General features: G+C 60.1%; 204 protein-coding genes and 1 pseudogene (2 of these 205 only partly in view). 84 read left to right on the top strand and 121 right to left on the bottom strand.

Features of this window, described 5'->3' with window-relative positions; translation table 11 throughout:
• Positions 1–312, bottom strand: the beginning of a protein-coding gene (gene dadA, locus KKQ10_RS06200) for a D-amino acid dehydrogenase (RefSeq protein ID WP_025112723.1). Its footprint begins 993 nt before the window's first position; only the first 312 of its 1,305 coding nucleotides appear in the window; it begins with the start codon at positions 310–312; the stop codon falls past the left edge of the window.
• Positions 313–468: 156 nt separating this feature from the next.
• On the opposite strand from dadA, the gene KKQ10_RS06195 reads away from it, so the two are divergent.
• Positions 469–957 carry an Lrp/AsnC ligand binding domain-containing protein gene (locus KKQ10_RS06195; RefSeq protein ID WP_003206849.1) on the top strand — a complete coding sequence of 163 codons (489 nt, stop codon included), beginning with the start codon at positions 469–471 and terminating at the stop codon, positions 955–957.
• A gap of 88 nt (positions 958–1,045) precedes the next feature.
• Here the strand turns inward: KKQ10_RS06195 and KKQ10_RS06190 are convergent, their stop codons facing one another.
• Entirely contained in the window at positions 1,046–1,399 is a 354-nt protein-coding gene (locus KKQ10_RS06190) for a YkgJ family cysteine cluster protein (RefSeq protein WP_215500553.1), read from the bottom strand.
• Positions 1,400–1,546: 147 nt separating this feature from the next.
• Between KKQ10_RS06190 and KKQ10_RS06185 the strand changes: the two genes are divergently transcribed.
• Positions 1,547–2,857 (top strand): NAD(P)/FAD-dependent oxidoreductase, encoded by a 1,311-nt coding sequence (locus KKQ10_RS06185; protein ID WP_215500552.1) that lies wholly within the window; start codon positions 1,547–1,549, stop codon positions 2,855–2,857.
• Positions 2,858–2,972: 115 nt separating this feature from the next.
• Here the strand turns inward: KKQ10_RS06185 and KKQ10_RS06180 are convergent, their stop codons facing one another.
• On the bottom strand, positions 2,973–3,218 hold the full coding sequence (locus KKQ10_RS06180; protein ID WP_127648073.1) for a DUF1127 domain-containing protein: 246 nt from the start codon (positions 3,216–3,218) through the stop codon (positions 2,973–2,975).
• A gap of 179 nt (positions 3,219–3,397) precedes the next feature.
• Here KKQ10_RS06180 and KKQ10_RS06175 point away from each other — a divergent pair, with 179 nt between their 5' ends.
• Positions 3,398–4,819, top strand: coding sequence for an aminotransferase-like domain-containing protein (locus tag KKQ10_RS06175; protein WP_215500551.1), 1,422 nt, complete (start codon positions 3,398–3,400; stop codon positions 4,817–4,819).
• A 60-nt stretch (positions 4,820–4,879) separates the two neighbouring features.
• Positions 4,880–6,448 carry a phospholipase D family protein gene (locus tag KKQ10_RS06170; protein WP_215500550.1) on the top strand — a complete coding sequence of 523 codons (1,569 nt, stop codon included), beginning with the start codon at positions 4,880–4,882 and terminating at the stop codon, positions 6,446–6,448.
• An 86-nt stretch (positions 6,449–6,534) separates the two neighbouring features.
• Here KKQ10_RS06170 and KKQ10_RS06165 read toward each other — a convergent pair whose 3' ends face one another.
• Together KKQ10_RS06165 and KKQ10_RS06160 are read right to left on the bottom strand one after the other, a co-directional pair.
• Positions 6,535–7,677, bottom strand: a complete 1,143-nt coding sequence (locus KKQ10_RS06165) for an MFS transporter (protein WP_215500549.1) — start codon at positions 7,675–7,677, stop codon at positions 6,535–6,537.
• 186 nt (positions 7,678–7,863) lie between these two features.
• Positions 7,864–9,357, bottom strand: a complete 1,494-nt coding sequence (locus KKQ10_RS06160) for an aldehyde dehydrogenase (RefSeq protein WP_122596715.1) — start codon at positions 9,355–9,357, stop codon at positions 7,864–7,866.
• A gap of 234 nt (positions 9,358–9,591) precedes the next feature.
• Here KKQ10_RS06160 and KKQ10_RS06155 point away from each other — a divergent pair, with 234 nt between their 5' ends.
• Positions 9,592–9,954: a cupin domain-containing protein gene (locus KKQ10_RS06155; RefSeq protein WP_041071946.1), complete on the top strand. Its 363-nt coding sequence runs from the start codon at positions 9,592–9,594 to the stop codon at positions 9,952–9,954.
• 180 nt (positions 9,955–10,134) lie between these two features.
• Here the strand turns inward: KKQ10_RS06155 and rpmG are convergent, their stop codons facing one another.
• Both rpmG and rpmB read right to left on the bottom strand, forming a co-directional pair.
• Positions 10,135–10,290 carry a 50S ribosomal protein L33 gene (gene rpmG, locus KKQ10_RS06150; RefSeq protein ID WP_003177274.1) on the bottom strand — a complete coding sequence of 52 codons (156 nt, stop codon included), beginning with the start codon at positions 10,288–10,290 and terminating at the stop codon, positions 10,135–10,137.
• A gap of 11 nt (positions 10,291–10,301) precedes the next feature.
• Positions 10,302–10,535 (bottom strand): 50S ribosomal protein L28, encoded by a 234-nt coding sequence (gene rpmB / locus KKQ10_RS06145; RefSeq protein ID WP_003229474.1) that lies wholly within the window; start codon positions 10,533–10,535, stop codon positions 10,302–10,304.
• Between the two features lie 446 nt (positions 10,536–10,981).
• Here rpmB and KKQ10_RS06140 point away from each other — a divergent pair, with 446 nt between their 5' ends.
• Positions 10,982–12,568: an ABC transporter substrate-binding protein gene (locus KKQ10_RS06140; protein WP_127648080.1), complete on the top strand. Its 1,587-nt coding sequence runs from the start codon at positions 10,982–10,984 to the stop codon at positions 12,566–12,568.
• 131 nt (positions 12,569–12,699) lie between these two features.
• Here KKQ10_RS06140 and radC read toward each other — a convergent pair whose 3' ends face one another.
• On the bottom strand, positions 12,700–13,374 hold the full coding sequence (gene radC / locus KKQ10_RS06135; RefSeq protein ID WP_215500548.1) for a RadC family protein: 675 nt from the start codon (positions 13,372–13,374) through the stop codon (positions 12,700–12,702).
• A 135-nt stretch (positions 13,375–13,509) separates the two neighbouring features.
• Between radC and coaBC the strand changes: the two genes are divergently transcribed.
• The 7 genes and pseudogenes from coaBC to KKQ10_RS06105 all read left to right on the top strand — a co-directional run bounded on the left by coaBC (position 13,510) and on the right by KKQ10_RS06105 (position 19,181).
• Complete coding sequence (coaBC, locus tag KKQ10_RS06130; protein ID WP_003229480.1) at positions 13,510–14,718, top strand: bifunctional phosphopantothenoylcysteine decarboxylase/phosphopantothenate--cysteine ligase CoaBC; 1,209 nt, start codon at positions 13,510–13,512, stop codon at positions 14,716–14,718.
• 5 nt (positions 14,719–14,723) lie between these two features.
• On the top strand, positions 14,724–15,179 hold the full coding sequence (gene dut, locus KKQ10_RS06125) for a dUTP diphosphatase (RefSeq protein ID WP_047596787.1): 456 nt from the start codon (positions 14,724–14,726) through the stop codon (positions 15,177–15,179).
• Positions 15,180–15,477: 298 nt separating this feature from the next.
• A pseudogene (locus KKQ10_RS06120) lies at positions 15,478–16,881 on the top strand (phosphomannomutase/phosphoglucomutase); the annotation flags it as partial.
• A 17-nt stretch (positions 16,882–16,898) separates the two neighbouring features.
• Positions 16,899–17,804, top strand: a complete 906-nt coding sequence (gene argB, locus KKQ10_RS06115) for an acetylglutamate kinase (RefSeq protein ID WP_003229488.1) — start codon at positions 16,899–16,901, stop codon at positions 17,802–17,804.
• A 204-nt stretch (positions 17,805–18,008) separates the two neighbouring features.
• Positions 18,009–18,221, top strand: a complete 213-nt coding sequence (locus KKQ10_RS28625; protein ID WP_274658723.1) for a hypothetical protein — start codon at positions 18,009–18,011, stop codon at positions 18,219–18,221.
• A 17-nt stretch (positions 18,222–18,238) separates the two neighbouring features.
• On the top strand, positions 18,239–18,811 hold the full coding sequence (locus KKQ10_RS06110) for a hypothetical protein (protein WP_215500768.1): 573 nt from the start codon (positions 18,239–18,241) through the stop codon (positions 18,809–18,811).
• On the top strand, positions 18,798–19,181 hold the full coding sequence (locus KKQ10_RS06105) for a hypothetical protein (RefSeq protein WP_215500546.1): 384 nt from the start codon (positions 18,798–18,800) through the stop codon (positions 19,179–19,181). The genes KKQ10_RS06110 and KKQ10_RS06105 overlap by 14 nt, the downstream gene beginning before the upstream one ends.
• 63 nt (positions 19,182–19,244) lie before the next feature.
• On the opposite strand, the gene pyrE is transcribed toward KKQ10_RS06105, so the two are convergent.
• The gene (gene pyrE, locus KKQ10_RS06100) at positions 19,245–19,889 is read right to left on the bottom strand and encodes an orotate phosphoribosyltransferase (RefSeq protein WP_127648086.1); all 645 of its coding nucleotides are present in this window, start codon (positions 19,887–19,889) and stop codon (positions 19,245–19,247) included.
• An 82-nt stretch (positions 19,890–19,971) separates the two neighbouring features.
• Between pyrE and crc the strand changes: the two genes are divergently transcribed.
• Positions 19,972–20,751: a catabolite repression control protein Crc gene (gene crc / locus KKQ10_RS06095; RefSeq protein ID WP_003229491.1), complete on the top strand. Its 780-nt coding sequence runs from the start codon at positions 19,972–19,974 to the stop codon at positions 20,749–20,751.
• A 179-nt stretch (positions 20,752–20,930) separates the two neighbouring features.
• Here crc and KKQ10_RS06090 read toward each other — a convergent pair whose 3' ends face one another.
• Together KKQ10_RS06090 and rph are read right to left on the bottom strand one after the other, a co-directional pair.
• Complete coding sequence (locus KKQ10_RS06090) at positions 20,931–21,299, bottom strand: DUF4870 domain-containing protein (RefSeq protein ID WP_003229492.1); 369 nt, start codon at positions 21,297–21,299, stop codon at positions 20,931–20,933.
• A 29-nt stretch (positions 21,300–21,328) separates the two neighbouring features.
• On the bottom strand, positions 21,329–22,051 hold the full coding sequence (gene rph, locus KKQ10_RS06085) for a ribonuclease PH (protein WP_064589819.1): 723 nt from the start codon (positions 22,049–22,051) through the stop codon (positions 21,329–21,331).
• 270 nt (positions 22,052–22,321) lie between these two features.
• On the opposite strand from rph, the gene KKQ10_RS06080 reads away from it, so the two are divergent.
• From KKQ10_RS06080 to KKQ10_RS06055, 6 genes are all read left to right on the top strand, one after another.
• A complete protein-coding gene (locus KKQ10_RS06080) occupies positions 22,322–23,185 on the top strand; it encodes a YicC/YloC family endoribonuclease (RefSeq protein WP_115986348.1) in 864 nt (287 codons plus the stop codon).
• 12 nt (positions 23,186–23,197) lie between these two features.
• On the top strand, positions 23,198–23,818 hold the full coding sequence (gene gmk / locus KKQ10_RS06075; protein ID WP_127648088.1) for a guanylate kinase: 621 nt from the start codon (positions 23,198–23,200) through the stop codon (positions 23,816–23,818).
• Positions 23,819–23,985: 167 nt separating this feature from the next.
• The gene (gene rpoZ / locus KKQ10_RS06070; protein ID WP_008030604.1) at positions 23,986–24,249 is read left to right on the top strand and encodes a DNA-directed RNA polymerase subunit omega; all 264 of its coding nucleotides are present in this window, start codon (positions 23,986–23,988) and stop codon (positions 24,247–24,249) included.
• Between the two features lie 57 nt (positions 24,250–24,306).
• Entirely contained in the window at positions 24,307–26,412 is a 2,106-nt protein-coding gene (spoT, locus tag KKQ10_RS06065; RefSeq protein ID WP_025112705.1) for a bifunctional GTP diphosphokinase/guanosine-3',5'-bis pyrophosphate 3'-pyrophosphohydrolase, read from the top strand.
• Between the two features lie 24 nt (positions 26,413–26,436).
• The gene (ridA, locus tag KKQ10_RS06060; RefSeq protein WP_003229509.1) at positions 26,437–26,817 is read left to right on the top strand and encodes a deaminase RidA; all 381 of its coding nucleotides are present in this window, start codon (positions 26,437–26,439) and stop codon (positions 26,815–26,817) included.
• 73 nt (positions 26,818–26,890) lie between these two features.
• Positions 26,891–27,631 carry a putative periplasmic lipoprotein gene (locus KKQ10_RS06055; protein ID WP_215500545.1) on the top strand — a complete coding sequence of 247 codons (741 nt, stop codon included), beginning with the start codon at positions 26,891–26,893 and terminating at the stop codon, positions 27,629–27,631.
• Between the two features lie 138 nt (positions 27,632–27,769).
• On the opposite strand, the gene KKQ10_RS06050 is transcribed toward KKQ10_RS06055, so the two are convergent.
• Positions 27,770–28,627 carry an SDR family oxidoreductase gene (locus KKQ10_RS06050; RefSeq protein ID WP_215500544.1) on the bottom strand — a complete coding sequence of 286 codons (858 nt, stop codon included), beginning with the start codon at positions 28,625–28,627 and terminating at the stop codon, positions 27,770–27,772.
• A gap of 188 nt (positions 28,628–28,815) precedes the next feature.
• Here KKQ10_RS06050 and exbB point away from each other — a divergent pair, with 188 nt between their 5' ends.
• The 6 genes from exbB (at position 28,816) to KKQ10_RS06020 (ending at position 35,700) form a co-directional block, all read left to right on the top strand.
• Entirely contained in the window at positions 28,816–29,811 is a 996-nt protein-coding gene (gene exbB / locus KKQ10_RS06045; RefSeq protein ID WP_215500543.1) for a tonB-system energizer ExbB, read from the top strand.
• Positions 29,812–29,817: 6 nt separating this feature from the next.
• Complete coding sequence (gene exbD / locus KKQ10_RS06040) at positions 29,818–30,246, top strand: TonB system transport protein ExbD (protein WP_102356286.1); 429 nt, start codon at positions 29,818–29,820, stop codon at positions 30,244–30,246.
• A complete protein-coding gene (locus KKQ10_RS06035; RefSeq protein WP_215500542.1) occupies positions 30,243–30,992 on the top strand; it encodes an energy transducer TonB family protein in 750 nt (249 codons plus the stop codon). Before exbD ends, KKQ10_RS06035 begins: the two co-directional genes overlap by 4 nt.
• Before the next feature lie 213 nt (positions 30,993–31,205).
• The gene (locus KKQ10_RS06030) at positions 31,206–32,135 is read left to right on the top strand and encodes a hydrogen peroxide-inducible genes activator (protein WP_127648093.1); all 930 of its coding nucleotides are present in this window, start codon (positions 31,206–31,208) and stop codon (positions 32,133–32,135) included.
• Positions 32,136–32,144: 9 nt separating this feature from the next.
• Positions 32,145–34,220, top strand: a complete 2,076-nt coding sequence (gene recG, locus KKQ10_RS06025) for an ATP-dependent DNA helicase RecG (RefSeq protein WP_215500541.1) — start codon at positions 32,145–32,147, stop codon at positions 34,218–34,220.
• Between the two features lie 79 nt (positions 34,221–34,299).
• Complete coding sequence (locus KKQ10_RS06020) at positions 34,300–35,700, top strand: aminoacyl-tRNA deacylase and HDOD domain-containing protein (RefSeq protein WP_127648095.1); 1,401 nt, start codon at positions 34,300–34,302, stop codon at positions 35,698–35,700.
• Between the two features lie 263 nt (positions 35,701–35,963).
• Here KKQ10_RS06020 and KKQ10_RS06015 read toward each other — a convergent pair whose 3' ends face one another.
• A complete protein-coding gene (locus KKQ10_RS06015; protein ID WP_215500540.1) occupies positions 35,964–36,347 on the bottom strand; it encodes an SCP2 sterol-binding domain-containing protein in 384 nt (127 codons plus the stop codon).
• Positions 36,348–36,943: 596 nt separating this feature from the next.
• Here KKQ10_RS06015 and KKQ10_RS06010 point away from each other — a divergent pair.
• Positions 36,944–37,315 (top strand): DUF6124 family protein, encoded by a 372-nt coding sequence (locus tag KKQ10_RS06010; RefSeq protein WP_215500539.1) that lies wholly within the window; start codon positions 36,944–36,946, stop codon positions 37,313–37,315.
• Between the two features lie 62 nt (positions 37,316–37,377).
• On the opposite strand, the gene KKQ10_RS06005 is transcribed toward KKQ10_RS06010, so the two are convergent.
• The 34 genes from KKQ10_RS06005 to tssA form a co-directional block, all read right to left on the bottom strand.
• Positions 37,378–38,397: a hypothetical protein gene (locus KKQ10_RS06005; RefSeq protein ID WP_252191502.1), complete on the bottom strand. Its 1,020-nt coding sequence runs from the start codon at positions 38,395–38,397 to the stop codon at positions 37,378–37,380.
• Positions 38,398–38,550: 153 nt separating this feature from the next.
• A complete protein-coding gene (locus KKQ10_RS06000; protein WP_353844739.1) occupies positions 38,551–39,549 on the bottom strand; it encodes a hypothetical protein in 999 nt (332 codons plus the stop codon).
• 44 nt (positions 39,550–39,593) lie between these two features.
• Entirely contained in the window at positions 39,594–40,310 is a 717-nt protein-coding gene (locus KKQ10_RS05995; RefSeq protein ID WP_215500765.1) for a lysozyme inhibitor LprI family protein, read from the bottom strand.
• Positions 40,311–40,345: 35 nt separating this feature from the next.
• Positions 40,346–41,194: a tetratricopeptide repeat protein gene (locus tag KKQ10_RS05990; protein ID WP_215500538.1), complete on the bottom strand. Its 849-nt coding sequence runs from the start codon at positions 41,192–41,194 to the stop codon at positions 40,346–40,348.
• A gap of 92 nt (positions 41,195–41,286) precedes the next feature.
• Positions 41,287–41,742: a hypothetical protein gene (locus KKQ10_RS05985; protein ID WP_215500764.1), complete on the bottom strand. Its 456-nt coding sequence runs from the start codon at positions 41,740–41,742 to the stop codon at positions 41,287–41,289.
• A gap of 86 nt (positions 41,743–41,828) precedes the next feature.
• Positions 41,829–42,338: a hypothetical protein gene (locus KKQ10_RS05980; protein ID WP_353844738.1), complete on the bottom strand. Its 510-nt coding sequence runs from the start codon at positions 42,336–42,338 to the stop codon at positions 41,829–41,831.
• The gene (locus KKQ10_RS05975; protein ID WP_215500537.1) at positions 42,335–44,785 is read right to left on the bottom strand and encodes an alpha/beta fold hydrolase; all 2,451 of its coding nucleotides are present in this window, start codon (positions 44,783–44,785) and stop codon (positions 42,335–42,337) included. Before KKQ10_RS05975 ends, KKQ10_RS05980 begins: the two co-directional genes overlap by 4 nt.
• Positions 44,786–44,794: 9 nt before the next feature.
• Positions 44,795–46,189, bottom strand: coding sequence for a TIGR01777 family oxidoreductase (locus tag KKQ10_RS05970; protein WP_215500536.1), 1,395 nt, complete (start codon positions 46,187–46,189; stop codon positions 44,795–44,797).
• A 99-nt stretch (positions 46,190–46,288) separates the two neighbouring features.
• Positions 46,289–46,600: a hypothetical protein gene (locus tag KKQ10_RS05965; protein WP_215500535.1), complete on the bottom strand. Its 312-nt coding sequence runs from the start codon at positions 46,598–46,600 to the stop codon at positions 46,289–46,291.
• 330 nt (positions 46,601–46,930) lie between these two features.
• Positions 46,931–47,344 (bottom strand): lysozyme inhibitor LprI family protein, encoded by a 414-nt coding sequence (locus KKQ10_RS05960; RefSeq protein ID WP_164747827.1) that lies wholly within the window; start codon positions 47,342–47,344, stop codon positions 46,931–46,933.
• On the bottom strand, positions 47,341–48,006 hold the full coding sequence (locus KKQ10_RS05955) for a hypothetical protein (protein WP_215500534.1): 666 nt from the start codon (positions 48,004–48,006) through the stop codon (positions 47,341–47,343). Before KKQ10_RS05955 ends, KKQ10_RS05960 begins: the two co-directional genes overlap by 4 nt.
• A 90-nt stretch (positions 48,007–48,096) precedes the next feature.
• Entirely contained in the window at positions 48,097–48,624 is a 528-nt protein-coding gene (locus KKQ10_RS05950; protein ID WP_215500533.1) for a hypothetical protein, read from the bottom strand.
• 13 nt (positions 48,625–48,637) lie between these two features.
• Positions 48,638–51,346 (bottom strand): hypothetical protein, encoded by a 2,709-nt coding sequence (locus tag KKQ10_RS05945; protein WP_215500532.1) that lies wholly within the window; start codon positions 51,344–51,346, stop codon positions 48,638–48,640.
• Positions 51,347–51,397: 51 nt separating this feature from the next.
• Positions 51,398–53,440 (bottom strand): type VI secretion system Vgr family protein, encoded by a 2,043-nt coding sequence (locus tag KKQ10_RS05940; RefSeq protein ID WP_215500531.1) that lies wholly within the window; start codon positions 53,438–53,440, stop codon positions 51,398–51,400.
• Between the two features lie 28 nt (positions 53,441–53,468).
• Positions 53,469–54,470, bottom strand: a complete 1,002-nt coding sequence (locus tag KKQ10_RS05935) for a serine/threonine-protein kinase (protein WP_127648113.1) — start codon at positions 54,468–54,470, stop codon at positions 53,469–53,471.
• A complete protein-coding gene (locus KKQ10_RS05930; protein ID WP_150370047.1) occupies positions 54,467–55,195 on the bottom strand; it encodes a PP2C family protein-serine/threonine phosphatase in 729 nt (242 codons plus the stop codon). Before KKQ10_RS05930 ends, KKQ10_RS05935 begins: the two co-directional genes overlap by 4 nt.
• Entirely contained in the window at positions 55,195–58,734 is a 3,540-nt protein-coding gene (gene tssM, locus KKQ10_RS05925) for a type VI secretion system membrane subunit TssM (RefSeq protein WP_215500530.1), read from the bottom strand. The genes KKQ10_RS05930 and tssM overlap by 1 nt, the downstream gene beginning before the upstream one ends.
• 12 nt (positions 58,735–58,746) lie before the next feature.
• Complete coding sequence (gene icmH, locus KKQ10_RS05920; protein ID WP_127648115.1) at positions 58,747–59,622, bottom strand: type IVB secretion system protein IcmH/DotU; 876 nt, start codon at positions 59,620–59,622, stop codon at positions 58,747–58,749.
• Positions 59,623–59,627: 5 nt separating this feature from the next.
• A complete protein-coding gene (tssK, locus tag KKQ10_RS05915) occupies positions 59,628–60,959 on the bottom strand; it encodes a type VI secretion system baseplate subunit TssK (protein WP_007962327.1) in 1,332 nt (443 codons plus the stop codon).
• Positions 60,960–60,961: 2 nt separating this feature from the next.
• Positions 60,962–61,462 carry a type VI secretion system lipoprotein TssJ gene (gene tssJ, locus KKQ10_RS05910; RefSeq protein WP_007962325.1) on the bottom strand — a complete coding sequence of 167 codons (501 nt, stop codon included), beginning with the start codon at positions 61,460–61,462 and terminating at the stop codon, positions 60,962–60,964.
• Positions 61,463–61,467: 5 nt separating this feature from the next.
• A complete protein-coding gene (gene tagH / locus KKQ10_RS05905) occupies positions 61,468–62,661 on the bottom strand; it encodes a type VI secretion system-associated FHA domain protein TagH (RefSeq protein ID WP_215500529.1) in 1,194 nt (397 codons plus the stop codon).
• An 18-nt stretch (positions 62,662–62,679) separates the two neighbouring features.
• Positions 62,680–62,820 carry a hypothetical protein gene (locus tag KKQ10_RS05900; RefSeq protein WP_003229566.1) on the bottom strand — a complete coding sequence of 47 codons (141 nt, stop codon included), beginning with the start codon at positions 62,818–62,820 and terminating at the stop codon, positions 62,680–62,682.
• A gap of 210 nt (positions 62,821–63,030) precedes the next feature.
• Positions 63,031–64,551, bottom strand: a complete 1,521-nt coding sequence (locus KKQ10_RS05895; protein ID WP_127648118.1) for a sigma-54 interaction domain-containing protein — start codon at positions 64,549–64,551, stop codon at positions 63,031–63,033.
• Positions 64,552–64,561: 10 nt separating this feature from the next.
• Positions 64,562–67,219 carry a type VI secretion system ATPase TssH gene (tssH, locus tag KKQ10_RS05890; protein WP_127648119.1) on the bottom strand — a complete coding sequence of 886 codons (2,658 nt, stop codon included), beginning with the start codon at positions 67,217–67,219 and terminating at the stop codon, positions 64,562–64,564.
• Positions 67,220–67,230: 11 nt separating this feature from the next.
• Complete coding sequence (gene tssG / locus KKQ10_RS05885) at positions 67,231–68,238, bottom strand: type VI secretion system baseplate subunit TssG (protein WP_127648120.1); 1,008 nt, start codon at positions 68,236–68,238, stop codon at positions 67,231–67,233.
• Complete coding sequence (tssF, locus tag KKQ10_RS05880; RefSeq protein WP_095667998.1) at positions 68,202–69,989, bottom strand: type VI secretion system baseplate subunit TssF; 1,788 nt, start codon at positions 69,987–69,989, stop codon at positions 68,202–68,204. The genes tssG and tssF overlap by 37 nt, the downstream gene beginning before the upstream one ends.
• A gap of 69 nt (positions 69,990–70,058) precedes the next feature.
• Positions 70,059–70,481 carry a hypothetical protein gene (locus tag KKQ10_RS05875; protein ID WP_215500528.1) on the bottom strand — a complete coding sequence of 141 codons (423 nt, stop codon included), beginning with the start codon at positions 70,479–70,481 and terminating at the stop codon, positions 70,059–70,061.
• A 270-nt stretch (positions 70,482–70,751) separates the two neighbouring features.
• Positions 70,752–71,138, bottom strand: coding sequence for a hypothetical protein (locus KKQ10_RS05870; RefSeq protein ID WP_215500527.1), 387 nt, complete (start codon positions 71,136–71,138; stop codon positions 70,752–70,754).
• On the bottom strand, positions 71,135–72,127 hold the full coding sequence (locus KKQ10_RS05865; protein WP_215500526.1) for a DUF6402 family protein: 993 nt from the start codon (positions 72,125–72,127) through the stop codon (positions 71,135–71,137). The genes KKQ10_RS05870 and KKQ10_RS05865 overlap by 4 nt, the downstream gene beginning before the upstream one ends.
• An 11-nt stretch (positions 72,128–72,138) precedes the next feature.
• Entirely contained in the window at positions 72,139–72,663 is a 525-nt protein-coding gene (locus KKQ10_RS05860) for a PAAR domain-containing protein (protein ID WP_102356312.1), read from the bottom strand.
• Positions 72,664–72,674: 11 nt separating this feature from the next.
• Positions 72,675–73,082, bottom strand: a complete 408-nt coding sequence (tssE, locus tag KKQ10_RS05855; protein WP_003229582.1) for a type VI secretion system baseplate subunit TssE — start codon at positions 73,080–73,082, stop codon at positions 72,675–72,677.
• Between the two features lie 9 nt (positions 73,083–73,091).
• On the bottom strand, positions 73,092–74,567 hold the full coding sequence (gene tssC / locus KKQ10_RS05850; protein WP_215500525.1) for a type VI secretion system contractile sheath large subunit: 1,476 nt from the start codon (positions 74,565–74,567) through the stop codon (positions 73,092–73,094).
• A 25-nt stretch (positions 74,568–74,592) separates the two neighbouring features.
• Complete coding sequence (gene tssB / locus KKQ10_RS05845; protein ID WP_215500524.1) at positions 74,593–75,096, bottom strand: type VI secretion system contractile sheath small subunit; 504 nt, start codon at positions 75,094–75,096, stop codon at positions 74,593–74,595.
• Positions 75,097–75,128: 32 nt separating this feature from the next.
• Positions 75,129–76,691 (bottom strand): type VI secretion system protein TssA, encoded by a 1,563-nt coding sequence (gene tssA, locus KKQ10_RS05840; protein ID WP_127648127.1) that lies wholly within the window; start codon positions 76,689–76,691, stop codon positions 75,129–75,131.
• Between the two features lie 715 nt (positions 76,692–77,406).
• Here tssA and tssI point away from each other — a divergent pair.
• Genes tssI through KKQ10_RS05820 form a run of 4 tightly spaced genes read left to right on the top strand, consistent with a single transcriptional unit; the run spans position 77,407 to position 82,803 of the window.
• Positions 77,407–80,760, top strand: coding sequence for a type VI secretion system tip protein TssI/VgrG (tssI, locus tag KKQ10_RS05835; protein WP_215500523.1), 3,354 nt, complete (start codon positions 77,407–77,409; stop codon positions 80,758–80,760).
• Entirely contained in the window at positions 80,753–81,421 is a 669-nt protein-coding gene (locus tag KKQ10_RS05830) for a DUF2931 family protein (protein ID WP_215500522.1), read from the top strand. Before tssI ends, KKQ10_RS05830 begins: the two co-directional genes overlap by 8 nt.
• Positions 81,408–82,112, top strand: coding sequence for a DUF2931 family protein (locus tag KKQ10_RS05825; RefSeq protein WP_215500521.1), 705 nt, complete (start codon positions 81,408–81,410; stop codon positions 82,110–82,112). Before KKQ10_RS05830 ends, KKQ10_RS05825 begins: the two co-directional genes overlap by 14 nt.
• Positions 82,099–82,803: a DUF2931 family protein gene (locus KKQ10_RS05820; RefSeq protein WP_215500520.1), complete on the top strand. Its 705-nt coding sequence runs from the start codon at positions 82,099–82,101 to the stop codon at positions 82,801–82,803. The genes KKQ10_RS05825 and KKQ10_RS05820 overlap by 14 nt, the downstream gene beginning before the upstream one ends.
• A 428-nt stretch (positions 82,804–83,231) precedes the next feature.
• Here KKQ10_RS05820 and KKQ10_RS05815 read toward each other — a convergent pair whose 3' ends face one another.
• The 4 genes from KKQ10_RS05815 to KKQ10_RS05800 form a co-directional block, all read right to left on the bottom strand.
• Entirely contained in the window at positions 83,232–84,506 is a 1,275-nt protein-coding gene (locus KKQ10_RS05815) for a glycoside hydrolase family 68 protein (protein ID WP_215500519.1), read from the bottom strand.
• A gap of 422 nt (positions 84,507–84,928) precedes the next feature.
• The gene (locus KKQ10_RS05810; protein WP_003213368.1) at positions 84,929–85,204 is read right to left on the bottom strand and encodes an HU family DNA-binding protein; all 276 of its coding nucleotides are present in this window, start codon (positions 85,202–85,204) and stop codon (positions 84,929–84,931) included.
• 190 nt (positions 85,205–85,394) lie between these two features.
• Entirely contained in the window at positions 85,395–86,543 is a 1,149-nt protein-coding gene (locus KKQ10_RS05805; protein WP_215500518.1) for an NAD(P)/FAD-dependent oxidoreductase, read from the bottom strand.
• 20 nt (positions 86,544–86,563) lie between these two features.
• A complete protein-coding gene (locus KKQ10_RS05800; RefSeq protein WP_003229600.1) occupies positions 86,564–86,731 on the bottom strand; it encodes a rubredoxin in 168 nt (55 codons plus the stop codon).
• Positions 86,732–86,930: 199 nt separating this feature from the next.
• Between KKQ10_RS05800 and KKQ10_RS05795 the strand changes: the two genes are divergently transcribed.
• On the top strand, positions 86,931–87,491 hold the full coding sequence (locus KKQ10_RS05795; protein ID WP_127649605.1) for a chorismate--pyruvate lyase family protein: 561 nt from the start codon (positions 86,931–86,933) through the stop codon (positions 87,489–87,491).
• The gene (gene ubiA / locus KKQ10_RS05790) at positions 87,491–88,381 is read left to right on the top strand and encodes a 4-hydroxybenzoate octaprenyltransferase (protein WP_127649604.1); all 891 of its coding nucleotides are present in this window, start codon (positions 87,491–87,493) and stop codon (positions 88,379–88,381) included. Before KKQ10_RS05795 ends, ubiA begins: the two co-directional genes overlap by 1 nt.
• A 112-nt stretch (positions 88,382–88,493) precedes the next feature.
• Here the strand turns inward: ubiA and KKQ10_RS05785 are convergent, their stop codons facing one another.
• Positions 88,494–88,877: a COG4315 family predicted lipoprotein gene (locus KKQ10_RS05785; RefSeq protein WP_127649603.1), complete on the bottom strand. Its 384-nt coding sequence runs from the start codon at positions 88,875–88,877 to the stop codon at positions 88,494–88,496.
• A 151-nt stretch (positions 88,878–89,028) separates the two neighbouring features.
• Here KKQ10_RS05785 and phoB point away from each other — a divergent pair, with 151 nt between their 5' ends.
• The 3 genes from phoB to KKQ10_RS05770 all read left to right on the top strand — a co-directional run bounded on the left by phoB (position 89,029) and on the right by KKQ10_RS05770 (position 92,606).
• Positions 89,029–89,718, top strand: coding sequence for a phosphate regulon transcriptional regulator PhoB (phoB, locus tag KKQ10_RS05780; RefSeq protein ID WP_007896474.1), 690 nt, complete (start codon positions 89,029–89,031; stop codon positions 89,716–89,718).
• A gap of 137 nt (positions 89,719–89,855) precedes the next feature.
• Positions 89,856–91,142, top strand: coding sequence for a phosphate regulon sensor histidine kinase PhoR (gene phoR / locus KKQ10_RS05775; protein ID WP_252191522.1), 1,287 nt, complete (start codon positions 89,856–89,858; stop codon positions 91,140–91,142).
• Positions 91,143–91,265: 123 nt separating this feature from the next.
• Positions 91,266–92,606, top strand: coding sequence for a hemolysin family protein (locus tag KKQ10_RS05770; protein WP_003229612.1), 1,341 nt, complete (start codon positions 91,266–91,268; stop codon positions 92,604–92,606).
• 178 nt (positions 92,607–92,784) lie between these two features.
• On the opposite strand, the gene KKQ10_RS05765 is transcribed toward KKQ10_RS05770, so the two are convergent.
• The 8 genes from KKQ10_RS05765 to KKQ10_RS05730 all read right to left on the bottom strand — a co-directional run bounded on the left by KKQ10_RS05765 (position 92,785) and on the right by KKQ10_RS05730 (position 103,427).
• Positions 92,785–93,681, bottom strand: coding sequence for a peptidoglycan DD-metalloendopeptidase family protein (locus KKQ10_RS05765; protein WP_215500517.1), 897 nt, complete (start codon positions 93,679–93,681; stop codon positions 92,785–92,787).
• A 185-nt stretch (positions 93,682–93,866) separates the two neighbouring features.
• The gene (locus tag KKQ10_RS05760) at positions 93,867–94,820 is read right to left on the bottom strand and encodes a response regulator (RefSeq protein ID WP_127649600.1); all 954 of its coding nucleotides are present in this window, start codon (positions 94,818–94,820) and stop codon (positions 93,867–93,869) included.
• Positions 94,821–95,000: 180 nt separating this feature from the next.
• Entirely contained in the window at positions 95,001–95,762 is a 762-nt protein-coding gene (gene phoU, locus KKQ10_RS05755) for a phosphate signaling complex protein PhoU (protein WP_007962290.1), read from the bottom strand.
• Positions 95,763–95,834: 72 nt separating this feature from the next.
• Positions 95,835–96,668, bottom strand: a complete 834-nt coding sequence (gene pstB / locus KKQ10_RS05750; RefSeq protein WP_007962289.1) for a phosphate ABC transporter ATP-binding protein PstB — start codon at positions 96,666–96,668, stop codon at positions 95,835–95,837.
• 93 nt (positions 96,669–96,761) lie between these two features.
• The gene (gene pstA / locus KKQ10_RS05745) at positions 96,762–98,432 is read right to left on the bottom strand and encodes a phosphate ABC transporter permease PstA (RefSeq protein WP_215500516.1); all 1,671 of its coding nucleotides are present in this window, start codon (positions 98,430–98,432) and stop codon (positions 96,762–96,764) included.
• Between the two features lie 15 nt (positions 98,433–98,447).
• On the bottom strand, positions 98,448–100,481 hold the full coding sequence (locus KKQ10_RS05740) for an ABC transporter permease subunit (protein ID WP_215500762.1): 2,034 nt from the start codon (positions 100,479–100,481) through the stop codon (positions 98,448–98,450).
• Between the two features lie 488 nt (positions 100,482–100,969).
• The gene (locus KKQ10_RS05735; protein WP_127649597.1) at positions 100,970–101,971 is read right to left on the bottom strand and encodes a phosphate ABC transporter substrate-binding protein PstS; all 1,002 of its coding nucleotides are present in this window, start codon (positions 101,969–101,971) and stop codon (positions 100,970–100,972) included.
• 157 nt (positions 101,972–102,128) lie between these two features.
• Positions 102,129–103,427: an MFS transporter gene (locus KKQ10_RS05730; RefSeq protein WP_127649596.1), complete on the bottom strand. Its 1,299-nt coding sequence runs from the start codon at positions 103,425–103,427 to the stop codon at positions 102,129–102,131.
• Between the two features lie 377 nt (positions 103,428–103,804).
• Here KKQ10_RS05730 and KKQ10_RS05725 point away from each other — a divergent pair, with 377 nt between their 5' ends.
• Both KKQ10_RS05725 and KKQ10_RS05720 read left to right on the top strand, forming a co-directional pair.
• On the top strand, positions 103,805–104,209 hold the full coding sequence (locus KKQ10_RS05725) for an acyl-CoA thioesterase (protein WP_003229628.1): 405 nt from the start codon (positions 103,805–103,807) through the stop codon (positions 104,207–104,209).
• A gap of 58 nt (positions 104,210–104,267) precedes the next feature.
• Positions 104,268–105,167, top strand: coding sequence for a D-hexose-6-phosphate mutarotase (locus KKQ10_RS05720; protein ID WP_215500515.1), 900 nt, complete (start codon positions 104,268–104,270; stop codon positions 105,165–105,167).
• Between the two features lie 83 nt (positions 105,168–105,250).
• Here KKQ10_RS05720 and KKQ10_RS05715 read toward each other — a convergent pair whose 3' ends face one another.
• The 4 genes from KKQ10_RS05715 to purE form a co-directional block, all read right to left on the bottom strand.
• On the bottom strand, positions 105,251–105,787 hold the full coding sequence (locus KKQ10_RS05715) for a DUF3299 domain-containing protein (protein WP_127649594.1): 537 nt from the start codon (positions 105,785–105,787) through the stop codon (positions 105,251–105,253).
• A 102-nt stretch (positions 105,788–105,889) separates the two neighbouring features.
• Positions 105,890–106,135 carry a GlsB/YeaQ/YmgE family stress response membrane protein gene (locus KKQ10_RS05710; RefSeq protein WP_008030708.1) on the bottom strand — a complete coding sequence of 82 codons (246 nt, stop codon included), beginning with the start codon at positions 106,133–106,135 and terminating at the stop codon, positions 105,890–105,892.
• Between the two features lie 114 nt (positions 106,136–106,249).
• Complete coding sequence (locus KKQ10_RS05705) at positions 106,250–107,332, bottom strand: 5-(carboxyamino)imidazole ribonucleotide synthase (protein ID WP_215500514.1); 1,083 nt, start codon at positions 107,330–107,332, stop codon at positions 106,250–106,252.
• Between the two features lie 10 nt (positions 107,333–107,342).
• Positions 107,343–107,834, bottom strand: coding sequence for a 5-(carboxyamino)imidazole ribonucleotide mutase (gene purE, locus KKQ10_RS05700; protein WP_003229641.1), 492 nt, complete (start codon positions 107,832–107,834; stop codon positions 107,343–107,345).
• Positions 107,835–108,344: 510 nt separating this feature from the next.
• On the opposite strand from purE, the gene KKQ10_RS05695 reads away from it, so the two are divergent.
• On the top strand, positions 108,345–108,914 hold the full coding sequence (locus KKQ10_RS05695; protein WP_215500513.1) for a zinc metalloprotease: 570 nt from the start codon (positions 108,345–108,347) through the stop codon (positions 108,912–108,914).
• 63 nt (positions 108,915–108,977) lie between these two features.
• Here KKQ10_RS05695 and KKQ10_RS05690 read toward each other — a convergent pair whose 3' ends face one another.
• Complete coding sequence (locus KKQ10_RS05690; RefSeq protein ID WP_215500512.1) at positions 108,978–109,889, bottom strand: LysR substrate-binding domain-containing protein; 912 nt, start codon at positions 109,887–109,889, stop codon at positions 108,978–108,980.
• 180 nt (positions 109,890–110,069) lie between these two features.
• Here KKQ10_RS05690 and aspA point away from each other — a divergent pair, with 180 nt between their 5' ends.
• The 8 genes from aspA (at position 110,070) to KKQ10_RS05650 (ending at position 127,401) form a co-directional block, all read left to right on the top strand.
• A complete protein-coding gene (aspA, locus tag KKQ10_RS05685; RefSeq protein ID WP_127649589.1) occupies positions 110,070–111,494 on the top strand; it encodes an aspartate ammonia-lyase in 1,425 nt (474 codons plus the stop codon).
• 447 nt (positions 111,495–111,941) lie between these two features.
• Entirely contained in the window at positions 111,942–113,390 is a 1,449-nt protein-coding gene (locus tag KKQ10_RS05680; protein ID WP_127649588.1) for an alanine/glycine:cation symporter family protein, read from the top strand.
• 171 nt (positions 113,391–113,561) lie between these two features.
• Positions 113,562–114,566, top strand: a complete 1,005-nt coding sequence (locus KKQ10_RS05675) for an asparaginase (RefSeq protein ID WP_215500511.1) — start codon at positions 113,562–113,564, stop codon at positions 114,564–114,566.
• Between the two features lie 202 nt (positions 114,567–114,768).
• Positions 114,769–115,761 (top strand): AraC family transcriptional regulator, encoded by a 993-nt coding sequence (locus tag KKQ10_RS05670; RefSeq protein WP_215500510.1) that lies wholly within the window; start codon positions 114,769–114,771, stop codon positions 115,759–115,761.
• Between the two features lie 207 nt (positions 115,762–115,968).
• Positions 115,969–116,994 carry a histone deacetylase family protein gene (locus tag KKQ10_RS05665; RefSeq protein WP_215500509.1) on the top strand — a complete coding sequence of 342 codons (1,026 nt, stop codon included), beginning with the start codon at positions 115,969–115,971 and terminating at the stop codon, positions 116,992–116,994.
• Positions 116,991–118,091, top strand: a complete 1,101-nt coding sequence (locus KKQ10_RS05660) for a polyamine ABC transporter substrate-binding protein (RefSeq protein ID WP_215500508.1) — start codon at positions 116,991–116,993, stop codon at positions 118,089–118,091. Before KKQ10_RS05665 ends, KKQ10_RS05660 begins: the two co-directional genes overlap by 4 nt.
• Before the next feature lie 152 nt (positions 118,092–118,243).
• Entirely contained in the window at positions 118,244–122,845 is a 4,602-nt protein-coding gene (locus tag KKQ10_RS05655) for a coiled-coil domain-containing protein (RefSeq protein ID WP_215500507.1), read from the top strand.
• A 26-nt stretch (positions 122,846–122,871) separates the two neighbouring features.
• Positions 122,872–127,401, top strand: a complete 4,530-nt coding sequence (locus KKQ10_RS05650; protein ID WP_215500506.1) for a hypothetical protein — start codon at positions 122,872–122,874, stop codon at positions 127,399–127,401.
• 34 nt (positions 127,402–127,435) lie between these two features.
• Here the strand turns inward: KKQ10_RS05650 and pdxR are convergent, their stop codons facing one another.
• The gene (gene pdxR, locus KKQ10_RS05645; protein WP_215500505.1) at positions 127,436–128,992 is read right to left on the bottom strand and encodes a MocR-like pyridoxine biosynthesis transcription factor PdxR; all 1,557 of its coding nucleotides are present in this window, start codon (positions 128,990–128,992) and stop codon (positions 127,436–127,438) included.
• Between the two features lie 92 nt (positions 128,993–129,084).
• Here pdxR and KKQ10_RS05640 point away from each other — a divergent pair, with 92 nt between their 5' ends.
• Genes KKQ10_RS05640 through KKQ10_RS05630 form a run of 3 tightly spaced genes read left to right on the top strand, consistent with a single transcriptional unit; the run spans position 129,085 to position 130,848 of the window.
• On the top strand, positions 129,085–129,708 hold the full coding sequence (locus KKQ10_RS05640) for an FMN-binding negative transcriptional regulator (RefSeq protein ID WP_215500504.1): 624 nt from the start codon (positions 129,085–129,087) through the stop codon (positions 129,706–129,708).
• A gap of 9 nt (positions 129,709–129,717) precedes the next feature.
• A complete protein-coding gene (locus KKQ10_RS05635; protein ID WP_127649578.1) occupies positions 129,718–130,164 on the top strand; it encodes a GNAT family N-acetyltransferase in 447 nt (148 codons plus the stop codon).
• Between the two features lie 12 nt (positions 130,165–130,176).
• The gene (locus KKQ10_RS05630; RefSeq protein WP_127649577.1) at positions 130,177–130,848 is read left to right on the top strand and encodes a GNAT family N-acetyltransferase; all 672 of its coding nucleotides are present in this window, start codon (positions 130,177–130,179) and stop codon (positions 130,846–130,848) included.
• 83 nt (positions 130,849–130,931) lie between these two features.
• On the opposite strand, the gene KKQ10_RS05625 is transcribed toward KKQ10_RS05630, so the two are convergent.
• Positions 130,932–131,828: a homocysteine S-methyltransferase family protein gene (locus KKQ10_RS05625; protein ID WP_127649576.1), complete on the bottom strand. Its 897-nt coding sequence runs from the start codon at positions 131,826–131,828 to the stop codon at positions 130,932–130,934.
• Between the two features lie 110 nt (positions 131,829–131,938).
• Here KKQ10_RS05625 and KKQ10_RS05620 point away from each other — a divergent pair, with 110 nt between their 5' ends.
• The 3 genes from KKQ10_RS05620 to KKQ10_RS05610 all read left to right on the top strand — a co-directional run bounded on the left by KKQ10_RS05620 (position 131,939) and on the right by KKQ10_RS05610 (position 136,069).
• The gene (locus tag KKQ10_RS05620; RefSeq protein ID WP_127649575.1) at positions 131,939–132,760 is read left to right on the top strand and encodes an ABC transporter substrate-binding protein; all 822 of its coding nucleotides are present in this window, start codon (positions 131,939–131,941) and stop codon (positions 132,758–132,760) included.
• Positions 132,757–133,593, top strand: coding sequence for an amino acid ABC transporter permease (locus tag KKQ10_RS05615; protein ID WP_215500503.1), 837 nt, complete (start codon positions 132,757–132,759; stop codon positions 133,591–133,593). Before KKQ10_RS05620 ends, KKQ10_RS05615 begins: the two co-directional genes overlap by 4 nt.
• Before the next feature lie 235 nt (positions 133,594–133,828).
• A complete protein-coding gene (locus KKQ10_RS05610) occupies positions 133,829–136,069 on the top strand; it encodes an autotransporter outer membrane beta-barrel domain-containing protein (protein WP_215500502.1) in 2,241 nt (746 codons plus the stop codon).
• 170 nt (positions 136,070–136,239) lie between these two features.
• Here KKQ10_RS05610 and oadA read toward each other — a convergent pair whose 3' ends face one another.
• Together oadA and KKQ10_RS05600 are read right to left on the bottom strand one after the other, a co-directional pair.
• Positions 136,240–138,048: a sodium-extruding oxaloacetate decarboxylase subunit alpha gene (oadA, locus tag KKQ10_RS05605; protein ID WP_215500501.1), complete on the bottom strand. Its 1,809-nt coding sequence runs from the start codon at positions 138,046–138,048 to the stop codon at positions 136,240–136,242.
• A gap of 98 nt (positions 138,049–138,146) precedes the next feature.
• Complete coding sequence (locus KKQ10_RS05600; protein ID WP_090287702.1) at positions 138,147–139,562, bottom strand: acetyl-CoA carboxylase biotin carboxylase subunit; 1,416 nt, start codon at positions 139,560–139,562, stop codon at positions 138,147–138,149.
• A gap of 190 nt (positions 139,563–139,752) precedes the next feature.
• Here KKQ10_RS05600 and KKQ10_RS05595 point away from each other — a divergent pair, with 190 nt between their 5' ends.
• A complete protein-coding gene (locus KKQ10_RS05595) occupies positions 139,753–140,715 on the top strand; it encodes a LysR family transcriptional regulator (RefSeq protein WP_127649572.1) in 963 nt (320 codons plus the stop codon).
• On the opposite strand, the gene KKQ10_RS05590 is transcribed toward KKQ10_RS05595, so the two are convergent.
• The 3 genes from KKQ10_RS05590 to KKQ10_RS05580 form a co-directional block, all read right to left on the bottom strand.
• The gene (locus tag KKQ10_RS05590; protein ID WP_215500500.1) at positions 140,657–140,869 is read right to left on the bottom strand and encodes a PA3496 family putative envelope integrity protein; all 213 of its coding nucleotides are present in this window, start codon (positions 140,867–140,869) and stop codon (positions 140,657–140,659) included. The two genes, KKQ10_RS05595 and KKQ10_RS05590, sit on opposite strands and share 59 nt — an antisense overlap.
• Before the next feature lie 182 nt (positions 140,870–141,051).
• Positions 141,052–141,918, bottom strand: coding sequence for a transcriptional regulator HexR (gene hexR, locus KKQ10_RS05585; protein ID WP_007962240.1), 867 nt, complete (start codon positions 141,916–141,918; stop codon positions 141,052–141,054).
• A 127-nt stretch (positions 141,919–142,045) separates the two neighbouring features.
• On the bottom strand, positions 142,046–144,976 hold the full coding sequence (locus tag KKQ10_RS05580; RefSeq protein ID WP_215500499.1) for a putative bifunctional diguanylate cyclase/phosphodiesterase: 2,931 nt from the start codon (positions 144,974–144,976) through the stop codon (positions 142,046–142,048).
• A 201-nt stretch (positions 144,977–145,177) separates the two neighbouring features.
• Here KKQ10_RS05580 and uvrD point away from each other — a divergent pair, with 201 nt between their 5' ends.
• The 4 genes from uvrD to KKQ10_RS05560 all read left to right on the top strand — a co-directional run bounded on the left by uvrD (position 145,178) and on the right by KKQ10_RS05560 (position 149,544).
• Positions 145,178–147,361 carry a DNA helicase II gene (gene uvrD / locus KKQ10_RS05575; protein WP_215500498.1) on the top strand — a complete coding sequence of 728 codons (2,184 nt, stop codon included), beginning with the start codon at positions 145,178–145,180 and terminating at the stop codon, positions 147,359–147,361.
• Between the two features lie 147 nt (positions 147,362–147,508).
• The gene (locus tag KKQ10_RS05570) at positions 147,509–147,949 is read left to right on the top strand and encodes an EamA family transporter (RefSeq protein ID WP_016984014.1); all 441 of its coding nucleotides are present in this window, start codon (positions 147,509–147,511) and stop codon (positions 147,947–147,949) included.
• A 175-nt stretch (positions 147,950–148,124) separates the two neighbouring features.
• Positions 148,125–149,000, top strand: coding sequence for a Tim44 domain-containing protein (locus KKQ10_RS05565; protein ID WP_127649568.1), 876 nt, complete (start codon positions 148,125–148,127; stop codon positions 148,998–149,000).
• Positions 149,001–149,136: 136 nt separating this feature from the next.
• Complete coding sequence (locus KKQ10_RS05560) at positions 149,137–149,544, top strand: SMI1/KNR4 family protein (protein WP_215500497.1); 408 nt, start codon at positions 149,137–149,139, stop codon at positions 149,542–149,544.
• A gap of 21 nt (positions 149,545–149,565) precedes the next feature.
• Here the strand turns inward: KKQ10_RS05560 and KKQ10_RS05555 are convergent, their stop codons facing one another.
• The gene (locus KKQ10_RS05555; RefSeq protein WP_215500496.1) at positions 149,566–151,329 is read right to left on the bottom strand and encodes a cation:proton antiporter; all 1,764 of its coding nucleotides are present in this window, start codon (positions 151,327–151,329) and stop codon (positions 149,566–149,568) included.
• Positions 151,330–151,612: 283 nt separating this feature from the next.
• On the opposite strand from KKQ10_RS05555, the gene KKQ10_RS05550 reads away from it, so the two are divergent.
• Positions 151,613–152,095, top strand: coding sequence for an acyl-CoA thioesterase (locus KKQ10_RS05550; protein WP_003229693.1), 483 nt, complete (start codon positions 151,613–151,615; stop codon positions 152,093–152,095).
• Between the two features lie 93 nt (positions 152,096–152,188).
• Here the strand turns inward: KKQ10_RS05550 and pdxY are convergent, their stop codons facing one another.
• A complete protein-coding gene (gene pdxY, locus KKQ10_RS05545; RefSeq protein WP_127649565.1) occupies positions 152,189–153,061 on the bottom strand; it encodes a pyridoxal kinase PdxY in 873 nt (290 codons plus the stop codon).
• Positions 153,062–153,178: 117 nt separating this feature from the next.
• Here pdxY and KKQ10_RS05540 point away from each other — a divergent pair, with 117 nt between their 5' ends.
• Positions 153,179–153,592 (top strand): DUF3301 domain-containing protein, encoded by a 414-nt coding sequence (locus KKQ10_RS05540; RefSeq protein ID WP_215500495.1) that lies wholly within the window; start codon positions 153,179–153,181, stop codon positions 153,590–153,592.
• Between the two features lies 1 nt (position 153,593).
• Here the strand turns inward: KKQ10_RS05540 and KKQ10_RS05535 are convergent, their stop codons facing one another.
• Positions 153,594–154,565, bottom strand: a complete 972-nt coding sequence (locus KKQ10_RS05535) for a CobW family GTP-binding protein (RefSeq protein WP_215500494.1) — start codon at positions 154,563–154,565, stop codon at positions 153,594–153,596.
• Between the two features lie 28 nt (positions 154,566–154,593).
• Between KKQ10_RS05535 and KKQ10_RS05530 the strand changes: the two genes are divergently transcribed.
• Complete coding sequence (locus KKQ10_RS05530) at positions 154,594–154,950, top strand: NADH:ubiquinone oxidoreductase (RefSeq protein ID WP_215500493.1); 357 nt, start codon at positions 154,594–154,596, stop codon at positions 154,948–154,950.
• Positions 154,951–154,954: 4 nt separating this feature from the next.
• Here KKQ10_RS05530 and KKQ10_RS05525 read toward each other — a convergent pair whose 3' ends face one another.
• Positions 154,955–155,605: a DUF1826 domain-containing protein gene (locus tag KKQ10_RS05525; protein WP_215500492.1), complete on the bottom strand. Its 651-nt coding sequence runs from the start codon at positions 155,603–155,605 to the stop codon at positions 154,955–154,957.
• Positions 155,605–156,810: a zinc metallochaperone GTPase ZigA gene (zigA, locus tag KKQ10_RS05520; RefSeq protein ID WP_215500491.1), complete on the bottom strand. Its 1,206-nt coding sequence runs from the start codon at positions 156,808–156,810 to the stop codon at positions 155,605–155,607. Before zigA ends, KKQ10_RS05525 begins: the two co-directional genes overlap by 1 nt.
• Positions 156,811–157,046: 236 nt before the next feature.
• On the opposite strand from zigA, the gene KKQ10_RS05515 reads away from it, so the two are divergent.
• Complete coding sequence (locus KKQ10_RS05515) at positions 157,047–157,421, top strand: glutamine synthetase (RefSeq protein WP_215500490.1); 375 nt, start codon at positions 157,047–157,049, stop codon at positions 157,419–157,421.
• Here KKQ10_RS05515 and KKQ10_RS05510 read toward each other — a convergent pair.
• Entirely contained in the window at positions 157,418–158,620 is a 1,203-nt protein-coding gene (locus KKQ10_RS05510) for an N-acetylmuramoyl-L-alanine amidase (protein ID WP_215500489.1), read from the bottom strand. The genes KKQ10_RS05515 and KKQ10_RS05510 overlap by 4 nt on opposite strands.
• An 84-nt stretch (positions 158,621–158,704) precedes the next feature.
• Here KKQ10_RS05510 and folE2 point away from each other — a divergent pair, with 84 nt between their 5' ends.
• The 6 genes from folE2 to KKQ10_RS05480 are packed head-to-tail and all read left to right on the top strand — an operon-like array spanning position 158,705 to position 163,911.
• A complete protein-coding gene (gene folE2, locus KKQ10_RS05505) occupies positions 158,705–159,601 on the top strand; it encodes a GTP cyclohydrolase FolE2 (RefSeq protein WP_215500488.1) in 897 nt (298 codons plus the stop codon).
• The gene (locus KKQ10_RS05500) at positions 159,598–160,266 is read left to right on the top strand and encodes a metal ABC transporter ATP-binding protein (protein WP_215500487.1); all 669 of its coding nucleotides are present in this window, start codon (positions 159,598–159,600) and stop codon (positions 160,264–160,266) included. The genes folE2 and KKQ10_RS05500 overlap by 4 nt, the downstream gene beginning before the upstream one ends.
• Positions 160,266–161,132: a metal ABC transporter permease gene (locus tag KKQ10_RS05495; RefSeq protein ID WP_127649555.1), complete on the top strand. Its 867-nt coding sequence runs from the start codon at positions 160,266–160,268 to the stop codon at positions 161,130–161,132. Before KKQ10_RS05500 ends, KKQ10_RS05495 begins: the two co-directional genes overlap by 1 nt.
• 11 nt (positions 161,133–161,143) lie before the next feature.
• Positions 161,144–162,019 (top strand): metal ABC transporter substrate-binding protein, encoded by an 876-nt coding sequence (locus tag KKQ10_RS05490; protein ID WP_215500486.1) that lies wholly within the window; start codon positions 161,144–161,146, stop codon positions 162,017–162,019.
• Entirely contained in the window at positions 162,016–162,576 is a 561-nt protein-coding gene (locus KKQ10_RS05485; protein ID WP_215500485.1) for a gamma carbonic anhydrase family protein, read from the top strand. The genes KKQ10_RS05490 and KKQ10_RS05485 overlap by 4 nt, the downstream gene beginning before the upstream one ends.
• A gap of 3 nt (positions 162,577–162,579) precedes the next feature.
• Complete coding sequence (locus KKQ10_RS05480) at positions 162,580–163,911, top strand: dihydroorotase (protein ID WP_215500484.1); 1,332 nt, start codon at positions 162,580–162,582, stop codon at positions 163,909–163,911.
• Between the two features lie 82 nt (positions 163,912–163,993).
• Here the strand turns inward: KKQ10_RS05480 and KKQ10_RS05475 are convergent, their stop codons facing one another.
• Positions 163,994–164,512 carry a DUF3617 domain-containing protein gene (locus tag KKQ10_RS05475; protein ID WP_215500483.1) on the bottom strand — a complete coding sequence of 173 codons (519 nt, stop codon included), beginning with the start codon at positions 164,510–164,512 and terminating at the stop codon, positions 163,994–163,996.
• A 132-nt stretch (positions 164,513–164,644) separates the two neighbouring features.
• On the opposite strand from KKQ10_RS05475, the gene cls reads away from it, so the two are divergent.
• On the top strand, positions 164,645–166,084 hold the full coding sequence (cls, locus tag KKQ10_RS05470) for a cardiolipin synthase (protein ID WP_215500482.1): 1,440 nt from the start codon (positions 164,645–164,647) through the stop codon (positions 166,082–166,084).
• A gap of 37 nt (positions 166,085–166,121) precedes the next feature.
• Here the strand turns inward: cls and cfaB are convergent, their stop codons facing one another.
• The 8 genes from cfaB to hflK (KKQ10_RS05430) all read right to left on the bottom strand — a co-directional run bounded on the left by cfaB (position 166,122) and on the right by hflK (KKQ10_RS05430) (position 175,410).
• Positions 166,122–167,309, bottom strand: a complete 1,188-nt coding sequence (gene cfaB, locus KKQ10_RS05465) for a C17 cyclopropane fatty acid synthase CfaB (RefSeq protein ID WP_215500481.1) — start codon at positions 167,307–167,309, stop codon at positions 166,122–166,124.
• A gap of 87 nt (positions 167,310–167,396) precedes the next feature.
• On the bottom strand, positions 167,397–168,182 hold the full coding sequence (locus KKQ10_RS05460) for an HvfC/BufC N-terminal domain-containing protein (RefSeq protein ID WP_215500480.1): 786 nt from the start codon (positions 168,180–168,182) through the stop codon (positions 167,397–167,399).
• Positions 168,173–169,018, bottom strand: coding sequence for an MNIO family bufferin maturase (gene bufB, locus KKQ10_RS05455; protein ID WP_215500479.1), 846 nt, complete (start codon positions 169,016–169,018; stop codon positions 168,173–168,175). Before bufB ends, KKQ10_RS05460 begins: the two co-directional genes overlap by 10 nt.
• Positions 169,019–169,082: 64 nt before the next feature.
• On the bottom strand, positions 169,083–169,334 hold the full coding sequence (bufA2, locus tag KKQ10_RS05450; protein ID WP_025112611.1) for a BufA2 family periplasmic bufferin-type metallophore: 252 nt from the start codon (positions 169,332–169,334) through the stop codon (positions 169,083–169,085).
• Positions 169,335–169,443: 109 nt separating this feature from the next.
• Positions 169,444–171,351, bottom strand: coding sequence for a heavy metal translocating P-type ATPase (locus tag KKQ10_RS05445; protein ID WP_215500478.1), 1,908 nt, complete (start codon positions 171,349–171,351; stop codon positions 169,444–169,446).
• Complete coding sequence (hflK, locus tag KKQ10_RS05440; RefSeq protein WP_215500477.1) at positions 171,348–172,409, bottom strand: protease modulator HflK; 1,062 nt, start codon at positions 172,407–172,409, stop codon at positions 171,348–171,350. The genes KKQ10_RS05445 and hflK (KKQ10_RS05440) overlap by 4 nt, the downstream gene beginning before the upstream one ends.
• On the bottom strand, positions 172,406–173,446 hold the full coding sequence (gene hflC, locus KKQ10_RS05435) for a protease modulator HflC (RefSeq protein ID WP_127649544.1): 1,041 nt from the start codon (positions 173,444–173,446) through the stop codon (positions 172,406–172,408). Before hflC ends, hflK (KKQ10_RS05440) begins: the two co-directional genes overlap by 4 nt.
• Positions 173,443–175,410 (bottom strand): protease modulator HflK, encoded by a 1,968-nt coding sequence (gene hflK, locus KKQ10_RS05430; RefSeq protein ID WP_215500476.1) that lies wholly within the window; start codon positions 175,408–175,410, stop codon positions 173,443–173,445. Before hflK (KKQ10_RS05430) ends, hflC begins: the two co-directional genes overlap by 4 nt.
• A 210-nt stretch (positions 175,411–175,620) precedes the next feature.
• Here hflK (KKQ10_RS05430) and lpdA point away from each other — a divergent pair, with 210 nt between their 5' ends.
• Complete coding sequence (gene lpdA / locus KKQ10_RS05425; protein WP_215500475.1) at positions 175,621–177,021, top strand: dihydrolipoyl dehydrogenase; 1,401 nt, start codon at positions 175,621–175,623, stop codon at positions 177,019–177,021.
• A 101-nt stretch (positions 177,022–177,122) separates the two neighbouring features.
• Here lpdA and KKQ10_RS05420 read toward each other — a convergent pair whose 3' ends face one another.
• Entirely contained in the window at positions 177,123–177,596 is a 474-nt protein-coding gene (locus KKQ10_RS05420) for an Lrp/AsnC family transcriptional regulator (RefSeq protein WP_007960832.1), read from the bottom strand.
• Between the two features lie 144 nt (positions 177,597–177,740).
• Here KKQ10_RS05420 and KKQ10_RS05415 point away from each other — a divergent pair, with 144 nt between their 5' ends.
• Positions 177,741–178,370, top strand: a complete 630-nt coding sequence (locus KKQ10_RS05415; protein WP_215500474.1) for a LysE family translocator — start codon at positions 177,741–177,743, stop codon at positions 178,368–178,370.
• On the opposite strand, the gene KKQ10_RS05410 is transcribed toward KKQ10_RS05415, so the two are convergent.
• From KKQ10_RS05410 to KKQ10_RS05380, 7 genes are read right to left on the bottom strand one after another with little or no spacing between them, the layout of a single operon-like run.
• Positions 178,367–180,499, bottom strand: coding sequence for a tetratricopeptide repeat protein (locus KKQ10_RS05410; RefSeq protein ID WP_215500473.1), 2,133 nt, complete (start codon positions 180,497–180,499; stop codon positions 178,367–178,369). The genes KKQ10_RS05415 and KKQ10_RS05410 overlap by 4 nt on opposite strands.
• Positions 180,486–181,679 carry a DUF3142 domain-containing protein gene (locus KKQ10_RS05405; RefSeq protein ID WP_215500472.1) on the bottom strand — a complete coding sequence of 398 codons (1,194 nt, stop codon included), beginning with the start codon at positions 181,677–181,679 and terminating at the stop codon, positions 180,486–180,488. The genes KKQ10_RS05410 and KKQ10_RS05405 overlap by 14 nt, the downstream gene beginning before the upstream one ends.
• Positions 181,680–181,727: 48 nt before the next feature.
• The gene (locus tag KKQ10_RS05400) at positions 181,728–182,555 is read right to left on the bottom strand and encodes a class I SAM-dependent methyltransferase (protein WP_215500471.1); all 828 of its coding nucleotides are present in this window, start codon (positions 182,553–182,555) and stop codon (positions 181,728–181,730) included.
• Entirely contained in the window at positions 182,549–183,703 is a 1,155-nt protein-coding gene (locus KKQ10_RS05395) for an acyltransferase family protein (protein WP_215500470.1), read from the bottom strand. Before KKQ10_RS05395 ends, KKQ10_RS05400 begins: the two co-directional genes overlap by 7 nt.
• Complete coding sequence (locus KKQ10_RS05390; RefSeq protein WP_215500469.1) at positions 183,700–184,590, bottom strand: class I SAM-dependent methyltransferase; 891 nt, start codon at positions 184,588–184,590, stop codon at positions 183,700–183,702. The genes KKQ10_RS05395 and KKQ10_RS05390 overlap by 4 nt, the downstream gene beginning before the upstream one ends.
• A complete protein-coding gene (locus tag KKQ10_RS05385; RefSeq protein ID WP_215500468.1) occupies positions 184,587–185,891 on the bottom strand; it encodes a glycosyltransferase in 1,305 nt (434 codons plus the stop codon). Before KKQ10_RS05385 ends, KKQ10_RS05390 begins: the two co-directional genes overlap by 4 nt.
• Complete coding sequence (locus tag KKQ10_RS05380) at positions 185,885–187,513, bottom strand: glycosyltransferase (protein WP_215500467.1); 1,629 nt, start codon at positions 187,511–187,513, stop codon at positions 185,885–185,887. Before KKQ10_RS05380 ends, KKQ10_RS05385 begins: the two co-directional genes overlap by 7 nt.
• 428 nt (positions 187,514–187,941) lie before the next feature.
• Here KKQ10_RS05380 and KKQ10_RS05375 point away from each other — a divergent pair, with 428 nt between their 5' ends.
• From KKQ10_RS05375 to KKQ10_RS05340, 8 genes are read left to right on the top strand one after another with little or no spacing between them, the layout of a single operon-like run.
• On the top strand, positions 187,942–188,856 hold the full coding sequence (locus tag KKQ10_RS05375) for a GDP-mannose 4,6-dehydratase (protein WP_127649532.1): 915 nt from the start codon (positions 187,942–187,944) through the stop codon (positions 188,854–188,856).
• The gene (gene gmd, locus KKQ10_RS05370; RefSeq protein ID WP_025112595.1) at positions 188,853–189,821 is read left to right on the top strand and encodes a GDP-mannose 4,6-dehydratase; all 969 of its coding nucleotides are present in this window, start codon (positions 188,853–188,855) and stop codon (positions 189,819–189,821) included. The genes KKQ10_RS05375 and gmd overlap by 4 nt, the downstream gene beginning before the upstream one ends.
• A 3-nt stretch (positions 189,822–189,824) precedes the next feature.
• Positions 189,825–191,267, top strand: a complete 1,443-nt coding sequence (locus KKQ10_RS05365) for a mannose-1-phosphate guanylyltransferase/mannose-6-phosphate isomerase (protein WP_215500466.1) — start codon at positions 189,825–189,827, stop codon at positions 191,265–191,267.
• On the top strand, positions 191,267–192,064 hold the full coding sequence (locus KKQ10_RS05360; protein WP_215500465.1) for an ABC transporter permease: 798 nt from the start codon (positions 191,267–191,269) through the stop codon (positions 192,062–192,064). The genes KKQ10_RS05365 and KKQ10_RS05360 overlap by 1 nt, the downstream gene beginning before the upstream one ends.
• Positions 192,064–193,329 (top strand): ABC transporter ATP-binding protein, encoded by a 1,266-nt coding sequence (locus KKQ10_RS05355; RefSeq protein ID WP_215500464.1) that lies wholly within the window; start codon positions 192,064–192,066, stop codon positions 193,327–193,329. Before KKQ10_RS05360 ends, KKQ10_RS05355 begins: the two co-directional genes overlap by 1 nt.
• The gene (locus KKQ10_RS05350) at positions 193,326–194,702 is read left to right on the top strand and encodes a glycosyltransferase family 4 protein (protein ID WP_215500463.1); all 1,377 of its coding nucleotides are present in this window, start codon (positions 193,326–193,328) and stop codon (positions 194,700–194,702) included. Before KKQ10_RS05355 ends, KKQ10_RS05350 begins: the two co-directional genes overlap by 4 nt.
• Entirely contained in the window at positions 194,686–195,816 is a 1,131-nt protein-coding gene (locus KKQ10_RS05345) for a glycosyltransferase family 4 protein (RefSeq protein WP_215500462.1), read from the top strand. Before KKQ10_RS05350 ends, KKQ10_RS05345 begins: the two co-directional genes overlap by 17 nt.
• Positions 195,817–196,947, top strand: coding sequence for a glycosyltransferase family 4 protein (locus KKQ10_RS05340; protein ID WP_127649526.1), 1,131 nt, complete (start codon positions 195,817–195,819; stop codon positions 196,945–196,947). It abuts the gene before it with no gap.
• A gap of 114 nt (positions 196,948–197,061) precedes the next feature.
• On the opposite strand, the gene KKQ10_RS05335 is transcribed toward KKQ10_RS05340, so the two are convergent.
• The 24 genes from KKQ10_RS05335 to rpmH form a co-directional block, all read right to left on the bottom strand.
• Positions 197,062–199,092, bottom strand: a complete 2,031-nt coding sequence (locus KKQ10_RS05335) for a 2Fe-2S iron-sulfur cluster-binding protein (protein WP_215500461.1) — start codon at positions 199,090–199,092, stop codon at positions 197,062–197,064.
• Positions 199,093–199,152: 60 nt separating this feature from the next.
• Entirely contained in the window at positions 199,153–199,779 is a 627-nt protein-coding gene (locus tag KKQ10_RS05330) for a glutathione S-transferase family protein (protein ID WP_215500460.1), read from the bottom strand.
• Between the two features lie 101 nt (positions 199,780–199,880).
• Entirely contained in the window at positions 199,881–200,807 is a 927-nt protein-coding gene (locus KKQ10_RS05325; RefSeq protein ID WP_215500459.1) for a LysR family transcriptional regulator, read from the bottom strand.
• Positions 200,808–200,886: 79 nt separating this feature from the next.
• Positions 200,887–202,719, bottom strand: coding sequence for a glutamine--fructose-6-phosphate transaminase (isomerizing) (gene glmS / locus KKQ10_RS05320; RefSeq protein ID WP_215500458.1), 1,833 nt, complete (start codon positions 202,717–202,719; stop codon positions 200,887–200,889).
• A 2-nt stretch (positions 202,720–202,721) separates the two neighbouring features.
• Complete coding sequence (locus KKQ10_RS05315; RefSeq protein WP_127649504.1) at positions 202,722–203,498, bottom strand: DeoR/GlpR family DNA-binding transcription regulator; 777 nt, start codon at positions 203,496–203,498, stop codon at positions 202,722–202,724.
• Between the two features lie 158 nt (positions 203,499–203,656).
• The gene (glmU, locus tag KKQ10_RS05310) at positions 203,657–205,024 is read right to left on the bottom strand and encodes a bifunctional UDP-N-acetylglucosamine diphosphorylase/glucosamine-1-phosphate N-acetyltransferase GlmU (RefSeq protein WP_215500457.1); all 1,368 of its coding nucleotides are present in this window, start codon (positions 205,022–205,024) and stop codon (positions 203,657–203,659) included.
• 117 nt (positions 205,025–205,141) lie between these two features.
• Positions 205,142–205,567, bottom strand: a complete 426-nt coding sequence (locus KKQ10_RS05305; protein ID WP_007954164.1) for a F0F1 ATP synthase subunit epsilon — start codon at positions 205,565–205,567, stop codon at positions 205,142–205,144.
• A gap of 45 nt (positions 205,568–205,612) precedes the next feature.
• Positions 205,613–206,992, bottom strand: coding sequence for a F0F1 ATP synthase subunit beta (gene atpD, locus KKQ10_RS05300; RefSeq protein ID WP_025112247.1), 1,380 nt, complete (start codon positions 206,990–206,992; stop codon positions 205,613–205,615).
• A 27-nt stretch (positions 206,993–207,019) separates the two neighbouring features.
• Positions 207,020–207,880 carry a F0F1 ATP synthase subunit gamma gene (gene atpG / locus KKQ10_RS05295; RefSeq protein ID WP_127649500.1) on the bottom strand — a complete coding sequence of 287 codons (861 nt, stop codon included), beginning with the start codon at positions 207,878–207,880 and terminating at the stop codon, positions 207,020–207,022.
• Between the two features lie 50 nt (positions 207,881–207,930).
• The gene (gene atpA, locus KKQ10_RS05290; protein ID WP_007911958.1) at positions 207,931–209,475 is read right to left on the bottom strand and encodes a F0F1 ATP synthase subunit alpha; all 1,545 of its coding nucleotides are present in this window, start codon (positions 209,473–209,475) and stop codon (positions 207,931–207,933) included.
• Between the two features lie 21 nt (positions 209,476–209,496).
• Positions 209,497–210,033: a F0F1 ATP synthase subunit delta gene (locus tag KKQ10_RS05285; RefSeq protein WP_007911956.1), complete on the bottom strand. Its 537-nt coding sequence runs from the start codon at positions 210,031–210,033 to the stop codon at positions 209,497–209,499.
• A gap of 12 nt (positions 210,034–210,045) precedes the next feature.
• The gene (locus KKQ10_RS05280; RefSeq protein WP_011336718.1) at positions 210,046–210,516 is read right to left on the bottom strand and encodes a F0F1 ATP synthase subunit B; all 471 of its coding nucleotides are present in this window, start codon (positions 210,514–210,516) and stop codon (positions 210,046–210,048) included.
• Between the two features lie 59 nt (positions 210,517–210,575).
• On the bottom strand, positions 210,576–210,833 hold the full coding sequence (gene atpE, locus KKQ10_RS05275) for a F0F1 ATP synthase subunit C (protein WP_003097235.1): 258 nt from the start codon (positions 210,831–210,833) through the stop codon (positions 210,576–210,578).
• A gap of 133 nt (positions 210,834–210,966) precedes the next feature.
• Positions 210,967–211,836, bottom strand: a complete 870-nt coding sequence (gene atpB / locus KKQ10_RS05270; protein ID WP_064589928.1) for a F0F1 ATP synthase subunit A — start codon at positions 211,834–211,836, stop codon at positions 210,967–210,969.
• A gap of 16 nt (positions 211,837–211,852) precedes the next feature.
• Complete coding sequence (locus KKQ10_RS05265) at positions 211,853–212,260, bottom strand: F0F1 ATP synthase subunit I (protein WP_003229783.1); 408 nt, start codon at positions 212,258–212,260, stop codon at positions 211,853–211,855.
• Between the two features lie 148 nt (positions 212,261–212,408).
• Positions 212,409–213,281: a ParB/RepB/Spo0J family partition protein gene (locus tag KKQ10_RS05260; protein ID WP_003229785.1), complete on the bottom strand. Its 873-nt coding sequence runs from the start codon at positions 213,279–213,281 to the stop codon at positions 212,409–212,411.
• 9 nt (positions 213,282–213,290) lie between these two features.
• Positions 213,291–214,088, bottom strand: coding sequence for a ParA family protein (locus tag KKQ10_RS05255; protein ID WP_041073588.1), 798 nt, complete (start codon positions 214,086–214,088; stop codon positions 213,291–213,293).
• An 18-nt stretch (positions 214,089–214,106) separates the two neighbouring features.
• Positions 214,107–214,751: a 16S rRNA (guanine(527)-N(7))-methyltransferase RsmG gene (gene rsmG, locus KKQ10_RS05250; protein ID WP_215500456.1), complete on the bottom strand. Its 645-nt coding sequence runs from the start codon at positions 214,749–214,751 to the stop codon at positions 214,107–214,109.
• A complete protein-coding gene (mnmG, locus tag KKQ10_RS05245; RefSeq protein WP_215500455.1) occupies positions 214,748–216,646 on the bottom strand; it encodes a tRNA uridine-5-carboxymethylaminomethyl(34) synthesis enzyme MnmG in 1,899 nt (632 codons plus the stop codon). The genes rsmG and mnmG overlap by 4 nt, the downstream gene beginning before the upstream one ends.
• 552 nt (positions 216,647–217,198) lie before the next feature.
• Complete coding sequence (mnmE, locus tag KKQ10_RS05240; RefSeq protein WP_215500454.1) at positions 217,199–218,569, bottom strand: tRNA uridine-5-carboxymethylaminomethyl(34) synthesis GTPase MnmE; 1,371 nt, start codon at positions 218,567–218,569, stop codon at positions 217,199–217,201.
• A gap of 81 nt (positions 218,570–218,650) precedes the next feature.
• Complete coding sequence (gene yidC, locus KKQ10_RS05235; RefSeq protein ID WP_047596981.1) at positions 218,651–220,333, bottom strand: membrane protein insertase YidC; 1,683 nt, start codon at positions 220,331–220,333, stop codon at positions 218,651–218,653.
• A 2-nt stretch (positions 220,334–220,335) separates the two neighbouring features.
• The gene (gene yidD / locus KKQ10_RS05230) at positions 220,336–220,581 is read right to left on the bottom strand and encodes a membrane protein insertion efficiency factor YidD (protein WP_010565858.1); all 246 of its coding nucleotides are present in this window, start codon (positions 220,579–220,581) and stop codon (positions 220,336–220,338) included.
• Positions 220,574–220,975, bottom strand: coding sequence for a ribonuclease P protein component (gene rnpA, locus KKQ10_RS05225; RefSeq protein ID WP_011336726.1), 402 nt, complete (start codon positions 220,973–220,975; stop codon positions 220,574–220,576). Before rnpA ends, yidD begins: the two co-directional genes overlap by 8 nt.
• Before the next feature lie 16 nt (positions 220,976–220,991).
• Positions 220,992–221,126: a 50S ribosomal protein L34 gene (gene rpmH, locus KKQ10_RS05220; RefSeq protein WP_003213577.1), complete on the bottom strand. Its 135-nt coding sequence runs from the start codon at positions 221,124–221,126 to the stop codon at positions 220,992–220,994.
• A gap of 566 nt (positions 221,127–221,692) precedes the next feature.
• Between rpmH and dnaA the strand changes: the two genes are divergently transcribed.
• The 4 genes from dnaA to gyrB are packed head-to-tail and all read left to right on the top strand — an operon-like array spanning position 221,693 to position 227,900.
• The gene (dnaA, locus tag KKQ10_RS05215; RefSeq protein ID WP_215500453.1) at positions 221,693–223,216 is read left to right on the top strand and encodes a chromosomal replication initiator protein DnaA; all 1,524 of its coding nucleotides are present in this window, start codon (positions 221,693–221,695) and stop codon (positions 223,214–223,216) included.
• A 39-nt stretch (positions 223,217–223,255) separates the two neighbouring features.
• On the top strand, positions 223,256–224,359 hold the full coding sequence (gene dnaN / locus KKQ10_RS05210; RefSeq protein ID WP_007960767.1) for a DNA polymerase III subunit beta: 1,104 nt from the start codon (positions 223,256–223,258) through the stop codon (positions 224,357–224,359).
• A 14-nt stretch (positions 224,360–224,373) separates the two neighbouring features.
• Entirely contained in the window at positions 224,374–225,477 is a 1,104-nt protein-coding gene (recF, locus tag KKQ10_RS05205) for a DNA replication/repair protein RecF (protein WP_215500452.1), read from the top strand.
• Between the two features lie 5 nt (positions 225,478–225,482).
• The gene (gene gyrB / locus KKQ10_RS05200; protein WP_003220210.1) at positions 225,483–227,900 is read left to right on the top strand and encodes a DNA topoisomerase (ATP-hydrolyzing) subunit B; all 2,418 of its coding nucleotides are present in this window, start codon (positions 225,483–225,485) and stop codon (positions 227,898–227,900) included.
• Positions 227,901–228,035: 135 nt separating this feature from the next.
• Here gyrB and KKQ10_RS05195 read toward each other — a convergent pair whose 3' ends face one another.
• A complete protein-coding gene (locus KKQ10_RS05195; RefSeq protein WP_215500451.1) occupies positions 228,036–228,755 on the bottom strand; it encodes a response regulator transcription factor in 720 nt (239 codons plus the stop codon).
• A gap of 168 nt (positions 228,756–228,923) precedes the next feature.
• Between KKQ10_RS05195 and KKQ10_RS05190 the strand changes: the two genes are divergently transcribed.
• Positions 228,924–230,456, top strand: a complete 1,533-nt coding sequence (locus tag KKQ10_RS05190; protein ID WP_215500450.1) for a sensor histidine kinase — start codon at positions 228,924–228,926, stop codon at positions 230,454–230,456.
• A gap of 168 nt (positions 230,457–230,624) precedes the next feature.
• Here KKQ10_RS05190 and KKQ10_RS05185 read toward each other — a convergent pair whose 3' ends face one another.
• Positions 230,625–230,686, bottom strand: partial view of a lysophospholipid acyltransferase family protein gene (locus KKQ10_RS05185; protein ID WP_215500449.1) — the 3' portion only. It continues 718 nt past the right edge of the window; 62 of the gene's 780 nt are visible here — the last part of the coding sequence; the start codon falls outside the window, past its right edge; it ends in the stop codon at positions 230,625–230,627.

Here is a 230,686-nt window from a genome sequence, read left to right as displayed (position 1 = left end):
GTTCACCGCGTAACGGCTGGCGGTGCAGTTGCGCAGCATCTGCGCCATCCACAGGTACTGGTCAATGTCGGCGGTGGCCTTGATCGCCAGCGGCGCGTGGCGTTGCAGCAACCACTTGATAGCCTTGAGCGGCACGCCCGGGGCGGCCCACGGCGAGGCATAACCCGGCGACACCTGGCCGGCGTTGGCGAAACTGGTCTCCATGGCCACGGCTGGCTGCCGGTCGACCACCACTACCTCAAACCCGGCACGGGCCAGATAGTAAGCACTGGCGGTACCGATGACGCCGCTACCCAAGACCATTACGCGCATTTTTGTATCCCTCATCGCGGCAGGGCCGCGTACGTCTGTTGTTAGAGCAATGATGCGCGCAGTGTAAAAAAGAATGGGCAGTGCATTTCACTATATAAGCGCCTATATTTGGCGACAATTCTCGGCAAAAACCCTTTTCACGGAGGCGCATCCCCTATGCGTACCAACACTCAGACCAAACGTGAGCTGGACAAGATCGACCGCAACATCTTGCGGATACTGCAGGCGGATGGACGGATATCGTTTACCGAACTCGGGGAGAAGGTCGGCCTGTCCACCACGCCGTGTACGGAACGGGTACGGCGGCTGGAGCGCGAGGGAATCATCATGGGCTACAACGCCCGCCTCAATCCGCAGCATTTGAAGGGTAGCCTGCTGGTGTTCGTCGAGATCAGCCTCGACTACAAATCCGGCGACACTTTCGAAGAGTTCCGACGCGCGGTGCTGAAACTGCCGCACGTGCTGGAATGTCATTTGGTGTCAGGGGATTTCGACTACCTGGTGAAGGCGCGGATTTCCGAGATGGCCTCGTACCGCAAATTGCTCGGCGACATTCTGTTGAAGCTGCCGCATGTGCGCGAGTCCAAGAGCTATATCGTGATGGAAGAGGTGAAAGAGAGCCTGAACCTGCCGATTCCGGACTGAGATTTGGAAGATCAAAAGATCGCAGCCTTCGGCAGCTCCTACAGGAGAACGCATTTCTTTGTAGGAACTGCCGAAGGCTGCGATCTTTTCAGACCAGCACCTGCCGATTCGAAGCCATGTATTCGAAGATCTGCTTTTCAACGCGCGGATGTATCAGCTCCACCGGCCGTCGCCCATTCGGGCACGGCAGCGTTTTGGTGGTACCGAACAACCGGCAGACCATTGGCCGCTCCTCATACACCGTGCAACCATTCGGCCCCAGGTGCACACAGTTCAGCGCCTCCATCGCCGCATCCTGCTCGGCGCGAGTCTTGCGCGGCAGGCGCGACATTTCTTCCGGCGAGGTGGTCACCGGCCCGCAGCAGTCATGGCAGCCCGGCACGCAGTCGAACGTGGGGATCTGCTGACGCAGGTCGCGAATTGTCTGGCGGTTGCAACTCATCGAAACAGTAACCCACAGGAAATAGGCGGCGATTGTGCCGCAAAAGCCGTGATCCAGACAGTAACGGCCGACCAGTGTTGCCCGTCTTCGGGCGTGCGGCTTATGCTCCGTCAAATTTTCTCGACACTCAGCCGTTGGACAATGCCCATGAATGCCCGCGCCCGAACCTTCGCGAGCCAACCCCACGTTGCCTCTTACTATGCCGCCAGCAGCCTGCCGCAGCCTGATCATCCGCAGCTGCTGGGTGAAGTGATTGCCGACGTGTGCGTGGTCGGCGGCGGGTTTTCCGGGCTGAACACCGCGCTGGAACTGGCCGAGCGCGGCCTCAGCGTGGTGTTGCTGGAAGCGCACCGGATCGGCTGGGGCGCCAGCGGTCGCAACGGTGGGCAGTTGATTCGCGGGGTCGGTCACGGTCTCGATCAGTTCGCCAACGTCATCGGCACCGATGGCGTACGCCAGATGAAACTCATGGGTCTGGAAGCGGTGGAAATCGTCCGTCAGCGCGTCGAACGTTGGCAGATCCAGTGCGACCTGACCTGGGGCTACTGCGACCTCGCCAACAAATCTGCCGACCTCGAAGGCTTTGCCGAAGAAGCCGAAGAACTGCGCGGCCTCGGCTATCGCTACGAAACCCGCTTGCTGCAAGCCGACCAGATGCACACCGTGGTCGGCTCCAAACGCTACGTCGGCGGCTTCATCGACATGGGCTCGGGGCATCTGCACCCGCTGAACCTGGCGCTGGGCGAGGCCGCCGCCGCGCAGCAAATGGGCGTCAAACTGTTTGAACAGTCGGCCGTCACGCGCATCGATTACGGCCCTGAAGTTCGTGTGCACACCGCGCAAGGCTCAGTACGCGCCAAGACATTGGTACTGGGCTGCAACGCTTATCTTAATGACCTCAACCCGCAACTCAGCGGCAAGGTGCTGCCGGCCGGCAGCTACATCATCGCCACCGAGCCGTTGAGCGAAGAGCAGGCCAACGCCCTGCTGCCGCAAAACATGGCGGTCTGCGACCAGCGGGTGGCGCTGGATTACTACCGGCTCTCGGCGGATCGCCGTCTGCTGTTCGGTGGCGCCTGCCATTACTCGGGGCGCGATCCAAAGGACATTGGTGCGTACATGCAGCCGAAGATGCTCGAAGTCTTTCCGCAACTGGCCGGGGTGAAGATCGACTATCAGTGGGGCGGCATGATCGGCATCGGCGCCAACCGTTTACCGCAGATTGGCCGGCTCAATGATCAGCCGAACGTGTATTACGCCCAGGCCTATTCCGGACACGGGGTCAACGCCACGCACCTGGCAGGCAAGCTGCTGGCCGAGGCGATCAGCGGTCAGCACAGCGGCGGGTTCGACCTGTTCGCCAAGGTGCCGCACATCACCTTCCCGGGCGGCAAGCATCTGCGCTCGCCGTTGCTGGCGCTGGGGATGTTGTGGCATCGGCTCAAAGAGCTGGTCTGAAAGCCGCTGCCCCTGTAGGAGCTGCCGCAGGCTGCGATCTTTTGATCTTCAAAAACAAAGTCAAAAGATCGCAGCCTGCGGCAGCTCCTACAGGGGGAATGCATTCCAAATCAAGTTACAACCGCCAAAACGGCTTCAACCCCTCCTCCAGCGCCTGCTCGCGGGTCAGCCCGACATCCTTGAGCTGCTCCGGCGTCAGTGTCAGCAACACCTTGCGCGTGTGCAGACGATGCCAGAACAGACCCCAGCGACCCAGGCCGGACGGTGCATTGCGCAACATCTCGTTGCGCGCACTGTCTCTCTGCCCTGCCTCCAGTTCCTGACTGTGTAACGTCAGCCGCACATCGCTCAAGCCGTTCATTTTTGACGCTCCTGTTTACTTGGGTAGCCAGAGATTCCATGATGCGTGGGTCGACAAAAGCATTACAGATTCAACACACCTGTATTAACTCCATACAGATTTGCCGAAACTGAGTCTGAATTACCGATTTTTGCCACATCTGTACTGGTTTAACGAATCAACTGCATCGAGGCAGTGCCATGACCCTGTATGTGAACCTCGCCGAGCTGCTCGGCACCCGCATCGAAAAAGGCTTCTACCGTCCTGGCGATCGCCTGCCTTCGGTGCGCGCCTTGAGCGTAGAACATGGGGTCAGCCTGAGCACCGTGCAGCAGGCCTATCGCGTGCTCGAAGACAGCGGTCTGGCAACGCCAAAACCGAAGTCCGGCTACTTCGTGCCAGTGGGTCGCGAGTTGCCGGAGCTGCCTGCAGTCGGGCGTCCGGCGCAACGCCCGGTGGAGATTTCGCAATGGGATCAGGTGCTGGAACTGATCCGCGCGGTGCCGCGCAAGGACGTGGTGCAACTGGGTCGCGGCATGCCGGATGTCACTTCGCCAACCATGAAACCGTTGCTGCGCGGACTGGCGCGGATCAGCCGCCGCCAGGACATGCCCGGTCTGTATTACGACAACATCCACGGCACCCTCGAGCTGCGCGAACAGATCGCCCGACTGATGCTCGATTCCGGCTGCCAGTTGAGCGCCAGCGACCTGGTCATCACCACCGGTTGCCACGAAGCGCTGTCCACCAGCATCCATGCGATCTGCGAGCCGGGTGACATTGTTGCAGTGGATTCGCCGAGCTTTCACGGCGCCATGCAGACGCTCAAAGGCCTGGGCATGAAAGCCCTGGAAATCCCCACTGACCCGCTGACCGGTATCAGTCTCGAAGCGCTGGAGCTGGCGCTGGAACAATGGCCAATCAAGGTCATCCAGATCACGCCCAACTGCAACAACCCGCTGGGCTACATCATGCCGGAGTCGCGTAAACGCGCTCTGCTGAACCTCGCGCAGCGCTTCGACGTGGCAATCATCGAAGACGATGTGTATGGCGAACTGTCCTACACCTACCCGCGCCCGCGCACGATCAAGTCCTTCGACGAGGACGGTCGCGTGCTGCTGTGCAGTTCGTTTTCCAAGACTCTGGCGCCGGGGCTGCGCATCGGCTGGGTCGCGCCGGGACGTTATCTGGAGCGGGTGCTGCACATGAAATACATCAGCACCGGCTCCACCGCGCCGCAGCCGCAGATTGCCATTGCCGAATTTCTCAAAGGTGGGTACTTCGAACCGCATTTGCGGCGTATGCGCACTCAATACCAGCGCAATCGCGACGCGATGATCGACTGGGTCACCCGTTATTTCCCGGCCGGTACCCGTGCCAGCCGGCCACAGGGCAGCTTCATGTTGTGGGTCGAACTGCCGGAAGGGTTCGATACGCTGAAACTCAATCGTGCGCTGCATGACCAAGGCGTACAGATTGCCGTCGGCAGCATTTTTTCCGCCTCGGGCAAGTACCGCAATTGCCTGCGGATGAACTACGCTGCCAAACCGACACCACAGATCGAAGAGGCGGTGCGCAAGGTCGGTGCAGCGGCAATCAAATTACTGGCCGAAGCCGACTGACTTTTTTCGAGTGATCAGCGTCCATATGCCGACCTTTGCTGCCGACCGGAATGAACCTACGTGAGCTTCAGACAGCCCCTACTCGCTTTGCTGATGCTCGCCTCGCTCCTGAGCGGCTGCGCCAACCTCGACGTAACGCGCGAGCCCAGCCAGGCGCTGCCGGCGTCGGACTCCAGTTTCGGCCGCTCGATCCAGGCTCAGGCCGCGCCCTATCAGGGGCGCTCCGGGTTTCGCCTGCTGTCCAACAGCACTGAGGCCTTCACCGCCCGCGCCGAGCTGATTCGCCAGGCACAAACCAGCCTCGACTTGCAGTACTACATCGTCCATGACGGCGTCAGCACGCGGATGCTCGTGGAAGAACTGCTCAAAGCCGCCGACCGTGGCGTGCGCGTGCGCATCCTGCTCGACGACACCACCAGCGACGGCCTCGATACGATCATCGCCACGCTGGCGGCGCATCCACAGATCCATATCCGCCTGTTCAACCCGCTGCACCTGGGCCGCAGCACCGGCGTGACCCGCGCCGCCGGGCGCTTGTTCAACCTGTCGCTGCAACACCGACGCATGCACAACAAACTGTGGCTGGCGGACAACAGCGTGGCCATCGTCGGCGGGCGCAATCTGGGTGACGAGTACTTCGATGCCGAGCCGAACCTGAATTTCACCGACATCGACATGCTCAGCGTCGGCCCGGTGGCCGAGCAGCTCGGGCACAGTTTCGATCAGTACTGGAACAGCGCGCTGAGCAAGCCGATCGACGAATTCCTCTCCAGCAAACCGACGGCCAAGGACTTGCAGAACACCCGCACGCGCCTGGAAGAATCGCTGGATGAAACCCGTAAACAGAATCACGCGTTGTATCAACAGCTGATGCGATTCAAGACCGCACCGCGCATGGACATCTGGCGCAAGGAACTGATCTGGGCCTGGAACCAGGCGCTGTGGGACGCCCCAAGCAAGGTGCTGGCCAAGGACGAGCCGGACCCGCAATTGCTGCTGACCACGCAACTGGCGCCGGAGCTTAACGGCGTCAACCAAGAGCTGATCATGATCTCGGCGTACTTCGTGCCCGGCCAGCCGGGGCTGGTGTACCTGACCGGTCGCGCCGACGCCGGGGTGTCAGTGAGCCTGCTGACCAACTCACTGGAAGCCACCGACGTGCCGGCAGTGCACGGCGGTTATGCGCCATACCGCAAGGCGCTGCTGGAGCACGGGGTGAAACTGTATGAACTACGCCGTCAGCCCGGGGATAACTACGGCAGCGGCCCGCACCTGTTCTACAGCAAGTCGTTTCGTGGTTCGGATTCCAGCCTGCACAGCAAGGCGATGATTTTCGACCGGCAGAAATCCTTCATCGGCTCGTTCAACTTCGACCCGCGCTCGGTGCTGTGGAACACCGAAGTCGGGGTCCTGGTCGACAGCCCGGAACTGGCCTGGCATGTTCGCGAACTGGCCCTGCAAGGCATGGCCCCAGCGCTGAGTTATCAGGCGAAACTGCAGGATGGCAAGGTCGTCTGGGTGACCGAGGACAACGGCCAGCTGCACACGCTGACCAAGGAGCCGGGGAGCTGGTGGCGGCGCTTCAATGCTTGGTTCAGCACCACCGTCGGCCTGGAAAGAATGCTTTAAAAGCAAAAGATCGCAGCCTTCGGCAGCTCCTACAGTTTGAAATGCATTCCCCTGTAGGAGCTGCCGAAGGCTGCGATCTTTTGACTTCAAGCTGTCTGCGCAGAGCCAAACGCACCCTGGCGCAAAAGCAGCAGCACCAACCCAAACGCCCCAACCGCCATCAACAACGGCAACGCATGCCCGCTGATCCACTGACTCCCCGCCCCCGCCATCAACGGCCCGATCAGACAGCCAACACCCCACAGTTGCGCGATGTGCGCGTTGGCCCGCACCAGCGCATCGTCGCGATAGCGCTCGCCGATCAGGATCAGGGACAAGGTGAACAACCCGCCAGCACTGGCCCCGAACAGCACCCACAACGGCCAGATCAACAGCGTATCGAGCAACAGCGGAATCGCCAGGCTCGACAGCATCAGGATCACGGCGCAGCCGGTGAACAACGTGCGCCGCGACAGGTAGTCAGCCAACGCACCAATCGGCAGTTGCAGCAACGCATCGCCCACCACCACCGTGCTGACCATCGCCAGCGCGATCTCGGCAGTGAAGCCCTGCTGCAGGCAATACACCGGCAGCAGCGTCAGGATCATCGCCTCGAATGCGGCGAACAATGACACCGCCCAGGCAATCGCCGGCAGCTCACGGGCAAAGCCCCACAGATCGCTAAAGGTCACGCTGCTGGCTTCACTGCTCGGCGCACCGCTGCGGCCCATCAATAGAAAAGGCGAAACCGTCAGCAGTCCGACGCCCACCCAGAAACCATAATCGTGCTCAGTGCCAAGCGCGCCCAGCAGCAACGGACCAGACAGTTGGCTCAACGCATAACTGCTGCCATACAGCGCGACCAGGCGCCCGCGCCAGTTCTCCACCACCAACTGGTTGATCCAGCTCTCACCGAGGATGAACACGATGGTCAGGATCACCCCGATCATCAGCCGCAGCACCAGCCAGATCGGATAACTCGGCAGCAGCGCCAGCAAACCGATCGACAACGCGCCGGCCCACAGGCACAGACGCATCAGGTTCGCCGTGCCCAAACGCGCCGCCAGATGGCTGGAAATCTTCGCTCCCAACAGCACGCCAATCGCCGGCATCGCCGCCATCACGCCGATGGCGAAAGCGCCATAGCCCCAGCCCTCCAGACGCAGCGACACCAGCGGCATGCTGACCCCCAGGGCCAGACCGACACTCAAGACAGACGCCAACACGGCGAAATACGTCGCCCAACGCATGGTCCACGCTCCTGTGGATATTCTTATATGCACCACAAAACCACTGTGGGAGCGAGCTTGCTCGCGAATACGGTTTCACATTCAGCAGATTTGCTGACTGATACACCGCATTCGCGAGCAAGCTCGCTCCCACAGGGATCTCTGTCTGGTTTGGGAGCCTGATTGAATCAGGCTCCCCTCAGCGGCTTACAGCTTGATCCACGTCGCTTTCAGCTCGGTGTACTTGTCGAACGCGTGCAGCGACTTGTCGCGACCGTTGCCCGACTGTTTGAAGCCACCGAACGGTGCGGTCATATCCCCGCCGTCGTACTGGTTGACCCATACGCTGCCGGCACGCAGCGCCTTGGCGGTCAGATGGGCCTTGGAGATGTCCTGGGTCCATACCGCAGCGGCCAGGCCATACGGCGTGTCGTTGGCGATCTGGATCGCCTCTTCGGCAGTGTCGAACGCAATGACCGACAGCACCGGACCGAAGATCTCTTCCTGGGCGATCTTCATCGCGTTGCTCACGCCATCGAAAATCGTCGGCTCAACATAAGTGCCACCGGTTTCCTGCAGGATGCGCTTGCCACCGGCCACCAGTTTGGCGCCGTCGGTGTGACCGGACTCGATGTACGACAGCACAGTGTTCATCTGCTGGGTATCGACCAGCGCACCGACGTTGGTGGCTGGATCGAGCGGGTTACCCGGCTTCCAGGTTTTCAGCGCCTCGATCACCATCGGCAGGAATTTGTCCTTGATCGAACGCTCGACCAGCAGACGCGAACCAGCGGTGCAGACTTCGCCCTGGTTGAAAGCGATGGCGCTGGCGGCGGATTCGGCAGCGGCTTGCAGGTCCGGCGCATCGGCGAACACGATGTTCGGGCTCTTGCCACCGGCTTCCAGCCACACGCGCTTCATGTTCGATTCGCCGGAGTAGATCATCAGTTGCTTGGCGATCTTGGTCGAACCGGTGAACACCAGGGTGTCGACGTCGTTATGCAGGGCCAGCGCCTTGCCAACAGTGTGACCGTAGCCCGGCAGCACGTTGAGCACGCCTTTGGGAATACCGGCTTCAACGGCCAGTGCGGCGATACGGATGGCGGTCAGCGGGGATTTTTCCGACGGCTTGAGGATCACCGAGTTACCGGTGGACAGCGCCGGGCCCAGCTTCCAGCAGGCCATCATCAGCGGGAAGTTCCACGGCACGATAGCGCCGACAACGCCGACCGGCTCGCGGGTCACCAGACCCAGTTGATCGTGCGGAGTGGCGGCGACTTCGTCGTAGATCTTGTCGATCGCCTCACCGCTCCAGCTCAGCGCCTGCGCCGCGCCCGGCACGTCGATGTACAGCGAATCGCTGATCGGCTTGCCCATGTCGAGGGTTTCGAGCAGCGCCAGTTCTTCGGCGTGCTGCTTGAGCAGGCCGGCGAAACGGATCATGGTGGCTTTGCGTTTGGTCGGCGCCAGGCGCGACCAGACGCCGGAATTGAAGGTGGCGCGGGCATTTTCCACGGCGCGCTGAGCGTCGGCAGCGTCACAGCTGGCGATCTTGCCCAGCAGGCGGCCATCGACCGGGCTGATGCACTCGAAAGTCTCGCCGGAAACGGCGTCGGTGTATTCACCATTGAGGTAGGCGCGGCCTTCGATCTTCAGGTCACGGGCGCGTTGTTCCCAATCGGCACGAGTCAGGGTGGTCATTCGAGTGTCCTCCTCTTGTTGAATAGAGCGCCGCGTTCTTCGCGGTCGTCTTCAGGAATGCTGCCCGGCCAGCCTGCTTTTCGGCCCAAGGCACCCGCCACCCTAAACCAGCGGCCGGGGTTGTTTCAATATATTTGACATAAGCGCGCCATACGGCCTTGCGGTGTTCATTTTAATAAACATAGACTTTGGCCCTTTCAAGCCACCGCGCCGTCATCACGGGAGAAAACAACAATGAACATCCAGAACGTCGTCGACATCAGCCTGACCACCAGCGCAGCCGAACGCTATCGCCCGGACCCGGCCAAAGTGCTCAAGGGCGATCCCGAGCAAGCGGTGTTCAATCAATACGACAGCCCTTGTGGGCAAATGGGCGTCGGCGTGTGGGAAGGGGCGGTTGGCCAGTGGACGGTGAATTACACCGAGCATGAATATTGCGAAATCCTGCAGGGGGTTTCGGTACTGCGTGACAGCGATGGCAATGCCAAGACGCTACGTGTGGGCGACCGCTTTGTGATTCCGGCAGGGTTCCGTGGCACCTGGGAAGTGCTCGAAGCTTGCCGCAAGGTCTATGTGATCTTCGAACAGAAGGCTTGAGGATTTTCGCTGGCTGATCCGGCCCTATCGCGAGCAGGCTCACTCCTACAGGTGAGCGCATTCCAATGTAGGAGTGAGCCTGCTCGCGATGAGGCCCGGACAGGCGATGCAAATCTGAAGACAACAAAAAAGGCCCGTATCGTGAGATACGGGCCTTTTTTGTAAGTCGGGAAAAATCAATTACTTGATTTTGCCTTCCTTGTAGATCACGTGCTTGCGAACAACCGGATCATATTTCTTGATCTCGATTTTGTCCGGAGTAGTACGCTTGTTCTTGTCGGTAGTGTAGAAGTGACCAGTACCGGCGCTCGAGATCAAACGAATCAATTCACGCATGATTAGCTCCCTTAAATCTTGCCATCGCGGCGAAGTTCGGCGAGCACGACACTGATGCCACGCTTGTCGATGATGCGCATGCCTTTGGCAGATACGCGCAGACGCACAAAACGTTTCTCTTCTTCAACCCAGAAGCGGTGATGCTGCAGGTTCGGCAGGAAACGACGACGGGTTTTGTTGTTTGCGTGGGAAATGTTATTCCCGGTTACCGGACCCTTACCGGTAACTTGACATACTCTCGACATGCCTCAGCCCTCTAAAACCACATGCCCAACCCGGCATGGGTTGGCCGCTTAATCTCTCAGTCATTTGGCGCCAGGCGCCGCGTTTCTTTAGAGGTCTTACCGGCTACACCTACAGTGAAGGAACCGGGCCCCTAGAAAAGAGCGCTGCTTTATACCAGAAAGACCGGGGTGCAACAACAATGGATGTGCAATCAACCGGCAAAAAGGCGCATTTTCCGGCTGCGGACGCCTTGGATAAAGGCTGCTGCGAGTTTTGACCACTCGTCGCAGAAAACCGCCCTTGAGCACGCTTGCGACTTTTCACAGCGCGCTGCGGTCTGAAAAACACCACTGTCCCGGCCCGAAAAATGCAAAAAGGGGATAGTCATTTGTAATCCGGCCCTCTAGGGTAACCCTTTTCCAGACTGCACCTGCAGATGGCCTTCGATCTGTAAAGGAAGCCGACCATGCGCCTCGCTGCCCTACCCCTGTTGCTCGCCCCGCTTTTGCTGAGCCCCCTGGCCCAGGCCGCTGCCCTGAGCGTCTGCACCGAGGCCAGCCCTGAAGGGTTCGACGTGGTGCAATACAACTCGCTGACCACCACCAACGCTTCGGCCGACGTGCTGATGAACCGCCTGGTGGACTTCGACACCGCCAGCGGCAAAGTCGTGCCGAGCCTGGCCGACAGCTGGGAAGTCAGCACCGACGGCCTGACTTATGTGTTCAAGCTGCACCCGCAGGTGAAGTTTCACAGCACTGACTATTTCAAGCCGACCCGCACCCTGAGCGCCGAAGACGTCAAATTCAGCTTCGACCGCATGCTCGACCCGGCCAACCCATGGCACAAAGTGGCGCAAAGCGGCTTCCCGCACGCCCAGTCCATGCAGCTGCCGGCGCTGATCAAGAAGATCGACGCACTCGACCCGCTGACCGTGCGCTTTACTCTCGACCACCCGGATTCAACGTTTTTGGCGACCCTGAGCATGGGTTTCGCTTCCGTTTATTCCGCCGAATACGCCGAAAAGCTGCTCAAGGCTGACGCGACCGACAAGCTCAACAGCCAACCGATCGGCACCGGCCCGTTCATTTTCACGCGCTTCCAGAAAGACGCCTCGGTCCGCTACAAGGCCAACCCGGACTACTTTGGCGGCAAGCCTTCGGTCGACCCGCTGATCTTCGCCATCACCCCGGACGCCAACGTGCGCCTGCAAAAGCTGCGGCGCAACGAGTGCCAGATCGCCCTCTCGCCGAAACCGCTGGATGTGCAAGCGGCGCAGCAAGAGCCGACGCTGAAGGTGGAAAAGACTGACGCCTTCATGACCGCTTTCGTCGGCATCAACAGCCAGCATCCACCGCTGGACAAGCCGGAAGTGCGCCAGGCGATCAACCTTGCCTTCGACAAGGCCAACTACGTCAAAGCCGTGTTCGAAGACACCGCAGAGCCCGCCAGCGGCCCTTACCCGCCGAACACCTGGAGCTACGCGAAGAACCTGCCGGGCTATCCGCACGACGTGGCCAAGGCCAAGGCGCTGATGGCCAAGGCCGGACTCAAGGACGGCTTCCAGACCACCATCTGGACGCGCCCGTCCGGTAGCCTGCTCAACCCGAACCCGAGCCTGGGCGCGCAGCTGCTGCAATCGGATCTGGCGGAAATCGGCATTCAGGCGGAGATCCGCGTGATCGAGTGGGGCGAACTGATTCGCCGCGCCAAGGCTGGCGAGCATGACCTGCTGTTCATGGGCTGGGCCGGCGACAACGGTGATCCGGACAACTTCCTCACGCCGCAGTTTTCCTGCGCGGCGGTCAAGTCCGGGACCAACTTCGCCCGCTACTGCAATGCCGATCTGGACAAGCTGATCAGCGCCGGCAAGACCACCAGCGAGCAAGGCGTACGCACCAAGCTGTATGAACAGGCGCAGGCGCAGATTCAGCAGCAGGCGCTGTGGTTGCCGCTGGCGCATCCGACCGCTTTCGCGCTGACGCGCAAGGATGTGCAGGGTTACTCGGTAAGCCCGTTTGGGCGGCAGGATTACTCCAAGGTCAACCTGAAGTAACCTGTCTGCACAAAACCTGTAGGAGTGAGCCTGCTCGCGAAAGCAATCTTTCAGTCACCGAACAGGTTGACTGAAGTGACGCCATCGCGAGCAGGCTCACTCCTACATGGGTTTGCGCTTGTTCCTGAGAGTTACATCCAGCCGCATTCCGCCATCGACAGCGGCTCCCCGTCACCCACGATGAAGTGATCCAGCACCCGCACGTCAATCAGCTCCAACGCCTTCTGCAAGCGCTTGGTCAGCAAGCGATCCGCCTGACTCGGATCAGTATTGCCCGACGGATGGTTGTGACACAGGATCACCGCCGCCGCGTTGTTGGCCAACGCGCGCTTCACAACCTCCCGAGGATGCACGCTGGTGTTGTCGATCGAGCCGCGAAACAGTGCCTCGAACGTCAGCACTTGATGCTTGGAATCGAGAAACAGGCAACCAAACACCTCGTGCGGCTCATGGCGCAGCATGGATTTGAGGTAATCGCGGACGGCTTTCGGGTTCTCCAGCGCCGTTTTTTCGCGTGAACGCTCGGCCAGGTGGCGCCTGTTCATTTCCTGAGCGGCCTGCAACTGGGCAAACTTTGCAGGCCCCAGGCCCAACTCTTTGCTGAAGGCTTCCAGATCGGCCTCAAGCAGCAAACGCAGGCTGCCAAACTGATTCAACAGATGTCGCGCCAGATCTACTGCGCTTTTTCCAGCCACTCCAGTGCGCAAAAAGATTGCCAGCAACTCGGCGTCCGAAAGACTCGCCGAACCTTGTTCCAATAACCGTTCCCGCGGTCGTTCCGCCGCAGGCCAATCGCGAATACTCATACACATTCCTTGTCTGTGGGCGCCGCTGTTCCGTAGCGGTCGCTGTGATATCGTAGCCCATCTTTTTTGCGGGCGAATTCACCCTGGGGAGGGGGTTTCGCTACGTATGTCACCCACGAAATGAAAGGCAGACCTATGCAGCGGCTGTATCGGAAACGCATCGTTCTGGGCGTCGGCGGCGGCATTGCGGCCTACAAGAGCGCTGATCTGGTTCGTCGCCTGATCGACCAGGGCGCCGAAGTGCGCGTGGTCATGACCCATGGCGGCGCGGAGTTCATCACCCCGCTGACCATGCAGGCCCTGTCCGGGCACCCGGTTCACCTGGATTTGCTCGACCCGGCCGCCGAAGCCGCGATGGGCCACATCGAGCTGGCGAAGTGGGCCGATCTGGTGCTGATTGCACCGGCCACCGCCGACCTGATCGCCCGTCTGGCCCAAGGCATCGCCAACGATTTGCTGACCACTCTGGTGCTGGCCACCGACGCCGTTGTGGCCGTTGCTCCGGCAATGAACCAGGCGATGTGGCGCGACCCGGCGACCCAGGCCAACCTGCAACTCCTGGAAAGCCGTGGCCTGAAGACCTTCGGCCCGGCCTCCGGCAGCCAGGCCTGCGGCGACGTCGGCATGGGCCGGATGATGGAAGCCACCGATCTGGCGCAGTGCGCGGCGGATTGCTTCCAGCGTCAGGCGCTGACCGGCAAGCACGTGGTGATCACCGCCGGCCCGACCCAGGAAAACATCGACCCGGTGCGCTACATCACCAACCACAGCTCCGGAAAAATGGGCTTTGCCCTCGCCGAAGCGGCGGTGGAAGCCGGCGCCCGCGTGACCCTGATCAGCGGCCCGGTACACCTGCCGACGCCGGATCGCGTCACGCGTATCGACGTGGTCAGTGCCCGCGACATGCTCGCCGCCTGTGAATCGGCCATCCCGTGCGACGTGTTCATCGCCTCGGCAGCGGTGGCGGACTACCGTCCGGAAGTCGTTGCCCCGCAAAAACTCAAGAAAGACCCTACAAGCGGCGACGGCTTTGTCCTGCAAATGGTGCGCAACCCGGACATCCTGGCCACCATCGCGACCCGTCCCGACCGTCCGTTCAGTGTCGGCTTCGCCGCCGAGACCGAACACCTGCTCGACTACGCTGCACGCAAGCTCAAGGACAAGAATCTCGATTTGATCGTCGCCAACGACGTCGCCAACCCGAGCATCGGTTTCAACAGCGAAGAAAACGCCTGCAGCGTGATCGACCGTGAGCTTCACGCCACTGTTTTCGCCCAGACCAGCAAGAGCAAGATCGCTCGCCAACTGGTCACTTTTATCGCCGAACGTCTGAACCAGGTTTAATTTACATGCACGCTTTGCAAGCCAAGATCCTCGACCCACGCATCGGTACCGAATTCCCGCTGCCGCAATACGCCACCCCGGGCTCCGCCGGGCTCGACCTGCGCGCCATGCTGGAACAGGACATCGTGATCAAGCCGGGTGAAACCGTGCTGATTCCTACCGGTCTGTCGGTCTACATCGGCGACCCGAACCTCGCCGCGCTGATCCTGCCGCGCTCGGGCATGGGCCATAAGCACGGCATCGTGCTGGGTAACCTCGTGGGCCTGATCGACTCCGATTACCAGGGCCCGCTGATGGTGTCCTGCTGGAACCGCGGCCAGAACGACTTCACCATGACGGTCGGCGAGCGTCTGGCGCAGCTGGTGTTGGTGCCAGTGGTCCAGGCGCACTTCGAAATGGTTGAAGAGTTCGTTGAAACCGAACGCGGCGCGGGCGGTTTCGGCCATACCGGCACCAAGTAACCACATGAATATCCTGTAGGAGCTGCCGCAGGCTGCGATCTTTTGATCTTGATCTTAAAAAACCAAAGTCAAAGGATCGCAGCCTTCGGCAGCTCCTACAGGGGAAATTTGTGCATTTTCAACGACAGGTTTTAACACCGTAAATCAAGGTTTTGCCGGCCGAAAGCCACGCCCGCCGAGACATCATGGCCCTTTCATACCACGAACTCTGCGTGGAAAACGCCGTCATACCCTTCAGTTTGAGCCTGCCGCCGAGTGAATCGTCGGTCTGTCCCGCCACTTTCGAGATGGAGCACTTCCGCAGATGAGCACCCCAGCCAAGATCGCCCCGAAGCTTCCTGACAGCATCTTCCGCGCCTATGACATTCGCGGCACCGTGCCGGAATTCCTCAATGCCGAAACCGCCTACTGGATCGGTCGCGCCATCGGTTCGCAGAGCCTGGCCCAGGGCGAGCCGAACGTGTCGGTCGGCCGTGACGGCCGCCTGTCCGGCCCGGAGCTGGTCGCCGAGCTGATCCGCGGTATCGCAGAGAGCGGCTGCCACGTCAGCGATGTAGGCCTGGTCCCGACACCGGCGCTGTACTACGCGGCCAACGTCCTGGCTGGCAAGTCGGGGGTGATGCTCACCGGCAGCCATAACCCGTCGAACTACAACGGCTTCAAGATCGTGATCGCCGGCGACACCCTCGCCAACGAGCAGATCCAGGTGCTGCACGAGCGCATCAAGACCAATGACCTGACCAGCGGTCAGGGCAGCGTGACCCAGGTCGAGATCCTTGACCGCTACACCACCGAAATCGTTCGGGACGTCAAACTGGCCCGACGCCTGAAAGTCGTGGTCGACTGCGGCAACGGCGCAGCCGGCGTGATCGCCCCGCAACTGATCGAAGCGCTGAACTGCGAAGTTATCCCGCTGTTCTGCGAAGTCGACGGCAACTTCCCCAACCATCACCCGGACCCGGGCAAGCCTGAAAACCTCGTCGACCTGATCGCCAAGGTCAAGGAAACCAACGCCGATATCGGCCTGGCCTTCGATGGCGACGGCGACCGTGTCGGCGTGGTGACCAACACCGGCAGCATCGTCTACCCGGACCGCCTGCTGATGCTGTTCGCCCGCGACGTGGTGGCGCGCAACCCGGACGCGGAAATCATCTTCGACGTCAAATGCACCCGCCGCCTGGTGCCGCTGATCAAGGAATACGGCGGTCGCCCGCTAATGTGGAAGACCGGTCATTCGTTGATCAAAAAGAAAATGAAACAATCCGGTGCTCTATTGGCCGGAGAAATGAGCGGGCACATCTTCTTCAAGGAGCGCTGGTTCGGTTTCGACGATGGCATCTACAGCGCCGCGCGCCTGCTGGAGATCCTCAGCAAGGAAAAATCCACCGCCGAAGAACTGTTTGCGACCTTCCCGAACGATATTTCTACGCCAGAAATCAATATCCATGTGACCGAAGAGAGCAAATTCAGCATCATTGATGCACTGCACGACGCACAGTGGGGCGCAGGCGCTGACCTGACCACCATCGACGGCGTGCGGGTCGATTACGCCAAAGGCTGGGGCCTGGTGCGCGCGTCCAACACCACACCGGTGCTGGTGCTGCGCTTCGAGGCCGATGACGAGGCTGAATTGCAGCGCATCAAGGATGTGTTCCACGCCCAACTGAAACGCGTTGCACCTGATCTCCAACTACCGTTCTGATTCACCCGGAGCCCTGAATGACCCTCGAACGCGAAGCCGCCGCCCACACCGCCCAGGTCCTGTCCGAAGCGTTGCCTTACATCCGACGTTATGTCGGCAAGACCCTGGTGATCAAATACGGCGGCAACGCGATGGAAAGCGAGGAGCTGAAAACCGGCTTCGCCCGCGACATCGTCTTGATGAAAGCCGTGGGCATCAACCCGGTCGTGGTTCACGGCGGCGGCCCGCAGATCGGTGATCTGCTCAAGCGCCTGTCGATCGAAAGCCACTTCGTCGATGGCATGCGCGTCACCGACGCCGCGACCATGGACGTAGTGGAAATGGTCCTCGGCGGCCAGGTCAACAAAAGCATCGTCAACCTGATCAACCGTCACGGCGGCAGCGCCATCGGCCTGACCGGTAAAGACGCCGGGCTGATTCGTGCAAAGAAACTGACCGTCACCCGCCAGACCCCGGAGATGACCCAGCCGGAAATCATCGACATCGGTCAGGTGGGCGAAGTGGTCGGGATCAACACCGAACTGCTCAACCTGCTGGTCAAGGGCAACTTCATTCCGGTGATCGCGCCAATCGGCGTCGGTGAGAATGGCGAGTCGTACAACATCAACGCTGACCTGGTGGCCGGCAAAGTCGCCGAGGCGCTGAAAGCCGAGAAACTGATGCTGCTGACCAACATCGCCGGCCTGATGGACAAGTCGGGCACCGTCCTGACCGGCCTGAGCACCCAGCAGGTCGACGACCTGATCGCCGATGGCACCATCTACGGCGGCATGCTGCCGAAAATCCGCTGCGCACTGGAAGCGGTGCAGGGCGGTGTCGGCAGCTCGCTGATCATCGACGGTCGCGTACCGAACGCGATCCTGCTGGAAATCTTCACCGATACCGGTGTGGGCACGCTGATCAGCAATCGCAAGCGCCCCTGATCGCTGATCACGTAAAAGATCGCAGCCTGCGACAGCGTCTAAAAAGCGGAATTTCAGTCGTATGAATTCCCTGTAGGAGCTGACGAAGTCTGCGATCTTTTTTGTGCGCGAGAGAAATGTCCGACGCTCATCAACGAAGCGTCCGACATCGCGACAGCAACAATCTCCATAGGATCTTCCCTGAATCCACAGGAGATCTTCCCCATGCAAAAAAACCACGTACCTTACGGCAGCGACGTTTCAGCAGGCACCTATGAATGTGCAGACTGTGGACGCGAATATTCCAACCAGTCGAAAACCTCGCTGCCACCCTGCCCCGACTACAAACCCAGCACCCATGTGCTCAATGGCTGGAATATCTTGAGCGGCCAGGGCGATGCTGCGGCGGATCCGTATCCGGATCAGTCTTCCAAATAATCGCGGAGGCCCGAACCATGCAGATCTCGTTCACGATCGACGCCAACGCTTTCGAGCTGGAGCAAAAGGAGCCGGTCAAAAAAACCCTGCGCATCGGCGATGCGGATATCGCCCACGCCCTCCAGCGCATCGCCAAGGCCAGCCTGACCGAATACCTGAAAATGCTGGTCGAGGGCGGCATGCCCAGCCGGGCCGATGAGGCCAAGCAGGATCGCCTGCTTTACCTGATTCAAAGCTACTTCGGGCAGACCTTGCCAACAGAATCGCAAATCTCGACGATCTTCCAGCTGACTCAAAGCCAAAGCAAAACCCTGCTGAAAAACACCGTGTCGCGCTTTCGTAATCAGCTCGACGACATCCTGCAGCACAGCATGCGCGCGGTCGTAGCGTCTGCGGAACACGCAAAAGATATCTATCTGGTCGTCATCAGTTCGGACGTAATTCGCGATGAGCTGAACATGCTGATCACCCAAAACGAACCAACGTTTAAACCCATCATCAAGCGCAAAGGCAGCGCCGGGCAGTTCGAAATCAGTGAGGATTCTCACGATTTGTTGTGCGCGACATTGGGGCTCAATGCCGTTCAGTGACATCGTCGCGGTCAGTAGCTTGCTGCTGACCTTGACCACCTTCATGTTCAATCTGGCTTGGCCGACGCTCAATGAGGCGTTGGTGCTGGATGAATACCAAACAGGTCCGCAGAACAAAAAACGCAGCCGCGAGAAGATCAAGAATGCTGTTTATTGGCGTGCGCTGCCGCTGACAGGCGCCTTTGCAGCGCTGTTTTACGTCAACCTGCCGGCCGCCGTAGGCATTTTTTGCAGCAGTACATTGGATCTATGGGATTTTGATGTTGATCGCACGCTTTACGTGATGGTGGTGCTGGCGCTTTTGGCTTTTGCACTGATCAACGCACGCCTGACGCTGAAATTACTGAAAAAGTGGCGAAACCTGCGGTGAACGCAAACAAAAAGACCCCGCTCAGCCTGACTGAACGGGGTCTTTGTTTGCCTGCGGGCGCGATTACACGCCGAACTGGGCGCGATACGCTTCCACGGCCGGCAGATGCTGTTTGAGCTGCGGATCATCCGCGAGGAACTCCAGCACCTGGTTCAGCGAAACGATGCTGATCACCGGGATACCGAAGTCACGCTCGACTTCCTGAATTGCCGACAGCTCGCCGTTGCCACGCTCCTGACGGTTCAGGGCGATCAGCACACCGGCGGCCTTGGCGCCTTCCTGGGACGCGATGATCTGCATCACTTCGCGGATTGCGGTGCCGGCGGTAATTACATCGTCGATGATCAGCACGTCGCCGGTCAGCGGCGCGCCCACCAGACTGCCACCTTCGCCGTGGGCCTTGGCTTCCTTGCGGTTGAAACACCATGGCAGGTCACGGTTGTGGTGCTCGGCCAGCGCGACGGCGGTGGTCGCCGCCAGCGGGATGCCTTTGTAGGCCGGGCCGAACAGCACGTCGAACGCAATGCCGCTCTCGACAATGGCTGCCGCGTAGAAACGCCCCAGCTGCGCCAGGGCCGAGCCCGAGTTGAACAGGCCGGCGTTGAAGAAGTAAGGACTGGTGCGCCCGGACTTCAGGGTGAACTCACCGAAGCGCAAAACGCCGCGATCGATGGCAAAACGAATGAAATCGCGCTGATACGCTTGCATGAAAAAAACCCCAAATACCACGGATTTAGCTAATTAGCTTGACGCCGTGTATCATACACGCACGCGATTTTTGGGGCCATTTATGCGGATCATCAGTGTGAACGTCAATGGTATTCAGGCTGCAGTCGAGCGTGGTTTGCTCAGTTGGCTGCAAGCACAGAATGCCGACGTCATCTGCCTGCAGGACACCCGTGCCTCCGCCTTTGAACTGGATGACCCAGCCTTCCAACTGGATGGCTACTTCCTTTATGCCTGCGATGCTGAAGTCCCTGCCCAAGGTGGCGTGGCTTTGTATTCGCGGTTGCAACCGAAGGCTGTCATCAGCGGTCTCGGTTTCGAGACGGCCGACCGCTACGGGCGCTACCTGCAAGCAGATTTCGACAAAGTCAGTATTGCCACCTTGCTGCTCCCTTCGGGGATGAACGGCGATGAGGACTTGAACCAGAAGTTCAAGCTCATGGACGACTTCGGCAAGTACCTGGACAAACAGCGGCGCAAACGTCGCGAGTACATTTATTGTGGCTCGCTGTACGTGGCGCAGCAGAAGCTCGACATCAAGAACTGGCGCGACAGCCAGCAATCCCCGGGCTTCCTGGCGCCAGAACGCGCCTGGATGGACGAGATTGTCGGCAACATGGGCTATGTCGATGCGCTGCGCGAAGTCAGCCGCGAAGGCGACCAATACAGCTGGTGGCCGGACAACGAACAGGCCGAGATGCTGAATCTGGGCTGGCGCTTCGACTACCAGTTGCTGACCCCGGGCCTGCGACGCTTCGTGCGCAGCGCACGCCTGCCGCGTCAGCCACGGTTCTCGCAGCACGCGCCGCTGATCGTCGACTACGACTGGACGCTGACCATCTAAGCGTCGATTCGTGGATGCAAAAAAGCCGACATCGCTGTCGGCTTTTTTGTGCGCGCTGATTTTTGCCGCTCTGTGGGAGCGGGCTTGCTCGCGATGGCGATATTCCTGTCACGGATACAGCGACTGACAGACCGCTATCGCGAGCAGGCTCACGCCTACAAGGGGATTTGCACTGGTTGTTATTTGATCAACCGCCAAGTGAAAGGGTAACGGTAAGGAAACCCCTCATTAGCCTTCACCCCGGCAATGATCGTCAGCACCAGTGCACCGATGGCCAGCAGACCCAGCAGGAAGAAGCCAATGATCAACACCATCAGCAGCAGGCAGATCGCGGCAGCAATCGCCACGGTGATCTGAAAATTCAGCGCTTCCTTGCCCTGGGCATCGATGAACGGATCGGTTTCGCGCTTCATCTGCCACAGGATCAACGGCCCGATCAGGTTGCCGAACGGAATCCAGATCCCCAGCAAGGCGGACAAGTGACAAAACATCGCCCATTGGCGAACCTCCTGGCTCGGTTTGGGCAGTAACTCTTGCTCATCACTCATCGCGTCCTCCTTGCGGGTTACGAACCTGCTCAGTCGGCCAGTGCAGCCTGTTGCAGCTCGAAGATTTCGTTCATGCCTTTCTTGGCCAGTTCCAGCATGGCGTTCAGCTCTTCAGGCTGGAACGGCGCGCCTTCAGCGGTGCCCTGAACTTCAATGAAGCCACCGGTGCTGGTCATCACCACGTTGAGGTCGGTCTCGGCGGCGGAATCTTCAAGATAGTCCAGATCCAGCACCGGCTCGCCCTGATACATACCGACCGACACCGCGCCGATCATTTGCTTGAGCGGGTCGCCGCCTTTCAGGCCGCCGCGCTTCTTGATCACTTTCAGCGCATCGACCAGTGCCACCATGGCGCCGGTGATCGACGCGGTACGGGTGCCGCCGTCAGCCTGGATCACGTCGCAGTCGACGTACAGGGTCACGTCGCCCAGCTTGGACATATCCAGCGCAGCGCGCAGGGAGCGGCCGATCAGACGCTGGATTTCCAGAGTGCGGCCACCCTGCTTGCCACGGCTCGCTTCACGCTGGTTACGCTCGCCAGTGGCGCGCGGCAGCATGCCGTATTCGGCGGTCAACCAGCCCTGGCCCTGGCCTTTGAGGAAACGCGGCACGCCGTTTTCGACGCTGACGGTGCAGATGACCTTGGTATCACCGAATTCGACCAGTACGGATCCCTCGGCGTGTTTGGTGTAGTTGCGGGTAATGCGGATCGAGCGAAGCTGATCGGCAGCGCGACCACTTGGACGTTTCATAGGGAATACCTGTACTGGGGACGGAAAACTGCCGAGCATTATAGAGCGCTGCACCGCGCCTGGGCACGGGTTAAAAATTCCGGCCGTCGACCCAAGGCCCTGAAACGCGCATAACCGACGGCCTGCAGCCCTTTGTCACACCGTGTGTTTGGGCGCATCCGCCGCACTGCGCTACAATCCTGCGCCTTTGCTGCCAGTCGGCTTAAATTCATTGATATCGAGCCTGCGGAACATCCCTTCTGCGCCGATCTGCATTGCGAGGTCACCGCCATGGTGCACAGCATGACCGCCTTCGCCCGCGTCGAGAAAGCCGGCGTCCAGGGCACCCTGAGCTGGGAGCTGCGCTCGGTCAACAGCCGCTATCTCGAACCGCACCTGCGCCTGCCGGAGTCGTTCCGCGACCTCGAAGGCGCCGTGCGTGAAGCGCTGCGCCAGGGCCTGTCGCGGGGCAAACTGGAATGCACCCTGCGCTTTACCGAAGAAAGCACCGGCAAGCCACTGCAAGTCGACCGCGAGCGCGCCGCGCAACTGGTCGCCGCTGCCGAAACGGTTGCCGGCCTGATCAAGAACCCGGCGGCGCTGAACCCACTGGAAGTGCTGGCCTGGCCTGGCGTGCTGGTGGCCGATGCCACTGACCCGCAAGCGCTGAACGCCGAGGCACTGGCACTGTTCAATCAAGGCCTCAAGGAGCTCAAGGCCGGCCGCGAGCGCGAAGGCGCGGAGCTGGCACGCCTGATCAACGAGCGCCTGACCTCCATTGAAGAGGACGTCGTGACCCTGCGCGAACTGGTGCCGCAGATGCTCGCGACCCAACGCCAGAAAGTCCTCGATCGCTTCGCCGACATGAAGGCCGAGCTGGACCCGCAGCGCCTGGAACAGGAAATGGTCATGCTCGCGCAAAAGAGCGATGTGGCCGAAGAACTGGATCGCCTGAGCACCCACATCATCGAAGTTCGCCGGGTGCTCAAGTCCGGCGGTGCCGCCGGTCGGCGCCTGGACTTCCTGATGCAGGAACTCAACCGCGAAGCCAACACACTGGGCTCCAAGGCCTTCGACCCGCGCAGCACCCAAGCCGCCGTCAACCTCAAGGTGTTGATCGAGCAGATGCGCGAACAAGTGCAGAATATTGAGTAAGGCTACCCCGACATGACCCACAGCACTGGCACCCTGTACATCATTTCCGCCCCCTCGGGCGCAGGCAAGAGCAGCCTGGTCAAGGCGTTGACCGACACCAACCCGGAAATCCGCGTCTCGATTTCCCACACCACCCGCGCCATGCGCCCGGGCGAAGTGGACGGTGTGAACTATCACTTCGTGACGCGCGAAGAGTTCGTGAAGATGGGCGAACACGGCGACTTCCTCGAACGCGCCGAAGTCTTCGGCAACTTCTATGGCACCTCGCAAAGCCGCCTGCAGCAGACACTGGACGAAGGTCACGACCTGATTCTGGAAATCGACTGGCAGGGTGCCGAGCAAGTGCGCAAGCTGATGCCGCAGGCGCGCTCGATCTTCATCCTGCCGCCGTCGCTGCAAGCCCTGCACCAGCGCCTGACCAACCGCGGCCAGGACAGCGACGAGATCATCGATGGCCGGATGCGTGAAGCCGTCAACGAGATGAGCCATTACGTCGAGTACGACTACCTGATCATCAACGACGATTTCGCCCACGCGTTGGACGATCTGAAAGCGATTTTCCGCGCCAATCAGCTGCAACAGAAACGCCAGCAAGTGCGTTTCGGCAGATTGCTGGCTGAATTGCTCGGTTAAACAGCTCTTCCCAAAACCGCTGCAAGCGCTTTACATTGGTGCTTGCAGCGCGTTGAAGGGTCTGGTCAAAAAATCAGCGCTTCCCTAATCGCTGGTGATTTTTTAAACTGTTGAGTCCGCTCGCCCAACCGGGCAGCGCGCATATTGCATTCGCTCCGAGGAATACCATGGCCCGCGTAACCGTTGAAGACTGCCTAGAACACGTGGAAAACCGCTTTGAGCTGGTCATGCTCTCTACCAAGCGTGCCCGTCAACTGGCCACCGGCGGCAAAGAGCCACTGGTCCAGTGGGAAAACGACAAGCCTACCGTTGTCGCCCTGCGTGAAATCGCTGAAGGCCTGATGAGCTACGAGTTCATCGCCGAGCAGGAAATCGTCCAGGATGAACCGCTCTTTGCTGCTTTCGAGGACGAGTCCAACGAGGCCGTCTAAGCCTATGCCTGGTCGACGTAGCACGGCGCGGGAACACAGCCTACGGCAGGAGTCATCATGCCGAGCATAGACGCCCTCGCCGATCGCTTATCGACCTACCTCGGCAACGACCAGGTCAACCTGGTCCGCCGAGCGTATTTCTACGCCGAACAAGCCCATGACGGTCAGCGCCGTCGCAGTGGCGAGGCGTACGTCACGCATCCTCTTGCCGTGGCCAATATTCTTGCCGACATGCACATGGACCATCAGAGCCTGATGGCCGCGATGCTGCATGACGTGATCGAAGACACCGGTATCGCCAAGGAAGCGCTGCAAGCGCAGTTCGGTGAAACCGTGGCCGAACTGGTCGACGGGGTCAGCAAATTGACCCAGATGAACTTCGAGACCAAGGCCGAAGCCCAGGCTGAAAACTTCCAGAAAATGGCCATGGCCATGGCGCGCGACATTCGCGTGATCCTGGTCAAACTCGCCGACCGCCTGCACAACATGCGCACGCTGGAAGTGTTGTCCGGGGAAAAACGCCGTCGGATCGCCAAGGAAACCCTCGAGATCTATGCGCCCATCGCCAATCGCCTGGGCATGCACGCAATTCGTATCGAGTTCGAAGACCTTGGCTTCAAGGCGATGCACCCGATGCGTTCCGCGCGGATCTACCAGGCGGTCAAGCGCGCCCGGGGCAACCGCAAGGAAATCGTCAACAAGATCGAAGAATCCCTCGGCCATTGCCTCGCTATCGACGGCATTCAGGGCGAAGTCAGCGGTCGCCAGAAACACCTCTACGGCATCTACAAGAAAATGCGCGGCAAGCGTCGGGCCTTCAACGAGATCATGGACGTCTATGCGTTCCGGATCATCGTCGACAAGGTCGATACCTGCTACCGCGTACTAGGCGCTGTACATAATTTGTACAAACCGTTGCCGGGGCGCTTCAAGGATTACATCGCGATCCCCAAGGCCAACGGCTATCAGTCGCTGCACACCACGCTGTTCGGCATGCACGGCGTACCGATCGAGATCCAGATCCGCACCCGTGAAATGGAAGAGATGGCCAACAACGGCATTGCCGCTCATTGGCTGTACAAATCCAGCGGTGACGAGCAGCCCAAAGGCACTCACGCCCGCGCCCGTCAGTGGGTCAAAGGCGTGCTGGAAATGCAGCAACGTGCCGGCAACTCGCTGGAATTCATCGAGAGCGTGAAGATCGACCTGTTCCCGGACGAGGTCTACGTGTTCACGCCCAAAGGCCGGATCATGGAGCTGCCCAAAGGCTCCACGGCGGTCGATTTTGCCTACGCGGTGCACACCGACGTCGGCAACAGCTGCATCGCCTGCCGGATCAACCGCCGTCTTGCACCGCTGTCCGAACCGCTGCAAAGCGGCTCCACGGTCGAGATCGTCAGCGCGCCCGGCGCCCGACCGAACCCGGCGTGGCTCAACTTCGTGGTCACCGGCAAGGCGCGTACGCACATCCGCCATGCGCTGAAACTGCAGCGCCGCTCCGAGTCCATCAGTCTCGGCGAACGCCTGCTGAACAAGGTGCTCAACGGTTTCGACAGTTCGCTGGAGAAGATCCCGGCCGAGCGGGTCAAGGCGATGCTCAGCGAATATCGCCTGGAACTGATCGAAGACCTGCTCGAAGACATTGGCCTGGGCAACCGCATGGCCTACGTCGTGGCACGTCGTCTGCTCGGCGAAGGCGAACAATTGCCGAGCCCGGAAGGTCCACTGGCGATTCGCGGGACCGAAGGTCTGGTGCTCAGCTACGCCAAGTGCTGCACGCCGATCCCGGGCGACCCGATTGTCGGTCACCTGTCGGCGGGCAAAGGCATGGTCGTGCACCTGGACAACTGCCGCAACATCAGCGAAATCAGGCACAACCCGGAAAAATGCATCCAGCTCTCGTGGGCCAAGGATGTCACCGGCGAATTCAACGTCGAACTGCGCGTCGAGCTGGAGCACCAGCGTGGTCTGATCGCCCTGTTGGCCAGCAGCGTCAACGCAGCCGACGGCAATATCGAGAAAATCAGCATGGACGAGCGCGATGGCCGCATCAGCGTCGTCCAACTGGTGGTCAGCGTCCACGACCGTGTGCACCTGGCCCGCGTGATCAAGAAACTGCGCGCCCTGACGGGGGTCATCCGCATCACCCGCATGCGTGCATAACTCAACCATTACAAGGAGTCATACATGACCAAGACTGTTATCACCAGCGACAAGGCCCCAGCCGCCATCGGTACGTACTCCCAGGCGATCAAGGCCGGCAACACCGTCTACATGTCGGGTCAGATTCCTCTGGACCCAAAGACCATGGAACTGGTTGAAGGCTTCGAAGCCCAGACCGTCCAGGTGTTCGAGAACCTGAAAGCCGTCGCCGAAGCCGCCGGTGGTTCGTTCAAGGACATCGTCAAGCTGAACATCTTCCTCACCGACCTGAGCCACTTCGCCAAGGTCAACGAGATCATGGGCAAATACTTCGACCAGCCGTACCCGGCCCGCGCCGCCATTGGCGTTGCTGCCCTGCCGAAGGGCTCGCAAGTCGAAATGGATGCCATCCTGGTCATCGAGTAATGCACGCGGCGCAGCCTTCAACCGCTGCGCCGACTGCTCTGCGGTAAAGAAAAGGTTTTGAAAGGATTCCACCATGCGCAAAGCGCTTGCTCTCTCGCTGCTCGCCATTTTCCTCGGCGGCTGTGCCAGCGACCCCGCCGACCGTGACATCAGCGGCACCTGGATCAACCAGGTGGCGATCGATGCTGCTGCCAAGGGCGGCCCCCTGCGCGAAGCGCTTCAGGCCTATGGCCCGAACCTGGAGTGGGACGTCAACACCAAGGCCGGTCAGGCCCGCTACACCAACGGTTTCGAGAACGTCGAAGGACGGTTGCAGGGCGAACAGTCCGGCGCCTGGAAAGTCGACTTCTATGGCAGCTCCGGCAGCGAGCTGAAACGCGACGGCGGCCAGATGAAACAAGCCGCCACCGAGAACGAACCCGATCAGGTGTTCGACCGCGCACAAATCCCCGTGCCGGAAGGCGCACCGATCGGCGCCAGCTTCGAACGTGCGCTGTATTCGGCGTATCTGGGCGGCAGCTGGAAGATTGCCAGCGGCGACGGCGAAGGTAACACCGTGCAGTTCCAGGCCGATGGCCAGGTCTCCGGCCTGCCCGGCGCCGACCGCTACGCCCTGTGCCTGGCGGGCGACTGCGCCTCGATGAACAGCGACCACGACAGCATGTGGCTGCAGCTCAACGGCCAGGGCAACAACTGGATCTTTGCCCGCAAAGGCAAGGCACTGGAGATTTTCCAGGCGGTGAACAGCGCACTGGCGGATGAAATGCCGCAGTTCACCCCGGGTGAGCGCAAGTGGTTGCTGGAGAAGCAGTAAGCATCCCCCGAGAGCGACACATAACCCTGTAGGAGTGAGCCTGCTCGCGATGACGGTTTAACAGCCAACATAAGTGTTGAATGTTATGGCCGCACCGCGAGCAGGCTCACTCCTACAATTGTTTGGGGTGACCGCAAGTCAGCACTTCCCTTCCAGGATTGCCGCATAACCTTCGCGATAACTCGGATACGTCGGCGTCCAACCCAACGCTTTCGCCCGGGCATTGCTGCAGCGTTTGCTACCTGTGCGGCGCACGCTGGCGTCGTCCGCCCATTCGGTAACCCCCAGATAGTCCCGCAGCCACGCGACCACCTCGGCCAGCGGCGCCGGCGCGTCGTCCACACCGATATAGATGTCTTGTAACGGCTCGCCCCGACGATCCGCCTCCAGCAGAAACGCCATCAGCCCTGCCGCGTCATCGGCATGAATGCGATTGCCGTACAGCGGCGGCTCGACCGCCACCCGATAACCGCGACGCACCTGAGTCAACAGCCACTCACGTCCCGGACCGTAGATACCGGTCAGGCGCAGAATGCTCGCCGGGATGCCGCTTTTCAGAGCCACTTGCTCAGCCTCAAGCATCAACCGTCCGGAATATCCACTGGCGACGGTCTCTGAGTTTTCGTCGACCCACTCCCCTTCCTGCTGCCCATACACGCTGCTGCTGGAAACGAAGATCAGTCGATCAGGGGTCTGCCCGTAGTCGTCCAGCCAACTCAATACGTTCTGCAAACCCTGCACATACGCCGCGCGATAACCGGCTTCATCGTGATCGGTGGCTGCCGCGCAATACACCAGATAATCCACCGCCCCCACCGGCCAGGTCTCGGGGCAATCCTCCTTGAACAAGTCACCCGCCACGCCGATGACGCCCTCAGGCAGGCGCGAAACGTCGCGGCGCAGGCCGTGCACTTCCCATCCGCCTGCCACCAATTGCTTGGCCAGACGGCTCCCGACATCACCACAACCGGCGATCAAAACCGAAGGCGCAGACATTCAAAAACTCCCGTTACAAGGGCTTAAACCACGCTCACCGGGTGACGAGTGGCTAGCAATCATCGAAAAAAAGATACTCTATTACTTTTGTTAACAAGAATTACTTGCAATAATGCACGCCACTTTTGTTCTCGGCCTCACGAGGCCTGGAAGAGCATCACCGTTTTTCTATCTCAGGTCCGGCCAGCATGACACGTAATCTATTCCCCGCTTCGCCAACCACACGACCTCGCACCTGGAGCGCGGTAGCCGCCCTGCTGCTCAGCCTCATGCTGGCACCGGTTGCAGTCTTTGCTGACGCCACTGCCCCCGCTGCCACCCCATCGGCCGCCACCGCTCCACAGGACGTGCCGAGAAATCCTGACGGCAGCGTCGACACCTCTTCACTGCCGCCAGAAGTACAAGCATCCCTGGCCAGGTTCGGCGAACTGGCAAAGCAGATCGACCCGCAACAGCTGGAAGCCGACAACAGCCTGGGCATGGCCCACGACCTGTCGCCGTGGGGCATGTACCAGAACGCCGACATCATCGTGAAAATCGTGATGATCGGTCTGGCCATCGCCTCCATCATCACCTGGACCATCTGGATCGCCAAAGGCTTCGAGCTGATGGGCGCCAAGCGTCGTCTGCGTGGTGAAATCGCCGCCCTGAAAAAAGCCGCCACCCTCAAGGAGGCCAGCGCGACGGCCGCCAAAGAAGGCACCCTCGCCAACCTGCTGGTGCACGACGCGCTCGAAGAAATGCGCCTGTCGGTCAACAGCCGTGAGAAAGAAGGCATCAAGGAGCGTGTCAGCTTCCGCCTCGAACGTCTGGTAGCCGCCTGTGGCCGCAACATGAGCAGCGGCACCGGCGTCCTCGCCACCATCGGTTCCACCGCGCCGTTCGTCGGCTTGTTCGGTACCGTGTGGGGCATCATGAACAGCTTCATCGGCATCGCCAAGACCCAGACCACCAACCTCGCCGTCGTGGCACCGGGCATCGCCGAAGCGCTGCTGGCCACCGCACTGGGTCTGGTTGCAGCGATTCCAGCCGTTGTGATCTACAACGTGTTCGCCCGCTCCATCGCCGGTTACAAGGCGCAGGTCTCCGACGCTTCGGCGCAGGTCCTGCTGCTGGTCAGCCGCGACCTCGATCACCAGCCTGAGCGCAGCAGCTCGCAACCGCACATGGTGAAAGTGGGGTAATCGGCCATGGGCCTGCATTTGAAGGAAGGCGCAGACGACGATCTGGCCGAGAACCACGAAATCAACGTCACGCCGTTCATCGACGTGATGCTGGTGCTGTTGATCATCTTCATGGTGGCCGCGCCGCTGGCCACCGTGGACATCAAAGTCGACCTGCCCGCCTCGACCGCCAAACCGGCGCCGCGGCCGGAGAAACCGGTGTTCCTCAGCGTAAAAGCCGATCAGCGCCTGTACATCGGCGACGATGAAGTCAACGCTGACACCCTCGGCGCCATGCTCGACGCCAAGACTCAGGGCAAGAAAGACACCACCATCTTCTTCCAGGCCGACAAAGGCGTGGACTACGGCGACCTGATGAGCGTGATGGATAAATTGCGCTCGGCCGGTTACCTGAAGGTCGGTCTGGTGGGCCTCGAGAGCGCAGCCAAGAAATGATCACGACGCGCCATAAGCTGACGCGTTACAGCGGTAGCCTGGCCGTGGTGCTGGGCGTTCACGCGCTGGCCATCGCGCTGGCGCTGAACTGGACCGCCCGTCCGCCCATCGAATTGCCGCCTCAGGCAATGATGGTCGAGCTGGCACCGGTTCCGGCCCCGCCACCGCCTGCTCCGCCGAAAGTCGTCACACCGCCGCAGCCACCGGCTCCGGTCGAAGAGTTGCCGATTCCGAAACTGGCTGAAGCCCCCAAGGCCGAGATTGCCGTACCGAAGCCCAAACCCAAGCCAAAACCGAAACCGCAGCCGCCCAAACCGGTCGAGAAAAAACCGGAGCCTGTGAAGGAAAAACCTTCCGAGGAAAAACCGGCTGACACGCAACCGACCCAGGCACCGACGGAGAAATCCGCGCAGCCGGCACCGGGGCCGTCGCCCGCACAGTTGGCCGCCAAAGCCAGCTGGCAAGGCACCCTGCTCGCGCATTTGGCCAAGTACAAAAAGTACCCGGTCAGCGCTCAGGCACGGGGCAAGGAAGGCTTGAACCGTCTGCGCTTCGTGGTCGATGGCGAGGGCAACGTGCTGTCGTTCGAACTGGTGGGCCGTTCCGGCAACGCCGATCTGGACCGGGCCACCCTGGAAATGATCCGCCGCGCGCAACCGCTGCCCAAGCCACCGGCCGACATGCTGAACAACGGCTCGATCGAAATTGTTGCGCCGTTTGTGTACTCCCTCGAACGCCGCCGCTAAGTAGCAAGATCAAAAGATCGCAGCCTTCGGCAGCTCCTACAGGTATCCGCATTCCCCTGTAGGAGCTGCCGAAGGCTGCGATCTTTTGCTTTTCACCTCATCCATAAACGGCAAACTCACATTGCCCGGTGTCGCATTCCTCACTCAGTCTGATAACGTGCGTCTATCGATTGCAGCCGTTATGCTTGGCCCGCAACTTCATGGACGCTCGCTATGACTCTCACAGAATTACGCTACATCGTTACCCTCGCCCAAGAGCAGCACTTCGGCCACGCCGCCGAGCGTTGCCACGTCAGCCAGCCAACCCTCTCGGTGGGCGTGAAAAAACTTGAAGACGAACTCGGTGTGCTGATTTTCGAGCGCAGCAAAAGCGCCGTGCGCCTGACCCCGGTCGGCGAAGGCATCGTCGCCCAGGCGCAGAAGGTGCTGGAGCAAGCGCAAGGCATTCGTGAACTGGCCCAGGCCGGCAAGAACCAGCTGACCGCCCCGCTGAAAGTCGGCGCGATCTACACCGTCGGCCCGTACCTGTTCCCGCACCTGATTCCACAACTGCACCGGGTCGCCCCGCAGATGCCGTTGTACATCGAAGAAAACTTCACCCACGTGCTGCGCGACAAACTGCGCAATGGCGAGCTCGACGCGATCATCATCGCCCTGCCGTTCAACGAAGCCGACGTACTGACCCTGCCGCTGTACGACGAGCCGTTCTACGTGCTGATGCCGGCCCAGCACCCGTGGACGCAAAAAGAATCCATCGACCCGGCCCTGCTCAACGACAAGAGCCTGCTGCTGCTCGGCGAAGGCCATTGCTTCCGCGATCAGGTGCTCGAAGCCTGCCCGACCCTGGCCAAGGGCAACGACGGCGCCAAGCACACCACGGTGGAATCCAGCTCGCTGGAAACCATCCGCCACATGGTCGCGTCCGGTCTGGGCATTTCGATCCTGCCGTTGTCGGCCGTCGACAGCCATCACTACGCCCCGGGCGTGATCGAAGTACGGCCGCTGTCGGCGCCGGTGCCGTTCCGCACCGTGGCGATTGCCTGGCGCGCCAGCTTCCCGCGGCCGAAAGCCATCGAGATCCTCGCCGACTCCGTTCGCCTGTGCTCGGTGGCCAAGCCCGCGGCGCCGGTTACGGCCGGTTAAGCGAGCGTCATGACTGAGCTGTCGCAAGTGTCGGTGACGGCACTCAAGGGTGTCGGCGAAGCCATGGCCGAGAAACTGGCCAAGGTCGGCCTGGAGAACCTCCAGGACGTGCTGTTTCACCTGCCGCTGCGTTATCAGGATCGCACCCGCGTGGTGCCGATCGGCCATTTGCGACCGGGTCAGGACGCCGTGGTCGAAGGCACCGTCAGTGGTGCCGACGTGGTCATGGGCCGACGTCGCAGCTTGGTGGTGCGCATGCAGGACGGCACTGGCGGCCTGAGCCTGCGCTTCTACCACTTCAGCAATGCGCAGAAAGAAGGCCTCAAGCGCGGCACGCGGATTCGCTGCTACGGCGAAGTGCGGCCCGGCGCCTCGGGGCTGGAAATCTACCACCCGGAATACCGCGCCATCACCGGTGACGAACCGCCGCCCATGGATGAAACCCTGACCCCGGTCTACCCGCTCACCGAAGGCCTGACCCAACAGCGTCTGCGTCAGCTGTGCATGCAGACCTTGACCCTGCTCAAGCCAGCCACCCTGCCCGACTGGTTGCCGACCGAACTGGCCCGCGACTACCAACTCGCGCCACTGGCCGATGCGATCCGCTACCTGCACAACCCGCCCGCTGACGCCGACGTTGATGAACTCGCCCTCGGCCATCACTGGGCCCAGCATCGTCTGGCCTTCGAAGAACTGCTGACCCATCAACTGTCGCAGCAACGCCTGCGCGAAAGCATGCGTTCGCTGCGCGCGCCGGCGATGCCAAAAGCCACGAAGCTGCCGCCGAAATACCTGGCCAACCTCGGCTTCAACCCGACCGGCGCCCAGCAACGTGTCGGCAACGAAATCGCCTACGACCTCAGCCAGCACGAACCGATGCTGCGCCTGATTCAGGGCGACGTCGGCGCGGGCAAAACCGTGGTCGCGGCCTTAGCCGCGCTGCAAGCGCTGGAGGCTGGCTACCAAGTCGCGCTGATGGCGCCGACCGAGATCCTCGCCGAGCAGCACTTCATCACCTTCAAGCGCTGGCTCGAACCGCTGGGCATCGACGTCGCGTGGCTGGCCGGCAAGCTCAAAGGCAAAAACCGCGTCGCCGCACTGGAGCAGATCGCCAGCGGCACGCCAATGGTGGTCGGCACCCACGCGCTGTTCCAGGACGAAGTGCAGTTCAAGAACCTCGCGCTGGTGATCATCGACGAACAACACCGCTTCGGCGTGCAGCAGCGTCTGGCGCTGCGGCAGAAAGGCGTCGGCGGGCGGATGTGCCCGCATCAATTGATCATGACCGCCACGCCGATTCCACGGACGCTGGCAATGAGCGCCTACGCCGACCTCGACACCTCGATCCTCGACGAACTGCCGCCCGGGCGCACCCCGGTCAACACCGTGCTGGTCACCGACACCCGCCGCGTCGAAGTCATTGAACGGGTACGCAGCGCTTGCGCCGAAGGGCGTCAGGCCTATTGGGTGTGCACGCTGATCGAAGAGTCGGAGGAGCTGACCTGTCAGGCCGCCGAAACCACTTTCGAAGACCTCACCGCCGCCCTCGGCGAGCTGAAAGTCGGGCTGATTCACGGGCGCATGAAGCCTGCCGAAAAAGCCGCGGTCATGGCTGAATTCAAGGCCGGCAACCTGCAACTGCTGGTCGCCACCACGGTGATCGAAGTCGGCGTCGACGTCCCCAACGCCAGCCTGATGATCATCGAAAACCCCGAGCGTCTGGGCCTCGCACAGTTGCACCAGTTGCGCGGCCGTGTCGGTCGGGGCAGCGCGGTCAGCCATTGCGTGCTGCTCTACCATCCGCCGCTGTCACAGATCGGGCGCCAGCGCCTGGGCATCATGCGCGAGACCAACGACGGTTTCGTCATCGCCGAAAAAGACCTCGAACTGCGCGGCCCCGGCGAAATGCTCGGCACGCGTCAGACCGGCCTGCTGCAATTCAAGGTCGCCGACCTGATGCGCGATGCCGATCTGCTACCCGCCGTGCGCGATGCCGCACAAGCGCTGCTGGAGCGCTGGCCGACTCACGTCAGTCCGCTGCTCGACCGCTGGCTGCGGCATGGGCAGCAATACGGCCAAGTGTGAGCACCGTCGCAGTTTCTCAAAGCCCGTTGCGAGCAAGCTGGTTATACTCCTGCCATTGTTTCAAAAACGGATACACACCATGACTGACGCAGCTCTCGCCCCCGAACTCCCGCACGCGCCGTCTGTAATTCGGCTGCTGCTCGGCAAGCTGGGTATCGCCTACGAAGAAGTGCTCGACCACCACGGCCTCAATGCCTCGCGCAAAGTACAAGCCGTGTTGCTGGACGACGCCGTCGGCGCGCTGATGGTGCTGTTTGCGCAGAGCCAGTTGCTGGACCTCAACCGCCTCGCCGAACTGACGGGGCGGCGCCTGACCGCCGTGTCCACCGAGCGCCTGGAAAAGATGCTCGGCAAACACAGCCTGAGCCTGTTGCCGGGCCTGCCGGCACTGACCAGCTCGCCATGCCTGTATGAAGAAAGCCTGCTGCGTGAGCCGAAGCTGCTGATCAACTCCGGTGAGCCGGGTCTGCTGCTGGAAATCACCAGCGAAGCCTTCAAGACCATGCTGACCAAGGCCAGCGCCGCCAACTTCGGCGAAGCCCTGAGCAGCATCCGCCCGAACCTCGACCGTCCGGACGATGACCGCGAGGAAATCACCCAAGCCGTGCAGGCGTTCACCGCGCGGCGCATTCAGCAGCGTCTGGAGGCGACCATCGAGATTCCGCCGCTGGCCGAGACTGCGCAAAAAATCATCAAGCTGCGTGTCGACCCCAACGCCACCATCGACGACATCACTGGCGTGGTCGAAACCGACCCGGCGCTGGCTGCACAAGTGGTGAGCTGGGCAGCGTCGCCGTACTACGCCTCGCCGGGCAAGATTCGTTCTGTGGAAGACGCGATCGTCCGCGTGCTCGGCTTCGATCTGGTGATCAACCTCGCCCTGGGCCTGGCCCTCGGCAAGACCCTGAGCCTGCCCAAAGATCACCCGCAACACACCACGCCGTACTGGCAGCAGTCGATCTACACCGCCGCCGTCATCGAAGGCCTGACCCGCGCCATGCCACGCGCCCAGCGCCCGGAAGCCGGCCTGACGTATCTGGCCGGTCTGCTGCACAACTTCGGTTACCTGCTGCTGGCCCACGTGTTCCCGCCGCACTTCTCGCTGATTTGCCGCCACCTGGAGGTCAACCCGCACCTGTGCCACAGCTACATCGAGCAACACCTGCTAGGCATCAGCCGCGAACAGATCGGCTCGTGGCTGATGCGCTACTGGGACATGCCCGATGAACTCGCCACCGCCCTGCGCTTCCAGCACGACCCAAGCTACGACGGCGCCTACGCCGAATACCCGAACCTCGTCTGCCTGGCCGTGCGCCTGCTGCGCAGCCGCGGCATCGGCTCCGGCCCCGACGAAGACATCCCCGACGCCCTGCTCGACCGCGTCGGCCTGAGCCGCGACAAAGCCAACGACGTCGTCAGCAAAGTGCTTGAGGCAGAAGTCCTGCTGCGCGAACTGGCTTCGCAGTTCAGCCAGGCCTAAATACTTCGCGAGCAGGCTCACTCCTACAAGGGTTAGGCAATCCCTGTAGGAGTGAGCCTGCTCGCGATGAATCCACCCCGGTCCAACTGACTCATACAAAACCCTGTGGCGAGGGAGCTTGCTCCCGCTCGACTGCGCAGCAGTCGCAAAACCAGCCGGCAGGGTGTGTCAGGCAAAACTCGGCTTTCAGGATTTGGGGCCGCTCCGCAGCCCAGCGGGAGCAAGCTCCCTCGCCACAAAAGCTCCTCTCATCAAGACTCGGCTCAAGCCTTCGGCTTGGCCTTCCTCGGCTTCAAATACTTCATCAACCCCTGAAACCACATCACCAGCGCCGGGTTGCCCTTGAGCTGAATCGACTTGTCCTGAATCCCCTGCATAAACGCCAACTGCTTGTTCTTCGCCTGCATCGTGGCAAAGCCATACGCCGCATCCTTAAACGCAATCGCAAATGCCGGCTCCGCCACCACCCCAGACTTGCTGGTGATGCGCTGATTCTTCACCACGAAATGCCGCGCCACTTTCCCATCCAGCGTCTGCAGCTGAAACACCAGATCCTTGTCACCCAACTGCTGCTGGAACGCAGGATTTTTCCGGCTGGCCTTACCCATCAACAAACCCATCATCCACAGAAGAAAACGAAATTTCATGCGCACAGCCTCAAAAGGAAAATGAACGGCCGGGGCAGTGTAAGGGATTCGGACGATAACGCCACTATCTGCCGCTGTTGGAAGAGGATGCAGACCAATTCCCGCACGATGACCACCAAGTCACCATTCCGCAAGCAACGTCCTACACCCGCACAGATCGTTCCCTTGCTCCGCGTGGGAATGCATCCCGAGACGCTCCGCGTCTCACCATTCACCTTTCCTACACCTGTTGAAACACATCCCTGTAGGAGCTGGCGAAGCCTGCGATCTTTTGATCTTCCGGCCCGCGAATCTATGGGAAATTTCCTGCAAAGTGCGGTGCTGTCCATGAACTAGGCGAGTTGGCTGGCTATCGATAGGCTCTGTGGGTCGCCGCAAAATCGGCGATACGGACGTGCAAGTCCGCATCGGCACACTATCGGTTATAGCTATTCACCGAGCGTTTTCTTATGCTCGCAAATCGTTATGGCAGCTGTGTGTGGGAGACCTTCGGGTCTGCCGGTTTGCCGATTGCCGGTCTTGCACACCTATACACAGCTGCCACCTAATTCGAAGTGCGAGCGAAAGGGTGTTAGCTCCTTAATCGGTATATTTAAATGATCAAACCAACACCCAATCCCCCCGAAACCCCAGATATATCGCCCTACGAATCTCTCGAATCAAAGAAATTCCACGAAGCCGCCGAGCGCGCCCTCGACCACCACTTCAAACCGCCCCTCGAACCACACCCCAAACGCGAAACCGGCCTCTTCAGCCTCTCCCCCGGCACCGACGCCGAAGCCCTCATGGCCAACGCCTCCGAAGACCTCCTGTCTATCAGCGTCATCGCCTGCGACCTCGCCGACGACCTCCACGGCTCACGCCGCTCGGTGGCACTGGCCCTGAGCAGAATGGCAGACGGGGTGCGATTGATGGTGGAAGGGACGCTCGACCATATTGAAGTGCGGAACGTGGCGGCCAAGCCGTAGCGAGATTTGCGGATGAAAAAAGGGGACGTTAAGTCCCCTTTCCTGCTACTCAACAACAACCACTAGCGAAAGTCCTCGGCACTTTTTGGACGAGCCTCCAACCCGAAAATCGCTATGCGGTGGATGTAGGCGTCACTACCAGCATTACAAGACTGTCGGAACACAACCTTGTCGTCCTTGAGTACTGAGAGATAACTCGCAAACGCCTGATTAACGAGGTAGGTATAAGCACCGCTTTTGAACTTGATGATGTTCAGGTTCACGCTGCCTTCCGACGCATCCACGACGAAGAATTTGCCCTTGGGCGGCGAGGCAGTCTTCGGATAGACCATTTCTATTTTTCCCGGTACGCCATAACGGTACTGAACAGAACCGGCCGTGGGCTTGCTGTTTCCTTGCGCACAAATGGAAACCGTCTTGCCGCCCTGCAACGGGCAACTGAAGTAAATGGATTCGTCATCCGAACACAACGTTCCATCCTGCCCGCGCTTCAATGGCGCTGTTTCTTGCGAAACGCGTCCTGGGGTTTGAGCGACATCTGCGCAATTGGACAGGCAAACCAGCTTCGAAAGATCCGGAACATCGCTTTCAGTAAACAGGTATGTCGCTGAACCATCACGGTTACGGGCGTGATAAACGGGAACACTGACGGCCAGCCCTTTGGCAGACACCGGCACCTCGGTGTCCCGACCCGAGACGACCCAGCCTTCGGCGTCCCCGCACAACTCCTCCAAAGCGACTTCATTGAACGGATCTTTCGTGGGCACGGCGAACGGCTTGGCATCACCTCGGCAGTCGTAGCCATGCCAATAGGGCCCGGTGTTCATATCAATGTCGATCGAGAAAACATAAGCGCCGTCGAGCACCACTTTTCCGCTGTAGCAGGTGAATACCAGCCAGCGACGCGACTTCGCCTGTGAGGAGTTTTCCTCCTCCAGGATGTAGCGCTCGCCATCTCGATACAGCCAGAAAACACTCATCGCTCCGGCCGATACCGGCCTTTCGGAGAGAAGTTGCCCGGACTTAGCGTCCACCAGGAAATCGTCTTTCAGTGCCAGCGCACAATCGCTGTCGGCGGCCATGCAAGACTCGAGTGACGGGAACACCGGCGCCGCTGCCACAGAGAAAGAACACAGCAATAACGCGATCAAGCATAATTTTTTCAACTTGCTTCCCTGCTCATGATTTACGGGTCTGATTGAACAGACTTCTTTCTTCAGCCAGTTCTCTGCGTTTTAAAGCGAGTAATCCATCACTTCTTCCAACTGCCAGCATTGCCCACGGACAAACCGATACTCGAAGACGTAGTCGGTATCTGGCTTCTGCAGGATCGCAGTCGCCTTGTCGCCCCGCTCTTCCTTGACGGTCAACGTCAGGCCCTGAATATCTCGCGTCACTTGATCCGGGATGATTGGAAACTTGAGCTGATCGCCGCTGAGGCTGCGCTTTTCCATCTCGGGTTCGGGATCGCCGGCCACAGTTGTAACCATTTTCAGTGGCTGCTGGACGAAGGATTTCTGCACATCGGCGCGCTCGGAGAAGGCTGTGAGAAATGCTGCAAAGTTGCTCGAAGGGCAAGCGGTGTCGGCCGAGTCGCCATTGGTTTTGATTGGTTTCTGACGGTTGTCCTGATCCAGCTTTGAATCAGCAATCATCTTCGCATCCTGAATGGCCAAAAACTTCTTAATACTTGCCGCGTCTTTGTATGCGCACTCCACGTCTACCCCTTTATCCAAGTCGCGACCTTCATAACAGTTCTGCAATTCAGGGGGATAGGCATTGCCGCGAAAAAATTCCAAAGACAGCCGACCTCCACTCTCGACGAGGTGCAACTCTTGGGTTGAATAGGAAACGCCCCGAAATCCGCTGTTCGACTCACGTGACTCCGTCAGAACAAACATGGACTTCCCCGCCCGTTCAGGGAATTTGCGCTCAAAAAAGAACACCGAGGCGATCTGCTCGCCTTCGACCTTCCACACATAATTCAACGAAGGCGTCACCGCACTTATGGGTGCATAGAAAATTTCGGCATCAGGCACGTGAATCACCCTCTCCAGATCTTTAAGGTTGTTCTTCAAAAAGAACACCGTGATCTTTTGATCGCCTACGGAAGCAACTACTGGTGGATGCAACTCACCAATGGTTTGTGGATCCTCCGCCAATGACGGCTGAGCCGACAGGCCAACCATGAGCCCAAACGCACCCATACAACCTAAGAGCTTGGCCAATTCCACTCACTTCCCTGTTGATCAATCTTCAAATGATTACGCTGATGGTTTCACGATGATTCAGGCGCGCCGCACTTCAGCTCTTTGATTTGTTCATTCCGAATCGGTATCACACAAGCGAGGCGCTTCTCTCCTTCCCCACGAAGCTCGAACAAGCTGAGCGTCAGGTGTAAACCATCAGTAGCGAACGCATGATCCTCAAACACCGCACTGGCATAGCCATCCCAAAACGACTTGCCCTCGAAACTGCAGAACCGCTTGGACGCCAGCACTCGCCAATTGCCATCGGGCGCGAGAATCTGGACATTGAGGCAAGGGTTGCCAAACGTAGTGACGTAGCGAGCTACCACATCACCGAAACGTTGCGAGGCCGATGCAGAAACCTTGGCCACATCGACCACTTCACTCGGGCCGTCAGGCGCAATCGCATCCAGGTAGGCGGCACGCTCCAGACTCATTCTAGTGACGCACTTATTGAGTACTTGGGAATAAGCCTGCGAACCGGGTGCGACAGCCGTGGTTTCGAGGGGGCAGGTGGTGTCACGCAATTTGATCCAGGCACGCTGCGACTCTTTGGCAGTGGCCATATTTGTCTTGGTCAGTTCCGGTTCGGGGCTGGACTCAAACCGCGACATCAGTTTTTTGTAGCTGGCATTGAGTTGTGCGTCGGCATTCTTACGGTCGGCCTCCACGCACTCATCGTATTGCCAACTCACGGTAATGACTTTACAGGCGTCCTCGCCGTGCGCGAATGACGCGCACAGCATCCCAAGAGGCAACGCGATAAAACGGACAATCCTGTTCAATTTTTCATTCCCTGATGTGCAGTTCGCTCAATCACTCTTTGCGGAATTTTCTGCGCCTTGCCATCGGCGCTCATCGCGTCGCGGTACTGGTTGTAATAGCGCTGCGCTTCGTCTTTGCGATCGAGGCCCCAGAGCGAGTCGGCGATGTTCAACATCAGTACCGTGCGTTTACCAACGGCCTCAACGCCGCGATAAAACTTCAGCGCCAGTTCATCTCTACCGTCCTCGGCCAAGTAGAAACCGAGGTCGTTGTAAGCCTGAACATTTTGCGCAGGGGGATGACACGCCATGTAGGATTCGGGGCTTAAAAAGCTCAGGCTCCATTCGAGGGACTCTGCTCGGGACTGCGCCGGCTCGATGCTCGAAGCATTTTTCAGCAGGTCCTTGGGTGACTCAGTCTCCAAGACAGGATTGAGCACCCCGCCCTCTTCGGAAACCCATTGGTTGCCCACCCATTTCCCCTCACAAAACCGTTCGTAACTTTCAGCCAGCACGCAACCGGTTTCCATCGAGATCACATCGCAATGCCCTTGTGATGTCGCTATTTCCTCACCGTTCTCACCTATGACTACGCCGTACTCCACCGCAGTCGCCAGTAGAAATTTTTTGTTAGGGCTGAGCCATTCAGGAGAAGCCTGGGCACCAATGCCGGCATGGAACAACGGGAACGTTTTTCCATTCGCGGTGAACCAGGCAGTGGTAGATTCCACGACGGGTGAAGTCCATTTTTTTGCCTGGAACGTCACTGTGTTTCCGGCGGCTCCCACTATTGGCGGGTCAACGGCAAAGACATTGGTAGCGCTGAACAAACTGCAGATCATCAACATCCACTTAAAGCTGGTCATAGCAATTTCCTTCGCTGGCAGTCGCGGGCAGTGAATGAGATAAAAGCGAAAGCGCAATCAGCACCGACCGATTGAAAAACCGGTTCATCCAATCACTCCTCATCCATCGGCGACGATTCCACGTCGGTCATGCTCAGCAGCCGAAACTCATTGTTCACAAACTCGTAGTAACGATCCCGGTTACCGCTTTCCAACGCGTTCCCCTGCGCATCTTCTTCGCCGTCGAGCGTGATGCCGGACACGATGATCAAGCGGCTCTCGGGTTGGTAAACCATGCCGAACGTGCTGCCGTCGTAAGCATTCGGCAGACCGCCAACCACTTCACCGGTCTGGGCGTCCAGCACTTCGCCGCAAATGGCGCTACCGCCACAGCCGAGCCTGTGCAGGATGTAGTGGCCGGCGAAGTTGACCTTGCCTTTCAGGGCTTGCACCCGTGCCTGATCCATCATTGGACTGCTGTTTTCTTGCGGCACCAGTTTATGGTTGGGGCCGGTGAAAACAGGTGTGACGGTGTAATCCTTAAAGGTTGGTTCGACAGCGAATGCCATGGACGCGGCAGCCAATATCAAGCTGCCGAGAACAATCGAAAATCCTTTCACGTAGTAACTCCGTAAATGCAGTGGGGACCGTCGACTTACTCGGACTGCCCTTCATAACGCTCTGTCTGCGGGTTGAATTGCCACAGATGGGGTCGGGTCATGGCCTCTTTGCCCTTGTAGCGGATCTGGTCGCGCTTATCCCGAATGTAGGAGTAGATCTCGATGTCTTTTACATCGCCGCCGTTCTTGGGCGGCCCGTCCAGCACCTTGATCCCGGCGAAGTAATCACCGCCCGTGTGTTTTAAGTAACCGCGGCACTGGATCAGGAAGGCATACGTCATATCACCTGCTGAGCCGTGACTTGAATACGAGAGAAAAATGAAGTCATCCTGGCCGTCGCCATTAAGGTCGCCTTGATACACGACCTTGCCCTCTTCCAGGGAAAAATGGCCGTCGTAGAACGACGAATGCACATCAATCTTTCGATCTGCACTTTCCATCCATTGCGAAAGAAAGTTCTTGGTATCGCTACTCTCGTTGCACAGATCAGTCGCCATGCCAGCCATTGGCATACAGCTCATCAATAACACCAGCAATCGTTTCACTTCATATCCTTCGAATTGATCAATTCCAACTCCCCATCCCGATACACCACCTCACACCCCACCCACGCCAGATCCACCTGCGGTATCACTGCCGACGGCTTGCGCAATTCGCGTAACAACGTCGAGCCATGGGACAACCGCCCGCCCATCCGCGCAATCACCGCCCGCGCCGTTTGATAGTGCGCATGTCGCCCCGGATCGAGAGTGTCTTCCAGCAAGATGTCCTCGCCGAGGATGCCTTGCACCTGCCCCGGATAAATCATGAACCCGGCGGCCTGCTCCGCACCTTCGCGACCGTCCTGCCAGAAGCTGCCATCGCGGGTGCGCACGTCGGGATGCGGCGCAAACCAGTGTTCGCGATCCGCCAGCGGCATGGCGTGGTGCAGACGAAAGAAGATGCGCATCAGGTTGTCGCGGTACCACTCGCGCACTTGCAGGCAGTAGCCGCGCAGGCCCGGCAGGCCGGTCGAATGCGCGAGTCGGATCAGACCTGGCCATTGCGGGAATGGCTGTAGCGGCAGATCGCTCGACGCGGGCCGAGGCGTAGCGGGATCGGTTTCCCACGGCAATCGATGCGGACTGTTTTCAAGGTTGTCGTAAGCGGTCGGCGGGCGGCCCAGCCAATCGCCGCCGCTGCTGGCAAGCGCCGTGGCGATACACAGATTGCCTTGCACGACGAACACGTAAAACCTGGTGAACCAGTCCGCGAGTTGTTGGCCATCGGCAGCTTGGGCGACGAGTTCGGCCAGTTCCCGATCGAAGCGCTGCAAGCCGTTTTCAAGGTTCAGCAAATGGCTGCGAGCGCTGCGCTGCATGCGCAAAAACAGCGGCAGCGAACGCAGCATCTTCAGTGGTTGCCACGGCAGATGCGGAGTCGCCCCGCCAACTTCACCAGCGTAGTTACTGGCGCTGATGCCCCAGTCGGCCAGCCTTGCGAGGAACAGATCATTGTTGATGTAGGACGCGCCGCCGAACACCGCGGTGAACGGCTCGTTGTCCTGCAGCACCCGCGCATCCCAACGCGCCATGATCGCCGGAATACTCGCGGCGGCTCGGCGTTGGGCGTATTCCACCAACACGCTCGGTTGCGGCGGCAGGATCTCGGCGATATTGGCGGCGGTCAGGTGGCGGCGCCAGCCGTAATCGCTGATCGGCCGGTATTGCAGCAGCCACAGTTGTGAGCCGTCCCACGCCCATTCGACGTCGCCGGGCACGTAGTGGAACACGCGCAACACGTCCTGCAGAAAGCGCCACAGCAGGTCTTCGGTCAAGCCGTGGGCCGGTGTGAACGTGCCGCTGCGCCACGCATCGCCGAGCCGCGAAAGTGTTGCCCGTGAGGGGCTGATGTGACCGTCGGCGAGCGATTCGAGATGGCCTTCAACCCATTCCAGTTCTACCGACAAATGCCGCACAAATGCGATGCCGGAAACGACCGGGGTGATGAAGCGCTGCACCACCACTTCCTCGACACCTTCGGCCGTCAGTTCGGCAATGCGTTTCGGCACGTTGGCGGTCGGTTCGCGCAGATAGGTGGTGCTCAAACCGGCATTCGCCGAATCGGCCTGATCCTCGCCATAACTGGAGGAGCGCACCGCCCAGGCCACATCAGGTTGGGCGGCGAGAAATGCCGGCAGACGCGGATCGTCGCAATCGTTCAGCGTTAGCGCCGTCGGCACCGGTTGCCGCGCCAGTTCAGCCAGGCGCAAACGCCCGCCCTTGGTGTGCGCGACAAACCCGCGCTCGCCCGACTCCAGCCATTGCGCGAACTGCGCGGGCGCGTCGATCCACGGGTAATGACCCCAGCCGGGTTTGAGACTGATGGTCAGATCAGCGCGAGCCAGAATCGCCGACCACGCCGCCGCTTGCTCGATACCGAGAACCGCGTCTTGATCGCCCCAGACCAGCTCGACCGGATCGGTGATCCACTCCAGCAGTGGCAGCGCGGTATCGGCGCGAATCAGATCCCAGTGCGGCACAAACGCACGGCAGCGCGCATAGCCGGCGCCCATGCGCTGGTACTGCGCGGGCGTCCAGGTCTGGTTGGAAAACTTGCGCGCGAACAGCGTGGGTTTGTTCGACAGCAGCCAGTGAATGGTCTTGCGGATCGGCAGCGGCGACATCAGTGCCGGCAAGCGACGCTGCCACAGAAACGCACCGACCGGCGCCAGCAAAACGCTGCGCGAAAAGTGCCCGGGCCGACGTTGCAACGCATGCAGCACCAGCAACGCATTGACCCCGACCGCCATGATCGCGCTGCCCTGCTGCGTCATCGCCAGCAAAGTCTGCGCGTAGTCCGCCAGATCCTCGCAGGGCGGCTGCGGATTGGCGCCGAAGCCCGGCAATTCCAGCGGCATCACGTCGTAGCGCTGAAAGTGCGGCAACGCATCGTCCCACCAATCGGCGGCGCTGCCGTTGCCGGCCAGCAGGTACATCAACGGCTTGCTCATGAGCGGCACTCAGGTCAGATCGCGCAGAGCGGCGTCGAGGGTTGGATAGCGGAATGTGTAGCCGGCCTCGGTCAAACGCTGGGGCACCACGCGCTGACCGTCGAAGAACAACTGCGCCATCTCCCCTGCCAGCGCGCGCACTGGCGCGGCGGGAATGTGGAACCACACCGGGCGTTTGAGGACGTTGCCGGCCTGCTCGGAGAACGCTGCCTGACTGACCGTTTCGGGCGCCACCATGTTGTAGGTGCCACGCAGAGTGTCGTCGTTGAAAGCCCGCGCGATCACCTGAAGCACATCGTCGCGATGCACCCAGCTCATGATCTGCCGACCATCGCCCATGCGTCCGCCGAAGCCCAGGCGAAACGGCATCAGCAACGGCGTCAATGCACCACCCAGGCCGAACACCACGCCGAGGCGTAACACCACCTGACGCACGCCAAACTCAGTGGCCGGTTGCGCGGCAGCTTCCCAACGCGCACAGAGTTCAGCCATGAATCCGTCGCCCTTGCTGGCGTGTTCGTCGAGGCTTTCGCTGGCATCGCGCACGCCGTAGAAACCGATGGCCGAGGCTTGAATCCACAGCGCTGGTTTGTGCTTGGTGTTTTTCAGCCAGGTCATCAGCGCATCGGTGGTGCCGACTCGGCTGGCGAGCAGTTGCGCCTGACGCTTTGGACTCCAGCGCGGCCCGGCGACGGGTGCGCCGGCGAGATTGATCACTACGTCGAAGGTGTCGTCGTGGCTGAGTTCGCTGAGCGAATGCACACAGCGGGCGCGGCCGTTGAACAGGTTGGCCGCTTTCAACGGATCGCGCGTTAGAACGCTGACCGAATGGCCGGCGTCGAGTAATCGATTGACCAAGGCTTCACCGATGAACCCGGTGCCGCCGGTGATCAGCACGCGCCTGAAAGCGCTCACGGCAAACGGATTGGATTGGCTCGGCATCTTTTCTGGTGGGGATTTTCGGCGGTCATGGCGATACAACCAAACCATCGGCGGCAATAGCAACAGCAACGCAAAACCGTCGAGCCAAAGGTGCGACCAAACCTGTTGTTGCGCCGAGAGCCACATGTCCTGCGGCGCCCATAGCAAGATGCCGGCGATCAACCACCCCCACACTGCCGGGGCTTTCAAGCGATTGCCTAAGTGCACCAACGCGAGCATGTACAACGAATAACTTTGCAGCGTCGCGCCGAACAGCGCGAGCCACCAAACTTGTTGTTCGTGGCCGGCGGCGGGTACTGCGTCGGCGCCCCAGAATGCGAGTTCGAGGGTGTGCAGATAGCCGTCGAGTAATCCGGAATGCCCGGCCCAGGTCAGGGTGAGACCGGCGAGAATGTGCACGATTGCGGCGGCGTACAGCCAGAGCACTAACGCTGGGCGAAGCGAGGTCGAGGGGGCTGGCATTCCGTGTCCTGAGCGCATTCCTTTGGGGGTGGGGAGTTTAAAGGAAAACGCGGGACATCAGTCGCTCGAAGATAAGCGATTGATCGCGTTCAGTGACCGCTATCGCACGGTGTGAGCGTCGATCACGCTGAGTAAATCCTTCAACCTGCCAATATCCTCTTCGTAAAAATCATTACATTGCGTGACGACTACATATACAGAGCCGGTTGCTTTTTCGTGGGTACTGCATACAAGTTCAAAACCTTCCCCGCCACCCTGTCGTTCATACACGACATCCCGCGCATCAATCAGTACCCAGCCTGGCCTTGCCAGTTTTTTAGTGGCTGATTCGGGCAACTGATCGAAATACATGATTCCCTCAGCATCCGGCAACTTGACGAGCAAGTTGTAGGGCGACGACAAAGCACTCATCCCCACCGTTTTCTTGACCTCGTTGAGATCATTACCCCGCACGATAAATGTTGGAAGGCGATCTACATCACTCTCATAAGTTGGATGATTGCGTGGCCCAGCTTCAGGACTTCCACGGCGCCTTCGCTGAGACAACTGACCACTTCGAGCGTTGACTGGACGTCGTGAAACGCACAGGTGGATTCTTGAGCAAACACTGTCTGTGATAGAAGTCCCGCGCAAAACGAGAACACCCAGGTGAAACAAGCTTGGGGCACGCTCAATCGAATGGCCTTTTTACGCATTTTCATATCACCACCCAACCAAGTAAAAATATTAATCAGCACAACATCAATGTGCTGGAAGGATGCCGTCCAAATATAAAGCTCTCTCCAGACTCATCTTCGCGGTGCACCTATTCAGATCTGCAGAATAGGATGGCTTGTCCCATTCATTCTCAAACCCCTCAAGCCTACAGTTCGAATCCCTCAGCTTTATCCACGCCCGCTGGGAGTTTTTCAGTCGATCCAGAAACGCCTTATGCTCTTCATGCCGAGACTGGTATTGAAAAATATACCGAGACCCTGCTCTATCAATCAGCGCTTCGTAACGGTCATTAAGCACGCGAGCCGCAGCCTTCATCGCTTCTTCTGCGCACTCGCCACGTTGCCCGGCCACGGCCTCGCAATCCGCATCTTGGGCAAAGCTGACTGACGAGACTGACATCGCCATAAATGCAAAGAACATCAAACGGGCGACATTCACTGAGTGCCACCTGCGCCAATACATTCAATTGAGCTGTCCATAACGACGCCTCGGACCAGCAAACGCTCGACCGCAGCAGGGCTCCACTTAAGCTCGGTCTTGCTGGCCTCGCGGTAACAGGCCATTGCGCGGGGTAGATCAGCAGCGACGACAGTGCCGGTTTCGTAGACTTCACCCAATCGCAGGAGTGCGTGGGTAGAGCCTCGTAGCGCGGCGCTATCCAATGTCGCCATCGACTTTTGCGGATCGATGCAGGCTTTGTCATTGCCGTACTCACCCTCATCGCAGTAAAACAAGGAGAGGAACACGCCATCGTCGGGATTGCTCTGAATTCCCTGATTCATGAGCTTCAGAATCTGTTCATTCGGCAATCGCGGTGCCTGCCCGGAAAGACTGATCCCCGCAGCTGCTATCGCCGCTTGGGCCGAACCTTTGCGGGCGCCGTCCACATAGCTATCCAGCGAAGCCGCGTACAAAGAGACACCGGATTCTCCAGATGCCTTGTTGACCAGCCGATCGAACATCACGCCTTTCTTCAACTCGCGCTCACCGGGTGAAGGGTGATCTGTTCGAGCCACGTCATCCATCACCGCTTCAAGCGTCCAGTCTTCAGTACTGTTCAGCACCCAGCAATCGCTGCGCTTGAAGACGAAAATCTTCAAGAAAGCGTGAATCCAGGGACAAGCCACGTTTACGCACAAGTGATAAAGCGTGGCGTTCCCCTATGGCACGCAAAAAATTGCCAGCCATCACTATTTAGCAGCGTTAATATAGGATTTGATCAAACCTGCATTAACATAAGGGAAATGTTGCTCCTCACCTTCTTGATACCCTTCCATCCCACTCAAGTTCTTATCAAACCTGACAAGCTTATTCACAACCAATTTATTATCCGCACTTTTTTCATACCCATAAACTTGATAAAGGGTTCCGTACGTTCCAATTCCTCTGCTCGTGATTTCCCAAGAAACCAAAACAAGTACATTTTTCTTACCCTTTACCGGATAAAAGAAAATCGACTCGATTTTTGGGTCCGAGCCCGCCACATCATATTTATCGACAAGACTTCTATTTTTTTTATTATCGACACCAACAACATCCAAAACCAAAGAAACCGGAAACTCCGCGTTCCCTGTCTGCAAAAAGGATAGCTCCCCTCCCTTTACAACATTAGTTTTAAACGGCCCCTGAATCACTCGACCCTGAAGGTAATCTACATCTTGAGCACTGCTGGAATTTGCTATAAGAAAAACGAAAGCAAACATGAAAAAACGGAGCATAGCGAATGACCTCTTAGTTAATATTCATTAGTGCAGCGAGGGCTTGGTATCTATTGTTCCTGTCCGTATACCCGTTTTGACCGCCATTCACCATTTGTGTTACGTCAACCACGCTGCCTGCCTTGGCGACTTCGCACAATTTCGAGCCTCCCTGACCAGTCTTGGTAAACCAGAAGACGAAAGCGGACTCAACACCGTATTCGGCTGAGGATATCAGGAGATCCGGATTGACCACAAAATCCTGAATATCCGAAGGGTTTCGCTGATTATGAACATTAGTGAATCGTTGATACTCTGATTTACCGGTTACTTGCAACATTCCACGGCCACGATATCGATAACCGTCTCGACTGGCCTCATTACCATTACCCATTCGGCCCTCGTAAACGTAACTAGCAAGATTTTCAGCGTTCATCGCGTAATGACTTGTTTCTGACCAAAGCTTGCTTCTCAACACACCAAAATCGCAGCTATCCGTTTGCTCATTATAGCCATTCACATTGTTATGCCGTCTGCACCCGTAGGTTTTTTTCATTTGTCGGGCGCTATAATTCAAACCCTCTTCAATAATCCTGAATTGACTTTCATGACCAACTTGGGAGAGGAAATGCGCAATAGCTTTGGGTTGCTCGAGCTTATACGCCGTAGCATACTTATTGAGATACGGCAAAATATTCAAGTGATGTGCTTCCGCCCCTGCTGGGTTAGCGGCCCTAAGCATTTCCAGAGTAATCAGATCACGTGGCGCAGTGAAATTGCCAATAAGCGCAATCGGATGAATATGCCGAACATTAGTATCACTGGTCATTCCATGTTGCCCGACAAGCTTGTCCCACCAACTCAACTTCTTAATTCTTGCTTTTTCCTCAATCCATTCATTGTGTGGCTCTGTTTCACTGTGACCCATCAATTCATCCAGAGAATCCCATTTTTCTTGTTTGAATTGCCACTCGTTTTCATAGCGTGTAACCATCTGAGAAATTGGCTGTGCGAACCATGGCTTACTCAAAGCCTCTTTTATTTCCGAAGGCGTGAGCTTTTTATCGCCGTTTCTGTCTAGAATTTTGTAAAGGTTTTGCTTTGTAGAACCTTCTTCGGCGTTGCCGATATTAGGCTGGTAGTTCGTTTGTTCTTCCTCACTAAGACCTTCCTGTGCATGAAGAAACGCGGCCAAATGATCCACGTTACTCCCCGCCTCATCTATAAAGCTAAAACCTTCCCACTCAAAAGGTGAATGGCGCGACAAGGTAGTGTCAGGCTCTGCAAACCATCCGTTAATCTCATTCCCTTCGGCATCCCCCAGCAACCCATCCAGACGCCACCAAAGCGTATAGGTAGTGGTTCCACCCATCACAACAGGAACCTTTATCTTTTTTTCCGCTGGTAGCGCTTCCAATACCCCGACTGGGATAAAGAAGTCATAACCAACCTTTTTGTGGGGATCGGTCACTTTCGGAGGATTTGTTGCGCTCATTCCTTGCGTGTGAGTAACCAACACACTGTCTTTTGGAATCTTTACAAGCGTTTTTTCAGCGGCAGGCATTCCCGCAGCTTTCTCTTTACTCAGTTCGGTAAATGCCTTTACGTCCTCGCAGCTAAACACCTCAACGTGCAACAGATTCTTTGGGGCCGAATCCGAATGGTTTTGATATTTGCCTACGTGACCGATCAGACTCCCCGCCGTAATCGGGAATGGAGTCGCTAAAACATGTACCGAGTCCTTCTCGGCTGGCTCACTTTTGGCTTCAAGGTTCCCCTCCCAGACATACCCGAGCACCTCAGCAGGCGCCAGCGGAGGAATAGCATTCCCGCTGACGATCTCCAACAGTTTTTGGTATTTACCACGCGTCCCATCGCTCCCGATTCTGACTTGCGTGCCGTGGGGCAAAATGGCTTTTTCAGCGCCGGACCGGCTTGCAGAAGCGCGAACAACCAAACCTTTCTGAGGTGGGTTCATCGGGTCTTTTGCAGCGGCGCCAATGACGTAAGTGTTAGGTGTCGGGCCCGCCGTCATTTCTCTCTTGAAAACCCAGCCTGCTCCGGGTTGGAGATTGGTATTAGCCGGCGTGACGCTGACCACCTTGAGCCAACCGTTTTGCTCTTCCCCCGTCTCGACGACCGTACCGCGACTCAAAACCGTTAGCACGGTTGCATACCCAAGTTTGCCACGCGGTTCCTGACGAACGCGCAAACCGAGGATTTCGTCGTCGGCCGTTGCTTTGACTTGCAACGTACCACCTCCCCAAAAGGGCGGTCGCGACAATGCTGGAGTTTCCTCGTAGTTCTTCCACTGCAACAAATGCATGTAAAGACTGAAAAAAATCAGGCTTGGACCAGGTGCTGGCGGAGAAGCAGGCGATCCAGCAGGAGCTGGGGTTGCAGGTTGCACCGGCACTTCCAAACGATGCTTAACCAATACAAAACCAGTCGAAAACTCAGCCTCAGCCGTACCGTAGGCGGATTTCGGGTACCTGCTATCAATGCGATAAGCGACTACTTCACCGTCAGCTATGCATTTGACTTCTGCCAGGTCGGGCACTAAACCCGAGGCTTCATCGAAATGAATACCGCCATGCCAAAGGCCATTGGCACCCAACGGGTAGAAACCATCTTTGGCCTTGGCTAAAGCCTTGTAGAACTGCTGCGGATCCGTCGTCCCCGCCGCTCCAACTTTTAATGGATACGACCATTTTTCTACTTTCTTGCTGGTTGTTTCTGTCATTACCAATTACCTGAATTCTGATCCCTGGTGGCTTGGATTGCCGTCGATGTCTTACCCGGAGAAATTGAGCATGCGTTTCGGTTTGCGTTTGATCTTTTCCTCAGACGCATTCAACAACGCCTGATCCATCAAACTCCCCGCCTTATCCTTATCCGCCGCCCCCGGCAGCACCGGCGGTTTAATCCCGATCCCGGTCCCCGACCCAGCCGAACCGCCAGCATTAATCTTCACCACCGGCCCAACCACCGTCACCCCACCGCCATCAAGCTTGATAAAGCTCCCACCCCCAAGAATGGTCAGCTCCGTCCCCGCCTCAATAACAATCTTGTCCCCAGCCTTGAGGTGAATCTCTTTCCCCACGCTGGTGAGCTGCGCCGTACCGAGTTTGACGTGTTGGTTCTGCCCTACCGTGAGGTGATCATCCAGCTTCGCTTCAATCTTGCGATCACTGATGGTGGTGCGGTGCTCTTCAGCCTTCAGCTCGGTGTAGGTGTTCTTCACCACCGTGTCGTGACGTTCATTCCCGACCCGAATCTTCTGGTCATGCTCAACGTTCTCATCCCAATCGCGCTGGGCGTGGATGTAGATCTGCTCCGCACCTTTCTTGTCTTCAATGCGCAGTTCGTTATACCCACCGCCAGCCGGTGAGCTAAGCGTTTTGAACACGCTGCGAGTCTTGTTCGCCGGCAAGGCGTACGGCACCGGGTTTTCCTTGTGGTACAGGCAGCCGGTCACCAGCGGTTGGTCGGGGTCGCCTTCGAGGAAGGTGACGAGGACTTCCATGCCGATGCGCGGGATGCTGATGGCGCCGTAGCGGTCGCCGGCCCAGGAGCTGGATACGCGTAGCCAGCAGCTGGTTTTGTCGTCGGCCTGGCCTTCGCGGTCCCAGTGGAATTGCACTTTGATGCGGCCGTATTGGTCGCAGTGGATTTCTTCGCCTTTGGGGCCGGTGACCATGGCGGTCTGGCTGCCGAGCACGCGTGGTTTCGGGTGTTCGAGGGCCGGGCGGTAGAACACGTCCCACGGGGTGGCGAGGAAGGTGTTGCGGTAGCCCTGGTGGAAGTCGTCCTTGTTGTCGGTGGTGTCGCTGGTCACACCTTCTTCGAGGACTTGCGGTTGCTTGCCTTCGTGGAGGATTTCGGTGAGCAGCCACAGGTCGTTCCACTCGCTGCGCGGGTGGTCGGACATTTCCATGAAGTGGCCGCTGACCAGTTTGGTCTGATCGCCACGACCTTCGGCCTGGCGGTAGTCGGCGCGGTGGCGTTCGAGGGCGCGCTGGCTGAGGAACTTGCCACGCGCGCGGTCGATGAAGCGGCCCGGGTAGTCGTAGTCTTCCAGATCTGGCTCGGTGCTCTCGCCTTCAGGTTTGTACGCCGCTTCCATTTGCAGGCGCGGTTTTTCGAAGTCGTAATCGCGGCGCGTGGTGCGGCTGGTGCGGGTTTCCAGGCGCAGTTTGAAGCCTTTGATCACCGGTTCTTCGGCGACCATGCCGCTGCCTTGCACGTAGGCGGTCGGCTGACCGAGTTTCTGGAACACGGTCTGGTCGTCGCCGAACACCAGCAGATGGCCCTTGTCGCTGTGCTGGAAGTGGTAGTGAATGCCCTCCTCCTCGCACAGGCGCTGGACGAAGTGCAGGTCGGTTTCATCGTACTGCACGCAGTAATCGCGATCCGGGCACGGCTGGCTGAGCTGGAAGCTGTAGGCGTTGCCCTTGATCCCGTGTTCATCGAGGATCAGCGCGATGATTTTCGGTGCCGACATCTGCTGGTAGATACGCTGGTTGGTGCGGTGATGCAGGTATTGCAGTTGCGGCACCAGCGAGACCTTGTAGCGGGTCAGACGCTTGCCGGCATCGCCCTGGGCGACGCGGTAGATCTGGCCGTGAATGCCGGAGCCTTGTGGGTCGAACGCCAGAAACGCCTGCTTGTGCAGGAGCTTTTCCAGGTCCAGATCGGGGTTTTCGCTGACCAGTTCGAGGTCGAAACGAAACGGCTGGCTGATGCCTTCGGTGCCGGTGAACGACAGCACTTGCAGGTCGCCCACGTAGTCTTCGACCTTGAGGCTGAAGTGGGTTTCGTTAGCTGGGTTGAACATAAAGTGCTCCCTGTTCGAATGTCGTCCGTTACGCCCGAAGTCGCAACCGTTGCAGCCAGGACGAAGTGGCGCCCAAGGCGTCACGCAATTGATCGGCAGTGATGGTGCGTTCTGCCGCATTGAAGCTCAGCGCGGTTTTTAGCGCTGGCCAGCCGTGTTTTGGCAGGTTCGCCGGGGCTTGCAGCTCGCGCTCCAGGCGCTCGTCGCGAGCCTGGGTCGAGGGCAAGCGGCGGAACGGGTGTTTGCCGCTCGCCAGTTCATAGATCACGCAGGCCACGCCGTACACGTCCGCGCTGGCCGACAGCGGTTGGCCCTCAAGCAGTTCGGGGGCGGCGTAGCCCGGGGTCCAGGCGTTGAAACGTTCGCGGCTCAGGTGTGGCAGGCCGGGCAATACGCCCTCGTCTGCCTGGCCGAGACCGAAGTCGAAGAGGCGCAAGCCGTCTTCGCTGAGCATGACGTTGCTCGGTTTCATGTCACCGTGTAGCACGCCGCGACGGTGGGCGTAGGCCAGCGTATCGAGCAGCGGCAGGACGATGTCGCGCGTTTCTTTCCACGGCAGGCCGAGGGGCCGCTCGCAGAGCAATTTGTCCAGGGTCAGGCCACGCATGTATTCCATGGTGATGAAGGCCCGCTGGCAATCGGTGTCGACTTCAAAGGTGTGTGCGCGCACGACGTTGTCGTGGCGCAGGCGTCGGGTCAGGGCGAACTCGCTGTAGAGCAAGGCACTGGCGTCCGGCGATTCGGCAAATTCTTCGCTGAGGATTTTCAGCGCAATGTAAGGATCGGGATCGCCGAACTGCTCATGCAGCAGGTCCCGCGCCCGGTAGACGGCACCCATGCCGCCCGCCCCGAGCAGGCGCTCGAGGTGGTAGCGGCCGGCGAGTACGTCCGGCAGTGCACCGATGCTGGCCTTGGTTGGCGCCAGCAAAGGCTCGGCTTTATCAGGCTTGGCGAAGGCGAAGTAAGTCAGGTTGTTGGCCTGTTCTTCGCTCATCAACAAGTCATCGACTGACGATTCGATTTCACTCATTGGCGGATCACCACGGCAGTCAGGTTGTCCCGGGCGGCGCCACGCAGGGCACCGTCGAACAAACGTTCCAGCGCCACGTGCGGCGCACTCAGGCTGAGGGCGTTGCCGAGGGCATCGCTGCTCAGGCCCTGGTACAAACCATCGCTGCACAACAGGAACGCATCGCCCGGATAGACCTCGAGTTCGAGGACATCCAGGGTCAGTTGTTCAGCCGCGCCGACGGCTCGGGTCAAGGCCTGAGCTGCCGGATGCGCTGCGGCCTGTTCGACGCTCATTTGTTGCTCGTCGATCAGTTGCTGTTGCAGCGAATGGTCCTTGGACAGCTGATACAGCCGCTGCCCACGCCACATGTAGCAACGGCTGTCGCCGGCCCAGATGCAGGCCGCGCGATTGCCTTCCACCAGCAGCGCCACGACGGTGCTGCCCATGATGCTGTCGTGACGCCCGGCGGTGACCGTCAACTCCTGCCCCAAACGCCGGTTCAGCCAGTGCAGGCACTGGCGGATGGCTTTGAGGCGTTCGTCGAAGTCCTCGTGTTGCGGCAGTTCAGCCAGGCTGGCGACGATCAACTGGCTGGCGATGTCGCCCCCCTGATGACCGCCCATGCCGTCCGCGACCACCCACAGCCCCTGCTGTGGCGAGTCGAGGAAGGCATCTTCGTTGCGCGCCCGCACCTTGCCCGGGTCGGTACGCGCCGCGCTGCGCCAGGAACTGGCCACCAGCATCAGAGCTGCACCGGCATACGGAAGGTGCGCAGCACGCCCATGTCAAATGGGTTCGGCGTGCGCTGACTGGTCAGCAGGTAGTTGGCGCGCAGGCCACCCACGTCGGCTTTGAGCACCAGCACGTCGCGACCGGTCAGGTACTCGGTCTGCATCAGGTCGAACAGACGGAACAGCGACCATGGGCCGGAGTTCTTCTCGATGCCGATCGGACGCCCCGCCATCTTGTCCATCACCAGGCTGGTGCGACCGTCCTCCGCATCGGTTGGCCACTTGAACGTCATCGGCAGGATCGGACCGTGGCGGTATTCCATGGTCTTGTCGCCGAACTTGAACTCGGAACGGCTGACGGCCGGGTCGAGGGTGTACGGCTCCAGTTTGAACTGCACGGTCGGCTCGGCCGGGTTGATCGAGAAGAAGCTCTGGCGAATCGTCAGGGCTGCGGCCATCTGGTCCAGGTACATCTTCGATACCGGCAGGCTGTGGCCGTCGACGCTGCGCATCCGGTAGTTGCCCGGATCACCGCTGACGAACGGACGCATGTAGCTGTCGAAGAAACGGTCGACGGTGCCTTGAGCCCGGAAGAACTCGCGGAAATCGCTGATCGCCACGTCGCTGGTGCTGCTGGCGCTGAACGGATAACGCTTGCTGATGGTTTTGCCATACACGCTGTACAGCTCGTTCTGATAACGGCCGTTCAGGTATTGGTAGGCATCGTTGAGCACCAGACGCCACGAGTCTTCGGCCAGTACGTTGAACCACACGCTCAGTGGACGTGGCAGGCGACCCGAGGCCGCACGCAGGTTGGTCAGCGCATCACGCTGGCCGCTCATGCGGGTTTTCGCCAGTTCGAACGCGGCTTGTTCCGGCGTGCTGGAACGGGCCAGACCGGACAGTTGCAGTTGCAGGTCGTTGAGCGCACTGAGGGCTGGAGTCAGGTCAGCGGCCGGGCCGTTGTTGTCATCGAGCAAACGGTGCAGCGGTTCGAAGCGGCGTTGCAGCGACTTCTTCGCGGTGTCCGGCAGGTTCTTCGCCACGTTCATGGCCGAAGCCTTGTCGGCGACAGCCGAGGCCAGTTTGCCGACCTTGCCCAGTTTGCCCTTCTGCCCTGCCAGTGCATCGGCAGCATCACCGGCTTCATCCACTGGATCGGCAGCAGCCGGAAAGCGCGTGTTCTCGCGCACTTCAGTGAGCAATGCCAGTACCGGCGAGTTGGCCGAAGTCAGGCCCGCCAGTTGCTCGGCGCCTTCACCGGCGTCGCTGATCGGTGGCAAGGCCACCTGGCCAACGGCTTCGCTCCAGTAGTTGGCGTAGTCGCGGAAGTACAGTTGCTCCAGCTCGACCATCAGGCGACGCAAGTCCATGTCGCTGATGCCCGCGCCTTCGCCCAGCACCCAGTTGTCACGCAGGATGTCGGTGACCAGCGCCGAACCCTGCACCGAGAAGTACTGCTGATAACCCTGCTGGGTATAGAACCCCGGGATCACGTATTCGGTGCCGATGAACAGCGAGCCCTGTGGGCCGAGGTGTTGGCTGAAACGGTATTCCGGCAGGTTGCGCGCCTGCTCGCGGAGCATGCGGTAGACCACGGTGGCCAGCGATTCGGCGCGCAGAACCTGACGTGCCTGAGTCACCAGCTGATCGTCCAGCGGGTAGATGAACGGCTGCTTCAGCAGGCGTTCGAGGTGGGTGTTCAGACCGTTCTGCACCGCGGTGTTGCCGGTGTAGCGCTGCGACCAGTCAGTGGCGACCCAGTCCTTGAGCCACGCCGCGTCACGACGGTCTTTCATGTTCAACATCAGGTACGCACGCAGGCTGTTGAGCAGCTTTTCGCGGTCCTTCATGTTGGCGCGGATCTGCCCTTCGAGCATCGTCGCGACCCGTGGCAGCAGTTGCGCTTCAAGCTCATGCTCGTAGGCTTGCTTGACCACCGGATTGACGTCTTCGCCCTGATACAGACCGCCACGCTCGTGGTACGAGACGTCGCCTTTCTTCGGGAACACCTGAGTCGCGGCGTAGCTGGTGTCGAGGGTTTTCAGCACGCCCATCGCATCATCGCGCGGGGTCAGTGCCGAACGCTGCTGAGTCCAGTTCTGCGCCAGTGTGCGCAGGTTTTCCAGACGCTCATAGTTGGCCGAGAAACCACCGGCCCAGAGCATGCCGAACAGGGCCAGTGCCGCCAGTGCGCCAATGTACAACGCACGCTGACCCCAATGGATGCGGCTGCGCTCGCGCTTGTCGAGGCCGGCCAGATCCGATTCGGGGAAGATCACCCGGCTGAACAGATGATGGATGAAGCGCGAACGGCCACTGCGCAGGGTCGGCAGCACGCCGGCGCTCATGCCCAGGCTGGCGCCGATGCCGGCGGCGGTCGCGTCCATTTCCTGAGTCAGGTGCGGGGCACTGGTCAGGTAGAAACCACGCAACAGCGTTGCACGCTGGTAACGGTTGCCGGTGAATGCCATGTCGACGAACAGGCACAGGCGCTCGCCGATCTGCCCCAGTTGATGCGGGAAGTCGAGGATGCGGCCACGGCGCTGGGTATCGCGCTCGGAGTGCATGCGCATGATCACCTGATTGTTCAGGCGACGCAGCAGCTCTTCGAACTCGCCGCGCAATACAGCCACGTCGGTGCCGACCTGATCCTTGCGGAAACTGGTCCCCAGCACCTGATCGCTTTCTTCGCGGGTCAGTTGATCGAAGAACTCGTCGAAACCGAGCAGCTTGTCCGCCTTGCTCAGCACCAGATACACCGGCACATCGACGTGCAGCTTCTGATAGACGTCTTGCAGACGACCGCGCACCTGGCGTGCCAGGGTGTCGATGTCCTGCTCGCTGCCACCGATGAGGGTTTCCACCGGAATGGTCACCAGCACGCCGTTCAACGGACGCCCGCGACGACGCTTGCGCAACAGCTCGAGCAAGGTGGTCCAGGCACTGCCGTCGACTTCCGCGTCCGGCTGCGTGGTGTAGCGCCCGGCGGTGTCGATCAGCACACCGTGGTCGGCGAAGTACCAGTCGCAATGACGGGTGCCGAGGGTGTCGCGGGTCAACTTGCGGTCGATCTTGTTGATCGGGAATTCCAGGCCGGAGAAGTCCAGCAGGCTGGTCTTGCCGGACGCCTGCGGACCGATCAGCAGGTACCACGGCAAGTCGTTGCGCCAGCGTTCGCTGCGGCCACGATACAGGCTCGAGGTCTTCAGGGTTTTCAGCGCGTCCTTGAAGCGCGCCTTCAACTCTTTCTGCTCTTCTTCGATCATCTCGTCACGACGGATGCGATCCTGGCCGTCTTCGGTTTCTTCGACGGCTTTCTTGCGGATGCCCGCGCGCCAGCTGACGAAGACCATGGTCAGGCCCCAGATCAGGAACAGCACGCTGATGGTCAGCAGACGCGAGGTCGCGCTTTCCCAGAACTTGTAGTCATCCACCGCCAACAACGGGCCGACGAACCACACCAGCAGTGCCACGAACAGCACCAGCAGCAGGGTCCAGACCCAGGTCTGGCGCAGGAAGGCGCCGACTTTCTTGAAAAACTTTTTCATCACACGTCCCTGTTACGGCTGCGACTGCGGTTGGACCGCGGCCGGATCAAGCGGCTGATAAGGATGCAGAACGGTGTCGCGCTGCTCGCCCAGGACCCAGGCGAAGCCCGAATACATCACCACCAGGCACACGAAAGTGAACAGCACCACCATCCACGCCGGCACGATGCGCACCAGGTTGCGGCGCTGGTCGTTGAGGCCTTCCCAGTGCGGCGACAACTCGCGCGGCACGTCGCCACGCAACTGACGGATCTGCCGGTACAGAGCGTCGCGGATGCCTTCGAGTTCGAGCATGCCACGCGCTTGCACGCGGTACTTGCCCTCGAAACCGAGGGACAGGCACAGGTACATCAGCTCGAGCATCGGCAGGTGCTTGACCGGGTTCTTCGACAGGCGATCGAGCAGCTGGAAGAACTTCTCGCCACCGAAAGTTTCGTTGTGGAAGCTGCTGAGCAGGCTCATCTGCGACCATTCGCTTTCGTTGCCCCACGGCGTGGTCACGACGGCTTCGTCGACCACGGTGCAGAGCACGTAACGGGCGGCCATCACCTGGCTGCTTTCGGCGCCGTTGTGCAGGGCGCGCACTTCAAACAGCTTGAGCCCGGCGGTCAGGCGCTCGTTGAGCGCGTAGAGGTCTTCGCGGGTTTCGCTGTGCTTGAGACGCACCACTTCCGAGAGCAGTTCGGAGGACGCCGCCACCAGCGAATTGAGGCTGATGTTGAAGGCCTCCGCCGGGCGCAGGCGCGCGGCGTAGATCATCCGTTCTTCCAGTTGCTCGAAGCGCGGCGGCGCGGCGAAGTCGGTCAGCGGACTCGCTGCCGGTCCGTGGCCCTGACGATCGAGCAGGACGGTTTTGTCGTCCTGGTTGTAATCCGTTTCCTTGATCATGGCGGTCAGTTCCTGATGGCCCAGAATTTCAGTTCAAGCTCGGCAAATTCGCCGGACACGTGGAACGCGAAGCCGCCGGAGCGCTCGAGTTGCGCCAGGTCTTCGGAACTGAGTTCGAGGATGAAGTAGGTTTTGTTCGAGTGGAACGCGATCTGCCGCGGGGCCACCGGCAACGGTTTGACCTTGATCCCCGGCAGGTGCAGGTTGACCAGTTGGCGGATACGCTCCACCGGGCCGACCTTGAGGTGCGCCGGCAAGCGGTGGCGCAGTTCTTCGGAGTCGCAGTTGGCACTCGCCGCCAGCACGAACGAAGCCGAGCCCAGCAGTTTGTGGTCGTGCAACGGCGACACGATGATGCCGTACTGACGCGCTTGCAGGATCAGTTCGATGGCGTGCTGTTCGAGCACCATCGACAGCACCTGACGAATCGCTTCCATCAGTTTGCGGAAGCTCGCGCCCTGATCGGCGTGGGAATAACGGCTGTCCAGGCGCGGGCGCTTGCTGTCGCTGGAGAAGGTCGCCAGATCGCCGAGCATGGTCAGCAGCGTGCGGTACAACTCTTCCGGGTGCACCTGCTCCAGACCGAGGTAGTGGCGCAGCAGCAGTTCGGTGCGGTTGATCAGTTGCAGCATCATGAAGTCGCCGACTTCCGCGCCGCCGACCTTGCCGTTGGAGCGAATCCGCTCGGCAATCGTGTCGCCCCGGTGGTTGAGCATGCTGATGACTTCTTTGAGGCACGACAGCAGATAGCTGGACGCGTGGGCCTGGATGTAGGTCGGCACGAAATCCGGATCGAGGCTGATCACGCCGTCGGGCGTGGTGTCGAGCACGTCGCAGATCTTCAGCTTCACGTAGGCCTGATCGCTCTGCTGCTCGCCGAGCAACAGTTTGAAGTCCGGGCGGCCACAGCTGACCTGGCTGGCGGAATCGTCGCCGGCGTTGGAGTCGGCCACTTCGGCGTCGTACGCGGTGTAACGCGCCAGCACGTCGGACTGCTCCGGACGGCGCGCTTCAATGTGGTTACCGGTGACCAACGGCAGCGCCAGGTAAATCGGCGTGTTGCCGGTGTTCGGCGGTACGTCCAGCGCCAGCGGCTCGGTGTTGCCGCCGAGTTCGAACAGGCTGCCGTCCGGCAGGATCCCCGAGGCGGCACTGATCACCAGTTTGCCCATGTTGAGGAACTGCAGGTCGATCTCCAGATTGAGGAAACCCCAGGTGTAGCCACCCAACAATTGGGTGCGGGTTTTCATCTGGTGATCGTAATAGCGATCGTTGTGCTGGAAGTGCTGCGGACGCAGCAACATGCCTTCCTGCCAAATGACTTTGTGGGTATTCATGTTCAGTCATCCGCCTTGGCGAGCGCTTCATGGGTGTTGCGGATACCGGCCTGATCCAGGGTCAGATCGGCCTCGGTCAGCTCCAGCGGCGTGACCTGCACGGTGTAGCGCCACTTGGTTTCCGGCAGATCACGGTACGCAGCGAGAACGCCGACGTAACGGCTGCCCTCCTCCACGCTGAGTTTCATTTCCACGGTTTCACCCGGGCGCAGTTCGAGTTCTTCGCTGGCCACCAGATCCGGGTTGAGGGATTCCTTGGCGCGCTCGTAGAGGCTGAAGAAATCAGCGTTCTCGAAGGTCACCGGGTGCTTGAGTTCGAACAGGCGCACCACGATCGGCGAAGGACGGCCGTTGAGGTCCGGGTTGAGCTGATCGCTGCCGGTCAGCTTCAGGTTGATCTTGGTCACTTTCGAGTACGGCGACAGCGACGAGCAACCGGCGAGCAGCACCAGCACGGTGAGCGCAGTCAGCGTCTTGAAAAAAGCGGTCGAACGGCGAGACATGCGCATCATCCTTGGTGGTCGGTGTGTAGGGTGGAGATCAGGCGGATCTGTTCTTCGTAGGCCTGGGCGAAATCGCGGGCCAGCAGTCGCTCGCTCCAGTCATCGTCCTGACGCAGTGCCTGGTGATAACGGCCGAACGCTCTCCAGCGCCCGCCCGATGTGGCGATCAACGGCTTGTTGTCGCGCTCGAAACGCAGGGTCAGCTGTTCCGGCGAGAAGTGCTCCAGCGTGCCGCGCACGGCGGCGCGGCTGGCGGTGAGCAAGGCCACCTGGTGCGCCTGCAGATCGCGGAACGCACGAGAGACCGCTTGATCGGCCGGCAGATGACCGGGCTTGTGCGGCTGCAACAGAATCTCCAGCGCTTCGCTCGGATCGACGGCGAATTTCAGCGGGTTCTTGTTGGTGCCTTGCACGGTGGTCTGGGCCAGACGCAGTTCGTTTTTCAGCTCCGAACGGGTGCGCAGGCTCTGCTGCAATCCACCGATGCTCTGCCGCAGCAGACGCGCGGCGTTCAGCGCCAGCGCTTCGCGGGCGTCGTGATCGAGGCCTTTGACATCAACGCCCAGCGCCGCGCCGAAGTGCTCCCAGAACCCTTCGCTCTGACGCTCGACGGCTTTCGGGGCCGGAGCTGGCTCGGGTTCAACCGGGGTAATCAGCTCCGGCACCATCAGGCTTTCCATGTCGATGCGTGCATAGTCGGCGCGCTGACGGGAATCCTCGGGCTTGGCCGTCGGAGCCAACAGCTCGTCGATTTCCGAATAGACGCGCTCTTGCTGTTCGATCGCGTTCAACGGATCAAGGTCGAGAAAGGCGTCGTCCGGAATGATGCTGCCGGCGGCACGCGGACGGCCGACTTCACCGTCGAAGGTCGCCGGGTCACGCACCAGTCGCGCGCGAATCTCGAAGTCGCCGAGCACGTAGGTGCTGCCGTGCTCGATGCGCACCGGTTCGCCCTTGTGCAGGCGCGCGCCGCTGTCGCCATCCTGGACGCCGTTGCTGCTGGTGTCGGTCAGGAAAAACGTGCCTTCGCGGTAGCTGACAATCGCGTGGTGATTGGACAGATGCCGCTTGCGGTCAGGAATGATCCAGTCGCAGTCCTCGCCCCGCCCGATCACGCCACCAGCCTGTTTGAAGGTCTTCTGGCACAACTCGGTGGGCACGAACTGCTTGGTGTTCAGCATTTCGAAAACCAATTCCATGTTTGATGCTCCTTGCGGTCACTTGCCGCGATTGACCGCTTGCGGATCACCCAACGGGCGATAGTCGTTGTCGTTGAATTTGTAATTGCCGCTACAGCCGCCAAGGCCGCATAGAACGACGAGGGTCAGCAGGACAGCGTGCCAGTGACGAACAGACATCAGAGGGTCTCCAGGGGTAGACAAAGCACAAAGCGCCGACCCTTGCGGGCGGCGCTGAAATGAGTTTTTGAGGTGTTCTCGAAGGCTCTACATCGGGGCCTTGAGCCAGACCAACGAGGCGCACGCACCTCCCTCGCCACAGGTAATCTGCAAGCCCTGAGCAAATCATTGGCCACAGGAATGCGGCTCGCCGCTGAGATCAATTTCAGATCAGCCATCGAAGTCACCCAGATTGATATTCAGGCGGCCGAGGCGGTACAGCAGCGTGCGGCGCGGCAAGCCCAGTTCGCGGGCGGCGAGGGTCTGGTTGCCGTCGTTCTTGCGCAGGCAATCGAGCAACAATGTGCGTTCGACCTTTTCCAGGCGTTCGCGCAGATTCAGGCCGCTGTGGTCTTCGGGCATCGGCTCCATGCGCAGGGAAAAGTGTTCGGCGAGCAATTCGCCGCCCTCGCACAACAGCACCGCACGCTCGACCAGCGCCTTGAGTTCCCGCACGTTGCCGGGGAAGGTGTAACCGGACAGGTGTTCAAGCGCCGCACTCGACCAACGCACCGGATCACGCTGCAAATACGCGCAGGTCTTCTCGGCGAAGTGGTGAGCCAGTTCGAGGATGTCGCCTTCGCGCTGACGCAGGGCCGGTAGCTCGATCGGAAATTGCGCGAGGCGGTAATACAGGTCCTCGCGGAATTTGCCTTCGCTGACCAGCGTCGACAGATCACGGTGCGTCGCGGCGATGATGCGGACGTCGATCTTGTGGGTGTCGTTGGAACCCAGCGGACGGATCTCGCCTTCCTGCAACACACGCAATATTTTCGCCTGCAACGACAGCGGCATGTCGCCGATCTCGTCGAGCAACAGCGTGCCACCGTTGGCCGCATCGAACAGACCCGCGCGGTCGCGGTCGGCACCGGTAAAGGCGCCTTTGCGATAGCCGAACAGCTCGCTTTCCAGCAGGTTTTCCGGGACTGCCGCGCAGTTCTGCACGATGAACGCCTGAGAGCGTCGCGGGCCGCAATCGTGGATCGCCCGGGCAACGACTTCCTTGCCGGTGCCGGTCTCGCCGCGCAGCAACACGGTGTACGGGCTGTGCAGGACTTTGCTGATCAGCGAATGGGTCTGACGCATCGCCGCGCTTTTGCCGATCAGGCCATAACCACTGATGCTTGGCACACTGCGCGCAACCGTTGCCGTTTCCGCCAGTGGCTGACGCAGGCGCTGCAGCAAGTGCAGTTGACCGAGCACGAACGAACCGAGCTGCCCGAGGGAATCGGCAAAGCCTTGCAGGTCCATGCGCCGCCGACTGGCACACAGCAACAAGCCTTCGACCGCTTTGTGCTGATTGACCAGCGGCACACACAGCAGCGATTGCCACGGCGTCGCCGCAGCCGGCAGAAAACTGGTTTCGTGCAGGCTGCCGCTCAAGTCATCGAGGCACACCACGCGGTTCTGACACAGGGCGAACTGCAGCAGTTGCTCACCGTTGTAATCCGCCGGCAGGCTGGTCGCGGCGCGCGGTTGCAGAGCGCCATCGAGGCACTCAGCGTTCATCCCCAGGCAGGTGTGGGTGGCGTCGAGCAGGTACAGCTGCGTCAATTCGCAACCGCTCAGCTCGGCCAGACCGCGCACGAAGTCACCCAGCAGCGCAGCACCGTCTGCCGCGCGCGACAGGCTGGCGAACTGCGCCAGCAAGGCTTCGGCATAAACCAGTGGCTGCGGCACTTGAGTGAACATCACACCCACCTCAGGCGAACTCGCACGTCACGCTGGCGTTGCCATCGAGCGTGGCATGCACACGCTTGAGGCTTTCACCGGTGGCCATCGCATCGAGCAAGCGGTCAGCCACCAGCGGCAGCACGTGCTGATCGAGCAGATGGTCGATCAGGCGCGCACCGCTTTCGCTTTGCGTGCAGCGCTCGGACAGGTGATCGACGAGGTTCTGGCACCAGCTGAAATCCAGCTGACGACGGTTCAGGCGCTCGCCCAGACGACCGAGTTTGATCTCGATCAGCTCGCGCAGCACCGGGCCGCCCACCGGGTAGTACGGCACCACTTTCATCCGCGCCAGCAGCGCCGGTTTGAAGTGTTTGCTCAGCACCGGGCGAATGGTCTCTTCAAGCAGCTCGGCGGTCGGGCGTGCGCCGTCTTCGCAGAGGTCGCTGATCTTGTCGCTGCCCAGATTCGAGGTCATCAGGATCAAGGTGTTGCGGAAGTCGATTTCGCGACCTTCGCCGTCGTTGGCCACGCCCTTGTCGAAGATCTGGTAGAACAGGTTGAGCACGTCCGGATCGGCCTTCTCGACTTCATCGAGCAGCACCACCGAGTACGGCTTCTGGCGCACCGCTTCGGTGAGCATGCCGCCCTCGCCGTAACCGACGTAGCCCGGTGGCGCACCGATCAGACGCGATACGGTGTGCTTCTCCTGGAATTCGGACATGTTGATGGTGGTGATGAAACGGTCGCCGCCGTACAGCAGGTCAGCGAGGGCCAGCGCGGTTTCGGTCTTGCCGACGCCGCTCGGGCCGACCAGCAGGAATACGCCGACCGGTGCATCCGGTTTGTTCAGACCGGCCGCCGTGGCGCGCATCGAGCGGTCCAGTGCGTGCACGGCTTGTTCCTGACCACGGATGCGCGTGCGCAGGTCGGTGGCGAAACTCGCGACCTTGGCGTTGTGCTCGCGTGCCAGCTGTGCCAGCGGCACGCCGGTCCAGGCGCTGATCACTTCGGCCACCAGACGCGGGCAGACTTCGAAGCTGACCAGACGCTCCTTGACCTGTGCGGCGGTCAAGGCGCTGTGGGTTTCGTTGAGCTGGGCTTCCAGCGCTTCGACGCTCTGGCCTTCCTCGACCTCGGCAACGAGGGTTTCGATCACGGTGCCTTCGGCGTCTTCTTCAACACTGACGGTCGGCTCGACGGCGGCGGCTTCACGGGCCTTGGCCAGTTGCTGACGCAGTTCCAGCAGGCGCTCGGCCAGTTGTTTCTGTTCAGTCCACAGGCTTTCCAGCGCGACCATTTCGCTTTCGGCTTCGTCCAGCCGCGCTTCCAGTGCATCCAGCGCTTCGTGGTCGATCAGCAAACCGGCTTCGGCATCACGACGCAGGGCCTGACGCTGACGGCCACCTTCGGCCAGTTCGCCACGCAGGCGCTCAAGGCTTTCCGGGGCAGCGGCGAGGCTGATGCGCACACGGGCACACGCAGTGTCGAGGACGTCGACAGCTTTGTCCGGCAGCTGGCGACCGGCCAGATAGCGGGCGGACAGCTCCGCGGCGGAGACCACCGCGTCATCACGCAGGTAAATGCCGTGGCTCTTCTCGTAAACCTGCGCCAGACCGCGCAGGATGGTCACCGCTTCGCTGACGGTCGGTTCGTGCAGCTGCACCGGCTGGAAACGACGGGCCAGCGCCGGGTCTTTCTCGAAGTATTTCTTGTACTCGGCCCAGGTGGTGGCGGCGATGGTGCGCAGTTCGCCACGGGCCAGTGCCGGTTTCAGCAGGTTGGCCGCATCGGAACCGCCGGCATTGCCGCCAGCGCCGATCAGGGTATGGGCTTCGTCGATGAACAGGATGATCGGTTTCGGCGAGGCTTTGACTTCGTCGATCACGCCTTTGAGACGACGCTCGAACTCACCTTTGACGCTGGCGCCCGCCTGCAGCAGGCCCATGTCCAGCGACAGCAGTTCCACGCCCTTGAGCACTTGCGGCACTTCACCGGCAGCGATGCGCGAGGCCAGGCCTTCGACGATGGCGGTCTTACCGACACCGGCCTCACCGACCACAATCGGGTTGTTCTTGCGCCGGCGGGCGAGGATGTCGACCATCTGGCGGATCGCGCCATCGCGGCACAACACCGGGTCGAGTTTGCCGTCGCGGGCCTGTTGGGTCAGGTTGTGGGTGAAGCGCTGCAGCAGCGATTCGCCCTGGGCCGCCGGCTTGCCGTTGGCGGCTGGTTGCTCCTGTTGCGACAGGGCGAACTCTTTCAGGCGATCGATGTTCAACTTGGCGAGCAGCGGCTGATAACGGCTGCCGGCATAGCGCATCGGGTTACGCAGCAGCGCGAGGATCAGCGCGGCGTCTTCGACCTGGGTCTGGCCCAGTTCGAGGTTGGCCACCAGCAGCGCATCCTGCAGCCACTGCACCAGCTCCGGGGCGAACACCGGGTTGCGCGAGGCACTGTGTTCAACGCGAGATTGCAGCGCGGCGCTCAGTTCGCCGGCATCGACGTCTGCATCCTGCAGCGCGCGCGACAGCAAACCATTCGGCCGCTCCAGCAGCCCCAACAGCAGGTCTTCGACGAGGATCTTGCTGCCGCCACGGGCAACGCAACGTTCAGCCGAACGCTCCAGATCGCGACGGGTTTCGGCGTCCAGCGCCTGGATGAGTTGTTGCAGGTCTACGTTGATCATGGCTCACGTCCTTAATGAATTTTGCTGCCCAGAGTCACCACGCCGTCTGCTTTTTCGCAGCCCAGCCAACTGGTCCACCCCAGGCGACAGTCGTTCTTTTCACCAATGCGCAGTTCGCGGATTTCTTCCGGGCGCAACACCAGGCGAATGTCGTAATCGAGCGGGTCACGCAGGGTGAACCGCACCAGCGCGCACAGCGGCTGGTAACCGAACCCGATCGGCAGGAATTCGTGGAATCGCTCCCAGTCGAGTTCGGTGATGTGAATGCGGAATTTGCCGCTGCGGTCGCGCACCCGCTCACCCAGCACCAGGTCTTCACCAAGCAGGCTGTTGGCGCGACCGAGGCGGTTGCGCTGCTCGTCGAGAATCTCCACGCGGCGCTCGATGCATTGCTCGATGACCAGGTCTTCGTGCTTGAAGTAGTAACGCAGCACCGCTTCGATCAATGCCGCCGAATGCGCCCGCAAGCTGAGCAAACCGAGGTACGGCAGCAGGCGTTTCCAGTTCAGTTCCTTGGCCTTGCGGATCTCTTCGCCGCCCAGACCGATCAGCGCAAACAGCTGCGAGGAAAACGGGTCGATCGCGCCGCTCTGGAAGCTGGCGCGATAGCGATACTTGCGCCAGATCGGCAGCATCAACCGTTGCAGGCGATGGTGGAACAGGTCGAGGAAGTTGCGCGTCGGGTTGCCGTCCTCGCTGTCGCCCAAGGCCTGCTCGCCGTAGAACGCTGGCAACGGAGACCCCGAACCGACCAGACCGATCAGGTTGAAACGCATGCGCGCGCGCATCTGCCCGTGTTCTTCGAAAAACTCCACGCGATCGACGTCGCTGCGCGGAAAGCCCAGGCTCGGGTTGGCCTGGAACTCCACCTGATCGTACAGATCGTCTTCGCTCAGGTACGGGTGTGCCTCGCGCAGCCGATCGATCACCAGCAGCACGGCCTGAAACAGCGAGTACTCGCGTATTACCTTTGTCAGCCCGCTTAAAGCAGGGGCTGAAGGCCCATACGTGGTGTCCATTGGTACACCTCTCCCTGTGTGCTTTTTACTCGCAGCTCGTGGTACGAATTGAGACTGGCGTAAAGCGCGAAAAACTCGTTAAGAACCGAAGCGAAAACGAACAGGTCGCCTTCGCCGATATACCCTTCCGGGTCGATGGTCAGTTCGGTGCGCAGACCACGCACCGGCAAGCCACGGTGCAGCCGGTCGACGTGGTGATGCTTGATGTGCTTGAGGCCGCCGAGCAGGCGTTTGCTGACCTTCTCCGCGTGCTGGTCGTAGTAGCGCGGCAGGTCGTAGGTTTCGAGAATCACCTTCAACGCGTTGACGTCGGCGAGCGACAGATAGTTGAGCGACATGTTGCTGATCAGCTTCCACAGGAAGTCACGGTTCAGCGGCGGTGCAAAACTCGACGTGGCCGGGGTGATGTTGCGGAAACTGAGGAACTCCGGGGTCTCTTCGCAGGCCATGCAGATGTCGCCGAGCTTGAGCTTGCGCGGCAGGTTCTGGTTGGTGCACATCAGCTCGATCGACAGGGTTTCGTGGGCTTCGGTGTGGCGGATGCCGAAGCTCAGGTAGGTGTCGAGACCGTCGTGCAGCAACGACGAGCGCTGGCGGATGCTGTAGTGCGGACGGCTGTTGGGCACGTCGAAACTCGGGTCGTGTTCGAAGGATTCGAACGGCACGTATTCCTGATAACCGAGGCCGCCGGGCTTCCAGCCGGTCACGGTTTCCACCGAGAACACGCCGCAGTTTTCCAGATCGTATTCCGCCGGCAGCAACAGGTACTCGTCCTGCTTGCCGTCGAGGCGGATCGGCAGTGCGTCGTGCGCGAACAGGTTGGCAATCGGCGTGCAGAACAGCTTCACGTTATCCAGGGTCGGACGCATGCGCATGATGCCGCTCTTGCGAATGTCGAAACGCAACTCCAGGCCGCGCATCTGCTTGAGCGTGTCTTCCGGCAGCGCCTTGAGGATGTCCAGACCATTGACGTCGACGAACAGGAACTTGTCCTGGAAGGCAAAATATTCCTGCAGGTAGCGATAGCCACGGAAGGTGTTCAGCGGATACGGGATCAGCGCTTCTTCTTCGGCAAAACCCACCGGCTTGACCCGGTCACCCGGAATCTTGAACGCCATCGGCTTGCCGCTGACGCCATCGATGGGTTTGCCAGCACCGTCGAGCGGGATCAGTTCGATGCCTTCAAGGTTGCGCAACAGGCTCAGGTAGAGCATCTGGCTGATGTAGCGCTCACCGGCAAAGTGCAGGCGCAACTTGCTCAGCTCCAGCTCACCGAGGTGGCCATCGGCGCTCATCTCCAGACGCAGGCTGAGCAGCGAGCCGTCACCCTTCACAGAGTAGTTCAGCGCGGCCAGATCCAGCGGCAAGACTTCGGTTGGATAGCAGGTGCGGAAGCGGCACCGCACGTCTTCGATCGGCTTGCTTTCAATCGGCGTGTCACGCTCGACCACCAGCGCCGGGCCCGAACGCTTCAGCGGATCGAACTGCAGAATGCTGAACGCCGGCAGCGGACGCATGTAGTTCGGCCACAGCAGTTGCATCAGCGAATGGCTGAGCTCCGGCAGCTCGTCATCGAGCTTCTGCCGCAGGCGCCCGGTCAGGAACGCAAAACCCTCCAGCAGCCGCTCCACATCCGGGTCCCGCCCGGCCTGCCCCAGGAACGGCGCCAACGCAGGACTACGCTCGGCGAAACGGCGACCGAGCTGGCGCAGTGCGGTGAGTTCGCTTTGGTAGTAGTGGTTAAAGGACACGGGTTACCTGCCTGGTAGTGGAAATCATGAAAATACCAACCTGATGATTACGCTCGATACCTGACCTGCTCATTGGATGGCACTCTCAGGCTGGCTCGGCTGGATGCGCCCGACCTTGTTTCGCGATGCCCAACGCAACTCGGTAACTTGAGAAGCGAGGATTGCCAGCAACGTGACGCAACCTTGAGCCACACCATAAAACAAGGCTCTCAATGGGTTGTCGGGTAGCATCCAAAGCAGGATGAAGCCCACCATAAGGCTCAGGATCATCAGCTTGGCGACAAGATTCGGGATCAGCGCAGCTATCAAATTGACACCAAGAAAAATGTAAAACAGCGCGTAGCTGGCCATACCGATAGCAACTCCACGGGTGGTGAACCCGCCGTTCAGATGCTTGTAGGCATGTACGACTGCATTATTCAAAAACACGTAGGCCACACATCCCACGGCATGGAAAAACAAGCAAATGGCAAGACGGGTGTGGTTGCTCATGCTGGTCTCAGATTTCCGTACCACGATCCAAAGCCATGAATAGCTACAACAGCGGCCAAAACCGAAAGCGTTAGGGCACGGTGAAGGCGTGAGTGTCGAGCCGCGCGATGCGAAGCTGTCAGTAGCAATACCAAACTCAATATCGCCAGACAGCCAAACAGGTCACTGTCAGCAACGCCGGCCAGATACCCCTGTAAGCTCATTGCGTCCATGCTTACCGTTCTCCTACTTTCTCAGCTGGCGAGACCAACTTATTTTTGAAATCAGGCATTAACGACACTCTGAAACTATCCAACTTTCCCAGCCTTCAGAGCCTGGATAAACAATCATCTCTCCGCGAAACTCAGGGGTAATACCGGGACTGCCCTCGTCCCGCCAGAGATACCATTCTGATGTTTTTAGCAGATCATCATTTTTTGTATAAACACGATAAAAATACGGACTACTGAAATACTTGAAAAGACGCCCGACCACTACGCCCAAAAAATTGTAATTGGGCACATAGGTTGCGATATAGCAACTACCAGAATCATTCCAGTCAACGTACAGGGGCTTCGCGGCCTTCGAGCTAAGCACCTTCAAGCTCAAAAGAATCAAAACCGGCACAAGCGCGCACAGTGAAAGAATTAAGACCCACTTTTTAGGTGAAGCTTTCATGGCATCGCCTTTGGCTTGATCGATCGTTGCGAAAATTCGGCAAAGTCTGCAGCGGTGAAACGATGATGAATTGATACGGGGATTTTCTTGACCGTAGAGTACACAAACAAATCACCACCCTTTCCAAAACTATTGCGGTAATTGTTGTAGCTATCGTTGGTCACCTTGAAATAAAGCTGCCCCTCGTCTTCGTATGTTTTTGGCGAAGTTAAATATGCATAAACGCTAGGCCTGACAACACTGTCGTGATTCCAGTATCCGAGCAACTGGTCGTCACCATCTTCATTCAAAAACTCATAGGTATCACGTACATAACACCCAATCTCTTCAATCGTTAATGTAGCAGGCATTTTTTTCGTCTTGGGCGTGGTACTGAATTTCGTGACTGCAAACTTAACCACGAATCCACCCAAAGTACCGTACACGTCATCAAGTGGATTGTTCTTCTTTTCCGAAGTGGTAATCCCGATCGATCGAAAATTATATTGGGTAGCAGTCTCCAGCATTCTTGCGCTCAAGGCACTGTAGTCATGAGAGCCCCTTACGAGATCCTGGCCAGTTTCATCAAGAACTCCGAGTGTTCTCATGCAAGTCATAAATTGCAAAAGTCCCGGTGCTAACTGCGTTAGTCCTCTCTGACGACCGATAAACTCATTGTATTGACTGGGGCTTGTGGCCTTCGCAAGAAGCTCCTTGATGGTTTCACCTGTGTGGGGCGAGGAGGAGGTGAGCCATTCAAAATCCAAATCATCAAACAGCTTTTCTGCGGTGATTTTGTCAACAGCGAGACGCCCCCGCTTCTCGCTTGGGGACATCTCAAAAGGCGCACCGTCGAACCAGCGCTGCATGAGTCGAGCACTTTCCTTCCAGCCCATTTTCCTCATCACACCCGGAATATCTGTGATCTGGAAGCTATCGACAGCCGCCTCCGCTGGCTTCTTGTCAGAGGAAGGGGTGAGTTGAGCTGTTACAGGAGTGGGTGCCGGCATGCGATAGTCCCTCAAGCAATCACGAGCGAAGACTGTTCTTCGACGATAAGCGTGACACTTTCAGCAAGGTGAGAAGCGATAGGCTTTGTTCGGCCTTGCGCATCAGTAACGCCCTTGACCTCCTTACCGGAGGCTGTACGCAATGTGTATGACCGGTCAGCAACCGGTGCTCCGTTTCTAGGATTACGAACCACAAAGTGCTGGCTGAACGGCCACTGAATCTCCACCGGCAACGGCGGCACAAATGGCGCCGGTGTATGCGAGTTGCCGATAATCACCGTTCCGGAACCCGCCGTAACCTTGTTGCCATGCGTACCTTCAGAATCAACAGTGACAGCAGACTTGCCGTTGATTTTCACCGTCGTGGCCAAACCGCCGACCATCGCACCACCACACGCAGAGGCATCGCCTTCACGGGCGGCCGCGAGGCCGTCGAAGAACACGTCGCCGGAACCGGCGGCGATCGGGTTGGTGCCGTGGCCGGGGAGCGGGCAAGCGGTGGGGTCGGATACGCGTGCTGCGGGTTTGCCAGACATCGAGAATCTCCTTAGGTGACCTTCACTTGTCCGCTGCCATCCAGGCGCGCGGAAAAACTGACCTGACGCTTGAAACCCTCGACTTCCAGCAGGCCTTCGATACTGAAGGCCAGACGAAGCTGGTCGTGGTCACGCGGCAGGGAAATGACACGCACATTGCTCAGGCGCGGCTCGTAGGCTTCGATGAAGCTTTCGATGGCCAGGCGGGCCTGACTCAGGGAGTCGTGCAGGCTCAGGCGCATGTCATTGAGATCGGGCAACCCGTAGTCGGACAGCGTTTGCACGCTGCCCGCCCGGGTGCTGAGCATTTTGGCCAGATGGGCAGCCACCGACGCCATGGCAGAAGCCTCGAGGCTCCTGCCCTTGCGTAGTTCCGCATCGCCGTTGAGGCGTTCGAAAAGGCTGCCGTATCCGTCCATGAGTCGCTCTTACTCTTTGTCCAGCTTGCCAACCAGCGACAGGGTGAAATCGGCACCCATGTACTTGAAGTGCGGGCGCACGTTCAGGCTGACGCGGTACCAGCCCGGCTCGCCTTCAACGTCGCTGACGATCACTTGCGCAGCGCGCAGCGGACGACGGCCACGCACTTCGGCGCTCGGGTTTTCCTGGTCGGCCACGTACTGGCGGATCCACTTGTTCAGTTCCAGCTCGAGGTCGGTACGCTCTTTCCACGAACCGAGTTGCTCGCGCTGCAGCACTTTCAGGTAGTGAGCCAGGCGGTTGACGATCATCATGTACGGCAGTTGGGTGCCGAGCTTGTAGTTCAGCTCTGCCGCCTTGCCTTCTGCGCTGATGCCGAAGAACTTCGGCTTCTGCACCGAGCTTGCGGAGAAGAACGCCGCGTTGTCGGAGCCTTTGCGCATGGTCAGGGAGATGAAGCCTTCCTCGGCCAGTTCGTATTCACGACGGTCGGAGACCAGAACCTCGGTAGGGATCTTGGTTTCGATTTCGCCCATGCTTTCGAAGTGGTGCAGCGGCAGGTCTTCAACCGCGCCACCGCTCTGTGGGCCGATGATGTTCGGGCACCAGCGGAATTTGGCGAAGCTGTCGGTCAGCTTGCTGCCGAACGCGAACGCGGTGTTGCCCCACAGGTAGTGCTCGTGGCTGTTGGCAACGGTTTCCTTGTACACGAACGACTTGACCGGGTTTTCTTCCGGATCGTACGGGTTACGCAGCAGGAAGCGCGGCACGGTCAGGCCAACGTAGCGGGAGTCTTCCGACGTACGGAAGCTCTGCCATTTGGCGAATTGCGGGCCTTCGAAGTGGTCTTTCAGATCTTTCAGATCCGGCAGGCCGGTGAAGCTTTCCAGACCGAAGAATTTCGGGCCGGCCGCCGCGATGAACGGCGCGTGGGACATGCAGGATACGCTGGCCACGTACTGCATCAGCTTCACGTCCGGGGAGCTTGGGGACATGTAGTAGTTGGCGATGATCGCGCCAACCGGCTGACCACCGAACTGGCCGTATTCAGCGGTGTAGATGTGCTTGTACAGGCCCGACTGCATGACTTCCGGCGAATCTTCGAAATCGTCCAGCAGGTCTTCTTTGGAGACGTTGAGGATTTCGATCTTGATGTTTTCGCGGAAGTTGGTGCGGTCGACCAGCAACTGCAGACCACGCCACGAGGATTCCAGGGCCTGGAAGTCCGGGTGGTGCAGGATTTCGTCCATCTGACGGCTGAGCTTGGCATCGATCTCGGCGATCATGCGGTCAACCATGGCCTTCTTGACCGGCTCACCGTTGTTCTGCGGCTTGAGCAGTTCTTCGATGAACGCCGACACACCGCGTTTGGCGATGTCGTAGGCTTCGTCGTCCGGAGTCAGACGGGTTTCGGCGATGATGCTGTCGAGAATGCTGTATTCGCCGCTGGCGGCGCTCTTCTCTTGTGCTGCGCTAGTGCTCATTGTGTTGGCTTCCTTGGCTGGAGTCTCAGGCGTCCGGGGCTGCGGCGTTCAGGCCCAGCTCACCGAGTACGCGACCGCGGGATTCGTCGTCGGCGAGCACGCCTTCGATCGCTTTACGGAACGCAGGCGCGTTACCCAGCGGGCCTTTGAGGGCCACCAGCGCATCGCGCAGTTCCATCAGTTTTTTCAGCTCAGGCACTTGCTCGACCAGGCTGGCCGGGTTGAAGTCCTTCATCGAATTGACGCGCAGTTGCACAGCCAGCTCGTCGGCCTCGCCATCTTTTTGCAGACGGTTTGGCACGCTCAGCGTCAGACCCAGTTCTTGCTTGGCCAACACTTCGTCGAAGGTCATCTTGTCGATGCTGATCGGCTTGCGATCTTCGATTTTGCGATCGTCCTTGCGGTGGGTGTAGTCACCGATTGCCAGCAGTTTCAGCGGCAGTTCAATCTCTTCCTGAGCACCGCCAGTGGCGGGTTTGAAGGTGACGTTGATGCGTTCCTTGGGGGCTACCGAGCCTTCTTTGGCCATGGCTTTTCTCCTTGCGGTTGTGGCCCTGGGGCCTATTCGAGTACCACTTCGAGGTCGAGGTGGCACAGCCTGCGATAAATCTCTTCCTTGCGTTCACGCACTGCATGGTTCTGCGGTAACAACTCGCAGCAACTGTGCAGCAGGTGCAGCACTTCCAATGCAAGATCGGGCTCCCAGGCGTGCAGGCCTGAGTCCTGTAATGTCTGATCGAGGGTCTCGAGCTGGTTCTTGGCCAGTTCGTACTTCTTGGCCATGAAGCACAGCCGGGCAAGGGCGAACTGCCAGAAAAACCGCTCGCGCCCACCGTGGGCCGATTGCAGCCCTTGCTTGAGCGTCTGCACGGCAGGCTTCAGGCCTTCCTTGCGCAGCAGCGGCAGCACTTCCTGCAAGGCCTTTTCCCAGGCGGGCTGGGTTTCGACGTCGTCGGTTTCGACCTTGCGCGGCGCACTGGCGCTTTGCAGGTGCGGCATGACATTGCCGGCGATCCACGCCCGGGTGGACGGATCGGCAAACGGCGCGCCGTCATGGAAACGACATTCGATGATGCCGGGCAGGCGCTGAACCAAAAGCGCGAAGTGGATTTCCACTTCGCGCATTGCCATCTCGGCGTTGAGGTTCTGGAGACATTCCCAGACCATCCTCTGGCCATCGAACCAGAACGGCGCCTTCGCCAGACTCGCCTCCAGTTCCACCAGCAGGTCGGCGTATTTGCCCTGATCGAATCGGTCCTGGTACTGCTTGAGTTTGTCGACAGGCAGGCCGCGCAGCACGGTGATCTGCTCGGCGTTGCGCTCGGGCACCGCGTCGATCGGCAGCCAAAGCAAGGTGCGGTTCAGGCGCAGGGCGCGCAGGTCGGTAGCCTTCTGCTTGAGCCACCAGGCACACAACGGGCGGGCGCTTTCCTGCTGGGCGCGCAAGGCCTTGTAGGCGTCCTTCTCGTTGTCGATCGGGGCGCCGGGCGTGAGCAACTGGCTCGCGGCCTGCTTGACCTGCGCCACCGCCGCGCCCACCACACCGGGGGCCGGCTGGTTGTCGGCCGCACGCTGGATCATGGTTTTCAGGCGACGGGAGAGCGGCAGCAGCAGCGGCGCATCGTCGCCCAGGTGCTGGGTGCAAGCGGCATCGAGGCCGGCCAGGTGCTCGGACAACTGCCGGAACATCGGCAGCTGTTCCTTGATCGCGATGTTTTCGGTGAGCACCTGCTCCAGGCGCGGCACCAGCCAGCCGATGGCGGCGGCACGGGTGCGGGGTTTGAGCGGATGAACGTCGGCCCAGTTGTTTTCCGACAAATGGTGCAGCAAGCCGAGGCCGGCCAGCAGCCCGGGGAAGGATTCACGCTGGTACAGCGACCAGGTCAGCCAGGCGCCGACCCGCAAATCCTTGGATTGGGTACGCAGCAGGTTTTCGCTGTTTTCACGGATTTTCAGCCAGTCGATCTGCCCGCTTTCGTGCATCGACGAGGCTTTGGCCAGCTCGCTCTCCAGCGCCTCGAATTCGCTCGAAAAACGAACGTCCTCGCCCGCGAAATTCTCTTTGGAAACAGAGACTTTTGCGAGTTCGAGGTAATGGGCGGAAAGTTTGCTTGAGTAGGACATCCATGGCCTTTATTTAGGATTACAGTCATGCGCCTATTGGAGTTGCAGCGGCGCGGGACAGTATCGAAGAGCAGTAAAGCGACTCATCCAATTGAGATGTGCTCTTTCAAGTGGGCGCATCGTAATCACTATGATGGCCACTAGCAAGCATCTGGTTAAACAACAAGACGAAGTGTTCATTGGGCTGTGTAGGAGATCGCCCTATATGTGGCAGGGGAATCCCTGATAGCGATTTATATGGCACGCATTTGCCCTCCCCCCTCAGAACCCTTGATCCAGAGCGGCCCGCCCCAACCTGAGCGTTTCGATCCGAACGCCCGTCCCGTTACTCGGCGGCAAGCATGACAATTCTTGGAAAAAATAGAAGTAGGACACTTCCGAAAATCCGATGAGCTTTTTAAAAATTTACCGGAGACAATGACACAGAATAAAAGTGCCATCAATTTGATGTCATTTCATTTTTCTGAAACTTTTACCGCCTCGAGAAAAACTGTACTTCAGTGCTAACTCAATAATTATCGACGTGACTTCCTACAGTCATTTCCCCCGATCCGCACGACACTTTCACGCCCGGAACGCTCTGACGAATGTCAGAGATACTTCTTACATCAATTTATTTCCTGCGTTGCTAGCGTGCCTTGGCAAATTCTTTTCGCGTGGCGATCAGGGACGATCGAACACCGCGCATCGACTCACGTTGCTTAAGGACAAGCGTATGTTCAGCACGGGCAGTTGCGCGCTGTTTACCCTGCAAATTCCCGGAGTTCGCCACGACTTCAAGGTGCTCGCGTTCGCTGGTGATGAAGCCATCAGCAGCCTTTACGCTATCCGGATCGAGCTGGTCAGCGAGCGAGCGGATATCGATCTGGAAGGCCTGCTGAGTCAGCCGGCGTTTCTGCAATTCGGGTTCAACAACGAAGGTATTCACGGGCGTATTGAAGATGTGCGAGCGGGTGAAAGCGGAAAACGCCTGAGCCACTATGAGCTGACGCTGGTGCCTGCGTTGCATTACTTGCAGTTCAGCCAGGATCAGCGGATTTTTCAGCAGCGTACGGTGCCGCAGATCATCGCGCAGGTGCTCAAGCGTCATGGCATTCAAGGTGATGCGTTTACCTTTCATGTCACCCCGAACCCGCCACGCGACTATTGCACTCAGTACGCGGAAAGCGACTTTGAATTCATTCAGCGTCTGTGTGCCGAGGACGGGATCGCCTGGCATCACCAGCACTCGGCTGACGGCCATTTGCTGGTGTTCACCGATGACCAGGTGTTTCTTCCGAAGTTGGCTGCGACGCCATATCAGCAGGAATCCGGCATGGTGGCCGAGCATCGGGTGATCAGCCGATTCCGTGTGCGCAACAGCACTCGCACCAGCACTGTCACCCGTCGTGACTACGACCTGAAACGCCCGAGTCTGTTGCTTGAAAGCCGCTTCACCGCCGGGTTCACTCCAACCCTGGAGGACTACCGTTATCCACTGCTGATCGAAAACGAGAAGCGCGGCAAGCAAATTGCCCGTCAGGCACTGGAGCGCCACCGTAGCGATTACGAACGGGGCGACGGAGAAAGCGATCAGACGAATCTGCGTTGCGGTCACTTGTTTGAGCTAACCGGACACCCGCGTAAACAGTGCAACGACCTGTGGCTTCTGCTGAGCGTTGCCCATGAAGGCCGACAGCCACAAGTGCTTGAGGAGTCCAGCACCAGCGACGTCAAAACCGCCGATGGCTTTACCCAAGGCTACCGAAATCGCTTTAGCGTGATTCCCGCCGAGGTGGTGTTCAGGCCTGCGCTGCCGGCGCCACGCCGTCCGCTGGTGACTCAGACCGCACGGGTTACCGGCCCCGAAGGCGAAGAGATTTACTGCGATGAGTTCGGTCGCGTGAAGATAGAACTGCCCTGGGATCGCACAGAACTCAACAGTGAGCGCAGCAGTTGCTGGGTACGCGTGGCGAGCAGTTGGGCCGGGGATCATTTCGGTGCCGTGACTCTTCCGCGCATAGGCATGGAAGTCGTGGTGACCTTTCTGGAGGGCGATCCGGACAAACCGCTGATCACCGGTTGTGTGGCCAACAGAGTTACAGCGCCGCCCTACTCTTTACCCGAGCACAAGACCAGAACCGTCTTGCGCAGCCAAAGCACGCCGCGCAATGGCGGATACACCGAACTGTCGATCGAGGATCGCGCCGGGCAGGAACTGATCTACCTGCACGCGCAACGCGACATGGCCCGGAAAGTCGGCCACGACAGTCAACTGGAAGTAGGCAACGAACGACGCGAGAGCATCAACGGCAACAGCCTGACGAACGTTGGTAAAAACCTCGACCTCCAAGCCGGTCTACACGTGCTGCTCAAGGCCGGAGCCAATGTGGTGCTGGACGCCGGAGCCAGCATCACGTTGAAAGCCGGCGGCCACCATATCGTGATCGACGCTGACGGCATTTTCAGCAGCACCGAAATCGAGACCGGCGGCAAACTTCGCAACAGTGCAGGCGCCAGTCTGCTGCCGATGCTGGATGGCGCATTACCCGCCGAGTCAGCCCTCCCGCCAAAGGCCCTTGTGGAGGACGAGCTCGAAGAAGAGGAGGAAGAAGTCGATCTGGAGGACGAGGTGCCGGATGGGGTTACCTTGCACATCGGCGTGTTTTTCGATGGTACGGGGAACAATAAAGCCAACAGCGAGACGGTCGCCGCTTGCTACGCCCCGGATGCCAACCTCGCGGAAGCGGCCGAAGAGATACAGAAACACTGCGCCGCCTATGGCTATGACGGGAATGGGAGTTCGCCGGATAACAGTTATGGGAATGATGTGAGCAATATTGCGAGGTTGTATGAGTTGTATACGGATCATGCCTTCGAAGCACTACCGGGGAATGCAAAAAACGCTTCTTTGCGTGTGTACATCGAAGGTATTGGCACTACAGCTGACGGGAACGACTCACTTTACTCACAAGCAACGGGCAGAGGTGATACAGGAGTCTCAGCTCGCGTGGAACAGAGCCCTGAAAAAATCATTGGTCGAATGCGGTTACTGATGGAAAAGAACCCCAACTTGCTAATTGAAAAAATCGAGTTCGATATCTTCGGTTTCAGTCGAGGTGCAGCATCTGCTCGACACTTTGTAAATGAGGTGCTCAAGGGCGAGCGCAGTATTCTTGCAAGTGCCGTGCCGGCCGGTTCTCCAGCATTATCCAGCAGCTTTGATTGGCACCCACAATCGAGCATCACCATTAATTTCATTGGCCTGTTTGACACCGTCGCAGCAATCGCCAACCCATGGCTGTTCGACTTTACCGGTACCAATAGCAGAAACCCCGGCGTCAATTTGAAACTCCCGGACGGCTGTGCCAACAAGGTGGTGCATCTGGTTGCACGTGACGAATTCCGTGAAAACTTCGCGCTTAACAGCCTGGGTGACATCGACCTGGTTTTGCCCGGCTCACACTCGGATCTGGGCGGCGGCTACTTGCCCAGAGCCAAGGAAAAACTTCTGTTGGGCAACCCGATCACCAGCACCATCGGCCAAAGCATGCTGGCGACCCGCAGTTCAGCCTACCTTGCTGCCGAAAAGGAAGCTTATTCCTGGTATGCAAAAGGTGTCATCGAAGATGACGGTTCGGGTAACGAACTGGGGGTGGCACTCTGGGAAAGAGCCTTGACGCAATCACCTGGAAAGGGGAAGCCCGACCAGGAACCTCAAAAACGGGTTTATGCGGCGGCGTGCATTGAACGCCCGGTACACGGTGAGCTGTCGCTGGTATATCTGCGCATCATGCGCGAACTTGCGGTCAGGCATGGCGTGCCACTTGAGGCGATTGACGACAATGACCCAAAACTGTCTCTGCCTGCGGAGTTGATCCCAATCCACACCAAGCTGGAGGCATATGCCATTGGGAAATCGTCCGTTGAAGGGCTGACAACCAAGGAAAGGGCGTTACTACGCAGTCGCTATATCCATCTTTCCGCTCACTGGAATGCTGCAAAGGGTCTGGACAGCAGCGACATGAACATTGTTTTTATCAACCGACCGACGAAAAACAAACAACGAGTGGTGCACCCCCATGAGTGACTGCACTCGATCTATCAAAAAAGCTATGAGCCTGGTTCTAGGTTTGTTATTGGCTGGCTGCGCACAAGGCCTGGCACAGTCATCGGAAGGAAAAACATGGTTTCTAGGTTTCGGAGCACCAGACTATATGGAGGTCTGGATTGAAACAGCCGACATTGTAGATGTCCGGGAGCGAGTGTTTCGGCGTGCGGGAGCAGGGATCGCATCGGTACGAAGGCCGCACGATAACCAGGGCACCCCAGTGGGCTGGCCTGACAGTCCCGGCAGCGGTGCCGGTCGCGACGTCATCGGCGCCGATCTACCCCGTTTGATCTACGTCCGCTGGCAATCCCTGGCTGAGCCGCAAACCTATGAGGCGTACATCGTCATCTCAGAATCGGCCCGGGAGATCATGCGCAAACCCGAAAAAGCTTTCTGCAGGGCTGATGGCAAATGGATCACCGACTACCGCAATGACATCGGTATTGGCTTGGCGCCCGGTGGCATTGCCAAGGTCTGGCTGGGCGGGCCCTGCTTGAAGGCAGTCGAGATTGCCCGCGTGGAGGGAACTATCAATCCGAAAGGCCCTTATGAAGGTAAATCCGGAGGAAAGCATCGTCCATTGTCCGAGGCATCCAAAGCCTACATCGACAAATTCGGCATTCCTTATGGTTCTTGGTAAAGACAATCCGGCCATCACGCCGAGGAAACCGACCCATCGCATCAAAAGATGCATAAGCCTGTTCTCATGGTTGCTATTGGCTGGCTGCACACAAAGCCACGCTCAATCGACTGCCAAACTTCCATGGTTCCTTGGTTTTTCAGCACCGGCCTATATGGAGGTATGGATCGAAACAGCGGATGTAGTGGATATCAAGGAACGAGTATTTCAACGTGCGGGAAGTGGCATTGCGTCTGTCCCTACGCCTCCGGACAATCAAGGCAAAGCCAGAGACTGGGTTAGTAACAATGGTGCAGGTAAAGGCAAGTATGTAACCGGTGCCGACCTGCCTCGCCTGATCTACGTGCGTTGGCAATCCCTGGCCGAACCCCAAACCTATGAGGCTTACATCGTCATTCCCGAGTCCGCCCGGGAAATCATGCGTAAACCTGAAAAGGCATTCTGCAATTTTGGCGCAGAATGGATCACCGAATCCCGCGACAACATAGGTATTGGGTTGGCACCCGGCGGCATAGTCAAAGCATGGCTTGCGGGAGCGTGCTTGAAGGCAATCGAGATTACTCGGGTCGAAGGTAACGTAGTAAAGCAAGGCCCGTATCAAGGGGAAAACGGGGGGCGGTATGCCTTGCCCATGTCATCGGAATCCAAAGCCTACATCGACAAATTTGGTGTCCCCTATGGTTCTTGGTAACGACAATCCGGTATTCACGCTGAGTAAACCGACCCATCGCATCAAAAGATGCATAAGCCTGCTCTCATGGTTGCTGTTGGCGAGTTGTGCACAAACCAACGCTCAACCGACTGACAAACAGCCATGGTTCCTCGGCTTTGGAGCACCGGACTACATGGAGGTCTGGATTGAAACAGCAGACGTTGTAGATGTCCGAGAGCGAGTGTTTCGGCGTGCAGGAGCAGGGATCGCATCGGTACGAAGGCCGCACGATAACCAGGGCACCCCAGTGGGCTGGCCTGACAGTCCCGGCAGCGGTGCCGGTCGCGACGTCATCGGCGCCGGCCTACCCCGTTTGATCTACGTCCGCTGGCAATCCCTGGCTGAGCCGCAAACCTACGAGGCGTACATCGTCATTTCAGAGTCGGCCCGGGAGATCATGCGCAAACCCGAAAAAGCTTTCTGCAGGGCTGATGGCAAATGGATCACCGACTACCGCGACGACATCGGTATTGGTCTGGCACCCGGCGGCATCGCCAAGGTCTGGCTGGGCGGGCCCTGCCTGAAGGCAATCGAGATTACTCGGGTCGAAGGCAGCGTAGTAAAGCAAGGCCCGTATCAAGGGGAAAATGGGGGGCGGTATGCCTTACCTCTATCACCGGAGTCCAAAGCCTACATCGACAAATTCGGCATTCCGTTTGGAAGCTGGTAAGGAGAGAACATCAAATGGATTCAAGAACATTATTTTTGGCAGCGCTTATGTGGTTGCCTTTTGCTGACGCCACGGAGCCCCGCCCATTAGAAGGGGATTATGACTTGTACGGAGCGATGAGCCGGAGATAGCGGCGATTCCCGCCAGGAAACAAAGTACTCCGCCCTCCATAAAAAAAGGTTCTTCCCGGAAAACCGTGAAGAACCTTTTTACAGATGCGCCAGACATGGCGAACAGGAGGCGGTAGCGGAGGGACGATACCCGTTACTGGCTGCATCCTTGCAGCCAGTAACGAAGGACTGTTGCTACACACTATTCAATGGGGCTTGCGATCAACGTCGCAGTGAATCAGGCGGGATATCTCGATCATATCCACAACGGTTTTTTCATCGACCCCAAACCCGCTGCCTGAAAGCCCTGTATCTCTATTATTTGAGCGTGACGTCCAGCATCGGCGGGATATAGCCGTAGTCGTACTCCGCCACCACGAACGTCTGCTGCCCTTTTATCTTCATGCCCACCGTCGGTGCCTCAGTGCCGCCGATACGAATCTGCGTGCCGGTTGCGTCGGTCGGTACGCTGTCGATAAAGGAGGTCACGAGGCCGTTGGGCATCACATAGTGCGAGTAGGTCTGGAACGGCTGCGAAGACGGGTTGCCCAGCACCAGGCCGGAACCGTTCAACGGCACGTAAGGGCCGAACAGCGAATCCGCGACAAAACCGTATACCCCGTCCGGCCCGGTCACACCGTCGGCATAGGTGAACGTATGGCTGATGGTGAACAGGTAGTACTTGCCGTCCTGGAACACGAAGTGCGGGCGTTCCGTCTGGTCGTTGACCCCCACGGCGGTCAGCAGCGGCGGTAGCATTTCCCAGTCGTCGCCGTCCGCATCACGGGCCACGGCGATGCCGACACAGGCAGTCTGAAAACGCGAGTTGCCGACGTTTTCATAACCCGGCGGCACATCGCCAATTTCCGCTTCGCCCACCTTGTGCGAGCCGCGCTCGCCGGCCACGTTGCCCTCGAACAACATATACAGCTTGCCATCCTTCGGGTCGCGGAATGGCCATGGGTCACGGAAGCCCCAAAAGGAGTTCTGTGCTTCGGTCTGGTACATCTTGCCGTCGGCCTCGAACAACGGCTTGACCTTCTCGAAGCCGACCATGCTGACGCCATGTTCGGTAGTCACCACCCGGCCCCGCACCTTGACGATGGTCGCGCCCGGGGTGACAGCGGTGTAATACAGGTCCACCTCACCCTGGTCGTTCAACAGGATCGGCGTACCGGCCCATTCGCGAGCGGTCGGCGAAACCCCTTCCGCCATCACACGGCCGCCGAGTTTCCAGTCCTTGCCGGTACGAGAAAACCAGTAGTACATCTTTGCCCGACCGTGGCGGTCGTTCCAGTCGCGGGTGATGTCGTAGTTGCCGTTCTCGTCGATGTACTCAGGGTCGTCTGGATGTCGATCAGCGGTCAGGGTGAAGATCACCGACCAGCCATCGACGGACGTCACGTTACCGTCCAGGTCGCGCAGCGGCATGGTGTCCCAGATGAACACTTCGTTGCTCAATACCGGGAAATCCGCACTGACCAGCGGCTGAGTGGTGGTGGGATCGTCCGCACGGACTTTCAACGCATCAGCGCGGGTCCAGAGGCTGGATTGATGGGGGGTTTTGCCAAACTTTTCAGTGTTGCTTGTCATAGGGTAATACCTCGTCCATGAATGAATTCGAATAAATATTCGATCCAAAAAATACTGTATATGCATACAGCAAATTCACTTTAAGAGACTCGCTCCTGCGGGTCAACAAAAAAATGCATTTGTGCATAATTTGATATTTTTCTGAAGCTGATACGTTTCAGCTCGCGAGGTTTCCAGAAGTTCATTCGCGACCAGTTCGGCGACGTTGCTTGCAAAAGAGGGTTTTGAGCCGCTGGTCGATCGAGGGGGCGTCACTGATGCAACGGACGGGAGCAAGCCTGGGTGGATCAGTCATCTGAGTCGGCGCATCCTGCGCAAAACCCAGCAAGAGGCCGTGAAAAATCAAAAAAAATGGACACCCAACCTCGTTGGCGTGCCCATTTTTTATCCCGCTCACCCGCCAGGCGGGTAGTCGGTGCGTGTTACGGATTGACGCTGTCTTTCAACGACTTGCCTGGCTTGAAGGCGACGGTGTTGCTGGCCTTGATTTTGACTGGCTCACCGGTTTGCGGGTTTTTGCCGGTGCGGGCGCCGCGGTGGCGTTGCAGGAAGGTGCCGAAGCCCACCAGCGTGACGCTGTCCTTGCGGTGCAGAGCGCCGGTGATTTCTTCGAGGACGGCGTTGAGAACGCGGTTGGCCTGTTCTTTGGTCAGATCTGCTTTTTCAGCGATTGCAGCGGCGAGTTCTGGTTTACGCATTAGTGAAGCCCCTTTGACGGTTTTTTGTTGTTATGTCCGTGCTGTTCTCGTTGGAACAGCGCCCAAGGCGCCGCAGGCTCTACTCTGCGGCAGACGGGAGTGAGGATGGCACGCGGATACCGGCGGCGCCAGTCTCCCCGCGACCTTTGTAGGGGCAAAAGCGGGGTGATTCCGACAGAACGACCGGCATTTACGCCAGCAGGGCCGGAAGCTGTTTGTTCAGGGCGAGTTTTTCCATCACTGCCGCGCCGGTGAGCGCGTAGCCGAGCAACTGGCCATCGGCGCGGTGGCACAGGGCCTTGATGTCGGCGCCCTGCCCTTCGACGGTCCAGACACCTTCGCTGCCCCGTGGCGGGGGCGAAACGACCAACGGGCACACCGGGGTTTTCACAGTGATCGGCATCGGGCCGTAGCTCACGGCAGTCGGATTGCCGGCCAGGGTCTGTGCCAGCGCACGCGCACAGCTCATGAGGGGCATCACGTACAACAAGTTCAGCCCATCGACCTCGGCGCAGTCGCCCAGGGCGTAGATATTGGCGTGGGAGGTCTTCAGGTGCCGGTCGACAACCACACCGCGATTGACCTGCACCCCGGCAGCCGCCGCCAGATCGATGCGCGGACGCAGGCCGATGGCCGACACCACCACATCGCAGGCAATGACCTGACCGTCGGACAGATGCGCCTCCAGCCCGTCGGCAACCTTTTGCAGACGGGTCAGCACCGGGCCGAGGTGAAAACGCGCGCCCAGGCTTTCCAGCCCGGCCTGCACCGCTGCCGCAGCGGCCGGGTGCAGCAGCATCGGCATCACTTGCTCGCACGGCGCCACCAGTTGCACCTCGTAACCGCCGAGGATCAGGTCGTTGGCGAATTCGCAGCCGATCAGGCCCGCACCCAGCAGCAAGACGCGGCGCTTGCCCGCAGCGGCGGCGCGAAAGCGCGCGTAGTCTTCAAGATCGTTGATCGGGAATACCAGATCGGCGCCATCGCCCTCGATCGGCACACGCACGGTTTCTGCGCCCCAGGCGAGGATCAGGTCGCGGTAGTACACCGCTTCTTCGCCAATCCACAGGCGCTTGTGGCCGGCGTCGATGCCACTGATGCGCGTGTGGGTGCGCACTTCGGCCTTCAACTGCTCGGCCATGGTGCCGGGTTCGGCCATGCTCAGGCCGTCGGCGTCCTTGTTCTTGCCGAAACCGGTGGAGAGCATCGGCTTGGAGTAAGAGCGCCCGTCATCGGCGGTAATCAGCAGCAGCGGGGTTTCGCCATCGAGTTTGCGAAACTCCCGGGCCAGGTTGTAACCCGCAAGCCCGGTGCCGACGATTACGACAGGTGCGTTCATGCCTTACTCCTTGGTTTTTCTCAGTTGATTTCGATCATTTCGAAGTCCGACTTGCCCACGCCGCAATCCGGGCACAGCCAGTCTTCCGGCACGTCTTGCCACAGGGTGCCCGGCGCGATGCCGTCATCCGGCCAACCGTCGGCTTCGTTGTAGATCAGGCCGCAGACGATGCATTGCCACTTTTTCATTCAGGTACTTCCTCAGGGTTCAGGCTTTTGTCGGCGCGGACGGTCGATGGAGGGACGCTGCCATCCGGCTCAGGGCGTTTTGTACTGATGGTGCTGGGCAGATGCAAGCCTGTTCGGCGCAACGGCGCCCCGGATCAATCAAAATCGCAGCACGCCATGTTAAGCTCGCCGCCTCATTTGCGGCCAATAATGACTCATTGTGCACCATTCAAATGCCTGCCCGGCCCCGCTCTGGCTGACCCAAAGCCAACTGACGCCCCTTCCCGATTCGTTGACCCTGGACTGGTTGTTCGACGAAGGCTCGCTGACCCGCCGCCTGACACGGCTGTCCAATGACGGCTTCAGTGTCACGCCGTTATTCGAAGGCTGGGCCACCCTGCGCAGCGACGAATGCGCGGCGCTGGAGCTGGCTGAAAGCAGCGAAGGCTGGGTGCGCGAGGTGTATCTGCGCGGTCACGGCGAGGCCTGGGTGTTCGCCCGCAGTGTGGCGTCGCGTGCGGCCTTGCAAGGTGACGGCTTGCACATGGATGAACTGGGCAGCCGCTCGCTGGGCGAACTGCTGTTTTGCGATCATGCGTTTCAGCGTCGCGCCATTGAGGTCTGTCACTACCCGCAAGACTGGTTGCCGCCAGTATGCCGTGCGCCTGAACTGTGGGGTCGCCGCTCGCGCTTCGACCGTGGCGCCTTGAGCGTGCTGGTGGCGGAGATTTTCCTGCCGACCTTGTGGAGCGCGGCCCGCGCCCATCCGGAGAACTGCTGATGTACCAGAGCCTGCTCAAGTCCCTGAACCGCTTGAATCCGCGCGCCTGGGATTTCATTCAGCTCACGCGCATGGACAAGCCGATCGGCATTTACCTGCTGCTGTGGCCGACGCTGTGGGCGTTGTGGATTGCCGGCAAGGGCTCGCCATCGCTGGCCAATATCGTGATTTTCGTGCTCGGCGTGGTGCTGACCCGCGCCGGCGGCTGCGTGATCAACGACTGGGCCGATCGCAAGGTCGACGGCCACGTCAAACGCACCGCACAACGGCCGCTGGCCAGCGGCAAGATCAGTTCGAAAGAGGCGCTGGTGTTCTTCGCGCTGCTGATGGGTGTGAGCTTCCTGCTGGTGCTATGCACCAATGCGCCGACCATCTGGCTGTCGCTGGGCGGCCTGGCACTGGCGTTCACCTACCCGTTCATGAAGCGCTACACCTATTACCCGCAAGTGGTACTCGGCGCGGCATTCTCGTGGGGCATGCCGATGGCGTTCACCGCCGAGACCGGCGAACTGCCCGCCGCCGCCTGGCTGCTGTGGATCGCCAACCTGCTGTGGACGGTGGGTTACGACACCTATTACGCAATGACCGATCGTGACGACGACCTGACGATCGGCGTGAAATCCACGGCGATCCTGTTCGGCGATGCGGACCGAATAATCATCCTGACGCTGCAGGCGTTGTCGCTGGGTTGCCTGTTGCTGGCGGGGTCGAAGTTCGAGCTGGGGACGTGGTTCCACCTCGGTCTGCTGGTGGCGGCGGGTTGTTACGCGTGGGAGTTCTGGTACACCCGTGATCGCGACCGGATGCGTTGCTTCAAGGCGTTCTTGCACAACCATTGGGCCGGGTTGGCGATCTTTGTCGGGATCGTGCTGGATTACGCGTTGCGCTGAATGCCCCCCCTTGTAGGAGTGAGCCTGCTCGCGATGACGGTGTATCAGTTAACCGCAATGTGACTGATACACCGTCATCGCGAGCAGGCTTACTCCTACAGGGGATTTGCGTTTACTTGGCCTTGGCGACGTGCCAGGCGCCGTCCATTTTGCCCTCACCGGTCATGTCACCAGCCTTCTTGTCCATGACGAAGGTGTACAGCGGTTTGCCTTCGTAGGCCCATTGCATCTTGCCATCGTCACGCTTGATCACGGTCCAGTCGCCCATGGACTTGTCACCGGCCGTGGCCATCAGCGGTGGCCAGTTCGCAGCGCACTTGTCGTTGCACATGGACTTGCCCGCAGAGTCCTTGGCGAAGGTGTACAGGGTCATGCCCTTGTGATCGGTAAACATGCCGTCCTTTTCCATCGCCGGATCAGCGGCGAACGCCATCGATGGCAACGCCATGGCAGCGGCAAGCAGCAGGGCTTTGAAAGAAGCAGTCATTTGAGTCATGGAAACCTTCTTTTGTGGTTGTCAGGATTCGGACTTAGAGCTTAGTTCAGGATCACGCCAACCGCCGGGCGACTAAAATACTGTCACACGACTGCAATAATTCCGTTATCTAATGCGGCGCAAGACAGTTAAATGACAAGAGGATTAAGGCATGGTTGGCAGGAGCATTCTGATCGTCGACGACGAAGCGCCCATTCGCGAAATGATCGCCGTTGCGTTGGAAATGGCCGGCTATGACTGCCTCGAGGCAGAGAACTCGCAGCAGGCTCACGCCATCATCGTTGACCGCAAACCGGACCTGATCCTGCTCGACTGGATGCTGCCCGGCACCTCCGGCATCGAGCTGGCCCGACGCCTCAAGCGGGACGAGCTGACCGGGGACATCCCGATCATCATGCTCACCGCCAAGGGCGAAGAGGACAACAAGATCCAGGGCCTGGAAGTCGGCGCCGACGACTACATCACCAAGCCGTTCTCACCGCGCGAACTGGTCGCCCGCCTCAAGGCTGTGCTGCGCCGCGCCGGCCCGACCGATGGCGAAGCGCCGATCGAAGTCGGTGGCCTGCTGCTCGACCCGATCAGCCACCGCGTGACCATCGATGGCAAACCTGCCGAGATGGGCCCGACCGAATACCGTCTGCTGCAATTCTTCATGACCCACCAGGAACGCGCCTACACGCGCGGGCAATTGCTGGATCAGGTCTGGGGCGGCAACGTCTATGTTGAAGAGCGCACCGTCGACGTGCACATCCGGCGTCTGCGCAAGGCTCTCGGCGATGCTTACGAAAATCTGGTACAAACCGTGCGCGGCACCGGCTACCGGTTCTCCACAAAAGCATAAAAACAGCTGCAAGCTTCTAGCTACAAGCGGCGAGAAACAGCGAGCTGCTCTGACTTTTAGCTTGCAGCTTGAAACTTGAAGCTGCGGCTAAGGACGCCCTCGTGAATCAAAACTGGCATGGCACCCTGATTCGCCACATGCTGTTGCTGGTCACCGCCTGTCTGGTGATCGGCCTGATCACCGGCTATTACGGCTGGAGCCTCGCTGCAGGCCTGGGCCTTTACCTGGCCTGGACGCTCAAACAACTGCTGCGCCTGCACGAATGGCTGCGCCTGCACCAACCTGATGAAGCACCGCCCGACGGCTACGGCCTGTGGGGCGAGGTGTTCGACAGCATCTACCACCTGCAGCGCCGCGACCAACGGGTGCGCGGGCGCCTGCAAGCGGTGATCGACCGGGTGCAAGAGTCCACCGCCGCGCTGAAAGACGCAGTGATCATGCTCGACAGCGACGGCAACCTGGAATGGTGGAACCGCGCCGCCGAAACTCTGCTCGGCCTCAAGACCCCGCAGGACAGCGGCCAACCGGTGACCAACCTGGTGCGGCATCCACGCTTCAAGGAATACTTCGAGCAGGAAAGCTACGCCGAGCCGCTGGAAATCCCCTCGCCGACCAACGATCGCGTGCGCATTCAGCTGTACCTCACTCGCTACGGCAACAACGAACACCTGATGCTGGTGCGCGACGTCACGCGCATCCATCAGCTGGAGCAGATGCGCAAAGACTTCATCGCCAACGTGTCCCACGAACTGCGTACGCCACTGACGGTGATCTGCGGCTACCTGGAAACCCTGCTCGACAATGTCGAGGAAGTGAACCCGCGCTGGAGCCGCGCACTGCAGCAAATGCAGCAACAGGGCGGGCGCATGCAGACGCTGCTCAACGATCTGTTGCTGCTGGCGAAGCTGGAAGCCACCGATTACCCCTCGGACAACCAGCCGGTGCAGGTCGACACCCTGCTGCAATCGATCAAGAGCGACGCGCAGCAGTTGTCCGGGCAGAAAAACCAGACAATCACCCTCGACGCTGATGCGCGCATCCTGCTCAAGGGCAGCGAGGCGGAATTGCGCAGCGCGTTTTCCAACCTGGTGTTCAACGCCGTGAAGTACACCCCGGCCGAGGGCAACATCCGCATTCGCTGGTGGGGTGACGAGCAAGGTGCGCACCTGAGCGTGCAGGATTCGGGGATCGGCATCGACAGCAAACACCTGCCGCGCCTGACCGAGCGTTTCTATCGCGTCGACTCCAGCCGCAACTCCAATACCGGCGGCACCGGACTGGGCCTGGCGATCGTCAAACACGTGCTGCTGCGCCACCGCGCGCGAATGGAGATCAGCAGCGTGCCCGGTCACGGCAGCACGTTCACCTGCCATTTCGCCCCGGCCCAGGTGGCTCAGGTACGGGCGATCAGCACCGCCGAGTGATACCGGCCAGCACGCGCCACTAGGCAATCGCCATGTCAGCCGCTACATTGGCTGACTTGCGCCTGCCTTTCAGGCGCGATTTCTTCTCTCTTACGAATCACACGGAACCCGCAAAACTCCATCATGGACCCTTCCCCTGGCTTGTCCCTCGCAACAATATTCGCCGATTTCGGCATGATTCTTTTCGCTCTGATCCTGGTTTTGCTCAACGGCTTTTTCGTTGCGGCGGAATTCGCCATGGTCAAACTGCGCTCGACCCGGGTCGAGGCCATCGCCGACAAGAACGGCTGGCGCGGGCACATCCTGCGCACCGTGCACAGTCAGCTCGATGCGTACCTCTCGGCGTGTCAGCTCGGCATCACCCTCGCCTCCCTGGGCCTGGGCTGGGTCGGTGAGCCGGCGTTCGCACACATTCTCGAGCCGCTGCTGAGCGCGGTCGGCGTGCAATCGCCGGAAGTGGTCAAAGGCATTTCGTTCTTTACCGCGTTCTTCATCATTTCGTACCTGCACATCGTGGTCGGTGAGCTGGCACCCAAGTCGTGGGCGATCCGCAAACCCGAGCTGCTGTCGCTGTGGACGGCGGTGCCGCTGTACCTGTTCTACTGGGCGATGTACCCGGCGATCTACCTGCTTAACGCCAGCGCCAACGCGATTCTGCGTATCGCCGGCCAGGGCGAACCCGGCCCGCACCACGAACACCATTACAGCCGCGAAGAACTGAAACTGATCCTGCACTCCAGCCGTGGTCAGGACCCGAGCGACCAGGGCATGCGCGTACTGGCCTCGGCGGTGGAAATGGGCGAACTGGAAGTGGTCGACTGGGCCAACTCCCGGGAAGACCTGATCACTCTGGAATTCAACGCGCCGCTGAAAGAAATCCTGGCGATGTTCCGTCGCCACAAGTTCAGCCGTTACCCGGTGTACGACAGCGAGCGCCAGGAGTTCGTCGGCCTGCTGCACATCAAGGACCTGCTGCTGGAACTGGCAGCGCTGGACCACATTCCCGAGTCGTTCAACCTGGCTGAACTGACCCGCCCGCTGGAGCGTGTGTCGCGGCACATGCCGCTGTCGCAGCTGCTGGAGCAGTTCCGCAAGGGCGGCTCGCACTTCGCCGTGGTCGAGGAAGCCGACGGCAACATCATCGGCTACCTGACCATGGAAGACGTGCTGGAAGTGCTGGTGGGCGACATCCAGGACGAACACCGCAAGGCTGAACGCGGGATCCTCGCCTATCAGCCGGGCAAGCTGCTGGTGCGGGGCGATACCCCGCTGTTCAAGGTTGAACGCCTGCTCGGCATCGACCTCGACCACATCGAAGCCGAAACCCTCGCAGGACTCGTTTACGAGACCCTGAAACGGGTGCCGGAAGAGGAAGAAGTGCTGGAAGTCGAAGGCCTGCGGATCATCATCAAGAAAATGAAAGGGCCGAAGATTGTACTGGCCAAGGTGTTGATGCTGGATTGATGGGGGCTCTGGGGCTCCTGTGGTGAGGGGCTTGCCCCCGTTGGGCTGCGAAGCAGCCCCGCCCGGCTAACGCGTCAGTTCTGATACACCGCATTTGAGGTTTTGGGATGGCTTCGCCATCCAACGGGGGCAAGCCCCCTCGCCACAGAGAACATCCCCCGTTTGATCTGCGCTGGATTTACTGTTTGCCCAACGCAAAGTTGGGCAACGCCCCCAGCGGCTGGTTGAACTGATACGGAATCGATACCAGCCCCTGCCCGGTATTGCGCTGCACCACAAAGTGCAGGTGCGGGCCGCTGCTGTTGCCGGTGTTGCCGGACAGCGCCAGCGGGCTGCCGACCGTCACCCGCTGTCCCTCGCGTACGCTCACCGAACCTTGCTTGAGGTGCAGGTACACACCCATCGTGCCGTCATTGTGCAGCACCCGGACGAAATTGCCGGAGGCATCGGTGCCGCGCCCGCTCTGTGAATTCTCGACTTTCACCACCACCCCGGCCCGCGCCGCGATGATCTGGGTGCCGACCGGCATGGCGATGTCCATCGCATACTTGTTCTTCGGCCCATAGTGGCTGTACTGACCGTTGGCGCCCTGACTGAGGCGGAACGGCCCGCCCCGCCACGGCAACGGATAGCGATAGCTCTGTGCGGCACCGGCAGGGTCGCCCAGCGAATACTGGAACTGCGGCGTATACACCAGCGGCTTGCCGCCGGTGATCGCCGTCAGCAGCGCCAGACGCGTGTTGCTGCGCGCCGGCAACACCCGGCGGATAGTCTGGGCTGGCGCGCCACGCACGTTGCTCATCCCGGTAAATGCCAGCGCCACCTCGACCGGCGCGTACAGATCGTTGCGCACGAACACCACGTCGCTGCCCTTCTGCTTCTTGATATCGAGATACACCTGGCGCTCCAGGTGCTCGACCATGCGGTCCTGAAACACGAACACCTGCGAGCCTCTGCTCGGCCGGTCGCTATACGAGACCACGCCGTTGGCATCGGTGGATTTGTAGATCGTCATGGCCACAGCCGAGGTGGAGGCCACGAAGAGACCACAGAAAAACAGCAGGCGCGCGAGCATGGGCAAAAGTCTGTCGAAGTGAGGCCTGGGAATGAGCCTAGCAGGTGAGACAGACCAGGCTAGTCGACAGATGTTTCAAAATGGGCAGCACACAAAGCAAAAGATCGCAGCCTGCGGCAGCTCCTACATTGGAATGCGATCCCTGTAGGAGCTGCCGCAGGCTGCGATCTTTTTCAATGCGCCGCTTACGCGCCCGGAACGAAGTGCTTCTGCGCTGTGCCGCGGGCGATCAGGCGGGAGATGTAGTCGAGCTTCTGCGCGTCCTGGTCGACGAAACGGAAGGTCAGTTGCAGCCAGTCGCTGTCCGGCTTCGGCTCGTGGGCGACGACGGCATGCAGGTAGCCGTTGAGGCGGGCGATTTCGGCGTTGTCGCCCTGCTCCAGATCGAGCACGGCGCTGTCGAGGATCTGCGGCAGGGTGTCGGTGCGTTTCACCACCAGCAACGCTTCCTTGATGCTCAGGGCCTTGATCACGCATTGCTGGGTGCCGCTCGGCAGGCGCAACTGGCCTTGACCACGACCACCGGCCGGCGCTTTCGAGGCTGCCGGGGCCTGGACTGGCGGACTGTTGAGCAAACCACGGGACGGCGCAGCAGGCGCCGGCGCCGCAGCGGCAGGCTTGGCGAACGGGTTGACCGCCGCGGCGGCCGGAGCGCCACCCACCACGGCAGGCTTGCCACCGGTCAACGCGCTCAGGGAGTCGTTGCCGAAGGCCGAATTCATCTTGGTTGGCGCGCTGTTCATCAGGGTGTCGAGCTTGCCGACCTTGTTCAGCGCCTGCTTGACCTTGGTCAGCAGTTGCTCGTTGGTGAACGGCTTGCTGACATAGCCGGAAACGCCGGCCTGGATCGCCTGGACGACGTTTTCCTTGTCGCCACGGCTGGTGACCATGATGAACGGCATGGTCTTGAGATTGTCCTGCTCACGGCACCAGGTCAGCAGTTCAAGGCCGGACATTTCCGGCATCTCCCAGTCGCACAGCACCAGGTCGAACGCTTCCTTGGCCAGCATGGCCTGGGCCTTTTTGCCGTTGACGGCGTCCTCGGTGCGGATCCCCGGGAAGTAGTTACGCAGGCATTTTTTCACCAGGTCGCGAATGAACGAAGCGTCGTCCACGACCAACACACTGATCTTGCTCATCCAACACCCCTATAAAAATCCCGGCAAGCATACCGCTTTTACTGATGGCACATTGCCAACAATCTTCAGTCACGCCGGGACTTTTCGTTCGCGGGTGCTGCTTTTTAATTCGATTTCCTGATTCAAGCGTCCAAAACAAAAACGCCCGGCCAAAGGGCCGGGCGCTTTTCTCAGGCAATCTTACTTATCGTCAGCATCGCCCGGAACATTAGCGGTTTCGCCGCTTGTACCTTGAACTTCTTCTTTCATGCGCTTGAGGCCCAGGTGACGCACGTCGGTGCCGCGCACCAGGTAGATCACCAGTTCCGAGATGTTGCGCGCGTGGTCGCCGATCCGCTCCAGCGAACGCAGGACCCAGATGATGCTCAGAACCCGCGAGATAGAGCGCGGGTCTTCCATCATGTAGGTCGCCAGCTCACGCAGGGCGGTCTTGTATTCGCGGTCGATGACTTTGTCGTATTGCGCCACCGACAGCGCCAGATCGGCGTCGAAGCGAGCAAACGCGTCCAGCGCATCACGGACCATGTTGCGCACCTGATCGCCGATGTGACGCACTTCGACGTAACCGCGCGGCGCCTCACCTTCTTCGCACAGCTGAATGGCGCGACGGGCGATCTTGGTCGCTTCGTCACCGATGCGCTCCAGGTCGATCACCGACTTGGAGATGCTGATGATCAGCCGCAGGTCGGACGCCGCCGGCTGACGACGGGCGAGAATGCGCAGGCATTCTTCGTCGATGTTGCGTTCCATCTGGTTGATCTGGTCGTCGATCTCGCGCACCTGCTGGGCAAGGCCCGAGTCGGCCTCGATCAGCGCGGTGACCGCGTCGTTGACCTGCTTCTCGACCAGCCCGCCCATGGCCAGGAGGTGGCTGCGCACTTCCTCGAGCTCGGCATTGAACTGCGCGGAGATATGGTGGGTAAGGCCTTCTTTACTAATCATGGTGGCGTCCTTGGAGCGTCCGGTAAGGTGCGGCGGGCCGCAGCGTCAAATTCTGTGAGCAACCGCCATCTGTTAGCCGTAACGACCGGTGATGTAGTCTTCGGTCTGCTTCTTCGCCGGATTGGTGAACAGGGTGTCGGTGTCGCCGAATTCCACCAGTTTGCCCATGTACATGAACGCCGTGTAGTCGGAAACCCGCGCGGCCTGCTGCATGTTGTGGGTCACGATGACGATGGTGAACTTGGACTTCAGCTCGTAGATCAGCTCTTCGACTTTCAGGGTCGAGATCGGGTCAAGGGCCGAGCACGGTTCGTCGAGCAGCAACACTTCCGGCTCAACCGCGATGGTGCGGGCGATCACCAGACGCTGCTGCTGACCACCGGACAGACCGAGTGCCGAGTCATGCAGACGATCCTTCACTTCGTCCCACAACGCCGCGCCTTTCAACGCCCACTCGACGGCTTCGTCGAGGATGCGCTTCTTGTTGATGCCCTGGATGCGCAGACCGTAAACCACGTTTTCGTAGATGGTCTTGGGGAACGGGTTCGGCTTCTGGAACACCATGCCGACGCGACGACGCAGCTCGGCAACGTCTTCGCCCTTGCGATAGATGTTGTTGCCGTAGAGGTTGATCGCGCCCTCGACACGGCAGCCGTCAACCAGGTCGTTCATGCGGTTGAAGGTACGCAGCAGCGTGGACTTGCCACAGCCGGACGGGCCGATGAAGGCGGTCACGCGCTGTTTCGGGATGTTCATGCTGACGTCGAACAGCGCCTGCTTCTCACCGTAGAACAGACTCAGGCCCGGGACTTCGATGGCGACGGTTTCCTGCTCAAGGCTCAGGCTCTGTTTATCGCGACCCAGGGCCGACATGTTGATGCCGTGGGTATGTGTTTCGTGCTGCATGGTTCTCACTCCGTTCGTAGCTGCGAGCTTCTGGCTGCAAGCTGCAAGTTTGAGCAAAAGCGGTTTGTAGCTTGCCGCTTGTGGCTAATGGCTTTAGCTGTCCAGCGCTTTGTATTTTTCGCGCAGGTGGTTACGAATCCACACTGCCGACAGGTTCAACGTGGCGATCACCAGCACCAGCAGCAGCGCCGTGGCGTACACCAGCGGACGGGCCGCCTCGACGTTCGGGCTCTGGAAGCCGACGTCATAAATATGGAAGCCCAGGTGCATGATCTTCTGGTCCAGGTGCAGGTACGGGTAGTTGCCGTCCAGCGGCAGCGACGGTGCCAGTTTCACCACACCCACCAGCATCAGCGGTGCTACTTCACCGGCGGCGCGGGCCACGGCGAGGATCATGCCGGTCATCATCGCCGGGCTGGCCATCGGCAGGACGATTTTCCACAGCGTCTCGGCCTTGGTTGCGCCCAGTGCCAGCGAGCCTTCGCGGACAGTACGCGGGATACGCGCCAGACCTTCCTCGGTCGCCACGATCACCACCGGTACCGCCAGCAGCGCCAGGGTCAACGACGCCCAGAGCAGGCCCGGTGTACCGAAGGTCGGGGCCGGCAGCGCTTCAGGGAAGAACAGACGGTCGACCGAGCCACCCAGCACGTAAACGAAGAAGCCCAGACCGAACACCCCGTAAACAATGGCCGGAACGCCGGCGAGGTTGTTCACCGCGATGCGGATGATTCGGGTCAGGGCGTTCTGCTTGGCGTATTCACGCAGGTACACCGCCGCCAGCACGCCGAACGGGGTCACGATCATCGCCATGATCAGGGTCATCATCACGGTGCCGAAGATCGCCGGGAAGATCCCGCCTTCGGTGTTCGCTTCACGCGGGTCGTCGGACAGGAACTCCCAGACCTTGCTGAAGTAGAAACCGATCTTGGTCATCGTGCCCATGGCATTCGGCTGGTAAGCGTGAACCACTTTGCCGAGGCTGATTTCGATCTCTTTGCCGTTGGCATCGCGAGCCGTCAGGGCGTCGCGGTTGAACTGCGCATGCAGATCGCTCAGACGTGCTTCGACGTCCTGATAACGCGCGTTCAGCTCGGCACGCTCGGAGTCCATGTCCGCTTGCGCGGTGGCGTCGAGCTTGCCATCCAGTTCCAGTTTGCGGCCGTGCAGACGGATGCGTTCCAGACCGGAGTTGATCGCACCGATGTCGGTCTTCTCCAGGGACTTGAGCTGCGCGGCGAGCTTGTTCACGCGGTCGATCCGCGCTTGCAGCTCTGGCCACGCAGCCTCGCCCTCAGCGATGACCTTGCCGTCCTGTTTGACGTTGACCAGGTAGCCGTAGAAGTTGCCCCACTCACGACGTTCGATCGCCATCAACTCTGGCGGCCTGGTCTGGTTGGTCAGCCACTCGCCGACGATCCAGGTGAAGTCGTTGCCATTCAAGTCACGGTTGCCGACCTTGATCAGCTCGCGGGTCATGAATTCCGGGCCCTGATCGGGCACCGGCAGGCCAGCGCTTTTCAGGCGGGCGCGGGGCACTTCTTCTTTCTGCACCACTTCGCCGATGACCAGGTGATTGGCCTGGCCCGGTACGTCGTAGTTGGCGTGGATCAGATCCGCCGGCCAGAAGTGACCCAGGCCGCGCACGGCGATCACCGCCAGCAGGCCAATGGTCATGATGACCGCGATGGACACCGCGCCACCGCTGATCCAGACGCCCGGGGCGCCGCTCTTGAACCATCCATTCAGGGAGTTCTGTTTCACAGACTTCTACCTTTCTTAAAGCGACGAGTATTTCTTGCGCAGACGCTGACGAATCAGTTCTGCCAGGGTGTTCATGACGAAGGTGAACAACAGCAGCACCAGCGCCGAGAGGAACAGCACGCGGTAGTGGCTGCCGCCGACTTCCGACTCTGGCATTTCCACCGCGACGTTGGCGGCCAGGGTGCGCAGGCCTTCGAACAGGTTCATTTCCATGACCGGGGTGTTACCCGTGGCCATCAGCACGATCATGGTTTCCCCGACCGCACGGCCCATGCCGATCATCAGCGCCGAGAAGATGCCCGGGCTGGCGGTAAGGATCACCACGCGGGTCATGGTCTGCCACGGCGTGGCACCGAGGGCCAGGGAGCCGAGGGTCAGGCCACGCGGCACGCTGAACACGGCGTCTTCGGCGATCGAGTAGATGTTCGGGATCACCGCAAAGCCCATGGCCAGACCGACCACCAGAGCGTTGCGCTGGTCGTAGGTGATGCCCAGGTCGTGGGAGATCCACATGCGCATGTCACCACCGAAGAACCAGTTCTCCATGAACGGGCTCATGTACAGCGACAGCCAGCCCACAAACAGGATCACCGGAATCAGCAGCGCACTTTCCCAACCGTCCGGAACTTTCAGGCGGATCGACTCAGGCAGGCGGCTGAAGGTGAAGCCGGCGACCAGAATGCCGATCGGCAGCAGCATCAGCAGGCTGAAGATGCCCGGCAGATGCCCTTCCACATACGGCGCGAGGAACAGACCGGCGAAGAAGCCGAGAATCACCGTTGGCATCGCCTCCATCAGCTCGATCACCGGTTTGACCTTGCGGCGCATGCCCGGGGCCATGAAGTAGGCGGTGTAGATCGCGGCGGCAACGGCCAGCGGTGCCGCCAGCAGCATCGCGTAGAACGCGGCTTTCAGGGTGCCGAAGGTCAGTGGCGAGAGGCTCAGCTTCGGTTCGAAATCGGTGTTGGCTGCGGTCGATTGCCAGACGTATTTAGGCTCGTCGTAGTTCTCGTACCAGACCTTGCTCCACAGCGCACTCCACGACACTTCCGGGTGCGGGTTGTCGAGCAGCAGCGGTTGCAGCTTGCCGCCAGCTTCGACGATCACCCGGTTGGCGCGCGGCGACAGACCGAACAGGCCCTGCCCTTCGGCGACCGGCTCGACCAGCAACGTGCGGTGCGCGGTACTGTGGAACACGCCGAGCTTGCCGGACGCATCGAGGGCAACGAAGCCTTTACGACGCTCTTCGGCAGTGATTTCAACGATCGGCGTGGTGCCCATCTGGAAGGTGCGGATTTGCTTCAGGCGCAGCTCGCCATCGGTGTCGCGGGCCATGAACCACTGGGCCAGACCACCCTTGGAATCACCGATGATCAGCGAGATGCCGCCCACCAGTTGGGTGCTCGCGGTGACTTCGGCGTCGGCATTTTCCAGCAGCTTGTAGCGACCGTTGAGACTCTTGTCGCGCAAGCTGAACACATCGGCCTGGGCACGCCCGTTGACCACGTACAGCCATTGCTGGCGCGGGTCGACGAAGATGTTTTTCACCGGCTCGGTCATCTGCGGCAGATCGATACGCTTCTGCTCGTTGGTGACTTCGCCGGTCATCATGTTTTCTTCGCTGGTCAGCGCCAACACGTTGAGTTGCGAACCGGTCGAGCCCACCAGCATCAGGGTCGAATCGGTGGCGTTGAGGCTCACGTGCTCCAGCGCCCCGCCGCTCTCGTTCACCGCGATCGGCGTGTTGCCGTACGGGTATTCGATGGCCGGGGTGATGGTTTTCTTGCCTTCCGGGTAGCTGACTTTATAGGTGTGACGGAACACCAGCGCCTGGCCGTTGGACAGACCCACGGCCACCAGCGGATGACCTGGCTGGTCTTCACCGATGGAGGTGACGGTAGTGCCTGCCGGAAGCGGCAGATCGACGCGCTTCAATTCAGCGCCATTGTCGATGTCGAAGAACAGTGCCTGGCCCTTGTCGGAAACGCGCATCGCCACCTGATTCTGCTCTTCGAGCGAAATCATCAGCGGCTTGCCGGCGTCCTGCATCCAGGCCGGGGTAATGGCATCTTTCGCGGTCAGGCTGGCACCCTGGAACAATGGCGCAACGACGTAGGCGAGAAAGAAGAAGATCAGGGTGATGGCTGCCAGCACCGCCAGCCCGCCAACGAGGACGTACCAACGGGTGAAGCGATCCTTGAGCGCACGAATGCGGCGCTTGCGTTGCAGCTCAGGCGTATTGAAATCAATGCGCTTGGGAGGGGAAGTCGTAGTCATTGGGGAATTGGCCAGATCATTCATGCGCTCACCCTAGCGATCCTGTATGACAGAAAGATGACAGTGCAGTGACGCAGCAAATCCACCGCCAGCGGAACTGGCAGAGGATCGAAAATTTGAGGGGTTGCAGGAGCTGTCGAGGGGACCTCGGCTGCGATCTTTTGATCTTGCCGCTCACAAGGCCAGATCAAAAGATCGCAGCCTCGTTTCACTCGACAGCTCCCACAGAGTCCGGCGGGGTTCACCCCGGACTCAGTTTGTTACTTTTTTGCGACTTCAGCGCCGCCTTCCTGCAGACCCAGGTCAGCCAGTGCTTTTGCAGCAACCTTGGCTGGCAGAGGGATGTAGCCGTCTTTCACTACAACTTCCTGACCCTGTTTGGACAGAACCAGTTTCACGAACTCGGCTTCCAGCGGGGCCAGAGGCTTGTTCGGGGCCTTGTTGACGTAGACGTAGAGGAAACGGGACAGCGGGTACTTGCCGTTCAGGGCGTTTTCTTCCGAGTCTTCGATGAACTCGGTGCTGCCTTTTTTGGCCAGCGCTACGGTTTTCACGCTAGCGGTCTTGTAACCGATGCCCGAGTAACCGATGCCGTTCAGCGAGGAGCTGATCGACTGCACGACCGAAGCCGAACCTGGTTGTTCGTTGACGTTTGGCTTGTAGTCGCCTTTGCACAGGGCTTCTTCCTTGAAGTAGCCATAGGTGCCGGATACCGAGTTACGACCGAACAGTTGCACCGGCTTGTTGGCCAGGTCGCCGGTCACGCCCAGGTCGCCCCAGGTTTTCACGTCGGCTTTGGCGCCGCACAGACGAGTGGACGAGAAGATCGCGTCAACCTGTTCCATGGTCAGGTGCTGGATCGGGTTGTCCTTGTGTACGAATACCGCCAGGGCGTCCACGGCAACCGGGATAGCGGTTGGCTTGTAGCCGTACTTCTGCTCGAAGGCCGCCAGTTCGGTGTCCTTCATCTTGCGGCTCATCGGGCCCAGGTTGGAGGTGCCTTCAGTCAGCGCAGGTGGCGCAGTGGCGGAGCCAGCGGCCTGAATCTGGATATTTACGTTCGGGTATTCTTTTTTGTAGTTCTCAGCCCACAGGGTCATGAGGTTGGCCAGAGTGTCGGAACCAACGCTGGACAAGTTGCCCGACACACCAGTGGTCTTGGTGTAGCTCGGGATAGCAGGGTCAACAGCGGCGAACGCGTTGGCGGTCGCAACGCCAGCAGCGACAAACGTCATTGCCGCCATCAAACGCTTCAGTTTCATGCCTTACTCCTAGCAGATAGGGTGTGTTAAGTCGGGGCCAAGTATCAGCAGGCCGTGTGAACACTCTATGGCTGAAATATGACAATTGGATGAAAGGCCAGCATGTCGCTTGATCGTTCCCACGCTCTGCCTGGGAACGATCAAGCGGGACGGAAAATCAGCGACCCTTTTTCCAGAGCCACGCCCCCACCAGAATCCCCATCGCGCAAAGCACCGCTACATAGTAGGCAGGCCCCATCGCACTCTCTTTAAGCAGCAGACTCACCACCATCGGTGTCAGGCCACCGAAGATCGCGTAAGCCACGTTGTACGAGAACGACAGCCCGCTGAAGCGCACCACTGGCGGGAATGCCTTGACCATCACGTACGGCACCGCACCGATGGTACCGACCAGCAAACCGGTCAGGGCATACAGCGGGAACAGCCAGTTCGGGTGATCGGCGAGGCTGTGATAGAAGGTCCAGGAGCTGATCAGCAAGCCCAGGCAACCGAAGACAAACACCCGGCCGGCGCCGAAGCGATCCGCCAGGGCGCCGGAGATGATGCAGCCAAAGCTCAGGAACACGATCGCCAGGCTGTTGGATTGCAGCGCCACCGTCGGCGAGAAGTGATAGACCGTCTGCAGCACGGTCGGGGTCATCAGGATCACCACGACGATCCCGGCCGACAGTAACCAGGTCAGCAGCATCGAGATCGCAATCGCCCCGCGATGGTCACGCAGCACCGCGCGTAGCGGCACTTCTTCGGCCAGCGCCTTGCGCAGTTGCAGCTCGGCGAACACCGGGGTTTCGTGCAGCCAGCGGCGAAGGTAGACCGAGAACAGGCCGAATACGCCACCGAGCAGGAACGGAATCCGCCAGGCGTAATCCGCAACTTCCAGCGGTGTGTAAATGCTGTTGATAGCGGTGGCGACCAGTGAACCCAGGAGGATGCCCGCCGTCAGGCCGCTGGTCAGCGTGCCGCAGGCATAGCCGACGTGCTTTTGCGGCACGTGTTCGGAAACGAAGACCCACGCCCCCGGCACCTCCCCGCCAATCGCCGCGCCCTGGATCACCCGCATCAGCAACAGCAGAATCGGCGCCCACAGGCCGATCTGCGCGTAAGTCGGCAGCAGACCCATGATCAGGGTCGGCACGGCCATCATGAAAATGCTCAGGGTGAACATTTTCTTGCGCCCCAGCAGGTCGCCGAAGTGCGCCATGACGATGCCGCCCAGTGGCCGCGCGAGGTAACCGGCGGCGAAAATGCCGAAGGTCTGCATCAGGCGCAGCCATTCGGGCATGTCAGCCGGGAAGAACAGCTTGCCGACCACGGTGGCGAAGAACACGAAAATGATGAAATCGTAAAACTCCAGCGCACCGCCCAGGGCCGATAGCGACAGAGTCTTGTAGTCATTGCGGGTCAGGGGTCGTGCAGGTTGCTCGGGCTGCGCGAGGCTCGAAGGCGCTGTGGTCATGGCAAGGGCTTCTCTTATAGTCGGATCTACCGCCACAACAACGCTGGCTGTGGCTTGGGCAGGTTCGGCACCATAGCAAATTGTTCGAAAAAGCACATAGAGGCGCGTATTTGACAGTCAAAATCAGAACCCGATGGTCGTCGCGGAGTCTACCGACCGATATACTCGCAACCTTGCTCCGGTTTGTAGGGGGTTGCTGTGCGAAAACGTCGTTGGTCGCCTTGGTGCGTGGATCCAGCCGCTTTCGCAGAGTTTCCCTTTAGGCGCCTTATGGAAAACGTGACGAACGTAGTATGTTCGGTGCTGAATCGTTTTTCCTGAAGACGGCTACCACCAGCAGTACCAACGAAGAGTCACGGGTCAGAGGCACCCCCGGCATGATAGAGCTCGAACAAGAAGATCCGATCCCGCAAGGCGACCTGGCCCTGCAAATTACCGCACTCCCCCGCGAAACCAACGGCTTTGGCGATATTTTCGGCGGCTGGCTGGTGGCGCAGATGGATCTGGCGGGCACCGCGATGGCCAGCCGCGTTGCCGGTGGCCGTGTGGCGACCGTGGCCATCGACCGCATGGCATTTCTGGTGCCGGTCGCGGTGGGCGCGCAATTGTCCTTTTATACCCAGACCCTGGAAATCGGTCGCAGCTCGATCCAGATGATGGTCGAAGTCTGGAGCGACGATCCGCTGTCCAGCGAGTGGCGTAAAGTGACCGAAGCAGTGTTCGTCTTCGTCGCCATCGACGGCAGCGGTCGCACCCGTTCGGTGCCACCACGCGCGCGTTAAACCTCGCCGCGGTTTTGCGGTCGATAGTCGTCCCAAGTGTCTGATCGAGAGCTGTCCCATGAACACGCCCAACGTTGAAGCCGTGAAACTGGATGAACTGAACTGCTGGCGCATCCGCCACGGTCAGGCCGAAGTGCTGGTCGCCCAGCAAGGCGCGCACATCCTCAGTTATCAGATCGACGGCCAGCCGCCGATCATCTGGCTCAACGACAAGGCCGTGTTCAAGACCGGCAAGAGCATCCGCGCCGGTGTGCCGGTGTGCTGGCCTTGGTTCGGCAAGTTCGAACGCAACCCGCAGAGCGTGCAGGCCATGTACACCGGCGAGCAACCGGCACCCGCGCACGGTCTGGTGCGGGCGATGGATTGGGAGTTGGGCGGCATCGAATCAGAGGCTGACGGCGTCAAGGTCGAATTTAAGCTGCCCTACCCCGAAGGTGGCCTGCCGGGCTGGCCGCATCAGGTCGATCTGACCCTGACCTTGCATCTGTCCGAGCAACTGAGCTTCAGCCTGACCAGCCACAACCGTGGCAGTGACACCGTCAGCCTGAGCCAGGCGCTGCACACTTACTTCGCGGTCAGTGACGTGCGCAATGTGCACGTCGATGGCGTGAATGGTTTGAATTACATCGAGACGCTGGATGACTGGAAAACCAACACCCAGCAAGGCGATCTGCATTTTGCCGGTGAGACCGACCGCATCTACCTCGATGCTCCACCACAGTTGAGCATTGTCGACGCGGCTTGGGAACGACGCATTGTGCTGACGGCTACCGGTTCGCGCACCGCCGTGATCTGGAACCCGTGGATCGACCGCGCGGCGGCACTGACCGACATGGACAACGATGGCTGGCAGCGCATGTTGTGCATCGAGACGGCGAATGTGATGGATGACGTGGTGACTTTGGCACCGAGCGCCAGTCACACCATGGGCGTCAGCATCGACAGCAAACCGCTTTAAGATCAAAAGATCGCAGCCTTCGGCAGCTCCTACAGGAAAATGCATTCCAATGCAGGAGCTGCCGAAGGCTGCGATTTTTTGCTTTAGAGATCAGACTCTTGCACCACCCGCACCTTGTCCGCTTCCAGCGCATACGCCGCATCGGCCAGATCATTGCTGACCTTCTCGACCTTCAGCGTGCCGGTGACCCACAGCGGCGTGTAGATATCATCCAGCTTCAAGCCTTTGGGATAACGCACCAGCACCAGCTGATTCGGCGGCGGTGGCGGCACGTGGATGCATGCGCCCGGGTACGGCACGAGGAAGAACAGCGTGCTGCGGCCCTTGGCATCGGACTCCAGCGGCACCGGGTAACCACCGATGCGGATGTGCTTGTCGTTCATCGACGCCACAGTCTTGGTCGAATACATCACTGCCGGCAGGCCCTTGGCCTGCTTCATCCCGCCCTTCTGGGTGAAGGTGCCGGTGGCTTCCGGGGAGTTGTGGTCGATTTCGGGCATGGCCTCGAGGGCTTTCTGGTCCGACTTGGGCATCAGTTCCAGCCAGTCGGTTTCCGGCAGTTCGCCGGCGTGGGCCAGACCGCTGCCCAGCAAAAGGAGAGTCAACAAAAGACGGCGCATGGAGGTGCTCGGTAAAAGATGCTCGGATAAAGGAAGGACGTTGAATCGCCGAGCATTCTAGCCCTCCCTGCCGCGTTGGCAGAGAGGACTTGGTCGCTTGGATCAGTTCTTTTTGATCAGGCCGTAGATCACCAGCAGCACGACCGCGCCGACCAGTGCGCCGATGAAGCCTGCGCCCTGACCTGCCTGATAGATACCCAAGGCCTGGCCGCCGTAAGTGGCTGCCAGCGAACCGCCGATACCGAGCAGGATGGTCATGATCCAGCCCATGCTGTCATCGCCCGGCTTAAGGAAGCGTGCCAGCAGGCCGACGATCAAGCCGATAAAGATGGTTCCGATAATTCCCATGGCATTTCCCTCTGACGCTGAATAGTAGATATGCCAAAGCCTAGTCAGACTTTGGCATCCTGCCATGAGAGAACGGCGGCTCCCGAAGGTTCCGCCGCTGCCACATGAAACTGCTTACTCGGCGATCAGCGCTTCGACCTTGACGATCTGCGCCTGGAGCGTGGCCATGTCGGCGCAGCGCAGGTTGGCGTGACCGACCTTGCGCCCGGCCTTGAAAGCTTTGCCGTAGTGGTGCAGATGGCAATCTTCGATGGCGATGACTTTCTCCACCGGCGGAACCACGCCGATGAAGTTGAGCATCGCGCTCTCACCGACCTTGGCTGTCGAACCCAGCGGCAGGCCGGCAACGGCGCGCAGATGGTTTTCGAACTGGCTGCACTCGGCGCCTTCGGTGGTCCAGTGCCCGGAGTTGTGCACGCGCGGGGCGATTTCGTTGGCCTTGAGGCCACCGTCGACTTCAAAGAACTCGAACGCCATCACGCCCACATAGTCGAGCTGTGTGAGCACACGGCTGGAGTAGTCTTCGGCCAGGGCCTGCAACGGGTGATCGGTGCTGGCGACCGACAACTTGAGAATGCCGCTGTCGTGAGTGTTGTGCACCAGCGGGTAGAACTTCGTTTCGCCATCGCGGGCACGCACGGCAATCAGCGAGACTTCACCGGTGAACGGCACGAAGCCTTCCAGCAGGCAGGCAACGCTGCCCAGTTCGGCGAACGTGCCAACCACGTCCTCCGGTTTGCGCAGGACTTTCTGACCCTTGCCGTCATAACCCAGGGTACGGGTTTTCAGCACGGCCGGCAGACCGATCGAAGCGACGGCGGCATCCAGATCGGCTTGCGATTGAATGTCGGCGAAGGCCGGGGTCGGAATCCCCAGGTCCTTGAACATGCTTTTCTCGAACCAGCGGTCGCGAGCGATGCGCAAGGCTTCGGCGCTCGGGTACACCGGCACGAATTGCGAGAGAAACGCCACGGTTTCGGCCGGGACGCTTTCGAACTCGAAGGTCACCAGGTCGACTTCGTCAGCCAGTTGGCGCAGGTGATCCTGATCGCCGTAATCGGCCCGCAGGTGTTCACCCAGTGCGGCGGCGCATGCGTCCGACGCAGGGTCGAGGAAAGCGAAGTTCATGCCCAGCGGAGTCCCCGCCAGCGCCAACATGCGGCCCAACTGGCCGCCACCGATTACACCGATCTTCATCTCAACAACCTCAGGCAATACGTGGGTCTGGATTGTCCAGGACGCTGTCTGTCTGCTCGGCACGGAAAGTTTTCAGTACCGCGTGGAACTGTGGATGCTTGGCGCCCAGAATGCTCGCCGAAAGCAGGGCGGCGTTGATCGCGCCTGCTTTGCCGATGGCCAGGGTAGCCACCGGAATGCCGGCCGGCATCTGCACGATCGACAGCAGCGAATCGACGCCCGAGAGCATCGACGACTGCACCGGAACGCCCAGCACCGGCAGGTGGGTCTTGGCCGCACACATGCCTGGCAGGTGGGCTGCGCCACCGGCACCGGCGATGATCACCTCGATGCCGCGGCCCTCAGCCTCTTCGGCGTACTGGAACAGCAGATCCGGGGTGCGGTGAGCAGAAACCACCTTGACCTCGTACGGGATGCCGAGCTTTTCCAGCATATCGGCGGTGTGGCTAAGGGTGGACCAATCGGACTTGGAGCCCATGATCACGCCAACCAGTGCACTCATCGTCGCGCCTCTTCTCTCTGGGCGCCCGCAGGCGCGTCAAAAACAACAAGCCACGCAGGATTGCGTGGCTTGATTGTACGAAAAATGGCCGGACGGACCGGCCGAAGGCCGCGCAGTATACCGCAAAGAAGCCAATAAACAGCCCCCGTCACGACCATCTGTCTTGTGATGCAAAACAACAGGTTTATTGACTCGAAAATCAAGAACCCTGCACTACCAATAACATCGGTTGGAAGTTAACGCGCGCTCGCGCTGGCACACTAAAACCTAAACAACAGAACATCAGGAAATAAAAACTAAAGAACCATCAATGGCGTGCAGACCTTCAATGCTATACAAATCCCATAACACTTATTACAACAATCCACATTAAATTAGAAAGCTTGAATCACCGACAACTACAACAACAAAACTGCAAAATAAACTTATACAAAATTCCAACAATCATTTCGACGGCCAGACGCGTCTTTGGCCGTTATCACTGATAACAATATCTACTGGAGTTTCGCCATGTCACGCTCGCTTGTGCTGTATGTCTTTATTCATAAAGATTTATCGGAACATGATTCCAAAGTCCTCTTTGAAAGCCATTTCAGCTGGCTGGCTGATGAATTCGAAGAAATTTCAGGAAAGCCGTTCGCACTCTTTATGATACAGCCGTCAGACGCACCCGGCCTCAGTGATCACGCCTATAAAATCGGTACGCCTGAGCAAGCGATTTACGATTGGCGCGAGAAAGTCGATGAACATAAGGATCTTCGCGTTAGCGACTACTACGACGATCACACTCGAAAGTTTCTTTTACTGACACGCGACAACCTCAGCGATAGTGTTGCCGGTATAGCAAGCCAGACCGGCTACTGCGCAATTTCCTCGATTAATGGCGAGCAGACACCTGCTCATGAAGTCGGTCATATGTTTGGTGCAGAGCATGAAGACTTTGAGGTCTATTACAACGGCTGGTGGGATGAAACCATTATGGCGTCCGGGACCGTTGCATCGGTATTCCGAGGAAACGCCAAGCGTTTCAGCGATAAAAACCGGGAACGCATCCGCAACTACCTCAAAGAACACGACTAAGCCCTATTGAGCCCCTGCACTGACAAGAGTGAACGCGAAAATCGCCTTCACTCTTGCTGTCCGTCAAGCAGTAGAACCCGCCACTCCCCCTTCCAGCTTACGCCACAGCAACCGCACGTTGGCCTTGCGCACCAGCGCGCAGCGATACAGACGAATCTCCAGCGGCACATGCCATTGCGGGCCGCCGCAGACGACGAGTTCGCCGCGGGCCAGTTCGGCACGTACGCTCAGTTGCGGCACCCAGGCAATCCCGAGGCCTTCCAGGGCCATGCTCTTGAGGCTGTCGGCCATGGCGGTTTCGTAGATGGTGGTGAAACGTAACTGACGCTGACGCAACAGTCCGTTCACCGAACGCCCGAGAAACGCTCCGGCGCTGTACGCCAGCAACGGCACGCTGGCGTCGCCTTCCAGATCGAACAGCGGCTTGCCATCGGCATCCGCCGCGCACACCGGCAGCATCTCGGTCTGGCCCAGGTGCAGCGACGGGAAGATTTCCGGGTCCATCTGCATCGCCGCGTCCGGGTCGTAGAACGCCAGCATCAGGTCGCAGCCGCCTTCGCGCAGCGCATGCACGGCGTCGCCGACATTGGTCGCCACCAGTCGCGTGGCGATGTTCAACCCTTCGTTGCGCAGTTGTGCGATCCAGCGCGGGAAAAAACCCAGCGCCAGCGAGTGCGCTGCGGCGACTTGCATCACCTCGCCCTGCCCGCCTTCCAGGTGATGCAGATGACGCAGCACTTCACCGAGCTGTTCGACCACCGTGCGCGCGGTCACCAGAAACAGCTGCCCGGCCGCCGTCAGCTCGATCGGCGTGCGTGAGCGGTTGACCAAGGTCAGCCCCAAAGCGGCTTCAAGGCTGCGGATCCGCCGACTGAACGCCGGCTGAGTCACGAAGCGCCGTTCGGCCGCCTGCGAGAAGCTGCGAGTGGCGGCCAGAGCACTGAAGTCCTCGAGCCATTTGCTTTCCAGATTCATCACGCCCTCCCGGGAACGCACCAAAACAGGTCACACGTCTGCCGCGCGCGCGGCGTCACACGGGCATTATGCCGAATGTGCATAGGGCAGTGTTTAACAGCATTGGCCCAAAAAATCCTACAAGCCTAGCATTCGCAGCGTTCCGGCATAGACCGGGTCCATATCGAGATGATTTCTATCATGTCCTCCGCTGCATCTTTCCGCACAGAAAACGACCTGCTTGGCGCCCTCGAAGTACCGGCTCAAGCGTATTACGGCATCCAGACCCTGCGAGCGGTGAACAACTTCCGTCTCTCCGGCGTTCCGATTTCGCATTACCCGAAACTGGTTGTGGGTCTGGCGATGGTCAAACAGGCCGCCGCTGACGCCAACCGTGAGTTGGGTCACCTGAGCGAAGCCAAGCACGCTGCCATCAGCGAAGCCTGTGCCCGATTGATCCGCGGTGATTTCCACGAAGAGTTCGTGGTCGACATGATTCAAGGTGGCGCCGGTACTTCCACCAACATGAACGCCAACGAAGTGATCGCCAACATTGCGCTCGAAGCAATGGGTCACCAGAAAGGCGAGTACCAGTACCTGCACCCGAACGACGACGTCAACATGGCGCAGTCGACCAACGACGCCTACCCGACCGCGATCCGCCTGGGTCTGCTGCTGGGTCACGACGCGTTGCTGGCCAGCCTCGACAGCCTGATTCAGGCCTTCGCGGCCAAGGGTCAAGAATTCAACCACGTCCTGAAGATGGGTCGTACCCAGCTGCAAGACGCCGTGCCGATGACCCTGGGTCAAGAGTTCCGCGCATTCGCCACCACCATGAGCGAAGACCTGGCCCGTCTGAAGACGCTGGCCCCGGAACTGCTGACTGAAGTGAACCTGGGCGGCACCGCGATCGGCACCGGCATCAACGCCGACCCGCGCTATCAGGCGCTGGCGGTACAGCGTCTGGCGCTGATCAGCGGTCAACCGCTGGTTCCAGCCGCCGACCTGATCGAAGCCACCTCCGACATGGGTGCCTTCGTGCTGTTCTCCGGCATGCTCAAGCGCACCGCGGTCAAGCTGTCGAAAATCTGCAACGATCTGCGCCTGCTGTCCAGCGGCCCACGCACCGGTATCAACGAGATCAACCTGCCGGCCCGTCAGCCAGGCAGCTCGATCATGCCCGGCAAGGTCAACCCGGTGATTCCGGAAGCCGTTAACCAGGTGGCCTTCCAGGTCATCGGTAACGACCTGGCGCTGACCATGGCAGCCGAAGGCGGCCAACTGCAACTGAACGTGATGGAGCCGCTGATCGCGTTCAAGATCCTCGACTCGATCCGCCTGCTGCAACGCGCCATGGACATGCTGCGCGAGCACTGCATCGTCGGCATCACCGCCAACGAAGCCCGCTGCCGCGAACTGGTCGAGCACTCGATCGGTCTGGTCACCGCGCTGAACCCGTACATCGGCTACAAAAACGCCACCCGCATCGCCCGTATCGCCCTTGAAAGCGGCCGCGGCGTGCTGGAACTGGTGCGCGAAGAAGGTCTGCTCGACGAAGCCATGCTCGCCGACATCCTGCGCCCGGAAAACATGATTGCACCGCGTCTGGTTCCGCTCAAAGCCTGAGCCGACGCGTTACTTGTTGCACCGCTCACCAGGTCGAGGGACTAGACACCTCTCACCTTTTGAGGGCTTGGGGATTGGTCCCCAAGCCCTTTTTTTTAACTGTTTGACCCTGAGACCCGTATGTCTGGGGGTTGCGCCAACAAGAAAGCAGCCTCCAAACAAGCCCGGCGCCGGTAACGCCGGGTGTTTCAAAGCTTCGTTTCGTCGCTTGCACCACAAGCGTGCAGACGGGCGCCGCACTGATCGGTATAGTGCCGCCCCTCTTCGCGTGAGCGGTCGTCGGTAACGAGGCCATAACCCATGCGAAACCCGAACTAATAACAAACCCGCGAAATGGAACCGGGACGAAACATTCGCCTCACCTGTCGTGCCGCGTGCACACCGGCGTAACACGATGTTTCTGACCATCCAGTATTTGCTTACACAAAAAACAGCGAGGAAAAATCCATGCTCGAAGTCATCAACGACTTCCTCTCAGGGAAAGTACTGATCGTGCTCATTGTCGGGCTCGGTAGCTACTTCACGATTCGCTCGCGTTTCGTTCAATTGCGGCACTTCTTCCACATGTTCGCGGTGTTCCGCGACAGCCTCAAAGGCAGCGCCGGGCAGCTCAGCTCGTTCCAGGCCCTGATGCTCAGCCTTGCCGGCCGTGTCGGTGCAGGCAACATCGCCGGTGTCGGCATCGCCGTGACCCTGGGTGGTCCAGGTGCGGTGTTCTGGATGTGGGTGACCGCACTGGTCGGCATGTCCAGCAGCTTCTTCGAATGCACCCTGGCCCAAGTCTACAAGCGCGCCGATGGCGACGGCCTGTACCGTGGCGGCCCGGCTTACTACATCCAGCACGGCCTGAAACTCAAAGGCATGGCGGTGGTGTTCTCGATCCTGCTGCTGGTCACCTACGGCTTTGCCTTCATTGGCCTGCAGTCCTACACCGTGACGCACTCACTGCAGAACGCCTTTGAATTCAATCCACAACACACCGGTATCGTCCTGGCGGTGCTGCTGGCCATTACCTTCATCGGCGGCATCAAGCGCATTGCCTCAGTGTCCGACCTGCTCGTACCGATCAAGACCCTGGCCTATATCGGCGTGACCCTGTACGTGATCGGTACCCAGATCGAACACGTGCCAGCCATGCTGGAAACCATCTTCAAGAGCGCCTTCGGCCTCGACCCGGCCTTTGGCGGCCTGCTCGGCAGCGCCATCGTCATGGGCGTGAAGCGCGGCGTGTTCGCCAACGAAGCGGGCCTGGGCAGTGCGCCGAACGTTGCCGCAGTGGCCGCCGTGAAGCACCCGGGCGCCCAGGGCGTGGTCCAGGCCTTCAGCGTGTTCCTCGACACCTTCGTGATCTGCACCTGCACCGCGCTGCTGATCCTGCTGTCGGGCTTCTACACCCCGGGCTTCGAAGGTGACGGCATCGTCCTGACCCAGAACTCGCTGGCCGCCGTGGTCGGTGACTGGGGCCGCATGTTCGTCAGCGTCGCTCTGTCGCTGTTCGTCTTCACTTGCATCCTCTACAACTACTACCTGGGCGAAAACAGCCTGCAGTTCCTCACCCGCAACCGCGCCGCGCTGATGATTTTCCGCGGTCTGGTCCTGGCGCTGGTGGTATGGGGTTCGATGCAGGACCTTTCGACTGTGTTCGCCTTCGCCGACATCACCATGACCTGCCTGGCCTTCGTCAACCTGATAGCCCTGGCCATGCTGTTCAAGGTCGGCATGCGCGTGATGCGCGACTACGACGAGCAGCGCCGCGCCGGCGTCAAGCAGCCCGTGTTCGACTCCAGCAAATTTACCGATCTGGACCTGGACCTGAAGGCTTGGCCGACCAACCCGCCAGCCGCCGCTGGCAAGACCGAAGTCGAGCCGCAAGGCGCCCCTGCAGCGCAACGCTGACAGGTGAATGACGGGCGCATCCCCTGCGCCCGTCAGTTATTGTGATGCAATAACTTGTAGGAGCGAGCCTGCTCGCGATAGCTGTCTTTCAGCCAACATCAATGTTGAATGATGAACCGCTGTCGCGAGCAGGCTCACTCCTACAATGTCATCTCTTGTGGAGACCCTCAGATGATTGCCAATTCCTTCCCCGCCGCCCAACACGTCATGGTGCTCTACACCGGTGGCACCATCGGCATGCAGGCCAGTGCCAACGGCCTGGCCCCAGCGTCCGGTTTCGAAGCGCGGATGCGCGAGTACCTGCACAGCCAGCCTGAGCTGGTGGTGCCGCAGTGGCGCTTCCGAGAAATGTCGCCGCTGATCGACAGCGCCAACATGACCCCGGCCTATTGGCAGCAACTGCGTGAAGCGGTGGTCGATGCCGTGGACGTGCAAGGCTGCGACAGCGTGTTGATCCTGCACGGCACCGACACACTGGCCTACAGCGCGGCGGCAATGAGCTTCCAGTTGCTCGGCCTGCATGCTCGTGTGTGCTTCACCGGTTCCATGCTGCCGGCGGGCGTGGCTGACAGCGATGCCTGGGAAAACCTCGGCGGCGCACTGGTTGCCCTCGGCCAAGGCTTGGCGCCGGGTGTGCACCTGTACTTCCACGGCGAACTGCTGGACCCGACCCGCTGCGCGAAAGTGCGCAGTTTCGGCCGTCATCCGTTCAAGCGTCTGGAGCGTCAGGGCGGCGGGGTGAAAGCATCTTCGATGCCGGCCGCGTTGAACTACAACCAACCGAAACAACTGGCGAATGTCGCTGTGCTGCCGCTGTTCCCCGGCATCAGCGCCGGGATTGTCGACGGTCTGCTCGACGGCGGCATCCAGGGCCTGGTGCTGGAGTGCTACGGCAGCGGCACCGGACCGAGCGACAACCCCGAGTTCCTCGCCAGCCTCGGCCGAGCCCGGGACAAAGGCGTGGTGGTGGTCGCAGTCACCCAGTGCCATGAAGGCGGGGTCGAGCTGGACGTTTACGAGGCCGGCAGCCGGCTGCGTGGCGTGGGCGTGTTGTCCGGTGGCGGCATGACCCGCGAAGCGGCGTTCGGCAAGTTGCAGGCGTTGCTGGGTGCTGGTCTGGAGTCGGCTGAAGTACGGCGCCTGATCGAACTCGACCTGTGTGGCGAGCTGATCTGACACCACGCAATACCCCTGTAGGAGTGAGCCCCTGTGGCGAGGGAGCTTGCTCCCGCTCGCCTGCGAAGCAGTCGCAATATTTCGGCGCCGCTGCGCGCCCCAGCGGGAGCAAGCTCCCTCGCCACAATAGCCCTCCCACAGTTTGATCGGCGTCCGGCATGCAACTTGCTGCGTTCCAGTCATCTCAAGGCTGGAAGATTTTATGCTGCACTCCCACCTCACCACCCTCAACGCCGTTTCGCTGGTGCTCAACACCTTCAAGGCCGAAGGCTTGTCGAGCGAGGCATTGCTGGCCGGCAGCGGCATCAGCGCTACAGATCTGAACCGCGCCGACACGCGCATCACCACCAACCAGGAGATGCAGGTCTGCGCCAACGCGGTCGCGCTCAAGCACGATATCGGTTTGGAACTGGGCCGGCGCATGCATGTTTCCTGCTACGGCATCCTCGGTTACGCGCTGCTGACCTGTGCCACCTTCGGTGACGCTTTGCGTCTGGCGATCCGTTATCCGGCGCTGTTGGGAACACTTTTCGAACTGAGCCTGGAGGACGACGGCGAGCGCGTCTGGTTCGTTGCTGCCGATTATCGCGAGAGCCCGGCGATGGCGGTGTTCAACGCCGAGTTCTGCCTGGTGTCACTGAAAGTCATTTGCGACGACCTGCTCGGTCATCCCCTGCCATTGCTCGCCACGCGGTTTGAGCACGCGGCGCCGGATTACCGCGACAGCTACGCCGAACACTTCGCCAGCCCGCTGCACTTCGCCGCCAGGGACAACGCGTTCGCCTTCGACCGCCGCTGGCTCGAGCAGCCGCTGCCACTGGCCGATGCCATCACCCATCAGGCCATGGCCGAGCGCTGCCGCAAGCAGAACCTCGAATTCACCGGCCGCCAGGCCTGGCTCGGGCGTATCCGCCAATTGCTCAGCGCCCAGTTGAATGCCGCGCCGGGGCTGGAGGGCCTGGCCCAGCAGATGAAGTGCTCGCCGCGCACCTTGCGCCGTCACCTCAAGGACATGGGCAGCAGTTATCAGGAGCTGCTCGACGAACTGCGTTTCGAGCGCGCCAAGCAGATGCTGTGTGAAGATCAGTTGCCGATCTACCGCATCGCCGAAACCCTGGGCTTCAGCGAAACCGCAAGCTTCCGCCATGCGTTCGTGCGCTGGAGCGGTGTGGCGCCGAGCCAGTTCAGAACCTGAAAGATCAAAAGATCGCAGCCTTCGGTAGCGCCTACACCGATCTCTGTAGGAGCTGCCGAAGGCTGCGATCTTTTGATCTAAAAAGGGGCGAATAACGGTCAGTTTTTTTGGCCATATCGATCCCCTTTTGGCCTTTCCTGCCGTTCTCCGATTCGCCGCACGCCGCAACACTGGGGGCCACCGAATCAGCCCTGCGGAGAACAACAAATGCTGACGATCTACTCAGACGATCACCACCTGCACCATGGCCGCTGCGAGCTCATCGACGGCCAGCTCAAGCCGTGCTTCGAGATGCCTTCGCGCGCCGACCACGTGCTGCAACGGGTACAGCACCAGAACCTCGGCCCGGTCGAGGCACCGAAGGATTTCGGCCTGGAGCCGATCGCACGAATCCACAGCCGCGACTACCTCGACTTCTTCAAAGGCGCGTGGGAACGCTGGACCGAATTCAACACCGACGGTGACTTGCTGCCGTACACCTGGCCGGCACGCACGCTGCGGCAGATCAAGCCGACCAGCCTGCACGGCCAGCTCGGTTACTACAGCTTCGACGGCGGCGCACCGATCACCGCCGGCACCTGGCAAGCGGCCTACAGCGCTGCGCAAGTCGCTCTCACCGCCCAGGCGCAAATCCAGCGCGGTGCACGCAGTGCCTTCGCCCTGTGCCGTCCGCCGGGACACCACGCCGCCAGTGACTTGATGGGCGGTTATTGCTACCTCAACAACGCTGCCATCGCCGCCCAGGCGTTCCTCGATCAGGGCCACAAGAAGGTCGCGATCCTCGACGTCGACTATCACCACGGCAACGGCACCCAGTCGATTTTCTACGCGCGCAGCGACGTGTTGTTCACCTCGATCCACGGCCACCCGGAAGCCGAGTTTCCGTTTTTCCTCGGTTACGACGATGAGCACGGCGAAGGCGCCGGTGAAGGCTTCAACTTCAACTACCCGCTGCCGGCCGGTTCCGGCTGGGATGTGTGGAGCGCGGCACTGGATCAGGCCTGTAACGAGATCGACCGCTACGGCGCCGACGTCATAATCGTGTCGCTGGGCGTCGACACGTTCAAGGACGATCCGATCTCACAATTCAAACTCGACAGCCCGGATTACCTGGCCATGGGCAAGCGCATTGCCGCCCTTGGCAAGCCAACCCTGTTCGTCATGGAAGGCGGCTACGCGGTGGAGGAAATCGGCATCAACGCGGTGAACGTGCTGGAAGGGTTTGAACAATGAACCGCCTCAAGCACCTTATCGCGCCAACCCTGTGTGCGACGTTGTTGAGCACCGCTGCCCACGCTGAAGAACGCACCCTGCGCGTCTACAACTGGTTCGACTACATCACGCCCAAGGCACTGGAAGACTTCAAGGCGCAGAACCCCCAGACCAAACTGGTCTACGACATCTTCGACACCAACGAAGCGCTGGAAGCCAAACTGCTGACCGGCAACTCCGGTTATGACGTGGTGGTGCCGTCCAACGTGTTCCTCGCCAAGCAGATCGAAGCCGGGGTGTTCCAGCCGCTGGATCGCAGCAAGCTGGCGAACTGGAACCACCTCGACCCGAAACTGATGAAGCTGATCGAGGCCAACGACCCGGGCAACCGGTTCGCCGTGCCGTACATGTACGGCACCATCCTGATCGGCTTCAACCCGGCCAAGGTCAAGGCAGCGCTGGGTGACAACGCGCCGGTGGACAGCTGGGATCTGATCTTCAAGGAAGAGAACATCAGCAAGCTCAAGCAGTGCGGCGTCGCCCTGCTCGACTCGCCGTCGGAGATCCTGCCGCTAGCCCTGCAACACCTGGGGCTCGATCCCAACAGCAAGAACCCGGCGGACTATGCGAAAGCCGAAGCGCTGCTGATGAAGATCCGTCCGTACATCACCTACTTCCACTCCTCCAAGTACATGGCCGATATCGCCAACGGCGACATCTGCGTCGCCGTCGGCTACTCCGGCAGCTTCTCGCAAGCGGCCAACCGCGCCAAGGAAGCGAAGAACGGCGTGGTGGTCGACATGCGCCTGCCCAAGGAAGGCGCGCCGATCTGGTTCGACATGCTCGCGATCCCCAAGGGTGCGAAGAACCCGGAGGACGCCTACACCTTCATCAACTACCTGCTGCAACCGGCGGTGATCGCACCGGTCAGCGACTTCGTCGGCTATCCGAACCCGAACAAGGACGCCACCGGCCTGGTGGACCCGGCGATCCGCAACAACCCCAACCTGTACCCGACCGAAGCGGCGATGAACACGCTGTACACCCTGCAGCCATTGCCTCGCGATGCCGAGCGGGCGCGGACGCGGGCCTGGACCAAAATCAAGTCCGGCACCTGACGCCCACTGCTGTACCGATAAGACCTGCGCTCGCGCAGGTCTTTTTTTGCCCGCGATATTTATCTACCACCCGCCCCGACGCATCCGTCACTACCGTGAAACGGCATGCGCACCGAATGCCCAACGGTGCCTAACCCACACAGGATGTGAACATGACCGACGTTTCCACCCCCTCCTCCGTGCCCGCTCCCACGGACGAACAGGATAAATTGCTGACCCAACTGGTGACCGGGCCGTCGATTCGCGAAGTGGCCACACGCACCCTCTTGCCGGCCCTGAAATCGCTGTACCCACAGCTGACGATCGATCCGCGTCTGGCGATGGTGGTGACCCCCACCTGGCGCCTGCTCAAGGAACAGGTCGTCCCGGGGATCCAGCACTGGGAATCGCTGACCGACACCCTCGTTCGCCATGGTGTCGAGGGCACTCCGGTGGTTTTTTTCGACGGTGAGCACTACCTCACGCTAGAGCCAATGGAGCCAGCTCCGGCGCAATTCCCCGTGAGCCTGGAAGCCATCGCCCGTTTGCTCAATGAGCTGGCGCCGCTGCTGTTTTTTGCGTTCCAGGAACAGCAAGTCGATTACTGGAACCAACTGACGTCCGACACGACCCCGCGCTGGAAACACCTGTCCAAATCGCTGCGTGAACAGTGGAACATCGAAAAGACCGCGGGCCTGGATACCGACCAGTACGCCATGGCGCGCAACCTTTACCAATACCCGGACAAGCACCTGCGCAGTGCGCATGACCGCTATCGGTCGCGCGCCTGCCTGATCGACCTCGACACCGTGAGTGACAAGACCGGCAACGACGTCTCGACGCACCTCAATGTCCTTGACCTGGCCGTACTGATCGGCGAGCACGACAGCCGCACCTTGATCCTCACGCACTCGGTGACCAACGGTTTGCGCACCTACGAGTCGTTGGAGCAACTGGGCAACTCCCTGCTGGTTTACAGCGCAGGCCAGACAAGCGGCCACACCCTGAAATGGCGCTTGATCGAACCCGAGGGCGAGTACTTCGATCATCTGGCATGCAACCTGATTGCGCTGCAGGCGGACTCGATTGGCGCGCTGTCGAACGAACCCGGCGCGGCAAATGCCGACCTCGCGCCGCACATCAGTCGCACCGCGAACGAGCTTGACCCGACAGACCAACAGGCTCCTTCACGCTTCAACCGGGTCGAGCAGACACTGCCGTCGTGGATAGCCAACGCCTCGTCCAGCGACCTCACCGCTTACAGCCGCCACCTGATGGATCTGGCGACGGTGCGCACGCAGGACGACGAGAAGACCTTTCTGGACGGCATCAAGCCGATCCGCGAGTTCGCCCTCGACACCCTGCGCGAGGCCATGCTCAAACAGCATCCCGATGCCACCTCGTTGAACCTGACGGACATCGAGATCGCTGTCGAAAGCGTCGTGGTCTGGGGTGCGTTCGTGCCACAGGTCGGGCCCGAACGCATGTCGCTGAGCCTGGTGGATCTGGCGCTGCAGAACCTGATCGCCCTGCCCTTGGGCAACAAGACCGTACGCAGCATCAGCGGGCAATCATTGCCCGAGTGGATGACCGTGGACTACCTGGAGGGATTGATCGTCAACGCCGACATCGGCCAGAGCTACCCGACACTGATCAAGAACACCTTGCTCGACGTCCCCACAGAAAGCCTTCGCCGGCAGAACCTGTTCACCGCTCACTTGCGGGTCGAACTGCCGCTGCTGGCGTTACAGCACAAGATTCGTGGTCAGGCCGGGATCAACGAACTGGGCTACCGGTATGTCGCGGCGGCCGTGCAAGTCGCCGCCGAAAACCGTTGGGTGGACGGCGAGGAAATCGTCATCCGCCCGCTGGCGTTCAAGCCCGGCTGGCGTTTGGCGGGCGCCGCCGACAAGGTGGCCAACATGTTTGTGATCGGCCCTCGCCAAATGAACAAGGGGCCGTGCCTGCTCTACCGGCCAATGCTCGATCAACCCTTGAGCCAGTACCCGACACCGGCCAACCTGATCTACGCCATCAAGCATTCGCCGACGCTGCACCAATCCGTGCTCGCCTGGCTGCCGGACAGCGTACGGGCTGATTACGCCAACTACGTGTTCACCGCGAACCGGCCTTCTGTCTGGACGCTTTCGCAACTGCTGGGCGACCCGCTGACTCCGCTGCGAATGGGCGGCACGCTGACGCTGGGCACGGCGGTCATCGACCCCGACTACCTGGACGCGCTGTTCACGTCCAACGTCAATGCACTGGTCCGGCAGGCAGAAGAACAATCGGTGTCCAACGCACAAAGCCGTTGGGAAACCTTCAAGCATGGCGCGTGGATGATCCTTAATGCAGCCTTGCCCTTTCTCGGTCGTACGGTCGGCACCGCCGCATGGATCTGGCAGGTACTGGACGACATACAACAGACTCTCGACGCCGGCGACCAGGGTGATCGACAGCAACAGGCCAGCGCGATGACGGACCTGTTGCTGACCCTGGCGATGGTCCTCGCCCATCACGCCAGTACACGATCGTCGACGGCCCCCGGCATCGAGAAAAAGACTTCGAAGGCCAAACCCGTCGCGCTTGAGGAAAAACCACGGACACCGCTCACCATCGTCCAGTCCTCCGAAGTCGTCGGCGAAGCTGCCGCTGCGCCACACCGTATCAGCGTGCTCACCGATACCGCCTTGAGTCTCACGCAGACTTTGGAACGCTTCGCGGTTCCCAGGCCCGAATCACTGATCCCGCCTGACAGCACCAGCGCGCTTTACCGTCATCTCCATCGCCTGGGAACCCGCTACTACGCCACGATCGACGAGCGCTGGTTCGAGGTAGCCGTCGATGACACAGGCGCGGTGTCGATGATCGACACCCGACAACAACCGATACGCAGAGGCCCGGCGTTGATCAGCAATACTCACGGCCAGTGGTTCGTCGACACCCGTTTGCGCCTGCGCGGCGGTGGCTTTTCCGCCCGGCGCAAAGCGCTGAAACAGCAAAACCGTCAACGCATTGCCGAACTCAAGCAACAACTGACCGAGTTCGATAACGAACGTGATCACGCAAAAACCGAGCTGATCGACGCCTACCAGAAAATGAAACGTGCCGAGGACCAGGCTTCGTCCGGACTGCAGCAGGCGTTTCTCGAAAAGCTCGACCAGCGCACCCTTCAGTACGAGGCACCAATCGAACAGCTCAAGGCCTTGAGTCTGCTGGAGACGGTTCCCAACTACCGCCCGGCCATGATCTCGATGCTCGATACCCAGTTGCATTTCAATCAGACATGGCTTGATCAGAACACCCCCGTTTTCGTGCGGACACTGCAAGAAACGCTGACATTGCTGGAAGCCGAAGACACCACGGCAGGTGCTGGCGACCGGGCGACTTATCAGCAAATGGTCGATCTGTCCGAAGGCGTGATCGGCAAGCTCGAATTCGCCCGCTCGAAGTTTCAGGAACTGGATCGCCTCGGCAGAAGTGCCGCCGAAATTGTCGTGCAGTATCGCAAGCGCTTGCCCACCTTCAGCGCCGATGATCTCAAGGCCCTGCAAGTTTCGCTGGCCCGCGAGGTGTGCCTCAAGGAGGGCGATAGTGCTGCAGTGAACGAGGCGCAGGCCGACTTTTCCCGCTTGCTCGACACCACCAATCTGGTGATCCAGACCTCTCAGGAACTGATGCTGGAGGACAACCCGGCCGGGGCAGGAGAACGCACCGAGGGCCTCGACGGACTGCTCGAACAGTTTGTCGCCATCGACCAGTCACTGGAGGACTTCGCCCTCGACCACAAAGAGGTCTTGCTGGAGCAACCGTTCAAACATCTGCGCCAGCGTATCGGCGAATTCCAGAAGCGCACTGAGGATCATCTGGCGCAATTGCTGCGCGAGCATGCTCCGGCGCAGGCTCGGCCGGGCCCCTCGAAACCCGCCCGCGCGCCCCGCAAACGGGTGGTCAAGACCCGTTTCAAGGGCACGGTCGTCGGCGAAATGCGGCCCTCGGCGCCGGGCGAACCGGTACTGCTGGAAGTCCGCGCGCCGATGACTGGCAAAGTCATCGCCACGTTCCACGAAAAAACCCCGGGCGTCTGGGTCGAACGGGTACCCGCCCGACGTCGCCGACCCGCGTCCCGACCTGCGCTCGATGCACAACTGGCCCAAGGGCAAACCCTGCTCGACAGCCTGGAAGATTTCATTCGGCGAACCGAAGCCAGCGCGAAAAAACCCGGCCGCATCCCGGTGGAAATCGAGGATCTGTTCCGCCAGAAAAGCGAACACTTCGATCACAGCGCAAGTGCCCTGGAACGTGCCCTGAGTTCGAGTACGGCTGAAGCCCAGCGCCTGGCAGCCACGAAGCTGAAGAGCGAACTGCAGCAGGCCCGCGAACGGCTGAATACCGAGGGCTACCGGCTGCGCGTCGAAATGATCAAACAGCAGCCACCCACTGCCTCGCGCATCGAATGGCTGCTGGGCAAGAATGAAATCGACATCTTGTCCGGCACCGCACGGCGTCGGCTCAAGGGCCCGCGCAGGGATTACCTGACTGAATTCGAGATTCGCGATCGTCGCAGCCAGAAAGCGCTGTGGTACGCGCACTTCCATTACCCCCAGCCGGACGGGCCGGCGGAAAACTTCACCGCCGCCCACTTGAAGACCAGCGATCAACGCTTCCTGGCCGGGGCGTTCGAGGTGAATCCCAAGACCTCCAACCCGCAAGTGATCGCCATTTATCGCAGCGAGATCAGTGCACAACTGGCCCGCAAACTGTTTTTTTCATAACCGAAACGTCAAAAAGGAAGAGGACGATGACCGAACATACCGACAACCTTCGCGTGCCCATACAACTGAAAAACAATCTGATTGTGCAGCACGACAACCAAGGCCCTACCGTCGATGAAGTCGCCGCTCGTATGCTGCGCAATGCCTTGAAAAAACAATTTCCGGATCGGACTCTGGACCCCGATCTCACACTGATCGGCACACCCCGCTGGCAATGGGCCGAGGGCAAGCTCCGGGCGCTGCCGATGACTTTCGAATCATTGACCCAGGCCCTGGTGCGCCTTTTTTTTTCCGACACCGACGCCAATTACCTGGAGGGCGAGCACTTCCTGACAGCGGATCCGCAGGCGTCTCCCGTGGTGCATCTGGACATCAGCATCGAAGCCATCGCCACGATGCTCAATGACTACTCGCCACTGCTGTTCGTGGCCTTTCGCGAGCGCCAACTGGCCTTCTGGAACAGCAATGGACACAAGGCGCCGCGCTGGCAGGAACTGGCCGATGCACTGCGCAAATCCCTGGATGTACAAAGTGTCAGCGGCTGGGATGCAGATCAGTGCCATGTCGCCCGGGCCGTCTCGCAGTATCCCGACAAGCAACAACGGGACAGCCAGCAGCCGACGCTGTCAGAGATCAAGGTTCAGCTCATCGATATCGACACGGTCGACGCCGCAGGCAAGGCCCGGCATCTGACTGTCGGCGGCGTTGCGGTACTGACCGGCCGTTATCGCGAACGCGACCTGGTGATGATGTACACCTTGGACGGCTATGAATCGTTCGCGTCTCTGGAGGCATTGGGCGCGGCGTTGCTCGAACGCCTCGAAGAACGCCTGGATGGACGCAGCATGAAGTGGCGACTGTTCGAACCCGAGGGCAATTTCTTCGACCATATGGCCTGGGCGCTGATCGCCAGCCAACTCGATGCAATCGCCGAAATCACCCGCGAATCCGTCGCCCGCGAAACCGATACCGGCAGTTCCCTGTCCGAACTTGCGCAATATCCCGGCACCGAGGAAAAAGACACCTTCGCGACCCTCGATGAAGCCATGCCCGAATGGCTGGCCGGCGCCACGGCTGCCGACATGGATCAATACAGCCGATCCGTCAGTGCCTTGGGCAAGCTGTACAAGCACATCAATAAAAACCTGTATCACCTGCCGGCCATCGACACTTTCGCCCAGCAACGAATGCGCGAAGCGATTCTTGCCGACCAGCCATCCGCTACCCGGTTACCCCTGGATTCGTTCGAGATCACCATCACCAACAGTTTCGAATCCGGTGGCTTGACGCTGCCCAACCCGCTCGACAGTCATACCGAAACCCTGGGCGAATTCGCACTGCAGAATTCACCGCCCTATGAGGCTACGCTGCGCTTCAAACCGCCGCAGCCTGTTCCCGACTGGCTGGACGTCGCGTACCTGACGCAAATGGCGAAAAAAGTCGACATCGGCCAAACCTACCCTCAGTTGATCAAGGACAAACTGATCAACGATCCAATCCAGGGAGCCATACAGAAATACTTCTACCTGCGCCAACTGCATGCCCTGCTTCCGCTGATCGCTCTGGAGTGCAAGATCCGCCGTATCGGCGGCATCGATGAACGCGGCTATGCGTATATTCGCGAATGGCTCAAACCGACACCCGGCCACGCCCAACCGATAGTCGTTCGTCCGCTGACGTTCATACGCAACGGGGACACCGAAGGCGACACGGTGACCAACATGTTCGTCATCGGTCCACGCCAGGCTGAAAGCGGGCCGTGCCTGCTGTATCGCCCTCTGTTCGATCAGCCGTTGTTGCAATTTCCGTCTGCGCAAAACCTTGTGTACGCCCTGCATCATCCGGGGGAATTAAGGGATTCGGTCCTGGCCTGGTTACCGGACTCGACCCTCAGTTTCAAATACGCCCAATACACGTTCCCCGTCGGCCTGCCCAGTCCGTGGACGAGCGCGCAAATGCTTTCCGAACCGTGGACGAGTGTGGACTGGGCCGGCCCGGTTCAGCTTTCCTCAAAAGCGCTGCATGGCGATGTATTCGGCATCCTGTTCAAGACCCATGCCCAGACCATGGCCGAGTTTGCCGACCGGCAATCACAGTCCAACGCTGAACGGCGCTGGGCACTGCTGCGCGACAGCGGCTGGGCACTGTTCAGCGTCGCCGCGAATTTCCTCAGCGGCCCGGCCGGCGCCGCGCTCTGGATCTGGCAAGGCATCAGTGAGGTCGAACAAGCGCTGCAGGCGCGTCAACGAGGTGACAAGCTCGCGGAATGGGACGCGATCGGCGATATGCTGCTGAATCTGGGTCTGCTTCTCGCCCACCGCGCGGCCGTTCGGCGCCAGAGCGGCCGCCGCCCGCCGCCATACCCGGCTGAGCGCGAATCGCCCGCCACTGTGCCTGCTGCCGTTCAGCCAGCGGCGCCCAGCGTGACTCGCGACCCCACGGTGCTGAGCGGAGAACTGCCGTCCAGCCATTACTCCTCTCTGGAAGTACGCGGCTCCGTTCCTCGCCGTACGACCGAGGCATTGACCGCCTACCTGCTGAAGGCGAGCGTGACGCCTATCGATCCGACAGAATCGGACCTGGAAAAAATCCTCTTCGGCACTGCGCCGGTGTATCGCCGCGATGATCATCTGTACGCGCAAGTCGGTGAGCACTGGTACGGCGTCATCGAAAATGACGATCAGCAGATCCAGATCGAATTCCCGGGCAATCCTCCAGAAACAGGGCCGCTACTGACCCATGACAGCCAAGGGAAATGGTTTGTCGATACCCGTCTGCGCCTGCGCGGTGGAGCCGGCGGCAAGAGCCTGCAAAGTCAGTTGCGCGCGCAACGTTGGGTGAAGGAGCAACAACGCAAACAACTGGAAGCCAAACTAAACACCTTCAAACGCCAGGAGTCCATTGGCAACGACGCCTTGAAAACCGCTCAGGAGAAAATGCTGGCCGCCACCGGGACGGCGCACGAGCAGGCAACCCGGCAATACCTCACCCAAGTGGAAAAACTCATCACGGATTACCAGCAGGCGTTGAACAACCTTCAGGAGTGGCGCCAGAAGGGTGGCAGCGACGGCTACTTTCATGACTTGTTGCGCATGACCACCCACCTGCAGAAAAACCTCTGCCTGTGGTTCGCTCTTCAGCGTAATGCCTATGCCAAATTCAATCAGAAGCTGAGCGGGAACAGCGTCATCGAGAAGGCTGCAGCGTTGCAGGCGCACATCGAGACGGTCAAGCAGACGCTGAAACTGAGCCAGGACATGGTCGCTCGCCTGCAATTGTCGCAAACCTCGCTGGTGGATCTGGAAGCCACCGGCAGCGCCGGCATCACCGCAGCAAAACCCCTGCGCGACTTGTTGCCGGCCTTCACCGCCTGGGACTTGAAGGCCAACGAAGTCGGCATGTCCCATGAGCTGTGCCTGCGGGGTGAAGCCAGCGTTGATGCCTCACAGCGCGACGCCGTGGGTCAGTTGATTATCGACGCCGCGTCCGCCGCCCATCGGCATGCTGGACTGCTCAAGGCGCCCGAGGGCGGTGAACCGCTGACCGGACGCATCGACACCCTCAGCGGGCTGCTCGATGTCTATGCAGATACCGATCAGCGCTTCAAGGACCTTGCAGATCAATACCCCGGCAAGGTCGAACCGCTCGAGATCGATCGAGTGCGCGGACTGATCGGCGAATTCCGGCAACTGGCGCAGGATCAGTTAGATCAATTGTTGCCCGAGACCACGGACATCCCCGCGCCCGCCGCGCCGAAACCGGCCGTCGCGGGTCCTTCCCGTCCGGCAATGAAGGTCACCAAGAGCCGTCCCCGTGATCCCGCGCCCGCCAAGGCTTCGACCTCCACCGAGCAGGCATTCCACGACATCCTGCCGTCACGGCCACGTCCCGCCGCCCAGCCACTGCTGAACGATACCGACACGATCGACAATGGCCAGACACTGAACGAAAACGTGCAGAGCTTCATCGATCAGACGCGAAAGGACGCGTTCAGACCCAATCGCATCCCGGCCGACATGCAGGACCTGTTTGATCAGCAGGCACAGCGCCTTGAACAGGCCGCACAAGATGTCCAGCAGGTGCTGGCACGGGAGCGTGACAGCGGCAGCTCGCGCTTCCCGGTGGGCAGCCTGCCGACGGAGCTGCGAAGTGCCGCCGAGCGCTTGCGCGCCGAGGGCATCAGTGTCCGTGCCAGCCTGCTCAAGGAGCGCCAGCCACGCCAGGCGTACCTGCAATGGCTATTGGACAATCATCAGGTGCGCATCGAGAAAAACCGGCAGGGGCGAATCAGGACCAAAAAGCGTCGGGACTATTTTCAGGAGTATCGGATTCTCGACACCGCCGATAAGCCTTTGTGGTTGGCGCACTTTCACTACGACTCCCTGCAAGCGCCGCTGGAGGCCTTCACGGTTGCGCATCTGAAAATCGCCGACGCCCATCTGCAGCAGTTCAGTGCCGAACGCCAAAACGTCCTGACTGACTTGGCGCCGATCGACTATGTCCTGCGGCGCATCAGTGATCCGGCGCTGTTCTTCAAACTTGAAGTCAGTCGCTGAGGTCATTATCCGGGCGGGTCGCCAACGACCCGCTTCAACCAACGCGCCAGGCCGTGCGCAGGCGCGCCAGTGCGGACTCGATGGCTTTTTCGGGCACAGCGGCAAACCCCATCACCAGTCCGGCGCGTCGATCAGGCGCGGTGGTCGAGTCGGGTAGCCAATAGCTGCTCAGGCCATTGATCTCCACATCGACGCTGGCAGCCTGTTCAATCAACGCCTGCTCACGGGCGATGCTGTCGACCGGTACCGTCAGGTGCAGGCCGGCAGCGACTGTCGGCAGTGGGCCGACCCCGGGAACCTCCGTTGGCCAGCCACTGAGCAAGGTATTGCGGCGACTCAGGGCGGCTCGCCGCATGCGCCGGATATGTCGTTGAAAATGCCCGGCGGCCATGAACTCCGCCATCACAGCCTGGGTGCTGACTTCGGAATGCCGCACATCCACAGCACGCCGCTGGGCAAATGCATCCACCAACCCCGGCGGCAGCACCAGATACCCCAGGCGCAACGCCGGGAACGCGACCTTGCCGAACGTGCCGACATACAGCACCCGCCCCTGTCGATCGAGCGCGGCCAAAGGCGCCAGCGGAGCACCGCTGTAGCGGTACTCGCCATCGTAATCATCCTCGACGATCCAGCCTTGCGTACGCTCGGCCCAGGCCAGCAGTTCGAGCCGCCGCGCCAGACTCATCACCACGCCCGTCGGGTACTGGTGGGATGGCGTGACATAAGTGAGACGGCAATCGCTGAGCCCGGCCAATTGCTGGCCGTCGATGCCCTCGCTGTCCACTGCCACTCCGTGCAACCGGGCACCGGCCACGGCGAAGGCATGACCGGCAGCGCGGTAGCCTGGATTCTCGATCGCTACCCCGTCGCCCGGCTCCACCAGCAACTGTGCACAAAGGCTAATCCCCTGCTGCGCGCCACTGGTGATCACAATTTGCTCAGCCGTGCACTGCATGCCACGGGAACTGCGCAAATAGGCCGCGATCATCCCCCGCAACCGCGCATCACCGGCCGGGTCGCCATAACACAGCTGCTGCAAATCCGGTTTGCGCCAGAAAGCCGCATTCAGCTTGGCCCAGACGTCGAAAGGGAACAGATCGAAGGCCGGAACACCGACCCGAAACGCCCGGGGCGGACCACTGGGCGGACGGGCCAAATGATTGTTTTTGACCCGGGTCAGCGCGTCGTTGTGGATAACTTTGCTGGATGGATCCACAGGTAAATCCAGCCAATTTGTGGATAAGGCTGTGGGTAAGCCTGTTGAAAACCCTGTGGATACTTTTGTGGATAGTTTTTTCGCCGGCAACACCGCCTGCGGCAATTGCGCAACGTAAGTGCCGTCGCCGACCCGGCCTTCGATAAAGCCTTCGGCGTACAACTGATCGTAGGCGCGCACCACGCTGTTGCGCGAGATCGCCAGCGCCGCCGCCAGATCGCGGCTGGCCGGCAACCGCGTGCCACTGGCAAGACGTCCGTCCAGTACGCGCAAACGCAACGCCTGGTAAAGCTGCCGGCTCAAGCCCTGACGGCGGTCGAGTTCGATTCCCGCCGGATTGAACGGCATGGACAGCGTGAGCGATTCGGGCATGGCAATGGACCTATGAAATTGGTCATCAATGGCTCTTACAACAGTCCAATAGCCTGCCTAGGATGCAGGCATTCGCCAAGGAAAATCTCTCCATGTACACGCCACGCGCTTTTGCCATCGACGAGTTGTCCCAACTGCACGAACTGATCCTCGCCACCCGCCTCGCCATTCTCGTGACCCACGGTGAAAGCGGCCTGCAGGCCAGCCATGTGCCGGTGCTGCTGCATCGCGAACAAGGCCAGAACGGCACGTTGTACGGGCATCTGGCCAAAGCCAATGCGCAGTGGAACGATTTGCGCGACGGCGCCGAAGCCCTGCTGATCTTTGCCGGCCCGGACGCCTACGTCAGCCCCGGGTTTTATCCGAGCAAGGCTGAGCACGGCAAAGTCGTGCCGACCTGGAACTATGTCGCCGTGCACGCCTACGGTCACGCCGAAACCTTCAGCGATGGCGGACGCCTGCTCGACATCGTCAGCACGCTCACCGATCGCCACGAAGCCGGTCGCGCGCAACCGTGGAAGGTCGACGACGCGCCCGCCGACTACATCGACGGCATGCTCAAGGCCATCGTCGGTTTTGCCATTCCCATCGATCGCCTCGAGGGTAAGCGCAAGCTCAGCCAGAACCGCAGCGCCGAAGACATCGCCGGCGTGCGTGAAGGCCTGTCCGCCAGCCCCGACATCAACGACCAGACCCTCGCCCACTTGATGCGTTAAGGAAATAGCATGAGTCAGATCCAGATCCGCCCGGTGACTGCCGGTGATCACGCCGCCTGGTTGCCGTTGTGGCAGGCCTACCTGCGCTTCTACAACACCGAGTTACCGCAGGCCGTCACACACAGTACCTGGCAGCGTTTCCTCGATACGAGCGAACCGACCCACGCCGCCCTCGCCTGGGCCGATGGCAAAGCCGTGGGCATGGTCCATTTCATTTATCACCGCTCGAACTGGAGCATCGAAAATTCCTGCTACCTGCAGGATCTGCTGGTCGAGCCGCAAACCCGTGGCACCGGCGTCGGGCGTCTGCTGATCGAGCACGTCTATGCCACCGCCAAGGCTGATGGCTGCTGCAAGGTCCACTGGCTGACCCACGAGAGCAACGCCACCGCGATCCAGCTCTACGAGCGCATCGCCGAACGCCCCGGATTCATCCAGTTTCGCAAAGCCATTTAAGGAGCCGCGTACATGACCACTTCACTTGCCGACTGGAAAGGCGTCCCCGCCCCCACTGCCACCTTGTTCGAAGGCCGCTTCATCCGCCTGGAACGACTCGACCCGGCACGCCATGGCGACGAGCTGTTCAACGTCCTCCAAGGCCCAGGTGCCGACCCGAAACTCTGGGACTATTTGCCCTACGGCCCGTTCCCGCAGCGCAGCGTTTTCAATGACTGGCTGAACAACCATGCGGCCAGCAGCGATCCGTATTTCTTCAGCATCGTCGACCGCGCCACGGGTCAGGTGCAGGGCATTCTCAGCCTGATGTCGATTGTCCCGGCTCACGGCCGCATCGAAATCGGCCACGTCACCTTCGGCGCGCCGATGCAACGCTCACCGAAAAGCACTGAAGCGGTGTACCTGCTCGCCAAATACGCCTTCGCGCTGGGCTACCGTCGCCTGGAATGGAAATGCAACAACGGCAACGCCCGCTCCAAATACGCCGCCGAGCGCCTGGGTTTCAGCTTCGAAGGCGTGTTCCGCCAGCACATGGTGGTCAAGGGTCAGAACCGCGATACCGCGTGGTATTCGATCCTGGATTCGGAATGGCCGGCGATTGCGGCGGGGTTCGAGCAGTGGTTGAGCGATGAAAACCAGACACCGACCGGGCAGGTGAAAGGATTGGTCGAGTGCCGTTCCTGAGTCTGTAAACGTAGAAAATCGCAGCCTGCGGCAACTCCTCACCCTGTAGGAGCTGCCGCAGGCTGCGATCTCTTGACCTTTATTTACACCAGCTTCTGCGCCAGCACCGCGATGTGTTCCGGGCCGATGCCGCAGCAGCCGCCCAAGTGGCTGGCACCACGCTGCTGCCAGTCCTGCGCCCAATGCAGATACCCCGGCGGATCCAGATCGTCACGCAACGGGTCGAGGCCATCGTTGGCCGTCGCCTCTTTGGGTTGCGGCGGAAACGCATTGGCGTACGCGCCGATGTGGATCTTCACCCCCAGGCGTTCGAAGGTGTCACGCGCCGCGTCAATCGCGGCACCGATCACTTCCGGCTGACTGCAGTTGAACAGCAGCGTCTCGACGCCCAACTCGGCCGCCACGGCCGCCGCTTCGGCCACCGGCTCACCGGAACGCAGACGCGGTACATCGTCGGTGTCTTCATCCTTCAGCGTAAACGACAGCCAGAACGGCTTGCCGTCCTTTGGCAGACCCGCGCGGATGGATCGCGCCTCGATGATCGAACTCTGGGTTTCCGCCAGCCACAAGTCGACATGGGGCGCCAGACCGCTCACCAGTGGCGCCAGCAATTCGTTCACCCGCGCCGCCTCGAACAGGTCCGGGCGATAGGAACCAAACAGCGGCGGCAACGAACCGGCCACCCGCACCGCCTTGCCCGACGCCTGTACTGCACGCTGCGCCAGCTCCCCGGCCAATGCCGCCAGTGCCTCACCTTCAGCGGCAAACCGCGCTGCGCCGATGTGAAACGGTACCACCGCATAGCTGTTGCTGGTGATCACATTGGCGCCGCTGGCGATGTAGGCAGCGTGCACCGCTTCGACCGCTTGCGGCGCCTCGATCAAGGCCAGCGCCGACCACTCGGGTTGCCGAAACGGTGCCCCGGCGCGCTGCAATTCACGGCCCATGCCGCCATCAAGAATTACCGTTGCTGTGCCCATATGCGATTCGCTCATATGCTTATGAAAATAACTCACTACCAGAGTAGTTCTTATAACTATTTAATACGCACCATCCGGTTAATAACAACCCCTTTTTTCAGGTATCGACTGTGAAACTTCAACCGCTACTGGCCCTGGGCCTGACGATTCTGGCCGCCTCCACCCAAGCCTTCGGTGGCGCCACACTCGATCGCGTCGAGCAGAAAAAAGAACTGGTCGGTGTGCTGATGGAAAGCTATCCACCGTTCTCGTTTCTCAATGAGCAGAACCAGCTCGACGGTTTCGATGTGGATGTCGCCAAAGCCGTCGCTGACAAGCTGGGGGTCAAGCTGCGCCTCGAAACGCCATCCTGGGACGTCATTGCGGCTGGCCGCTGGAGCGGACGCTATGACATCTGCATCTGCTCCATGACGCCCAGCAAGGCACGCGCCGAAGTGTTCGATTTTCCGGTCGAGTACTACGCCTCGCCAGCGGTGATCGTGGTCAACGCCAAGGACGATCGCATCCACGGCGCCAAGGATCTGAGTGGCAAGAAAGTCGGTCTGACCAGCGCCTCCAGCTATGAAAGTTATCTGAACAAGAACCTGGTCATCGAAGGCGCCGAAGACACGCGCCTGGAGTACCCGTTCGAGGACGTGCAGATCGCCCCGTACGATACCGACAACGTCGCCTTCCAGGACCTGGGCCTGGGTGCCGGTGTGCGTCTGGATGCCATCCTCACCAATCTGGTCACCGCGCAACCGCGCCTGAATCAGGACAAACGTTTCAAACTGGCCGGCGAGCCGCTGTACGCGGAGCCCAACTCGGTCGCCATCGAAAAGGGTGACGCGCAGTGGGACGCCAAGGTGCGCGAGGTGTTTGCGCAACTCAAGCAGGACGGCACGCTGAGCAAGCTGTCGCAAAAATGGATCGGCGCCGATATCAGCCAATGACTGCCTTCCCGACACAACCACAACCGCCGCAACCGGTGGCTGAATCGCGCCTGCAACGGCTGTTTGGTTTCCGCACGCGCCTTTACCTGACGTGGGCGGCGATGTTCAGCCTGTTCGCCAGTTTTTTCCTGAGCTTCGATCTGAAGCTCTCGATCATCCTCGACAAGCTGCCGAACCTGCTCGGCGTGCACCTGGCGCCCAACGGCTTTTTGCAGGGCGCGGCGCTGACTCTGTTTCTATGTGCCTGCGCGATTGTCGCCTCGTCATTGCTGGGCTTCATCACGGCCCTGGCGCGCCTGTCGAAAAGCGCCGTGGCATTCGGCATCGCCAGTTTCTACACCTCGTTCTTCCGCGGCACACCGCTGCTGATCCAGATCCTGCTGATCTACCTCGGCCTGCCGCAACTGGGCGTCGTGCCCGGTGCGGTGGTAGCCGGGATCATTGCCCTGTCTCTGAACTATGGCGCGTACCTCAGCGAGATCTTCCGCGCCGGCATCCTCGGCGTGCCCTATGGTCAGCGCGAAGCCTCACTGGCGCTGGGCATGCGCGAGAGTGTGATTTTCTGGCGGATCACCCTGCCCCAGGCCATGCGCACCATCATCCCGCCGACCACCAACCAGTTCATCTCGATGCTCAAAGACTCGTCACTGATCTCGGTGATGGGCGTGTGGGAGGTGATGTTCCTGGCCCAGTCCTACGGGCGTTCGAGCTACCGCTACATCGAGATGCTGACCACGGCGGCGATCATTTACTGGCTGATGTCGATCGGCCTGGAATTGATCCAGGCGCGAATGGAGCGCCATTACGGCAAGGCCTACGCGCATCGCCGTTGAGGTGATCGGCTGCCCTCGCGCGCCTCAGTCGTTCATGCCACGAGCCTGTGCAGCGACAACGTCACTTGTAGGAAAGGGCGACGGGCCGGTAGGAAGTATTTCGCAATTCTGCGCCAAGTCGTCGTTTTCCGCCGTTCAATCCGACGTCGCCTGCAACCGTGTGCGATCCAGCTGACATCGGTGCCGCCCGGCGCCAACTTAGAGTTTGGCCTCCTTCCAAGAGAGGCTGAACTCGATGCCCGTTCAATTTCACTATCGACCTAAACATCTGGCTCTGGCCATTTCACTGGCGCTGGGTTGCGCAGACCTGTCCATGGCCCAGGAGATGCCGGTCGACGCTCAAGACTTTACGCTCGCAACGCCCGAAGCACTCAAGTCAGCCGTCGACGCTTTCATTCATCACCCGGAGACCGTTACGCACAGGATCAACAAGGGTTACAAGGCGCAGGACGGCGTATCCCTGGCACTCGATGAACGCAATGACCTCGTCACAATACAGGCCCGAGGGAGTTTCGCCGGACGGGTCGATGGTGGCGGGGGTACCAACCTGCTGCAACTCGATGCGGACAAAAAAGGAGCGCTCGATGAAACCCGGAACTTCGACGGGCTGGAGGTCAGGCGGGGCAAATGGACACGCAGCGGGCCAAGTGATTTCAGTCTCGGCGTGCTGATTCATCCCAAGGCGTTACTGGTCAACGAAGGGGACATTTCCGGTACTGCCTTGACCGACGGTATATTGGTCAACAAAGGTGCAATTGGCAGCGGCGCCACCGTTTCATCTGGTGGCGATCTGACCAACCTGGGCGTCATCCACGGCATTGTGAATGTTCAGGAGAACGGCCACTTCGCCGGGGCTGGTCTGGTCAATCATTTGAACGTAAACGGGCGCATGACCCTCGACGAGGTGTATGGCGCCCCCCAGGTGCTGGGAGACCTCAATCTGTCCCGTACCGCCGTAGTGGCCTACGCGGTGGATGCCTCCGGCAATAGCCAGACCCTGGTCGTCAAAGGCACAGCCCATCTGGCAGACGCCACCCTTAAACTGGTCACCACCGGTGATTACCCTCTAAGCAGCCAGCACGCCATCCTTGAGGCCGGGAAAGTCGAGGGACAGTTCGCATCAGTCGAGAACGATCTGGCATTCATGACCCCCACGCTGCAGTACGAAGAACAGCGAGTTGGCTTGCTCTACACTCGTAACGATGTGCCACTTGAAAGTTTCGCGACCACGGCAAACAGCCAGTCGTTCGCTGAAAGCATTGACGAGCCCCCCGCCCAGACTCAACAGCACCAACCATCTCAACAACCTCAGCAACCTCAGCAACCTCAGCAACCTCAGCAACCTCAGCAACCTCAGCAACCTCAGCAACCTCAGCAACCTCAAGAGCCTGAGCCATCCAGTCAGCCTGCAAAAGTCATAAACCCTTCTACCGCAGCCAACGCGGCTGTCGTTGCCCTGCTCGGCGCCAGCAAGCCAACGGCCAGCGCGGCACTCGAGCAACTCGCTGCCGGCAGCAACGCCAATCTCGCCAAAGCCACACTGAGCAGCGTTAATCCGGTCAGCGCCAGCATGCTCTCGGCCATGCACCAGCTAGACAACCGCAAGGGTGCGCAGGGTTCAGGAAATGTGCCGCGCCTGGCGGCGGGCGGCGAAGGCTCCGGACGGGTCTGGCTGCAAGCTCTGGGGCATGGCGGCGAGGTTGATCGTGATTTCGACAGCATCCTGAAACATTCCACTCAGGGGGTGGTACTGGGTGCCGACTGGCAATTCGACGAGCAATGGCATATCGGCCTGATGGGTGCCAAAGCGCAAACCCGGTTCGATGCCCGGCAGTTCGACGGCGATCTCGACAGCTGGCATCTCGGTGCTTATGCCGTGCGCCAGGATGGGCCGTTTGCCCTGCGTCTAGGCGCGGCCTATGGCAGTCACAATGGCAGCAGCAAACGTCATGTTGATTTCAACGCGTTCAGCGACCGGCTCAAGAGCAACTACGACGCCAACACCCAGCAGCTCTTTGCCGAAGTCGGCTACAACCTGGGCCGTGGCAACGTCAGCATCGAACCGTTCGTCAACCTCGGTTATCAGCGCTACCAACGAGATGCTTACACCGAGAAAGGTGGCGATGCAGCACTGAAGGTCGAGGGTCAGACCCGAGCAAACCCAAACAGTATCGTTGGCCTGCGCCTGGCGAAAACCAGTCATCTGTCCAACGGCATGCAACTGACGCCGCGTCTCAGTGCCCGCGTGAAACACACCTACGGCGATCTCGACAACGCAACGCGTCAGCACCTGGTCAAGGGAGGCAAAAACTTTGAAGTCACCGGAGCCGAGATGGATCGCAACAGCTTTACGCTGGATGCGGGCCTGGATCTGACTCTGTCTGCCCGCAACACCTTGGGCGTTGGCCTCACCGGCGAGGCTGGCAACGACAGCCGCAGCTACGGCGTGACGGGCCAGTGGCGCATGGCGTTCTGAGCCAACACCTGGTGTAGGAGCTGCCGCAGGCTGCGATCTTTTGATCTTCAAAAGCAAAGTCAAAAGATCGCAGCCTGCGGCAGCTCCTACAAAGAGAAGCGCATAGCGCGCAAAAAAAAGGGGAGCACATGCCCCCCCGAGGTTTAAAACGTTGAATCGTGGCGATTATCTCAGCCTTCGATCTCGATCAGGATTTCGCCCGGATTGACCCGGTCACCCTTGGCGACATGAATGGCGATAACCTTGCCGGCAATCGCTGCCTGGACTTCGGTTTCCATCTTCATCGCTTCGGTGATCAGCACAGCCTGACCGGCCTTGACGATGTCGCCCTCCTTGACCAGGACATCGACGATGTTGCCTGGCATGGTGGTGCTGACGTGGCCCGGTGCCGATGCTTGCTTGCGCTTGCTGCTGCCACCGCCGACGAATTCGTTGAGCGGTTCGAACACCACTTCTTCCGGCATGCCGTCGATGGACAGGTAGAAATGACGCTTGCCTTCGGCCTTCACACCGACACCGGTGATGTCGACGCGATAGGTCTCGCCGTGGACGTCGATGACGAACTCGGTAGGCACGCCTTCGCCGCCAACTTTCGTCACGCCACCAGCCTCAGGGATTGGCAACAGCACTTCCGGAACGAGGGTGCCGGCGGCACGCTCTTCGAGGAACTTGCGACCGATGTCCGGGAACATGGCAAAGGTCAGCACGTCTTCTTCGGACTTGGCCAGTGCGCCGATGTCGGCACGCAGTTTGGTCATTTCCGGCTTGAGCAGATCGGCCGGACGCACATCGATCACTTCTTCACTGCCGATGGCCTGACGGCGCAGCTTCTCGTTCACCACGCCTGGCGCTTTGCCGTAACCGCCCTGCAGGTACAGTTTCACCTCGTTGGTGATGGTCTTGTAGCGCTCGCCGGCCAGCACGTTGAAGAACGCCTGGGTGCCGACGATCTGCGAGGTTGGAGTCACCAGCGGCGGGAAGCCGAGGTCTTCACGCACCCGCGGGATTTCCGCCAGCACTTCGGCCATGCGGTTCAACGCGCCCTGCTCTTTCAACTGGTTGGCGAGGTTGGAGATCATCCCGCCCGGCACCTGGTTGACTTGCACACGGGTGTCAACGGCGGTGAACTCGCTTTCGAACTGGTGGTACTTCTTGCGCACGGCGTAGAAGTACAGGCCGATTTCCTGCAGCAGCTCCAGGTTCAGACCAGTGTCGTACTCGGTGCCCTTGAGCGCAGCAACCATCGACTCGGTACCCGGATGGCTGGTGCCCGAGGCGAAGCTGGAGATCGCGGTGTCGATGTGGTCGGCGCCGTTTTCGATGGCCTTGAGCTGGCACATGGTCGCCAGACCGGCCGTGTCATGGGAGTGGATGAACACCGGCAGCGACTGCTCGGCTTTCAATGCGCGGACCAGTTCACCGGTGGCGTACGGCGTCAGCAGACCGGCCATGTCCTTGATCGCCACCGAGTCGCAACCCATGGCTTCCATCTGCTTGGCCTGCGCCACAAAGGCGTCGATGGTGTGCACCGGGCTGGTGGTGTAGGCGATGGTGCCCTGGGCGTGTTTGCCGGAGGCCTTCACCGCTTCGATCGCCACGCGCAGGTTACGCACGTCGTTCATCGCGTCGAAGATGCGGAACACGTCGATGCCATTCACCGCAGCCTTGGCGACGAAGGCTTTGACCACGTCGTCGCTGTAGTGGCGGTAGCCCAGCAGGTTCTGCCCACGCAGGAGCATTTGCAGTCGGGTGTTGGGCAGTGCGGCGCGCAGCTGGCGCAGGCGCTCCCACGGGTCTTCTTTCAGAAAGCGCACGCAGGCATCGAACGTCGCACCGCCCCAGCATTCCAGCGACCAGTAGCCAACTTTGTCGAGCTTGTCGCAGATCGGCAGCATGTCTTCGGTACGCATGCGGGTAGCGAGCAGCGATTGGTGAGCGTCGCGCAGGATGGTGTCGGTTACGAAGATCTTCTTAGTCATTGGTATCTCCTCATAGCGGCAAGCTTCAAGCTACGAGTCGCAAGAAAAAACCGAGTCGGTTTCACTTGAAGCTTGTAGCTGAAAGCTCGCAGCTGCATTTATAGGCCTGCGTGGGCGGCGATGGCGGCGGCGATGGCCAGGGCCAGCTCTTCGGGTTTGCGCTTGATCGAGTAGTTGGTCAGTTCAGGATGGCTTTCAACGAAGCTGGTATTGAACTGGCCGCTACGGAATTCCGGATTGCGCAGGATTTCCTGGTAATACGCGGCGGTGGTCTTCACGCCTTGCAGGCGCATGTCGTCGAGGGCGCGCAGGCCACGATCCATGGCCTCTTCCCAGGTCAACGCCCAGACCACCAGTTTCAGGCACATCGAGTCGTAGAACGGCGGAATGGTGTAACCGGTGTAGATCGCCGTGTCGGTACGCACGCCCGGACCGCCGGGGGCGTAGTAGCGGGTGATCTTGCCGAAGCTCGGCAGGAAGTTGTTCTTCGGGTCTTCGGCGTTGATCCGGAACTGCAGCGCGAAGCCACGGTGCTGAATGTCTTCCTGTTTCACCGACAGCGGCAGGCCGGAGGCGATGCGGATCTGTTCGCGAACGATGTCGATCCCGGTGATTTCTTCGGTGATGGTGTGTTCCACCTGCACCCGGGTGTTCATCTCCATGAAGTACACCTCGCCCTCGGCGAGCAGGAACTCCACAGTACCGGCGTTCTCGTAACCCACGGCTTTGGCTGCGCGCACCGACAGGTCGCCGATGTAGGCGCGCTGTTCCGGGGTCAGTTGCGGGCTCGGGGCGATCTCGATCAGCTTCTGGTTGCGGCGCTGGATCGAGCAGTCACGCTCGAACAGATGCACGACGTTGCCAAAGCTGTCGCCGAGGATCTGCGCTTCGATGTGTTTGGGATTAACGATGCATTTTTCCAGGAACACTTCCGCCGAACCGAAAGCCTTGGTTGCTTCGGAAATCACCCGAGGGAAATTCTGTTCGAGCTCTTCGCGGCTGTTGCAGCGACGGATGCCGCGCCCGCCACCACCGGAGGTGGCCTTGAGCATGACCGGGTAACCGATGCGGTCGCCTTCGGCCAGTGCTTCTTCGATACCGGAGACGTTGCCTTCGGTGCCCGGGGTGACCGGTACGCCGGCCTTGATCATGCTGCGCCGGGCTTCGGTCTTGTCGCCCATGCGGCGAATGACTTCCGCTGACGGGCCGATGAATTTGATGCCGCGTTCGGCGCAGATTTCTGCCAGCTCAGCGTTTTCCGAAAGGAAGCCGTAACCGGGGTGCAGGGCATCGCAACCGGTTTCCACCGCCAGGTTCACCAGCTTGCGCGGGTTCAGGTAACCGGCCAGAGGCTCGGCACCGATGCTGTGAGCTTCGTCCGCACGCTTCACATGCAAGGCATGGCGGTCGGCGTCGGAAAAAATCGCAACCGAGCGAATGCCCATTTCGGCGCAGGCTCGCACGATTCGTACGGCAATCTCACCACGGTTGGCGATCAGGATCTTTGTTATCACTTGGAGGTTCCCTTGAGCCGGTGGCACCACGACCTGCTAGACCCAGGTCGACGCGTGACTAAATGTTTCAATTTAGTCGCAGCCCCACACTAGCGCTCGCAAGGGATTAACAAAAATGAATAAAAATTGGGTCAGGCATAAGCAAAGACTTATAGTTAAACCATCAGCCTGCCGTCAGAGCCTATAAGAAATGCGTAAGTCCTTGATGCGTATGACATTACGCCAGTTGCAGATTTTCAACGAAGTGTGTGATTTGCGTTCCTACAGCCGTGCAGCTGAAGAAATGTCTCTCACACAACCGGCCGTCAGCCTACAGATTCGTCAGCTGGAAGAGCTGATCGGCCAGCCATTATTCGATTATGTCGGCAAAAAACTCTACATGACCGAGGCCGCCGAGGCCCTGCAGCGGGCGAGCCGGGACATCTTTGGCCGCCTGGAAAACCTCGACATGCAGCTGTCGGACATGCAGGGCTCGCTGCAAGGTCAGCTGAAACTGGCGGTGGAATCCAGCGCCAAATACTTCGTGCCGCACCTGTTCGCCGCCTTCAAGCGCCAGCACCCGGAGGTGAACCTGCAACTGACGGTGGTCAATCGCGGCCAGGTGATTCGTCGCCTCTCGGACAACCGCGATGATCTGGTGATCATGTCGATGGTGCCGCAGGACATGGGCCTGGAGTTTCTGCCGTTTCTGAACAATCCGATTGTCGCCGTGGCACGCCCGGACCATCCGCTGGCGCATATGGGGCCGCTGCGCCTGCAGGATCTTGAACCCTACACGCTGCTGATCCGCGAACCGGGTTCGGGCACTCGACTGGCGTGCGAGGAGTACTTCAAAGAGAAACGCGTGCACTTCACTCAGACTCAGGAAGTGGCGTCTGCCGAGGCCCAGCGTGAATGCGTGGTGGCGGGTCTGGGCCTGGCGCTGTTGACGCGCCACGCCCTGAACCTGGAGCTGGCGACCGGCGGCCTGGTCGAGCTGCCGGTCGAAGAGTTGCCGCTGTTTCGCAGTTGGTGCCTGGTGCAAGCCAAGGCCAAGCGGCTGTCACCGGTGGCGCACGCCTTCCTGGCGTTTATCCGCAACGAACGGGTGCAGATCAGCGCGCTGGTTGAGCGCTTCGACGGGAAGCTGCCGGTGCGGCCTGCCAGTAGTTGAGTTCGATGTCCGCGGGAAAATCGCTGATTTCGCTCTGAAGCTGGCGGAGTTCGAAGCGATCTTCGATGGCGCGACGGAATTCCATGCGGCGCTGGTCTTCCTGTTGACGACGGGTTTTCGCGGCGCTGTTGCGTTCTTCGTAAGGCTGAGCCATTTCGAGTCTCCCAGGGCGAGTACGGGAGTTTCACGATAGGCGCGGGGGATGACGGTTTGGCGGCGCGGGGATGACAGGCAGATGAACGTTTGCGCCCAAAAGCAAAGATCGTAGCCTTCGGCAGCTCCTACAGGGAATCACGCTCATCTGTAGGAGCTGCCGAAGGCTGCGATCTTTTGATCTCAATCATCCAGCGCTTTCACGGCCTTGGGTGACAAGCGCAAGCTGCGCAGACTGCGCTTCACACTCTTCAGGTGATTGACCAGGCTCGGCCCGCGCGCCATCGCCACGCCCATCGCCAGCACGTCGATCACCACCAGATGCGCTATGCGCGAGGTCAACGGTGTGTAGATTTCGGTGTCTTCGTGCACATCGATTGCCAGGTTGACGGTCGACAGCTCAGCCAGCGGTGTCTGGCTCGGGCACAGGGTGATCAGCGAAGCGCCGCTCTCGCGCACCAGGTTGGCGGTGATCAGCAGATCCTTCGAGCGCCCGGACTGGGAAATGCAGATCGCGACATCGGTCGGTTTCAGCGTCACGGCCGACATCGCCTGCATATGCGGATCGGAGTATGCCGCCGCCGTCAGCAGCAAACGGAAGAACTTGTGCTGCGCATCCGCCGCCACCGCGCCCGACGCGCCAAAGCCGTAGAACTCGACGCGCTGCGCTTGGGACATCAGCGTCACCGCACGTTGCAATTCCACCGGATCGAGCTTCTCGCGAACCTCCATCAACGTGTGCAACGTGGTGTCGAAAATCTTCAGGCTGTAGTCGGCGACCGAGTCGTCTTCATGAATCGCGAACTGGCCGAAGCTGGCACCGGCGGCCAGGCTTTGCGCCAGCTTGAGCTTGAGATCCTGAAACCCGGAGCAGCCGATGGCCCGGCAAAAACGCACGATGGTCGGCTCACTGATGCCGACGCTGTGGGCCAGGTCGGCCATGGAACTGTGCATCACGGCCGCAGGGTCAAGCAGCACGTGGTCGGCGACCTTGAGCTCCGACTTGCGTAACAGGTGACGTGACTGGGCGATGTGTTGCAGCAGATTCAAGGGGCTGGACTCTTCTTATGGGCAAGGATGTAGCACGCTTGTAGTTATACTACACGAATTGGCTTTTTGCCTGCTCAATGCGTAACTCCATGTCCCCATATCAGGCGCGATGGGGTGCATGTAGCCCTTAAAGCAGTTTTTCCTGTTCGCGCAACAGCCCGGCCAGACGGTCGGCCTCCACCGGGCGGCTGATCAGATAACCCTGCACTTCGTCACAGCGCTCGGCGCGTAAAAATTCCAGCTGCTCGGATCGCTCGACCCCTTCGGCCACCACTTTCAATGACAGCCCGTGGGCCATGGCAATGATCGCCCGAGTGATCGCCGCATCCACACTGCCCTGCCCCAGACCACGAATGAACGCCTGATCGATCTTCACGTAATCCACTGGAATGCGCTTGAGGTAACTCAGCGACGAATAGCCGGTGCCGAAATCATCGATCGCCAGCTTCACGCCCAGATCGCGCAACTGCTGAAAGGTGGCGATGATGTGTTCGACGCTGTCGAGCAACTGGCTTTCGGTGAGTTCCAGTTCCAGGCAGTGCGGCGCCAGCCCGGTTTCTTCCAGCACTTGCCGCACCAGACTGACCAGTTTGCCCTGACGCAGTTGATGCACCGACAGGTTCACCGACACCCGGATCGGCGCCAGCCCCTGACGCTGCCATTCGCACGCCTGCCAGCAAGCCTGGCGCAGCACGAATTCGCCGATCGGGCCAATCAGTCCGGTTTCCTCGGCCAGGCCAATGAAGTCCCCCGGCGGCACCCGGCCCATGCTCGGATGATCCCAGCGCACCAGCGCTTCCGCCGCATTCAGGCGCCCGGTTTGCAGGCACAGCTTCGGCTGGTAGAACACCTTGAGCTGTTTGTCTTCGATGGCTTTGCGCAGTTGGTTTTCCAGCTGCAGACGCTCAAGAGTGCTGGCCTGCAGGCTGTCGGTATAGAACTGGAAATTGTTGCCGCCCAGGTGCTTGGCATGTTGCATGGCCATGTTCGACTGACTGACCAGTGCGGAAATCTCCCGGGCGTTGTCCGGCAGCATGCTGATGCCCATCGAGGCGCTGACCACCAGCTCATGCCCTTCGACCGTCAACGGCAGGCGCAGCTTGCTCGACAACCGCGTGGCGACCCGCGCCAGGCTCGACAGGTTGCCGTAGGCATCGAACAGCACGGCAAATTCATCACCGGACAGTCGGGCGATGGTATCGGCCTCCGGTAACGCGTTGACCAGCCGCCGAGCGATTTTCTGCAGCAACTGATCAGCGATTTCGTGGCCAAGACTGTCGTTGAGCAGCTTGAAGCGATCGAGATTGATATGCAGCAACGCCAGACTGCGCCGTCCGCCCTGACGCACGCGCTGATGGGCTTCGTGCAGGCGCTCACGGAACAGCGAGCGGTTGGCCAGCCCTGTCAGTTCATCGTAGTGCGTCAGGAAGCGCATGCGTTCTTCGGACTCTCGCCGCGCCGATAGATCGGCGAAGAAGCCAACGATATGGCTGACATTTCCACGATTGTCGCGCACCGCGTTGAGTTGCAGCCACTGCGGATACAGCTCGCCGTTCTTGCGCGTTTCCACCAGTTCGCCCTGCCAACTGCCGTGTTGCTCCAGCGCATGACGAATCGCGACGTAATGGCGCCGCGCGTCACGACTGCAGGGCAGTTCGACGACATTGCGCCCGAGCATGTCTTCGATGTCATAACCGGTGACGCGGCTGAACGCCTGATTGATCGCGATCAACGCGTAGTTCGGGTCAAGAATCACGATGCCTTCGCTGGCGGCTTCGAACACCGTGGCGGCCAGTCGCTGCTGCTCTTCAAGGCTTTTGCTGGCGCTGATGTCGCGCCGGGTGCCGACCATGCGCACCACCCGCCCACTCTCACTGCGCTCCACCGCACGCCCGCGATCCTCGATCCACACCCAATGACCGTCACCGTGACGCACGCGGTATTCGATCTGATAGTCCTCGGTGCGCCCCTTCAGGTGCTCGATCAGCGCCAGCTTGAGCGACGGCACGTCCTCGGGGTGCAGGCGTGGCTTGAGATCGCGCAGGATCGCCGTGACGTATTCCGGGGCCAGGCCGAACAGTTCCTGGATCTGCGTGTGATGGACTTCGTCGGTTTGCAGGTTCCAGTCCCACAGACCCAGCTCGCTGGCCTTCAAGGCCAGAGCCAGCCGAGCCTCGCTTTTGCTCAGTGCCTGGTTGGCCACGTCCAGTTCGCGGCTGCGCTGCGCCACCCGGTCTTCCAGCTCGACCTGCGCTTCACGCAATGCACCTTCGGCACAGCGCCGTTGCTCGACCTCGTTGCCCAGCGCCTGATTGAGCTGCTCGCTGCGGCTCTGCGCCTGCTGCAGGTGCTCGATCAGGTGCTGATTCTGAAAGCGCCGCAACAACCCGCGATCAATCAGCCGATTGACCTGCCACGCCACCACACTCAGCGAGCCGAGCAGGATCAGCCCCAGCCAGCCCCAGCCGCGTGCCTGTTCATCGCCACCCCAGAACAGGTAACCGATCGCCGGCAGCAGGCACGGCAAGGTAAAGGACAGAAACGCCGGCAGGCTGACGGCGTAGGCAACACTGGCCGACAGTGTCGCGGCGCCGATCAGGCCGAACACCCAGGCTTGCTGTATGAAGTTGTCAGCGGGAACCAGCGCAATGCCGGCACCGGCCAGGGTCAGACCGGTCATGGTCGAGCCGAGCAGGAACATGCGGAACCAGATCGCCTGGGCCTGACGGTCCGGGATCGCCGAATCGAACGCGGCGACCTGAATCACCCGCAGCGCCACCAGCGACAACAACCAGACCAGCCAGACGCTGACCACAAAATAGCGCTGCGGACTCCAGAGCAAACCGGCGCAGACCAGACCATTGAGCAGCATGAACAACGTGGGCAGCAGCGAGCCCTGATAAAGCAGACGCGTGCGTTCAACCGCCATTTCGGTGGCGTAATGCTTGCGGATGACCCGGGGTTCCACAGAGGGGCCCGACAGGTCTGAGCTGAGGGTCTTTTGCAATGTTTTTGTTCTTATAAGAGTGAGCGTGGGCCCGAAACGTGGATGGAGCATACACAAGCCGATCCCGTTGCCAAACTGCTCCGGATCATAATTTGACCGAAACTTTTCCCCGCCTGATCACCGGCAAAACCCGCAGAGCGAGGCGGGCCAAAGCCTGTAGCCGGTGACCGACCGGTCGTCATCGGCGGCACTTTCATCGGCTAATGCAAAGCTCGGTTTGCCCGGGCCTGCGGCGCACCCTAGAATGCCCCGATGCGCGATGATCTCTCCCTTCTGCTGAACTCCCTCAACGATGCCCAACGCCAGGCCGTAGCGGCCCCCGTTGGCCGTCAGTTGGTCCTGGCCGGTGCCGGCTCCGGTAAAACCCGAGTGCTGGTGCACCGTATCGCCTGGTTGATCCAGGTCGAAAACGCCTCGCCCCCCTCCATTCTGTCGGTGACCTTCACCAACAAGGCCGCTGCCGAGATGCGTCACCGCATCGAGCAGTTGCTGGGTATCAACCCGGCCGGCATGTGGGTCGGCACCTTCCACGGCCTGGCGCACCGCCTGTTGCGGGCGCACTGGCAGGAAGCGGGCTTGAGCCAGACCTTCCAGATTCTCGACAGCGACGACCAGCAACGCCTGGTCAAGCGGGTGATCCGCGAGCTGGGGCTGGACGAACAGCGCTGGCCGGCCCGTCAGGCCCAGTGGTTCATCAACGGGCAGAAAGACGAAGGTCTGCGTCCACAACACATTCAGGCCAGCGGCGACTTGTACCTGGCCACCATGCGCGGCATCTATGAGGCCTACGAGGCTGCGTGCCAGCGCGCCGGCGTCATCGATTTCTCCGAGCTGCTGCTGCGCGCCCTCGACCTGTGGCGCGATCATCCGGGCCTGTTGGCGCACTACCAGAAGCGCTTCCGGCACATTCTGGTGGACGAGTTCCAGGACACCAACGCCGTGCAGTATGCGTGGTTGCGTTTGCTGGGCAAGGGCGGCGACAGCCTGATGGTGGTCGGTGACGACGACCAGTCGATCTACGGCTGGCGCGGCGCGAAAATCGAGAATATTCATCAGTACTCGTCCGACTTCCCGGATTCGGTGACCATACGTCTGGAGCAGAACTACCGCTCCACCGCCGGCATCCTCAAGGCTGCCAACGCCCTGATAGCCAACAACACCGGCCGTCTGGGCAAAGAGCTGTGGACCGACGGTGGCGACGGCGAAGCGATCAACCTCTATGCCGCGTTCAACGAACACGACGAAGCACGCTACGTTGTCGAAACTATCGAAAGCGCGCTGAAAACCGGCCTTGCCCGCAGCGATATCGCGATTCTCTACCGCTCCAACGCCCAATCGCGCGTTCTGGAAGAAGCGTTGCTGCGCGAGCGCATTCCCTACCGCATCTATGGCGGCCAGCGCTTCTTCGAGCGCGCGGAAATCAAGAACGCCATGGCCTACCTGCGCCTTCTCGAAGGTCGCGGCAACGATGCGGCGCTGGAGCGGGTGATCAATGTGCCGGCCCGTGGCATTGGCGAAAAAACCGTCGAAGCGATTCGTGACCATGCACGCCACAGCGATGTGTCGATGTGGGAAGCGATGCGCCAACTGGTGGCCAACAAAGGCCTGACCGGTCGTGCCGCCGGTGCGCTGGGTGCGTTTATCGAGCTGATCGAAAACCTCGCCGCCAAGTGCATGGAGATGCCGCTGCACCTGATGACCCAGACCGTCATCGAGCAATCGGGGCTGATCGCCTATCACGAAGCGGAAAAAGGCGAGAAAGGCCAGGCCCGGGTAGAAAACCTTGAGGAACTGGTCAGCGCCGCACGCAACTTCGAGAACACCGAAGAAGACGAAGAGCTGTCGCCACTGGCAGCGTTCCTCGGCCACGCTTCGCTGGAAGCCGGCGACACTCAGGCCGACGAACACGAAGACAGCATTCAGTTGATGACCCTGCACAGCGCCAAGGGCCTGGAATTCCCATACGTGTTCCTGGTGGGCATGGAAGAAGGCCTGTTCCCGCACAAGATGAGCCTGGAAGAACCGGGGCGTCTGGAAGAGGAGCGGCGGCTGGCCTACGTCGGCATCACCCGGGCCATGCAGAATCTAGTGATGACCTATGCTGAAACCCGACGCCTGTACGGTAGCGAAACCTACAACAAGGTCTCGCGTTTCGTCCGTGAAGTGCCGAAGGGGCTGATTCAGGAAGTACGCCTGTCGAACAGCGTCAGCCGACCGTTCGGCGGCAACCAGTCGATGAGTGGCAGCAACCTGTTCAGCGGCAGCGAGATTCCGGAAACCGGCTTCAGTCTGGGTCAGGCCGTGCGCCATTCGATCTTCGGCGAAGGCGTGATCCTGAACTTCGAGGGCGCCGGCGCACAGGCGCGGGTGCAGGTGAATTTCAGTGAAGGCAGCAAGTGGCTGATGCTGGGGTATGCCAAGCTGGAAGCGATCTGACGGCCCTGCGCGATAGCTTTCTGTAGGAGTGAGCCTGCTCGCGATAGCGATTTATCATTCAATATATTTGTTGTCTGATACGCCCTCATCGCGAGCAGGCTCACTCCTGCAAGGCTTTGTGTTGGCTCATCTATCAAGGACATTTTCATGGGCTCAGGCTTCTTCTCCTCCTGGACATTCTGGGCCCTGCTCTCGGCGACTTTCGCCGCACTGACCGCGATCTTCGCCAAAGTCGGTATCGAAAACGTCAATTCCGACTTCGCCACCCTGCTGCGCACCATCGTGGTACTGGTCAGTCTGGCCTTGATTTTGTACGCCACGGGCCAATATCAGTCCTTGGGATCGATTTCCGCCAAGAGCTATCTGTTCCTGCTGTTGTCCGGTCTGGGTACCGGCGCGTCGTGGCTTTGCTACTTCCGCGCGCTGAAAGTCGGCCCGGCCTCGCTGGTCGCCCCGGTGGACAAGCTCAGCGTGGTGCTGGTGGCGGTGCTCGGCGTGATCCTGCTGGGTGAGAAACTCGACCTGCGCCAATGGGGCGGCATCGGCCTGATCACGGCCGGTGTGGTGATGCTGGCGTTTCGGCGCTAAGCAATTTCTCACTGAACCTATCCAATTTTCCTACAGACAAAAGTACATGGCCTGATTGCCTCGACCGAGCTGAACGTAACCTGTCAGGCAAAAGCCCGAAACACTCTCTCGCTAGCCAGTAACACTTCAGCTGTGCAACATGGCGCGCGTGTCTCCACAAACGGGAATTCCCTTTATGAAACGTTTTCTTAGCATCGCCATGGCGTTGTGCATCGGCCTGACGATGAGCCTCGACGCCAACGCCAAGCGCTTCGGTGGTGGCAAAAGCGCCGGCGCTGCGCCGACGCACCAGACCAGCCAGATGGCTCCTTCTTCCCCAGGCATGGGCGGCGCAGCAGCGACCGCGGGTGCTGCCGGTGCCGCAGGCGCTGCGGCGAAGGCCGGTGGCGCGTCGAAATGGCTCGGCCCTCTGGCCGGCATCGCCGCCGGTGGCCTGCTCGCGTCCATGTTCATGGGCGGCGGCTTCCAGGGTATGCAGATCTTCGACATCCTGATCATGGCCGTGATCGCGTTCGTGATCTTCCGCTTCATCGCCGCCCGTCGACGCAAGCAGCAGGAGCATCTGGCTCCGGCCGGCGCGCCGATGCAGCGTGAAGTGTTCGAACAGAAGCCAGCAGCCATGGGTTCGATCTTCGGTGGTTCCGCCGCTCCGGCTGCCGCTCGTCCGGTGATCAACGCGCCGGCCTGGTTCAATGAGCAGAACTTTCTTGCCGCCGCTCGTAGTCACTTCCAGTCGCTGCAGCAGCACTGGGACGCCAACGAAATGGACAAGATCGCCGAGTTCGTGACCCCGCAAATGCTCGACTTCCTCAAGCGTGAGCGCGCGGACCTGGGCGACGGCTTCCAGTCGACCTACATCGACAACCTCCAGGTACAACTGGATGGCGTGGATGACCGTGCCGACAAGACCATCGCCACCCTGACCTTCAGCGGTGTGTCGAAGACCTCGCGTTTCGACCAGGGCGAAGTGTTCAGCGAAAGCTGGAACATGGAACGTCCGCAGGGCGAGAACCAGCCTTGGCTGGTGGCCGGTATCCGCCAGAACGGCTGATCCCTCTGCGCTACGCATGCAGTAATAAAAACCCCAGCCTCGGCTGGGGTTTTCTATTTCACGGTTGCATCTATAGCGAGCTACTGTATAAACCGGCCCATATACACCGCGCCATTCAAGCAAGAGGATCCCGGACGTGGAAGAAATCATCGAACAACTGCGCGAAGCCAATGAACCCGTACCGGTTCCCCTGGAGTTGCCTGACGAAGATCTGCTGGTCGAAATCGAAGAACAACTGTTCATCGATATCCCGTTTGTCTTTAAAGAGTTTCTGCTGACCGTCAGCGATGTGGTTTATGGCAGCCTCGAACCGGTGACCGTTACCGATCCACAGTCCCACACTTACTTGCCTGAAGTTGCCGCCAACGCCTGGGATGCAGGTGTGGATCGCAGCCTGATTCCGATCTGCCAGGACGGCGACGACTACTACTGCGTCGAAGAAGACGGCACAGTGGTGTTGTGGCAAGCCGAAGAAGAGCTGATTGCCGAAGAAACCTGGGAATCGGTCTGGCACTGGGCGCGGGACGTCTGGCTGGAAAGCTGATACGCAAAACGCCCCCGGCGGTCAGTGCCCCGACGATTCCTTGTGGTTGTCGAGGGTTTCCAGCAGGGCCACCTGCATCCGCGTGTGTACGCGGATGAACCAGCGCCAGAGCAGCGCCGCCACGGCGGCCGTGACCACGGCGATCAGCACCAGCAACTTGTTGGTCGGTAAAATACTGGCCGACAAGGCTGCCAACAGCAGAAAGATCACCAGCAGCGAGAGGATCGGGATCACCTCGGAGATCACCCGTCGCACTCGCTGCGTGTGCCGCCCGGCCATCTCCGGCTTCACCCCCATCTCCGCCAGCAGCATCGACAGCGCCTTGAGCTTGCGATAGGCCGCGATCAGAAACGGCAACGACAGCAGCAGCGCCCCGCCCCAGATCAGTGCTTTCTGCCAGCTCGGATCACCGATCCAGTCCTGCATCCACGCCGACAGCCGTCCGGCAAAGAATGCACCGCTGAAGAAAATCGCGATCACCAGCGCCAGGTTGACCCCGACCTGCAACAGGATCCGCCGGATCATCGCCGCCAGCATCGCGCCCTCGCCTTGCGGCTGGATACTGCGCAGCCATTCGCCGTACATCCCCAGAACACGTCCCAGGCGCTTGGGCACGGCAGCGGACAACTTGATTGAAAGAGGATCGGCCGCGCGGATCAGGTACGGCGTCAGTAACGTGGTGATCACCGATACCGCCACTGCCACCGGATAAAGGAAGTTGCTGGTGACCTGCAGCGTCATCCCGAGCGCGGCGATGATGAAGGAAAACTCGCCAATCTGTGACAGTCCCATCCCAACGCGCAGTGAGGTGCGTCCGTCGTTACCGGCGATAAAGGCACCGAGGCCGCAGGACAACATCTTGCCGAGCACCACGGCTACGGTGATCACGGCAATCGGCCACGCATATTGCAACAGGATCATCGGATCGAGCATCAGACCGATCGCCACAAAGAAGATCGCACTGAACAGGTCGCGAACCGGCTCGATCAAACGCTCTATTTTCAACAACTGCCGCGACTCGGCCATGATTGCGCCGATCAGGAAGGCGCCGAGCACCATGCTGTACTCGAGCTTGACCACCAGCAGACAGAAACCGAAACACAGGCCCAGCACGGTGATCAGCAGCATCTCGTTGCTTTCGAATTTGGCGACATACGCCAGCAGACGCGGCACCAGCAGAATGCCGACCACCAGCGCGACGATCATGAACAGCGACAGCTTGCCGACCGTGGAAAACACCTCGCCCGAGCTGACCGTGCCGCTGACGGCGATGCTCGACAGCAAGGCGATGATGCCGATGCCGAGGATGTCCTCGACGATCAGCACACCGAAGATCAGTTGGGCGAAGCGCTCGTTCTTCATCTTCAGGTCGTTGAGCGCCTTGACGATGATGGTGGTCGAGGAGATTGCCAGGATCGCGCCGAGGAACAGCGAGTCCATGGTGTTCCAGTCGAACCAGCGGCCGATCTCGTAGCCGATCCAGATCATCAGCACGATCTCGAGGAACGCCGCGATAAACGCCGTGGCACCGACCTTGAACAACTTGCGCAGGCTGAATTCGAGACCCAGACAGAACATCAGGAAGATCACCCCCAGCTCGGCGAGGGTCTTGATGGTTTCTTCGTCGTGGATCAGGCCGAACGGCGGGGTGTGCGGGCCGATGATGAAACCGGCAACGATGTAGCCGAGCACCACCGGCTGCTTGAAGCGGTGAAACAGCACGGTGACCACACCTGCAACCAACATGATCACTGCCAGATCCTGAATAAAGCTGATGGCATGCATGGTGTGGGCTCCTTGTATGACGTGACCCGCAGTCAGACATCAGAAAGGTCTGAGCGAGTTAGGTAAAAAATCCGCTTTTCGTGTGGGAATTGCCCTTGCGCAGGGCCTTTTGCAGGTTAACACCGCGACTTCCGGCTGGAAGGCGGTGCAATATAAGGAAACAGATCGATCCCGGCGTGACGGCAGCCCGTCGCCTGGCGTCCCGATAACGGTGCTTTCGAAAAAGCGACCAGGCACCCGCAGAGGTGCTTCCAGCCACCCAGCCTTGATCCGTGAGAACGTTATGGAACCCGGAAACGCCCAACTGTCGATGACGGTACTGATGACCCCCGACATGGCCAACTTCTCTGGCAATGTCCACGGCGGTACCCTGCTCAAATACCTCGACGAAGTGGCCTACGCCTGCGCGAGCCGTTATGCCGGCCGCTACGTGGTGACGCTGTCGGTGGATCAGGTGATTTTCCGCGAACCGATCCATGTCGGTGAACTGGTGACCTTCCTCGCGTCGGTCAACTACACCGGCAACACCTCGATGGAAGTCGGCATCAAAGTGGTGACCGAGAACATCCGCGAGCGCTCGGTGCGCCACACCAACAGCTGCTTCTTCACCATGGTCGCAGTGGATGACCAGCGCAAACCGGCTGCGGTGCCGCCGCTGCAACCGCAGAACAGCGAAGACAAACGCCGCTACATGCAGGCCCAGCAGCGCCGGCAGATTCGCCAGGAGCTGGAGAAGCGTTATCAGGAGATCAAGGGCGACGCTTAAAGCAAAAGATCGCAGCCTGCGGCAGCTCCTACAGGGTTTTGCATTCCCATGCAGGAGCTGCCGCAGGCTGCGATCTTTTGAACGATAACGCGATTACAGACTGATCGCCGTCGCCTCGAATTTCACCCGCGGATGCGCGATCCGGTCCTGCGCCCGCACCAGTTGCAGCTCATAACTGGCACACGCCTGGGTCTCCAGCAGCACTTCATGCACCGCCGCGGCGGTAAATTCAAACGCCGCCACCAGACTGTCGCCCAGCAGCACCCGCGCCAGGAACAGCCCGGACGTCAGATCACCCACGCCCACCGGCTGACGCGGAAACGCCAGCAGCGGGCGGCGCAGGTGCCAGCTTTCTTCAGCGGTCACCAACAACATCTCGAAACCATCCTCCGGCTTGCCCGGATAATCCAGATGCTTGACCAGCACCGCTTTCGGCCCGCGCGCCAGCAACGCCCGGGCCATCGCCAGACAGTCGAACAGCGACTGCGGTTTGCGCCCGGAAAAGCTGTCCAGCTCAAGTTGGTTCGGGCACATGATGTCCGCCACCGCCGCTGCTTCCTCCAGCAGGAAGTCGCTGACTTCGGCCGGCACACTGCAGCCTTTCTGCGGATGACCCATCACCGGGTCGCACAGGTACAACGCCTTCGGATTGACCGACTTGATGCGCTCGACGCCACTGAGAATCGCCCGGCCCTGCGCCGCGCTGCCCAGATAGCCGGAGAGCACCGCATCGCAGTTGCCCAACTCGCCGATAGCGTCGATGCCTTCGACCAGTTCGGGAATCTGGTGCGGCGCCAGCACTTCACCGGCCCATTGGCCGTACTGGGTGTGGTTGGAAAACTGCACGGTGTTGAGCGGCCAGACATTCACCCCGACCCGCTGCATCGGAAAAACCGCAGCGCTGTTGCCGGCGTGGCCGAAGACCACATGGGACTGGATGGCGAGCAGATGAGGCGTACGTTTCATTCGGGTTATTCCGTAAAACGATTGAAATTCAAGCCGCGCAGTATGCGACGAAACACAGCCTGTACGACAGACCGGCGACGCAGTTAAGCTGGGCTTATCTTTTGGAGTTTCCTGTTGATGCTGACCCTTGAAAACATCTTCGTGCTGATGCTGTTCGCCGCTGCTGGCGCATGGCTGTGGCACAACCACGGCTTGCGCGAGCGGGCGCTGGCGCGGGTCAAGCAGCACTGCATCAACGTCGGCGTCGAGCTGCTGGACGGTAACGTCGCGTTGAAGAAAATCGGTTTGATCAAGGATGCCAGCGGTCGGCGGCGCCTGGCCCGAATCTACACCTTCGAGTTCACCGTGACCGGCGAAACCCGCCACAACGGCACCATCACCCAGTTTGGCGCGCACAGTGCACAGATCGAACTGGCGCCCTACCCGGTACCGTTCGACGACACGCCACCGGTGGTCGAAGTCACCCGCCCACGGGCCGAAGTGATCGAACTGAGCCAGTGGCGCCAGGAACACAACAAGTGGAAGCCGTAAGCTAATCCGCCTGAGCCCGGCATTGCGCCAGGCCTGCCTGCAAAGCATCGACATCCTGCGGATCGGCGAAAATCAGCTCGATACGTGAATCCCGTCGCCATTCGCTGAGCTGCCAATTGAGCTCAGCGTTATCCAGGGCATTGGCCGAGACCCAGCCCCCAGCGCTGTGGATAACCAGCTTGGCCCGCCGCCAATTCAGGGCCTTCAGCCAATCGCTCAGGCGTTGCGTATCGAACGTCTGCCCCGGGTGCCAACGCCAGCCGATGCTCCAACCGCCCTCCTGCGCCTGACTCAGGCAAATCGGCACTGCCGGGTCGCTCCAGAGCACCGGAATCATCCCCAATCCCTCGGGCACAGCGAGGTTATCCACACCCACGACTGCTTGCGCAGTCCCACCCGGCAACTCGTGCAAAGGCAGTTGCGCCTGTTGCGTCCAGATCAGCCTGACCGGTGGCAGGCGCTCGGCGATTGCCTGCCGTACTGCCTCATCCAGACTCTCGGCCTTGTTCAGCAACAGCAGACCGGCGCTGGCCAGTGCCTCTTGCTGAGCGGTCGGCAAGGCTTTCCCGGCGGCAAGCGCCTGTGCGTCCAGCACCAACACACAGGGCTGTACCGCCAGTACACCCAGCCACGGCGCCTCGCTCAACTGCTTGAGCAATTGCGCCGGATGGCCCAATCCGGAGGGCTCGATGAACAGCCGGTCCGGCCTCGCCTTGCGCAGTAAACGGCCGAGGCCGACTTGAAACGGCGCGCCATTGACGCAACACAAACAGCCTCCGGCGACCTCACCCAGTGCGATACCATCGCCGTCGCGGGTCAGCAGCGCGGCGTCGAGACCGATCTGGCCGAACTCGTTGATCAATACCGCCCAGCGCTCGCCTTCCGGGCGTTGCGCCATGAGTTGGCGAATCAGGCTGGTCTTGCCTGCACCCAAAGGGCCGGCGATGACATGAGTGGGAATGTTCTGCAACATGGCGGGGAGTTTTCTGAGGGGATTGGATATGCGTTGGATGGGATGGTCGTTGCTGTTGATGCTGGTGTCGAGCGAAGCCTTGGCTCAAGCCTGCGTGGTACACAGCCAGGGCGAACGGCTCGACGTCAAGGTCTGCCAGCAGAACCGCAATATTCCCGAAAAACTATTTAGCGATGGTTTCTGCCAACCGACTCTGGCCGGGCAGAAAGTCGACGTGCAGTACGTCGATCAATGCCCGAGCGGCGCATTCGGCGTATGCAGCAACGCGCAAGTCGCCAATATGCCTTATCGCCAGGATATCCACTATTACGGTGTCGCCTCCGACGCGGCGTATTTGCAGCCATACTGCGAAGACCAGAGCCAGGGTAAATGGCTCAAGCCTTGAGTTGTCAGCCGAGCCAGTCGAGGGTCAGCAGCAGCCTTCGTTCGCCCGCTGCCGGTTGTGGGGAACGATGAATCAGGCCGAAGCCTTCGTTGCCGTGCCATTTCTCGCCTTTCAATAGCGCCACGTCACCGCTCTGCAGTTGCTGGATGTTCGCCATGTCCTCTGGCTCGGCGTTCGCCTGGCCCAACTGCTCGCGGTCCATTGCTCCTTCCTTGAGCCACTGACTGCCGATACCGCCATATGTGCTGATCAAGCGCACCGGTACATGATCGACATGGAATCGCGGGCACATGGCCTTGTCCAGCACCCGCAAGCGCAGGCCGACGCGACGCGCGCCCAGCAGGCAAGCGAAGGCACTGACCAGCCATTTCAGGTCGGCGATAAACCCCTCATAACCCTCCAGATCACGAAACCCGGCAGCCAGTCCGCTGAGATCGGGGTCGGCGTCTTCGTCCGGTAATTCCAGGCAGAGCGACTCCGCCAAGGGCTCGTTGAGCGACAGCAGCAACGCTGCGAAATCGGCGATGTGCAGTGGCAGTTGGCGCTGCCACACCGCGAGATTGACGTCGTCTTCGAGGATGCGTGTCAGCGTTTTCGGTGTCGCACCCTGATGCTGGTAGCGCGCTCGATTCTGTTGCAGTTTAAACGCAAGCATCAGGCGACCTCATCGTGCCAGGGGCCGAACGGATCCGGCAGCATGCGCCAGCCTTCGACGCCAGCGGCCATTTCCGCATCCGTCAGCAAGCAGGCGTCGAGCTCGGCAGTGAGCTGCAGGAAATCGATGTTCTGCCCAATGAATACCAGCTCCTGACGGCAATCTCCGACGCTCGGTATCCAGTTTTTCATGATTGCCGCAGTACTTTCCTGATCCTGCGGCCATTGGTTTTTCGGTACGAAACGCCACCAGCGCCCAGCAAAACCGTGGCGCATCAAGCCGCCAGCCTGCGACCAGCTGCCCGCGTCGTTGGCCTTGCTGGCGAGCCAGAAGAAGCCTTTGGAGCGTAGCAATTTGCCGTTAGTCCACGGACGGTCGATGAAGTTGTAGAAGCGCTGCGGATGGAACGGGCGGCGTGCGCGGTAAGCCGTGGAAGCAATGCCGTATTCCGCGGTTTCCGGCACATGCTCGCCGCGCAACTCCTGCAACCAGCCAGGGGCCTGGGCGGCTTTATCGAAATCGAAACGGCCCGTGTTGAGGATCTTCTCCAGCGGCACTTCGCCCATCACCATCGGGATGATTTCTGCCTGGGCGTTGAGGCGTTTGAGGATGGCTGTCAGCTCGTCACGCTCCTGGCGGCTGATGAGGTCGATTTTGCTGATCAGCAGGACGTCGGCGAACTCGATTTGCTCGATCAACAGGTCGGTGATTGAGCGTTCGTCTTCCTCCCCCAATGTTTCGCCACGGGAAGCGAGGCTCTCGGCGGCCTGGTAATCGAGGAGAAAGTTCATGCCGTCGACTACTGTCACCATGGTGTCGAGTCGCGCAACGTCGGCAAGGCTCTGGCCCTGCTCATCACGGAAGGTAAACGTTTCGGCGACCGGCAGCGGTTCGGAAATACCGGTGGACTCGATGAGCAGATAATCGAAACGCCCCTCGCGGGCGAGCTTGCTGACTTCTTCAAGCAGGTCCTCGCGTAACGTACAGCAGATACAACCGTTGCTCATCTCCACCAGTTTTTCTTCGGCACGGTTCAGGCTGACATCGCGCTGAACTTCGCTGCCATCAATATTGATCTCGCTCATATCGTTAACGATGACAGCAACGCGCAAACCTTCTCTATTACGTAGTACGTAATTCAAAAGTGTACTTTTTCCGGCGCCGAGAAAGCCCGAAAGAACAGTCACGGGAAGTGGCGATGACATTGGATAATCCTCATCAGATAGTGGCCGATGGGCGTTTGAGCCGGGTATTGGCGTAACGCAGCGCGTTCTAAGGCTTCAAAACAGCGTTGTGGCAGAAGCAGACGCTTTAAATCGGTGAGCTCAGGCTCAATTCAAAATTGATGTTATAGTATAACAATATGAATAAGCCAGCCTTGCCCTTGCCCAAACCGATAAAGAGCAGGAAGCTGCATGCAATCTGCGCATCGGAAACCATGATGAAAAATGCCCTGAAATGCTCGCTGTTGAGCCTTGCGTTGCTGTCGGGTGCCAACGCCTGGGGACAGCCAGCACTCGCCAACTGCACACGCAGCGCCAACCTGCTGGCCTGCATCGATGCACAAGGCAATGCTTACAGCGTGAACACGGTGGGCAGCACGATTTACCTGCGAGGCTTTGAAAAGGACGGCAACCGCTACTGGGCTCAGACCAATAGCCGTTTCGGCCAACTGACGTTTTTCACTGGTATCGCCTCTGACGGGGAAGCCTGGGTTGGCTACACCCGTCGAGTCGGCTGGACGACGATCAATCGCTTTTCCAGCTCGGGAGGCAGCAGTGCGAAATTCACCTGCAGCCGGATCACCGGCTGCTAAACCTGCGCTTTTTGCTGCTCCTGCTGCCAGGCGATGTAGCTGTCGATTGGCGGATTCTTCTGAAAATAACGCTGCAATCCTTCGAACAAACCGTCAGCGATAGCCTGCTGGTGTCGGGTAGTCACCAGACGCTGGCTGTCACGCGCGTTGGAAATGAAGCCGGTTTCCACCAGAATCGACGGCACATCCGGTGACTTCAACACAGCAAATCCTGCCTGTTCCACGCGTTTCTGATGCAGCGTGGTAATGCCTCGCAGACTGCCCAGTACGGTGCTGCCGAGTTGCAGGCTGGCGGCGATCGTGGCGTTCATCGACATGTCGAGGATCACGCCAGCGAGCATCGGATCCTTGTCCTTGAGGTTGAGCAGACTGGTCGCGCCGAGCAGATCCGCACCGTTCTCGCGCTGCGCCATGAAACGCGCCGTCGCTGACGTCGCACCACCTTCGGACAGGCAATACACCGAAGCGCCCGACGCTGTCAGACGCGGTGCTGCGTCGGCATGCACGGAGATAAACATGTCGGCCTTGTGCTGACGGGCGATGTCCACACGCTTGCGAAGTGGTACGAAAAAGTCGTCATTGCGCACCAACTTTACGTCGAAACCCTTCTCCCTTTTCAGTCGTTTGGCGAGTAATTGCGCGATGGAAAGCACCACATCTTTTTCCCGCTCACCCTTGGCACCAACCGCGCCAGGATCTTTTCCGCCGTGTCCCGGATCGACCACGACGATGATGTCGCGTTTAGGATGAGTTCTGTTCGCGGGTGTTTCACGTGGAACCATTGCCATGGTTGATGCCTGTTTAGCGTTCACCAGATCGAGCACCAAGCGGTGTCCTTGACCATCCTGGGGCGCCAAAAGAAAGCTGTTCAATAGCACTGGATTATTCAGATCGAGAACGATGCGGGTATCACCCTGACCGAAGTGCCCGGAGCGGATGGAGCGAATTGCCGTATCCGCCAGCGCCAATTGACTGAAATCACCGCTCAAACTCGCCCCGAACAGATCAATGATCAAGCGCTCTGGCGCACTGAGCGTGAAGGTTTTGTAGCGCACCGGACCGCTTAAATCGAACACCAGTCGTAGCTTTTCATCCGAGCGCCAGAGTCGCGCATTACGTACTTGGGTAGCCGAAACACTGAACGGCAAAGCGAAGGCTGCGCTGGCCAGGAACAAATTGAGCAGGTGGCGTCTGTGCATATGAAAACCCGTTCATGAAAAAGGCATCGTGATTTGAATTGTTATAATGTAACATCCAATTCAATCAACACGATGGTCCCGAACATGAATTCGCTGACACTTCCGGATATCGCCACTCAAGCCGCTCGCCAAGCACTACCGCTTGAGTGGGTGGGAATGCGCGGCATTGCCTTGCCCGTTTTATTGGAGGGCCAACGCCTGAGCGCGAAAGCCGATGCGGGCGTAAGTCTCGATGATGGCGAGGCACGCGGTATTCACATGTCACGCTTGTATCTGGCCTTGGCAACACTTGAGCAGCAGAATCTTTCTCCACGGCTTTTACGTCAGGTGCTGGATGATTTTCTGGATAGTCACGACGGTTTATCCAGCAACGCCTATCTGAATATCCATAGCCAAGTGCTGCTGAAAAGACCGGCGTTGGTCAGTCCGCTGGCCGGGTGGAAAAGCTATCCAGTGAGCATTTCTGCCAGTTTGAAAAACAAAGTGTTCCACGTGGAACTGCAAATCGATGTGCCCTATTCCTCAACTTGCCCATGCTCGGCAGCGTTAGCGCGGCAGCTGATCCAGCAGCAATTCATCGATGATTTTGCCAACAAGCCACTGCAGCACGCCGACGTCCTGGCCTGGCTTGGATCAAGCCACGGCATCGTTGCCACTCCGCACAGCCAACGCAGCACCGCACAATTGCACATGCACCTGGACGAGTTCATTGATGAACTGCCCCTGAGCGTCATCATCAACGACGCCGAAGCCGCGCTAGGGACGGCCGTACAAACCGCGGTGAAACGTGCCGACGAGCAAGCCTTCGCGCTGGCCAATGGGCAGAACCTGATGTTCTGCGAAGACGCCGCGCGGCGACTCAATCTGGCCCTGCGTCGCTCTCCAGGCGTCAGCGGTTTCCATCTACGGGTGATTCACGCCGAAAGCCTGCATGCCCATGACGCGGTGGCCGAAAGTCATTGGGCCCGGGAGTCCACATGATTCGTTGCCAAGCCCTGAGCTGGGGCGCGCCCGGCCATCCACTGACGTCACCGCTGAACCTTGAGCTGGACAGCGGCAGCCTGACCGCCATCATCGGCGCCAACGGCTGCGGCAAAAGCAGCTTGCTCAAAGTCATCGCCGGACTGCAAAAGCCGTTGTCTGGCAAAGCCCTGCTGAGTGTTCCGCGGCAAAGCGGACTCACCTTCCTCCCACAACAACAGCACCTCGATCGACAGTTCCCCATCAGCCTCGAAGAACTGGTCGCCGCCGGGTTCTGGGGCCGCCGCCTCTCGACGCAATTGCGCACGCAACGCCTTACCAACGCCCTTGAACAATGGCACCTCAGCGGCCTGGAAAAGCGCCCTCTCATGGCCCTTTCAGGCGGTGAGTTACAACGCGCCCTGCTCGCCCGATTGAGCCTGACCGACGCGCCGCTGCTGTTACTCGACGAGCCCCACGCCGCGCTCGATGAGCTGGGTCAACAACTGTTGTGGCAACACATCCACTCCTGGAACGCCGAAGGTCGAACGTTGCTGATGGTCTGCCACGACCTCGCCGCCGTCCGCCAACACATTCCGCAAACGCTGTTGATCAAAAACCGTGAATGCGCGCTCGGCGCCAGCGTCGAACTGATCCAGCAAACACCCAACACGCAGGTGGCCTGATGCTCACCATCGCCCACCTCTGGCAACCGTTCAGCGAGTTCGTATTCATGCGCCGAGCGCTGCTTGGGGGACTGGTGTTGGCTTGCAGCACAGCACCACTCGGCGTGTTCCTGATCCTGCGGCGCATGAGTCTGATCGGCGACGCCGTCGCCCACGGCATTCTTCCCGGCGCAGCGTTGGGGTTCTGGTTCGCCGGTCTGAGTCTGCCCGCACTGACCGTCGGTGGTCTGGGTGCGGGCCTGAGCATGGCCGGACTGGCCGCCTGGATTACCCGTCGCACCGGTCTGCGCGAAGACGCCAGCCTCGCCGCGATCTACCCGATCTCACTCGCCAGCGGAGTGTTGATTCTCGGCATCGCCGGCAAACGCCTCGACCTGCTGCACTTGTTGTTCGGCTCGGCACTGGCGGTCGACGGCCCGACTCTTCAAGGCATGTTATGGGTCTCGGCTGTCAGCCTGATCGCCATGGCGGCGATCTACAAACCGCTGCTGCTCGACACACTCGACCCTTTATTCCTGCAAACCGTCAGCCGTCTCGGCCCACTCGCCCACGGTGTATTCCTGACCCTCGTGGTGCTCAATCTGGTGATCGGCTTCCAGGCCATCGGCGCACTGATGGTGGTCGGTCTGATGATGTTGCCAGCCGCCGCTTCGCGTTTCTGGAGCAGACGCCTGCCGATGCTAATCGCCATTGCGGCGCTCATCGGTTGCCTGTCGGTGTGGCTCGGATTGCTGCTGTCGTTCGACTACTCGCTGCCCAGCGGCCCGGCCATCGTGCTGGTCGCAGGTTTCGCCTATCTGCTGTCCGTGGTGTTCGGGCCGGTCCACGGTCTGCTGCGCCGCCCACCTTCGCTCACATCCCAATGAGGTGTTTTCCGATGCGCGTTCTACTCGTGCTGTTCAGCTTACTGCTGTCGATGTCGTTGTCGGCGGCGGAGAAATTACCGGTGGTCACCAGCTTCAGCATCCTTGCCGACATGGTGCACCAGGTCGGCGGCGAGCATATCCAGATCACCAACATGGTCGGCCCGGACGCCGACGCGCACACCTATGAGCCGACACCGGACGACGCCAAAGCCCTGCTCAAGGCCAAACTGATCATCAAGAACGGTCTCGGTTTCGAACCATGGCTCGATCGCCTGGTGACCAGCACCGGCACCAAAGCCCCACTCATCAGTGCCAGCCACGGTGTGATTCCGCGCTCGCTCGATGAAGACGGTGAAACCATTCCCGACCCGCACGCCTGGCACAACCTGGCCAACACCGAGTTGTACATCGCCAACATCACTAAGGCGCTGATCGCGGCCGATCCGGCGAACAAGGCCGACTACCAACGCAACAGCCAGACCTACCTGAAACAGATCTACGCTCTGCTCGCCGACGCCAAGGCCAAGCTCGGTTCATTGCCACCGGGCAATCGCAAGATCGTCACCAGCCACGATGCCTTCGGTTATCTCGGTCAGGCCTACGGCATCGACTTCATGGCGCCGCAAGGTCTGTCCACCGAGCGCGAACCGTCGGCCGCCGAAGTCGCCGCACTGATCACCCAGATCCGTCAGGCCAAGGTCAAAGCGGTGTTCATGGAAAACATCAAGGACGCGCGCCTGCTCAAGCAGATCGCCGAGGAAAGCGGCGCGCACATCGGCGGTACCTTGTACTCCGATGCCCTCGCCGCCAGTGGCCCGGCCAGCACCTTTGCCGGGCTGTTCGAATACAACCTCAACACCCTTTACAACGCGCTGAGCCAACCATGATCCGCAAGAATCCTTCAGGTGATCTGCCGCAGATTGCCGAGTCGGCCTATGTCGACAAAACCGCGATCATTTGCGGCAAGGTGGTCATCGGCGAGAACGTATTCGTCGGTCCCTACGCCGTGATTCGCGCGGATGAGGTGGACGCCGGCGGCGCGATGGAGCCGATCACCATCGGCGCCAATTCGAACATCCAGGACGGCGTGGTGATCCACTCCAAATCCGGCGCTGCCGTGACCATCGGCGAATTCACTTCGATCGCTCATCGCTCGATCGTGCATGGCCCCTGCGTGGTCGGCGACCGGGTGTTCATCGGTTTCAACAGTGTGCTGTTCAATTGCGTGGTCGGTGACGGCTGCGTGGTGCGGCACAACTCGGTGGTCGATGGTCGTGATTTGCCGAACGCGTTCTACGTGCCCTCCACCACCCGCATAGGCCCCAACACCGACCTTGCGCAATTCCCGCCGGTGAGTGTCAGCGCCTCGGAGTTTTCCGAAGACGTGGCACGGACCAACGTCGATCTGGTGCGCGGCTACAAAGCCTTGCAGAACGAGTTCTGAACCATGAGCAGCGTGCTGATTCGCAACGCCAGACTGGTCAACGAAGGACGCGAGTTCGACGGCGATCTGTTGGTCAGCCATGGCCGCATCGTCAAGATCGCGCGCAGCATCGACGGCGAAAATGCGAGCGTGGAAATCGACGCTCGCGGCCAATGGCTGTTGCCGGGCATGATCGATGACCAAGTGCATTTTCGCGAACCGGGCGCGCCGGCCAAGGGCTGCATCCACACCGAATCACGCGCGGCGGTGGCGGGCGGCATCACCAGTTTCATGGACATGCCCAACACCCAACCGGCCACCTTAACCCTGGAAGCGCTGGCTGATAAAAAGCGCCGCGCGGCGATCAACTCCGTGGCCAACTATGGCTTCCACTTCGGTGTGAGTCAGGACAACCTCGAGACCGTCGCCGCACTCAACCCCTGCGAAGTGGCCGGGGTCAAAGTGTTCATGGGTGCGTCCACCGGCAACATGTTGGTGGACGACCCGAAGATTCTCGAGCGCCTGTTCGCCGACGTGCCGACGATTCTACTGGCCCATTGCGAACACACGCCGAGCATCGAAGCCAACGCAGCCCGACTGCGCGAGCGCCTGGGCGAACGCCTGCCGGCGAATGTCCACGCACTGATCCGCGATGCCGAGGCTTGCTACCGCTCCTCTTCGCTGGCAGTGGAACTGGCCAGACGGCACGGCACCCGCCTGCATGTCTTGCACCTGACCACCGCTCGCGAGTTGGCGTTGTTCGAGGACAAACCACTCGCACAGAAACACATCACGGCTGAAGTCTGCCTGCATCACCTGCTGTTCGATGATCGCGACTATCCGGCTCTCGGCAACCTGATCAAATGCAACCCGGCGATCAAGACCCAGGTCGACCGAGATGCGCTCCGTCAGGCCTTGTTGAGTCACCGACTGGATGTGATCGGCAGCGATCACGCACCGCATACCTGGGCGGAAAAGCAGCGCCCGTATGCCGAAGCGCCTTCCGGTCTGCCACTGGTGCAACAGGCGTTGCCCGCGCTGCTGGAACTGGTGGCCGACGGCGTGCTGCCGATCACCACACTGGTGGCAAAAACCAGCCACCGCGTGGCAGATCTGTTCGCGATTCCGGACCGAGGTTATTTGCGGGAAGGGTATTGGGCGGATCTGGTGTTGGTGGAGCCAACAGCTTTGGAGGTGTCTCGACAACCGATTCTGTCGCAGTGCGGATGGACGCCATTTGCCAACAGGACTTTCCGATATCGGGTAAATACAACACTGGTGTCAGGGCAGATCGCCTGGGATGGCGGGCGGGTGAATGAGGGGTGTCAGGGGCTGCCGCTGCGGTTTATGCGGTGATCATCAAAACGCTTTCGCGAGCAGGCTCGCTCCCACAGTTGGAATGCATTTCCCTGTGGGAACGGGCTTGCTCGCGAAGCTTTTAAGCTCTTGGCTTCACAGCGCCGCAATCCTGCCCCAGCCACACCGCGCGGGTTTCCAGGCTGCCCTTCTGGTTGATCCCGATGGCATTGAACGTGCCGTTGGCGACCGTGGTGAACTCACGATCACTCTTGAACGTGGCCACACCGGTGCCTTGCGCTTTCGGGCAACTGAAGCGGAATTTCCACTGGTTGCCGGTGCGCTCGGTGATCTGCTGTTTGCAGCCCGATTGTGGATCGGCCAGCGGGATATCGTTGGTCGCGACCTGCTGCGGCGTCAGACAGGCGCGGATGCCCTGGCCGCCGATATTGATCCCGTTCTTCTCCAGTGCCGCGCGCTGTTGCGGGGTCATCTGGCCTTGCAACTGGCCCAGGATCGATTGCACATCCATCGGCTGGTCATCGACCTTGACGTTGCTTGATGTCATTTCCCACAAACCCGGCTGCAGCATTTGCGCCTGTGCAATCACCGGCATTGCCAAACCCAGGCCCAGCGCCAAACCCAGCAGACGAACGTTCATCGAAAAAACTCCTGATCAGTAGTGGCCGTTAGACGTCGGCCAATGGCTTCGGTTCATGGGCCAATTAAATAGCGACAATCGCTCGGGAACATGGTCTGTTAGACATTGAATCTTCAGGAGCAAGGCTGCCTCATGGATTATTTTGGACCGCACATTTTCGGTTATCTGATCGCCCTGATCCATAGCCTCGGCTTGATCGCCGCCATCCATGCGGTGCTGACCGTACGCACCGCCCAAGGCTCGATCGCCTGGGCATTGTCGCTTATTTTCATCCCCTACCTGACCCTCATCCCTTACCTGGTCTTCGGCCGCAGCACGTTCGACGGCTACATCAAGGCACGGCGCCAGGCCAACGAACAGATGCGCCAGGCGATTTCCGAATTGAATTGGCGACCGTGGGTAGAAGAAGCTCTCACCGCCCGCGCCTCAAATGCCTACGCCTCGCTCCGCGCCATGCCCAAGCTGGGGCGCATGCCGTGTCTGGCGAACAACGAAGTACGGCTGCTGGTGAATGGCCACGCAACGTTTTCAGCGATTTTCCAGGCCATCGAACAGGCGCGCGAAGCTGTGCTGATTCAGTTCTTCATTATTCATGATGACCGTCTCGGTCAAAGCCTGCGCGACCTGCTGCTGAAGAAAGCCGCCGAAGGCGTGGCGATTCATCTGCTCTACGACCGGATCGGCAGCCACGCCCTGCCCCACAGCTATGTGCAGGCATTGCGCGATGGCGGTGTCGAGGTCAAAGCCTTCGCCACGCGCAGCGGCTGGCTCAATCGCTTTCAGGTGAACTTCCGCAACCACCGCAAAATTGTCGTGGTCGATGGCGTGCTCGGCTTTGTCGGCGGGCACAACGTGGGGGATGAATACCTCGGTGAAAAACCGCCACTGGCGCCATGGCGCGATACCCACGTTCAAGTGCGCGGCCCGGTAGTGGCCTGCATGCAGGAATCGTTTGCCGAAGACTGGTTCTGGGCCGCGCGCACGCTGCCGCCGCTGATTCTGCCGGATGTCTACCCGGAAGATGGCGTGCTCTGCCAATTGCTGGCGAGTGGCCCGGCCGATGCCTACGAAACCTGTTCATTGTTCTTCGTCGAAGCGATTCACGCCGCCACGGAGCGGGTGTGGATCACCAGCCCCTACTTCATCCCTGATGAGGCGGTATTCGCCGCGTTGCGCCTGGCGGTGCTGCGCGGCGTCGACGTGCGCCTTCTGCTGCCCTCGCGCCCCGATCACCGCATTGTTTACGCCGCGTCCAGCCTCTATGCGTTCGAAGCGGTGCGCGCCGGCGTGCGGGTGTTCCGCTACGAACCCGGGTTCATGCATCAGAAAGTGGTGTTGATCGACAGCGAAATCAGCGCCATCGGCAGCGCCAATCTGGACAACCGTTCGTTCCGGCTGAATTTCGAAGTGATGCTGTTGACGGTCGACAGCGAGTTCGCCGCTAACGTGGAACACATGCTCAACGACGATTTCGAGCAGGCTTACGAAGTCGCCAAAGAAGAAAGCCGGGAGATCCACCGCCTGCAACAGCTCGGAATGCGGATCGCCCGGCTTATTTCACCGATTCTCTAGACGTTTCCCCCCCCACAACCGAGAGAGGGTTCAAGCCTCAAGGGTGATAGATATCGTCGCGAGTCCAGGGCAGTTCATGGCTGCCATCCGGATGCGCCTTCACCGCCAGAATCTGGTGCAGATTGATCCAGCCACGCGCAAACGCGTAGGCACACCCGGCCAGATACAGCCGCCAGATGCGCAATGCCTGATCCGGTACCAGTTTTCCGGCAGCTTCAAGGTTATCCTCCAGGCGCTCGCTCCAGTGGTCGAGCGTACGTGCGTAATGCAGGCGCAGACTTTCGACATCGACGATCTCCAGCCCTGCTTCGCTGATCTGTGCCGAGATCATCGCCAGGTGTGGCAGCTCGCCGTTGGGGAACACGTATTTCTCGATGAAGTCGCCGGCACCGCGTCCCACCGGACGGCCATCGGTGTGTTTGGCGGTGATGCCGTGGTTCATCACCAGACCACCCTCCTTCACTGCGCCGAACAGGACTTTGCAGTATTCGGCGAGGTTGGCGTGGCCGACGTGTTCGAACATGCCGACGCTGACCACCTTGTCGAAACGACCGTCCTGCGGCAGATCACGGTAGTCGAGCAGTTGCAGTTCGACCTGATCTTCCAGCCCTTCAGCCTTGACCCGCTCGCGAGCCAACTCCAGCTGTTCTTTACTCAGGGTGATGCCGAACACCTTGGCACCGAACTCCCGCGCGGCATATCGCGCCAGACCACCCCAGCCACAGCCGACATCCAACAGATATTCGCCGGGTTGCAGGCGCAGCTTGCGACACAGATGGCGGAATTTGGCTTGTTGCGCCTGTTCCAGGGTTTCGCTGCCGGTTTCGAAATACGCGCAGGAATACGCCATGTCGCTGTCCAGCCACAGCTGGTAGAACGCGTTGGACAGGTCGTAGTGATAGGAAATGGCTTTGGCGTCGGTTTCCTTGTCGTGCACCGCACGCACTGGCTGGGCATCATCGTCTTCATCGAGCAAGGCGCTGCTCAATTCGTCGCAGACCCGGATGACCTCGCTGATCGAGCCCTCCAGTTCAAGCTTGCCTTCGACAAACGCCGCCCCCAGCGCGTCGAGACTTGGATGCGTGAACTGGGAGACCATCGTCGGGTCCTTGACCACGATGGTGACGCTGGGCGCCGGCCCCAGATTAAACTCATGGCCATCCCAGAGTCGCAAGCGAAGCGGAAGCTGCAGATTCTGTAAGGCCGGTGGAAGTTGCGCGAGCATGGAAAATCCCCCTTGTTTCAGACGTCAGATCTGAGGGTAGACCATCCTTGAAAAATAGCAGGCTATCGATTTAATTAGCCGAGACTATCATTCCAGACGCTCCAGCATGCCGTCATGCACCCACTGCTTTAACCAGGTAACGGCTCGAAGTGGCGCGCCCTCACCATAGATGACTGCTAACTCGGCGCACAGTTCGGCAAAACTCCAGCCCTGATTGATCATGCCATTCAGGGCATTGGCCTCGGCCGACTCCAGACTGCGGTAATTGCACAGCAGATTACTGCGCCAGATCAGGCACACCTGCGGGGCTTCAAGTGCCTCGCTGTCCGGGAAATCCGTTGCATCCTTGACTGAACGCCACAAGGCCAGACTGTTGAAACGCTGCTCAAGCCACTGCAGCGAGGGCCTCGGTTTGACCTGAAGAGCGGGCCATTCCTGTGGGGAAAACCCCGCCATCGTCTCGATCGTCAACGGCACGCCGGGCGGCGCATCAAAAGCCAGAGTGAACGCCCACTCCAGCGTCGCCAGTTCACTCAACGGTGCACTTTGCTCCGGCACCAGATACTCGCGGATAAACGCCTCGAAACCCTGGCCGAGCCAACGCAGGCTGTAATGCGTCGACGGATGCTGACGGAGGTACGCACCCGCAAGCGCGTCGAACGCTTCATCCCCCAGCCAGTGATAGATCACCGGGAAGTCGTTACGCAGCACCTCGAGCAAACGCGCCTTGTAGGCGTTGTGATAGATCGCCAGCCCGGTGTCGACACCCAGCGTCGGGCCGCCGATCAGGCTGCTGCTCAAGGCCGGCGGTGCTGCCGTCGACTCCTCCAGCAGAAAGGCCTCAAATGCCAATTGCCATTCGTTCAGGCGCATTTCTGTCTCCCGGCCAAAACCCTGTCACCCAGTTCGCGGGCCTTGTGCAGTTCGTCGAGCAGCTCTTCGAACGGCGGGAAGTGATCGTCGCGCTCCAGCAGCGTCGCCACCGGCCCGAAGTGCTCCAGCGTGCGCTGATACAGCGCCCAGACCGGATCGCTCACCGGATGATCGTGGGTGTCGATCACGTAGTCGCCGTAATCGCTATGCCCGGCCAGATGCAGCTGACGCACCTTGTCCTTGGGCAAACTCTGAATGAACGTCCACGGATCGAAGCCATGATTACGTGAGCTGACGTAGACGTTGTTGACGTCCAGCAGCAATTCGCAGCCGCTGACGTGACTAAGGGCCTGCAGAAATTCCCACTCAGTGAAATCATCGGCGGCTACGCGCACGTAACTGGAAACGTTCTCCAGCACCAATGGCCGCTGCAACACGTCCTGCACCTGTGCCACTCGGGCGGCGATGTATTCAAGGCTTTCTTCGGTGTAGGGCAGCGGCAGCAGGTCATGCAACTGATGGGCATTGCCGCGGCTCCAGCACAGGTGATCGGAGATCCACGCCGGTTTGACCCGTTCGGCCAGTTGCTTGAGTTGTTTGAGATAGTCCGGATCGAGCGCATGCGGCCCACCGATGGACAGGGACACGCCATGCATCACCACGGGGTAGCGTTCGGCGATGGCGTCGAGGAAGTACAAGGCTTTGCCGCCCTGCACCATGAAGTTTTCGGAAACCACTTCGAACCAGTCCACGTCCGGCGACTGTTCGAGGATCTGTTGGTAATAGGCGCTGCGCAAACCCAGGCCATAACCCAGGAAAGGAACGGAAGCTGACATGCCAGGACTCCTTTGCAAAGTGGCCGCAGCGGCATCACCCGCTGCGGCAGCACTCACAGGTGGCTTACTCGCCGACCTTGCCACCGGCTTTTTCACAAGCCGACTGAGTCATGGCCTTGAAGCCCTGGCCCTTGCAGGAACCCATGCCTTTGCACGCGTGGTCCTTGGTCTTGCAGTCGTTCTGGCCTTTGCAGGCGTTCACGCCGTAGCAGTGAACCTGGGCATCAGCCGCCATGGCGTTGGTGGCGACACCGGCAAACATCGTGGCAGCGGCCAAAGCGAGAGCGGCACCGGCAGCAGCGGTCTTGATCGTCATTTTTATATCCTCGGTAAGCGTCAGGGGGTGTCGGCTGGAAGGTTGTTCAGTCCCGACATAGCACTAGAGAGGGCTGCCCCGACGGCGTTACAGAGGTGCAGAAATAAATTTAACGATCGTCCTGAAGCTTGAGCAGCGGTTCCTGAAACCGCAACAAACGCCCGGCATTGCCCAGCACCAGCAGCGTGCTGAGGTTATGCAGCAACGCGGCAATCATCGCCCCCGCCGCTCCGAGCCAGCCGAAGGCCGCGAACACCACGATCGCCAGCGTCCAGCCCAGACCAATGATGACGTTGACCTGCAAGGTCCGGCGGCATTGGCGACTCAGCCGTACACAGGTGCCGAGCCGGCGCAGGTCGCTGCCGATCAGCACGATGTCCGCCGAGGCCAGCGCGATGTCAGCACCGCCGGCGCCCATCGCGACACCGACCACCCCGGCCTTGAGTGCCAGCGAATCATTGATGCCGTCGCCCACCACCATCGGCCGGAAACCGTTGTCGATTTCCTTGAGCACGCGATTGAGTTTGTCCTCAGGCAGCGCCTGCGCTTCCACTTCTTGCAGGCCAACCTCCCGGGCCAAGGTCTGAGCGACACTCTGGCGGTCACCGGTCAGCAACAACTGGCGACCCAGGCCGAGTTCGCGCAATTCGGCGAGAGCAAACCGCGCTTCCGGTTTGACGCTGTCAGCCAGCAACAGCCAGGCAACAAACTCGCCGTTCAACGCCAACCCGGCAATCGGCCCGTCATGCTCGGGAACGGTGGTGGTGACGATGCCCAGTTGCGCGAACAACTCAGGCCGCCCCAACGCCGCCTCGCCTTGGGTGGTCATGGCGACCACGCCGAGGCCCTGGCGCTCATGAATATCGGACAGTGGCAGGCTCTGCTCCTGACTGACCAGCCCGGCCAACGCACGGCTGACCGGGTGACTGCTGGCCGCGCCGAGACTGGCGGCCAGTGCCATCACCGAAGCCTGATCCAGACGCGGGCTGCTGATCGATTGCAAACGCAAAGTGCCGTAAGTCAGGGTGCCGGTCTTGTCGACCACCAGCGAGGTCAGGTCCGCCAGCTCTTCGAGGAAGGCCGAGCTGCGGATCAGAATGCCGTGGCGCGCCGCTACCGCCACCCCGGCAATCGCCGTAGCCGGCGCCGACAGCACCAAAGCGCAGGGACAGGCTGCGACCAACACTGCGAGCATCGCTTGCGCGTCGTTGGTGACAAACCAGGTCACCGCCGCCAGCAACAACACCAGCACCATGTAGCTGCCGGCATACCGCTCAAGCAGACGGGTGATCGGCGGCTTCGAGCGCTCGGCGTTTTGCATCAGCGCGATAACTTTGCCCAGTGTCGATTGGTCGCCGGTGCGGGTCACTTCAATGCGCAGCAAGCCATCGAGGTTGATCGCCCCGCCGAACACCGTCATGCCCACCGCCGTTTCGACCGGAACCGACTCGCCAGTGATCGATGCTGTGTCGAGGCTGGCCTGGCCGAACAGCACCCGACCATCCGCCGGGACCCGATCACCGGCGCGCACCTCTACGGTGTCGCCCGGTTTGAGCGTGCCGTTATCCACTTCGATGATTGAGCCGTCTGCCTGAATCTTGCGTGCGTGGCTGCGGGTCAATTGACCGAGGGCGTGAATCGCTTCCTGCGAACCGATCACGCTGCGCTCTTCCAGCACGTGACCGAAAATCATGATGATCGGCAGCAGCGCGGCGGTCAGCAAATCACCGGTCGCCCACGCACCGAGCATCGCCAGCGCAATCAGTTGATCGGTGATGCCGTGCAGGCTCGGGTAACGCAGGCTGTACCACGCCGAACGCATCACCGGCACCGCCACCAATAAAGAAGCAAAACCCAGCAATAACTGACTGACACCGGTTTGCTCCGGCACCAGCCAACGCCAGATCAGACCGAGGCCGAGCAAGCCAAGGGCGAGCATCGCCAGGGTCAATTGTCGTGCAGCGCGGCGCTGTTCGGCCGAGGACAACAGGCTCGGTGCGGCAGTGGTCGCAGTCATTTACTGGCTCCCTGAATGATCAGGCGGGAATCGTCTTTCGGATCGACCGTGGTCACGGAACCGGCCTGGCCAAGAACTTTCGGCATGCGTTCGCGGTACAGACGCAGGAGCATCTGCGGATCGGTGCCCTGTTGCTGCGCCTTGGCCAGGCTCATGACCGTGGCGGTGTCGGTGGAGGCTTTCGCCAGCCGTTCGCCGGCCTGCGCGTGGGCCACTTGCAGGGTGCGGTCGGCTTGTTCGTTGGCGGTCTGAGTGAGTTTTTCCGCCTCGGTGCGCGCGTTAGCGACCGCTTTGTCGGCTTGCTGGCTGGCAGTCAATACAGCGTTGAAGGCGCTGACGGCCGGGTCCGGCAGACTCGACTGAACGTCGACCCGCGCCACTTCGATGCCGATGCCCTGCCCGCTCGCCTTCAGCTCTGCCAAGCGTTTGTTGATGCCTTGCACCAGATCACCGCGCAGACGCTCGCGGCGTTCGGCCGCCTGATTGTCAGCGCCGAGCAACTCCGGGCGGGCGACCAGAATCGTGTCCAGATCCCGGGCGGCGGTCAAAGCTACAGCGCTGCGGGTGACCAGCCGATCCAGGGCTGGCAGCACATGCTCACCCTGCAACACAAAGTCATACGGATCGGTGACCTTGTAAAACACCCGTACATCCAGTTGCACCACACCGGCGTCGCCGGTCAGCAAGTAGCCGGAACCGGCCAAGGCATCGCTCAGCGGTGTGGCGAAGGTCGCAACGCGGTCAGCCTTGATCGCCTCACTGCTGCGCAGCAGGTTTTCCACTCGGCGTTCAATCACTCGATCTGCTGCGGGCAGTAAAACCACTTGTTCGAACGGTTGCGGCCAGGCCAGCAACAGGCCGGCATTCTGGATGCGATCCAGTGCACCAAAGTGCAAAACCACAGCGCGATTCTGCGGATCGATCTGCCGGACATTGGAAAACGCCCACGCCAACGCAGCCAAAACGGTCACCGCGTACAAGGCAAAAAACGCCAGGCGTCCGGCCTGAATCCACGGACTGCTCAACGAATGTGTTCCACGTGGAACTTCATCACTCATGGTTGCGATCCGGATTTGTTATCGACAGCGGGCGGACCGTCCACCAGCACGCGGAATGGCGCGGCATCGGTGCGCAGGATCAGCTTGGTGTCCGGCGTAACGATGGTGCCGAGGGTATCCAGTGAGCGCAGCAGGTTGTACAGCTGCGGCGAACCGGCGTAGGCACGGCCGTAGATCTGAGCGGCTTCGACCCGGGACTGCGCTTCGATTTCTGCAGCTTTCACCGTGGCATCGGCTTGCACAATCCGCGCATCACGCTCGGCGGCCGAACGGATCTGCGCCGCTTCACGCTTGCCAATGGCCGTGCGTTCGGTGGCGATTGTTTCACGCTCGGCACGCATCCGATCGACCGTCGCCGTGAGCGTCACCGAGGGCAAGGTCAGCCGTTCGATGCCGACCTGTACCACGCGCACGCCGTAAGTGGCGAGCAGTTGCTGATCGATCTGCTGACGCAATTGCGCTTCGAAATCGGCGATGCGCACCTGACTCGCATCGGTGTTCACCAGATTCGCCAGGTCGAAACTGCTGGCGGTGGTTTCCAGTGCCGAGCCGACAAAGGTCCGAATCTGCCGCGCCGCTTCATCCGGCTGGTTCTGCACCGCACGCATGAAACGCTGCACGTTGTCCGGGTCGCCCTGGACCTGCCACGCCACGTAGGCCTGAACGATGATGCGCAAACCGTCGCGGGTGCCGACATCCTGCAAACCGCTGGACGTGGTGCGCAGGCGCAAATCCACCGGGATCGCCGCTTCGAACGGTGCCGGCCAGCGCCAGCTCAAACCGGGTTCAAGCAACACCCGCGACGGATTGCCGAAACGGGTGATGACCGTGGCCTCCCCCGAGCGCACTTGCACCAGGCTCGCCGCCGCGACGGCAAACGCCACCAGCAACACCGCCCAGCCCATGCGCCGCCACGGGAACGGGCCCGCCTCTTCCGGCGCACCGTGGTGATGATGCCCATGATGATGGTGATGCCCGGCGTGGCCGTGATCGTGGCCGCTGTGATCATGCGAATCGTGAGTGTGCGACTGGCTCAATGGGCAACTCCTGGTTGAGCGGTGGTGCGCGCGGGCGTCGGGTCAGCCGGCAGCGTGAACGTACGCAGGTCGATGGTCGGCGCATTGCTGCTGCCGCCTAAACGGTGGTCGAGCACCAGCAGTTTGGCCTTGCTCAGGCCCTGGCTGAGCTGACTGAAATATTGCTCCAGCACGAATGCCTGGCCGGCGCTGGCATAAGCTTGTTGTTCAGCCTTGAACTTCAGATCCGCCGCTTGTGCAGTGGCGTTGACCTCACGCGCACTGGCGCTGGCCTGGTCGCGGACAAGGCTGGCCTGCAACTGCGCCTGGTTACTGGCTTCAGCCGCAGCACCGCGCTCCCGGGAGATCAACGCCTGTGCACCGATCTGCGCCGCTTGCACGCCGTGATAAGCATTGGCGGCACCGGCAGGTGGATGAATCGCCTCGACCACGGTGGCGAGAATCTCCACGCCGCTGTCGAGTTTCTGCAGATCGTCTTGCACCGCGCGGCCGATTTCTTCGCCCAGTCCTACCCGATACGCCCCCAGCAGGCCGTCGAGGGTGCGCGAGGCAAAATCGTGAACCAGAATCCGGCTCGCGGTGCTGCGAATCAGCGTCGGTACATCGGCGTTGTTGTAGGTAGCCGCCAAGGCATCCTGATCACGCAGGCCGATGCGATAGACGAAGCGCACGTCCATATTGACGATCTGAAAGCTCTGCTGATCGCCGCGACTGCTGGCGATGACCTGGGATTTGTCGTTGACGTGACTGGCATCCCACAAGCGGTTGGCGATCATCGGGGCCGGGCCTTCGGCGGGGTCGGCCTGAGTAGGCGGTGCCGGAGCATCGCCGACGCTGGTCGCCAACTCATGCACCACGCCATTCTCGACGCTCAACACGCGGCCCAGCGGCCACGGCAAACCGGCGTGCAAGCCGGGGCCGAAGACTTGCACCGGTTTGCCGAAACGCTCGTAAATGCCACGCCCTTGCAGCGGGATTTCGTGAATACCGGTCAACAACCAGCCGACCGCGGCGACCAGCGCCAGCACCGGGAGAAAGGCCCGGCGCATGTAGCTGAAGGCCCAGATCTGACGCAGGTCGATACCGAAACGGTTGTGCAATTCGTGCTGCAAAGCGAGCAACGGCTGAGGCGGCCAACGCAGCATGTCGGCAACAAAACTACGCGCCAGCAGGGTCGGTTCGAGCTGCTCGCGATGCGGACTGAATATCGACAGAACGGCGCGCAATAGCAACTCGATCGCGACCAATCCTGGCAAGATTCCGATTAACACGGCGAGTCGTACGGGCCATACCGAAGCGTCGCTGGCGAATAACAGACACAACGCACCGAGCACCAGACTGATGATCGCCACCCGCGCCAATTGGGCGAGGGATCCGGCTTCCGGCCATTGCGCCGGGTTTTCCTGGGCCAGTTGGCGCTCCAGCACCAGCAGACCGAAGCCCAGCAGCAACATCAGCGCCGCGCCCACGTTGGCAGACAACCCGACCGCGCCGGCCGGCAACGCAAGGTTCCACACCTGCTCGATGCTCAGCACCACCAACGCTGAACAGCCGCCGAGCCACAACGTGGCGGCACCGATCTGCCCGAGCAAGTGAACTCCACGTTGACTCAGGCGCTCCAGCAACCGCTCGTACCAGCCGTCAGGCGCTGCCGGCTCGGTTTCCTCGGTCAGCACCAGCGGCGCCGGCGGGTTCATCACCCGGGCGCGCCACTGTGTCACCCACCACGCTGATTGCAGGCCGGCGACCAGCACCAGCAACGCCGCGCTCAGATTCACCAGCAACGCCGGCCATAACGATTGCGCGGCAAACAGCCCGACAAAAAACGCCAGTACCCACCCCGCCCCGGCCAATCCGCCGAGGCCGATGGCCAGACGGCGCAAGCGTCGCCCCTGTGCGGCCGCTTGTTGAAAGCGCGGCAACCCGGTCACTTGCGTGCCATCGACATCCAGATCGACTTGCATATCACTCCAAAGCCATTGATTCACCGGTCTTGTCGTTACGATATAACGAAAAGCGTGAAATATTCGTACACAAATACGCTTATCTAAAGATGCGCAACCTGTCGCTTGCCTGAAGCCTTGACCGAAATGTTCGGCAACGCACATATTACGTTCGTAATTTTACTGATCTACTACTTTTAGCGATCCGCATCCCCAACGAGGAGCAAGAGCATGAGTCACTACGACGTGGTAATTCTGGGCGGCGGCCCCGGTGGTTATAACGCGGCGATTCGCGCCGGCCAGCTGGGCCTGAAGGCCGCGTGCGTGGAAGGCCGTGCGACGTTGGGCGGCACCTGCCTGAACGTCGGCTGCATGCCGTCCAAGGCCTTGCTGCACGCCTCGGAGCTGTACGACGCGGCCATGGGTGCGGAATTCGCCAACCTCGGCATCGAGGTCAAACCCACGCTCAACCTCGCGCAAATGATGAAACAGAAAGACGAGAGCGTGAGCGGCCTGACCAAAGGCATCGAGTTTCTGTTTCGCAAGAACAAGGTCGACTGGATCAAGGGCTGGGCCCACATCGATGGCCCGGGCAAAGTCACGGTGACCGATGATCAAGGCAACAAGACCGAACTGAGCGCCAAGGACATCATCATCGCCACCGGCTCCGAGCCCACGCCCCTGCCCGGCGTCGAGATCGACAACCACCGCATCCTCGATTCCACCGGCGCGTTGTCCCTGAGTGAAGTACCCAAGCATCTGGTGGTGATTGGCGCCGGGGTGATCGGCCTCGAACTCGGCTCGGTATGGCGCCGCCTCGGGGCCCAGGTGACCGTGGTCGAATACCTCGACCGCATCTGCCCCGGCGTCGACGGTGAGGCCGGCAAGACCCTGCAGCGTTCGTTGAGCAAGCAAGGCATCAGCTTCAAGTTGAGTTCGAAGGTCACCAGCGCCACGACCTCGGCCAACGGCGTACAGCTCAGCGTCGAACCCGCCGCCGGTGGCAGCGCCGAATTGCTCGAAGCCGACTACGTGCTGGTCGCGATCGGCCGGCGTCCGTACACCCAGGGTCTGGGCCTGGAGAATGTGGGCCTGACCACCGACAAGCGCGGCATGCTCGCCAACCGCCAGCACCGCACCGAAGCGCAGGGCGTCTGGGTGATCGGCGACGCGACGTCCGGGCCGATGCTCGCGCACAAGGCCGAAGACGAGGCGATGGCCTGCGTCGAACAGATTGTCGGCAAGGCCGGCGAGGTCAACTACGACTTGATTCCCAACGTCATCTACACCCGACCTGAGCTGGCCAGCGTCGGCAAGACCGAAGAGCAGCTCAAGGCCGAAGGGCGTGCCTACAAAGTCGGCAAATTCCCGTTCACCGCCAACAGCCGGGCGAAGATCAACCACGAAACCGAAGGCTTCGCCAAAGTCCTCGCCGACGAACGCACGGACGAGATCCTTGGCGTGCACCTGGTCGGCCCGAGCGTCAGCGAAATGATCGGCGAATACTGCGTGGCCATGGAATTCAGCGCATCGGCCGAAGACATCGCCCTGACCTGCCACCCGCACCCGACGCGTTCAGAAGCGTTGCGGCAGGCGGCGATGAATGTCGAGGGGATGGCGACGCAGATGTAGTCAGCAAAGATATGGGCGACCGCTATCGCGAGCAGGCTCACTCCTACATTGGAACGCGATCAATGTGGGAACCAGCCTGCTGGCGATGAAGGCCACTCGGTCTAAAGCGGTAGATGCCCCAACGGCAGCGCCCCCGGGGTCTTCACCGTGTGAATCGCGAAGTTGCTGCGAATGTCACTCACCCCCGGCAGCTTCAGCAGGCAGCCGCTGAGAAAGCGGTCATACGCGCGCAGGTCCGGCACCACCACCTGCAACAGAAAGTCCGACTCCCCCGACACCAGAAACGCCGAGATCACCTCCGGCAGCGCCGTGACAGCCGCGTAAAAGGCTTCAGCCTGTTCGTCGTTGTGTCGCTCGACCTTGACCCCGACAAACACCGTCAGCCCCAGCCCCACCTCGTCACGATCCAGATTGGCCTGATAGCCGCGAATCACCCCGGCCTCCTCCAGCATCCGTACCCGGCGCAAACAAGGTGACGCCGACAGCCCGATTTCATCTGCCAACTCGACGTTGCTCAGCCGTCCGTTGCGTTGCAGCGCGGCGAGAATCTTGCGATCAAAGGCGTCGAGTTTCATGGTTGGCAGATCCTGATGGTCAAGGCGCTAAAAGAAAGCAGGTTATGCCAATCCTGTGGTTTTTTGAAGCCGACTACGCAAGCACCTGCCCCACCCTTCAGCCATAGACTGTGCTCACCGAATCGACCACGAAAGGGCTGCGACATGGCGAGTATCTGGCTGTTTTTTCTGGCATTGGCGGTGGTCTTCCTGTTGCCCGGCCCGGACATGATCCTGTTGCTGCAAACCGGTGCCCGCCAAGGTCGCAGCGCGGCGCTGGCGACCGCCGTGGGGCTGGGGATTGCCCGGGGCTGTCACGTGGCATTGGCGGCGTTGGGCCTGGCCGCGCTGTTCAAGGCAGCGCCGTGGACGTTTGATCTGGTGCGTCTGGTGGGCGCGGCGTATCTGCTGTGGATCGGCATTCAGTGCCTGCGCAGCACATTGCTGCCGAACCTCAATGCAACCCCTGACGCCGACACCCACGGACAATGGCGCGAAGCGATTCGCCGTGGCTTGCTGACCAATCTGCTCAACCCCAAGGCCTTGCTGTTCTGCTCGGTGCTGTTGCCGCAATTCATCGTCAATGACGGCGCACCGGTGCTGACCCAATTTGCCACCCTCGGCGTGTTGCTGGTGGGCGTCGGGCTGCTGTTCGACAGCGCCTACGCCTTGACCGGTGCTGCACTGGGCCGTTGGCTGCAACACAGTCCAACCGCCCAGCGCATCCAGCAATGGCTGTTCGGCAGCCTGTTGATCGGCTTCGCCGTACGCCTGACGTTTGTCCAGCAGGCCTAGGGCTTGCGTGCCTTGCGACGACGACGGATCAACGCCAACGCGCCAGCACTGAGCAGCACCAGGACGCCGACCACCGGCCACTTGTACGGGCGCAACGTATTGCGCACCGCATCGGTGACCTGAGTCACGTAACGCTTGTCGGCGTTTTCGAAATCCGGGTACGGGCACTGATTGCCGAAGTCCACCGCCCACGGCACGTAAGGGCCTTCGTTGACGTAACGGCGATACAGCGCGCTCTGCTCTTGCAGGCTGCTGTTGAAACCGGCGGCATTGCACAACACCGCCGCAAACGCCTGACTGGTGTGCGGCAAGTTGTCGGCGGCACGGCCAGCCAGCGCGGTGGCGACAAAGCGGTAGTGATAACGCTCATTCGGCTGCGCCTGACTGGCCTTCTGACGCTGGACTTCGTCCTCGGCCACCAGCGGCCCGCCTTTCAGTTCGGTGTTTTCCAGGCTGTAGTTGCCGCCAAATGTGGCGTAATCCGGCGCCATCTCGTAACCGAGGATATCCATGCCCCATTCGCGCGCCGTCCATGCCGCGTTGTACAAGGCGCTGGCACGTTTGGTCGGCCACCAGGCGGCATCGGCCTTCATCCGCTGCTCGCCGTAGAGCCGGGCCTTGTGTTGCAGATCGGGATTGTCGAAATAGCCGACCGCTTCCTCGTAATGCCCTTCGCGCAGCAAACGCCGCCCCAGCAGGTTACGCAGGCTGGCGGCGACCGGCAGCGGCACGTAGTTGTCGCGCTGCTGCTGGGTCAGCGCCGGCGGCGCCGGCACGTTGTCATCGACATACCGCTTGAGCTCATCGACCGTCAGCACGCGCTCGGCCACCGTCGCCGCGTCGAACCAATAGATGCTGTTGCTGCGATACAACTGCACGAACGCTTGCAGGTATTCGCCGCGTTGCAGCGCGAGGATTGCACTCTCACCTTCGACCCGGCATTTGGGCTGCAGGGTTTCGTAGTCCCAGTCCGGGGTGCGTCGGTAGCCCCAGTCCTCGTTCTGCGGGAAGGCCTGCGCGGCTTTGGCATAGGCGGCAGCGGCAGCATTCCTGTCACCGTCACGCACCGCCAGTTTGGCCCGCAGCCACCACGCCAGTCCGCCGTCACCGGCGTTCTCGAGAAAAGCCTTGGCACCGGCGTAATCACCCTGTTGATAACTCAATGCCGCCAGGCGATCCGCGTTTTCGAGACTGCCGCGCGTGCTGTTCTGCAGCAGTTTGACGAGTTTTTTCTCGTTCGGTGGTTCATCGCCGTACGACCAGCCAAGCCGGCTGACCAAGGAAGCCGTCACCAACTGCTGCACCGCTTTGCGCTGCAGCAAATCCGCCAGTTCATTCTCAGGCAGCTCAGCCAGTTCATTCATCAGTTGTTTCAGCGAGGTGTAACCCACGGCCGAGCCGTGCAGGTTCTGCGCTTCATACAGTTCGATGGCGCCATTCCAGTCGCCAGCGGTACGCAGCACCCGCGCCTCTTCGCCGAGGCTGGCCACACCGAGTTCCAGCGGATCGCTCAAGCCATCGATGCTCATCTGCCGGGTCTGACGGAACGCCTCGCGCGCCTGCTCCAGCGCTTCGATGGCATCGCCCGCCTCGGCACTCATGGCAAACCAGGTCCGGCCCAGGGAATACGCCGCCCAAGTGCTGCGCAGCGGACGCTGATCGGCCGGCAGCGCCAGCACCTTTTTGAAATACTCGACGGCCAGTTGATGATCGCCCGTGGCAAACGCTACCGCGCCAGCCACATACAGACGGATTTCCGCCGGCAGACTGGCGCCCTGAGCCTCGACCTGACGTGCATCGGTCAGGCCGCGCAGCTGCTTGACCAACGCTTGTTGCTCGGCGCTCAGACCGACCTGCTCGGCTTTTTCGCGAACCACAGCAGGCTCGCTCTCGTCACCGTACAGATCGTCGGGGTTGTGTGTCGCCGCGGTGATGTTCTTCAGCCCGGCAATGGTTTTGCCCAGGCGACTGATCTCGAAGTTGAAGTTGCCCTCCGGCAGATCGGCCAGGGTTTGTCCGCGATTGTCGAGCAGACGCATCGGGAAGTCCGGGCCGCAGGCCAGCGCCGAACCCAGCGGCAGGCTGAGGCTCAGGCAGAGCAGATGGCGGGGCCAGTTACGGGTCAACATGCGAACCTCCTTGATCAATAAATGCACAGCGCACCCAACCGATGGCGCGTTGTCCGCCCGCGGGCAATCGGCCGTCACGCAGGCGGGTGAAGGTAAGCAGATCCGCGCTCTGTTGCAACGAGTAACCGGCGAGCGCATCGGCGCCTTCACAACCGCGCGCCTTCACGCGCAACTGCGCAGGCCAGGCCGCGTCGAGATTACCCGGGTTGGCGAGGTGGATGTCATAGAGACCGTCGTGTTCACTGAAGGTCAGACCGAGCCGGCTGCTCAACGCATCGCCGCGAGCCACGGCGCGCAACGTGGTCAGACTCCAGGCCCGACGGTCATTGGGCAACGGCAGGCGAAACCAGATCAGCCCTGCCAGGTGCGCCGGCGGGTCTTCGCGCAAGGCCTTGGCAAGCGTGCTCAGTTGCAACGGATCGGCGAGCAGCTCCCGGCGTTGCCCATCGCGCTCGACCGGCACTTCACTCTCCACCACCGGAGCCCCGCCAGCATCCGGCAGCAGCGCCACACCGTAGGCCGGCAGCGCCAGATAGAACGGTTTGCGGCTGACCTTGCCCCAGTCGTCGGCCCAGCGCCGCGCCTGCTCGGGATCGAACAAGCCGCGGCGCGGATCACTGACGGCATGCACCTGCAGCACGCTGCTGTCGACCGTGGCCAGCAACGTCGGCAACTGTGGACTGCCGAGCCATGCTGGCAGCGCGGTGATGCTCAGCGGCAACGACGCGGGCAATGCGGAACGCAGATGCGTGAGGAACTCGATGTAATCCGGCAGGCGCGCGTTGCCGGCATCATGGTCGATCTCGACGCCGCTCAGGGTCAGCCCCTGCGTCTGCCAGTCGACGACAACCTGAAGAATCTGCGCCGTGACCTGCGCCTGATCCAGCCCCTTGAGCTGGCCGTCGAGGCGAATCACCGCAATCAGCGGCCGGCCGTCGTGCTTGAGCAACGGCGCATCGATTCGCGCCCGACGCCAGCCATCATTGGGAAAGGCCTGCAAGGCCAGCACGCGCAAGGTCGAGAAGTCGTTGCGACTGTCTTTCAGCGCAAGCTCATGGGCGGGTGTCCATTGGCGCTGCCAAACATAGAGTTGCTGATCGAGTGGCGCTGCGTCCTCGCGTTCACACGCGCATAGCAACAACACAGCCAGCATGGCCGACAACCCGGCGATAAAGCGCATACCTTGCAGATCCCTGAGATATCAGGCTGCAAGGTTACACAAAAGCACTCAGGGCTTGCGGGCAATGATCACCTGACTTTTCGCCACCACCGCATCCAGCGCCTGCTTGATCTGCGCACCACGGGGCGAGTCGAGTACCGCTTGCCAGGTGTCGGCCCAATGATTGAGCAAAGGGTGATCCGGGTTGCTGAAATCGACCTTGGCTTCCCAGAACAGCAGCATCCACATCGACCAGTAAAAACCGTACTGGCTGTGGCTGATGATCTCCAGCCCGGCGTCGCTGACCATCGCCTTGAACTGCTCTTCGCTGATGATGCGAATGTGGTTGGGCTTGCGGAAATACTCCGGCGCTGCAATGTCCTTCTGCAAGTCTTCGGAACTGGGGTGCGGCACGCTCAGCAGGTACAGCGCACCGGACTGGCCAACCCGCACCAGTTCGGCGAGGAACTGTGCCGGGTCGTCGACGTGCTCGATGACTTCGGTGGACACCACCCGGGTAGCGGTGCCGTCGGCAATCGGCAACGGGTTGCAGTCGGTGACGTGGCACTCGACGCTGCGCGCCGGGGTATCGCTCAGGCGTTGGCGGGTGGCCTCGACCTTGGCGCCGTCGATGTCGGCAATGATGATCTTCGCCCCGCGCATGCCGCAGAAATGCACATTTCCGCCGTCACCACAGCCGACATCGAGCAGGGTGTCATCGGCGGTCACCGGGAAGCCCTTGAACAGCTCGCCGGTTTCCTGGTTGAACCAGCCGCTGAGCTTGGCGTCGTAGAGGCCGAGCATGTACGGATCGACCTTGTCCGCCACCGGGGCGGCAGGTTGCGCGGGGGCCGGTGCAGGCGTCGCCGCCGTGAGTTTCTTCAATAGGCTCAGCATGAGGTGGCTCCGGGAGATGAAACGGCAGTTCGGGACGTGTCGAGGCGCCGCACCAGGGCAGCCCCACGATTGCGCATCGGCATTTCGATGAAGCGGTAGTTCAGCTCGCTGAGCAGCACGATCAGGCCAAAGGCGATCAGCAAAGTCAGAATCGGGTGCCCGGCCGGGCTCGGCAAACCGGCAGCCTGCAAGCGGAAGATCAGCTCACGCACCAGCAGATAGGCCGGGATGTGAATCAGGTAAATGCCGTAGGAACGGCTGCCGATCCACGCCATCAGCCGTTGCAGATGGCCCGCCGGCAGCAGGTAATCGCGGTTGTACGAGGCAATCCACACCAGCAGCGCACCGAGCACGGCAATCGAGCCGATGCGATAAGGCGCGAAGGTGAAACGGTCGGTGGCCATGTAACTCATCAGCAGCGCCACACCGATCAGCACTGACACGCCGGCCCACGGACGCCGCAGAAACGTCGGCTGCCAGCGCCAGTACGAAGGTTGCGCACTCCACATCGCCAGCAGCACACCCAGCGCCAGTGCGTCGGTGCGCACCACCATCAGCAACGGCGTGCGCAGGGTGAACAGTTGCACCGCAATCAGTGCCAGCAAGGCCCAGACCAGATGCCTGCGGCACACCAGAATCAGCAGCGGGAACAGCAGGTAAAACTGCTCCTCCAGGGCCAGGCTCCAGTAGACGAAACTGCTGCCGTACTCGTAATGAAAGAAGCTGTCGGCAAAGCGGAAATTGGCGTACTGCAACACCCCCGCCAGCGTCGCCTGCAGGTTGGCGGACAGGCTGCCAAAAGCGCCAGAGCGATTGAGAAACATGCACGCCAGCAGGATCAGCGCCAGCCATAACCAGGCCGAGGGCAACAGGCGAAACACCCGACGCAGCCAGAAATTACGCGTCTGTTGCCAATATTCCTGACGCGTCGTACAGCCTCGCAGCGCGGGGATCAGGCTGCGGGCGATGACAAAACCGGAGATCGCGAAAAACAGATCGACGCCCCACCACGGTTGCGCCCAGGCGTGGACTTTTTCCAGCAGTGGCACGGTGTCGGTGAACAGGCTGCCCTGCAGGTGATGGAACAGCACGCCGAGGACGGCGATGGCACGCAGCACCTCGATGTCCATGATCCGCTTGGCGCTCACGGCTGACTCCCGGTGCGTGTTTCGCCAGTCAGCGGTTTGCGGGCGATGATCACCTGGCTCTTGGGCATGAAGCGGTCGAGCAGTTGCTTGATGACCAGGCCGTCGGGCTGCGCCAGCAGGTCTTGCCAGGTACGCGCCCAGCTCTCCATCAGCGGCGGGTACGGCGCCTGAATCCGGTCGCGCACCGCGCCACCGAGGTCACGGCCGGCGGCGCGTTCGCTGGCCCAGAAGAAGATCATGCCCATCACCCAGAAGAACCCGCTGGCCTGCCGATGCTCGATCACCAGCCCGGCGTTCTGCACCAGGTCGGCAAAGCGCTGCTCGGTGAAAATCTGCACATGATTGGGTGTCTGGTAATAACTGGCCGGGGCGATGCCCTGCTGCAGGTGCTCGCCCACCGGCGCCGGGACACTCAGCAGATACTGCGCGCCGGGGCGGCCCATGCGCACCAGTTCGGCCATGAACGGCTCCGGCTGATCGATGTGCTCCAGCACTTCCATGCACACCACTTTGCTGGCGCAACCGGCGGCCAGCGGCAATGGCAGGCTGTTGCTGACCAGCCCCAGATTAGGTTTGTTGCTCTGCGCTTCAACCTGCCGCGCCAGATCGCGGACCTTGTCATGTTCGCTGTCGGTGAAAATCACCGACGCGCCCTGCCGCACGGCGAACAACGTCGCTACGCCTTCGCCGCAACCGACGTCGAGCAAGGTGTCGTCAGCCGTGATGGCGAAGCCCTTGAGCAATTCGCCGCTGTCGGGCAAAAACCAGCCGTCGAGGATCGCGTCATGCAGGCCCACGTCCCGTGGCGAGACCTGAGCGAGTGGCTCAGGTGCAGATGCAACAGGCAACGGTGCCGGGCGCAAGCGTGCGAGCAGGCGCCGGATCATGCGCTCGAAACTTCCACGGACAACGGCTCGAGGGCCTGCGCGCGCTGGGCAAAAAATGTCCGCAGACGCTGTTCGGCACTCGCCTGACTGCAGAACCGCTGCAGGTTGTGAACGGCATGTTCGGACATCCGCGCATAGCGTTCGACGTCGTTTTTGGCCACCTCGTAACTGGCGCGATACGCCGCGCACAACGAGTCCCAATCAGTCATGTAGCGCAAGGTGCGGTAGGCTGCCCGTGGATCATGGGGCCAGGCCGTGAGCTCGTCGGTGGAATCGACAATGAACGCGTTGTCGCTGTCGACGTAGTCGGCCATCGCCGTGTTCAGCGGCGCAATCGCCGGTTTGCCACAGGACATGAATTCCATCAGCGGCAGGCACTGCCCTTCGCCATAGGAACTGTTGACCACGTAGCTGGTGGCCTGCACCAGCGCTTCGTAATCGGCGTCCGCCAGATAACCGTGGATCAGCACGATCCGGCACTGGTAGGACTGGTTCTTGTACAGGTGATGCAGCATGTCGTTCAGGGCATTGGCGATGTCATGGTGCGTCAGCTTCAGCACCAGGGTGGCATCGGCGACGTCACGGAATGTGGTGCAAAACCCGCTGATCATGTCCTGCCAGTTCTTGCGCCCGTCGTACGGGTTGAACACTGAGGTGTAAACCACGCCGTCCAGCTGCAACTGGCAGTCCTGCGCCGGCCCGGCAAACGACAGCGGCGTGCCTTCGCACAATCCCGGTGGACCGTAGGCGCGCAGATCTACAGTACGGCTGTCGAGCAACAGGCCGCGCAGCTTCAACTGCACGGCTTCGACCACTGGCTGCTTGCGCAACTGCGCGCCACGGGCGGCGAAGCGATCCCACACCGGTGCAGGAATCGCGCAGATCGGGTAGTCCGCGCCCATCACGTCACGGACGGCATCGACCGTGAAACTCGAATGGGTAATCGCCATGCCACAGGCGTTCAAGACCACACGCCAGTCGTGACGCGGTTCGCCGTGCCAGCTCTCGGTGGGGATGGTGCTGAACTCCCAGGCAAATACCGGGATGGTCGGGCAGGCGTAATGAATCGGCGTGCGATGCGGCGGCGAGAACGATAGGAACACGCACGCTTCGCCGCGACTCAGGCAATCGAAGTACAGCCGATCGACCAGTTCGTCCGGGTTGCTCACTTCAATGACTTGCCCCAGACGCTCAAGCACCGGGCGGAACTCCTTGAGCACAAAGTAGTAGCTGTACTCGGGACGTCCGAGGTTCTGCTGGATGTTGCTCTTGTTGGTTTCCGAATGAATGATGATCAGCATGATGCAGTCCCCGCCTCGGCGATCAGCTGTGGGCTTGCACTCGGCGTCAGCTGAAGAAATTGCGCCAGACGCTGCTGCACCGGGGCAAAACTGCAGTACTCGCGCATGCGCTCATTGGCGGCCAGGGCCATGGCCTGATAGGCCGCCGGGTCGTTTTTGGCCATGGCGTAACTGTTTTCGTAGGCCGTTTTCAACGAGCCCCAGTCCGGGCGATGGCGCAGGGTGCGATAGAGGATCCGCACGTCGTCCGGCCAGATCGTCGGCTCGCGACTGGACTTGACGATGAAGCCGACGCGCTCATCGATGTAGTCGTGCATCGCCGTATGGTCCGGTGCAATCACCGGACGGGCACAGGACATGAACTCCATCAGCGGCAGGCACAAGCCTTCGCAACGGGACGCGTTGACGTAAAAGCTGGCCGCACCGTAAAGCCTGGCAAACTCCTCATCCTGCAAGTAACCGTGCATGACCACCACCCGACAGGCGAATGGCGAGAGCTGCGACAACAAGGTAATCAGGTGCACGTAATAGGTCGTCAGATCGTTCTGCGTCATCTTCAGCACCAGCGTGGCATCTTCGACGTCGCGCATGGCCCAGCAGAATGCCGTGATCAGGTGATGCCAGTTCTTGCGCCCGTCTTCGGGGTTGAACACGCTCACATACACCACACCGCTGACCTCGGTCTGCACCGTGGCGGTGGTGTCCGGCAGGCTGGCCTGCGGATGCTCGACCACCGCGGGCGCTTCGCTGTTGCCAGCGTCCGGCGGCAAGACTGCGGGAGCAGGTGCGCGCAAGCGGAACAAGTGGCGGCGCAGGGCGATCGGCAGCAAATCGCGCACGGCTTCGCGATACCACAACAGCAGATTGTGCTTGAGCAGAAACAGCGGTCGGTGTTCGTTGGGGGCCGCAGCCGCCCGCCAGCCTTCGCGCAAGTAATGCCTGGTGATGAACGCACGCCGGCGCAGGGTCAGCTCCGGTGGTGGTGGGGCAGGTTCGGACGGCGCAGCGACCTCGACCGGCTCGCAGGCCTCCACTGCCTGCTCGTTGGGCGTGGGTGCAATCAATCCATCGGCCGACAACCCGAGGGTGCGGCTGTCGATGATGCAGCCCTTGATCTGCAACAACGCGCCCGGGTTCACCGGCGCAGCAGGGTATTGCTGGCGCACGCCGGCGAAGCCTTCCCACAACGGGGTCGGCAACACCAGCACGGGGAAATCTTCGCCCAGGGCCCGGCGAATGGCTTGTGCCGTGTGCCTGGACAAGGTGATCGCACGACCATGGCGCGCCAGGATCCGGCTCCAGTCGTGACGGGAGTCATCATCGCGAGGGTCGACCGGAATCGAGTCGTACTCCCAGGCGATCACGCAAACTACGGGGCATTGCAGATCAGTCGGGGTTTTATGCGGTGGAGCAAACGAAACGAAGAGGCAGTCCTGACCGGCCAGTTGCAGTTGCCGGTACAACGGGTCGACTTCGGCCGCCGACGAGACGACGTGCACTTGCCCAAGGCTTTCCAGTACGGGACGGTAAGCCTTGAGCACGAAGTAATAGCTGTATTCCGGACGCCCCAGACTCTGGCTGATGGAGCGGTCGTTGACGTCCGAGTAAAGAATGAAATTCATGGCATCCCACGGTGAAACCACCATCCCGGCAGTTTCACGCTATGACGGCCAGGCGCTGGATCGAGTCGGGATCACCGCTGCTCGTCCTTCGTCATGGAGCTCGTCTTCGTTCTTGTTTTAGTGGCTGGTTTCACCCTGTTGCGCAACAACCCCGGCGACCCCGGGGAGATGGCGACGAGGGCCATTCTAAACACATCCTTCGTGAATCCGGGAACCGCCCGACGAGAATAAATCGGGCTACGCTGACGAGAACTGACCGGTCACGGTTTGCGCTGTTGAAATTGCTGCGCAATTGGCACAGATTGGTAACAAACAACTACAACAATGACTTCGCCTGTCGTCATGTCGGTCTTTTTCATCCGGCCTGACAGACTTCTCCTCAAAGCCTGTGGGAAAGTGGCGAAAGTTTAAGACCAAGGGGTCGCTGTTTGAAAAAGCGTCTGTTCGTCACGGGCCTGAGTGGATTCGTGGGACAACATCTCCAGTCGCGTCTGGCACAGCCTGATTCGACATGGGAACTGCTGCCCGCCGCCACACCCTACGATCTCACGGCACCGCAAAGCCTCGCCGACCTGTGGCCGCAATTGCCCGACGCGGTGATTCACCTGGCCGGCCAGACCTTCGTTCCCGAAGCCTTCCGCGACCCGGCCCGCACCCTCGAAATCAATCTGCTCGGTACCCTCAATCTGTTGCAGGCGCTCAAGGCGCGCGGATTTCAGGGGACCTTCCTGTATGTCAGCTCCGGCGACGTCTATGGTCAAGTTGCCGAAAGCGCCCTGCCCATCACCGAACTCCAACCGCCCTGCCCGCGCAATCCGTATGCGGTGAGCAAACTGTCAGCGGAGTTTCTCAGCCTGCAATGGGGCCTGAGCGAAGGCTGGCCGGTGCTGGTGGCGCGGCCGTTCAACCACATCGGCAGCGGGCAGAAAGACAACTTTGTCATCGCCAGTGCTGCGCGCCAGATCAACCGCATCAAACAAGGCCTGCAAGCCCCGCAACTGGAGGTCGGCGACATCGACGTCACGCGGGACTTTCTCGATGTCGGCGATGTGATCTCGGCTTATTTCGCACTGCTGGAAAAAGGCACGCCGGGGCAGGTCTACAACATCTGCTCGGGCCGCGAGCAAAGTATCCGTAGTTTGATCGAGCAGATGGGCGTCCTCGCCGAGGTCGACCTGCAACTCGTCCAGGATCCGGCGCGCATGCGCCGTGCCGATCAGCGTCGCGTTTGCGGCAGTCACGCCAGGCTGGCCCGGACCACGGGGTGGACGCCTGAAATCACAACACAACAATCCCTGCGGGCGATCCTGTCCGACTGGGAGCAGCGAGTACGACAAGAATGAAAAGTGCACTGATCACAGGGATCACCGGCCAGGACGGCGCTTATCTGGCCAGACTGCTGCTCGACAAAGGCTACAAGGTTCACGGTCTGGTCGCACGGCGCAGCAGCGATTCGCGCTGGCGCCTGCGTGAGATGGGCGTCGAAGCCGACATCGTCTACCTGGACGGTGACATGGCCGATGCCTGCTCGGTGCAGCGCGCAGTCATCCAGTCGGCACCGGACGAGGTCTACAACCTGGCCGCGCAAAGTTTTGTCGCCGCGTCCTGGAATCAACCGGTGACCACCGGCATCGTCGATGGCCTGGGCGTGACCCACCTGCTCGAAGCGATCCGTCAGTTCAGCCCGCACACCCGTTTCTATCAGGCCTCCACCAGCGAAATGTTCGGTCTGATCCAGGCCGAGCAACAGGACGAGAACACCCCGTTCTATCCACGCAGCCCTTACGGCGTGGCCAAACTTTACGGCCACTGGATCACCGTCAATTACCGCGAGAGTTTCGACCTGCACGCCAGCAGCGGCATCCTGTTCAACCACGAATCGCCACTGCGCGGCATTGAATTCGTCACCCGCAAGGTCACCGACGCCGCCGCCCGTATCAAGCAGGGCAAGCAACAGGAACTGGCCTTGGGCAACATCGACGCCAAACGCGACTGGGGTTTTGCCGGTGACTACGTCGAGGCCATGTGGCTGATGCTGCAACAGGACAAGCCTGACGATTTCGTGGTCGCCACCGGCGTCACCACCACCGTGCGCGAAATGTGCCGCATCGCCTTCGATCACGTCGGCCTGAACTACCGCGACTACGTGAAAATCGATCCGGCGTTCTTCCGCCCGGCCGAAGTCGAAGTGCTGCTCGGCAACCCGGCCAAGGCGCAGCGTGTGCTGGGCTGGAAACCGAAAACCGACCTGGACACCCTGATCCGCATGATGATGGATGCGGACATGAAACGCGTCGCCAAGGAGTAGGTCATGCTCATTCCCGTGATTCTGTCCGGCGGTGCCGGTACGCGTTTGTGGCCGGTGTCCCGCGAAGGCCATCCCAAGCCGTTCATGGCCCTGCCCGACGGCCAGTCATTGCTGGGCAAGACCTATCAGCGTGCCGCTGCATTGCTGGACGGTTGGGGCGACATCGTCACGGTGACCAACCGCGAGTACTACTTCCAGAGCAAGGATCACTATTGCGCTGCTCACGTATCGCGCCATCGCGGGCACTTCCTGCTGGAGCCGACCGGACGCAACACCGCCCCGGCGATTGCCGCCGCCGCCCTGTCGCTGCAGGCATTGCACGGTGACGACGCCATCATGGTGGTGATGCCGGCCGACCATTTGATCGTCAATCAGGAAGCACTCAAGAGCGCCGTCGAACACGCCGTCAATCTGGCGAAGGACGGTTATCTGGTGACCTTCGGCGTGGTGCCGACCGCGCCGGAAACCGGCTTCGGCTACATCGAGACCGGTGCACCACTGGATGCCAAAGGCGCGGCCAAAGTGCAGCGCTTCGTAGAGAAACCCGATCTGCAGACCGCCACGCATTACCTGGAAAGCGGCAACTTCCTGTGGAACTCGGGCATGTTCTGCTTCACCACTGCCACCCTGATCAACGAGCTGCAACTGCACGCGCCAGAGCTGCTGGAACAGACCCGCGCCTGCATGGCTGCCAGCGCCCCGGTGGAAACTGTCGGCTGCCTGCAACAGGAACTGTCATCGGACCTGTTCGCTGAAATCACCGACATTTCCATCGATTACGCGTTGATGGAACGCTCGGAAAAAGTCGTGGTGGTGCCCGCCGGTTTCGACTGGAGCGACATCGGTTCATGGGGCGCCGTGGCAGCGCTGGTACCGGCCGATGCCGACAACAATCGCGCCAGCGGCGAAGCGATCTTTATCGACAGTCACAACAATTTCGTGCAGAGCGAAGGCCGGCTGGTGGCCGCTGTCGGCGTGGATAACCTGATTATCGTCGACACCGCCGACGCGGTGCTGGTGGCCCATGCCGACCGGGCCCAGGATGTACGACGCGTGGCCAAGCAACTCAAGGACAAATCTCACGAAGCCTATCGCCTGCACCGTACGGTCAGCCGCCCGTGGGGCACCTACACCGTGCTCGAGGAAGGCCCGCGCTTCAAGATCAAGCGCATCGTGGTCAAGCCCGGCGGCAAGCTGTCGCTGCAAATGCACCATCACCGCAACGAACACTGGGTGGTGGTCGAAGGCATGGCCAAGGTCACCAACAACGGCACCGGTACCCATCTGGTGGCCAAGAACGAATCGACGTTCATTGCCGCCGGGCACCGGCATCGCCTGGAAAACCCCGGCGTGATCGACCTGGTGATCATCGAGGTACAAAGCGGCGAATACCTGGGTGAAGATGACATCGTGCGCTTCGAAGACCAATACGGCAGGACGGTTTGATGCTGCTTTCCCTGTACCGCTCGCTGCGCAGCTACCGCGGATTCATCCTCGGCAGCGTCAAACGCGAGTTTCAGGCGCGTTATCGCAATTCGCTGTTCGGCGCGTTGTGGACCGTGCTCAATCCGTTATCGATGATCGTTGTGTACACGGTGATCTTTTCCCAGATCATGCGCGCGCGCCTGCCGGGTGTGGATGACGGCCTGGCCTACAGCGTGTACCTGTGCGCCGGCCTGCTGACCTGGGGGCTGTTTGCGGAAATCACCTCGCGCAGCCAGAGCATGTTTCTGGAAAACGCCAACCTGCTGAAGAAGATCAGCTTCCCGCGCATTTGCCTGCCGGTGATTGCGCTGCTCAACGCCGGGATCAACTTCGCGATCATCCTGGCGCTGTTCTTCGGCTTTCTGCTGATCAGTGGACGCCTGCCCGGCATGGCCTTGCTGGCGCTGATTCCACTGCTGATCGTGCAAGTGATCTTCGCCGCCGGGCTGGGGATGATCCTCGGCATTCTCAACGTATTCTTCCGTGATGTCGGGCAGATGTTCGGCATCTGCCTGCAGTTCTGGTTCTGGCTGACGCCAATCGTATATCCGCTGTCGATCCTGCCGCCGGGCATCCAGCATCTGATCAGCCTCAACCCGATGACGGCGCTGATGACCAGCTACCAGAACGTGTTCCTCTACAACCAGTGGCCGAACTGGCCGTCGCTGATGCCGTTGCTGATTATCGGCCTGCTGTTCTGCGCCATGGCCCTGCGCCTGTTCCGACAACGTGTCGGCGAAATGGTGGATGAACTCTGATGGGACATATACGCGTCAGTGGCCTGGGCAAGGCCTACAAGCAATACCCCAATCGCTGGAGCCGGTTGTTCGAGTGGCTGGTGCCGTTTTCGGGCACCCGGCACCACTTGCACTGGGTCCTGCAGGACATCGATTTCGAGATCCAGCCCGGCGAAGCCGTCGGCATTGTTGGGGTCAACGGCGCGGGCAAAAGCACCCTGCTGAAGATGATCACCGGCACCACGCAACCAAGCTGCGGGCAGATACAACTGCAAGGCCGCGTCGCCGCCCTGTTGGAACTGGGCATGGGTTTTCACCCGGACTTCACTGGCCGCCAGAACGCATTCATGGCCGGCCAGTTGCTGGGCATGCAGGTCGAAGAGATCGAAGCGCTGATGCCGCAAATCGAAAGCTTTGCCGAAATCGGCGAAGCCATCGATCACCCGGTGCGCACCTACTCCAGCGGCATGCAAATGCGCCTGGCCTTCAGCGTCGCCACCGCGCGCCGTCCGGACATCCTGATCGTCGATGAAGCGCTGTCGGTGGGCGATGCCTACTTCCAGCACAAAAGTTTTGAACGCATCCGCAACTTCCGCAAGGCCGGCACCACCCTGCTGATCGTGTCCCATGACCGCTCGGCGATTCAGTCGATCTGCGACACCGCGATCCTGCTGGAGAACGGGCGTCTGGCCATGCGCGGCAAACCCGAAGAAGTCATGGACTACTACAACGCCATGCTCGCCCAGCGCGAAGGCCAGATCGTGCGTCAGGAAATGCTCGCCAATGGTCAGGTGCAAACCATTTCCGGCACCGGTGAGGCCGGGATTGTCAGCGTGCGCCTGCTCGACGCTCAGGGCCGCAGCCTGGAGGTCGCGGAAGTCGGCCAGCCGGTGGTGCTGGAAGTGCAAACCGAGGTACGCGAGGACATCGAGCGGCTGGTGCTGGGCTTTCTGATCAAGGATCGCCTCGGCCAGGCGATCTACGGCATCAATACCCACCGTCAGGATCAGGCGATTACCGACCTGAGTGCCGGTGAACAGGTGACCTTCCGCTTCACCTTCGACATGCGCCTGGGCAAGGGCAGCTATTCGGTGGCGCTGAGCCTGTCGCGCCTGGACTCGCACCTGGACCGCAACTTCGAATGGCGCGATTACGGTCTGGTTTTCCACGTCATCAACAATCGTCAGGAAGACTTCGTCGGCTGCTCATGGCTGCAAGCCCGGACCGACATCAGCCGTTCCCGTGAACGCACAGAGCAATTGCCTGACAAGGAGATCTCGCGATGACACGACTGTTGGTGGAGTGCACGTACGTCTTCGAACACCCGTCCGCCAACTCGGGCATTCAACGGGTGGTGCGCAACGTCATTCAACAGTTGCCCGACGCCAGCGCCGAGCGCGAATGCATCCCTGTGGTGATGCTCGACGGTGCCCTGTATCAGGTGAAAAGCCTGGCCCCGATAAAAACGCCGAAAATCAATCTGACCAGCCTGCGGGTGAAACTGGAACAGTGGGCCAACGGCTTCTGGCTGCGCCATCGCGCCCTGGAACGACGCCGCCCTTTCAGCCGGTCGCATTTCGCCCGACGGGTGTTGTACGTGCTCTGCCGGCTCACGGCGTTTGCCTGTTTCAGCCTGCCGATGCGCGTGCTCGCGCGCCTGCTCAAGGGCAAGCCCGTGCCCGAGCGCTGCGTGCCCTTGCAACATCAGGCCGGTGATCAACTGGTGTTGCTCGACTCATCCTGGCACGCCAATTTTTTCCCTTTGGCCGAACAGCTCAAACGCGATGGCGTGGGCATCGTTTCGGTCATCTACGACCTGATTCCGCTGACCCATCCGCAGTTTTGCGATGCAGGCCTGGTCAAGGTGTTCAACGACTGGTTTGACTGGATCGCGCGCACGGCTGACGGCTATGTCGCGATCTCGACCACCATTCGCGATCAGGTGCGCCAGGAGATGTTGCGCCGGATCGGCACACAACAGGTCCAGCAGCGCTGGTTCGACTATTTCCATCTGGGTTCCGAACTGGACCTGAGCGACGCCGCCTCTGAAATCGATCGCAGCCTGCTGAACATGTTCAAGTCCCCGGAACCGGTGTTCCTGATGGTCAGCACCATCGAACCGCGCAAGAACCACGCCTACCTGCTCGATGCCTTCGAACGGGCCTGGGCGGCCGGTTCCACGGCGCGGTTGTGCATTGCCGGGAAAATCGGCTGGAAGTGCGAGGCGCTGATCGAGCGGATCCGCCAGCATCCGCAACTGAACCGTCGCCTGTTCATGTTCAACACGTTGTCGGACAAAAGCCTTGAGCACGCCTATTCCCATGCCACCGCGCTGGTGTTCCCGTCGTACGTCGAAGGATTCGGCCTGCCCTTGGTGGAAGCCATGCAACGCGGACTCCCGGCGATGGCCAGCGACATTCCGGTATTCCGCGAAATCGGCGGCGATTACATGGCGTATTTCGATCTGGACAACCCGCAGAGCCTCACCGACCTGGTGATCGAAATGGAGCGCTCGGGGGTGTTTCCGGCACCCATGGGCCTGGACCAGTGGCGCTGGCTGAGCTGGCGTGAAGCGAGCGCGCAACTGGTCCAGCGTATCGAGCGCAACCTGAACCATTCCCTGCCCGCGCCCGAGAGCCAGCATGCGCATTGCTCTTAACGCGCGGATTCTTCAGGCGCCACGCACCGGCATCGGCCATTACGTCGCCGAACTGGTCCGCGCCTTGCGCAGTACCACCGATGTCGAGGTGGCGTTATTTCATGGCTGGGGCTGGAGCTCGGCCCTGCCGGATGCGGCCATGCCCGGCTACTCGCGGCTGACGCCGCTGCTACGGCAGATCCCCGGGGCCTATCAGGCGCGACGCTGGCTGGAGCAGAAACGCTTCGATCAGGGCCGTACGCAAGACCTCGACCTGTATCACGAACCGAGCCTGTGGCCGCTGGCCTTCGACGGTCCGACCGTGATCACTCTGCACGACCTGACTCATCTGCATTTCCCTGACACCCAACCCGCAGCGCGCCTCAAGGAAATCGAACGGCGCCTGGCCGCTGGTGTGCAACAGGCGCAGCGAATCATCACCGACTCACAGGCGATTGCCGATGAGGCTCAAGCCTATTTCGGCCTGCCGGCCGAGCGCTTTGTGGTTGCGCCACTGGGTGTAGCCGAGCGCTTCCACCCACGAGAACCGCAGGCCATCGAGGCGGTACTCAAGGCGCATGCCGTTGCCGCGCGCGAATATTTCCTGTGTGTCGGCACCCTGGAGCCGCGCAAGAACCTGAGCCTGGCCCTGCGTGCCCATGCCCTGCTGCCGGAGGCCGTGCGTCAGCGCTTTCCGCTGCTGATCGTCGGCATGGCGGGCTGGCAACAGACCCAGTTCAGCGACGAACTGCGCCAGGCGCTGGCGTCGGGGCACGTTTGCCTGCTCGGCTATCTGCCCGATGAACAGGTGGCGCAACTGCTGGCCGGCGCCCGGGCACTGGTGTTTCCATCGCGGTACGAAGGCTTCGGTCTGCCGGTACTGGAAGCCATGGCCAGCGGCACCCCGGTGATCCTGACCCGGTCTTCAGCCATGCCGGAAGTCGCCGGCGCGGCCGGCAACTATATTGAACCTGACGATGCACACGGCCTGCGCGATGCGCTGAATCGCCTGATCGACGATCAAGCGCATTGGCAGGTCTGCCGAGAAGCCGGATTGCACCGGACGCGGCTATTTTCCTGGGAACGTTGCGCACAGGCCACCGCCGGTGCCTACCGCCAGGCCATGGGAGGCTGAATGCGAGTGCTTCATTTCTTCAAAACCTACTTGCCCGACTCGGTCGGCGGTATCGAACAGGTGATCTTTCAGCTGTGCGAGAGCGGCGCGCATCACGGCATCGACGGCCAGGTCCTGACCCTCAGCGCCGACCCGACGCCGCCCGTGGTGCAACTGGGCCAGCACGAAGTACACCGTGCCAGACTCGACATTCAGTTCGCCTCCACCGGGTTCTCCTGGAGTGTGTTCAAACAGTTTCGCGAACTGGCCGCCGAAGCCGATGTGGTCAACTACCACTTCCCGTGGCCATTCATGGACCTGGTGCATTTCGCCAGTGGCATGAACAAACCGAGCGTGGTGACCTACCACTCGGACATCATTCGCCAGAAGCATCTGCTCAAACTCTACCGGCCGCTGATGAACCGCTTCCTCGCCAGCGCCGATCGGATTGTCGCGGCCTCGCCGAACTACCTGCACACCAGCGACGTGTTGCAGCAGTTCCAGGACAAGACCCGGGTGATTCCATACGGTTTGAACAAGGCCGGTTATCCACAGGCCGACAGTGAACGCATGAACCGCTGGCGCCAGCAGCTTGGGGATAAGTTTTTCCTGTTTGTGGGAGTCATGCGTTACTACAAGGGCCTGCACATCCTGCTCGACGCCTTGAAGGACGTGGACTATCCGGTGGTGATCGTCGGTGCCGGGCCGCTGGAACTGGAACTGCACGCCCAGGCTGCTGCGTTGGGTCTGCGCAACATCCACTTCCTCGGACGCCTGGGCGATGAAGACAAGGTCGCCCTGCTGCAACTGAGCTACGCCATCGTGTTCCCCTCGCACCTGCGTTCCGAAGCGTTCGGTATCTCGCTGCTCGAAGGCGCCATGTACGGCAAGCCGATGATCTCCAGCGAAATCGGCACCGGCACCAGCTACATCAATATCCACAACGAAACCGGCCTGGTGGTGCCACCGAGCAATCCACAGGCGTTTCGCGAGGCGATGCGCACCTTGTGGGAAAACCCGGAGCGTACCGCCGCCATGGGAGTGAAGGCCGAAGCGCGTTACCGGCAGTTGTTCACTGCCGATGAAATGGGCCGCAAGTGGAACGAGTTGTATCAGGAGTTACTGCAAGAGAAAGACCTGTCCTACGCCTGACCTGAGACACGACATCAATCTTCTGTAGGCGCTGCCGAAGGCTGCAATCTTTTGATTTTAGAAACCCAGAATCAACAGATCGCAGCCTTCGGCAGCTCCTACAGGGGGAAAGCGTTACAGATCCAGCACCAGCAATTGCTCACTCTGCGCCGGCACTGCGCAGCAAATCAGCACCTGCCCCGCCTCTGGCATGTCCGCCGGAGGCTGTGGATAATTCACCGCGCCGCTGATCAGGCGTGTCTTGCAGGTGCCGCACGAGCCACCCCGGCAACTGAACTCAGGGCGCAGCCCGCGACTTTCCGCCAGCTCCAGCAGACTGCCGCCGTCCGGTTGCCAGCGCGCCTCTTTGGCAGAACGTTCGAACATCACCGGCACTGACGTGATGGCGGCCGCTGGCTGCGCAATGACCACCGCATCCGGGTCCGGCTGGCGCTTGAGCGTCGAGGGGCCGAAGGTTTCGGCATGGATCCGTGCATCGCGAATGTCCAGGTCGCGCAAGCTGTCGTACAGGCCTTGGGTGAAACCGCCGGGGCCACAGACCACAAAATCGATCTGGTCGTAATCCTCGACTTCCAGCAGATCGCGCAGCAGTACCCCGTCGATGCGCCCGAGGCGGTCGAAATCTTCGCCCTCGTGCACATCGGCCTCAGGCTGGCTGAGCAAGCGCATCACCCGTACCGCATCGCCCGCGCTTTCCAGCAAACGATCCAGTTCCTGGCGAAACGGCTGATCGGCCAGGCTGCGCGAACTCTGCAGCAACCATGTCGGTCGGATTCGGCGCGTGCGCAGGCCTTGGTACACCACCTCGCGCAGCATCGACAGCAACGGCGTGATGCCGACGCCCGCCGCCAGCAGCACCAACGGCCGGCGTTCCAGCGGCGCAACCGTGAAATGCCCCTGTGGCGCCCGCGCTTGCAGCACATCGCCGACGCGGATCTGCTGATGCAAGTGCGTTGAAACCAGGCCCTCGCGCTTCACACTGATGCGCAAGAAGTCGTCCGATGGCGCACTCGACAGGCTGTACGTGCGGATATGCGTTTCACCGTCCAGGGTAAAGCGCAGCGGCAAATGCTGCCCGGCCTGAAACACCGGCATCCCCGCGCCATCGTCCGGTTGCAGATAGATCGAGCGGATGTGCTGGCTCTCCCGTTCGATGCGCGTCACCCGCAGCGGTCGCCAGCTGTCACCGAGCGCCTTGGCCTGCAAACGTGCATCGGCCTGCTCCCAGGTACCGGTCAGCAGACTGGTGGGCGACATGCCCTCAAAGCGCCAGCGCAAGGCCAGTGCCGCCGGGCGCCGCACCCGTTTCTCCACCTCGAATGTCCACAAGCGCTCGGCGCCTTGAAACGCTTCGATCTGCGGCCCTTCAAGGATGATCTCGGTACGCCCGCTCAATTGCAGCACATCGCCTGTGGAAAAGTCGATGAACAGCAGGCCTGCACGCGGGTTCAGCAGCAGATTGCCGAGGGTATTGAAATGCAGGTTGCCGGCAAAATCCGGGATGGTCAGGCGATTGCCCTCGACCCGGACGAAACCGGCCTGCCCGCCGCGATGGGAAACGTCCACCGCACGTTGTCCGGCGACATCGACGTAGCTGGCGACAAAGAAGGTATCGGCGCCTTCGATCATGGCCCGGGCCGCGTCATCAAGACCGTCGCCATGCTGCGCTGGCCGGGTCTGCAGATCGCTCAACGCAACACGCTGAAACTGGCGCAGTTGAATGTATTGCGGACAGTTGCCGAATGACTGATCCACCGTGACTGCGAAACCGCTCGCGTCGAGATCGCCGACGCGACCGTTGAGGCGGTTGCGCCGCCGGGTGTGCAGTTCGATGCCCAGCAAACCGATGGCCGCGCCGCCGAGCAACTGCGCCGGATCATCGGCCGCCGGCAGACTGGATATTTGCAGGTGCTGCGGATCTGGCGAACCGGCGAACCCCGGCGCCCCTTCGAGCACGCTGGCCCAAGGACGACCGCCGGCATCGACCGCGCCGTACAGCATGAACGGTAATTGCTCATAGAATGCGCGGTGCTGATCCGGCATCCAGTCGCGAATCACCTTACGGCCGAAGGCCTCCATGCGTTCGGCAACCCCGACATGGGCCTGCAATTGCTGCTCGCCAGCGTGCCACGGTGAACGTTCCATCACGCATCTCCCCGCGCCGCTGGCGCAATGTGGAGGGCCCGGACAGACCGGGCCGGGTCTTCAGGCCGTTTTTTGCAGACCGGCGACGGTACGCGGCATGCCGACAAAACCGGGCAACGCTTCGACCCGCGCCAGCCAGGCACGAACGTTGGCGTAGTCGTCCAGCGACACGTTGCCTTCCGGCGCATGGGCGATGTAGCTGTAGGCGGAAACGTCGGCGATGGTCGGCTCGCTGCCGGCCAGATACGGGGTCTTGCCCAGTTCCAGCTCCATCACCTTGAGCAGGTTGTGCGCACGGGTGATGAGTTCTTCAGCATTCAGTTGTGCACCAAACACCGTGATCAAGCGTGCGGCTGCCGGCCCGAAGGCAATCGGCCCCGCCGCCACCGACAACCAGCGTTGCACCCGCGCAGCACCCAGCGGATCGGTCGGCAGCCAACGGCCATTGCCGTACTTGAGCGCCAGATACACCAAGATCGCGTTGGAATCGGCCAGCACCACACCGCCATCATCGATTGCCGGCACCTGGCCGAAGCTGTTGATCGCCAGATACGGCGCCTGCTTGTGTTCACCCTTGGCCAGATCGACCAGGATCAGTTCGGTCGGCAGTTGCAGCAGGGACAACATCAGCTCCACCCGATGGGCGTGGCCGGAACGCGGGAAGTTGTAGAGTTTGATCGCTTGCATGGTCGACTCCGCTGGAGGTGGCGCCGTTCGGGATGGCAGCGCCGTGGACGTCATCTTCCACCTATCCTCAAAGCAACAGAATCACCAGCAATCGCAATCGATTATTTCACCGGATGAAATAACGCAGCGTTCTGCAGCGCCGGATGCTCACGCAACACCTTCACCGCATGGTCGACAAAACTGCGAACCCGCGCCGGCGCCTTGCGCCCGCCCTGATACACCACATGAATCGGCAGCGGCGGCAGTTCGAAGTCGGCGAGGACAATTTCCAGTTCACCTGAGGCCACCTTGCCGGCGACTTGATAGGACAACACCCGGGTCAGCCCCACCCCCAGGCAGGCAGCGGCAATCGCCGCCTGATTGGCGGTGACCACCAGCCGAGGCTCGGGCCGCACACTGATCACTTCGCCCTGATCCAGAAACGGCCAACTGCGCAACTGACCAATGGACGAGGGCGCCACCACCGACGCACCGGCCAGCGCCTGCGGATGCTCGGGACGCCCGTGCTCAGCCAGGTAATCCGGTGAACCACAGATCACCCGCCGCACCTCGCCGACACGGATGGCGTGCTGATTGCTGTCCGGCAAATCACCGATGCGCACCGCGACATCGATGCCCTCCTCGACCATGCTCACCACCCGATCGACCAACAGCGCATTGATCGAAACGTCCGGGTACTGCGCCAGATAACCGGCCATCAACGGCGTGACAAACAGCTCGCCGAACAATACCGGCGCGGTCACCGTCAATTGCCCACGGGGCTGGGCGTGACTGCCGGCAGCCGAATCCTCGGCTTCCTGCACCTCGGCGAGAATTCTCCGACAGTCTTCCAGATAACGCTGGCCGGCCTCGCTCAGATGCACACTGCGCGTGGTACGGATCAACAATTGCGTACCGATCCGCTGCTCCAGCGCCGCCACTGCCCGAGTGACACTGGCCGCCGACAAGCCAAGACGCCGCGCCGCCGCCGAAAAGCCTTGCTCCTGAGCCACCGTGGCGAAAATCTGCATTTCCTGGAAGCGGTCCATGGATGCCCTCGAGTCAGACAGATACAAAAATCGCAGCCGAGGCTGCGATTTTTGCGGGTAGTTATTAGCTGTGGATAACTTATTCCACCGTCACCGACTTCGCCAGGTTGCGCGGCTGGTCGACGTCGGTGCCCTTGAGCACGGCGACGTAGTACGAGAGCAGCTGCAGCGGAATGGTGTAGAGGATTGGCGAGAGGATGTCGTGGATGTGTGGCATCTGCACCACATGGGTGCCTTCGCCATTGGTCATACCGGCCTTCTCGTCGGCGAACACGATCAGTTCACCGCCACGGGCGCGGACTTCCTGCAGATTGGACTTGAGCTTCTCCAGCAGTTCGTTGTTCGGCGCGACGGTGACCACCGGCATGTCGTTATCCACAAGTGCCAACGGACCGTGTTTCAGCTCGCCAGCCGGATAGGCTTCGGCGTGGATGTAGGAGATTTCCTTGAGTTTCAAGGCGCCCTCCATCGCTACCGGGAACTGCGCGCCACGGCCGAGGAACAGGGTGTGTTTTTTCTCGGCGAACAGCTCGGCGATTTTTTCCACCGTGCTGTCCATCGCCAGCGCTTCGCCCAGACGGGTCGGCAGGCGACGCAGTTCATCTACCAGCGTGGCTTCGACGTCTTTGCCCAACGTGCCGCGCACCTGGCCCAGCGACAGGGTCAACAGCAACAGACCGACCAGTTGCGTGGTGAAGGCTTTGGTCGATGCCACACCGATTTCGCGACCGGCCTGAGTCAGCAGGGTCAGATCGGATTCGCGCACCAGCGAGCTGATGCCGACGTTGCAGATCGCCAGGCTTGCGAGGAACCCCAGCTCCTTGGCATTGCGCAGCGCGGCCAGGGTGTCAGCGGTTTCGCCGGACTGAGAAATGGTGACGAACAGGGTGTCCGGCTGCACCACCACCTTGCGATAACGGAATTCACTGGCGACTTCGACCTGGCACGGAATACCGGCCAGCTCTTCGAGCCAGTAACGCGCGACCATACCGGCGTGGTAGCTGGTACCGCAGGCGACGATCTGTACGTTACGCACTTTGGCGAACAGTTCGGCGGCTTGCGGGCCAAACGCTTGCACCAGCACCTGATTGTTGCTCAGGCGACCTTCGAGGGTGCGCTGAACCACAGACGGTTGCTCATGGATTTCCTTGAGCATGTAGTGACGGAATTCACCTTTGTCGGCGGCCTCGGCACCGTCGCTGTACTGTACGGTCTGGCGCTCGACGGTCTGACCGTTCACATCCCAGATCTGCACGCTGTCGCGGCGAATTTCGGCGATATCGCCCTCTTCGAGGTACATGAAACGGTCAGTGACCTGACGCAGGGCCAACTGGTCCGACGCGAGGAAGTTCTCGCCCAGACCCAGGCCGATCACCAACGGGCTGCCACTGCGCGCGGCAACCAGACGATCCGGCTGTAGTGCATTGATCACCGCCAGACCGTAGGCACCGTGCAGTTCCTTGACGGTGGCCTTGAGGGCAACGGTCAGGTCGGGCTGGTCCTTGAGTTTGTGGCTCAGCAGGTGGGCGATGACTTCGGTGTCGGTGTCCGAGGTGAACACATAACCCAGCGCTTTCAGTTGCTCACGCAGGGCTTCGTGGTTCTCGATGATGCCGTTGTGCACCACGGCGATGTCCCCGGAGAAATGCGGGTGCGCGTTACGCTCGCAAGGCGCACCGTGGGTGGCCCAACGGGTGTGAGCGATACCAAGACGCCCCACTAGCGGATGTTCAGCCAATGCAGCTTCCAGTTCGCTGACCTTGCCCGGGCGGCGCATGCGCTCAAGCTTTTCATCGTTGGTGAAAACCGCCACACCGGCACTGTCATAGCCGCGGTATTCAAGGCGCTTGAGGCCTTCAAGCAGGATGGCGGTGATATTACGTTCAGCCACTGCGCCGACAATTCCACACATGCTTATTTCTCCTGACTGACAGCCGCGCAAATCACAGTGATGCCGCGGGCCTGAATCTGATCGCGGGCCTCTTGTGGCAGGCGATCATCGGTAATGAGGGTATGGACGCTGCTCCACGGCAGCTCCAGGTTGGGGATCTTGCGACCGATCTTGTCGGCCTCGACCATCACGATCACTTCCCGCGCCACGTCGGCCATCACCCGGCTCAGGCCGAGCAATTCGTTGAACGTGGTAGTACCGCGCACCAGATCGATGCCATCGGCGCCGATGAACAACTGGTCGAAGTCGTAAGAGCGTAGTACTTGCTCGGCGACCTGGCCCTGGAAGGACTCCGAATGCGGGTCCCAGGTGCCGCCGGTCATCAGCAGCACCGGCTCGTGTTCGAGTTCGCTCAGGGCATTGGCAACGTGCAGGGAGTTGGTCATGACGACCAGACCCGGCTGCTGGCCAAGCTCGGGGATCATGGCGGCGGTGGTGCTGCCGCTGTCGATGATGATGCGGGCGTGCTCGCGGATGCGTTTCACCGCCGCACGAGCAATTGCCTGCTTGTATTTGGAAATGCTCTGAGCGGTTTCCGCGACCAGTTCCTGCGGCATGGTGATCGCCCCGCCGTAACGGCGCAGCAGCAGCCCATGGCTTTCCAGTGCAGCCAGATCCTTACGGATCGTAACTTCCGAGGTTTCGAAGCGCTTGGCCAGTTCATCCACACTGACTTCGCCCTGCTCATTGAGCAAGGCGAGGATGTTGTGCCGGCGCTGGGGCGTGTTGCGTTTCGACATGGCGATTTAAGTTTCGATTCGAAAGATAACGGAAGCAATCAAAACCTATCGACCTTCAATCGTCAAGCCATCGCCCAAAAAAAATCGCAACCTTCGACACCTCCTGTAGGAGCTGCCGAAGGCTGCGATCTTTTGATCTTCAAGCCGCTGTGGATAACTCAGCTCTTCTTGATCTTCTCCGGCCGCTTCCAGCCATCGATGTTTCTCTGTCGCGCCCGACCAACGGCTAACTGTGCGTTATCCACATTCTGCGTGATGGTCGAGCCAGCTGCCGTGGTTGCACCGGACGAGATATCCACAGGCGCGACCAACGAGTTGTTGGAACCGATGAACACATCTTCTCCCAACACGGTTTTCCACTTGTTGGCGCCATCGTAGTTGCAGGTGATGGTCCCGGCACCGATGTTGGTGCGCGCACCGATTTCGGCATCGCCCAAATAAGTCAGGTGCCCGGCCTTGGCGCCCTCGCCCATGCGGGCGTTTTTCAGTTCGACAAAGTTACCCACATGCGCACGGGCTTCAAGCACAGTGCCCGGACGCAGACGCGCGAACGGACCGGCATCACTGCCTTCACCCAGCACCGCGCCTTCGATGTGGCTGTTAGCCTTGATCACCACGCCTTTGCGCAGGGTGCTGTCCTTGATCACGCAGTTCGGGCCGATCACCACGTCGTCTTCAATCACGACGTTGCCTTCGAGGATCACGTTGACGTCGATCAGCACGTCGCGACCGACGGTGACTTCGCCACGCACGTCGAAACGCGCCGGATCACGCAGGGTCACGCCTTGCGACATCAAGCGGCGGCCGGCGCGCAGCTGGTAATGACGCTCCAGTTCCGACAGTTGCTTGCGATCATTGGCGCCCTGCACTTCCATCGGGTCATGCGGTTGTTCGGTGGCTACCACCAGGCCGTCGTTGACCGCCATTTCGATCACGTCGGTCAGGTAGTACTCGCCCTGGGCATTGTTGTTCGACAGACGGCTCATCCAGTCGGCCAGACGATTGGCCGGGACGGCGAGAATACCGGTGTTGCCTTCGGTGATTGCACGTTGGGCTTCACTGGCATCTTTGTGCTCGACGATAGCAGCGACCTTGCCATCGGCGTCACGCACGATGCGGCCGTACCCGGTCGGGTCTTCCAGCTCAACGGTCAACAGGCCCATCTGCCCCGGCACGACGTGCTTGAGCAGGCGCTGCAAGGTTTCGACTTCAATCAGCGGCACGTCACCGTAGAGGATCAGCACCGTGTCGGCGGTGATGAACGGTACAGCCTGGGCGGTCGCGTGACCGGTGCCCAGTTGCTTGTCCTGCAGAACAAAATTCAGATCGTCAGCTGCCAGACGCTCGCGCACCACATCGGCACCATGGCCAATAACCACATGGATGCGCTGTGGATCAAGTTGCCGCGCGCTGTGGATAACATGACCAAGCATGGAATTGCCGGCAACCGGATGCAGCACTTTCGGCAACGCCGAACGCATACGAGTGCCCTGACCGGCCGCGAGAATAACGATTTCGAGAGACATGACTGGCTACCAATCCTGGGTGGTCAGCAACTGCGACCGGGTTGTAAAAATCGGAAAAGAAAAAAGGGTAGCCGAGGCTACCCTTTTTTATCAATCGCACAACAAGTGGCTGACGGATTAACCGCCAAACTTCTTGCGGATCTGCTGGACGGTGCGCAGCTGAGCTGCAGCCTCGGCCAGACGTGCGGACGCAGCTCCGTAATCGAAATCTGCGCTCTTTTCATGCAGAGCAGCCTCGGCAGCCTTGAGAGCTGCTTGAGCCTGAGCTTCATCCAGGTCGGCGGCGCGTTGCACAGTGTCGGCAAGAACCTTGACCATGTTCGGCTGAACCTCGAGGAAACCACCGGAGATGTAGAACACCTCGGCTTCCCCGCCTTGCTTGATCAGGCGGATCGGACCTGGCTTCAGATTAGTGATCAGCGGCGCGTGACCCAGAGCGATACCAAGATCACCCAGTGCACCGTGCGCAATCACCATCTCGACCAGGCCGGAAAAGATTTCCCCTTCCGCGCTGACGATATCGCAATGGACTGTCATAGCCATCTGATTGCCTCAACCTAAATTAGCGCCCGTTGCCGGGCGCCGGGATTACAGTTTCTTGGCTTTCTCGATCGCTTCTTCGATGCCGCCAACCATGTAGAACGCTTGTTCTGGCAGGTGGTCGTAGTCACCGTTGAGGATGCCTTTGAAGCCAGCAATAGTGTCTTTCAGGGAAACGTATTTACCCGAAGCACCGGTGAAGACTTCAGCCACGAAGAACGGCTGCGACAAGAAGCGCTGGATCTTACGAGCACGGTTAACCAACTGTTTGTCGGCTTCCGACAGCTCGTCCATACCCAGGATCGCGATGATGTCTTTCAGCTCTTTGTAACGCTGCAGAACGTACTGAACGCCGCGAGCGGTGTCGTAGTGGTCCTGGCCGATTACGTTCGGGTCCAGCTGGCGCGAAGTCGAGTCCAGTGGGTCTACCGCCGGGTAGATACCCAGGGAAGCGATGTCACGGGACAGAACGACGGTGGCGTCCAAGTGGGCGAAGGTGGTCGCTGGCGACGGGTCGGTCAAGTCGTCCGCAGGTACGTATACCGCCTGGATCGAGGTGATCGAACCTTCTTTGGTCGAAGTGATACGTTCTTGCAGAACGCCCATCTCTTCAGCCAGAGTCGGTTGGTAACCTACTGCCGAAGGCATACGGCCCAGCAGTGCGGATACTTCAGTACCGGCCAGGGTGTAACGATAGATGTTGTCGACGAACAGCAGAACGTCGTTACCTTCGTCACGGAACTTCTCGGCCATGGTCAGACCGGTCAGGGCTACGCGCAGACGGTTTCCCGGCGGCTCGTTCATCTGACCGTAAACCAGTGCCACTTTGTCCAGAACGTTGGAGTCCTTCATCTCGTGGTAGAAGTCGTTACCCTCACGAGTACGCTCACCCACACCGGCGAACACGGAATAACCGCTGTGCTCGATGGCGATGTTACGGATCAGTTCCATCATGTTTACGGTTTTGCCTACACCGGCACCACCGAACAGACCGACTTTACCGCCTTTGGCAAACGGGCAAACCAGGTCGATAACCTTGATGCCGGTTTCCAGCAGGTCGTTGCCGCCTGCCTGTTCAGCGAACGAAGGTGCTGGACGGTGAATGCCCCAACGCTCTTCGGTGTCGATTGGACCGGCTTCGTCGATCGGGTTACCCAGAACGTCCATGATCCGGCCCAGGGTCGCTTTACCGACCGGTACGGAGATGGCTGCGCCAGAATCGGTAACTTCCAGACCGCGCTTCAAGCCCTCGGTGGAACCCATCGCAATGGTGCGAACCACGCCGTCGCCCAGCTGTTGCTGAACTTCCAGGGTGGTTGCGGCCGCGCTTTGAACTGTCAGCGCGTTGTAGATGCTCGGTACGCTGTCGCGTGGAAATTCCACGTCGATAACGGCGCCGATGATTTGAACGATACGTCCGCTACTCATAGCTGGATCCTCTGAATATTTGAACCGTTAAACCGCGGCAGCGCCGCCGACGATTTCCGAGATCTCTTGGGTGATCGCAGCCTGACGCGCCTTGTTGTAGATCAGCTGCAAATCGCTGATCAAATCACCGGCGTTGTCGGTAGCGTTCTTCATCGCGATCATCCGCGCAGCTTGTTCAGCCGCGTTGTTCTCGACCACCGCCTGGTAGACCTGCGACTCGACGTAACGGACCATCAAGCCGTCAAGCAGCTCTTTGGCGTCCGGTTCGTAGAGATAGTCCCAGTGGTGCTTGAGATCCTGATCCGGGGTTGCCACCAGTGGAATCAACTGCTCCACGGTAGGCTGTTGCGTCATGGTGTTGATGAACTTGTTGGACACCACGGACAGGCGGTCAATACGGCCGTCCAGGTAGGCATCCAGCATCACCTTGACGCTGCCGATCAGATCATTGATCGACGGCTCTTCACCCAGGTGGCTGATAGCTGCTACGACGTTACCGCCGAAGTTGCGGAAAAAGGCCGCACCCTTGCTACCCACTACACACAGATCAATCTCGACGCCGTTTTCGCGGTTTACCGCCATGTCCTTGACCAGGGCCTTGAACAGGTTGGTGTTCAAGCCGCCGCACAGACCACGGTCACTGCTCACCACAACATAACCGGCACGCTTTACTTCGCGGTCGATCATGAACGGGTGGCGGTATTCCGGGTTGGCGTTGGCCAGATGCCCAATTACCTGGCGGATACGCTCCGCATAAGGACGGCTAGCAGCCATGCGCATTTGTGCCTTGCGCATTTTGCTGACCGCCACTTTTTCCATGGCGCTGGTAATTTTTTGCGTGCTTTTGATGCTCGCAATCTTACTGCGAATCTCTTTTGCGCCTGCCATGTAACACCTATCAGGTTAGCAAGCGGGAGCCTCGCGGCTCCCGCTGCGGCTTACCAGGTTTGGGTGGCCTTGAACTTCTCGATACCGGCTTTCATGCCAGCGTCGATTTCGTCATTGAAGTCACCTTTAACGTTGATCTTGGCCATCAAATCGGCGTGATCGCGGTTGAAGAAAGCAATCAGCGCTTGTTCGAAGCTGCCGATCTTGGCGATTTCAATGTCAGTCAGGAACCCACGCTCAGCGGCATACAGCGACAGCGCCATGTCAGCGATCGACATCGGTGCGTATTGCTTCTGCTTCATCAGCTCGGTAACGCGCTGACCATGCTCAAGTTGCTTACGGGTCGCTTCGTCCAGGTCAGAAGCGAACTGGGCGAATGCCGCCAGTTCACGGTACTGAGCCAGAGCGGTACGGATACCACCGGACAGCTTCTTGATGATCTTGGTCTGAGCGGCACCACCCACACGGGATACCGAAACACCGGCGTTCACTGCAGGGCGGATGCCCGAGTTGAACATGGCCGATTCCAGGAAGATCTGACCGTCGGTGATGGAAATCACGTTGGTCGGAACGAACGCGGAAACGTCGCCAGCCTGGGTTTCGATGATCGGCAGTGCGGTCAGGGAACCGGTTTTGCCGGTCACTGCGCCGTTGGTGAACTTCTCTACGTACTCTTCCGAAACGCGGGAAGCGCGCTCCAGCAGACGGGAGTGGAGATAGAACACGTCGCCTGGGTAAGCTTCACGGCCTGGTGGACGGCGCAGCAGCAGGGAAATCTGGCGGTAAGCCACTGCTTGCTTGGACAGATCGTCATAAACGATCAGCGCGTCTTCACCGCGGTCGCGGAAGAATTCACCCATGGTGCAACCGGAGTACGGTGCCAGGAATTGCAGCGCAGGAGATTCCGAAGCACTGGCAGCCACGATGATCGTGTTGGCCAGGGCGCCGTTTTCTTCCAGCTTGCGAACCACGTTGGCGATGGTCGATTGTTTCTGACCGATGGCTACGTAGACGCAGAAAATGCCGCTGTCTTTCTGGTTGATGATCGCGTCGATCGCCAGAGCGGTTTTACCGATCTGACGGTCACCGATGATCAGCTCACGCTGGCCACGGCCGACAGGGATCATGGCATCGACAGCCTTGTAGCCAGTCTGTACAGGCTGGTCTACCGACTTACGCCAGATCACGCCCGGTGCAACTTTCTCGACCGCGTCGGTCAAGGTGTTGCCCAGTGGACCTTTGCCGTCAACAGGGTTACCCAGTGCGTCGACTACGCGACCCAGCAGTTCCTTACCAACCGGAACTTCGAGGATGCGGCCGGTGCACTTGGCGCTCATGCCTTCAGCCAGAGACTGGTAAGCGCCCAGTACAACGGCACCTACGGAGTCTTGCTCCAGGTTGAGGGCCATACCGTAGACGCCGCCCGGAAACTCGATCATCTCGCCGTACATGACGTCGGCCAGACCGTGAATCCGCACGATGCCGTCAGATACGCTGACGACAGTGCCTTCGTTACGGGCTTGGGAGGTCACATCGAGCTTGTCGATGCGGCCCTTGATAATTTCACTTATTTCGGAAGGATTGAGTTGCTGCATTGCTCTGCTGCCCCTTCAAACTCAAGATTTCAATGCTTCGGCAAGTTTCGCGATTTTGCCGCGAATCGAGCCATCGATAACCAGGTCGCCGGCGCGGATAACGACACCACCTATCAGGGCAGCGTCCTCCGCAACTTGCAGGCGCACTTCCCGGTTGAGTCGTGCACTGAGAACCTTGGCGAGTTTGTCTTGCTGTTCTTGGTTCAATGCAAAAGCACTGGTCACTTCAACGTCTACCGACTTCTCTTGTTCGGCCTTGTACAGGTCGAAAAGAGCGGCAATCTCCGGCAGAAGCGGGAGACGGTCGTTTTCGGCAACGACATTGATGAAGTTCTGTGCCTTGGCATCAAACTTGTCGCCGCACACGTCAATGAACGTGGCGGCCTTTTCTGCGCTCGTCAGTCGCGGGGCCTTGAGCACGCGCTGCATGGTGTCATCTTGTGACACCGCTGCAGCCAGGCCGAGCATGGCTGACCAATTGGCCAGTTGCTGGTGGGCCTGAGCGTGCTCGAAGGCCGCCTTAGCGTAAGGTCGGGCCAACGTGGTCAGTTCTGCCATGATCGCCCTCGCTTAGATTTCAGCAGCCAGTTGGTTAACCAGCTCTGCGTGCGCGTTTTGATCGATTGTGGCACCCAGGATCTTCTCGGCGCCGCCGACAGCCAGCAAGCCCACTTGGGCGCGCAGCTTGTCTTTGACACTGTTCAGTTCCTGTTCGATCTCGGCTTGAGCCTGAACCTTCACACGGTCAGCGTCGATACGGGCTTTTTCAACAGCCTCTTCAACGATCTGGTTACCGCGTTTCTTGGCTTGCTCGATGATTTCAGCTGCCTGAGCTTTCGCTTCGCGCAGTTGCTGACCCGCTTTCTCTTGGGCCAACTCCAGGTCGCGAGCTGCACGGCTGGCAGCGTCCAGACCATCAGCGATCTTCTTTTGACGTTCGTGCAGTGCCGCAATGACCGGAGGCCATACGAACTTCATGCAGAACAGTACAAAAATCAGGAACGCAACGGACTGGCCAATCAGGGTCGCATTAATGTTCACGCCAACACCTCGCAGTTACGTTGTCCATCACATCAAATTACTCGGAAGAATCCGGGTAATTAGCCAGCGATCTGACCAACGAACGGGTTCGCAAAGGTGAAGAACAGAGCGATACCAACACCGATCATGGTTACGGCGTCGAGCAGACCGGCAACGATGAACATTTTAACTTGCAGCATTGGAACCATTTCTGGCTGACGCGCTGCGCCTTCCAGGAACTTGCCGCCCAGCAGGCCGAAACCAATTGCGGTACCCAGTGCGCCCAGGCCGATCAACAGTGCAACAGCGATAGCGGTTAGACCAACTACAGTTTCCATCTTTCCTCCCGACTTTTACGTCGTATGGTTTAGGTTTTTTAGATTAAAGCGGTAAAACAAATCGTTTCAGGTGCCCTGTGAAGAGCCCCTTCCCGTTTGACCGGGAAGGACATCAGACTAGTCGAGACTGGTCTTAATGGTTTTCTTCGTGCGCCATCGACAGGTAGACGATGGTCAGCATCATGAAGATGAACGCCTGCAGGGTGATGATCAGGATGTGGAACACAGCCCACGCCCACTGCAGAACAACGCCCAGGCCGCTCAGCCAGAGCAGACCGCTGCCGAACATCACAGCGATCAGAATGAACACCAGCTCGCCGGCATACATGTTGCCGAACAGACGCAGAGCCAGGGAGATCGGTTTGGCGATCAGGGTCACGAACTCCAGCAGGAAGTTCACCGGGATCAGCAGGGCTTGAACGAAGATGTTCTTGCTGCCGAACGGGTGCAGGGTCAGTTCGCCGATGAAGCCGCCGATGCCCTTGACCTTGATGCTATAGAAAATGATCAGTGCGAAAACCGAGAACGCCATGCCCAGGGTCGCGTTCGGGTCGGTGGTCGACACAGCGCGGAACGGGATGTGGTGGTCGCCGGTGATCAGGATGGCCAGCTGAGGAATCCAGTCGACCGGTACCAGGTCGACGGCGTTCATCAGGAACACCCAGACGAAGATGGTCAGTGCCAGCGGTGCGATCACCGGGCTACGGCCATGGAAGCTGTCTTTCACGCTGCCATCGACGAATTCGACCAGTACTTCAACGAAGTTCTGCAGGGCACCAGGTTGACCGGAAGTCGCCTTCTTTGCCGCCATGCGGAAAAGGAAAACGAAAATCAGGCCCAGTGCGACCGACCAGCCGAGGGTATCGACGTGGAAAGCCCAGAAGCCCATTTCTTTGGCTTCTGCTGCGGAATGGGCAAAGCCCCAGCCGCCGTTAGGTAGCTGACCGAAGGTCAGGTTCTGCAAGTGGTGCTGGATATAGCCCGAAGCGGTTGTTTCTGCCATGGTTGCCTCAAACGCCCTAAGGTCTCGAAAGTCTTGTTCTCATCAGCAGGGGAGCGAACCAGCTGACCGACTGAGTCAGCACGAAAGCGCCGAATACTGCGATCGGCGCCAATGGCTTCACACCTGCAAACACCAGTGCAAACAGCACTGCCGTCAAAATCAGTTTGCCTGCCTCGCCGGCATAAAATGACCGGACGATGGACTGGGCTGCTCGGGCGCCGGAAAACCGAAATGCCTTGTGAGCGAAATAAACATTGGGCAGCAAGGCTATCAGGCCTCCGCAAAGTCCCGAGTATCCGGCAACGACTCCGTGCCATTGCCAGAGCGCCAAAGCAGCAATGAGCAAAATGACAAATTGAGCCATCAACACCGGAAAAACCGCCAAGCGATGGAACGGCAGGCGGTTTGGCTTGCGGGTTTCCATCACGATTGCTCTCCAATGGTCGGCTGCCAAAATTCAATAACTTGGCATAATTTGTGCCGACAAAATGCGCGCAGAGTATAGGGGCGGTTCTGCCCCTATTCAACTGTCAGGTAGTGATTTCCGACTGCACGCTACATGAGGAAATGTTTCAGCGGATGTGTGCAAGCACACCTTGAAGCTCATCGAGGGAGTTATAACCGATGACCAGCTGACCCTTTCCCTTCTTGCCGTGGCGAATCTGCACCGCAGAGCCTAGGCGCTCGGCTAGACGCTGTTCGAGTCGAGCGATGTCCGGGTCGGGTTTGGCCGCTTCCACAGGTTCAGGTTTGCCACTCAACCACTGGCGAACCAGTGCCTCAGTCTGGCGCACGGTCAGGCCGCGTGCGACAACATGTCGCGCCCCTTCCACCTGCTGATTGTCCGGCAAACCGAGCAACGCACGGGCGTGCCCCATTTCCAGGTCGCCATGGGACAGCATGGTCTTGATGACTTCCGGCAGTGCAATAAGCCGCAACAGGTTAGCCACAGTCACGCGGGACTTACCCACAGCCTCGGCAACCTGCTGCTGAGTGAGCTGGAACTCCTGCTGCAGGCGCTGCAACGCGACCGCTTCTTCGATCGGGTTCAGGTCTTCACGCTGGATGTTCTCGATCAGCGCTATGGCGATCGCGGTTTCATCCGGCACATCGCGAACCATGGCCGGAATGGTTTCCTGCCCGGCCTGCTGGCTCGCACGCCAGCGGCGTTCACCGGCAATGATTTCAAAGCGGCCACCGCCAATCGGGCGAACCACGATCGGCTGCATCACACCTTGCGACTTGATCGACTGCGCCAGCTCTTCCAGCGCCTGCGGGTCCATGTCACGGCGTGGCTGGTATTTGCCACGCTGCAGCAGGTCCAGCGGCAGGTGTTGCAGTTCACGGGTATCCGCCTGCGCGGCCTGTTCTTCCAGCGCGCTGACAGTCGGACCACTCAGCAGTGCATCCAGTCCACGTCCGAGACCTCGTTTCTTGACGGCCATGGGGATTCCTTAAGTTGGCTGAGCAGCGGCGATGCGTGAATTTTTGCGCTGACGGCGAACCATCTCGCCCGCCAGGGCCAGGTAAGCGAGCGCGCCGCGCGATTGCTTGTCGTAGGCCAGTGCCGGCATACCGTAGCTCGGCGCTTCGGCCAGACGGATGTTGCGCGGGATCACTGTGTCGTAGAGCTGCTCGCCAAAGTGTTCCTTGAGCTGCGCCGAAACATCGTTCATCAGGCTCAGGCGCGGGTCGTACATGGTGCGCAGCAAACCTTCGACCTTCAGGTTCGGGTTCAGCAGTTCGGCGATGCGCTTGATGTTATCCACAAGGTCGCTCAAGCCTTCGAGCGCAAAGTATTCGCACTGCATGGGGATAATCACCCCATCAGCGGCGACCAGTGCGTTGAGCGTGAGCATCGACAGCGACGGCGGGCAGTCGATCAAAATGTAATCGTAGTTTTCACGGATCGGCGCCAGCGCGCTGCGCAGACGGCTTTCCTTCATCTGCATTTCCAGCAGAACCACTTCGGCCGCGGTCAGATCGCGGTTGGCCGGCAGCAGTTGATAACCGCCGTGCTCGGAGAAGTGCATGGCCTGGGCCAGATCGCATTCGCCGATCAGCAGGTCATAGACCGAGTTTTCCAGGCCATGTTTATCCACACCGCTACCCATGGTGGCGTTGCCCTGTGGATCGAGATCGATCAACAACACCCGGCGCTTGGTCGCGACCAGGGATGCTGCGAGGTTGATGCAGGTGGTGGTCTTGCCCACACCACCCTTCTGGTTCGCTATCGCGAATACCTTAGCCATTCTTGCTTGTGTTCCCAATCATGCCGTGCGGCGCAGTATCAGCAGATGGCGTTGGCCTTGGCAACCGGGTACGGCCAGGGCGTGTTCGCTATCGAGTTTGAAGTCTGCCGGCAATGCTACCAGCTCATCGGCCGGATGAACGCCCTTCATTGCCAGCCAGCGCGTATCGGTATCGCCAAGGTGGCGAGTCCAGTTGGTGAAGTTCTCCATGCTGCTGAACGCCCGGGAAATGATCCCGTTGAACGGCTGGGCAGGCTGGAACGCTTCGACGCGACTGTGGATAACTTGCAGGTTATCCAGTTTGAGTTCGAGTTTGACCTGAGTCAGGAAGCGGGTTTTCTTGCCGTTGCTGTCCAGACAGGTCACTTGCGAGTCCGGATACAGGATCGCCAAAGGGATCCCGGGCATGCCGCCGCCGCTGCCGACGTCCAGCCAGCGGCCATTTTCGATGAACGACATTACGCTCAGGCTATCGAGCAAATGACGCGAAACCATTTCGTCGGGATCGCGCACCGCTGTCAGGTTGTAGGCCTGGTTCCATTTGATCAACAGGGCCAGGTAACCCAGCAACAATTCGTGCTGGGCTGCGCTGAGATTGACACCGAGCTCGCGGGCTCCTGTGGATAACTCTTCGGCGTGTTGAGAAGTGACCTTAGAACTCAAGCGCTTTGCTCCAACTGACGGCCCGCGCCGCGTTTTTTCAAATGAATCATCAACAGCGAAATCGCTGCCGGGGTCACGCCCGGGATCCGTGAAGCCTGACCGAGCGTCTCCGGACGCGTCGCACTGAGCTTGCTCTGGATCTCCTTGGAGAGACCGGAAATGTTGGTGTAATCGATATCCACAGGCAGTTTCGTGTCTTCACTGGCGCGCAGACGGGCGATTTCGTCCTGTTGACGGTCGATGTAACCGGCGTATTTGGTCTTGATTTCAACCTGTTCAGCAACCTGTGGATCTTCGGCGCCGTTGCCAGTCACTTCGACCAGACCAGCGTAGTCGATTTCCGGACGACTCAAGAGATTGAGCAAGTTGTATTCGTGGGTCAGCGGCGTACCGAATTTTTCGGCAATCGCATCGCCCTCTTGGGTACCCGGGCGAACCCAGGTGCTTTTCAGGCGCTGCTCTTCGAGCTCGATGCTTTCGCGCTTCTTGCAGAAGGCCGCCCAACGCGCGTCATCGACCAGGCCGAGCTCGCGACCTTTTTCGGTCAGACGCAGGTCGGCGTTGTCCTCACGCAGGATCAGGCGGTACTCGGCACGGGAAGTGAACATTCGGTACGGCTCTTGGGTACCGAGGGTGATCAGGTCGTCGACCAACACCCCGATATACGCTTCGTCGCGACGCGGACACCAGGCTTCTTTGCCCTTCGCACGCAATGCAGCGTTGGCCCCGGCGAGCAAACCTTGAGCGCCAGCTTCTTCGTAACCGGTGGTGCCGTTGATCTGGCCCGCGAAGAACAGACCGCCGATGACTTTGGTTTCCAGGCTGTACTTCAGGTCACGCGGATCGAAGTAGTCGTACTCGATCGCATAACCCGGACGCACGATGTGCGCGTTTTCCATGCCGCGGATCGATTGCACGATCTGCAATTGCACGTCGAACGGCAAGCTTGTGGATATCCCGTTCGGGTACAGCTCATGAGTGGTCAGACCTTCCGGTTCGATGAACACCTGATGGCTTTCCTTGTCGGCAAAGCGGTGAATCTTGTCTTCGATCGACGGGCAGTAGCGCGGGCCGATGCCCTCGATTTCGCCGGCGGCGGAATACATCGGCGAACGGTCGAGGTTCGCCGCGATGATTTCGTGGGTACGGGCGTTGGTGTGGGTAATCCAGCAACTGACTTGCCGAGGATGCTGTTCTTTGTTGCCCATGAACGACATCACCGGGATCGGCGTATCGCCTGGTTGCTCGGTCATGACCGAGAAATCCACAGACTTGCCATCGATGCGCGGTGGCGTGCCGGTTTTCAGGCGACCGACACGCAGTGGCAGTTCACGCAGACGATGTGCCAGGGCAATCGACGGCGGATCACCAGCGCGACCGCCGGAGAAATTCTGCAGACCAATGTGGATAAGTCCGCCGAGGAAGGTACCGGTGGTCAACACCACGGAGTCGGCGAAGAACCGCAGACCCATTTGCGTGACAACACCGCGCACTTGTTCCTGCTCGACGATCAGGTCGTCAGCGGCTTGTTGAAATATCCACAGGTTCGGCTGGTTTTCCAGGATTTCGCGGACAGCGGCCTTGTACAGAATCCGGTCGGCTTGTGCACGGGTTGCACGTACGGCCGGACCTTTACGGCTGTTCAACACGCGAAACTGGATGCCGCCCAGATCGGTGGCGATGGCCATCGCGCCGCCGAGGGCGTCGATTTCCTTGACCAGATGGCTTTTGCCAATGCCACCGATGGCCGGGTTGCAGCTCATGGCACCGAGGGTTTCCACGTTATGCGTCAGCAACAGGGTTTTTGCCCCCATACGTGCTGAGGCCAGTGCTGCCTCGGTACCGGCATGACCGCCGCCGATGACGATCACTTCAAAACGGGAAGGGAAATCCACCACGCACCTCGTGCCTGCTTAAGTAGGTAATTCAGGAATAGTTTGAGATCAGGTTTCTGAACCTGGTCGACAAGTATAGGGACTTCGCCCTTCCTAAAGAACCCTTTGCACAAAATTTAACCAGCTGTGGAGAACTCAAGGTTAAAAGAATAAAAAAGAGAGAAATTTATAAAACCTTTGTTTTAATGCTTATTCTTACTGACCGACCTTTCTGTGGATAGATTGCTATAGGCCTTATAAATCAATATGTACAGAGTTTCAAAACCCTGTGACCATGTGCCAATGAGGCCCTTGGATAACCGGTGTAAGCCTGTGGATGAAAGGAGTGGTTATCCACAGAGTGGGTTATATCCAGTTTTTAAGCCCTGTTATCAACTGACCTCAGTGGCAGTTATTCACAGGGCTTAATCCACAGAAATTGGCTGAACGGGGATGAGGCGGACACGGAAAATCCGCTGAGGGAGAAGGAATCTGCCCGGCACTGGAAGAAGGTAAGGAGAAAGAGAAGAGCAGACAGGCCGCGAACGGGCCTGTCTGTGTACAGCAGAAGGGCTATTTACCGATGCAGAAACTGGAGAAGATCCGGCCGAGCAGGTCATCGGAACTGAATGCCCCGGTGATTTCCCCCAAGGAATGCTGCGCCTGACGCAAATCTTCGGCCAGCAGCTCCCCTGCGCCAGCCAGTGTCAGCTGTGCGCGCCCGTGTTCCAGCGCCGCACTGGCATGACGCAGGGCCTCTAAATGCCGACGGCGGGCACTGAAGCTGCTTTCCGAGGTTTGTTCATAACCCATGCAGGCCTTGAGATGTTCGCGCAGCAGTTCCAGGCCGTCACCCGCCGATTTGGCGCTCAGGCTGATGGTGACATGGCCATCTTCGCTGACTTCCAGGGCAATCGCTTCACCCGTGAGGTCGGCCTTGTTACGGATCAAGGTGACTTTGGCCGGATCCGGTCGGGTTTCGAGGAATTCCGGCCACAGGGCAAACGGGTCTGCAGCTTCCGGGGCGGTGGCATCAACCACCAATAACACCCGATCAGCTTCGCCAATGGCTTTCAACGCCCGTTCCACACCGATCTTTTCCACCTGATCATCGGTATCACGCAGACCGGCGGTATCCACGACGTGCAACGGCATGCCGTCGATGTGGATATGTTCGCGCAGGATGTCTCGGGTAGTGCCGGCAATCTCGGTAACGATCGCCGCTTCACGCCCGGCCAGGGCATTTAGCAGGCTGGACTTGCCGGCATTCGGACGGCCGGCAATCACCACGGTCATGCCGTCGCGCAACAAGGCACCCTGTCCGGCTTCGCGAAGTACTGTGGACAGTTCTTCTCGTACCTTGTCGAGCATGCTCAGCACGTGGCCATCGGCAAGAAAGTCGATTTCTTCTTCCGGAAAGTCGATGGCGGCTTCGACATAGATGCGCAGTCCGATCAGTTGTTCGGTGAGGTTATGCACACGCTGGGAAAATGCACCCTGCAGGGAACGCAGGGCATTGCGCGCAGCCTGTGCCGAACTGGCTTCGATCAGGTCGGCGATCGCCTCGGCCTGGGCCAGATCGAGCTTGTCGTTGAGGAACGCGCGTTCGCTGAATTCCCCCGGGCGTGCCAAACGGCAGCCCAGTTCCAGGCACCGCTTGAGCAGCATGTCCAGAACGATCGGGCCGCCATGGCCCTGCAGCTCCAGCACGTCTTCGCCGGTGAACGAGTTCGGCCCCGGGAAATACAGGGCCAGACCTTCGTCCAGCACCTGCCGATCATCACTGAAAAACGGCCCGTAATGAGCGTAACGCGGTTTCAGTTCGCGACCGCTGATGGCTTTGGCCGCAACGCTGGCCAACGGCCCGGAAATACGGACGATGCCGACACCGCCGCGACCTTGAGCGGTAGCGACAGCGGCGATGGTTTCACGAGGTGCGCTCATAAACCGGAATCCAGACAAAAGTGGCAGATAGCAAAACGCCCCACTAGGGGGCGTTTTGAGTGGTGTTATCCACAGAGTAAGTTACGCCTCGGCTTTTTTCGTGGCCGCTTCGATCTTACGCGTGATGTACCACTGTTGGGCAATCGACAGGCAGTTGTTCACAACCCAGTACAGCACCAGACCAGCAGGGAACCACAGGAAGAAGAAGGTGAAGATGATTGGCATCATTTTCATGACCTTCGCCTGCATCGGATCCGGCGGAGTCGGGTTCAGACGCTGCTGGATGAACATGGTCGCGCCCATGATGATCGGCAGGATGAAGAACGGATCCTTGATCGACAGGTCGGTGATCCACAGCATGAACGGCGCCTGACGCATTTCCACGCTTTCCAGCAGAACCCAGTACAACGAAAGGAAAACCGGCATCTGCACGAGGATCGGCAAGCAGCCACCCAGCGGATTGATCTTCTCTTTCTTGTACAGCTCCATCATGGCCTGCGACATTTTCTGCCGGTCATCGCCATGTTGCTCTTTCAGTGCAGCCAGTTTCGGAGCAACGGCACGCATGCGCGCCATGGATTTGTAGCTGGCGGCCGACAATGGGAAGAAGATCCCTTTGATCAGCATGGTCAGGAAGATGATCGACCAGCCCCAGTTACCCACAATCGCGTGGATGTGTTGCAGCAGCCAGAAGATCGGTTGAGCGATGAACCACAGAATGCCGTAGTCGACCGTCAGTTCCAGACCAGGGGACAACTCTTTCAGCACAGCCTGGCTTTTCGGGCCGGCATACAGAATGGCGCTGGTTTCAACTTTTGCACCCGGTGCAGCGGTCAGCGAAGGACCGGTGTAACCGATGATGTAGTTGCCTTTGCTGTCTTTACGCGTCTGAACGATGTTGTTTTCGCCCTTCGGCGCAACCCATGCAGTCACGAAGTAGTGTTGCAGCCAGGCTACCCAGCCACCGGTGACGGTTTCCTTGAGCTGACCTTTGTCCATGTCTTTCATGGACACTTTCTTGTACGGCTCGGAACTTGTCCACAGGGCGGCGCCCAGATAAGTCGCGGTACCGGTAGCCGTGGTCGACGAAGGATCGGCACTGGCGTCGCGCTTCAGCTGGGCGAACATCGAACCGGACCAAGGCTGAGCGCTCTGGTTATCCACAAGGTAGGTCACGGTTACGTCATACAGGCCGCGTTTCAGGGTGAAACGCTTGATGTAGTTGACGCCATCCTTGCTGAACTTCAGGTCGACGACCAGTTGGTCCTGACCGTCAGCCAGTTGATAACTTTTCTTCTCCGATGCGTAAACCGGACGACCGGCCGGGCTTGCGTCCGGACCATTAGTGCCGATCAGGCCGCTTTGTGCCAGATAGGTACGTTCGCCGCCGTTGTCGAACAGCTGGAACGGAACATCCGGACGGTCCTGACGACGTGGATACAGTGGCAAGGTCAGTTGCGCAACGTCACCGCCCTGTGGATCGATCGCGAGATCGAGCACGTCGGTTTTGACCTGGATCAGATCCTTGCTGGCAGCGACCGGCGTTTCAACTGGTGCGCTGGTATCGCTGGCGGCACGCGGAATATCGTCACTGGCGGAAGCGTTATTGCCAGGAACGGTGTCCGGCAAACCGGATGCAGTCGTACTGGAAGCAACATTCTGAGTCGGCAGGGCAGCCTGGCCATAGTCCTGGTTCCATTTAAGGACCATGACGTAGGACACGATTGCCAGGGCGACGATCAGGATCGTGCGTTTGATATCCATGATTACTCGGCCATCGAAGAAGAACGGGAGGTAGGGATAGGTGGAACCGGGTCATAACCACCGGGATTCCACGGATGACAGCGACCTAAACGACGAAAGGTCAGCCAGCCACCGCGCAGAAGGCCATGATTTTCGATGGCTTCTAACGCGTAGCAGGAACAACTGGGGTAGAAACGACAGTGATCAGCCATCAGGGGACTAATGGCATAGCGATAAAACTGGATCGGAACGAGGGCCAGTTTACGCATCTGGACTGTCTACCCCTACAGTTTCGGTTTTGACTGCTGGAACTGGCTTGTTACGGGCCAGGCGTTTCCAGAGTTTGCCGAAATGCTGAATCAATTCGGGGTTTTCTACGTCGCCCAAACCTTTGCGCGCGACGATAACGATGTCCCAGCCGACCAGTGAATCCTGGTGCAGGCGAAACGATTCGCGCATAAGACGTTTGAGACGATTGCGCTCGACGGAGAGCTTTACGCTCTTTTTCCCGATAACCAGCCCGAGACGGGGGTGATCAAGATCGTTGTTGCGCGCAAGGAGCAGGAGATTTTTCCCCGGAACCTTGCCGGTAGGGGAGTCAAAGACTGCCTTGAAATGCCGGGGGGTAAGCAGACGCTTTTCCCGACTGAAGTCCTGACTCACCTCCAGTGCCGGATTATCAAACTGCCAGACGCGCACGACCTTTGGCGCGGCGACGCGACAGGACGGCACGACCGTTCTTGGTAGCCATGCGAGCACGGAAACCGTGAGTACGAGCGCGTTTGATAGTGCTTGGTTGGAAAGTACGTTTCATGTCGTGTTACCTGGTTCGTCCACAACGGGCCGGAATGGCCCCCGTTTTAAGAGACCGGGGATTCTAGAGAAAGCAAGCCTTCAGGTCAATTTCCAACCAGCGTTTCCTTATAAATAGATCTCTGGAGCTTCCGGCACCGACATCCTGTTTGCCAAACATAAAAATAAAGAAGGGAATTATTTAAAGCTTTTCTGTAAAGCTTATAAAAGCTAGGACACCCATCTTCTGTGGATAACTAGCCTTAGCCCTTATGTAACGTGATGTACAGAGAATGACAACTACAGTGGAAAACCGTGTTCAGCCTGTGCTGCGCTATCGGATAACCTGTGTGTGGAAACAGTAGTTATCCACAGGCGGGTTATCAACCGAGTTTCCCCCCCAGTTGTCCAGTGCCCTCAGAGGCGGTTATCCACAGAGCTTATGCACACACCGTTGGTCGCCTTTTTACCGCTTAACGCGTTGATTAATCATGGTCACCCCACAACCTGCATGTGGATAAGTGGACCGCTCGCCGCTACAATGGCCGCTTGTTTTTGCCTCACCGGCTTTCAACTTAGGGGATATCCGTGTCAGTGGAACTTTGGCAGCAGTGCGTGGAGCTTTTGCGCGAGGAGCTGCCTGCCCAACAATTCAACACCTGGATCCGTCCACTACAGGTCGAAGCCGAAGGCGACGAGTTGCGCGTCTACGCACCGAACCGTTTTGTGCTGGACTGGGTCAACGAAAAGTACCTGGGTCGCGTCCTTGAACTGCTGGATGAGCACGGCAACGGCATGGCGCCAGCACTTTCCTTATTAATAGGCAGCAAACGCAGTTCGGCACCGCGCGCCGCGCCGAATGCCCCGTTGGCTGCTGCGCAAGCATCGCAGGCTCAGGCCAATGCCGCGCCGGCCAGTGCACCCGCGCCAGCCCCGACGCCGGCACCAACGAAGCGCTCGACGCAGAAAACCGAGGAAGTCAGTGAAGAGCCGTCCCGCGACAGCTTTGATCCGATGGCCGGTGCGGCCTCGCAACAGGCCCCGGTTCGCGCCGAACAACGCACCGTTCAGGTCGAAGGCGCGCTCAAGCACACCAGTTACCTGAACCGCACGTTCACCTTCGAGAACTTCGTTGAAGGCAAATCCAACCAGCTCGCCCGCGCGGCGGCCTGGCAGGTGGCGGACAATCCCAAGCACGGTTACAACCCGCTGTTCCTTTATGGCGGCGTCGGCCTGGGTAAAACTCACTTGATGCACGCTGTGGGTAACCACCTGTTAAAGAAGAACCCGAATGCCAAGGTTGTGTACTTGCATTCCGAGCGCTTCGTGGCGGACATGGTCAAGGCGCTGCAACTGAACGCGATCAACGAATTCAAACGCTTCTACCGTTCGGTGGACGCGTTGCTGATCGACGATATTCAGTTCTTCGCCCGCAAAGAGCGTTCCCAGGAAGAGTTTTTCCACACCTTCAACGCCCTGCTTGAAGGTGGCCAGCAGGTCATTCTCACCAGTGACCGCTACCCGAAAGAAATCGAAGGCCTTGAAGAGCGCCTCAAATCCCGCTTCGGCTGGGGCCTGACCGTTGCCGTCGAGCCGCCAGAGCTGGAAACCCGCGTGGCGATCTTGATGAAGAAGGCCGACCAGGCCAAAGTCGAGCTACCCCACGATGCGGCGTTCTTCATCGCCCAGCGCATTCGCTCCAACGTCCGTGAGCTGGAAGGTGCGCTGAAACGCGTGATCGCCCACTCGCACTTCATGGGCCGCGACATCACCATCGAGCTGATTCGCGAATCCCTGAAGGACCTGTTGGCGTTGCAGGACAAACTGGTCTCTGTGGATAACATTCAGCGCACTGTCGCCGAGTACTACAAGATCAAGATCTCCGACCTGCTGTCCAAGCGCCGTTCGCGCTCGGTGGCTCGTCCGCGTCAGGTGGCCATGGCATTGTCCAAGGAGCTGACCAACCACAGCCTGCCGGAAATCGGCGATGTGTTTGGCGGGCGTGACCACACGACGGTGTTGCACGCCTGCCGCAAGATCAACGAACTTAAGGAATCCGACGCGGACATCCGCGAGGACTACAAGAACCTGCTGCGTACACTGACCACTTGATGAACACCAGCGCAGCTTATTAAGGCAAGGGACTAGACCATGCATTTCACCATTCAACGCGAAGCCCTGTTGAAACCCCTGCAACTGGTCGCAGGCGTCGTCGAGCGCCGACAGACCTTGCCGGTACTCTCCAACGTGCTGTTGGTTGTCGATGGCCAGCAACTGTCGCTGACCGGTACCGACCTGGAAGTCGAGCTGGTTGGTCGCGTGCAACTCGAAGAGCCGGCCGAAACAGGTTCCATCACCGTGCCCGCGCGCAAGCTGATGGATATCTGCAAAAGCTTGCCCAACGATGCGCTGATCGACATCAAGGTCGACGAGCAGAAACTGGTGGTGAAGGCCGGCCGTAGCCGCTTCACCCTGTCGACCCTGCCGGCCAACGATTTCCCGACGGTGGAAGAAGGCCCGGGTTCGCTGACCTGCAGCCTGGAGCAGAGCAAACTGCGTCGTCTGATCGAACGCACCAGCTTCGCCATGGCTCAGCAGGACGTGCGTTACTACCTCAACGGCATGTTGCTGGAAGTCTCGGCGGGCGTGATCCGTGCCGTAGCCACCGACGGACACCGTCTGGCAATGTGCTCGATGCAGGCCGATATCGGTCAGCCGGATCGCCACCAGGTGATCGTACCGCGCAAAGGTATTCTCGAACTGGCACGCCTGCTCACCGAGCCGGACGGCAACGTCAGCATCGTCCTCGGTCAGCACCACATTCGCGCGACCACCGGTGAGTTCACTTTCACCTCGAAACTGGTTGACGGCAAATTCCCGGACTACGAGCGCGTACTGCCCAAAGGCGGCGACAAGCTGGTACTGGGCGATCGTCAGGCACTGCGTGAAGCCTTCAGCCGTACCGCGATTCTGTCCAACGAGAAGTACCGCGGCATCCGTCTGCAACTGGCCAGCGGTCAGTTGAAGATCCAGGCCAACAACCCGGAGCAGGAAGAAGCGGAAGAAGAAGTGGGTGTTGAATACAACGGCGGCTCGCTGGAAATCGGCTTCAACGTGAGCTACTTGCTCGACGTGCTGGGCGTGATGACCACCGAGCAGGTTCGCCTGATCCTGTCCGACTCCAACAGCAGTGCGCTGGTGCAAGAGTCCGACAATGACGACTCGGCTTACGTTGTCATGCCGATGCGTCTGTAATCAGCTGATCCTGGATGTCCTTAAGTCGTGTTTCGGTCACCGCGGTGCGCAATCTGCACCCGGTGACCTTCTCCCCCTCCCCCCGCATCAACATCCTTTACGGCGCCAACGGCAGCGGCAAAACCAGTGTTCTGGAAGCCATTCATCTGCTGGGGCTTGCCCGTTCGTTTCGTAGCACGCGGCTGTTGCCGGTCATCCAGTACGAGCAACTCGCCTGCACGGTGTTCGGTCAGGTCGAACTGGCTGAGGGTGGACACTGTGCGCTGGGGATCTCTCGCGACCGTCAGGGCGAGTTCCAGATCCGCATCGACGGCCAGAATGCTCGCAGCGCTACGCAACTGGCGGAGATCCTGCCGCTGCAGTTGATCAACCCCGACAGCTTTCGCCTGCTCGAAGGCGCGCCGAAGATTCGCCGGCAATTCCTCGACTGGGGCGTGTTCCACGTCGAGCCGCGGTTCATGGCGACCTGGCAGCGTTTGCAGAAGGCCTTGCGCCAGAGAAACTCCTGGCTGCGGCATGGTACACTTGACGCCGTTTCGCAAGCGGTTTGGGACAGGGAACTGTGCCAGGCCAGCGCTGAAATCGATGAATACCGCCGCGCTTACATCAAAGCCTTGAAACCAGTCTTTGAACAAACCTTGAGCGAACTGGTTGAGCTTGAAGGTTTGACGCTCAGCTATTACCGAGGCTGGGACAAAGACCGGGAATTGAGTGCCGTACTGGCTGGATCCGTACAACGGGATCAGCAAATGGGTCATACCCAGGCCGGACCGCAACGAGCTGATTTGCGTCTTAGATTGGGCGCACACAATGCCGCGGACATCTTGTCCCGGGGTCAGCAAAAACTGGTGGTCTGTGCCTTGCGGATTGCCCAGGGGCATCTGGTGAGCCAGGCCCGACGCGGGCAGTGTATTTATCTGGTGGATGATTTGCCGTCCGAGCTGGACGAGAGCCACCGTCGTGCGCTGTGCCGCTTGCTGGAAGACTTACGCTGCCAGGTATTCATTACCTGTGTAGATCACGAATTATTGAGGGAAGGCTGGCAGACGGAAACGCCAGTTGCTCTGTTCCACGTGGAACAGGGCCGTATCACCCAGACCCACGACCATCGGGAGTGAAGGCATTGAGCGAAGAAAATACGTACGACTCAACGAGCATTAAAGTGCTGAAAGGCCTGGATGCCGTACGCAAACGTCCCGGTATGTACATTGGTGACACCGACGATGGCAGCGGTCTGCACCACATGGTGTTCGAGGTGGTCGACAACTCGATCGACGAAGCCCTCGCCGGCCACTGCGACGACATCAGCATCATCATCCACCCGGATGAGTCCATCACCGTTAAAGACAACGGCCGTGGCATCCCGGTAGACGTGCACAAAGAGGAAGGCGTTTCCGCCGCCGAGGTCATCATGACCGTCCTCCACGCTGGCGGTAAGTTCGATGACAACTCCTACAAGGTATCCGGCGGTCTGCACGGTGTAGGTGTGTCGGTAGTGAACGCGCTGTCCGAAGAGCTGGTACTGACTGTACGTCGTAGCGGCAAGATCTGGGAGCAGACCTACATCCACGGCGTGCCTCAGGCGCCGATGGCCATCGTTGGCGACAGCGAAACCACCGGTACCCAGATTCACTTCAAGGCTTCCAGCGAAACCTTCAAGAACATTCACTTCAGCTGGGACATCCTGGCCAAGCGCATTCGTGAACTGTCCTTCCTCAACTCCGGTGTCGGCATCGTCCTCAAGGACGAGCGCAGCGGCAAGGAAGAGCTGTTCAAGTACGAAGGCGGCCTGCGTGCGTTCGTTGAATACCTGAACACCAACAAGACTGCGGTCAACCAGGTGTTCCACTTCAACATTCAGCGTGAAGACGGCATCGGCGTGGAAATCGCCCTGCAGTGGAACGACAGCTTCAACGAGAACCTGTTGTGCTTCACCAACAACATCCCGCAGCGCGACGGTGGCACCCACCTGGTGGGCTTCCGTTCGGCCCTGACGCGTAACCTGAACAACTACATCGAGCAGGAAGGTCTGGCGAAGAAGCACAAAGTCGCCACCACCGGTGACGATGCCCGCGAAGGCCTGACCGCGATCATCTCGGTAAAAGTGCCCGATCCGAAGTTCAGCTCGCAGACCAAAGACAAGTTGGTGTCTTCCGAAGTGAAGACTGCGGTCGAACAGGAGATGGGCAAGTACTTCTCCGACTTCCTGCTGGAAAACCCGAACGAAGCCAAGCTGGTCGTCGGCAAGATGATCGACGCGGCCCGTGCCCGTGAAGCGGCGCGTAAAGCCCGTGAGATGACCCGCCGCAAAGGCGCACTGGACATCGCCGGTCTGCCGGGCAAGCTTGCTGACTGCCAGGAAAAAGACCCGGCTCTGTCCGAACTGTACCTCGTGGAAGGTGACTCCGCGGGCGGCTCTGCCAAGCAGGGGCGTAACCGCAAGACTCAGGCCATCCTGCCGTTGAAGGGCAAGATCCTCAACGTCGAGAAGGCACGCTTCGACAAGATGATCTCGTCCCAGGAAGTGGGCACGCTGATCACCGCGCTGGGCTGTGGCATCGGTCGCGAAGAGTACAACATCGACAAGCTGCGCTATCACAACATCATCATCATGACCGATGCTGACGTCGACGGTTCGCACATCCGCACCCTGCTGCTGACCTTCTTCTTCCGTCAGCTGCCGGAGCTGATCGAGCGTGGCTACATCTACATCGCCCAGCCGCCGCTGTACAAGGTCAAGAAAGGCAAGCAAGAGCAATACATCAAAGACGACGACGCCATGGAAGAGTACATGACGCAGTCGGCCCTGGAAGATGCGAGCCTGCACCTGAACGAAGAGGCCCCGGGCATTTCCGGGGAAGCGCTGGAGCGTCTGGTAAACGACTTCCGCATGGTGATGAAGACCCTCAAGCGTCTGTCGCGCCTGTACCCGCAGGAGCTGACCGAGCACTTCATCTACCTGCCCGCTGTCAGCCTGGAAATGCTTGGCGATCACGCCAAGATGCAGGACTGGCTGGCCCAGTACGAAGTCCGTCTGCGCACCGTCGAGAAGTCGGGCCTGGTCTACAAGGCCAGCCTGCGTGAAGACCGTGAACGTGGTGTATGGCTGCCAGAGGTCGAACTGATCTCCCACGGCCTGTCGAACTACGTCACCTTCAACCGCGACTTCTTCGGCAGCAACGACTACAAGACCGTGGTCACCCTCGGCGCTCAACTGAGCACCCTGCTCGACGACGGCGCGTACATCCAGCGTGGCGAGCGCAAGAAAGCGGTCACCGAGTTCAAGGAAGCCCTCGACTGGCTGATGGCCGAAAGCACCAAGCGCCACACCATTCAGCGATACAAAGGTCTGGGTGAAATGAACCCGGATCAGCTGTGGGAAACCACCATGGACCCAAGCGTGCGCCGCATGCTGAAAGTCACCATCGAAGACGCCATTGGCGCAGACCAGATCTTCAACACCCTGATGGGTGATGCGGTCGAACCTCGCCGTGATTTCATCGAGAGTAATGCTTTGGCGGTGTCCAACCTGGATTTCTGATCCCGGTCGACGTTAAACAAAAAGGCCAACGCACAAGCGTTGGCCTTTTTATTGGCAGATCAAAAGATCGCAGCCTGCGGCAGCTCCTACCGGTAATCCATGTAGGCGCTGCCGCAGGCTGCGATCTTTTGATTTTTACTCGGACGCAACCGTCACACTCTCCAACCGATACCCATACCCATAAATCGTCAGCAACTGCCAACCCCGGTCCGCCGTCAGCCCCAGTTTGTTGCGCAGGCGATAGATGTGCGTATCCAGCGGTCGCGACGAGACCACTTCTTCATGGGGCCAGAAGCGCTCGTACAAGTACTCCCGCGACAGCGGCCGACCCAGGTTACTGAACAGGCACCGCGCCAAGCGGTATTCACGCTCCGTCATGACCACTGCCTTACCCTCGCGGGTGACGGTCAGCTCGGCATCGTCGAAGGTCAGGTCATTGAAGCTCAGCACCTCGGTGGTGGTACTGCGTTGCTGGTTGTGCCGGCGCAGTACGGCGGCGACTCGGGCTTTCAGCTCGTTGGGGCGGAACGGTTTGCTGACGTAATCGTCGGCACCAGCGTTCAGGGCCTGGACGATATCGCTTTCGCCGTCGCGGCTGGTCAGCATGATCGCGGCGGGCGGCGACTCCATGTGTTCACGGGTCCAGCGCAGCAGTGCGAGGCCGCTCAGGTCGGGCAATTGCCAGTCGAGGATCAGCAGGTCGAAAGTGTCCCGGCGCAACTGGCGCAGCAGGTCCTCACCCCGTTCAAAGCTGTGCAGCGACCATGGCTGGTCGCCCACGGCCGCCATTTGCTGCAGGGTTTGCTCGACCCGGCGCAGTTCGGCGGGTTCATCGTCCAGTATCGCAACGCGCATACGCGTGGGTTCCTTGTTGCTTGGGCAGTGGCCGGAAACCATAACGGCTTGGCCTGTGCGGTGAAAGTAAGCCGTCCGCCGTCGGTCGACGTCCGCTATGATTCTTCGGATCTACGTCCTCAGACCTGTGGCCCATGAAACCATTCACTGCCCCCTGCCCTGTTTGCCATGAATAACCCGCGCCGGCGTGAAAGCCGCGAGCCGAGTCAGGTCCAGCGCCTGTTTCGGCGGCTGGTGCGTGAGTGGTTGTGGATAAGTCTAGTGCTGTTGCCGCTGACTGCGCTGTTGTCGTATCGCGCCCAGATCAATCTGCACGACGTGGTTCCGGCCTGGAGCGCGGTGCTCTCGGTGGCCCTGGTGGCGTGTGTCCTCGGGATGCTGCTGTGGCGCCCGCGCTGGGCGATCTGGGTGACGCTGGGCGGGGTGGCGTGTGTGTTGCTGACCAGCGCCGGGTTGGCGGAAGTCCGGCATTGGTGGTCACCGACTCCGGCAGCGCTTGGCATGTTGTTCGGCTATCTGATCTGGAACTGGCGGCGCCTGAGCGTGGTGCTGACGTACTTTGGCTGGGAACTGGCGCGGCTGGACCGCGAGCCGAAAGTCTTTCCGGAACGTCGCCGCGCGCAATTCACCAGCGCTGACCAGTTGCAGGGGCAGATCATGGCGCTTGAACAGGCCATGAGCCGCACCCGCGACACCCGCCGCTTTATAGCCGACGGCCTGGAATACCTGCCGGTGGCGACGCTGATCAGCGACCCCCAAGGGAAGATTCTGCTGGGCAACCGCAAGGCCCGCGTACTGTTCGATCACCCTCTGGTCGGTGACGATGTGCTCGAGCAACTGGCCCGCCTCGCCTATCCGGAATTATCCACAGAAACGCGTCCGGCGTTATCAGCCCTGCCCCTGCTGGAGTTTCGTGATCACAAGGAACGCAGCCTGCGTCTGGAACGCGCGGCATTGCTGCCGGTGGACGGCGATACGCCGATCGGCTGGCTGCTGAGTCTCACCGACCTCAGCGCCGAGCGCGCCGCTGAAGAACAGCGCGGGGTTTTGCTGCGTTTCCTCTCCCACGATTTGCGTGCCCCGCATTCGGCAATCCTCGCTTTGCTGGATGTGCATCGCCATCAGGCCGGCGCGGATTCCCCACTGTTCGAGCAGATCGAGCGACAGGTGCGTCGTGCGCTGGATCTGACCGATGGTTTCGTGTCGCTAGCACGGGCGGAATCCGAGGCTTATCAGTTTCAGCCCAGCCTGTTCGCGATGCTGGTGCTGGACGTGCTGGATCAGGCCCTGCCCATCGCCCAGCAGAAAGACATCAAATTGCTGCAGGCGATGGATGAGCCATCCCAGGAACGACTGATCCTGGCCGACCAGGGCCTGTTGACCCGTGCCTTGTTCAACCTGCTGGAAAACGCGATCAAGTACAGCCCGGCCGGCACCACGATTCGGTTGAACGTCAGTTGCCAGGGTAATTGGCTGTGCTGTGAATTGACCGATCGGGGCAAAGGCATTGCCGCCGGGGAACTGCCGGATCTGTTCACCCAGTACCGGCGCTTTTCATCGGCGCAGGGGATCGATGGCGTCGGCCTGGGGCTGTCGATGGTCAAGGCTGTGATTGATCATCACGGCGGTAGCATCGAGTGCCAGAGCGTGGTCAATCAGGGCACGACCTTCCGGCTCCGGCTACCGCTGATTGCTGAGTGAACGAGCACAAAAAAACCGGCTATATCAGCCGGTTTTTTTACTTCCGAAAAAAACTTATGCACGTTTTACGGTGTTTTATGAGCTTGAGAAATATATAAGTAAATCAATCAGTTACTTTGAATATTCAGGCCTTTTCAACAAAACCGTACACAGGTTATCCACAAAATCTCAGACAGCCATCTGGTCATTTGCCGCCGGGGCCTGCGGAGCCGGTGGCAGGGAACCCATTT

The organism is Pseudomonas sp. MG-9 (assembly GCF_018729515.1).
GTDB lineage: Bacteria > Pseudomonadota > Gammaproteobacteria > Pseudomonadales > Pseudomonadaceae > Aquipseudomonas > Aquipseudomonas serboccidentalis.
This window is presented reverse-complemented; position numbering and strand designations above follow the sequence as displayed.

Bases quoted from the DNA above. Each gene is read 5' to 3' on its own strand.
- KKQ10_RS06195 (WP_003206849.1), top strand. From the start codon at position 469: ATGCGTACCAACACTCAGACCAAACGTGAGCTGGACAAGATCGACCGC.
- KKQ10_RS06190 (WP_215500553.1), bottom strand. From the start codon at position 1,399: ATGAGTTGCAACCGCCAGACAATTCGCGACCTGCGTCAGCAGATCCCC.
- KKQ10_RS06185 (WP_215500552.1), top strand. From the start codon at position 1,547: ATGAATGCCCGCGCCCGAACCTTCGCGAGCCAACCCCACGTTGCCTCT.
- KKQ10_RS06180 (WP_127648073.1), bottom strand. From the start codon at position 3,218: ATGAACGGCTTGAGCGATGTGCGGCTGACGTTACACAGTCAGGAACTG.
- KKQ10_RS06175 (WP_215500551.1), top strand. From the start codon at position 3,398: ATGACCCTGTATGTGAACCTCGCCGAGCTGCTCGGCACCCGCATCGAA.
- KKQ10_RS06165 (WP_215500549.1), bottom strand. From the start codon at position 7,677: ATGCGTTGGGCGACGTATTTCGCCGTGTTGGCGTCTGTCTTGAGTGTC.
- KKQ10_RS06160 (WP_122596715.1), bottom strand. From the start codon at position 9,357: ATGACCACCCTGACTCGTGCCGATTGGGAACAACGCGCCCGTGACCTG.
- KKQ10_RS06155 (WP_041071946.1), top strand. From the start codon at position 9,592: ATGAACATCCAGAACGTCGTCGACATCAGCCTGACCACCAGCGCAGCC.
- rpmG (WP_003177274.1), bottom strand. From the start codon at position 10,290: ATGCGTGAATTGATTCGTTTGATCTCGAGCGCCGGTACTGGTCACTTC.
- rpmB (WP_003229474.1), bottom strand. From the start codon at position 10,535: ATGTCGAGAGTATGTCAAGTTACCGGTAAGGGTCCGGTAACCGGGAAT.
- KKQ10_RS06140 (WP_127648080.1), top strand. From the start codon at position 10,982: ATGCGCCTCGCTGCCCTACCCCTGTTGCTCGCCCCGCTTTTGCTGAGC.
- radC (WP_215500548.1), bottom strand. From the start codon at position 13,374: ATGAGTATTCGCGATTGGCCTGCGGCGGAACGACCGCGGGAACGGTTA.
- coaBC (WP_003229480.1), top strand. From the start codon at position 13,510: ATGCAGCGGCTGTATCGGAAACGCATCGTTCTGGGCGTCGGCGGCGGC.
- dut (WP_047596787.1), top strand. From the start codon at position 14,724: ATGCACGCTTTGCAAGCCAAGATCCTCGACCCACGCATCGGTACCGAA.
- argB (WP_003229488.1), top strand. From the start codon at position 16,899: ATGACCCTCGAACGCGAAGCCGCCGCCCACACCGCCCAGGTCCTGTCC.
- KKQ10_RS28625 (WP_274658723.1), top strand. From the start codon at position 18,009: ATGCAAAAAAACCACGTACCTTACGGCAGCGACGTTTCAGCAGGCACC.
- KKQ10_RS06110 (WP_215500768.1), top strand. From the start codon at position 18,239: ATGCAGATCTCGTTCACGATCGACGCCAACGCTTTCGAGCTGGAGCAA.
- KKQ10_RS06105 (WP_215500546.1), top strand. From the start codon at position 18,798: ATGCCGTTCAGTGACATCGTCGCGGTCAGTAGCTTGCTGCTGACCTTG.
- pyrE (WP_127648086.1), bottom strand. From the start codon at position 19,889: ATGCAAGCGTATCAGCGCGATTTCATTCGTTTTGCCATCGATCGCGGC.
- crc (WP_003229491.1), top strand. From the start codon at position 19,972: ATGCGGATCATCAGTGTGAACGTCAATGGTATTCAGGCTGCAGTCGAG.
- KKQ10_RS06090 (WP_003229492.1), bottom strand. From the start codon at position 21,299: ATGAGTGATGAGCAAGAGTTACTGCCCAAACCGAGCCAGGAGGTTCGC.
- rph (WP_064589819.1), bottom strand. From the start codon at position 22,051: ATGAAACGTCCAAGTGGTCGCGCTGCCGATCAGCTTCGCTCGATCCGC.
- KKQ10_RS06080 (WP_115986348.1), top strand. From the start codon at position 22,322: ATGGTGCACAGCATGACCGCCTTCGCCCGCGTCGAGAAAGCCGGCGTC.
- gmk (WP_127648088.1), top strand. From the start codon at position 23,198: ATGACCCACAGCACTGGCACCCTGTACATCATTTCCGCCCCCTCGGGC.
- rpoZ (WP_008030604.1), top strand. From the start codon at position 23,986: ATGGCCCGCGTAACCGTTGAAGACTGCCTAGAACACGTGGAAAACCGC.
- spoT (WP_025112705.1), top strand. From the start codon at position 24,307: ATGCCGAGCATAGACGCCCTCGCCGATCGCTTATCGACCTACCTCGGC.
- ridA (WP_003229509.1), top strand. From the start codon at position 26,437: ATGACCAAGACTGTTATCACCAGCGACAAGGCCCCAGCCGCCATCGGT.
- KKQ10_RS06055 (WP_215500545.1), top strand. From the start codon at position 26,891: ATGCGCAAAGCGCTTGCTCTCTCGCTGCTCGCCATTTTCCTCGGCGGC.
- KKQ10_RS06050 (WP_215500544.1), bottom strand. From the start codon at position 28,627: ATGTCTGCGCCTTCGGTTTTGATCGCCGGTTGTGGTGATGTCGGGAGC.
- exbB (WP_215500543.1), top strand. From the start codon at position 28,816: ATGACACGTAATCTATTCCCCGCTTCGCCAACCACACGACCTCGCACC.
- exbD (WP_102356286.1), top strand. From the start codon at position 29,818: ATGGGCCTGCATTTGAAGGAAGGCGCAGACGACGATCTGGCCGAGAAC.
- KKQ10_RS06035 (WP_215500542.1), top strand. From the start codon at position 30,243: ATGATCACGACGCGCCATAAGCTGACGCGTTACAGCGGTAGCCTGGCC.
- KKQ10_RS06030 (WP_127648093.1), top strand. From the start codon at position 31,206: ATGACTCTCACAGAATTACGCTACATCGTTACCCTCGCCCAAGAGCAG.
- recG (WP_215500541.1), top strand. From the start codon at position 32,145: ATGACTGAGCTGTCGCAAGTGTCGGTGACGGCACTCAAGGGTGTCGGC.
- KKQ10_RS06020 (WP_127648095.1), top strand. From the start codon at position 34,300: ATGACTGACGCAGCTCTCGCCCCCGAACTCCCGCACGCGCCGTCTGTA.
- KKQ10_RS06015 (WP_215500540.1), bottom strand. From the start codon at position 36,347: ATGAAATTTCGTTTTCTTCTGTGGATGATGGGTTTGTTGATGGGTAAG.
- KKQ10_RS06010 (WP_215500539.1), top strand. From the start codon at position 36,944: ATGATCAAACCAACACCCAATCCCCCCGAAACCCCAGATATATCGCCC.
- KKQ10_RS06005 (WP_252191502.1), bottom strand. From the start codon at position 38,397: ATGGCCGCCGACAGCGATTGTGCGCTGGCACTGAAAGACGATTTCCTG.
- KKQ10_RS05995 (WP_215500765.1), bottom strand. From the start codon at position 40,310: ATGCTGTGCGCGTCATTCGCGCACGGCGAGGACGCCTGTAAAGTCATT.
- KKQ10_RS05990 (WP_215500538.1), bottom strand. From the start codon at position 41,194: ATGACCAGCTTTAAGTGGATGTTGATGATCTGCAGTTTGTTCAGCGCT.
- KKQ10_RS05985 (WP_215500764.1), bottom strand. From the start codon at position 41,742: ATGGCATTCGCTGTCGAACCAACCTTTAAGGATTACACCGTCACACCT.
- KKQ10_RS05975 (WP_215500537.1), bottom strand. From the start codon at position 44,785: ATGAGCAAGCCGTTGATGTACCTGCTGGCCGGCAACGGCAGCGCCGCC.
- KKQ10_RS05970 (WP_215500536.1), bottom strand. From the start codon at position 46,189: ATGCCAGCCCCCTCGACCTCGCTTCGCCCAGCGTTAGTGCTCTGGCTG.
- KKQ10_RS05965 (WP_215500535.1), bottom strand. From the start codon at position 46,600: ATGAGTGCTTTGTCGTCGCCCTACAACTTGCTCGTCAAGTTGCCGGAT.
- KKQ10_RS05950 (WP_215500533.1), bottom strand. From the start codon at position 48,624: ATGCTCCGTTTTTTCATGTTTGCTTTCGTTTTTCTTATAGCAAATTCC.
- KKQ10_RS05945 (WP_215500532.1), bottom strand. From the start codon at position 51,346: ATGACAGAAACAACCAGCAAGAAAGTAGAAAAATGGTCGTATCCATTA.
- KKQ10_RS05940 (WP_215500531.1), bottom strand. From the start codon at position 53,440: ATGTTCAACCCAGCTAACGAAACCCACTTCAGCCTCAAGGTCGAAGAC.
- KKQ10_RS05935 (WP_127648113.1), bottom strand. From the start codon at position 54,470: ATGAGTGAAATCGAATCGTCAGTCGATGACTTGTTGATGAGCGAAGAA.
- KKQ10_RS05930 (WP_150370047.1), bottom strand. From the start codon at position 55,195: ATGCTGGTGGCCAGTTCCTGGCGCAGCGCGGCGCGTACCGACCCGGGC.
- tssM (WP_215500530.1), bottom strand. From the start codon at position 58,734: ATGAAAAAGTTTTTCAAGAAAGTCGGCGCCTTCCTGCGCCAGACCTGG.
- icmH (WP_127648115.1), bottom strand. From the start codon at position 59,622: ATGATCAAGGAAACGGATTACAACCAGGACGACAAAACCGTCCTGCTC.
- tssK (WP_007962327.1), bottom strand. From the start codon at position 60,959: ATGAATACCCACAAAGTCATTTGGCAGGAAGGCATGTTGCTGCGTCCG.
- tssJ (WP_007962325.1), bottom strand. From the start codon at position 61,462: ATGTCTCGCCGTTCGACCGCTTTTTTCAAGACGCTGACTGCGCTCACC.
- tagH (WP_215500529.1), bottom strand. From the start codon at position 62,661: ATGGAATTGGTTTTCGAAATGCTGAACACCAAGCAGTTCGTGCCCACC.
- KKQ10_RS05900 (WP_003229566.1), bottom strand. From the start codon at position 62,820: ATGTCTGTTCGTCACTGGCACGCTGTCCTGCTGACCCTCGTCGTTCTA.
- KKQ10_RS05895 (WP_127648118.1), bottom strand. From the start codon at position 64,551: ATGTTCACTCAAGTGCCGCAGCCACTGGTTTATGCCGAAGCCTTGCTG.
- tssH (WP_127648119.1), bottom strand. From the start codon at position 67,219: ATGATCAACGTAGACCTGCAACAACTCATCCAGGCGCTGGACGCCGAA.
- tssG (WP_127648120.1), bottom strand. From the start codon at position 68,238: ATGGACACCACGTATGGGCCTTCAGCCCCTGCTTTAAGCGGGCTGACA.
- KKQ10_RS05875 (WP_215500528.1), bottom strand. From the start codon at position 70,481: ATGAGCAACCACACCCGTCTTGCCATTTGCTTGTTTTTCCATGCCGTG.
- KKQ10_RS05870 (WP_215500527.1), bottom strand. From the start codon at position 71,138: ATGAAAGCTTCACCTAAAAAGTGGGTCTTAATTCTTTCACTGTGCGCG.
- KKQ10_RS05865 (WP_215500526.1), bottom strand. From the start codon at position 72,127: ATGCCGGCACCCACTCCTGTAACAGCTCAACTCACCCCTTCCTCTGAC.
- KKQ10_RS05860 (WP_102356312.1), bottom strand. From the start codon at position 72,663: ATGTCTGGCAAACCCGCAGCACGCGTATCCGACCCCACCGCTTGCCCG.
- tssE (WP_003229582.1), bottom strand. From the start codon at position 73,082: ATGGACGGATACGGCAGCCTTTTCGAACGCCTCAACGGCGATGCGGAA.
- tssC (WP_215500525.1), bottom strand. From the start codon at position 74,567: ATGAGCACTAGCGCAGCACAAGAGAAGAGCGCCGCCAGCGGCGAATAC.
- tssB (WP_215500524.1), bottom strand. From the start codon at position 75,096: ATGGCCAAAGAAGGCTCGGTAGCCCCCAAGGAACGCATCAACGTCACC.
- tssA (WP_127648127.1), bottom strand. From the start codon at position 76,691: ATGTCCTACTCAAGCAAACTTTCCGCCCATTACCTCGAACTCGCAAAA.
- tssI (WP_215500523.1), top strand. From the start codon at position 77,407: ATGTTCAGCACGGGCAGTTGCGCGCTGTTTACCCTGCAAATTCCCGGA.
- KKQ10_RS05830 (WP_215500522.1), top strand. From the start codon at position 80,753: ATGAGTGACTGCACTCGATCTATCAAAAAAGCTATGAGCCTGGTTCTA.
- KKQ10_RS05825 (WP_215500521.1), top strand. From the start codon at position 81,408: ATGGTTCTTGGTAAAGACAATCCGGCCATCACGCCGAGGAAACCGACC.
- KKQ10_RS05820 (WP_215500520.1), top strand. From the start codon at position 82,099: ATGGTTCTTGGTAACGACAATCCGGTATTCACGCTGAGTAAACCGACC.
- KKQ10_RS05815 (WP_215500519.1), bottom strand. From the start codon at position 84,506: ATGACAAGCAACACTGAAAAGTTTGGCAAAACCCCCCATCAATCCAGC.
- KKQ10_RS05810 (WP_003213368.1), bottom strand. From the start codon at position 85,204: ATGCGTAAACCAGAACTCGCCGCTGCAATCGCTGAAAAAGCAGATCTG.
- KKQ10_RS05805 (WP_215500518.1), bottom strand. From the start codon at position 86,543: ATGAACGCACCTGTCGTAATCGTCGGCACCGGGCTTGCGGGTTACAAC.
- KKQ10_RS05800 (WP_003229600.1), bottom strand. From the start codon at position 86,731: ATGAAAAAGTGGCAATGCATCGTCTGCGGCCTGATCTACAACGAAGCC.
- ubiA (WP_127649604.1), top strand. From the start codon at position 87,491: ATGTACCAGAGCCTGCTCAAGTCCCTGAACCGCTTGAATCCGCGCGCC.
- KKQ10_RS05785 (WP_127649603.1), bottom strand. From the start codon at position 88,877: ATGACTCAAATGACTGCTTCTTTCAAAGCCCTGCTGCTTGCCGCTGCC.
- phoB (WP_007896474.1), top strand. From the start codon at position 89,029: ATGGTTGGCAGGAGCATTCTGATCGTCGACGACGAAGCGCCCATTCGC.
- phoR (WP_252191522.1), top strand. From the start codon at position 89,856: ATGCTGTTGCTGGTCACCGCCTGTCTGGTGATCGGCCTGATCACCGGC.
- KKQ10_RS05770 (WP_003229612.1), top strand. From the start codon at position 91,266: ATGGACCCTTCCCCTGGCTTGTCCCTCGCAACAATATTCGCCGATTTC.
- KKQ10_RS05765 (WP_215500517.1), bottom strand. From the start codon at position 93,681: ATGCTCGCGCGCCTGCTGTTTTTCTGTGGTCTCTTCGTGGCCTCCACC.
- KKQ10_RS05760 (WP_127649600.1), bottom strand. From the start codon at position 94,820: ATGAGCAAGATCAGTGTGTTGGTCGTGGACGACGCTTCGTTCATTCGC.
- phoU (WP_007962290.1), bottom strand. From the start codon at position 95,762: ATGATTAGTAAAGAAGGCCTTACCCACCATATCTCCGCGCAGTTCAAT.
- pstB (WP_007962289.1), bottom strand. From the start codon at position 96,668: ATGCAGCACGAAACACATACCCACGGCATCAACATGTCGGCCCTGGGT.
- KKQ10_RS05740 (WP_215500762.1), bottom strand. From the start codon at position 100,481: ATGCAGGACGCCGGCAAGCCGCTGATGATTTCGCTCGAAGAGCAGAAT.
- KKQ10_RS05735 (WP_127649597.1), bottom strand. From the start codon at position 101,971: ATGAAACTGAAGCGTTTGATGGCGGCAATGACGTTTGTCGCTGCTGGC.
- KKQ10_RS05730 (WP_127649596.1), bottom strand. From the start codon at position 103,427: ATGACCACAGCGCCTTCGAGCCTCGCGCAGCCCGAGCAACCTGCACGA.
- KKQ10_RS05725 (WP_003229628.1), top strand. From the start codon at position 103,805: ATGATAGAGCTCGAACAAGAAGATCCGATCCCGCAAGGCGACCTGGCC.
- KKQ10_RS05720 (WP_215500515.1), top strand. From the start codon at position 104,268: ATGAACACGCCCAACGTTGAAGCCGTGAAACTGGATGAACTGAACTGC.
- KKQ10_RS05715 (WP_127649594.1), bottom strand. From the start codon at position 105,787: ATGCGCCGTCTTTTGTTGACTCTCCTTTTGCTGGGCAGCGGTCTGGCC.
- KKQ10_RS05710 (WP_008030708.1), bottom strand. From the start codon at position 106,135: ATGGGAATTATCGGAACCATCTTTATCGGCTTGATCGTCGGCCTGCTG.
- KKQ10_RS05705 (WP_215500514.1), bottom strand. From the start codon at position 107,332: ATGAAGATCGGTGTAATCGGTGGCGGCCAGTTGGGCCGCATGTTGGCG.
- purE (WP_003229641.1), bottom strand. From the start codon at position 107,834: ATGAGTGCACTGGTTGGCGTGATCATGGGCTCCAAGTCCGATTGGTCC.
- KKQ10_RS05695 (WP_215500513.1), top strand. From the start codon at position 108,345: ATGTCACGCTCGCTTGTGCTGTATGTCTTTATTCATAAAGATTTATCG.
- KKQ10_RS05690 (WP_215500512.1), bottom strand. From the start codon at position 109,889: ATGAATCTGGAAAGCAAATGGCTCGAGGACTTCAGTGCTCTGGCCGCC.
- aspA (WP_127649589.1), top strand. From the start codon at position 110,070: ATGTCCTCCGCTGCATCTTTCCGCACAGAAAACGACCTGCTTGGCGCC.
- KKQ10_RS05680 (WP_127649588.1), top strand. From the start codon at position 111,942: ATGCTCGAAGTCATCAACGACTTCCTCTCAGGGAAAGTACTGATCGTG.
- KKQ10_RS05675 (WP_215500511.1), top strand. From the start codon at position 113,562: ATGATTGCCAATTCCTTCCCCGCCGCCCAACACGTCATGGTGCTCTAC.
- KKQ10_RS05670 (WP_215500510.1), top strand. From the start codon at position 114,769: ATGCTGCACTCCCACCTCACCACCCTCAACGCCGTTTCGCTGGTGCTC.
- KKQ10_RS05665 (WP_215500509.1), top strand. From the start codon at position 115,969: ATGCTGACGATCTACTCAGACGATCACCACCTGCACCATGGCCGCTGC.
- KKQ10_RS05660 (WP_215500508.1), top strand. From the start codon at position 116,991: ATGAACCGCCTCAAGCACCTTATCGCGCCAACCCTGTGTGCGACGTTG.
- KKQ10_RS05655 (WP_215500507.1), top strand. From the start codon at position 118,244: ATGACCGACGTTTCCACCCCCTCCTCCGTGCCCGCTCCCACGGACGAA.
- KKQ10_RS05650 (WP_215500506.1), top strand. From the start codon at position 122,872: ATGACCGAACATACCGACAACCTTCGCGTGCCCATACAACTGAAAAAC.
- pdxR (WP_215500505.1), bottom strand. From the start codon at position 128,992: ATGCCCGAATCGCTCACGCTGTCCATGCCGTTCAATCCGGCGGGAATC.
- KKQ10_RS05640 (WP_215500504.1), top strand. From the start codon at position 129,085: ATGTACACGCCACGCGCTTTTGCCATCGACGAGTTGTCCCAACTGCAC.
- KKQ10_RS05635 (WP_127649578.1), top strand. From the start codon at position 129,718: ATGAGTCAGATCCAGATCCGCCCGGTGACTGCCGGTGATCACGCCGCC.
- KKQ10_RS05630 (WP_127649577.1), top strand. From the start codon at position 130,177: ATGACCACTTCACTTGCCGACTGGAAAGGCGTCCCCGCCCCCACTGCC.
- KKQ10_RS05625 (WP_127649576.1), bottom strand. From the start codon at position 131,828: ATGGGCACAGCAACGGTAATTCTTGATGGCGGCATGGGCCGTGAATTG.
- KKQ10_RS05615 (WP_215500503.1), top strand. From the start codon at position 132,757: ATGACTGCCTTCCCGACACAACCACAACCGCCGCAACCGGTGGCTGAA.
- KKQ10_RS05610 (WP_215500502.1), top strand. From the start codon at position 133,829: ATGCCCGTTCAATTTCACTATCGACCTAAACATCTGGCTCTGGCCATT.
- oadA (WP_215500501.1), bottom strand. From the start codon at position 138,048: ATGACTAAGAAGATCTTCGTAACCGACACCATCCTGCGCGACGCTCAC.
- KKQ10_RS05595 (WP_127649572.1), top strand. From the start codon at position 139,753: ATGCGTAAGTCCTTGATGCGTATGACATTACGCCAGTTGCAGATTTTC.
- KKQ10_RS05590 (WP_215500500.1), bottom strand. From the start codon at position 140,869: ATGGCTCAGCCTTACGAAGAACGCAACAGCGCCGCGAAAACCCGTCGT.
- KKQ10_RS05580 (WP_215500499.1), bottom strand. From the start codon at position 144,976: ATGCTCCATCCACGTTTCGGGCCCACGCTCACTCTTATAAGAACAAAA.
- uvrD (WP_215500498.1), top strand. From the start codon at position 145,178: ATGCGCGATGATCTCTCCCTTCTGCTGAACTCCCTCAACGATGCCCAA.
- KKQ10_RS05570 (WP_016984014.1), top strand. From the start codon at position 147,509: ATGGGCTCAGGCTTCTTCTCCTCCTGGACATTCTGGGCCCTGCTCTCG.
- KKQ10_RS05565 (WP_127649568.1), top strand. From the start codon at position 148,125: ATGAAACGTTTTCTTAGCATCGCCATGGCGTTGTGCATCGGCCTGACG.
- KKQ10_RS05555 (WP_215500496.1), bottom strand. From the start codon at position 151,329: ATGCATGCCATCAGCTTTATTCAGGATCTGGCAGTGATCATGTTGGTT.
- KKQ10_RS05550 (WP_003229693.1), top strand. From the start codon at position 151,613: ATGGAACCCGGAAACGCCCAACTGTCGATGACGGTACTGATGACCCCC.
- pdxY (WP_127649565.1), bottom strand. From the start codon at position 153,061: ATGAAACGTACGCCTCATCTGCTCGCCATCCAGTCCCATGTGGTCTTC.
- KKQ10_RS05540 (WP_215500495.1), top strand. From the start codon at position 153,179: ATGCTGACCCTTGAAAACATCTTCGTGCTGATGCTGTTCGCCGCTGCT.
- KKQ10_RS05535 (WP_215500494.1), bottom strand. From the start codon at position 154,565: ATGTTGCAGAACATTCCCACTCATGTCATCGCCGGCCCTTTGGGTGCA.
- KKQ10_RS05530 (WP_215500493.1), top strand. From the start codon at position 154,594: ATGCGTTGGATGGGATGGTCGTTGCTGTTGATGCTGGTGTCGAGCGAA.
- KKQ10_RS05525 (WP_215500492.1), bottom strand. From the start codon at position 155,605: ATGCTTGCGTTTAAACTGCAACAGAATCGAGCGCGCTACCAGCATCAG.
- zigA (WP_215500491.1), bottom strand. From the start codon at position 156,810: ATGTCATCGCCACTTCCCGTGACTGTTCTTTCGGGCTTTCTCGGCGCC.
- KKQ10_RS05515 (WP_215500490.1), top strand. From the start codon at position 157,047: ATGAAAAATGCCCTGAAATGCTCGCTGTTGAGCCTTGCGTTGCTGTCG.
- KKQ10_RS05510 (WP_215500489.1), bottom strand. From the start codon at position 158,620: ATGCACAGACGCCACCTGCTCAATTTGTTCCTGGCCAGCGCAGCCTTC.
- folE2 (WP_215500488.1), top strand. From the start codon at position 158,705: ATGAATTCGCTGACACTTCCGGATATCGCCACTCAAGCCGCTCGCCAA.
- KKQ10_RS05500 (WP_215500487.1), top strand. From the start codon at position 159,598: ATGATTCGTTGCCAAGCCCTGAGCTGGGGCGCGCCCGGCCATCCACTG.
- KKQ10_RS05495 (WP_127649555.1), top strand. From the start codon at position 160,266: ATGCTCACCATCGCCCACCTCTGGCAACCGTTCAGCGAGTTCGTATTC.
- KKQ10_RS05490 (WP_215500486.1), top strand. From the start codon at position 161,144: ATGCGCGTTCTACTCGTGCTGTTCAGCTTACTGCTGTCGATGTCGTTG.
- KKQ10_RS05485 (WP_215500485.1), top strand. From the start codon at position 162,016: ATGATCCGCAAGAATCCTTCAGGTGATCTGCCGCAGATTGCCGAGTCG.
- KKQ10_RS05480 (WP_215500484.1), top strand. From the start codon at position 162,580: ATGAGCAGCGTGCTGATTCGCAACGCCAGACTGGTCAACGAAGGACGC.
- KKQ10_RS05475 (WP_215500483.1), bottom strand. From the start codon at position 164,512: ATGAACGTTCGTCTGCTGGGTTTGGCGCTGGGCCTGGGTTTGGCAATG.
- cls (WP_215500482.1), top strand. From the start codon at position 164,645: ATGGATTATTTTGGACCGCACATTTTCGGTTATCTGATCGCCCTGATC.
- cfaB (WP_215500481.1), bottom strand. From the start codon at position 167,309: ATGCTCGCGCAACTTCCACCGGCCTTACAGAATCTGCAGCTTCCGCTT.
- KKQ10_RS05460 (WP_215500480.1), bottom strand. From the start codon at position 168,182: ATGCGCCTGAACGAATGGCAATTGGCATTTGAGGCCTTTCTGCTGGAG.
- bufB (WP_215500479.1), bottom strand. From the start codon at position 169,018: ATGTCAGCTTCCGTTCCTTTCCTGGGTTATGGCCTGGGTTTGCGCAGC.
- bufA2 (WP_025112611.1), bottom strand. From the start codon at position 169,334: ATGACGATCAAGACCGCTGCTGCCGGTGCCGCTCTCGCTTTGGCCGCT.
- KKQ10_RS05445 (WP_215500478.1), bottom strand. From the start codon at position 171,351: ATGACTGCGACCACTGCCGCACCGAGCCTGTTGTCCTCGGCCGAACAG.
- hflK (WP_215500477.1), bottom strand. From the start codon at position 172,409: ATGAGTGATGAAGTTCCACGTGGAACACATTCGTTGAGCAGTCCGTGG.
- hflK (WP_215500476.1), bottom strand. From the start codon at position 175,410: ATGCAAGTCGATCTGGATGTCGATGGCACGCAAGTGACCGGGTTGCCG.
- lpdA (WP_215500475.1), top strand. From the start codon at position 175,621: ATGAGTCACTACGACGTGGTAATTCTGGGCGGCGGCCCCGGTGGTTAT.
- KKQ10_RS05420 (WP_007960832.1), bottom strand. From the start codon at position 177,596: ATGAAACTCGACGCCTTTGATCGCAAGATTCTCGCCGCGCTGCAACGC.
- KKQ10_RS05415 (WP_215500474.1), top strand. From the start codon at position 177,741: ATGGCGAGTATCTGGCTGTTTTTTCTGGCATTGGCGGTGGTCTTCCTG.
- KKQ10_RS05410 (WP_215500473.1), bottom strand. From the start codon at position 180,499: ATGTTGACCCGTAACTGGCCCCGCCATCTGCTCTGCCTGAGCCTCAGC.
- KKQ10_RS05405 (WP_215500472.1), bottom strand. From the start codon at position 181,679: ATGCGCTTTATCGCCGGGTTGTCGGCCATGCTGGCTGTGTTGTTGCTA.
- KKQ10_RS05400 (WP_215500471.1), bottom strand. From the start codon at position 182,555: ATGCTGAGCCTATTGAAGAAACTCACGGCGGCGACGCCTGCACCGGCC.
- KKQ10_RS05390 (WP_215500469.1), bottom strand. From the start codon at position 184,590: ATGATCCGGCGCCTGCTCGCACGCTTGCGCCCGGCACCGTTGCCTGTT.
- KKQ10_RS05385 (WP_215500468.1), bottom strand. From the start codon at position 185,891: ATGCTGATCATCATTCATTCGGAAACCAACAAGAGCAACATCCAGCAG.
- KKQ10_RS05380 (WP_215500467.1), bottom strand. From the start codon at position 187,513: ATGAATTTCATTCTTTACTCGGACGTCAACGACCGCTCCATCAGCCAG.
- gmd (WP_025112595.1), top strand. From the start codon at position 188,853: ATGAAAAGTGCACTGATCACAGGGATCACCGGCCAGGACGGCGCTTAT.
- KKQ10_RS05365 (WP_215500466.1), top strand. From the start codon at position 189,825: ATGCTCATTCCCGTGATTCTGTCCGGCGGTGCCGGTACGCGTTTGTGG.
- KKQ10_RS05360 (WP_215500465.1), top strand. From the start codon at position 191,267: ATGCTGCTTTCCCTGTACCGCTCGCTGCGCAGCTACCGCGGATTCATC.
- KKQ10_RS05355 (WP_215500464.1), top strand. From the start codon at position 192,064: ATGGGACATATACGCGTCAGTGGCCTGGGCAAGGCCTACAAGCAATAC.
- KKQ10_RS05350 (WP_215500463.1), top strand. From the start codon at position 193,326: ATGACACGACTGTTGGTGGAGTGCACGTACGTCTTCGAACACCCGTCC.
- KKQ10_RS05345 (WP_215500462.1), top strand. From the start codon at position 194,686: ATGCGCATTGCTCTTAACGCGCGGATTCTTCAGGCGCCACGCACCGGC.
- KKQ10_RS05340 (WP_127649526.1), top strand. From the start codon at position 195,817: ATGCGAGTGCTTCATTTCTTCAAAACCTACTTGCCCGACTCGGTCGGC.
- KKQ10_RS05335 (WP_215500461.1), bottom strand. From the start codon at position 199,092: ATGGAACGTTCACCGTGGCACGCTGGCGAGCAGCAATTGCAGGCCCAT.
- KKQ10_RS05330 (WP_215500460.1), bottom strand. From the start codon at position 199,779: ATGCAAGCGATCAAACTCTACAACTTCCCGCGTTCCGGCCACGCCCAT.
- KKQ10_RS05325 (WP_215500459.1), bottom strand. From the start codon at position 200,807: ATGGACCGCTTCCAGGAAATGCAGATTTTCGCCACGGTGGCTCAGGAG.
- glmS (WP_215500458.1), bottom strand. From the start codon at position 202,719: ATGTGTGGAATTGTCGGCGCAGTGGCTGAACGTAATATCACCGCCATC.
- KKQ10_RS05315 (WP_127649504.1), bottom strand. From the start codon at position 203,498: ATGTCGAAACGCAACACGCCCCAGCGCCGGCACAACATCCTCGCCTTG.
- glmU (WP_215500457.1), bottom strand. From the start codon at position 205,024: ATGTCTCTCGAAATCGTTATTCTCGCGGCCGGTCAGGGCACTCGTATG.
- KKQ10_RS05305 (WP_007954164.1), bottom strand. From the start codon at position 205,567: ATGGCTATGACAGTCCATTGCGATATCGTCAGCGCGGAAGGGGAAATC.
- atpD (WP_025112247.1), bottom strand. From the start codon at position 206,992: ATGAGTAGCGGACGTATCGTTCAAATCATCGGCGCCGTTATCGACGTG.
- atpG (WP_127649500.1), bottom strand. From the start codon at position 207,880: ATGGCAGGCGCAAAAGAGATTCGCAGTAAGATTGCGAGCATCAAAAGC.
- atpA (WP_007911958.1), bottom strand. From the start codon at position 209,475: ATGCAGCAACTCAATCCTTCCGAAATAAGTGAAATTATCAAGGGCCGC.
- KKQ10_RS05285 (WP_007911956.1), bottom strand. From the start codon at position 210,033: ATGGCAGAACTGACCACGTTGGCCCGACCTTACGCTAAGGCGGCCTTC.
- atpE (WP_003097235.1), bottom strand. From the start codon at position 210,833: ATGGAAACTGTAGTTGGTCTAACCGCTATCGCTGTTGCACTGTTGATC.
- atpB (WP_064589928.1), bottom strand. From the start codon at position 211,836: ATGGCAGAAACAACCGCTTCGGGCTATATCCAGCACCACTTGCAGAAC.
- KKQ10_RS05265 (WP_003229783.1), bottom strand. From the start codon at position 212,260: ATGGAAACCCGCAAGCCAAACCGCCTGCCGTTCCATCGCTTGGCGGTT.
- KKQ10_RS05260 (WP_003229785.1), bottom strand. From the start codon at position 213,281: ATGGCCGTCAAGAAACGAGGTCTCGGACGTGGACTGGATGCACTGCTG.
- KKQ10_RS05255 (WP_041073588.1), bottom strand. From the start codon at position 214,088: ATGGCTAAGGTATTCGCGATAGCGAACCAGAAGGGTGGTGTGGGCAAG.
- mnmE (WP_215500454.1), bottom strand. From the start codon at position 218,569: ATGAGCGCACCTCGTGAAACCATCGCCGCTGTCGCTACCGCTCAAGGT.
- yidC (WP_047596981.1), bottom strand. From the start codon at position 220,333: ATGGATATCAAACGCACGATCCTGATCGTCGCCCTGGCAATCGTGTCC.
- yidD (WP_010565858.1), bottom strand. From the start codon at position 220,581: ATGCGTAAACTGGCCCTCGTTCCGATCCAGTTTTATCGCTATGCCATT.
- rpmH (WP_003213577.1), bottom strand. From the start codon at position 221,126: ATGAAACGTACTTTCCAACCAAGCACTATCAAACGCGCTCGTACTCAC.
- dnaN (WP_007960767.1), top strand. From the start codon at position 223,256: ATGCATTTCACCATTCAACGCGAAGCCCTGTTGAAACCCCTGCAACTG.
- recF (WP_215500452.1), top strand. From the start codon at position 224,374: ATGTCCTTAAGTCGTGTTTCGGTCACCGCGGTGCGCAATCTGCACCCG.
- KKQ10_RS05195 (WP_215500451.1), bottom strand. From the start codon at position 228,755: ATGCGCGTTGCGATACTGGACGATGAACCCGCCGAACTGCGCCGGGTC.
- KKQ10_RS05190 (WP_215500450.1), top strand. From the start codon at position 228,924: ATGAATAACCCGCGCCGGCGTGAAAGCCGCGAGCCGAGTCAGGTCCAG.